170 protein-coding genes, 3 tRNA genes and 1 pseudogene (2 of these 174 cut by a window edge) are annotated in these 230,686 nt (G+C 70.4%); 97 read left to right on the forward strand and 77 right to left on the reverse strand.

The annotated features are described in order from the left end of the window. A protein-coding gene (locus tag ACWTPI_RS23655; protein ID WP_454732901.1) for an MFS transporter crosses the window boundary here: on the forward strand, positions 1–274 show its final stretch. Its footprint begins 983 nt before the window's first position; only the last 274 of its 1,257 coding nucleotides appear in the window; its start codon lies off the left edge, out of view; its stop codon occupies positions 272–274. Between the two features lie 204 nt (positions 275–478). After that, positions 479–1,252, forward strand: coding sequence for a TetR/AcrR family transcriptional regulator (locus ACWTPI_RS23660; protein WP_454732902.1), 774 nt, complete (start codon positions 479–481; stop codon positions 1,250–1,252). Positions 1,253–1,261: 9 nt separating this feature from the next. Here ACWTPI_RS23660 and ACWTPI_RS23665 read toward each other — a convergent pair whose 3' ends face one another. The 3 genes from ACWTPI_RS23665 to ACWTPI_RS23675 all read right to left on the reverse strand — a co-directional run bounded on the left by ACWTPI_RS23665 (position 1,262) and on the right by ACWTPI_RS23675 (position 5,148). After that, entirely contained in the window at positions 1,262–2,716 is a 1,455-nt protein-coding gene (locus ACWTPI_RS23665) for a purine-cytosine permease family protein (RefSeq protein ID WP_059413625.1), read from the reverse strand. 70 nt (positions 2,717–2,786) lie between these two features. Beyond that, positions 2,787–3,926 carry an acyl-CoA dehydrogenase family protein gene (locus ACWTPI_RS23670; RefSeq protein WP_454732903.1) on the reverse strand — a complete coding sequence of 380 codons (1,140 nt, stop codon included), beginning with the start codon at positions 3,924–3,926 and terminating at the stop codon, positions 2,787–2,789. Then, entirely contained in the window at positions 3,919–5,148 is a 1,230-nt protein-coding gene (locus ACWTPI_RS23675) for a CaiB/BaiF CoA transferase family protein (RefSeq protein ID WP_454734006.1), read from the reverse strand. Before ACWTPI_RS23675 ends, ACWTPI_RS23670 begins: the two co-directional genes overlap by 8 nt. Before the next feature lie 165 nt (positions 5,149–5,313). On the opposite strand from ACWTPI_RS23675, the gene ACWTPI_RS23680 reads away from it, so the two are divergent. The 5 genes from ACWTPI_RS23680 to ACWTPI_RS23700 all read left to right on the forward strand — a co-directional run bounded on the left by ACWTPI_RS23680 (position 5,314) and on the right by ACWTPI_RS23700 (position 10,730). Continuing rightward, positions 5,314–6,216 carry a LysR family transcriptional regulator gene (locus ACWTPI_RS23680; protein ID WP_454732904.1) on the forward strand — a complete coding sequence of 301 codons (903 nt, stop codon included), beginning with the start codon at positions 5,314–5,316 and terminating at the stop codon, positions 6,214–6,216. A gap of 147 nt (positions 6,217–6,363) precedes the next feature. Continuing rightward, positions 6,364–8,028: a DUF262 domain-containing protein gene (locus ACWTPI_RS23685; RefSeq protein ID WP_020200611.1), complete on the forward strand. Its 1,665-nt coding sequence runs from the start codon at positions 6,364–6,366 to the stop codon at positions 8,026–8,028. A 200-nt stretch (positions 8,029–8,228) separates the two neighbouring features. Beyond that, positions 8,229–8,756, forward strand: coding sequence for a 2,4'-dihydroxyacetophenone dioxygenase family protein (locus ACWTPI_RS23690; protein WP_020200610.1), 528 nt, complete (start codon positions 8,229–8,231; stop codon positions 8,754–8,756). Between the two features lie 142 nt (positions 8,757–8,898). Continuing rightward, on the forward strand, positions 8,899–9,912 hold the full coding sequence (locus ACWTPI_RS23695) for a tripartite tricarboxylate transporter substrate binding protein (protein WP_454732905.1): 1,014 nt from the start codon (positions 8,899–8,901) through the stop codon (positions 9,910–9,912). Positions 9,913–10,010: 98 nt separating this feature from the next. Continuing rightward, positions 10,011–10,730 carry an SDR family NAD(P)-dependent oxidoreductase gene (locus ACWTPI_RS23700; RefSeq protein WP_059413621.1) on the forward strand — a complete coding sequence of 240 codons (720 nt, stop codon included), beginning with the start codon at positions 10,011–10,013 and terminating at the stop codon, positions 10,728–10,730. A gap of 11 nt (positions 10,731–10,741) precedes the next feature. Here ACWTPI_RS23700 and ACWTPI_RS23705 read toward each other — a convergent pair whose 3' ends face one another. Both ACWTPI_RS23705 and ACWTPI_RS23710 read right to left on the reverse strand, forming a co-directional pair. Then, complete coding sequence (locus ACWTPI_RS23705; RefSeq protein ID WP_020200607.1) at positions 10,742–11,566, reverse strand: IclR family transcriptional regulator; 825 nt, start codon at positions 11,564–11,566, stop codon at positions 10,742–10,744. A gap of 93 nt (positions 11,567–11,659) precedes the next feature. Next, on the reverse strand, positions 11,660–12,601 hold the full coding sequence (locus ACWTPI_RS23710) for a LysR family transcriptional regulator (RefSeq protein WP_020200606.1): 942 nt from the start codon (positions 12,599–12,601) through the stop codon (positions 11,660–11,662). A 146-nt stretch (positions 12,602–12,747) separates the two neighbouring features. On the opposite strand from ACWTPI_RS23710, the gene ACWTPI_RS23715 reads away from it, so the two are divergent. From ACWTPI_RS23715 to ACWTPI_RS23795, 17 genes are all read left to right on the forward strand, one after another. Beyond that, positions 12,748–13,173: a hypothetical protein gene (locus tag ACWTPI_RS23715; protein ID WP_155887900.1), complete on the forward strand. Its 426-nt coding sequence runs from the start codon at positions 12,748–12,750 to the stop codon at positions 13,171–13,173. After that, the gene (locus ACWTPI_RS23720; RefSeq protein ID WP_454732906.1) at positions 13,170–14,027 is read left to right on the forward strand and encodes an alpha/beta fold hydrolase; all 858 of its coding nucleotides are present in this window, start codon (positions 13,170–13,172) and stop codon (positions 14,025–14,027) included. The genes ACWTPI_RS23715 and ACWTPI_RS23720 overlap by 4 nt, the downstream gene beginning before the upstream one ends. Positions 14,028–14,099: 72 nt before the next feature. Beyond that, on the forward strand, positions 14,100–15,251 hold the full coding sequence (locus ACWTPI_RS23725; RefSeq protein WP_020200603.1) for an ABC transporter substrate-binding protein: 1,152 nt from the start codon (positions 14,100–14,102) through the stop codon (positions 15,249–15,251). Positions 15,252–15,273: 22 nt separating this feature from the next. After that, a complete protein-coding gene (locus ACWTPI_RS23730) occupies positions 15,274–16,143 on the forward strand; it encodes a branched-chain amino acid ABC transporter permease (protein ID WP_059413615.1) in 870 nt (289 codons plus the stop codon). A gap of 1 nt (position 16,144) precedes the next feature. Then, entirely contained in the window at positions 16,145–17,146 is a 1,002-nt protein-coding gene (locus ACWTPI_RS23735) for a branched-chain amino acid ABC transporter permease (RefSeq protein ID WP_454732907.1), read from the forward strand. Next, entirely contained in the window at positions 17,143–17,922 is a 780-nt protein-coding gene (locus ACWTPI_RS23740; RefSeq protein ID WP_059413614.1) for an ABC transporter ATP-binding protein, read from the forward strand. The genes ACWTPI_RS23735 and ACWTPI_RS23740 overlap by 4 nt, the downstream gene beginning before the upstream one ends. Continuing rightward, the gene (locus ACWTPI_RS23745) at positions 17,909–18,622 is read left to right on the forward strand and encodes an ABC transporter ATP-binding protein (protein ID WP_454732908.1); all 714 of its coding nucleotides are present in this window, start codon (positions 17,909–17,911) and stop codon (positions 18,620–18,622) included. The genes ACWTPI_RS23740 and ACWTPI_RS23745 overlap by 14 nt, the downstream gene beginning before the upstream one ends. Before the next feature lie 66 nt (positions 18,623–18,688). Then, positions 18,689–19,498: an N-acyl homoserine lactonase family protein gene (locus ACWTPI_RS23750; protein ID WP_043365013.1), complete on the forward strand. Its 810-nt coding sequence runs from the start codon at positions 18,689–18,691 to the stop codon at positions 19,496–19,498. 150 nt (positions 19,499–19,648) lie between these two features. Then, the gene (locus ACWTPI_RS23755; protein WP_454732909.1) at positions 19,649–21,127 is read left to right on the forward strand and encodes an aldehyde dehydrogenase; all 1,479 of its coding nucleotides are present in this window, start codon (positions 19,649–19,651) and stop codon (positions 21,125–21,127) included. A 6-nt stretch (positions 21,128–21,133) separates the two neighbouring features. Continuing rightward, entirely contained in the window at positions 21,134–22,174 is a 1,041-nt protein-coding gene (locus ACWTPI_RS23760; RefSeq protein WP_020200595.1) for an NAD-dependent epimerase/dehydratase family protein, read from the forward strand. A gap of 103 nt (positions 22,175–22,277) precedes the next feature. Beyond that, on the forward strand, positions 22,278–23,234 hold the full coding sequence (locus ACWTPI_RS23765) for a tripartite tricarboxylate transporter substrate binding protein (protein WP_029043096.1): 957 nt from the start codon (positions 22,278–22,280) through the stop codon (positions 23,232–23,234). 45 nt (positions 23,235–23,279) lie between these two features. After that, complete coding sequence (locus ACWTPI_RS23770; RefSeq protein WP_454732910.1) at positions 23,280–24,398, forward strand: Ldh family oxidoreductase; 1,119 nt, start codon at positions 23,280–23,282, stop codon at positions 24,396–24,398. A 34-nt stretch (positions 24,399–24,432) separates the two neighbouring features. Beyond that, positions 24,433–25,401, forward strand: a complete 969-nt coding sequence (locus ACWTPI_RS23775) for a Bug family tripartite tricarboxylate transporter substrate binding protein (protein WP_029043095.1) — start codon at positions 24,433–24,435, stop codon at positions 25,399–25,401. Positions 25,402–25,444: 43 nt separating this feature from the next. Then, positions 25,445–26,107, forward strand: coding sequence for an RraA family protein (locus tag ACWTPI_RS23780; RefSeq protein WP_454732911.1), 663 nt, complete (start codon positions 25,445–25,447; stop codon positions 26,105–26,107). After that, on the forward strand, positions 26,104–27,054 hold the full coding sequence (locus ACWTPI_RS23785; protein ID WP_454732912.1) for a 2-hydroxyacid dehydrogenase: 951 nt from the start codon (positions 26,104–26,106) through the stop codon (positions 27,052–27,054). Before ACWTPI_RS23780 ends, ACWTPI_RS23785 begins: the two co-directional genes overlap by 4 nt. A gap of 13 nt (positions 27,055–27,067) precedes the next feature. Further along, entirely contained in the window at positions 27,068–28,486 is a 1,419-nt protein-coding gene (locus ACWTPI_RS23790) for an FAD-binding oxidoreductase (protein WP_454732913.1), read from the forward strand. Between the two features lie 73 nt (positions 28,487–28,559). After that, complete coding sequence (locus tag ACWTPI_RS23795; protein WP_454732914.1) at positions 28,560–28,934, forward strand: hypothetical protein; 375 nt, start codon at positions 28,560–28,562, stop codon at positions 28,932–28,934. 404 nt (positions 28,935–29,338) lie between these two features. On the opposite strand, the gene ACWTPI_RS23800 is transcribed toward ACWTPI_RS23795, so the two are convergent. Beyond that, complete coding sequence (locus ACWTPI_RS23800; protein ID WP_454732915.1) at positions 29,339–30,406, reverse strand: porin; 1,068 nt, start codon at positions 30,404–30,406, stop codon at positions 29,339–29,341. 415 nt (positions 30,407–30,821) lie between these two features. Between ACWTPI_RS23800 and ACWTPI_RS23805 the strand changes: the two genes are divergently transcribed. Continuing rightward, a complete protein-coding gene (locus ACWTPI_RS23805; RefSeq protein ID WP_059413610.1) occupies positions 30,822–31,361 on the forward strand; it encodes a hypothetical protein in 540 nt (179 codons plus the stop codon). An 88-nt stretch (positions 31,362–31,449) separates the two neighbouring features. Beyond that, positions 31,450–32,445 (forward strand): 2-dehydropantoate 2-reductase, encoded by a 996-nt coding sequence (locus ACWTPI_RS23810; RefSeq protein ID WP_020200585.1) that lies wholly within the window; start codon positions 31,450–31,452, stop codon positions 32,443–32,445. 93 nt (positions 32,446–32,538) lie between these two features. On the opposite strand, the gene ACWTPI_RS23815 is transcribed toward ACWTPI_RS23810, so the two are convergent. From ACWTPI_RS23815 to ACWTPI_RS23830, 4 genes are all read right to left on the reverse strand, one after another. Continuing rightward, positions 32,539–33,987, reverse strand: a complete 1,449-nt coding sequence (locus tag ACWTPI_RS23815) for an efflux transporter outer membrane subunit (RefSeq protein ID WP_454732916.1) — start codon at positions 33,985–33,987, stop codon at positions 32,539–32,541. A 20-nt stretch (positions 33,988–34,007) separates the two neighbouring features. Then, positions 34,008–36,101, reverse strand: coding sequence for a MacB family efflux pump subunit (locus ACWTPI_RS23820; protein WP_454732917.1), 2,094 nt, complete (start codon positions 36,099–36,101; stop codon positions 34,008–34,010). Further along, the gene (locus ACWTPI_RS23825) at positions 36,095–37,294 is read right to left on the reverse strand and encodes an efflux RND transporter periplasmic adaptor subunit (protein ID WP_454732918.1); all 1,200 of its coding nucleotides are present in this window, start codon (positions 37,292–37,294) and stop codon (positions 36,095–36,097) included. Before ACWTPI_RS23825 ends, ACWTPI_RS23820 begins: the two co-directional genes overlap by 7 nt. Positions 37,295–37,369: 75 nt before the next feature. Next, positions 37,370–38,089, reverse strand: a complete 720-nt coding sequence (locus tag ACWTPI_RS23830) for a GntR family transcriptional regulator (RefSeq protein WP_454732919.1) — start codon at positions 38,087–38,089, stop codon at positions 37,370–37,372. Between the two features lie 225 nt (positions 38,090–38,314). Here ACWTPI_RS23830 and ACWTPI_RS23835 point away from each other — a divergent pair, with 225 nt between their 5' ends. The 3 genes from ACWTPI_RS23835 (at position 38,315) to ACWTPI_RS23845 (ending at position 43,773) form a co-directional block, all read left to right on the forward strand. After that, positions 38,315–39,529, forward strand: coding sequence for a pyridoxal-phosphate-dependent aminotransferase family protein (locus ACWTPI_RS23835; protein WP_454732920.1), 1,215 nt, complete (start codon positions 38,315–38,317; stop codon positions 39,527–39,529). A gap of 193 nt (positions 39,530–39,722) precedes the next feature. Continuing rightward, the gene (locus tag ACWTPI_RS23840) at positions 39,723–42,770 is read left to right on the forward strand and encodes an FAD-binding and (Fe-S)-binding domain-containing protein (protein ID WP_454732921.1); all 3,048 of its coding nucleotides are present in this window, start codon (positions 39,723–39,725) and stop codon (positions 42,768–42,770) included. A gap of 112 nt (positions 42,771–42,882) precedes the next feature. After that, entirely contained in the window at positions 42,883–43,773 is an 891-nt protein-coding gene (locus tag ACWTPI_RS23845) for a LysR substrate-binding domain-containing protein (RefSeq protein ID WP_454732922.1), read from the forward strand. Between the two features lie 43 nt (positions 43,774–43,816). Here ACWTPI_RS23845 and ACWTPI_RS23850 read toward each other — a convergent pair whose 3' ends face one another. The 9 genes from ACWTPI_RS23850 to ACWTPI_RS23890 all read right to left on the reverse strand — a co-directional run bounded on the left by ACWTPI_RS23850 (position 43,817) and on the right by ACWTPI_RS23890 (position 54,852). Then, positions 43,817–45,499: an L-lactate permease gene (locus ACWTPI_RS23850; protein WP_454732923.1), complete on the reverse strand. Its 1,683-nt coding sequence runs from the start codon at positions 45,497–45,499 to the stop codon at positions 43,817–43,819. A 144-nt stretch (positions 45,500–45,643) separates the two neighbouring features. Then, complete coding sequence (locus tag ACWTPI_RS23855) at positions 45,644–46,714, reverse strand: carbon-nitrogen hydrolase family protein (RefSeq protein WP_020206889.1); 1,071 nt, start codon at positions 46,712–46,714, stop codon at positions 45,644–45,646. Positions 46,715–46,799: 85 nt separating this feature from the next. Beyond that, complete coding sequence (locus ACWTPI_RS23860; RefSeq protein ID WP_454732924.1) at positions 46,800–47,882, reverse strand: enolase C-terminal domain-like protein; 1,083 nt, start codon at positions 47,880–47,882, stop codon at positions 46,800–46,802. Between the two features lie 355 nt (positions 47,883–48,237). Then, on the reverse strand, positions 48,238–48,933 hold the full coding sequence (locus ACWTPI_RS23865; RefSeq protein ID WP_454732925.1) for an HAD family hydrolase: 696 nt from the start codon (positions 48,931–48,933) through the stop codon (positions 48,238–48,240). Positions 48,934–48,952: 19 nt separating this feature from the next. Continuing rightward, positions 48,953–51,259 carry an NADP-dependent malic enzyme gene (locus tag ACWTPI_RS23870; RefSeq protein WP_454732926.1) on the reverse strand — a complete coding sequence of 769 codons (2,307 nt, stop codon included), beginning with the start codon at positions 51,257–51,259 and terminating at the stop codon, positions 48,953–48,955. Between the two features lie 147 nt (positions 51,260–51,406). Continuing rightward, a complete protein-coding gene (locus tag ACWTPI_RS23875; protein WP_454732927.1) occupies positions 51,407–52,246 on the reverse strand; it encodes an anti-sigma factor family protein in 840 nt (279 codons plus the stop codon). Continuing rightward, the gene (locus tag ACWTPI_RS23880) at positions 52,243–52,764 is read right to left on the reverse strand and encodes a sigma-70 family RNA polymerase sigma factor (protein WP_020206392.1); all 522 of its coding nucleotides are present in this window, start codon (positions 52,762–52,764) and stop codon (positions 52,243–52,245) included. Before ACWTPI_RS23880 ends, ACWTPI_RS23875 begins: the two co-directional genes overlap by 4 nt. Positions 52,765–52,874: 110 nt before the next feature. Continuing rightward, on the reverse strand, positions 52,875–54,356 hold the full coding sequence (locus ACWTPI_RS23885) for a YncE family protein (protein ID WP_454732928.1): 1,482 nt from the start codon (positions 54,354–54,356) through the stop codon (positions 52,875–52,877). Positions 54,357–54,372: 16 nt separating this feature from the next. After that, the gene (locus ACWTPI_RS23890; protein ID WP_454732929.1) at positions 54,373–54,852 is read right to left on the reverse strand and encodes a DUF305 domain-containing protein; all 480 of its coding nucleotides are present in this window, start codon (positions 54,850–54,852) and stop codon (positions 54,373–54,375) included. Positions 54,853–55,176: 324 nt separating this feature from the next. Here ACWTPI_RS23890 and ACWTPI_RS23895 point away from each other — a divergent pair, with 324 nt between their 5' ends. From ACWTPI_RS23895 to ACWTPI_RS23920, 6 genes are all read left to right on the forward strand, one after another. After that, positions 55,177–55,947, forward strand: a complete 771-nt coding sequence (locus tag ACWTPI_RS23895) for an ABC transporter ATP-binding protein (RefSeq protein ID WP_059415221.1) — start codon at positions 55,177–55,179, stop codon at positions 55,945–55,947. A gap of 22 nt (positions 55,948–55,969) precedes the next feature. Then, entirely contained in the window at positions 55,970–56,824 is an 855-nt protein-coding gene (locus ACWTPI_RS23900) for an ABC transporter permease (protein ID WP_020206388.1), read from the forward strand. Between the two features lie 43 nt (positions 56,825–56,867). Next, positions 56,868–57,860 (forward strand): ABC transporter substrate-binding protein, encoded by a 993-nt coding sequence (locus ACWTPI_RS23905; RefSeq protein WP_029044321.1) that lies wholly within the window; start codon positions 56,868–56,870, stop codon positions 57,858–57,860. Positions 57,861–57,998: 138 nt separating this feature from the next. After that, entirely contained in the window at positions 57,999–59,051 is a 1,053-nt protein-coding gene (locus ACWTPI_RS23910; RefSeq protein ID WP_020206386.1) for a carbon-nitrogen hydrolase family protein, read from the forward strand. A 70-nt stretch (positions 59,052–59,121) separates the two neighbouring features. Next, entirely contained in the window at positions 59,122–60,123 is a 1,002-nt protein-coding gene (locus ACWTPI_RS23915) for an ABC transporter substrate-binding protein (protein WP_020206385.1), read from the forward strand. 2 nt (positions 60,124–60,125) lie between these two features. Then, positions 60,126–61,268, forward strand: coding sequence for an enolase C-terminal domain-like protein (locus tag ACWTPI_RS23920; protein WP_454732930.1), 1,143 nt, complete (start codon positions 60,126–60,128; stop codon positions 61,266–61,268). 53 nt (positions 61,269–61,321) lie between these two features. On the opposite strand, the gene ACWTPI_RS23925 is transcribed toward ACWTPI_RS23920, so the two are convergent. The 4 genes from ACWTPI_RS23925 to ACWTPI_RS23940 form a co-directional block, all read right to left on the reverse strand. Next, positions 61,322–62,299 carry a LysR substrate-binding domain-containing protein gene (locus tag ACWTPI_RS23925; protein ID WP_059415229.1) on the reverse strand — a complete coding sequence of 326 codons (978 nt, stop codon included), beginning with the start codon at positions 62,297–62,299 and terminating at the stop codon, positions 61,322–61,324. Positions 62,300–62,489: 190 nt separating this feature from the next. Further along, positions 62,490–63,344: an isocitrate lyase/PEP mutase family protein gene (locus ACWTPI_RS23930; protein WP_454732931.1), complete on the reverse strand. Its 855-nt coding sequence runs from the start codon at positions 63,342–63,344 to the stop codon at positions 62,490–62,492. A gap of 57 nt (positions 63,345–63,401) precedes the next feature. After that, positions 63,402–65,279 (reverse strand): TRAP transporter large permease, encoded by a 1,878-nt coding sequence (locus ACWTPI_RS23935; protein WP_059415232.1) that lies wholly within the window; start codon positions 65,277–65,279, stop codon positions 63,402–63,404. Beyond that, positions 65,276–66,292 carry a TRAP transporter substrate-binding protein gene (locus tag ACWTPI_RS23940; protein ID WP_029044318.1) on the reverse strand — a complete coding sequence of 339 codons (1,017 nt, stop codon included), beginning with the start codon at positions 66,290–66,292 and terminating at the stop codon, positions 65,276–65,278. Before ACWTPI_RS23940 ends, ACWTPI_RS23935 begins: the two co-directional genes overlap by 4 nt. 159 nt (positions 66,293–66,451) lie before the next feature. On the opposite strand from ACWTPI_RS23940, the gene ACWTPI_RS23945 reads away from it, so the two are divergent. The 6 genes from ACWTPI_RS23945 to ACWTPI_RS23970 all read left to right on the forward strand — a co-directional run bounded on the left by ACWTPI_RS23945 (position 66,452) and on the right by ACWTPI_RS23970 (position 74,071). Continuing rightward, positions 66,452–67,336: a LysR family transcriptional regulator gene (locus ACWTPI_RS23945; protein WP_029044317.1), complete on the forward strand. Its 885-nt coding sequence runs from the start codon at positions 66,452–66,454 to the stop codon at positions 67,334–67,336. Between the two features lie 285 nt (positions 67,337–67,621). Then, positions 67,622–68,068, forward strand: a complete 447-nt coding sequence (locus ACWTPI_RS23950) for a cobalt-zinc-cadmium resistance protein (protein ID WP_454732932.1) — start codon at positions 67,622–67,624, stop codon at positions 68,066–68,068. 159 nt (positions 68,069–68,227) lie between these two features. Then, complete coding sequence (locus tag ACWTPI_RS23955) at positions 68,228–69,574, forward strand: TolC family protein (protein WP_454732933.1); 1,347 nt, start codon at positions 68,228–68,230, stop codon at positions 69,572–69,574. A gap of 2 nt (positions 69,575–69,576) precedes the next feature. Further along, positions 69,577–70,737 carry an efflux RND transporter periplasmic adaptor subunit gene (locus tag ACWTPI_RS23960; protein WP_020204877.1) on the forward strand — a complete coding sequence of 387 codons (1,161 nt, stop codon included), beginning with the start codon at positions 69,577–69,579 and terminating at the stop codon, positions 70,735–70,737. 6 nt (positions 70,738–70,743) lie between these two features. Beyond that, on the forward strand, positions 70,744–73,863 hold the full coding sequence (locus ACWTPI_RS23965; protein WP_454732934.1) for an efflux RND transporter permease subunit: 3,120 nt from the start codon (positions 70,744–70,746) through the stop codon (positions 73,861–73,863). Between the two features lie 132 nt (positions 73,864–73,995). Then, positions 73,996–74,071: transfer RNA gene (locus tag ACWTPI_RS23970), tRNA-Asn, on the forward strand. 99 nt (positions 74,072–74,170) lie between these two features. Here ACWTPI_RS23970 and fdhE read toward each other — a convergent pair. Genes fdhE through fdnG form a run of 4 tightly spaced genes read right to left on the reverse strand, consistent with a single transcriptional unit; the run spans position 74,171 to position 79,719 of the window. Continuing rightward, positions 74,171–75,088: a formate dehydrogenase accessory protein FdhE gene (gene fdhE, locus ACWTPI_RS23975; RefSeq protein ID WP_454732935.1), complete on the reverse strand. Its 918-nt coding sequence runs from the start codon at positions 75,086–75,088 to the stop codon at positions 74,171–74,173. After that, positions 75,085–75,735: a formate dehydrogenase subunit gamma gene (locus tag ACWTPI_RS23980; RefSeq protein ID WP_454732936.1), complete on the reverse strand. Its 651-nt coding sequence runs from the start codon at positions 75,733–75,735 to the stop codon at positions 75,085–75,087. The genes fdhE and ACWTPI_RS23980 overlap by 4 nt, the downstream gene beginning before the upstream one ends. 4 nt (positions 75,736–75,739) lie before the next feature. After that, positions 75,740–76,663, reverse strand: a complete 924-nt coding sequence (gene fdxH, locus ACWTPI_RS23985) for a formate dehydrogenase subunit beta (RefSeq protein WP_020204881.1) — start codon at positions 76,661–76,663, stop codon at positions 75,740–75,742. A gap of 5 nt (positions 76,664–76,668) precedes the next feature. Continuing rightward, positions 76,669–79,719 (reverse strand): formate dehydrogenase-N subunit alpha, encoded by a 3,051-nt coding sequence (gene fdnG, locus ACWTPI_RS23990; protein WP_454734007.1) that lies wholly within the window; start codon positions 79,717–79,719, stop codon positions 76,669–76,671. Positions 79,720–80,426: 707 nt separating this feature from the next. Here fdnG and ACWTPI_RS23995 point away from each other — a divergent pair. From ACWTPI_RS23995 to ACWTPI_RS24005, 3 genes are read left to right on the forward strand one after another with little or no spacing between them, the layout of a single operon-like run. Then, complete coding sequence (locus tag ACWTPI_RS23995) at positions 80,427–82,031, forward strand: methyl-accepting chemotaxis protein (protein WP_020204883.1); 1,605 nt, start codon at positions 80,427–80,429, stop codon at positions 82,029–82,031. Between the two features lie 26 nt (positions 82,032–82,057). After that, complete coding sequence (locus ACWTPI_RS24000; RefSeq protein WP_454732937.1) at positions 82,058–82,393, forward strand: hypothetical protein; 336 nt, start codon at positions 82,058–82,060, stop codon at positions 82,391–82,393. Positions 82,394–82,420: 27 nt separating this feature from the next. Further along, complete coding sequence (locus ACWTPI_RS24005; protein WP_454732938.1) at positions 82,421–83,062, forward strand: DUF6436 domain-containing protein; 642 nt, start codon at positions 82,421–82,423, stop codon at positions 83,060–83,062. On the opposite strand, the gene cyoE is transcribed toward ACWTPI_RS24005, so the two are convergent. From cyoE to cyoA, 5 genes are read right to left on the reverse strand one after another with little or no spacing between them, the layout of a single operon-like run. Beyond that, positions 83,023–83,910 (reverse strand): heme o synthase, encoded by an 888-nt coding sequence (gene cyoE, locus ACWTPI_RS24010; protein WP_020204886.1) that lies wholly within the window; start codon positions 83,908–83,910, stop codon positions 83,023–83,025. The two genes, ACWTPI_RS24005 and cyoE, sit on opposite strands and share 40 nt — an antisense overlap. A gap of 38 nt (positions 83,911–83,948) precedes the next feature. Continuing rightward, positions 83,949–84,281 (reverse strand): cytochrome o ubiquinol oxidase subunit IV, encoded by a 333-nt coding sequence (cyoD, locus tag ACWTPI_RS24015; protein ID WP_029044009.1) that lies wholly within the window; start codon positions 84,279–84,281, stop codon positions 83,949–83,951. Between the two features lie 2 nt (positions 84,282–84,283). Further along, positions 84,284–84,931 carry a cytochrome o ubiquinol oxidase subunit III gene (cyoC, locus tag ACWTPI_RS24020; RefSeq protein WP_454732939.1) on the reverse strand — a complete coding sequence of 216 codons (648 nt, stop codon included), beginning with the start codon at positions 84,929–84,931 and terminating at the stop codon, positions 84,284–84,286. Positions 84,932–84,933: 2 nt separating this feature from the next. After that, entirely contained in the window at positions 84,934–86,910 is a 1,977-nt protein-coding gene (gene cyoB / locus ACWTPI_RS24025; protein WP_059415263.1) for a cytochrome o ubiquinol oxidase subunit I, read from the reverse strand. A gap of 7 nt (positions 86,911–86,917) precedes the next feature. Continuing rightward, entirely contained in the window at positions 86,918–87,856 is a 939-nt protein-coding gene (gene cyoA / locus ACWTPI_RS24030) for a ubiquinol oxidase subunit II (protein ID WP_454732940.1), read from the reverse strand. 444 nt (positions 87,857–88,300) lie between these two features. Here cyoA and ACWTPI_RS24035 point away from each other — a divergent pair, with 444 nt between their 5' ends. Next, positions 88,301–89,281 (forward strand): carbon-nitrogen hydrolase family protein, encoded by a 981-nt coding sequence (locus ACWTPI_RS24035; RefSeq protein WP_454732941.1) that lies wholly within the window; start codon positions 88,301–88,303, stop codon positions 89,279–89,281. Between the two features lie 46 nt (positions 89,282–89,327). Here ACWTPI_RS24035 and dapA read toward each other — a convergent pair whose 3' ends face one another. Further along, on the reverse strand, positions 89,328–90,254 hold the full coding sequence (gene dapA / locus ACWTPI_RS24040) for a 4-hydroxy-tetrahydrodipicolinate synthase (RefSeq protein WP_454732942.1): 927 nt from the start codon (positions 90,252–90,254) through the stop codon (positions 89,328–89,330). 1 nt (position 90,255) lies between these two features. Further along, the gene (locus ACWTPI_RS24045) at positions 90,256–91,503 is read right to left on the reverse strand and encodes an acetylornithine/succinyldiaminopimelate transaminase (RefSeq protein WP_052165971.1); all 1,248 of its coding nucleotides are present in this window, start codon (positions 91,501–91,503) and stop codon (positions 90,256–90,258) included. A gap of 401 nt (positions 91,504–91,904) precedes the next feature. Here ACWTPI_RS24045 and ACWTPI_RS24050 point away from each other — a divergent pair, with 401 nt between their 5' ends. Then, positions 91,905–93,308, forward strand: coding sequence for an aminotransferase-like domain-containing protein (locus tag ACWTPI_RS24050; RefSeq protein ID WP_454732943.1), 1,404 nt, complete (start codon positions 91,905–91,907; stop codon positions 93,306–93,308). Positions 93,309–93,460: 152 nt separating this feature from the next. Here the strand turns inward: ACWTPI_RS24050 and ACWTPI_RS24055 are convergent, their stop codons facing one another. Both ACWTPI_RS24055 and ACWTPI_RS24060 read right to left on the reverse strand, forming a co-directional pair. Continuing rightward, positions 93,461–94,879: a heavy metal sensor histidine kinase gene (locus ACWTPI_RS24055; protein WP_454732944.1), complete on the reverse strand. Its 1,419-nt coding sequence runs from the start codon at positions 94,877–94,879 to the stop codon at positions 93,461–93,463. Next, positions 94,879–95,553, reverse strand: coding sequence for a heavy metal response regulator transcription factor (locus tag ACWTPI_RS24060; protein ID WP_454732945.1), 675 nt, complete (start codon positions 95,551–95,553; stop codon positions 94,879–94,881). The genes ACWTPI_RS24055 and ACWTPI_RS24060 overlap by 1 nt, the downstream gene beginning before the upstream one ends. A 193-nt stretch (positions 95,554–95,746) precedes the next feature. On the opposite strand from ACWTPI_RS24060, the gene ACWTPI_RS24065 reads away from it, so the two are divergent. From ACWTPI_RS24065 to ACWTPI_RS24075, 3 genes are read left to right on the forward strand one after another with little or no spacing between them, the layout of a single operon-like run. Next, positions 95,747–99,040, forward strand: a complete 3,294-nt coding sequence (locus tag ACWTPI_RS24065) for an efflux RND transporter permease subunit (RefSeq protein WP_454732946.1) — start codon at positions 95,747–95,749, stop codon at positions 99,038–99,040. After that, positions 99,037–100,305: an efflux RND transporter periplasmic adaptor subunit gene (locus ACWTPI_RS24070; RefSeq protein ID WP_454732947.1), complete on the forward strand. Its 1,269-nt coding sequence runs from the start codon at positions 99,037–99,039 to the stop codon at positions 100,303–100,305. Before ACWTPI_RS24065 ends, ACWTPI_RS24070 begins: the two co-directional genes overlap by 4 nt. Before the next feature lie 8 nt (positions 100,306–100,313). Beyond that, entirely contained in the window at positions 100,314–101,783 is a 1,470-nt protein-coding gene (locus ACWTPI_RS24075; RefSeq protein ID WP_454732948.1) for an efflux transporter outer membrane subunit, read from the forward strand. Between the two features lie 25 nt (positions 101,784–101,808). Here ACWTPI_RS24075 and ACWTPI_RS24080 read toward each other — a convergent pair whose 3' ends face one another. Both ACWTPI_RS24080 and ACWTPI_RS24085 read right to left on the reverse strand, forming a co-directional pair. Next, a complete protein-coding gene (locus ACWTPI_RS24080; RefSeq protein ID WP_454732949.1) occupies positions 101,809–102,441 on the reverse strand; it encodes a VTT domain-containing protein in 633 nt (210 codons plus the stop codon). 99 nt (positions 102,442–102,540) lie between these two features. Next, positions 102,541–104,247, reverse strand: a complete 1,707-nt coding sequence (locus ACWTPI_RS24085) for a glycosyltransferase family 39 protein (RefSeq protein ID WP_454734008.1) — start codon at positions 104,245–104,247, stop codon at positions 102,541–102,543. 461 nt (positions 104,248–104,708) lie between these two features. On the opposite strand from ACWTPI_RS24085, the gene ACWTPI_RS24090 reads away from it, so the two are divergent. The 4 genes from ACWTPI_RS24090 to ACWTPI_RS24105 all read left to right on the forward strand — a co-directional run bounded on the left by ACWTPI_RS24090 (position 104,709) and on the right by ACWTPI_RS24105 (position 107,938). Next, positions 104,709–106,214: a pyridoxal phosphate-dependent decarboxylase family protein gene (locus tag ACWTPI_RS24090; RefSeq protein WP_454732950.1), complete on the forward strand. Its 1,506-nt coding sequence runs from the start codon at positions 104,709–104,711 to the stop codon at positions 106,212–106,214. A gap of 49 nt (positions 106,215–106,263) precedes the next feature. Further along, the gene (locus ACWTPI_RS24095) at positions 106,264–107,553 is read left to right on the forward strand and encodes an ATP-grasp domain-containing protein (protein ID WP_454732951.1); all 1,290 of its coding nucleotides are present in this window, start codon (positions 106,264–106,266) and stop codon (positions 107,551–107,553) included. 215 nt (positions 107,554–107,768) lie between these two features. Further along, positions 107,769–107,844 (forward strand) — tRNA-Gly (locus ACWTPI_RS24100). A 19-nt stretch (positions 107,845–107,863) separates the two neighbouring features. Next, positions 107,864–107,938 (forward strand) — tRNA-Thr (locus ACWTPI_RS24105). A gap of 121 nt (positions 107,939–108,059) precedes the next feature. On the opposite strand, the gene ACWTPI_RS24110 is transcribed toward ACWTPI_RS24105, so the two are convergent. Further along, positions 108,060–108,476 carry a hypothetical protein gene (locus ACWTPI_RS24110; protein ID WP_029044110.1) on the reverse strand — a complete coding sequence of 139 codons (417 nt, stop codon included), beginning with the start codon at positions 108,474–108,476 and terminating at the stop codon, positions 108,060–108,062. A 247-nt stretch (positions 108,477–108,723) separates the two neighbouring features. On the opposite strand from ACWTPI_RS24110, the gene ACWTPI_RS24115 reads away from it, so the two are divergent. Then, positions 108,724–109,818, forward strand: a complete 1,095-nt coding sequence (locus ACWTPI_RS24115) for an MBL fold metallo-hydrolase (RefSeq protein WP_454732952.1) — start codon at positions 108,724–108,726, stop codon at positions 109,816–109,818. Between the two features lie 12 nt (positions 109,819–109,830). On the opposite strand, the gene ACWTPI_RS24120 is transcribed toward ACWTPI_RS24115, so the two are convergent. From ACWTPI_RS24120 to ACWTPI_RS24140, 5 genes are all read right to left on the reverse strand, one after another. Then, positions 109,831–110,457 carry a trimeric intracellular cation channel family protein gene (locus ACWTPI_RS24120; protein ID WP_029044109.1) on the reverse strand — a complete coding sequence of 209 codons (627 nt, stop codon included), beginning with the start codon at positions 110,455–110,457 and terminating at the stop codon, positions 109,831–109,833. 136 nt (positions 110,458–110,593) lie between these two features. After that, positions 110,594–111,370, reverse strand: coding sequence for a hypothetical protein (locus ACWTPI_RS24125; RefSeq protein WP_454732953.1), 777 nt, complete (start codon positions 111,368–111,370; stop codon positions 110,594–110,596). 15 nt (positions 111,371–111,385) lie between these two features. Then, positions 111,386–113,929 (reverse strand): TonB-dependent siderophore receptor, encoded by a 2,544-nt coding sequence (locus ACWTPI_RS24130; RefSeq protein ID WP_454732954.1) that lies wholly within the window; start codon positions 113,927–113,929, stop codon positions 111,386–111,388. 139 nt (positions 113,930–114,068) lie between these two features. After that, complete coding sequence (locus tag ACWTPI_RS24135) at positions 114,069–115,049, reverse strand: FecR domain-containing protein (RefSeq protein ID WP_454732955.1); 981 nt, start codon at positions 115,047–115,049, stop codon at positions 114,069–114,071. A 6-nt stretch (positions 115,050–115,055) separates the two neighbouring features. Next, on the reverse strand, positions 115,056–115,568 hold the full coding sequence (locus tag ACWTPI_RS24140) for a sigma-70 family RNA polymerase sigma factor (protein WP_020205328.1): 513 nt from the start codon (positions 115,566–115,568) through the stop codon (positions 115,056–115,058). Positions 115,569–116,391: 823 nt separating this feature from the next. Here ACWTPI_RS24140 and ACWTPI_RS24145 point away from each other — a divergent pair. The 5 genes from ACWTPI_RS24145 to ACWTPI_RS24165 are packed head-to-tail and all read left to right on the forward strand — an operon-like array spanning position 116,392 to position 121,165. Continuing rightward, entirely contained in the window at positions 116,392–117,756 is a 1,365-nt protein-coding gene (locus tag ACWTPI_RS24145) for a cytochrome-c peroxidase (protein ID WP_454732956.1), read from the forward strand. 36 nt (positions 117,757–117,792) lie between these two features. After that, entirely contained in the window at positions 117,793–119,202 is a 1,410-nt protein-coding gene (locus tag ACWTPI_RS24150) for a porin (RefSeq protein ID WP_020423913.1), read from the forward strand. 46 nt (positions 119,203–119,248) lie between these two features. Beyond that, positions 119,249–119,809, forward strand: coding sequence for an FMN-binding protein (locus tag ACWTPI_RS24155; RefSeq protein WP_029044107.1), 561 nt, complete (start codon positions 119,249–119,251; stop codon positions 119,807–119,809). 7 nt (positions 119,810–119,816) lie between these two features. Then, positions 119,817–120,680, forward strand: a complete 864-nt coding sequence (locus ACWTPI_RS24160) for an FAD:protein FMN transferase (protein ID WP_454732957.1) — start codon at positions 119,817–119,819, stop codon at positions 120,678–120,680. A 23-nt stretch (positions 120,681–120,703) separates the two neighbouring features. Next, a complete protein-coding gene (locus ACWTPI_RS24165) occupies positions 120,704–121,165 on the forward strand; it encodes a hypothetical protein (RefSeq protein ID WP_059415295.1) in 462 nt (153 codons plus the stop codon). Positions 121,166–121,174: 9 nt separating this feature from the next. Here the strand turns inward: ACWTPI_RS24165 and ACWTPI_RS24170 are convergent, their stop codons facing one another. Beyond that, positions 121,175–121,705, reverse strand: coding sequence for a Fur family transcriptional regulator (locus tag ACWTPI_RS24170; protein ID WP_020205322.1), 531 nt, complete (start codon positions 121,703–121,705; stop codon positions 121,175–121,177). Positions 121,706–122,240: 535 nt separating this feature from the next. Between ACWTPI_RS24170 and ACWTPI_RS24175 the strand changes: the two genes are divergently transcribed. Continuing rightward, complete coding sequence (locus tag ACWTPI_RS24175) at positions 122,241–122,750, forward strand: helix-turn-helix transcriptional regulator (protein ID WP_043367104.1); 510 nt, start codon at positions 122,241–122,243, stop codon at positions 122,748–122,750. A 17-nt stretch (positions 122,751–122,767) separates the two neighbouring features. Here the strand turns inward: ACWTPI_RS24175 and ACWTPI_RS24180 are convergent, their stop codons facing one another. The 3 genes from ACWTPI_RS24180 to ACWTPI_RS24190 form a co-directional block, all read right to left on the reverse strand. Then, complete coding sequence (locus ACWTPI_RS24180; protein WP_454732958.1) at positions 122,768–124,354, reverse strand: Na+/H+ antiporter; 1,587 nt, start codon at positions 124,352–124,354, stop codon at positions 122,768–122,770. 103 nt (positions 124,355–124,457) lie between these two features. Continuing rightward, the gene (locus ACWTPI_RS24185; RefSeq protein WP_454732959.1) at positions 124,458–125,459 is read right to left on the reverse strand and encodes a tripartite tricarboxylate transporter substrate-binding protein; all 1,002 of its coding nucleotides are present in this window, start codon (positions 125,457–125,459) and stop codon (positions 124,458–124,460) included. Between the two features lie 42 nt (positions 125,460–125,501). Next, a complete protein-coding gene (locus ACWTPI_RS24190) occupies positions 125,502–126,926 on the reverse strand; it encodes an amidase (RefSeq protein ID WP_059415422.1) in 1,425 nt (474 codons plus the stop codon). Positions 126,927–127,130: 204 nt separating this feature from the next. Here ACWTPI_RS24190 and ACWTPI_RS24195 point away from each other — a divergent pair, with 204 nt between their 5' ends. Next, positions 127,131–127,814 (forward strand): GntR family transcriptional regulator, encoded by a 684-nt coding sequence (locus tag ACWTPI_RS24195; RefSeq protein ID WP_020205317.1) that lies wholly within the window; start codon positions 127,131–127,133, stop codon positions 127,812–127,814. A gap of 29 nt (positions 127,815–127,843) precedes the next feature. Here ACWTPI_RS24195 and ACWTPI_RS24200 read toward each other — a convergent pair whose 3' ends face one another. From ACWTPI_RS24200 to araD, 4 genes are all read right to left on the reverse strand, one after another. Further along, positions 127,844–127,978 (reverse strand): hypothetical protein, encoded by a 135-nt coding sequence (locus ACWTPI_RS24200; RefSeq protein ID WP_020205316.1) that lies wholly within the window; start codon positions 127,976–127,978, stop codon positions 127,844–127,846. Positions 127,979–128,094: 116 nt separating this feature from the next. Continuing rightward, positions 128,095–129,033 carry a 2-hydroxyacid dehydrogenase gene (locus tag ACWTPI_RS24205; RefSeq protein ID WP_020205315.1) on the reverse strand — a complete coding sequence of 313 codons (939 nt, stop codon included), beginning with the start codon at positions 129,031–129,033 and terminating at the stop codon, positions 128,095–128,097. A 95-nt stretch (positions 129,034–129,128) separates the two neighbouring features. Next, a complete protein-coding gene (locus ACWTPI_RS24210) occupies positions 129,129–129,866 on the reverse strand; it encodes a ribonuclease activity regulator RraA (protein WP_454732960.1) in 738 nt (245 codons plus the stop codon). Then, positions 129,866–131,605: an L-arabinonate dehydratase gene (gene araD / locus ACWTPI_RS24215; RefSeq protein ID WP_020205313.1), complete on the reverse strand. Its 1,740-nt coding sequence runs from the start codon at positions 131,603–131,605 to the stop codon at positions 129,866–129,868. The genes ACWTPI_RS24210 and araD overlap by 1 nt, the downstream gene beginning before the upstream one ends. A gap of 276 nt (positions 131,606–131,881) precedes the next feature. Here araD and ACWTPI_RS24220 point away from each other — a divergent pair, with 276 nt between their 5' ends. Continuing rightward, entirely contained in the window at positions 131,882–132,577 is a 696-nt protein-coding gene (locus tag ACWTPI_RS24220) for a GntR family transcriptional regulator (RefSeq protein WP_454734009.1), read from the forward strand. A 118-nt stretch (positions 132,578–132,695) separates the two neighbouring features. On the opposite strand, the gene ACWTPI_RS24225 is transcribed toward ACWTPI_RS24220, so the two are convergent. The 3 genes and pseudogenes from ACWTPI_RS24225 to ACWTPI_RS24235 form a co-directional block, all read right to left on the reverse strand. Beyond that, a protein-coding gene (locus ACWTPI_RS24225) for an IS3 family transposase (protein WP_454732439.1) occupies positions 132,696–133,864 on the reverse strand; the annotation gives its coding sequence in 2 pieces (ribosomal slippage) (positions 132,696–133,606 and positions 133,606–133,864; 1,170 coding nt in all). A 766-nt stretch (positions 133,865–134,630) separates the two neighbouring features. After that, a pseudogene (locus tag ACWTPI_RS24230) lies at positions 134,631–134,844 on the reverse strand (helix-turn-helix domain-containing protein); the annotation flags it as partial. A 122-nt stretch (positions 134,845–134,966) separates the two neighbouring features. Next, entirely contained in the window at positions 134,967–135,959 is a 993-nt protein-coding gene (locus tag ACWTPI_RS24235) for a Bug family tripartite tricarboxylate transporter substrate binding protein (RefSeq protein WP_020203864.1), read from the reverse strand. A gap of 485 nt (positions 135,960–136,444) precedes the next feature. Here ACWTPI_RS24235 and ACWTPI_RS24240 point away from each other — a divergent pair, with 485 nt between their 5' ends. Beyond that, positions 136,445–137,422, forward strand: coding sequence for a LysR family transcriptional regulator (locus ACWTPI_RS24240; RefSeq protein ID WP_020203865.1), 978 nt, complete (start codon positions 136,445–136,447; stop codon positions 137,420–137,422). A 23-nt stretch (positions 137,423–137,445) separates the two neighbouring features. Here the strand turns inward: ACWTPI_RS24240 and ACWTPI_RS24245 are convergent, their stop codons facing one another. Both ACWTPI_RS24245 and ACWTPI_RS24250 read right to left on the reverse strand, forming a co-directional pair. Then, positions 137,446–139,071 carry a hydantoinase B/oxoprolinase family protein gene (locus ACWTPI_RS24245; RefSeq protein ID WP_020203866.1) on the reverse strand — a complete coding sequence of 542 codons (1,626 nt, stop codon included), beginning with the start codon at positions 139,069–139,071 and terminating at the stop codon, positions 137,446–137,448. Further along, complete coding sequence (locus tag ACWTPI_RS24250) at positions 139,068–141,185, reverse strand: hydantoinase/oxoprolinase family protein (RefSeq protein WP_454732961.1); 2,118 nt, start codon at positions 141,183–141,185, stop codon at positions 139,068–139,070. The genes ACWTPI_RS24245 and ACWTPI_RS24250 overlap by 4 nt, the downstream gene beginning before the upstream one ends. A gap of 288 nt (positions 141,186–141,473) precedes the next feature. Here ACWTPI_RS24250 and ACWTPI_RS24255 point away from each other — a divergent pair, with 288 nt between their 5' ends. The 3 genes from ACWTPI_RS24255 (at position 141,474) to ACWTPI_RS24265 (ending at position 145,223) form a co-directional block, all read left to right on the forward strand. Further along, on the forward strand, positions 141,474–142,529 hold the full coding sequence (locus ACWTPI_RS24255; RefSeq protein WP_020203868.1) for a carbon-nitrogen hydrolase family protein: 1,056 nt from the start codon (positions 141,474–141,476) through the stop codon (positions 142,527–142,529). After that, positions 142,526–143,581: a threonine aldolase family protein gene (locus tag ACWTPI_RS24260; RefSeq protein ID WP_454732962.1), complete on the forward strand. Its 1,056-nt coding sequence runs from the start codon at positions 142,526–142,528 to the stop codon at positions 143,579–143,581. The genes ACWTPI_RS24255 and ACWTPI_RS24260 overlap by 4 nt, the downstream gene beginning before the upstream one ends. Before the next feature lie 106 nt (positions 143,582–143,687). Next, positions 143,688–145,223 (forward strand): aminotransferase-like domain-containing protein, encoded by a 1,536-nt coding sequence (locus ACWTPI_RS24265; protein ID WP_059415324.1) that lies wholly within the window; start codon positions 143,688–143,690, stop codon positions 145,221–145,223. A 34-nt stretch (positions 145,224–145,257) separates the two neighbouring features. Here the strand turns inward: ACWTPI_RS24265 and ACWTPI_RS24270 are convergent, their stop codons facing one another. Continuing rightward, positions 145,258–145,926 (reverse strand): CGNR zinc finger domain-containing protein, encoded by a 669-nt coding sequence (locus tag ACWTPI_RS24270; protein WP_454732963.1) that lies wholly within the window; start codon positions 145,924–145,926, stop codon positions 145,258–145,260. Between the two features lie 321 nt (positions 145,927–146,247). Between ACWTPI_RS24270 and ACWTPI_RS24275 the strand changes: the two genes are divergently transcribed. The 14 genes from ACWTPI_RS24275 (at position 146,248) to ACWTPI_RS24340 (ending at position 162,620) form a co-directional block, all read left to right on the forward strand. Continuing rightward, positions 146,248–147,084, forward strand: a complete 837-nt coding sequence (locus tag ACWTPI_RS24275) for an ABC transporter substrate-binding protein (RefSeq protein WP_454732964.1) — start codon at positions 146,248–146,250, stop codon at positions 147,082–147,084. A gap of 17 nt (positions 147,085–147,101) precedes the next feature. After that, positions 147,102–148,232, forward strand: coding sequence for an LLM class flavin-dependent oxidoreductase (locus ACWTPI_RS24280; RefSeq protein ID WP_454732965.1), 1,131 nt, complete (start codon positions 147,102–147,104; stop codon positions 148,230–148,232). 80 nt (positions 148,233–148,312) lie between these two features. Beyond that, positions 148,313–149,464 (forward strand): ABC transporter substrate-binding protein, encoded by a 1,152-nt coding sequence (locus tag ACWTPI_RS24285; protein ID WP_020203874.1) that lies wholly within the window; start codon positions 148,313–148,315, stop codon positions 149,462–149,464. 9 nt (positions 149,465–149,473) lie between these two features. Beyond that, positions 149,474–150,361 (forward strand): branched-chain amino acid ABC transporter permease, encoded by an 888-nt coding sequence (locus tag ACWTPI_RS24290; protein ID WP_020203875.1) that lies wholly within the window; start codon positions 149,474–149,476, stop codon positions 150,359–150,361. After that, positions 150,358–151,236, forward strand: a complete 879-nt coding sequence (locus tag ACWTPI_RS24295) for a branched-chain amino acid ABC transporter permease (RefSeq protein WP_454732966.1) — start codon at positions 150,358–150,360, stop codon at positions 151,234–151,236. Before ACWTPI_RS24290 ends, ACWTPI_RS24295 begins: the two co-directional genes overlap by 4 nt. Next, on the forward strand, positions 151,233–151,955 hold the full coding sequence (locus tag ACWTPI_RS24300) for an ABC transporter ATP-binding protein (RefSeq protein WP_454732967.1): 723 nt from the start codon (positions 151,233–151,235) through the stop codon (positions 151,953–151,955). Before ACWTPI_RS24295 ends, ACWTPI_RS24300 begins: the two co-directional genes overlap by 4 nt. Beyond that, positions 151,942–152,691, forward strand: coding sequence for an ABC transporter ATP-binding protein (locus tag ACWTPI_RS24305; RefSeq protein WP_454732968.1), 750 nt, complete (start codon positions 151,942–151,944; stop codon positions 152,689–152,691). Before ACWTPI_RS24300 ends, ACWTPI_RS24305 begins: the two co-directional genes overlap by 14 nt. A gap of 132 nt (positions 152,692–152,823) precedes the next feature. Next, on the forward strand, positions 152,824–154,458 hold the full coding sequence (locus ACWTPI_RS24310) for an ABC transporter substrate-binding protein (protein WP_454732969.1): 1,635 nt from the start codon (positions 152,824–152,826) through the stop codon (positions 154,456–154,458). Next, entirely contained in the window at positions 154,455–155,417 is a 963-nt protein-coding gene (locus ACWTPI_RS24315) for an ABC transporter permease (protein ID WP_020203880.1), read from the forward strand. The genes ACWTPI_RS24310 and ACWTPI_RS24315 overlap by 4 nt, the downstream gene beginning before the upstream one ends. After that, positions 155,414–156,349, forward strand: a complete 936-nt coding sequence (locus tag ACWTPI_RS24320) for an ABC transporter permease (RefSeq protein WP_454732970.1) — start codon at positions 155,414–155,416, stop codon at positions 156,347–156,349. The genes ACWTPI_RS24315 and ACWTPI_RS24320 overlap by 4 nt, the downstream gene beginning before the upstream one ends. Positions 156,350–156,438: 89 nt before the next feature. Next, positions 156,439–158,151 (forward strand): dipeptide ABC transporter ATP-binding protein, encoded by a 1,713-nt coding sequence (locus ACWTPI_RS24325; RefSeq protein WP_059415351.1) that lies wholly within the window; start codon positions 156,439–156,441, stop codon positions 158,149–158,151. Positions 158,152–158,177: 26 nt separating this feature from the next. Next, complete coding sequence (locus ACWTPI_RS24330) at positions 158,178–159,536, forward strand: NtaA/DmoA family FMN-dependent monooxygenase (protein WP_454732971.1); 1,359 nt, start codon at positions 158,178–158,180, stop codon at positions 159,534–159,536. A 445-nt stretch (positions 159,537–159,981) separates the two neighbouring features. Next, complete coding sequence (locus ACWTPI_RS24335; protein ID WP_454732972.1) at positions 159,982–161,784, forward strand: acyclic terpene utilization AtuA family protein; 1,803 nt, start codon at positions 159,982–159,984, stop codon at positions 161,782–161,784. Then, positions 161,781–162,620, forward strand: a complete 840-nt coding sequence (locus ACWTPI_RS24340) for a GntR family transcriptional regulator (protein ID WP_059415354.1) — start codon at positions 161,781–161,783, stop codon at positions 162,618–162,620. Before ACWTPI_RS24335 ends, ACWTPI_RS24340 begins: the two co-directional genes overlap by 4 nt. Positions 162,621–162,661: 41 nt before the next feature. On the opposite strand, the gene ACWTPI_RS24345 is transcribed toward ACWTPI_RS24340, so the two are convergent. Beyond that, on the reverse strand, positions 162,662–163,447 hold the full coding sequence (locus ACWTPI_RS24345; protein ID WP_059415358.1) for an IclR family transcriptional regulator: 786 nt from the start codon (positions 163,445–163,447) through the stop codon (positions 162,662–162,664). Positions 163,448–163,582: 135 nt separating this feature from the next. On the opposite strand from ACWTPI_RS24345, the gene ACWTPI_RS24350 reads away from it, so the two are divergent. The 11 genes from ACWTPI_RS24350 (at position 163,583) to zigA (ending at position 175,083) form a co-directional block, all read left to right on the forward strand. Then, positions 163,583–164,746 carry an NADH:flavin oxidoreductase/NADH oxidase gene (locus tag ACWTPI_RS24350; RefSeq protein WP_454732973.1) on the forward strand — a complete coding sequence of 388 codons (1,164 nt, stop codon included), beginning with the start codon at positions 163,583–163,585 and terminating at the stop codon, positions 164,744–164,746. A 69-nt stretch (positions 164,747–164,815) separates the two neighbouring features. Next, positions 164,816–166,090: a CaiB/BaiF CoA transferase family protein gene (locus ACWTPI_RS24355; protein ID WP_454732974.1), complete on the forward strand. Its 1,275-nt coding sequence runs from the start codon at positions 164,816–164,818 to the stop codon at positions 166,088–166,090. 27 nt (positions 166,091–166,117) lie between these two features. Then, positions 166,118–166,633: an FAS1-like dehydratase domain-containing protein gene (locus ACWTPI_RS24360; protein ID WP_063923089.1), complete on the forward strand. Its 516-nt coding sequence runs from the start codon at positions 166,118–166,120 to the stop codon at positions 166,631–166,633. 4 nt (positions 166,634–166,637) lie between these two features. Then, positions 166,638–167,126: an acyl dehydratase gene (locus ACWTPI_RS24365; RefSeq protein ID WP_454732975.1), complete on the forward strand. Its 489-nt coding sequence runs from the start codon at positions 166,638–166,640 to the stop codon at positions 167,124–167,126. Positions 167,127–167,143: 17 nt separating this feature from the next. Next, positions 167,144–168,028 carry an SMP-30/gluconolactonase/LRE family protein gene (locus tag ACWTPI_RS24370; protein ID WP_059415378.1) on the forward strand — a complete coding sequence of 295 codons (885 nt, stop codon included), beginning with the start codon at positions 167,144–167,146 and terminating at the stop codon, positions 168,026–168,028. Between the two features lie 76 nt (positions 168,029–168,104). Then, positions 168,105–169,091, forward strand: coding sequence for a hydroxymethylglutaryl-CoA lyase (locus ACWTPI_RS24375; RefSeq protein ID WP_454732976.1), 987 nt, complete (start codon positions 168,105–168,107; stop codon positions 169,089–169,091). Further along, positions 169,088–169,915, forward strand: a complete 828-nt coding sequence (gene hpaI, locus ACWTPI_RS24380) for a 4-hydroxy-2-oxoheptanedioate aldolase (RefSeq protein ID WP_454732977.1) — start codon at positions 169,088–169,090, stop codon at positions 169,913–169,915. The genes ACWTPI_RS24375 and hpaI overlap by 4 nt, the downstream gene beginning before the upstream one ends. Positions 169,916–169,977: 62 nt before the next feature. Further along, a complete protein-coding gene (locus tag ACWTPI_RS24385) occupies positions 169,978–170,955 on the forward strand; it encodes a Bug family tripartite tricarboxylate transporter substrate binding protein (RefSeq protein ID WP_454732978.1) in 978 nt (325 codons plus the stop codon). Next, positions 170,952–172,331, forward strand: coding sequence for an MmgE/PrpD family protein (locus tag ACWTPI_RS24390; protein ID WP_454732979.1), 1,380 nt, complete (start codon positions 170,952–170,954; stop codon positions 172,329–172,331). The genes ACWTPI_RS24385 and ACWTPI_RS24390 overlap by 4 nt, the downstream gene beginning before the upstream one ends. Positions 172,332–172,388: 57 nt before the next feature. Continuing rightward, positions 172,389–173,600 (forward strand): acyl-CoA dehydrogenase family protein, encoded by a 1,212-nt coding sequence (locus ACWTPI_RS24395; RefSeq protein ID WP_454732980.1) that lies wholly within the window; start codon positions 172,389–172,391, stop codon positions 173,598–173,600. A 286-nt stretch (positions 173,601–173,886) separates the two neighbouring features. Further along, positions 173,887–175,083: a zinc metallochaperone GTPase ZigA gene (gene zigA / locus ACWTPI_RS24400; protein ID WP_454732981.1), complete on the forward strand. Its 1,197-nt coding sequence runs from the start codon at positions 173,887–173,889 to the stop codon at positions 175,081–175,083. Positions 175,084–175,116: 33 nt separating this feature from the next. On the opposite strand, the gene ACWTPI_RS24405 is transcribed toward zigA, so the two are convergent. Continuing rightward, positions 175,117–175,677: an RNA polymerase factor sigma-70 gene (locus ACWTPI_RS24405; RefSeq protein WP_454732982.1), complete on the reverse strand. Its 561-nt coding sequence runs from the start codon at positions 175,675–175,677 to the stop codon at positions 175,117–175,119. Positions 175,678–176,134: 457 nt separating this feature from the next. On the opposite strand from ACWTPI_RS24405, the gene ACWTPI_RS24410 reads away from it, so the two are divergent. The 3 genes from ACWTPI_RS24410 (at position 176,135) to ACWTPI_RS24420 (ending at position 179,983) form a co-directional block, all read left to right on the forward strand. Next, on the forward strand, positions 176,135–176,875 hold the full coding sequence (locus tag ACWTPI_RS24410; protein ID WP_454732983.1) for a 4'-phosphopantetheinyl transferase family protein: 741 nt from the start codon (positions 176,135–176,137) through the stop codon (positions 176,873–176,875). Positions 176,876–176,999: 124 nt separating this feature from the next. Further along, positions 177,000–178,016: an LLM class flavin-dependent oxidoreductase gene (locus ACWTPI_RS24415; RefSeq protein ID WP_020203889.1), complete on the forward strand. Its 1,017-nt coding sequence runs from the start codon at positions 177,000–177,002 to the stop codon at positions 178,014–178,016. Between the two features lie 413 nt (positions 178,017–178,429). After that, positions 178,430–179,983: a sensor domain-containing diguanylate cyclase gene (locus ACWTPI_RS24420; protein ID WP_454732984.1), complete on the forward strand. Its 1,554-nt coding sequence runs from the start codon at positions 178,430–178,432 to the stop codon at positions 179,981–179,983. Here ACWTPI_RS24420 and ACWTPI_RS24425 read toward each other — a convergent pair. The 4 genes from ACWTPI_RS24425 to ACWTPI_RS24440 form a co-directional block, all read right to left on the reverse strand. After that, entirely contained in the window at positions 179,924–181,879 is a 1,956-nt protein-coding gene (locus ACWTPI_RS24425) for a putative bifunctional diguanylate cyclase/phosphodiesterase (protein WP_454732985.1), read from the reverse strand. The two genes, ACWTPI_RS24420 and ACWTPI_RS24425, sit on opposite strands and share 60 nt — an antisense overlap. A 64-nt stretch (positions 181,880–181,943) precedes the next feature. Continuing rightward, on the reverse strand, positions 181,944–182,969 hold the full coding sequence (locus ACWTPI_RS24430) for a response regulator (protein WP_020203892.1): 1,026 nt from the start codon (positions 182,967–182,969) through the stop codon (positions 181,944–181,946). Beyond that, on the reverse strand, positions 182,966–185,986 hold the full coding sequence (locus tag ACWTPI_RS24435; RefSeq protein WP_454732986.1) for an MHYT domain-containing protein: 3,021 nt from the start codon (positions 185,984–185,986) through the stop codon (positions 182,966–182,968). Before ACWTPI_RS24435 ends, ACWTPI_RS24430 begins: the two co-directional genes overlap by 4 nt. Positions 185,987–186,161: 175 nt before the next feature. Next, positions 186,162–187,751: a diguanylate cyclase gene (locus ACWTPI_RS24440; protein WP_454732987.1), complete on the reverse strand. Its 1,590-nt coding sequence runs from the start codon at positions 187,749–187,751 to the stop codon at positions 186,162–186,164. 426 nt (positions 187,752–188,177) lie between these two features. Between ACWTPI_RS24440 and ACWTPI_RS24445 the strand changes: the two genes are divergently transcribed. After that, positions 188,178–189,677 (forward strand): methyl-accepting chemotaxis protein, encoded by a 1,500-nt coding sequence (locus ACWTPI_RS24445; protein ID WP_454732988.1) that lies wholly within the window; start codon positions 188,178–188,180, stop codon positions 189,675–189,677. A gap of 173 nt (positions 189,678–189,850) precedes the next feature. Here ACWTPI_RS24445 and ACWTPI_RS24450 read toward each other — a convergent pair whose 3' ends face one another. From ACWTPI_RS24450 to ACWTPI_RS24465, 4 genes are all read right to left on the reverse strand, one after another. Further along, positions 189,851–191,212: a lysine N(6)-hydroxylase/L-ornithine N(5)-oxygenase family protein gene (locus ACWTPI_RS24450; protein ID WP_454732989.1), complete on the reverse strand. Its 1,362-nt coding sequence runs from the start codon at positions 191,210–191,212 to the stop codon at positions 189,851–189,853. 52 nt (positions 191,213–191,264) lie between these two features. Continuing rightward, entirely contained in the window at positions 191,265–192,377 is a 1,113-nt protein-coding gene (locus tag ACWTPI_RS24455; protein ID WP_454732990.1) for a GNAT family N-acetyltransferase, read from the reverse strand. A gap of 141 nt (positions 192,378–192,518) precedes the next feature. Then, positions 192,519–193,517: an alpha/beta hydrolase gene (locus ACWTPI_RS24460; protein ID WP_454732991.1), complete on the reverse strand. Its 999-nt coding sequence runs from the start codon at positions 193,515–193,517 to the stop codon at positions 192,519–192,521. Positions 193,518–193,560: 43 nt separating this feature from the next. Next, on the reverse strand, positions 193,561–195,234 hold the full coding sequence (locus ACWTPI_RS24465; protein ID WP_454732992.1) for a cyclic peptide export ABC transporter: 1,674 nt from the start codon (positions 195,232–195,234) through the stop codon (positions 193,561–193,563). A 184-nt stretch (positions 195,235–195,418) separates the two neighbouring features. Here ACWTPI_RS24465 and fhuF point away from each other — a divergent pair, with 184 nt between their 5' ends. Continuing rightward, the gene (gene fhuF, locus ACWTPI_RS24470; RefSeq protein WP_454732993.1) at positions 195,419–196,198 is read left to right on the forward strand and encodes a siderophore-iron reductase FhuF; all 780 of its coding nucleotides are present in this window, start codon (positions 195,419–195,421) and stop codon (positions 196,196–196,198) included. Positions 196,199–196,233: 35 nt separating this feature from the next. Here the strand turns inward: fhuF and ACWTPI_RS24475 are convergent, their stop codons facing one another. From ACWTPI_RS24475 to ACWTPI_RS24515, 9 genes are all read right to left on the reverse strand, one after another. Then, positions 196,234–196,506 carry a hypothetical protein gene (locus ACWTPI_RS24475; RefSeq protein WP_454732994.1) on the reverse strand — a complete coding sequence of 91 codons (273 nt, stop codon included), beginning with the start codon at positions 196,504–196,506 and terminating at the stop codon, positions 196,234–196,236. Positions 196,507–196,517: 11 nt separating this feature from the next. Beyond that, on the reverse strand, positions 196,518–197,684 hold the full coding sequence (locus ACWTPI_RS24480) for a PepSY-associated TM helix domain-containing protein (RefSeq protein WP_454732995.1): 1,167 nt from the start codon (positions 197,682–197,684) through the stop codon (positions 196,518–196,520). 70 nt (positions 197,685–197,754) lie between these two features. Further along, on the reverse strand, positions 197,755–199,953 hold the full coding sequence (locus ACWTPI_RS24485; RefSeq protein ID WP_454732996.1) for a TonB-dependent siderophore receptor: 2,199 nt from the start codon (positions 199,951–199,953) through the stop codon (positions 197,755–197,757). Positions 199,954–200,330: 377 nt separating this feature from the next. Beyond that, the gene (locus ACWTPI_RS24490) at positions 200,331–212,279 is read right to left on the reverse strand and encodes an amino acid adenylation domain-containing protein (RefSeq protein WP_454732997.1); all 11,949 of its coding nucleotides are present in this window, start codon (positions 212,277–212,279) and stop codon (positions 200,331–200,333) included. Continuing rightward, the gene (locus tag ACWTPI_RS24495; protein WP_454732998.1) at positions 212,280–220,181 is read right to left on the reverse strand and encodes an amino acid adenylation domain-containing protein; all 7,902 of its coding nucleotides are present in this window, start codon (positions 220,179–220,181) and stop codon (positions 212,280–212,282) included. Positions 220,182–220,230: 49 nt separating this feature from the next. After that, positions 220,231–223,521: an amino acid adenylation domain-containing protein gene (locus tag ACWTPI_RS24500; protein WP_454732999.1), complete on the reverse strand. Its 3,291-nt coding sequence runs from the start codon at positions 223,519–223,521 to the stop codon at positions 220,231–220,233. Positions 223,522–223,525: 4 nt separating this feature from the next. After that, entirely contained in the window at positions 223,526–228,160 is a 4,635-nt protein-coding gene (locus ACWTPI_RS24505) for a condensation domain-containing protein (protein WP_454733000.1), read from the reverse strand. 59 nt (positions 228,161–228,219) lie between these two features. Beyond that, complete coding sequence (locus ACWTPI_RS24510) at positions 228,220–229,005, reverse strand: thioesterase II family protein (RefSeq protein WP_454733001.1); 786 nt, start codon at positions 229,003–229,005, stop codon at positions 228,220–228,222. 2 nt (positions 229,006–229,007) lie between these two features. Continuing rightward, positions 229,008–229,241: an MbtH family protein gene (locus tag ACWTPI_RS24515; protein WP_020206418.1), complete on the reverse strand. Its 234-nt coding sequence runs from the start codon at positions 229,239–229,241 to the stop codon at positions 229,008–229,010. Positions 229,242–229,523: 282 nt separating this feature from the next. On the opposite strand from ACWTPI_RS24515, the gene ACWTPI_RS24520 reads away from it, so the two are divergent. Beyond that, positions 229,524–230,686, forward strand: partial view of an MDR family MFS transporter gene (locus ACWTPI_RS24520; protein WP_059413925.1) — the 5' portion only. Its footprint extends 313 nt past the window's final position; only the first 1,163 of its 1,476 coding nucleotides appear in the window; its start codon is at positions 229,524–229,526; its stop codon lies beyond the right edge, outside the window.

The raw sequence follows: 230,686 nt of genomic DNA on the forward strand, positions 1-230,686 counted from the left end.
GGAGGGCGATCTCATCTCCTACCTGGTGCGTTCCTACTTCGGGCTGCGCGCGTTCGGCGCGCTGTTCGGCATCGCGTTCTCCGGCTATGGCTTCGGCGCGGTCATTGGGCCGGTGGGCCTGGGCGCGTGGTTCGACCGGCACGGCAGCTACGACGTGCCGCTGCTGGCGCTGCCGTGCATGCTGCTGGTGGCCGGCTTGCTGACGTTGTCGCTGGGCCGCTACCTGCGCCCGGGCGGCCACGCTGCGGCGGTGCCGGAGCCCGCCGGCGCCTGACTCGCCATCGCCGGGGCGGGCGGGTAGAATTAGCAGGGGCGCAATTTTGCCGCGCCCGGCGTCCGAGGACGTCCACTGCGCGTTCACCGCGCATCCACTGAGCTGCCGATTCCCATGCCCGCCGCCCGTACTGCTGCCCGTAAGCCCGCCGCCGAGCCTGACCACAAGACGCCGACCGCGAGGAATGCGCCGAATGCGCCGAACGTGCCCGGCGTACCGGAGGCACCGAACCCGCCGCGCCGCCGCGGCCGCCCGTCCAAGGCGGACTCCGCCATCGGCGCGGAGCCGATGCTCAGCCGCGTGGCGATCCTCCAGCACGCGATCCAGCTCACCAAGTCGGTGCCGCTGGACCAGATCTCGATGGTCCAGTTGGCGAAGGACTTCGGTGTGGCGCCGGGCCTGATCCACTATTACCTGGGCGGCCGGGACCAGCTGGTGTCGGGCGTGCTGAACGACTACTACCGCCAGCGGCTCACGCGCATCCCCTCGCTGACCGGCGACTGGCGCGCCGACGTGGAAGCCATCGCGCGCCTGAGCTTCGAGGTGGCGGTGGAAAATCCCGGCGTCAGCATCTACGTGGCCTCGCACAACCGCTTCCGCCTGTTCCAGGACGTCGAGCCGGGCGAGATCGATTACGGCATGGAATTCTTCAACCGCATGACCTCCGCGTTCATGCAGGGCGGCTTCACCGCCGAGCAGGTCGCGCTGGCCTACCACCTGCTCGCGCAATACCTGGTCTCCGCCAGCATGGCCGAAGCCTCGCGCCAGTTGCCGGCCCATCACCAGGCGTTCATCGAAAAGAAGCTCGGCTCGGTCTCCGCGCTGCAATATCCCGGCGCGCGCTACGTCAGCAAGGCGTTTTCGCGGCTGTCTTCCGACACGGCGTTCGAGGAAGGTCTGCGCATCACGCTGGACGGCATCGCGGCATGGCAGCGGGAGCCCCGGCCGGCGCGCAAGCCGCGGGCCCGGGCGGCCTGAGGGCGCCGTTCAGCCGCCGGCGCGCTCTGCGCTGCCCAGTTCGTCAGGCAGGATCAGCGCGGCCGGCGCCATGCCGGCCCGGCAAGCCACGTAGTACAGCGCCGCCGGCACGGCCAGCCCGATGATCCACGAGATGTCCACGCCGCCCAGCGGCGCCACCAGCGCGCCGGTATAGAACGGCGTGGCGATGAACGGCAACTGCACCAGCACGCCAAGCGCGTAGATGGCGATGCCGGCCAGGTTCCAGCGCCCGTAGCGCCCGTCCGGGTCGAACAGGGCGGGCACGTCGTAGCGCTCGCGCGTGACGAAATAGTAGTCGACCAGGTTGATCGCGCTCCACGGCGTGAAGAACGCGAGCAGGAACAGCAGGAAGGCCGAGAACTCCCTGAGGAAAGCGCGCTCGCCGGCCAGCGCCAGCGCGGTCGAGAGGCCCACCATCAACAGGATGCAGCACAGCCGCGCCCGCCCGGAGATGGCGCGCCGGCCGCTGAAGCCGGTCAGGATGGCAGCCACCGACATCACGCTGCCGTAGGCGTTGAGCGTGGTGATGGTGAGCTTGCCCAGCGCGATGGTGAAATAGAGCAGGGCGGCGACCGCGCCGCTGGCGCCCAGGCCGACGATGAACGCCACTTCGTGCCCGGCGAAGCGGTCGCCGGCCAGCGCGGCGGCGAACACCCCGAACGTCATGGAGATCTGCGCGCCCGCCACCGAGCCCACGCCGACGGCGAGGAAGGTTCCGAGTGCCGGTGTGGCGCGCGGCAGATAGCGCGAATAGTCGGCCACGTAGGGGCCGTAGGCGATCTGCCAGGAAGCGGACAGCGACATCGCGAGCAGGAAAGAGGCCATCGTGAAATGCCGCCGCTGCAGCAGCGCGCCGATGTCGTTGCCGTGCAGCAGGCTGGCGAACAGGTACAGGAATGCCAGCACGCCGACGAGGCTGGAGATGCGCCCCATCGCATGGATGGTGCGGTAGCCCAGCGCCGCCAGCATCACCACCAGCGCCGCGAAGAGCAGGATGGCGCTGCCGTTGGCAATGCGCAGCAACTGGCCCAGCGCCTGCCCGGCCAGCACCATGCCGCCGGCGGAGAAGCCGACGTACATCACGCATGCGAGCGCCAGCGGCAGGATGGCGCCGTACACGCCGAACTGCACGCGGCTGGAGATCATCTGCGGCAGGCCGAGCCGCGGGCCCTGCGCGCCATGCAGCGCCATCACCGTGCCGCCGGCGAGCTGGCCCGCGAACAGCCCGACGAGGGACCAGAACACGTCGCCGCCCAGCACCACCGCCAGCGCGCCGGTTACCACCGCCGTGACCTGCAGGTTGGCGCCGAGCCACAACGTGAACTGGCTGGACAGGCTGCCGTGGCGTTCGGCGTCGGGGATATAGTCGATCGAGCGGCGCTCCATCAGTGTGGGCGCGGACGTGTGTGCGGCGCGCGTGCGCGCGTTCTGGTCTGCTGTCATGTGTGTCTCCTGCACGGGAATGCGCCGCCGTGCGGCGTTGCCGCCGGCGGTCGCGTCATGGAAGGTCAGCTCAGGCGAATGCCGCGCGCGCGATCACGAGGCGCTGGATTTCCGACGAGCCTTCATAGATGCGCAGGATGCGCGCGTCGCGCACCAGGCGCTCCAGCGGCATCTCGCGCGTGAAGCCGTAGCCGCCGTGGATCTGCAGCGCGGCATCGGTAACGAAGCCGACCATCTCGGAGGCGTAGAGCTTGGCCATCGAGGCGTGGTCGGTAAATGGCTGGCCCGCCCCGCGCCGCACCGCGGCCTGCAGCGTCAGCAGCCACGCCGCTTCCAGGCGCGTGCGCATGTCGGCGACCATCCATTGCAGGCCCTGCTTGCGCGCCAGCGGCTCGCCGCCCACGTGGCGCTGCCGGGCCCAGCCGGTGGCGGCTTCGAGCGCGGCCTCGGCAATGCCCAGGCTGGTGGCGGCCACGTCGAGCCGGCTGTTGTCGAGCACCTTCATCGCCGTGCGGAAGCCGCTGCCCTCGGCGCCCAGGCGGTTGGCGGCGGGCACGAAGCAGTCGAGCGCCACCTCATGCGCGGGCGCGCCGCGGATGCCCATCAGCTTTTCCGCCGGGGCCACTTCCACGCCGGCGCTGCGGCGGTCCACCACGAAGGCGCTGATGCCGCGCGTGCCGGCCGAGGGGTCGGTCTTGGCGTAGATCACGATGAAGTCCGCCGCGTTGGCGTTGGAGATGAAGTGCTTCACGCCGCGCAGGCGGTAGCCGTCGCCCTCGTGCGTGGCGCGCGTGGCCATGTCGGCTGGATTGGAGCCGGCACGCGGCTCGGTCAGCGCGAAGGCGCCTAGCCGGGTGCCGGCGGCGGCGTCCGGCAGGTAGCGCGCGCGCAGTTCGTCGTCGCCGCCGATCAGGATGGAGTCCGTGGCCAGATAGTGCGCGCCGACCATGGACGAGGTGGACGCGCAGGCCCTGGCGATCTCCGCCAGCGCGAGGATCAGCGCCACCGGCGTGGCACCGATGCCGCCCCAGCGCTCGGGCAGGTTCATGCCCATCACGCCGAGTTCGGCCAGTTGCGGCACGTAGCGCGTGGCGGGGATTTCGTCGCGGTCGACCTCGGCGGCGTTCGGCGCCAGCTCGGCGCGCGCAAAGCGGCCGATGGCGTCGGACATTTCCAGGTCGGCCGGCTGCACGCCCAGTCGTTCAAGCATGATGGTTCTCCAGTTCGGGTTTGTCGTGTGGGGCGAGGGCGGTGTCCGGGCCGAGCGCGCCGCCGGCGCGCAGCGCCTGGACCTGCAGCGGGTCCAGGCCGAGCGCGCGCAGGATGGTGTCGGTATCCTGGCCGAGCGCGGGCGCGGGGCGCAACGGCGCGGCGTGCTGGCCGGAGAACTTCACCGGCTGGGTGGGCACGCGGGCGAGGCTGCCGTGCTTGCCGGCCACCTCGGCGAGCAGGCCGCGGTGCGCGGCGAGCTCGCTTTCCAGCGCCTGCCTGACGTTGCGGATCGGCGCCACCGGGATGCCGGCCGCGCCCAGCACGCGGTTGACCTGCGCGACCGTGCGCGTGGCGGACCAGTGCTCGATGCAGGCGCGCAGGTCGGCCTCGTGGGCGCAGCGCGCCGGATCGTCGGCGAAGCGCGGATCGGCCGCCAGCGCGGGCTGGCCGATGGCGCCGGCCAGCGCCTGGAACAGCTTGTTGTTCAGCACCGCCACCACGTAGAAGCCGTCCGCCGCGCGGAAGGCGCCGAACGGCGCGGACGAGGGATGGCGGTTGCCCACGCGCCGCGGCGCCTCGCCGGTGGCGGCGTAGCGGGCCACCAGCGTGGCGCTCAGGCCGAGCGTGGCATCGAACATGGAGACGTCCACGTGCGTGCCCTTGCCGCTGCGCTGCCGCGCCAGCAGCGCAGCGAGGATGCCCCACGAGGCAAAGAGGCCGCTCACCACGTCGGAGACCGCCTCGCCCAGCACCGTGGGTGGACCGTCCGGCGCGCCGGTGGCGTCCATCAGGCCGCACATGGCCTGCAGGATGATGTCGTAAGCCGGGCGGTGCGATTCCGGGCCGGTCTGGCCGAAGCCCGACACGCTGGCGTACACCAGCCCCGGATTGTCCGCCTGCAGCGTGGCGTAGCCGATGCCGAGCTTGTCCGCCACGCCGGGGCGGAAATTCTCCACCACCACGTCGGCGCGCGCGCACAGCGAGCGCGCCAGCGCCAGCCCGGCTTCGGTCTTGAGGTCGATGACGATGCTCTGCTTGTTGCGGTTCATGGCGCGGAACAGGCCGCTCTCGCCATCGGCGAACGGGCCGATCGCGCGGTAGTCGTCGCCGCCGGGCGGCTCGACCTTGATGACCTCGGCGCCGAGGTCGGCCAGCAGCGCGGTGCAGTACGGGCCGGCCAGCACACGCGAGAAATCGATCACGCGGATGCCGGCCAGCATGCCGGGCGGCGCGTCGGGATGGGGCACTGGATAGGCGGCTTGCACTTGTCGTTCCTCCTGGTCTTGTTGCGGGCGCCGGCCTGGGACACCCGGATCAGTGGATTCTGTGCATCCGTGGCTATCAAGTAAAATATTGAAATCCACTATGACCTATAAGATTTCTTGATGCGTGTCTCCTTGCGCCTGCTGCGCTACTTCGCCGCGGCGGCCGACACCGGCAGCACCACGGCCGCGGCGCGGCAGCTCAACGTGTCCCAGCCGTCGGTCTCGGTGGCCATCCGCGAGCTGGAAACGCTGTTCGGCGCGGCGTTGTTCGCGCGCGACGCCGGCGCCAGGATGACGCTCACGCGCTTCGGCGTGCGCAAGCTGGCCGAAGCGCGCGAGATCCTGCGCGCGGCCACCGCGTTCGAGGCCGGCGGGCCCGGCGACGGCGCCGCCGGCGAGGTGCAGATCGGCGTGTTCAGCACGTTGGCGCCGGTCTACCTGCCGGTGCTGCTGCGCCTGGCGCGCGAGCGCTACCCGGCGCTGATCGTGCGCTTCATGGAAGGCGACCTCGCGCAGATGGAGGAGGGCCTGCGCAGCGGCTATATCGAGTTCGCGCTGACCTATGACGTGGGCCTGCCCGCCGAGATCGACCGCGAATGCCTGGCCGAGTTGCCGCCCTACGGGCTGGTGCCGGCGGCATCGAAGCTGGCCAGGGGGCGCGGCGGCGTGTCATTGCACGCGCTGGCGCGCGAGCCGCTGATCCTGGTGGACCTGCCGCACAGCCGCGAATTCCTGATGGCGCCGTTCTGGCAATATGGGTTGCACCCGGAAGTGCGCTACCGTGTCGCCTCGCTGGAACTGGCGCGCGGCATGGTGGCCAACGGGCTGGGCGTGGCGCTGCTGATCACGCAGGCGCCGCCCGCCACCGTGGCCGGCGGCGTGGCGCAGCGGCCGATCCGCGAGCAGACGCTGCGCCAGCCGCTGGTGATCGCGCGCCTGGCGGGCGCGCAGCGCAGCGCGGCATCGGAACTGCTGGCCGGGTGCGCGCGCGACGCGGTGCGGGAGGCGATGGCGGCCTCGTGAACCCCGTGAACCTGTGTCGAACCTGTCGGCCCCTCTTGCGCATGGGCCGCCGCGGGGATGGCGGCTAAAGAAATCGTCCCGTCTGCCGTAGAGCAGGCGGCGGCCTCCGCGCGTGGGAGGCAGGCTGGAAAACAACGTCCCGAAAACATGAAAAACCAAAAAGAAACCATCCGCAAGATCGTCGGCTACCTCAACAACCCGGACGAGGACGGCGGCTTCTGGCTGCCGAACATCCAGCGCCCGTTCGTATGGGGAGAGGAGCAGATCTGTCGCCTGTTCGACTCGATCCTGCGCGAATACCCGATCAGCACGCTGCTGGTGTGGAAGACCACCAGCGGCATCCGCCGCCGCAAGTTCATCGACAACTGGACCGATTCGCTCAAGCTGAGCACGTTCTTCGTGCCCGAGGACGAGAAGAGAAAGTGCCTGGTCCTCGACGGGCAGCAGCGGCTGCAGAGCCTGTACATCGGCCTGTGCGGCAGCTTTGCCGGCAGGGAGCTTTGCTTCGACGTGCTCAGCGGGACCGCGACGCTGCCCGACGACATCAAGTTCCGCTTCGCCTTCCGCGTGGCCAGGGAGTCGGCATTTCCGTGGGTGAAGTTCAAGGACCTGGTCATGACCAGCCGCCGCAAGCGCGACCTGCTCCGGGAGATCGAGGCCAGCGCGGGCCGCGAGCTGACGGCCGAGGAGGAGGACCGGATCGACAACAACCTCGACCTCGTGGACCGCACCTTCAAGATGGACGAGTCGATCACGTACCAGGAGCTGGACAGCATCGACAATCCCACGCTCTATACCGAGGACGACGTGGTCGAGGTCTTCATCCGCGCCAACTCCGGCGGCACCAAGCTGGAGAAGTCGGACCTGCTGTTCTCGCTGCTGAACGCGACCTGGGACGTGGCGGACAACCGCATGGAGGAACTGCTGGACGACCTGAACCGCTACGGCTTTGCCTTCGACCGCGATTTCGTGCTGAAGACCTGTCTCGTGCTGCTGGACCAGGGCGCGCAATACGAAGTGTCGAAGTTCAGGAAGCCGGGCGTGCGCGAGGCGATCGAGGCGGACTGGGAGTCGTTGTCCGACTCGATCCGCGCGGTGGCCGACTTCGTCCGCAGCAAGACGTACATCCAGGGCGACAAGGCGCTGCCTTCCTACATCGCGCTGATTCCGCTGATCTACGTCCGCCATCATTTTCCGCAGGCCTGGAAGGAGGCGCGGCACATGGACGTGTTCCTCGTGCGCACGCTGCTGGCCGGCGCGTTCAGCGGCCAGTCGGACCGCATCGTGGATGCGCTGGTCAAGCGCTTCCGGGAACTGGGGCGCTTCGATGCGGAAGAGGGCTACGGCGTGATCCGCTCGCAGAACAGGAGCCTGGAGCTGACCCGCGAGCGTTTCTTCGAGATGGGTTATGGCTCCAAGACCATCCACCTCATTCTCAATTTGTGGTACCCGGCGTTCACCTATGCGCCGGCTTACGACAACAACCTGCCGCAGGTCGACCACGTGTTCGCGCAGAGCCGCCTGAGAGCGGTCAAGGTCGTCAACGAGCAGAGCGGCCGGCAGGTCATGAAGTACCGCGACGCCGCGCGCAACCAGTTGGCCAACTGCATGCTGCTGACGCGGGCCGAGAACGGCGCGGGCGGCAAGGGCGATGCGCTTGCCGCGGAGTGGTTCGCCGACAAGTCGCCGGACTATCTCGCGCTCCACCTGATTCCCGCCGATCCGGCGCTCTGGCAACTGGAGCGGTACGAGGATTTCATCGAGGCCCGCAAGGCGTTGATCGCCGACAAGTTCAGTTGGCTGCTGGTCTGACCTTGCCATTCGCATCGGCGGGCGCGGGACGGCGCCCGGAGCGTCTCGCATACCGTCGCGGCGCAGGGACAGTCCGCGGGGGCTAGGGCGGTCCGCGCCACCGTTTCAGGGAAACCCCGGGGTTCGTCGCGCCGCGAGTCTTCCTACAATGAGTCCATATTATAAGTTTCAATTCCATAATATGGACTCATGGACCCCCGATGCCACTAGACACCCCCGACACCGAACCCCTCACGCCCTACCAGTATCCCAATCCGCCGCACGCGCTGCCCGAGATCGTGGTGCCGCACGCCATTCCCACGGACGAGCGGCTGTGGGTGCCGCAGGCGGAGAACGTGTGGTTCCGGCCGCTGTGCCTGAACGCCAGCCAGGGCTACTGGATGAACCTGCTGCGCGTGCGCAAGTCCGGCGTGCTGAGCCGGCACCGCCATCCGCAGGCCGTGCACGGCTTCGTGCTCAAGGGCCGCTGGCGGTATCTCGAGCATGACTGGGAGGCCACCGAGGGCAGCTACGTCTTCGAGCCGCCGGGCGAGACCCATACGCTGTACGTGCCGCCCGACGTGGAGGAGATGATCACCTACTTCCAGGTCAACGGCGTCATGTACTACACCGATCCGTGGGGCAAGGGCATGGGCTATGAGGACGTGTTCACCAAGATCGAGATGTGCAAGGCGCATTTCGCGGCGGTGGGCCTGGGCGCGGAATACGTGGACCAGTTCATCCGCTGAGTTCATCCGCTGAGTGCCGCGCGGCGCATGGCGCCGGGAAGTATGAGCTGGCCAGCGAGCCGGCCGGAGAAGCCACGCCAGATGCGCAGTCGCGGCAGCCAACAGCAAGACGCGACAAGACAAGACCACAAGAGGAGACAACATGACAAGGCAGCCCCGTTTTGCCCCGATGCGCGTGCGCGCCATGCTGGCCGTGGCGGGCGCGTTGCTCGCCGTCGCCAGCGCGCCGGCGATGGCGCAGGCCACCGCGCAGGCAACCCCGCAGGCAACCCCATTCCCCACGCATGGCATGGAACTGGTGGTGCCGTTCCAGGCCGGCGGCGGCACCGACGCGCTGGCGCGCGCGTTCGCGGAGTCGTCGCGCAAGCACCTGCCGCAGAGCATCGTGGTGGTCAACAAGCCGGGCGCCAGCGGCGCGATCGGCTGGGCCGACGTGGCCAACGCGCACCCGGACGGCTACAAGCTCTCGCTGCTCACGGCGGACCTGACCATCGTGCCGCACCTGGGCCTGACCAAGCTGACCTACGAGAACTTCGTGCCGATCGCGCGGCTCAACGCCGATCCGTCGGCCATCACGGTGCGCAGCGATTCGCCGTACACCACGGTGGAGGCGTTCCTGGAGGCCGCGCGCAAGGATCCGGGCGCCATGCGCGTGGGCAATGCCGGCAACGGCTCGATCTGGCACCTGGCCGCCGCCGCGCTGGAGGACAAGACCGGCACCAGGTTCAACCACATCCCGTTCCAGGGCGGCAACCCGGCCGTGCTGGCGCTGCTGGGCGGGCATATCGACGCGGTCACGGTCAGCCCGGCCGAGGTGTCGGTCTACGTGGCGGCCGGCAAGCTCAAGACATTGGCGGTGATGGCGGACCAGCGCGTCAAGGGTTTCGAGTCGGTGCCGACGCTCAAGGAGCGCAACATCGACCTGTCGATCGGCACCTGGCGCGGCATCGGCGTGCCGCGCGGCACGCCGCCCGAGGTGGTGGCGGTGCTGCGCACGGCGGCCGCCAGGACCGCGGCGGAGCCCGCGCTGCGCGAGACGATGGACAAGCAGAACCTGGGCTTCGCCTATGCGGACCAGGACGAGTTCCGCAACGCGATGGCGAAGGACAACGCCTACTTCAAGTCGCTGATCGCCAAGGTCGGCCTCGGCCACTGACGGCGCGGCCGCGCGCGCTGGCCGGGCGCGCGGTCTTCATCCTTCCCCGTTCTTCCCTGTTCTTCCCCATTTCCGCTTCGCAGGATTTTCCCGCCACCATGACTTTCCAGACCGACCTCTTTCGCGGCAAGCGCGCGCTTGTCTCGGGCGCCACCCAGGGCATCGGCGCCGCGGTGGCCAACCGCCTCGCGCGGCTCGGCGCCCACGTCACCGCCACCGGCATCGACGCTGGCGACGGCTCGCTCGACGCCGGCGTCGCGGTCAGGCTGGTCGACGTGACCGACACGCAGGCGGTGGACGCGCTGGTGTCCGGCTTCGACGCGCTCGACATCGTGGTGAACTGCGCCGGCATCATCCGCCGCGGCGACGAGCACGACGTGGACGTGTTCGCGCAGGTGCTCGACGTCAACCTGACCGGCACCATGCGCGTATGCGGCGCCGCGCGCTCGCGGCTGGCGGCGCGGCGCGGGGTGATCGTCAACACGGCGTCGATGCTGAGCTTCTTCGGCGGCGCGCTGGTGCCGGGCTACGCCGCCAGCAAGGGCGGGGTGGCGCAGCTGACCAAGTCGCTGGCGCTGGCCTACGCGGCCGACGGCATCCGCGTCAACGCGGTGGCGCCGGGCTGGATCGCCACGCCGCTGACGCAGGCCTTGCAGGACGACCCGGCGCGCGCCGGCCCGATCCTGCAGCGCACGCCGCTGGCGCGCTGGGGCGAGCCCGACGACGTGGCGGACGCGGTGGCCTTCCTGTGCGCGCCGGCCGCGCGCTTCGTCACCGGCGTGATCCTGCCGGTCGACGGCGGCTACCTCGTGGCATAAGGCGCGACGCACTACAGATCGCGCGACGACGACAGCGCCGGACTCTCCGCGATGCGCCTGCCGATCTCGCGGCAGGCCGCCAGCAGCGGCTCGACGTAGGCGGCGCGCGGATCGTCCTTCTGCATGAAGCGCAGCGTGCTGACGCTGACCGCCGCCACCGGCTGGCCGCGCGTATCGAGGACCGGCGCGCCGAAGCAATAGATGCCGGCCTCGTTTTCCTCGTCGTCCACCGACCAGCCCTGCGCGCGGAAGGTGTCCAGTTGCCGGCGCAGCGCATCGGCTTGCGTCATGGTGTTGGGCTGGTAGCGCGGCATCGGCAACTGCGCCAGGATCGCGTCCCGCTCCCCGGGCGCCAGCATCGACAGGTAGGCCTTGCCGACCGCGGTCGAATGCAGCGCCACCGCCGCGCCGATGCGCGAGGCCATGCGTACCGCCGCCAGGCTTTCCAGCTTCTCGATGTAGATCATGGTGTTGCCGTTGGGCACGGCGAGGTGCACCGTCTCGCCGGTCACGTCGCGCAGCGTCTTCAGCGCTTCCACCGCGGCCAGGCGCAGGTCCGAGCGTGACCAGCTGCGGCTGGCCAGCTGCATCAGCCGCGGGCCGAGCACCAGCGCGCCGTCGCGCCCGTCCTCGCGCAGCATGCCTTCGGCCACCAGCGCCGCCACGATGCGGTAGACGGTGGGCTTGGGATAGCCGCTTTGCTTCACCAGCGCGGCCATGCTGGCCGGCCCCTCCGCGTCGGCCACCAGTTGCAGCACGTGCATGAACTTGGAGAACGCGGCCGTGCCCGCCACCTTGGCGACGGGCGCGGTTTCATGCGTGGTGGAATCGGTCATGAAGCGAGGGCGTGGGGAAGGCCGGAGGGAAGCAAATTATCGCCGATCGTGGTGGCCGGCGGTACTGCCGGCGATGGTGTCTGGTGGTGCTTCTCAGCGCGAGACCGCTTCCAGCGGCGGCAGCGTCTTCTCCACGTCGGCGATGACCGCGCGCAACTGGCTGGCGAAGGCTTCCGCCGCCGGCGACAGCGAGCGGTCGTGCCGGTGCAGCAGGCCGATGGTGCGGCGGGCCGAGGCTTCCTGCAGCGGCTTGCTCTGCAGGCCGTCCATGTTGAGTTCGGGCAGCGCCAGCCGCGGCAGCACGGTAATGCCCACGCCGCGCCGCACCAGGCCGGTGGCGGTGGTCATGTGGGTGACGTCGTAGCGCGAATGCGTGGTCGAGGCGGCGGCCGACGCGGACACGGCGCGGTCGAACTGCTGGCGCACGCTCGATCCCTGCGAAAGCAGGATGAGGTCGTACTGTTCCAGGTCGCGCCAGTACACCGCGGGGCGCCGCGACAGCGCGTGCTGCGCGGGGAAGACGGCGTAGAAGCTGTCGGCCAGCAGCGGCTGGAAGGTCAGGTCGCTGGTCGGCTCGAGCATGGTGGCCAGCGCGAACTCGATCTGGTTGGTGCGCAGCATCTCGAGCAGCTCGTCGTTGTGCGCTTCGAGCACGCGCACGCCGAGCGAGGGCCGCGCCGCGCTGAGCGCGGCGAGCGCCGGCGGGATCAGCGTCAGCGAGGTGGACGGCAGCGCGCCGAGCACGATGGAGCCGCGCTTGACCGCGGCCAGTTCCGACACGCTGCGGTAAGCCTCTTCGAGATCGGTCAGCGGACGGCGCACGCGCGCGAGGAATTCGCGGCCCGCCGTGGTCAGCTCGATCTTGCGCGTGGTGCGCTCGAACAGCCGGACCTCCAGCACGTCTTCGAGATCGCGGATCAGCGCCGTGAACGATGGTTGCGTCACGCCGAGCCGGTCGGCCGCGTGCGTGAACGAGCCTGTCTCCACCGCCAGCAGAAATGCCTTGATCGGGCGGTATTTTATATTGATTGCCATCGGCTAATAGTAGCAAGGAAATTCCAATTTGTTCCTATCAATCTTCTGCTCCATGATGGGTCGATACCTGCGGTGAGCGGCGGCGGCGATCGCGGCCACGCGGGTATCGGACACAACTCTTCCAAGGAGCCGAGGTGCCGGAGACAGTGGAGACAGCAGAGACAAGCGATACGAACGAGGCAGCCGGCGAAGCCGCATTGTGCCTGCGCTTCGAGCAGGCCATGCGCGGCGCCGCCGCGCATGCGGAGTTGGTGCGGCGCGGCAGGACGCTCACGGCGGACGTCCTCGTGCATATCGGAGCGGCGCCCGTGCTGCTGCGCATCGAGCGCGGCGCGGTGGTCGAGTGCACCCGCAGCATTCCGCTGCTGTGCTCGACCCGCTTCTCGGTCCGGGGCACCGCGCAGGCGTGGCGCAAGCTGTGGGAGCCGGTGCCCGAGGCGGGCTGGCACGACCTGTTCGCGCTGACCAAGCGCGGCAGCATGCAGTTCGAGGGAGGCATGCAGCCGCTGCTGGCGCACCTGCAATACGTCAAGGACCTGCTCGCGCTGCCGCGCCGGGGAGCGCTGCCATGAGCGCCGCCTTCATCGAGCCGATGGTCGGCCGCTACCTGCACGTGGAGATCGGTGGCCAGGACTGTCGCGTCTACTTCGAGGAATGCGGCAGCGGCATTCCGCTGGTGTGCCTGCACACGGCGGGCGCGGATTCGCGCCAGTTCCGCCACCTGCTGTGCGACGAGGCCGTGACCAGCCAGTACCGTGTGATCGCCTTCGACATGCCGTGGCACGGCAAGTCCTATCCGCCCGAGGGCGCGCAGGACGGCGAATACCAGCTGACCACGGAGCGCTACGTGGAAACCATCCGCGCGTTCTGCGCGGCGCTCGGGCTGGAACAACCCGTGGTGATGGGCTGCTCGATCGGCGGGCGCATCGTGCTGCAGCTGGCGCATGCGCACGGCGCGGAATTCCGCGCGCTGATCGGGCTGGAGGCGGCCGATTTCCAGCAGCCCTGGTACGACACCGCCTGGCTGCATCGCGGCGATGTGCACGGCGGCGAGGTGTGCGCGGCGCTGGTGTCGGGGCTGGTGGCGCCGCAGAGCCCGGCGCGCTATCGCCACGAGACGCTGTGGCAGTACATGCAGGGCGGCCCCGGCGTGTTTCGCGGCGACCTCTATTTCTATCGCGTCGATGCCGACCTGCGCGGCAAGCTGGGCAACATCGACGCGCGCGCCACGCCGCTCTACCTGCTGACCGGCGAATACGACTTCTCGTGCTCGCCGGACGACACGCGCCGCACCGCGCGCGGCATCGACGGCGCGCATGTGGTCGAGATGAAGGAGGTCGGCCACTTTCCCATGAGCGAGAACCCGGAGCAGTTCCGCCGCTACATCCTGCCGGTGCTGGCGCAGATCGCGGCGCAGCCGGGCTGATTTGCCACGACCCGCGCCGGCACGGCGCGACGGTTTCAAAAAAACAAGACGGAGACAAGAATGAACGCAAGAATGACGATGCTGCTGTCGGCGGCGTTGCTGGCGCCGTGCGCGCTGCACGCGCAGGAGACGCTGAAGATCGGCGCTGTGGTGACCTTGTCCGGCGCCGGCGCGGCGTGGGGCCAGGCGCTGCTGTACGGCGCCGAGCTGGCCGCGGACGATGTCAACGCCAAGGGCGGCCTCGACGTGGCCGGCAAGCGCTACAAGGTGCAGGTGATCCCCTACGACGACAAGTACCAGTCCAGCGACGCCGTGACCGTCACCAACCGGCTGGTGTCGGACGACAAGGTGAAATACATCATCGGCCCGGTCGGCTCGGCGCCGGCGCTGGCGGTGGCGCCGATCACCGAGCGCAACAAGGTCATCGTGATGACGCTGGGCTTCACCACCAAGGCCATCGGCGCCGACAAGCCGTTCACCTTCCGCCCCAACCTGACCACCGAGGAAACCTCGCTGCCGCAGATCACGTGGCTGGTGAAAAGCCGCAACCTGAAGAAGATCGGCGCGCTGTTTCCCAACGACGAGACCGGCCAGCAGATCGCCCGCGACCTGGAAAAGGCCTATGGCGCGGCCGGCGCCACGCTGTCGTCGAAGGAGTTCTTCGACCGCCAGCGCGTGGACATGGTGCCGCTGCTCACGCGCATCATCGGCGCCGGCGTGGACGCCATCGAGCTCGACGGCAACTCGCCGGCCACCGCCGGTCTGATCGTGCGGCAGGCGCGCGAGCTCGGCTTCAAGGGCCTGATTATCCGCAGCGGCGGACCGTCCACGCCGGAGATCGTCGCGGTCGCCGGCAAGGCGGCGGCCGAGGGAATGATGGTCAACGCGCCGGTGGACCCGGCCAACACCGCGGTGAAGGCCTACGGCGAGCGCTACGCCGCCAAGTACAAGAAGAACATGAACGGCTTCAGCCCGGCCTTCTACGACGGCACCCACATGCTGTTCCTGGCCATGCAGAAGGCCGGCACCGTTGCCGACACCGACAAGGTGCGCGTGGCGCTCGAGCAGATCCGGGACTACCGGGGCATCCTCGGCGTGCTGAACTGGACCGGGCAGGACGTGTACGGCGCCAGCCACCAGATCGACGCGCCGTACTTCATCTCCGAGGTGAAGGACGGGCAGGAAGTGGTGCGCGCCCGCTGCAACCTGAAGGCGTGCCAGTAGGCGCGCCGGCACGGAGACGGACATGGATACCTCCACCCTGGTGGCGCAGGCGCTCAGCAACGGCCTCATCATCGGCCTGCTGTACCTGCTGATGGCGGTGGGCTTCACGCTGGTGTTCGGCGTGATGCGCATCGTCAATTTCGCCCACAGCGAGTTCTACATGCTCGGCGCCTTCGCGGCCTACGTGCTGGTGTCGGACTGGCACATGCCGTTCCTCGCGGCGGTCGGCGTGGCCTTCGCGCTGGCGGTCGTGTTCGGCTGGCTGGTCGAGTGGCTGGTGCTTAAGCCGTTCCGCCACGACGAGCTCAACGGCATGATCGCCACCATCGGCCTGGCGATGATCCTGCAGGCCGTGGCGCTGATGGTGTTCGGCCCCGATCCGCAGTTCATGCCTTCGGTGGCCGAGGGCGCGGTGTCGCTGGGCGGCGTGACCTTGCCGATGTCGCGCCTGTACGTGGTGGGGTTCTCGGCCGCGGTGCTGCTGGTGCTCTACGTGTTCCTCGGCCACACGCGCACCGGCCGCGCGCTGCGCGCGGTGGTGCAGGACATGGAGATCGCCACCGCGCAGGGCGTGCGCGCGAAGTTCATGTACCCGCTGGGCTTCGGCATCGGCGTGGGGCTGGCGGCGATTGCGGGGGCGCTGATGGCGCCGCTGTTCTCGGTGTCGCCGTTCATCGGCGCGACGCCGCTGCTCAAGGCCTTCATCGTGGTCATCCTGGGCGGGCTGGGCAGCATTCCCGGCGCGGCGCTGGCCAGCCTGCTGCTCGGCGTGGCGGAGAGCTTCGGCAGCACCTTTCTCAAGAGCAGCACCGCCGACATCCTGATCTTCGCCCTGGTGATGGTGGTGCTGGTGATCAGGCCGGCCGGCCTGCTCGGACGCGCGGAGACCTGATATGCCGGACCACAAGATCGTTCTTCCGCCGGCCGGCGCGCTGCAGGACGTGGCGTTGCCGGGCGGGCAGCGCAAGCCGGGCGCGCGCGCGGGGCTGGCGCTGGCCGCGGCCGTGCTGCTGGCGGCGCCGCTGGTGTTCGACCAGCCGTTCTACCTGCACCTGGCCATCCTGGTGTGCATCAACGTCGTCATCGTCAGCGGCTTGTCGCTGCTGACGCGCGCCGGCCAGGTGTCGCTGTGCCACGGCGCCTTCGTCGGGCTGGGCGCCTACGCCGCGGCGCTGCTGGTGATGCGCGGGGGCATGCCGTTCGTCGCCGGCGCGGCAGTGGCCATGCTGGCGGCGGGCGCGGTTGCCTTCCTGCTGGGCGCGATCATCCTGCGGCTCACCGGCGTCTACTTCGTGCTGATCACCTTCGCCTTCGGCGAGCTGGTGCGGCTGGGTTTGCTGGAGTGGGAAAGCGTGACCGGCGGCGCCAACGGTATCACCGGCATCCCGCCGGCGGCGCCGTTCGGCTTTGCCTTCGAGAGCAAGAGCGCGTTCTATTGCCTGGCCGCCGCGGTGGCCGCCGCGTGCGTGGCGTTCCTGTGGGTGCTGTTCCGCTCGCCGGCCGGCCACGCCATCGACGCGGTGGGCGAGAACGCCGCGCTGGCCGAGGCCAGCGGCGTCAGCGTGCGCGGCACGCAGTTGTTCGCCTTCACCGCCGGCAGCGCGCTGGCCGGGCTGGGCGGCGCGCTGACGGCGCACTACCTGGGCTACATCTCGCCGGAGTCGTTCAACGTCGCGTTGTCGACCGCGGTCATCATCATGCTGGTGGTGGGCGGACGCAGCTTCATCCTGGGGCCGGTGGTCGGCGCGCTGGTGATGACGCCGCTGCCCGAGCTGTTCCGCGGCGCGGTGGAGAGCCAGAACATTTTCTACGGCGTGGCGCTGATCCTGATGCTGCGCTTCCTTCCCCAGGGCCTCGCGGGACTGGCGCAGCGCAGGCGCGGAGCACGGCAATGAACGAGATCCTCAAGGTCGAGCAACTCGACAAGACCTTCGGCGGCCTGAAGGCCGTCTCCGGGCTGAGCTTCAGCGTGGCCGCGAACGAGATCGTCGGCCTGATCGGTCCCAACGGCGCGGGCAAGAGCACCGCCTTCAACCTCATCAGCGGCAGCATCGCGCCGTCCGGCGGCACCGTGACGTTCCACGGCCGCGACATCACCGGCCAGCGTCCCAGCCGCGTGGTCAGGCACGGGCTGGCGCGTACGTTCCAGTCGGCGTCGGTCTACCCGCGCGCCACGGTGGCCGAGAACATCTACCGCGGCGCCATCTCCACGCTGCCCGGCTCGGTATGGACGCAGGCGCTGCCCAGCGCGGGCCGGCGCGCGGGGCTGGCGCGCATCGCGCGCGAGGTCGGCGAGATCCTCGAGCTGACCGGGCTGGGGCCGTACCGCGACGTGCCGGCGGGAGGACTTGCCTACGGCCACCAGAAGAAGCTGGGCGTGGCCATCGGCATCGCCACGCGGCCGTCGCTGCTGCTGCTCGACGAGCCCGCCGCCGGCCTCAACGGCGAGGAGTGCGCCGAGTTCGGGCGCCTGCTGCGGGTGCTGCGCGAGCAGCGCGGGCTGGCGCTGCTGCTGGTGGAGCACCACATGGCGCTGGTGATGGAGCTGTGCCAGCGCATCGTGGTGCTGGTGCAGGGCAGGAAGGTGGCCGAGGGCACGCCCGCGGCCATCCGCGCCAATCCCGCCGTGATCGAAGCCTACCTGGGAGCCCCCGACTATGCCCATTCTTGAAGCGCGCAACCTCGCGGTGCGGTACGGTCCGCTGGAAGCCGTGCGCGATGTGTCCTTCACCGTGGGCGAGGGCGAGATCGTGGCGCTGGTGGGCTCCAACGGCGCCGGCAAGACCACCACGCTCAAGGCGCTGATGGGCCTGAAGGCGCTCAGCCGCGGCAAGCTGTCGTGGGCCGGCCAGGACATCGCCGCGCATTCCGCCGCGGCGCGCGTGGAGCGCGGCATCGCGCTGTCGCCCGAGGGCCGGCGGCTGTTCGCGCGCATGACGGTGCTGGAGAACCTGGAGGTCGGCGCGCACACCGTGCGCTCGGCCACGCTGCGCCGCCGCACCATCGACCAGGTGTACGCGCTGTTCCCGCGCGTGGCCGAGCGCCGCCGGCAGCTGGCCGGCTCGCTGTCGGGCGGCGAGCAGCAGATGGTGGCCATCGGCCGCGCCATGATGGCGCAGCCGCGCCTGCTGATGCTGGACGAACCCTCGCTGGGCCTGGCGCCGAAGGTGATCGCCGAGATCGCCGCGGCGGTGGAGTCGATCAACCGCGAGAGCGGCACCTCGATCATCCTGGTGGAGCAGAACGCGCGCCTGGCGCTGAAGCTGTCGCACCACGCCTACGTGCTGGAGCAGGGCGAGGTGGTGCGCGCCGGCACCGGCGCGGAACTGCTGGCCGACGATTTCGTGCAGAAGGCCTATCTCGGCGTGTAGCGGCGCATGCGAACATCGGAACACGGGAACACGCAAACACGAACAAACACAGGAGACGACCAGACGATGCAACAGCAACCCTTGCCCGAATACGAGATCTACGCGCTGCGCTTCGCCAGCATGGCGCGGCGCACCGGCGACAACTTCATCTTCCGGGACGAGCACGACGCGGCGGTGTCGATGGACTTCTTCGTCTGGCTGGTGCGCCACGGCCAGACCGCGATCCTGGTCGATACCGGCTTCGGCGAGCGCAGTGCCAGCAGCCGCCAGCGCGCGCTGGAGCATTGCCCGATCGAGGCGCTGCGCCATCTCGACGTGGACCCGTCGGCTATCCGCGACGTGGTGATCACGCACCTGCACTGGGACCACGCCGGCAACCTCGACAAGCTGCCCAACGCCACCTTCCACATCCAGGATGCCGAGGTCGAGTACGCCACCGGCCGCTGCATGTGCGAGCCGACGATGCGGCGCGCCTACGCGGTGGAGGACGTGTGCGACCTCGTGCGCCGCGTCTACGAGGAGCGCGTGCGTTTTCACGACGGCAACGCCACGCTCGCGCCCGGCGTGGAGCTGATGCACATCGGCGGCCATACCAGGGGGCTGCAGGCGGTGCGCGTGCATACCGCGCGCGGCTGGGTGGTGCTGGCCTCCGACGCGGCGCACTACTACGCCAACATGGAGCGCCGCAACCCGTTCCCGATCGTGCTGAACGTGGCCGCCATGCTGGCCGGCCATGCCACGCTGGCGGCCGCTGCCGCGTCGCCGGACCACATCGTGCCGGGGCACGACCCGCTGGTGCTGCGGCGCTATCCGCGCGTGGCCGGCGTGCCGGTGGACGTGGCCTGCCTGCACCTGCCGCCGGCCGCCATTGCCTAGGTGTTCCGCATTCATTGGTGCCAGCTAATAAATCCCGATGAATATCAATTTGTCCCTATGAATGCCGCGCGCGATGATGGCATGGCCGTCCCGCGCATCCTCCCGCCCGCGGCGGGAGCCGGACATCCAAACTTCTTCCTCCGACACATCATGGACGCATCCACCATCAGACCCTTTCGCCTCGGCGCCGGATGGCGCACCAGCCAGGGCGACGACAGCACCGTCATCACCTCGATCAACCCGGCCGACGGCAGCATCGCCGGCATCGTCACCCGGGCCTTGCCCAAGGACGTGGACGAAGCCGTCGCCATCGCCTGGGAAGCGTTCCGCACCCGGCCGTGGCGCAAGCTGCGGCCCGACCAGCGCGCCACCACGCTGTACGAGATCGGGCGCCGCCTGGCGGCAGAGCGCGAGCCGCTCGCGCGCCTGCAGATGCTCGACAGCGGCAAGCCGAGGAAGGAATGCCTGAACATGGTCGACATGGCGGCCGGCAACTTCCGCTACTACGCCGCCGTGTGCGAGACCTGGCAGAACGAGATGACGGCGCCGCGCGGCGAGTATTTCTCGATGGCGCTGGCCGAGCCGTTCGGCGTGGTGGCCACCATCACGCCGTGGAACTCGCCGATCATGAACGAGGCGCAGAAGGCCGCGCCCGCGCTGGCCGCCGGCAACGCGGTGCTGGTCAAGCCGTCCGAGGAAACGCCGCAGCTGGCGCTGGAGCTCGCGCGCATCTGCGCCGAGGCCGGCCTGCCCGAAGGGCTGCTGACGGTGCTGCCGGGCTACGGCGAGGACGTCGGCGCGGCGCTGGTCAGGCATCCGGGCGTGCGCATGGTGTCGTTTACCGGCGGCACCGAGACCGGCCGCGTCATCGGCGCGATCGCCGGGCAGCGCCTGATTCCGGTCGGGCTGGAGCTGGGCGGCAAGTCGCCGCACATCGTGTTCGAGGACGCGGATCTCGACAAGGCCGTCGCGGGCGTGGTCTCGGGCATCTTCGGCTCGGCCGGCCAGAGTTGCGTGGCGGGCTCGCGCCTGTTCGTGCAGAAATCGGTCTACCGGCGCTTCATGGACGCGCTGGTCGCGCGCGCGCTGGCCGTGCGCGTCGGCCTGCCCGACGACCCGGCCACGCAGATGGGCCCGCTGGTCTCGCGCGCGCACCGCGACAAGGTGGCGGGCTACGTCGACCTGGCGCGCCAGGAAGGCGGCAAGGTGCTGGCCGGCGGCGCGATTCCCGCCGACGCCGCGCTGCGCCACGGCTGGTTCTACCAGCCGACCGTGATCGAGGGGCTGTCCAACCGCGCGCGCGTGTGCCAGGAAGAGATCTTCGGCCCGGTGCTGGTGGCGCTGCCGTTCGACGACGAGGCCGACGTGATCGAGCAGGGCAACGGCACCGCGTTCGGCCTGGGCGCCGGCATGTGGACCGGCGACTACGCCCGCGCGTGGCGCGTGGCGCGCGAGCTGGAAGCCGGCTCGGTCTGGATCAACACCTACAAGCAATCGCACATCGCCACGCCGTTCGGCGGCTTCAAGGACAGCGGCATCGGCCGCGAAAAGGGATTGCACGGTCTGCGCCTGTATAGCCAGGTCAAGAGCGTGTACTGGGGACTGCACGAAAAACCGCTGGGACTGTAAAACGAGATGACCAACACGACCAATACAATCAGCACAACGAAAGACGCCGCCCTGCCGCTGCGCGGCGCGCGCATCCTGATCGCCGGCGCCGCCAGCCTGGTGGGCTCGCACACCGCCGACCTGCTGCTCGAGGCCGGCGTCGGCGAAGTGCTGCTGCTCGACAACTTCGCCTTTGGCACGCTCGATGCCATCGCGCACCTGCAGGACAACCCGCGCGTGAAGATCGTCAGGGCCGACCTGATGCGCCTGCCTGACCTGCTGGCCGCCACCGAGGGCGTGGACGGCGTGCTGCACCTGGCGGCCTACATGACGCTCGGCTTCGCGCAGACGCCGTGGCAGGCGGTGGACGTCAACGTGCGCGGCGCGCAGAACATGCTCGAGGCGTGCCGCGTGAACAAGGTGAAGAAGGTGGTGTTCGCCTCGTCCAACGCGGTCTACGGCTACGGCACCGGCATCCAGGGCGCGCTGGAGGAGGGCGGCCCGTTCCATTCGACCGGCGCGCCGCCCGCGGCGATCCTGTACGGCGCCTCCAAGATCATGGGCGAGCAGCTGTGCCGCCAGTTCTACCAGAAGCACCAGCTCGACTACGTGGTGCTGCGCTACTCCACGGTGTACGGCGAGCGCCAGCACTACCGCGCGGCCAATTCGCTGTACATCATGCAGACCTACGACCGCGTGCGCGCCGGCGAGCCGCCGGTGCTGCCCGGCGACGGCACCGACACCAAGCACTTCGTGCACGTCTCCGACGTGGCGCGCGCCAACCTGGCCGCGTTCGAGAGCGGCGCCACCGACGTGGCCGTCAACGTGTCCGGCCCCGAGCCGGTCACTACCGGCGAGCTGGTGCGGCTGGTGCTGGAATTCTGCAAGAGCGACCTCAAGCCCGAGATCCGCCCCGACCCGCCCGGCACCGTGCGGCTGACCTCGGGCGGCGCCTTCCACATCCCGCACGACCTCGCCGGCCGGCTGATCGGCTGGCAGCCGACCGTGCGCATGCGCGAAGGCGTGAACCGCCTGCTGGCCTGGCGCGAGGCGCAGGAGGCGCGCTGAATGCGCTGAGCATTCAGCCGCGTGCTGCGGGGCGCGGCAGCACGACCGACGCATGCCGGCCATGTACCGGCATGCGCGTCATGAGCAAAGGAGACAAGACGAGATGCAGCTACGTTCACGACTCGGCGGCGTGGTGCTGTCGCTATGCGCGCTGCTGTGCGCGGCGCCGGCCCGGGCCTGGCCGGACAAGCCCATCGAGCTGGTGGTGGGGTTCGCCGCTGGCGGCGGCACCGACCTGACTGCCCGCGCGCTGGCCAGCTTTCTCGGCAAGGCGCTGGGCGCTTCCGTGGTGGTGGTCAACAAGCCGGGCGCGGCCGGCGGCATCGGGCTGGCCTACGTGGCGCGCGCGCGGCCGGACGGCTACACGCTCGGCATGACCAACATGCCCGGCCTGGTGACATTGCCGATCGAGCGCAACGCCGGTTTCGGCGCCGGCGACTTCACCTACCTCGCCACGCTGGTGCGCGACCCCAGCGCGTTCAGCGTGAGCCGCGACAGCCCCTACAAGACGCTCGCCGAGCTGATCGCCGCGGCGAAGAAGGACCCCGGCGCGATCAGCTACGGCTCGACCGGCTCCGGCACCGACGACCACCTGGCGATGGTGATGTTCGAGGGCCTCACCGGCACGCAGCTCAACCACGTGCCGTTCAACGGCGCCGGCCCGATGCGCAACGCGCTGATGGGCGGGCACACCGTCATCGCCGGCATGAACCTGGGCGAGGCGCTGCCCTACGACGGCCGCACCGTGCGCATCCTGGCGCAGGCCTCGGCCGGGCGCTCGAAGCTCGCGCCGGCGGTGCCGTCGTTCCGCGAGCAGGGCGTCGATCTGGTGTTCGCGTCCGAGCGCGGCGTGGTCGCGCCCAGGGGGCTGCCGTCCGCGGTGGAGAAGCAGCTTGGCGCCGCGCTCCGGCAGGTGGCGCTGGACCCCGCGTTCCAGCAGATGATGAAGACCCAGTTTACCGAGATGGACTACTTGCCCGGCCCCGAGTGGAAGCAACGCCTGGACGGCGCCGAGGCGGGATTCCGGCGCATGTGGGCGGCCCATCACTGGATCGAATGAACGGCTTCGCGTGACCTCCACCAACCGACAAGGCGACTCGCGCCCATGACCGAAATCCTGCATGTCCCGGCGGACGTGGTTCGCCGGCAGATCCTCAATGTCCTCCATGCCTGGGGCATGGCCGACGACCTCGCCGGCGTGACCGCCGGGCTGATGGTCGAGACCGACCTGTTCGGCGTTGATTCGCACGGCGTCTCGATGCTGATGATGTACGAAGAGATGCGCCAGTCCGGCATGCTGCAACTGCAGGCGCGGCCGCGGGTGGTGCGCGACGCCGGCTGCACCGCGCTGGTCGACGGCGGCGCCGGGCTCGGCCACCCGGTCGCGGCGATGGCGATGGAGCTGGCCGCCGACAAGGCGCTGTTGCATGGCGTGGCCGTGGTGGGCGTGCGCAACTCCCATCATTTCGGCGCGGCCGGCGTCTATGCCCGCATGGCCGCCGCGCGCGGGCTGCTCGGCTTCGTCTGCACGGCCACGCGCGGCATCAGCCTGGTGCCGCCGCGCGCCACGGTGCCGGTGCTGGGCACCAATCCGCTCGCGTTCGCCGCGCCGGCCGGGCGCCATCCGCCCTTCGTGCTCGACATGTCGACCACCACGGTGGCCGCCAACAAGGTCAAGGTCTATCACCTCAACGACAAGCCCTTGCCGCAGGGCTGGGTGGTCGATGCGGACGGCGCGCCGGTGGCCGATCCGCACCTCGGCATGGACTACGTGTTCAGGCGGCCGGACGGCGGCCTCACGCCGCTGGGCGGCTCGCTGGAGCACGGCAGCCACAAGGGCTACGGCCTGGCGATGATGGTCCACATCCTCGGCGGCACGCTGACGGGCGGCTCGTTCTCGCCGCTGCGCCAGCGTACGCAGAAGCCGGGCGATCCCGACAACATCGGCCACTTCTTCATGGCCATCGATCCGCGCAGCTTCCGCGAGGAGGGCGAGTTCGAGGCCGACCTCGACGCCGCCATCGACGTCATGCACGAGACCCCGAGCGCCGATCCCGCCCAGCCCGTGCTGGTGGCGGGCGACCCCGAGGAACAGACGCGGCGGCACCGGCTGGCGCACGGCATCCCGGTGCCCGCGCGGCTCGACGCCCACGTGCGCGAGATCTGCGCGCGCTGCGGGGCGCAGTACGTGCTGCGGGACCCGGACCCGCGCGCGGCGCGGTAGCGGCACAACCTACAAAAACACAAGGAGACAGACGATGAAACCGAGGCGATGGATGGCGTGCGCATGGCTGCTGGCCGGCGCGCTTTTCGGCATGCCGGCGATGGCCGACACCTTTCCGGCCAAGCCGGTCAGCCTGGTGGTGCCGTATCCGGCGGGCGGCGCGACCGACGTGATCGCGCGGCTGCTGGCGGAGAAACTCTCGAACGCCTGGGGCCAGCCGGTGGTGGTCAACAACCGGCCCGGCGCGGGCACGCTGCTCGGCGCCGAGCTGGTGGCGCGCTCGCCCGGCGACGGCTACACGCTGTACCTGACCACCGCGGCGCACACCATCAGCGCGAGCCTGTACAAGAAGCTCAACTACGATCCGGTCAAGGATTTCGCCCCGATCACGCTGACCTCCACCATCCCGCTGGTGCTGGTGGTCACGCCGTCGCTGCCGGTCAAGACGCTGCCCGAGCTGATCGCCTACGCGCGCGCCAATCCGGGCCTGAGCTTCGCCTCCACCGGCAACGGCACGCCGCAGCACCTGACCGGCGAGCTGTTCAAGGGGCGCAACAAGCTGCAGATGGTGCACATCCCCTACCGCGGCGACGCGCCCATGCTGACCGACCTGCTCGGCGGGCAGGTCAAGATGGCCTTCGTCACGCTGTCGGCCGCGCTGCCGCACATCAAGTCCGGCAAGCTCAAGGCGATCGCGCTGGCCAACCCGGAGCGCATCGGCGCTATCGCCGACGTGCCCACCTTCGCCCAGGCCGGCATGCCGGATTTCTCGGCGGCCACGTGGTTCGGCCTGTTCGCGCCGGCCAGCCTCTCGCCGGCGCTGCGCGACAAGATATACCAGGACGTGGCGCGGATCGTCGCCACGCCGGAGGTGACGCAGAAGCTGGTGGAGATGGGCGGCGAGGTCAACAACACGCCGCCGGCCCAGTTCCAGGCCTTCGTGCAGGGCGAGGCGAAGCACTGGGCCGAAGCCGTGCGCCTGTCCGGCGCGCAGATCGACTGACACCGCGGCGGCTCTCTTTTTTCACGCACACAGGGACAACATCATGACGCAAGCACAGCAAGACCTCCTCGCGCGCTGCGGCCGCATCGGCAGCAGCACCTGGTCGGACGCGCTCGACACCCTCGGCATCGCTGGCGTGGTGCAGGGCATCGCGCGCCGCAGCGGCGGCGCGCGCATCGCCGGCTTTGCCGCCACGGCGCGCCATAGCTGGGGCCAGCTCGGCGATTTCGACCGCGCCGATTTCGCGGTCGGCAAGCTGGTCGCGGCAAGCGGTCCCGGCAAGGTGCTGATGATCGACGTGGGCGGCGCGCCGATCTCCACTTTCGGCGGCATCGCCTCCACCGCCGCCGTGGCGCGCGGCGCCACCGCCGTGGTCATCGACGGCGCCTGCCGCGACACCGACGAGATCGAGGCCGCCGGCCTGTGGCTGGCCAGCCGCTGGGTCACGCCGCTGACCGGCAAGACGCGCCTGAAGCTGCAGCAGCTGGGCGGCACCGTGACCATCGGCGGCGTGCCGGTCAGCGAAGGCGACCTGGTGATCGGCGACGATACCGGCATCGTGGTGGTGCCCGCCGCCGACATCGAACGCGCGCTTGCCGCCGCCGAGCAGGCGCTCGAAGTCGACCTCGCGGTCGAGCGCGGCATCCGGGAGGGCAAGACCTTCGCCGAGGCCGCCGCCGCGGCCAACTACATCCCGCTCAAATGAGCCGCAAGCCCTTCATCGTGCAGATCGCGCCGCTCGGCGAATGGGCCGACGCCTGCCTGCGCGAGCGCCACGAGGTGCTCCCGTTGTGGCGGGAGAGCGAGCCGCTGGCCTGCCTGGCGGCGCGCGGCGCCGGCGCGCGGGTGGCGGTGACCTCGGTGCGCTACGGCTGCAGCGCGCAGATGATGGCGCTCATGCCCGAACTGGAAGCGATCTGCAGTTGGGGCGTGGGCTACGAAACCATCGACCTCGGCGCCGCGCGCGCCCGCGGCATCCAGGTCAGCTACACGCCGGACGTGCTCGACGGCTGCGTGGCCGACCTGGCCTGGGGCCTGCTGATCGCCACCGCGCGGCGCATCGCCGAAGGCGACCGCTATGTGCGCGGCGGCCAATGGCGCACCATCGGCGCGTTCCCGCTGTCCACGCGCGTCGGCGGCAAGCGGCTGGGCATCCTCGGCATGGGCCGCATCGGCGAGGCCATCGCGCGGCGCGGGCTGGGCTTCGACATGCAGGTCGCCTATCACAACCGCGGTCCCAGGGCCGGCAGTCCTTACCGCTTCGAGCCTTCGCTGGCGGCGCTGGCCGACTGGGCCGATTTCCTCGTGGTGGCCTGCGTCGGCGGCCTCGCCACGCATCACCTGGTGTCTGCGCAAATTATCGAGGCGCTTGGGCCCCAAGGCATCCTTATCAACATCGCGCGCGGCACCGTGATCGACCAGGACGCGATGGTGGCGGCACTGGCGGCCGGACGGCTGGGCGGCGCCGGCCTCGACGTGCTGGAGCGCGAGCCGGCGGTGCCCGACGCGCTCAAGGCGCTGGACAGCGTGGTGCTGATGCCCCACGTCGGCAGCGCCACGCACGAAACGCGCCGCGACATGGCGCAGCTCGTGATCGACAACGCCGCGTCCTACCTGCAAGGGCGCGGGCTGATTACGCCGATCCGCGATTGAGGAAACCAGATTCATGCCTGTCCTGCTAGATGCCCTGCGAGCCCTGCTGGGCCAGCACCATGTATTGACCGGCGCCGATGCCGCGCCGTACCTGACCGACTGGCGCAAGCTCTATCGCGGCAATGCTCTCGCGGTGGTGCGCCCGGGCAGCACCGAGGAAGTGGCGGCCGTGGTCCGCCTGTGCGCGCGGCACGGCGCGCCGGTGGTGCCGCAGGGCGGCAACACCGGCCAGTGCGGCGGCGCCACGCCCGATGCCAGCGGCCGCGCGGTGGTGGTCCTGCTGGGCCGCCTCGACCGCGTGCGCGAGATCGACACCGCCAACGACACCATCACCGTCGAAGCCGGCTGCGTGCTGCAGGCGGTGCAGGCCGCCGCGCACGCGGCCGGCCGGCTGTTTCCGCTGTCGCTGGGCGCCGAAGGCAGCTGCATGATCGGCGGCAACCTCGCCAGTAACGCCGGCGGCACCCAGGTGCTGCGCTACGGCAACGCGCGCGAACTGGCGCTCGGCCTCGAGGTTGTCACCGCCGAAGGCGAGATCTGGCATGGCCTGCGCGGGCTGCGCAAGGACAACGCCGGCTACGACCTGCGCGATCTCTACATCGGCAGCGAAGGCACGCTGGGCATCATCACCGCGGCCACGCTCAAGCTCTTCCCGCTGCCGGCGGCGCAAGGCACGGCGCTGGCCGCCACCGACTCGATCGCCGCCGCCGTCGCGCTGCTGGCGCGCAGCCGCGCGCGGGCCGGCGCGGCGCTGACCGGTTTCGAGCTGATGTCCGGCGACGCGCTCGAACTGGTGACGCGCGTATTCCCGCGGCAACGCCTGCCGCTGCCCGCGGGCGCGCCCTGGTACGTGCTGCTCGAAACCTCCGACAGCGATGATGGCGGCGACGGCGGCGAGCACGCGCGCGGCCGCCTCGAACGCCTGCTGGGCGAAGCACTCGAAGCCGGCGAGATCGGCGACGCCGCCATCGCCGGCAGCCTGGCCCAGGCCGACGCCTTCTGGCACCTGCGCGAGAGCATCACGCTGGCGCTGGCCGAGCACGGCAAATGCGTGAAGCACGACATCTCGGTGCCGACCTCGCGCATCGCCGGCTTCGTCGAGGAAACCGGCACCCGCCTGCGCGAGCGCCATCCCGGCGCGCGCTGCATCACCTTCGGTCATCTCGGCGACGGCAACCTGCACTACAACGTGATCCGCACGGCCGCCAGCAGCGACGCCGAACTGCTGGCCAGCGCGGACGGCATCCTGCGCCTCGTGCACGACAGCGTGCGCCGCCACGCCGGATCGATCAGCGCCGAGCAGGGCATCGGTCAGGCCAGGGTGGACGAACTGGTCCGCTGCAAGGATCCGCTGGAACTGGCATTGATGCGCAGGGTCAAGCAGGCGCTGGATCCGCTGGGGATCATGAATCCGGGGAAGGTGTTTGGTTAGGGCGATGCTGGTCCGCTGCCGGTCCCGGTTGCGGCGGCCGCGCGTGAGGGGGCCATGCGCTACCCGATATGCCATGAATGCCGCCGGGCGATTCTCGGACGCGTCCAATGGACGCGCACTTTTCCGGATGCTATCCATTTGCCTTCATGGTCCCTGGGACAGGGATGACTCCTGGCGCGGCAACCGCCGTGCGTCGATGGCAATGCTGAAAATGATTCTGGTGGTTCTATGGCTGGCGGCAGCGGTTGCCGCGAATGCTGTCTGGTGGGCCACGCATCCCGACGTGGCCCCCAATCTTTCGGGGCCGCCGTGGCGGTGGTGGCTGTCGGTGTATGGGGCGAAGAACGCTTCGCAGGAGGACGATGCCGCGTTTGTGGCATCGTCGCTCTGCATTGTCCTGCTGACTGTCATGGTCCTGTGGTGGCGGCACAGGGCCGGGCGTAAGTGAATGCGTCGTGGATGGCGGACGTAACCGCAGGGCGGGTCTACGCCGGTGGAGTGAACATGCTTCGGAACGCGTCCATTCGCCCTCGAACCCGCCTGGGATCGGATTCGCCATCGCGTAATGCAAAGCGGTCGCCGAAGGCCATGTGGTCCAGGAGCTGACCACGGCAGCGTGAAGACCTGTGCCAACTCGGAATTTTCGGCGGGCATCCCGTTTCCGGATTGCCGGGGCAGCATCTCGGAAATCACAGACCATTCCGTGGAACGCTGCGCCCCCGTATGGCACCTTGGCACAGTTCGACGATCTGCGTTACCGCGTCACTGCGAAACAAAAAAACCCACCGCGTCGGAACGCGGTGGGCGCAAGGCTCCCGTTTCAGGCGGAGAGCGTCGATATGCGTTGGCGCCTCAGAAACGATGCCGCACGCCGGCGACCACGCCGGTCTGGTTCCTGCCCGGGATGACGCTGTTGGGCGCGCCGGTGGTGGCGTTGAAGCCGTTCAGGCCGAGTTCGGAGCCGTTCTTGTTGCGCGCGAAGGCGGCGTTGAAGTAGACGTCGGTGCGCTTGGAGAGGACGTAGCTGGCCGAGGCGGCGAACATCATCGGGTCGGCGTTGCTGTTCCTGAAGTCCGTGTAGTAGGCCGCGCCGGAGAACGAGAGCGCGGGCGTGGCCTTGTAGCGCAGGCCGAGCCAGTAGAGGTTGGAGCGGACTTCGCCGCCCACGTCGCCGTTGAGCCAGCGGTAGCCGGCGTAGGGGCTGAGCGGGCCGAATGCGTAGCTGGCGCCGAGCGCCACGCGGCGGTCTTTCTGGTTGCGGGCGGCGACGGAGGTGCCCTGATATTCGTCGTAGACGAGGCCGGCGGCGAAGGTGTCGTTCTCGTAGTACAGGCTGCCGCCAAGGCTGCGGTCGACCTTGTTGTCGCCGGGCACTTCGCCGGCGCCGGTGCGGCCGAAGCTGTACAGCGCCGTGACCGTGAGGCCGGAGACGCTGCGGCGGTATTTGATGGCGTTGTCGGCGCGCCCGGCCAGCGCCGCGTCGCTGCGGAACAGCGAGTAGCGCGGCGCGAAGCCCATCGGGTCGAGCCGGATGGTGGTGTCGTACAGTGGGGTGGTCTGCCGCCCGAGCGTGACCTGTCCGAAATCGCCGGCCAGGCCGACCACCGCGCTGCGGTCGAACAGCCGGTTGCCGCCTTGCCCGCCGTCGTCGAGGTTGAAGCCGCTTTCCAGGTCGAACACCGCCTTCAGGCCGCCGCCGAGGTCTTCGATGCCGCGCAGACCCCAGCGCGAGGTGGACATGTTGCCGGACGAGAGCCGGTACGCGCTGCCCTTGCTGCCCTTGGCGGCCGCGTTGGACAGGTATTCGACGCCGACGTCGGCCACGCCGTACAGCGTGACGCTCGATTGCGCCAGCGCGGTGCCCGCCGCGGTGCACAGCAGCGCCGCCAGCTTGATGCGGGCGGATTTTGTCTTCCTCATTCTTGTTCTCCGGCTTGTCATTTATCGAAATAAAAAAATAGAAACCGGAGTCTATTGGGGCACGCATTACGCCTGGATTGCGCCAGCATGACAACTGGCGCTGGTCCTTGCCACAGGCGGGATACGGGGCGAAGCGGGGTTTGCGGTGCCGATTTCGGAAAGCGGCACGGAGTGTCATGTCTAGTGATTTTCTACAACATTGTCTTGCAATAGATAAACCGGAGAGTCGGAATTATCGGATAATCGCAAAGTACAATAATGATCCCGGATTTCATGATGCAGGTTTGCCGGAGGCGCGGCGAGGATCCGGTGCGCGGGCACCCCCGGCGAGGTGGACGATCAAGGGGGCTATGCTGACGCATCGGAGCCGGTTTCCGTTCCCGGGACCGGCCTGCATCGACGCTGGAGAGTGCTCATGTCATATCGAACATATCGAACATATCGAATCACCCGATGGATCGCCGCGCTGGCGGCGGCGGCCGCGCTGTCCGCCTGCGCGTCGCTGGAACCCGTCCAGACCGCGCAGAAGATGATCGGCAGCCCGGAAAGTGCCGTGCGCGATACGTTCGGCGCGCCCACGGAGACCTACCGGCTTGCCGGCGGCACCAGCCGCTGGATCTACTCGCGGCAGCCGCTCGGGCACGAGGTCTACGCGGCGGACTTCGACGCCGGCGGCAGGCTGACGAACTTCCGCCAGATGCTGACCGAGAAGGAGATCTACGAAGCCAAGCCCGGCGTCTGGACCAAGCAGGACGTGGTCGAGCGCTTCGGCATGCCGCGCGAGCCGGTGGAGTATTACCCGCTGATGAAGCGCGAGGCATGGTCGTACCGGATGTACACGAACGGCTATCTGCAGGCGCATTTCAGCATCTACTTCGACGACCGCGGCGTGCTCGACCGCACCATGATCATCGTCGACCCGATGGGCGGGGACCGCCACGACCACAGCAGGTGATCCACGGCAAGTGATGGCGATGGCCGGCGCCCCGGGGGCGCGTTCCGTCGCGTTGGACCGCACCGGTCCCGGCAACAAGGAGTGACACATGAAGGTTTGTATCTACGGCGCCGGCGCGATCGGCGGTTGGATCGGCGTGAAGCTGGCCGAGGCGGGGGCGCAGGTCAGCGTCGTCGCGCGCGGCGCCACGCTCGATGCGCTGGCCAGCCACGGGCTGCGGCTGGTGGAGGGCGAGGGCCAGGAGGCCGAGCCCCGCGCGGTGGCGGTGCGCGCCAGCGACGATCCGGCGGCGCTCGGCCCGCAGGATCTCGTCGTGGTCGCGGTGAAGGCGCCGGCGCTGGCGTCCGTGGCCGGCCGCATCGCGCCGCTGCTGGGTCCGGACACGACCGTCCTGACCGCGATGAACGGCGTGCCGTGGTGGTTCTGCGATGGCCTGGGCCCGGCGTTCGCCGGCAAGCGGCTGGCCTCGGTCGACCCGGACGGCGCGATCGCGGCGGCCATTCCGGCGCGGCAGACCGTCGGCTGCGTGGTGCACGCGAGTTGCATGCTGGACGCGCCGGGCGTGGTGCGCAACCGCCAAGGCCGCGGCCTGATCCTGGGCGAGGCGAGCGGGCAGCCGAGCGAGCGCGTCAGGGCGCTGGCGGCGATGTTCGCCGGCGCCGGGTTCGACGCGAAGGCGTCGGACCGCATCCAGCAGGATGTCTGGTACAAGCTGTGGGGCAACATGACCATGAACCCGATCAGCGCGCTGACCGGCGCCACCTCGGACCGCATCCTCGGCGACGAGCTGGTGCGCGATTTCGTCACCGCCGTGATGCTGGAGGCCAAGGCCATCGGCGAGCGCTGCGGCATCACGATCGACCAGGCGCCGGCCGACCGCCTCGCGGTCACGCTGCGGCTCGGCGCGATGAAGACCTCGATGCTGCAGGACGTGGAGGCCGGCAGGCCGGTCGAGCTCGACGCGCTGGTGGCCGCCGTGCGCGAACTGGGCCAGATCACGGCCGTGCCGACGCCGTTCACCAATGCGCTGCTGGGCCTGGCCCGGGTGCAGGCGCAGCGGCTGGGACTGTATCCGCGGGCCTGAACGCCTCCCGCCTCCCGCCTCCCGCCTCCCGCCTCCCGCCTCCCGCCGCCCGCCGCCCGCCGCCCGCCGTCTGCCGCGCGGGCGCCGCTTCGGTCAGCCGCGCGGCCCCGGCCGCGCGTCCCGCGACAGCAGGTTGCCACCGCCGGCGGCGGCGCTATCTTCCCATCCCCCTCCGAATGCGCGGAACAGCCCCACGCTGGCCTGCAGCTGCGCCAGGTGCAGTTGCACCGCGTTGTCCTGCGCGGCGTAGAGCGTGCGCTGGGCGTCGAGCACGGTCAGCAGCGTCTCGGCGCCGGCGCGGTAGCGCGACTCGGCCAGCCGCGCGGCTTCCCGCGCCTGTGCCAGCGCCTCGGCCTGCGCGTCGCGCTGGCGCGTCAGCCCGTCGACGGCGTTGAGCGCGTTTTCCACGTCGCCGAAGGCGTTGACGATGGCGCCGCGGTAGGCGGCCAGCAGTTCCTCGCGCCGGGCGATGGCGAAGTCGCGCCCGGCGGCCAGGCGGCCGGCGTTGAAGATCGGCGCGGCGAGGCCGGCGGCGAGGCTGTACAGCGAGGTGTCGAGCAGGTCGTGCAGCCGGTCCGCGCCCACGCCGGCGCCCGCGGTCAGGGTCAGCGAGGGCAGCATGGCGGCGCGCGCGGCCACGATGTCGGCATCGGCCGCGGCGAGCGCGCGCTCGGCCTGGGCGAGGTCGGGCCGGTGCACGATCAGGCCGGCCGGCACGCCGGCGGCGACGGTGGGCATGGCGATGCCGTCGAGCGTGCTGGCGGCGATGTCGAAGCCCGGCGCCGGGCGGCCCAGCAGGATCGCCAGCGCGGTCAGGCTGCCGCGCGCTTCCTGCCGGCGCTGCTCCAGGTCCTGCCGCTGGGTGGCGACCAGCCCGCGCTGCTGCGCCAGCTCCAGCGGCGTGGCGGCGCCGGCGCGGGCGCGCGAGGCCACCAGCGCCAGGATGCGCTCGGCGGTGGCGAGGTTGCGCTGCGCGATGTCCACGCGCTCGCGCAGCGCCGCGGCCTGCAGGTAGCTGGCGGCCACCGACGCCGTCAGCGTCAGCGCCACGGTGTCGCGCGCGCGGGCGGTGCCTTGCAGCGTGGCCAGCGCCGAGTCGCGCGCGGCGGCGTTGCCGCCCCACAGGTCGATCTCGTAGGTGGCGAACAGCTCGGCCGTGTAGTAGCCGGTGACGCTGGCCTGCGGCTCGCGCAGCCGCTGCGCGGTGGCCGTCAGGCTCACCTCCGGCAGCAGCGGCGCGCCGGCGATGCGGGCCTGGGCCTGCGCCTGGCGCACGCGCGCGGCGGCCGCGGCGAGGTCGAAGCTGCCGCCGCGCGCCTGCTCGATCAGCGCGGCCAGCTCGCCGCTGCCGAAGCGCCGCCACCAGCCGGGGCCGGCGGGGTCGCCGGCGGCGCCCGCGTCATGGCGCCACGCGGCGGGCACGTCCAGCGGCGGCACGTCGCCGGGCGGCGCGCCGGCGCAGCCGGCCAGCGCCAGCGCCAGCAGCCAGGCCGGCGCGCGCGCAAGAGAAGGGCGCGGGGCAGAACGCCGCGGGGCGGGCATGGGAAATCGCATCGGGCGCCTCATTCGCTGGCCAGCGCTTCGACCGGGTCCAGCCGCGCGGCCTGGCGCGCCGGCATGAAGCCGAACACCAGCCCGGTGGCCAGCGCGCAGCCGAACGCGCCGAGGATGGCGCGCACCGAGAAGACCACCGGCACCTCCCAGTGGATCAGCGCGGCGCCCACGGCCAGCCCGGCGATCACGCCGGCCACGCCGCCGACCAGCGTCACGGTGATGGCCTCGGTCAGGAACTGGCGCTGGATGTCGCGCTGGCGCGCCCCGGTGGCCATGCGGATGCCGATCTCGCGCGTGCGCTCCTTGACCGTCACCAGCATGATGTTCATCACGCCGATGCCGCCCACCAGCAGCGAGATCGCCGCCACCAGCCCGAGCATCATCGTCATGGTCTGCTGCGTTTCTTCCTGCGCCTTGACCGAGGCCGCGCGGTTGTACACGCGGAAGTCGCGCACGCGGTGGCTGGCCTCGAGCGCCTCGGTGATGCCGCGCGCGGCGTCGTCGGCGTTCTCCAGCTTGTCCACCAGCACCGAGATCCACGACAACTGCGTGGTGCCGAGCAGGCGCCGGCTGCCGGTGGAGTAGGGCATCAATATCACGTCGTCGTCGTCCGAGTCGCCCGAGGTGGCGCCTTTTTCCTCCAGCTCGCCGATGACCTGGAACGGCACGTTGTTGACCAGCACGTAGGCGCCCAGCGGGCTCTGGTCGCCGAACATGCGCTCGCGCGTCTTCTTGCCCAGCAGCAGCACGGTGGCCAGGCTGCGCTCGTCGTTCTGGCTGAAGAACAGGCCGCGCGCGGCCTTCCAGTTCATGATGCGCTGCGCGTCGGTGGTGACGGCCCACACGTTGACGAAGCTGTCCAGGTTGCCGGCGCGCAGCGTGACCTTGCCGCGCAGCATCGGCATGGCCGCCGCCACGTGGGGCGCCTGCCGCACGGTCGGCACGTCGGCTTCGGTGAGCACGCCGCCCGGCCCGCGCGCGTTGTCGCCGCCGGGCACCACGTACATGCGGTTGGTGCCGAAGCTCGCCATCCTGGCGATGACCTTCTCCTGGGTGCCGGCGCCCACCGCCAGCATCACGATGACCGAGGCCACGCCGATGATGATGCCGAGCAGCGTGAGCGCGGTGCGGAAGCGGTTGGCCCACATCACGCTCCATGCCGCCGCGTAGGCTTCGCGCATCTCGGTCCACGGGCGCGCGGTGTGGGCCACGCCCGCGGCCATCGCGGCGGGGAAGCGGCGCGCGTCGAGCGAGGGCGGCACGGGTGGCATAGGCGGGGCGGGCGGGGCGCCGGCTTCCGCGAGCGGCGCGGCATTGCCGGTGTCGGACACGATCTGCCCGTCGCGGATCTCGATGATGCGCCGCGCCTGCGCGGCCACCGCGCGGTCGTGCGTGATGAGGACCACGGTGTGGCCGGCGTCGGCCAGCTCGCGCAGCAGCGCCACGACCTCGGCGCCGCTCTTGCTGTCGAGCGCGCCGGTGGGCTCGTCGGCCAGGATGATGTGCCCGCCGTTCATCAGCGCGCGCGCGATCGACACGCGCTGCTGCTGTCCGCCGGACAGCTGCGCGGGCCGGTGCGCGGCGCGCTCGGCCAGCCCCAGCCGGCCCAGCAGCGTGCGCGCGCGGTGCTCGCGCGCGTCCGCCCCCGCGCCGGCGTAGACCGCCGGCATCTCCACGTTGCGCAGCGCGTCGAGCGTGCGGATCAGGTGGTAGCCCTGGAACACGAAGCCGAAGGCCTCGCGGCGCAGCCAGGCCAGCTCGTCGGCGTCGAAGCGCGCGATGTCCTGGCCGGCGAAGCGGTATTGCCCGGAACTGGGCCGGTCCAGGCAGCCGAGGATATGCATCAGCGTGGACTTGCCCGAGCCCGAGGCGCCGACGATGGCGACGAACTCGCCCGCGCCGATGTCGAGCGAGACGCCGCGCAGCACCTCGGTGGCCGGACCGCCGTCGGTGCCCGCGTACGCGCGCCGCACGTCGCGCAGCGCGATCAGCGGCGGCGCGGCGCCGGCCGGGGCGGAGGATGCGGAAGCGGGCGCGGAAGCGGGGGTGGATGCGGGGGCGCCGGCCGCCGCGGACCGTGCCTCCGCCAGCAGGTCTACCATCGGAACCTCCCGTCGGCGGCGCGCTCGTAGCGCACGCCGGTGACGAGGCGCTCGCCTTCCTTGAGGCCGGACAGCACCTCCGCGCTCAGGCGGTCGCGCACGCCGGTGGCCACCTCGCGCACCAGGATCCTGCCCTGGGCGTCGAGCACGCGCGCGGTGTAGCGCCCGGGCTGGCCGCTCACGGCCTGCAGCGCCGGCAGCGGCGCCACCAGCACGTTGCGCGCGCTGGCGGCCACGAAGAACACCTGCGCGCTCATCTGCGGCATCAGTTCGCGGTCGGCGTTGTCCACGTCGAACAGCACCGTATAGAGCACCACCTTGCCGGCGGGCGTGGCCGGCGCGCCGGCGGTGGTGGCGGCGGGCGCGGCGCCGGCCGGCGTGGGCGGCGCCGGCAGGATCTGGCGCACCTGGCCGCGCCAGCGCCGCGCGCTGCCCTGCTCGTCCTGCACGCCCAGCGTGGTGAAGTACACCGGCATGCCCGGGCGCACGCGGCGCACGTCGGCCTCGGACACCTCGGTCCAGACCGTCATGGCCGACAGGTCGGCGATGCGCAGGATGTTGGGGGTCTGGTAGGTGGCGTTGAGGGTCTGGCCCTCGCGCGCGTCGAGCGTGACCACGGTGCCGCTCATGGGCGCGTAGATGCGGGTGAAGCCGAGCTGGGCCTCGTCGCCCTTGAGCGCGGACGAGGCGCCGTCGATCTGGGCGCGCAGGTTGTCGATGCGCGCCAGCGCCACGCGCAGCGCGGCCTGCGCGGACTGCACGTCTTCGTCGCGGGTGGAGCCGTCGGCCGCCATGTGGCGCTGGCGCTCCCACTGCTGGCGGGCGAGGTCGCGCTGCGCGTACTGCTCGTCGAGCTGGGCGCGCAGGCTGGCCAGCGTGGCGCGGTCGGCGTCCACGCGCGACTGCTGCACGGCGGGATCGATCTCCACCAGCAACTGGCCCTTCTTGACGGCGTCGCCGGGCTGGACGTGGATGCGGCGGATGGCGCCGGACGCCTGCGCGCCCACGTCGACGTAGCTGCGCGGCTGCAGCAGGCCGAGCGCGGTCACGCTCGATTCGATGTCGCCGCGGCCTACCGGTGTGGTCTCGATCACCTCGGTGGGGCGCAGCAGCCACCACCACAGCAACAGCCCAAGACACGCCAGCAAGACCACGAGCGTGGCGGGACGCTGCACAACAGACGGGATTCTCATCGATCGGATTTGACGCGGTTCTTGTGCACCGCAAATCATACCGCGAGCGCGGCGGCCGGCGGCGGCCGGGCCATGTCAGCCCGGATGCGCGGCGGCGGGCCGGCGCTCTTCGTGGCGCGGCGCGGGCAGCGGGCCGGCCGCCACGGCGCCGGGCAGCACCGCATCCCGCTTGCTGCGCAGGTGGTCGCGCAGTATCCGCGCCAGCCTCGCGCCATCGCGCGCTTCGAGCGCGAGCAGCATCTCGTGGTGGTCGTGGATCGCGCTGTCCCACTTCGGCGCCTGCTGGTTCGAGCGGAACCGCAGCGCCTGCAGCCGCCGGTTGACGGCCGCGTAGGCCTGGCTCAGCTCGCCGTTGCGCGCCGCCGCGTTGATGCGGTCGTGGATCTGCTGGTTGCGGTCGTAGTAGCCGGCGAGGTCGTTGCGCGCCCGGCAGGCCAGCATGCCGCCGTGCAGCGCGCGGATCTCCGCCAGTTCGGCGGCGGTGATGCGCTCGCACGCCAGCTCGCCGGCAAACGCTTCGAGCCCGCCGAGCAGCTCGAACGCATCGCCGATCTCGTCTTCCGACATGGTGGCGACCGAGGCGCCGCGGTTCTGCGAAAGCTCGACCAGCCCTTCCGCCGACAGCACCTTCAGCGCCTCGCGCAGCGGCGTGCGGGACACGCCGATGACCTCGCACAGCTCGCGCTCGTTGAGCTTCTGGCCCGGCGCGAGCGCGCCCTCGACGATGCACCGGCGCAGGTGCGCGACCACGCTGTCGTGCAGGATGGCGCGCGTCAGCTTGCTCGGCGGCGGCATGGCTGCGCGGGTGAAAAAGACGATGCCGTGGGCATGGCGGTGTTCTCCGGTTTCATGAAAAAAATTCTACCGGAAACAGGCCGGAATCCGCGTTCAAGCGAGATTGAGAAAACTTCAAGGGAAGTTGCCGGATTTTAAGGGAGGGGTCTGCTAGATTGTATTCAAAATTCATTTCGCTTCATCGGAGCGATTTACCAGAGCGATTCCATCAGAGAGGAGAACGCAATGCTCAAGCTGGACTTCCATCCCGCCGGCCGCCACTACCTGCAGATTCCCGGCCCCAGCCCCGTGCCCGACCGCATCCTGCGCGCCATCAGCTATCCGACCATCGATCACCGCGGGCCGGAATTCGGCGCGCTCGGCCTGAAGGTGCTCGAAGGCATCAAGACCATCTTCAAGACCCGGCACCCGGTCATCATCTATCCCGCCTCCGGCACCGGCGCGTGGGAAGCGGCGCTGACCAACACGCTCAGCCCCGGCGACAAGGTGCTGATGTACGAGACCGGCCACTTCGCCACGCTGTGGGACAAGATGGCGCGCAACCTCGGCCTGCAACCCGAGTTCCTGGGCCTGCCCGGCATCGAGGGCTGGCGGCGCGGCGTGAACGCGCAGATGATCCAGGCGCGCCTGGAAGCGGACGCCGGCCACGAGATCAAGGCCGTGTGCGTGGTCCACAACGAAACCTCCACCGGCGTGACCTCGAACATCGCGGCCGTGCGCCAGGCGATCGACGCCGCGCGCCACCCCGCGCTGCTCATGGTCGACACCATCAGCAGCCTGGCTTCGGCCGACTACCGCCACGACGAGTGGGGCGTGGACGTGACCATCTCCGGCTCGCAGAAGGGCCTGATGCTGCCGCCCGGCATCAGCTTCAACGCGCTGTCGCCGAAGGCCATCGAAGCCAGCAGGCAATCGAAGCTGCCCAAGGCGTTCTTCGGCTGGGCGGAGATCCTGGAGATGAACAAGACCGGCTACTGGCCGTACACGCCGAACACCAACCTGCTGTACGGCCTGTCCGAGGCCATCGACATGATCCTGGCCGAGGGCCTCGACAACGTCTTCGCGCGCCACCAGCGGCTCGGCGAAGCCGCGCGCCGCGCGGTGCGCGCGTGGGGCCTGGAGATCCAGTGCGCGGACCCGGAGGTCTACAGCCCGGTGCTGACCGGCGTGATGATGCCGCCCGGCGTGGACGCCGACATGGTACGGCGCGTCACCTACGAGCGCTTCGACATCTCGCTCGGCGCGGGCCTGGGCAAGCTGCGCGGGCTGATGTTCCGCATCGGGCATCTGGGCGACTGCAACGACCTGACGCTGATGGCGGCGCTGTCCGGCTGCGAGATGGGCCTGAAGATCGCCGGCGTGAAGCTCGAAGGCAGCGGCGTGGCCGCGGCGCTCGACTATCTCGCCGGCCAGACCGTGCCGGCGCTCGCCAAGGGCTGACCGGGACGGCGGGCGGGCAGCGCTGCCGCCCGCGACAAGAGCGCGCGCACGTGGCCGGCCGTGCCGGCAGTATCGCCGCCGCCGCGGCGCGCGCGCATTCCTACAGGAGACAACCGCGCAGCCGGGCGCCGGGATTCCGCGCGGCATGGCTGCGCCGGGCCCGCGCCGCACGGCGCCGGGCCCAGGAACGATCATGAAAACCGAATACCTGCCTCCCTTAGTCAAGCCCGTCCACCTCGTGCCGTCGGCCGTGGGCTCCGGCAGTCCGCTGGCGCGCCGCCTGCGCAAGGAACTCCGGGGAGACGTCCTGTTCGACCGCGCCAGCCGCGCGCGTTATGCCACCGACGCCTCCATCTACCAGATCCTGCCGGTCGGCGTGGTGGTGCCGCGCGACCAGGCCGACCTCGCGCTCGCGCTGAACATCGCGCGCGACGCCGGCGCGCCGCTGCTGGCGCGCGGCGCCGGCACCAGCCAGTGCGGCCAGACCGTGGGCGAGGCGCTGGTGATCGACAACAGCAAGTGGCTCAACGACGTGGTGGACTTCGACGCCGCCGCGCGCACCGTCACGGTGGAGCCGGGCATCGTGCTGGACCATCTCAATGCGTGGCTCAAGCCGCACGGATTGTGGTTTCCGGTGGACGTTTCGACCGGGGCGCAGTGCACCATCGGCGGCATGGCCGGCAACAACTCGTGCGGCTCGCGCTCGATCGAGTACGGCAACATGGTCCACAACGTGCTGGCCATCGACGCCATCCTGCCCGACGACACCCAGTTGCGCTTCGGCCCGGTCGCGCGCGCGCCGCAGGACGGGCGCGCCGCGCAGATCTACGCCGGCCTGCGCGAGATCGCCACGCGCGAGCGCGCCGAGATCGCCGAGCGCATGCCCCGCGTGCTGCGCCGCGTGGGCGGCTACAACATCGACATCTTCGATTGCCAGAACCCGCGCGCCTATAGCGACGACGGCCTGCCCAACCTCGCCCACGTGCTGGTCGGCTCCGAGGGCACGCTCGCCTACAGCCGCCAGCTCACGCTCAAGCTGTCGCCGCTGCCGGCGCACAAGGTGCTGGGCGTGGTGAACTTCCCCACGTTCTACCAGGCGATGGACATGACCCGGCACATCGTCAAGCTGGGGCCGGTGGCGGTGGAACTGGTGGACCGCACCATGATCGGCCTGTCGATGAGCAATCCGGCCTTCCGGCCGGTCATCGAGCGGGCGCTGGTCGGCAACCCGGAGGCGATCCTGCTGGTGGAATTCGCCGGCGACGAGCACAACGCGCTGCTGCGCAGGCTCGACGACCTCGTCTCGCTGATGGGCGACCTCGGCCTGCCCGACGCGGTCGTGCGCATGGCCGACGCGGGCGCGCAGAAGGCGCTGTGGGACGTGCGCAAGGCGGGCCTGAACATCATGATGAGCATGAAGGGCGACGGCAAGCCGGTCTCCTTCATCGAGGACTGCGCGGTGCCGCTGGAGCACCTCGCCGAATACACCAGCCAGCTGACCGAGGTCTTCCACCGCAACGGCACCGAAGGCACCTGGTACGCGCACGCCAGCGTGGGCACGCTGCACGTGCGCCCGATCCTGGACATGCGCCGCGACGGCGCCGCCAGGATGCGGGCGATCGCCGAGGAGGCCGCCGAACTCGTGCGCAAGTACAAGGGCGCGTTCTCCGGCGAGCACGGCGACGGCCTGTGCCGCGGCGAATGGGTGGCGTGGCAGTACGGGCCGAAGATCCACCAGGCCTTCCGCGACATCAAGGCGCTGTTCGATCCGGGCAACCGCTTCAGCCCGGACCGCATCGTGCAGCCGCCGCGCATGGACGACAGCGCCAACTTCCGCTTCCCGCCCGCGTACCGCGCCCTCGACCTGACCCCCAGCCTGGACTGGTCCGGCTGGAACGTGCTGCGCGACCCGCTCACCGGCATCGAGACCGCGCCGGGCACCGGCGGCGACCCCGCGCACGGGCTGGCCAAGGCGGTGGAGATGTGCAACAACAACGGCCACTGCCGCAAGTTCGACGCTGGCACCATGTGCCCGAGCTACCGCGTCACCAAGGACGAGAAGCACGTCACGCGCGGGCGCGCCAACACGCTGCGCCTGGCGCTGTCCGGCCAGCTCGGCGACGACGGCCTGGCCAGCGCCGAGGTCAAGGAGGTGCTCGACCTGTGCGTGTCGTGCAAGGGCTGCAAGCGCGACTGCCCGACCGGCGTCGACATGGCCAAGATCAAGATCGAGGCGCGCGCGGCCTGGACCCGGCGCCACGGCATCGGCCTGCGCGAGCGCATGGTGGCGTACATGCCGCGCTACGCGCCGGCGGCCAGCCTGCTGGCGCCGCTGGTCAACGCGCTGGACCGCGTACCGCTGCTGTCGCCGCTGGTCAAGCGCTGGCTCGGCTTTGCCGGCGAGCGCTCGCTGCCGCGCTTCGGCAGCGCCTTCCTCGACGGCAGCCGCAAGGCCGCCGGCGGGCCGCTCGGGCCCCGCTCGGTGCTGCTGTTCGTGGACACCTTCAACAACTACATGGAGCCGGGCAACGCGCGCGCGGCGGAGATGGTGCTGCGCGCCGCCGGCTACGACGTGCACTACAGCGCGCAGCCCGGCGGCAAGCCGCTGTGCTGTGGCCGCACCTTCCTCGCGGCCGGCCTCGTCGACGAAGCCCGCGCCGAGGCCAGGCGCGCGCTCGACGCGCTCAAGCCCTACGTCGACGCCGGCGTGCCGGTGGTCGGGCTGGAGCCGTCGTGCCTGCTGTCGCTGCGCGACGAGTTCCTGAACTACGGGTTTGGCGACGAGGCGCGCAAGCTGGCGGACTCGGCCCTGCTGTTCGAGGAATTCCTCGTGCGCGAGCAGCAGGCCGGGCGCTGCGAGCTCAAGCTCAAGGCGCTGCCCGGTGGCAAGGCGCTCGTGCACGGCCACTGCCACCAGAAGGCGTTCGATGCGTTCCGGCCGGTGCAGGCCGTGCTCAAGTGGATCCCGGGGCTGCAGCTCGACGTGGTCGAGTCGTCCTGCTGCGGCATGGCCGGCAGCTTCGGCTACGAAGCCGAGCACTACGAAGCTTCCCGGGCGATGGCGGAACTGTCGCTGCTGCCGGCGGTGCGCCAGGCCGGGGCCGGCACCATCGTGGTGGCCGACGGCACGAGCTGCCGCCACCAGATCCACGACGGCGCCGGCGCCGACGCGGTGCACGTGGCCTGCGTGCTGGCGGCGGCGCTCGATTTCGGCGCCGAGGCCATGCTCGGCGGCGGTTGAGCGCGCGGCAAGGCGGCGCGGGTTTGCGCCGCCTTGCGCCCGATAGCGATCCTGTATCATCGATGCCGGAGACCCGGCCGAGGCATCGGGCCGTCGAAAAAGAGTATCGCGCATGGCTTACAGAGTTCCCCCATTGCAGTGCCTGATGGCGTTCGAGGCGGTGGCGCGGCTGCGCAGCGGGACCCTGGCCGCGCAGGAGCTGTGCGTGACGCCGAGCGCGATCAGCCACCGCATCCGCCAGCTCGAAGACATCATGGGCATCGAGCTGTTCAACTCCGCGCAAGGCGGCTTCACCCTGACGGCCAGGGGATCGGAATATCTCGAAGTCGTCAAGGAAGCGCTGTCCGCGCTCAGCCACTATGGCGCGCGGTCCCGCTTCGCCGGCGAGGTCCGGCAACTGCGCGTGGCCGCGCCGCCGACCTTCGCGCGGCAGGTGCTGGTGCCGCATCTGGCCACCTTCCAGGCCGACCATCCCGACATCGAACTGATCCTGCAGCTCTCCGTGCCGCTGGTGGGCCTGAAGTCCGAGAACGCGGACGTCGAGATCCGCTTCGGCAACGGCAATTACCCCGGGCTGGAAGCGGTCAAGATCCTGGACGAGCCGGTCTTCCCGGTGTGCAGCCCGGCCTATCTGCGCGAGGTCGGGCCGTTCGCGTCGCCGGCCGCGCTGTCCGCCGCGCGCCTGCTGCGCTGCCCGCTGGAACCGTGGCGCCCGTGGCTGGTGGCGGCCGGGCTGGACTGGCCGGAGCCCGCCACCGGCGTGCAGTTCGTCGACCTGGGGCTGATGCTGGAAGCCGCCGTGAACGGCCAGGGCGTGGCGCTGGCGCGCCGGCGCATGGCGCAGAGCTGGCTCAGTTCCGGCGTGCTGGTGCCGCTGTTCGAGATCGAGGTGCGCTCGATCTACGCCTACTACATCATCTATCCGCCGGACTGCGAGGACGACGGCGACGTCATGACCTTCGTGCGCTGGATGACGGAGATCCTCGGCAAGCCGCTGGAATAGACGAAGCCCCGCCGCATCGCTGCGGCGGGGCGGCTTTGCCGCGTCAGTGGATCACCATGTGGACGAACGGCGGAACGTAGGCCTGCAGCGTGATGAACAGGCCGACCAGCACCGCCAGCGCCAGCGAATGGAAGAACACGTAGCGCAGGATGTCGCCTTCGTGTCCGTACCACTTGGTCGCCGTGGACGCCACCACGATCGACTGCGCGTCGATCATCTTGCCCATCACGCCGCCCGAGCTGTTCGCCGCCGCCATCAGATACGGCGACAGGCCGAGCTGCTCGGCGGTGGTCTTCTGCAAGCCGCCGAACAGCACGTTGGCCGCGGTGTCGGAGCCGGTCAGCGCCACGCCGAGCCAGCCGAGCATGGTGCCGAACAGCGGGTAGAGCACGCCGGTATGCGCGAACGCCAGGCCCAGCGTGGCATCGAGCCCGGAATACTTGGTCAGGTAGCCCACGCCGAACATCGCGCAGATGGTCAGCAGCGAATAGCGCACCAGGTGGATGGTGCGCAGGTATTCCCGGAACAGCCGCGGCAGCGAGTAGCCCATCAGCAGGCCGCCGACGAGCGACGCGATGAGAATGCCGGTGCCGGCCATCGACAGGATGTTGAATGCGAACGTGGCCGATTCCGCGACCGGGGCGGCCACCACCGGCGGCATCTTCAGCACCATCTTGTCGAGGCCGGGAATGCTGTACTTCCACGCCCACAGCGCATCGAGCGCCTTCTTGACCTGCGGCACGCCCCACAGGAAGACCGACACCGTGAGGATGATCCACGGCATCCACGCCCTGGCCGCGGAGACGGTGCCCGCCGCCGTGCCGGCCGTGGCCGCCGCCGTGGCCGGCGCGTCGTGGTTCTCCACGTGCGAGTCGTCATGGTGCTTCTTGAGCTTGGTCGAGGTCCAGATCGTGCGCGGCCGCCATACCCGCATGAACAGCGTGAGGCTGCCCATCGACACCAGCGACGAGATGACGTCGACCAGCCACGGGCCGTGGAAGTTCGACACCACGTACTGCGGCACCGCGAAGCTGATGCCGGCCACCAGGATGGCGGGCCAGATTTCCTTCATGCCGCGGTAGCCGGCGAAGGCCCAGATCAGCCAGAACGGCACCAGCACCGAGAAGAACGGCAACTGGCGCCCGATCATGGCCGAGAGCTGCAGCAGGTCCAGCCCGGTCACGGAGGCCAGCGCCAGCACCGGCGAGCCGAGCGCGCCGAACGCGACCGGCGCGGTGTTGGCGATCAGCGCGAGACCCGACGCGGCCAGCGGCGAGAAGCCGAAGCCGATCAGGATCGCGCCCGTCACCGCGACCGGCGTGCCGAAGCCGGCGGCGCCCTCGAAGAACGCGCCGAAGCAGAAGGCCACCAGCAGCAACTGGATGCGCTTGTCCTCGGTGACGCCCGAGATGGATTGCTGGAGCGCCTTGAAATAGCCGTTCTGCGTGGTGAGCCGGTGCAGGAAGATGATGTTGAGCACGATCCAGCCGATCGGGAACAGCCCCGAGGCGATGCCGTAGGCGGCCGCCTTGCCGGCCACGCTGGCCGGCATGCCGAACACCGTGCACGCGACGATGCCGCCCGCGATCAGCGCCAGGCCCGCGGCCAGGTGCGCCTGGATGTGGAAGAACGCCAGCGCCGCCAGCAGGACCACGACGGGGATGGCGGCCACCAGCGTCGAGAATAGGGGATTCCCCAAGGGGTCATAGATTTGACTCCAAGGCATGTTTTGTCTCCTTCGGATTTTTATGTGTGTGGCTGAATCGATATGGCTTCGATACTTTGCCGGGGGGTGGCGCAGCGGGTGCTGCGCCGTGGCGCCGGCCGGCTCATGAACGGACCGGCCGGCGCGGATCAGGGGATCGGAAAATCAGGCGTTGTGGCGCACCGGCGCGGCGCGCAGCGAGGCGTTGTTGATGACGTCGTCGAGGTCGTCCTCGTCGGCGCCCAGCGTGCGCTCCTCGGCATGGGACGAGAACTCGACCGGGGCGAGCGCGCGGCGGTTGACCTTCAGCTGGAACACGTCGAAGCGGTTGTAGTAGCCGACCACGTCCTGGAACTGCTTGGGCACCACGCACTTGGCGAGGTCGATGTCCGCGTAGACGATGCCTTCCTCGTCGCGGATCACTTCGCTGATGGGCTGGCCGTCCGGGCCGAGGATCATCGACACGCTCTTGGGCGATTCCTCCAGCAGCTGGCGCGCGCGCAGGTTGTCGCGGCTGATCATGTCGATGGCCTCCGGCGGCAGGAAGCCCGAGGCCACGATGTTGAACAGCTTGCCCTCGAAGGCATGGGCGCCGGCGCGCAGGCGGATCGCCGCCTCCAGGTCGTAGCCGGCCTCGCCCGGCGGGTTGGTCGGCCAGCGCGGCGAGAACGACGACACGTGCACGTTCTCGCCCTGCGCCAGCAGCGTGAAGCGCGCCAGCGCGTTGGTGTTCTCGCCGCACACCAGCGCGCCGATGCGGCCGATGCGGGTGTCCGACACGCGCAGGCCGTTGCCGTCGCCCGGGGTCCAGGTCAGCTTTTCCCAGTAGGTCGGGACCAGCTTGCGGTGCGCGTTGAGGATCGCGCCGTCGTCGCCGATCAGGATGTTGGTGTCCCAGATGCAGGCCGGGCTGGTCGGCGTGCCTTCGTTGATGCCGAGCGACACGAACACGCCGTGGCGCCGGGCACAGTCGCGGATCTGGCGGATCTCGGGGCCGTTCACCTCGACCGCCGACGACGCCAGCTTGACGAAGAACTCATGCACGTCGACCGGCGCCCAGACGCCGGACCAGACCGGGAACGAGGAAATGAACGCTTCCGGGAAGGCGATCAGCTCGGCGCCGTTGCGCGCGGCCTCGGCGATCCAGGCGCAGGCCTTTTCCACCGTGGCCGGCGTGTCGAAGTAGACGGGCGCGGCATGGCAGGCCGCGGCCTTGAATTTCGGGTAGGTTTTCATTTGAGGTTGTCTCCGGTAGGAAAGCCGTTTCCGGCAAAGAGCCGCCTGACTGGCAGGCGAAGGTATGGGGCCAAGCCGCGCGGGATCAGGCGGCGAAGCGCCGCACGGCCGCTTCGTTCCAGGTGATGCCGATGCCCGGGCGCTGGCTCGGCACGGCATGGCCGTCGACCACCTCGAGGGTGTCGGCGAGCACGGCGTCGGCGATGCCGAAGTATTCGAGGTAGTGGGCGGTCGGGGTGACGCCGAGCAGGTGCGCGCTGGCTTCCTGGAAGAAGTGGTTCGACACCGGCACGCCGGCCGCGGCGCAGATGCCGGCCGCGTCCATCCAGCCCGAGATGCCGCCGACCTTCATCAGGTCGAGCATCATCAGGTCGGAGCAGCGCTCGCCGATGCTGCGACGGACCTCGCGCGGCCCGTAGAGGTTTTCGCCGAGCTGCAGCGGCGTCCTGACCGCCTCGGCGATGCGCGCGTGGCCGGCGAAATCGTCGCAGCGCGTGGGTTCCTCGATCCACGCCAGGCCTTCGTCGTCGAGCGCCTGGCAGCGGCGGATCGCCTCGGGCACGGAAAGCGACTGGTTGTAGTCGATCATCAGGCTGGCGCGCTCGCCGGTCAGCGCGCGGGCCGCGCGCACCGCCGCCAGGTCTTCCGCCAGCGTCGGGTAGCCGATCTTGATCTTGATCGCGCGAAAACCCGCGTCGAGCGCCTGCGCGATCAGCGGCCGCGCATCCTCGGCGCGCTCCATGCCGAAGCTGGCGTAGGCCAGCGTGCGCGACGGCGTGCCGCCAAGCACGCGCGACAGCGGCGCGTTCAGGAAGCGCGCATGCGCGTCCCACAGCGCCATGTCGATGGCCGCCAGCGCCATGTCGAGCAGGCCCGGCGTGCCGATCAGCACCAGCTTGCGGCGCAGCTCCGCCAGGTTCGCGCGCGGCGCCAGCGCGGCGGATTCAAGCTGCGGCAGCAGGTTCTTGAGCACCTCGACCACGCCCTGCAGGACCACCGGCGTGTACGTGAAGATGTAGGCGCTGCCGGTCACGCCGGCATTGGTCGAGATATCGACCAGCACCAGCGGGGCCTTGGCCATGACGCCGCTGGCGGTGCGCAGCGGCGGGTTGAGCGGCACGACTACCGGGCGGACCTGGAAGCCGCTGATTTGCGGGGAATCTGACATGTCTCACTCTGCTCGTTGATGGACTCGGTGGCGCTGATGGAGCGCGCCTTTTGTTCGAAGCCATGAAAGTATGCTTCGGGCAAACGAGTTTCGAGCCGGGTGATGCCGTGAAAGTATTTCACGAAAAATTGATAGGTCTTTCGATGGTTTTTTAATGGCCTTTCAATGGCTTTTTTTTAATGACTGATGCAGGGCTGATCGGCGGTCAATTGATGGCTGATTGATGGCGGATCGGTGTCGCCGATCGCCATTAAAATTGCAATTAACGGCCAACAAAAATGGGCGTCAACTTTCCGTGCGGTGCGTGCAGCGCGCGCAGGCAGGTGCAGGCAGGCGCAAACGGGCGCAAGCGGGCTCAAGCAGCCGGACGCGGCGCCCGGGCGGCGCGGAGCAGCGCGGGCAGGTCTTCGAAGCGGGCGGCAACCGCGCACGTGCCCTGCAGCGCGCCGAGGCGCCCATATCCCCATTGCGCGAAGACCGCCGGAATGCCGCAGGCCGCGGCCGCCAGCACGTCGGCCGGGTTGTCGCCGATCATCACGGCGGGCACGGCGCGCAGGCCGGCGCGCCGGATGGTTTCCGCCAGGTGGACCGGGGCCGGCTTGCAGGCCGGCACGGTGTCGCCGCCGCAGACCGCCTCGAACAGCGGCAGGATGCCGAGCTGCGCGAGGATGTCCACCGCCGCGGCCTCGACCTTGTTGGTGCACACGGCCAGCTTCCATCCCTCCCCGCACAGCCGGTGCAGCGTGGCTTCCACGCCCGGGTAGAGGCGGGTCTGGTCGATCGGCGTGCGCAGGTAGCGCTCGACGAAGCGGTTCTCTTCCGTGCGCGTGATTTCCGCCGCGCGCAGCACGAAGGCGCGGCGCGCGAACACGCGCAGGCCGTCGCCGAGCAGCGACGTGGCCTCGGCCAGCGTCAGCGGCGCGAGGCCGCGCGCCGCCAGCGCGGGCGCGAGCGCCGCGGCGATGTCCGCCGCGGCGTCGATCAGCGTGCCGTCGAGGTCGAAGACGGCGGCGCCCTGCGGCGCGGCGCCGGTGGTTGCCTGTGCCTGCATCGTGTATGGCCGCGGTGGCCTAGTGGGCCGCGGCATCGACCACCACCAGCGCCGTCATATTGACGATGCGGCGCACCGTGGCCGACGGCGTGAGGATGTGCACCGGCGCCTTGACCCCCAGCAGGATCGGCCCGATCGCCACGTTGTTGCCCGCCGCCACCTTCAGCAGGTTGTACGCGATGTTCGCCGCGTCGATGTTCGGGCACACCAGCAGGTTCGCCTCCCCGATCAGCGTGCCGTCCGGCACCAGCTGCTCGCGCAGCTTCGGGTCCAGCGCGCTGTCGCCGTGCATCTCGCCGTCCACCTCCAGCTCCGGCGCCCGTTCGCGCAGAATCGCCAGCGTGTCGCGCATCTTGCGCGCCGACGGCGCCTCCGAGGTGCCGAAGTTCGAGTGCGACACCAGCGCCACCTTCGGCTCGATGCCGAAGCGCTTGAGCTCCTCGGCCGCCATGATGGTGATCTCCGCCAGCTGGCACGCGGTCGGATCGACGTTGACGTGCGTGTCCACCAGGAAGATCTGCCGGCCCGGCAGCACCAGCCCGTTCATCGCCGCGTACACCTCGTTGGTGCCGCCCAGCACCTGGTCGATGTAGCGCAGGTGCGCCGCCGTGGTGCTGACCGTGCCGCACACCATGCCGTCGGCCTCGCCCTTGCTGAGCAGCATCGCGCCGATCAGCGTGGTGCGCCGGCGCATCTCCAGCTTGGCGTACTGCGGCGTGATGCCCTGGCGCGCCATCATCTTGAAGTAGGTCTCGGAGTAGTCGCGGAAGCGCGGGTCGTTCTCCGGGTTGACCACGGTGAAGTCCACGCCGCCGCGCAGGCGCAGGCCGAAGCGCTCGATGCGGTGCTCGATCACCGCCGGGCGGCCGATCAGGATCGGGTTGGCCAGCTTCTCGTCGACGATCACCTGCACCGCGCGCAGCACGCGCTCTTCCTCGCCCTCGGCGAAGACGATGCGCTTCTTCTCCATGTCCACCTGGCGCGCCGCCGCGTAGATCGGCTTCATCAGCGTGCCCGAGTGGTAGACGAACTGCTGCAGCTGCAGGCGGTACGCGTCCATGTCGGCGATCGGGCGCGCGGCCACGCCGGACCGCATCGCGGCCTCGGCCACGGCCGGGGCGATCTTGACGATCAGGCGCGGGTCGAACGGCTTGGGGATCAGGTATTCGGGGCCGAACGACAGGTCCTGGATGCCGTAGGCGGTGGCGACGATGTCGCTCTGCTCCTGGCGGGCCAGTTCCGCCACGGCGTGGGCGGCGGCGACTTCCATCTCGCGCGTGATGGTGGTCGCGCCGCAGTCCAGCGCGCCGCGGAAGATGAACGGGAAGCACAGGACGTTGTTGACCTGGTTCGGGTAGTCGGTGCGGCCGGTGGCGATGACCGCGTCCGGGCGCACTTCCTTGACCAGCTCCGGCATGATTTCCGGGTTGGGGTTGGCCAGCGCCAGCACCAGCGGGCGCTCGGCCATGCGCTGCACCATGTCCTGCTTGAGCACGCCGGCGGCGGACACGCCCAGGAAGATGTCGGCGCCGTCGATGACCTCGCCCAGCTTGCGCTTGTCGGTCTTCTGCGCGAAGCGGGACTTCTCGGGGTCCATCAGCTCGGTGCGGCCCTCGTAGACCACGCCGGCCAGGTCCGTCACCCAGATGTTCTCGAGCTTCATGCCCAGGTCGAGCAGCAGGTCCAGGCAGGCCAGCGCGGCGGCGCCGGCGCCGGAGGCCACCAGCTTGACCTCGCCGATGTCCTTGCCGACCACCTTGAGGCCGTTGATGACGGCCGCGCCGACCACGATGGCGGTGCCGTGCTGGTCGTCGTGGAAGACGGGGATCTTCATGCGCTCGCGCAGCTTGCGCTCGACGTAGAAGCACTCGGGGGCCTTGATGTCCTCGAGGTTGATGCCGCCGAAGGTGGGCTCGAGCGAGGCGATGATCTCGACCAGCTTCTCGGGGTCCTTCTCGTCGATCTCGATGTCGAAGACGTCGATGCCGGCGAACTTCTTGAACAGGCCGGCCTTGCCTTCCATGACGGGCTTGGAGGCCGCCGGGCCGATGTCGCCCAGGCCCAGCACGGCGGTGCCGTTGGTGATGACGCCGACCAGGTTGCCGCGCGCGGTGTAGCGGAACGAGTTGGCCGGGTCGACCACGATCTCCTCGCAGGCCGCGGCCACGCCGGGGGAGTAGGCCAGCGCCAGGTCATGCTGGTTGGACATCGGCTTGGTCGGCGTGACGGAAATCTTGCCGCGCGTGGGAAATTCGTGGTATTCGAGCGCCGCCTGGCGGAAGGCGTCGCGGCTGGGGTTCTGGCTGGAGGGGTTTTCTTCGGACATTGCGGAAGGCGGAAAGGAGGCAATAGCCGGATGCGGAACACCGGCGGGCCGCCGGCGGTGCCGGGCGATGGCACCAAGTATCCGGCAAACGCCCGGCGCGGGTATTGAAATGATCTCAAGCGATGTTGAAATCCGCTGCGCGGCGACCTACGCGGGCGGCGCCTTGCGCGCCTGCTCGCCGAGCTGACGGCGCATCTCGTCGGCCAGCGGATGCAGGCCCCGCGTGGAGTCCGCCGCCACCAGGCTGTAGCCCAGGCCCTGGGCCGCCCACGAGTAGCCGGCCACGCCGGCCTGGGCGTGGGCCTTCATCGGCATGTTCTGCTCGGTCGCCATCGGCCGCACCAGCATGGCCACGCGCGTGCCGTGCCCGTCGTCGTACATGAACAGGCCGGCCGGGCCGTGCTCGGTGGCCACCAGCCGCCCGCCGATGTAGCGGTAGCCGGACTGCGCGAGGTCCGGCAGGGCGATCGGGCGCCGCAGCCGCGTGGAGACCCACTTGAGCAGGTCGGCGCTGTCGCTGGCGCTGATCTCCACCGGGCGCACCGGGTCGGAGGCGAACACCTGGTAGCTCGCCGTGGCCTCGCGCGCCAGCGCCGCGATGCCGCCGGCCGCGGGCTCGGTGGCGGCGCGCCCGATCCAGCCGCCCATGCCGCCCAGGCACAGCGCGACGAAGACCGACGCGGCCAGCCGCCACGGCGCGCCGGTGCGCGCGCGCCGCGCCTCCAGCATGCGGCGCAGGTTCAGCTCGGGCGGCACCGGCTCGCGGGCGATGGGGGCGAAGGCGGCGCGCAGTTGCGCGCGTTGCGCGACATAACCTTCGACGCGGCGCGCGACGTCGGGATGATGCCGCAGGTATGCGTCGATCTGGTGGCGCCGCGCCGCGTCCAGCGCGCCGTCGACGTAGGCCAGCAGCTCCTCTTCCTGCACCGGCCGGCCGTCGTTCCCGCCATCGTTGCCGTGCCAGCCGCCGTTCCGGTTGTCGCTCATTTCACCCTCCGCAATGCAGACTTCGTGGCCGCCCCGGCCACGCCGGTCTCCATGATCCTCAGCAGTTTCTCCCGCGCGCGGGACAGCCGCGACATCACGGTGCCGATCGGGATGTCCAGCACGCGCGCGGCGTCCGCGTAGGACATGTCTTCCACCGAGACCAGCAGCAGTATGCTGCGCTGGTCCGCGGGCAGCGCGTCGAGCGCGTTCATCAGGTCGCGGTGGCGCAGCGCGTCTTCCTGGGTGGCGCGCGACGCCATCAGGGCTTCGTCGACGTCCTCGAGCGCGACGTGCGTGCCCAGCCCGCCGGCGCGCCGGCGCAGCGCGGTGACGGCCAGGTTGTGCAGGATGGCGAACACCCAGCTGCGCGTGTCGTCGTTGCTGCGGCGGCTGTCCCAGTAGGTGATGACCTTCTCCAGGCAGTCCTGCACCAGATCGTCGGCGGCCGCCTGCTCGCGCAGCAGCGCGCGCGCGTAGCGGCGCAGCGCCGGTATCAGCGGCTCGACTTGATGCAACATGTCTTTCACTGCGATGTCCTCCCTGGTACACCCGGCCGCGCGGCATCATGCCACAGCCAGCCGGCGGTCCGCCGGCTGGCGCGGTTGCCGCCTTCCGGCTGCCGTTTCCCCTACAGCGCCTGCACCTGGACCGGCGCGGCCGGCTTGCCGTTCGCGGCCGGCGCGATGACGAGGTAGCGCCGCGCCTGCGCGCCGTCGCCGCCCTGCACCACCTGGCGGATCGGGCCGATGGCGTTGACGATGGCCGAGCCCGCCGGATTGGTCATGAACGACGCCAGCGGCTCCAGTATGCCCGTGCCGTCGGCCTGGCTGGCCAGCGCGAGCACGTAGGGCTGCTTCGGCTGCAGTCCGGTGGCCGAGGCCTGCAGCACCTGGAGCAGGCCCTGGTCGAACAGCGTGACGCTGGTCGGCGCGTTGTCCGCGGCGACCGGCTTGCCCTCGGCGACGCGCAGCAGCTTCAGCTGTGTGGTCTGGCCGGCCACGCCGAGCTGCTGCAGGCCGTCCGTGCCGGCGCCTTCGGGCACCGCGTCAGGCACGTAGTTGATCGCCTGCGGGGCCTGGCCGACCGGCACGTTGGCGACCACCTTGTTGCTGGCCGTGTCGATGGCCGCGAGCTGGTCGGCGTTCTCCAGGCCGACGTAGATGCGCGTGCCGTCGCCGGACGGCCACACGCCGTGCGGCAGGCTGCCCACCGGAATGGTCGCCACCTGGGAGAAGTCGTCGGTGCGGAACACCTTGACCTGGTTCAGGCCGCCGACGCTGACGTAGGCGAAGGTGCCGCCCGCCGTGCGCGCGAAGTTGACGTGGTTGGTGATGGGGCCGGTCTCGATGGTCTTGAGCGGGCGGAACGGCGGCAGCGCCTCGAAGACCTGGGTGCGGCCCACGTCCTTGAGCGTGAACCACACCTGCTTGCCGTCGGGCGTGGCGGCGATGTTGGGGCAGAACGGGCTTTCCTGCTTCACGTGGCCGACGATCTTGTGGTCGGCCACCGTGACCACGGCCGTGTCCGGGTTGAACGACGAGCAGATGTAGCCGTACTTGCCGTCCGGCGAGAAGATCTGCATGCCGGGCCCGCCGGCGACGGTGATGCGGGTCTTTTCCTCGAAGGTCGCGGCGTCGAGCACGGCGATGTAGTTCTCGCCGCGCACCGTGACCCACACTTCCTTGCCGTCCGGCGTGTAGAACGCCTCGTGCGGCGAGCGGCCCACGTAGGTGACGTGCTTGACCGCGTTGGTCGCGGTGTCGATGAATGAGACCGAGTTCGAGCCGATCGACACCACCGCCAGCGTGCGGTGGTCGGGCGAGAAGCCCATGCCGTGCACCAGCACCTGGCCGCGGTACAGCGGGCTGAAATTGCCCGGCGCCGGGTCGCCGAGGCGGATCACGCCCAGCAGCTTGTTGTCCGCGGGGTCCGTGACCGAGACGGTGTTGGAGAACTGCTCGGCGGCGTAGATGCGGTCGCGGTGGCTGACCGGGATGTCGGCGGCGCCCAGCGCGCCGGGCGCCTGCCCGGCGCAGGCGGCGCCCATGCCGAGCGCGAGCGCGAGGGGCAGGGCGAGGGAGGCGGTCTTCCTGAAGGGATTTCGGGTCATGGTGTGGGCCTTGGTGTCAGTGTGCGTGCATGGCGTGGTTGTGGGTGGCCGGTTCGGCCGGGGCGGTCGGGGTAGCCGGCTGGCCGGGGCCGGCCTGCGTCGGCGCCGGTTCGGACGGGGGCAGCGGCTGGCCGAGCGCCAGCCGCATCGCGGCGATTTCCTGCAGCTGGTCGACGATGATTTCCTGCGCGATGCGCCGCAACTGCTCGTTGTGGCCGTAGCGCAGCTCGGACATCGCCATGTCGATGGCACCCTGGTGGTGCGGAATCATCATCGCGGCGAAGTCCGCGTCGATGTCGCCGCTGGGCTTGACCGCCATGCCGTCCATCATCTTCGTCATGGCGGCGTCGTTCTCGGCCATGAATTTCTCTTCGTCCGAACCGCCCGTGGCCGCCGTGGCCGTGGCCGTGCCCGCCGACGCGCACAGCGCGAGCGCCAGCATCAGGCCAGCGCCGGCGCGGGCCAGCCGGCGCGGTGAAGCGTGCAGGATCGCCATCCTTTTCCCCTTGTCGTCATGAGGCCCCGATGGGGCCGCTGATGGGGTAGACGCGGGCCGTCCGCGCTTATTCCGCCGCCGCGCAAATTTTTTCGGGGCGCGCCCGGGGGAGGCGCAAGGAACACTTGCGCCCAGGCACCGCATCCGTGCGCGGCGCGCGCCGGCATGCGCGTTCCGGGGGCATTGAAAAATACTGCATCCCCGAGGTTGTCTCTTTCAATTTCCAAAGTGGCCGCGAACCCTGAAGATGGGCCCGTCGGTTTGAAACGCCTTCGTCCGCAAATCCCGATACCCCGCGCCATCGCCATTTCCGGATCCAACATCATGCACAAGTTACTGAGCCTCAAAGGTGTCAAGAAATCCTTCCCGACCAAGGGAAAGACGGTCGACGTACTCGGCGGCCTGACCTTCGACGTGAACGAGCAGGATTTCGTCAGCATCATCGGCCCCAGCGGCTGCGGCAAGACCACCATCTTCAACATCATCGCCGGGCTGCTCGACCCCGATACCGGCGAGATCAGCTATCGCGGCCAGCAGGTCACGGGCCTGCGCGGCAAGGTCGGCTACATGATGCAGCGCGACCTGCTGTTCCCGTGGCGCACCGTGCTCGAGAACGTCATGCTGGCGCCCGAACTCAAGCGGATGCCCGCCGCGGAGGCGCGCGACAACGCGCTCGAATACCTCAACACCTTCGGGCTCGGCGGCTTCGAGAACAACTACCCCAAGACCCTCTCGGGCGGCATGCGCCAGCGCGTGGCGCTGATCCGCACGCTGATCTCGGACCCGGACGTGCTGCTGCTCGACGAGCCGTTCTCGGCGCTCGACTACCAGACCCGCCTGTACCTGGAGGGCGTGCTGCTGGAGGCGGTCGATACCTTCAAGAAGACGGTGATCCTGGTCACGCACGACATCGACGAGGCGGTCGCGCTGTCCAAGCGGGTGGTGGTGCTGGCGGGCAAGCCCTCGCACGTCAAGCAGGTCTACGACATCGACATCGGCGAGAAGTCGCCGATCGGGGCGCGCAGCCATCCGCATTTCTCGGGCTATTTCCACCAGCTATGCGCCGAGCTGGACATCCAGACGCGCCAGCACTGATTTTCCAAGAACGGGAGTGAACATGAGCCACGCTATTTCCGGCGCGCCGCCGGTTGCCCCGGCGCGCGCGCGCCGCAAGAAGAAAACGCATGTCCTGGACAACGGCTGGGGGCGCTCGGCCATCCAGGTCGCGGCCCTGGTACTGTTCCTGTGGGTCTGGCAGCTCGGCGCCGACATCGGCTGGGTGTCGTCCTTCATGGTCGGCTCGCCGGCCGAGATCTACAAGGCGCTGGCGCGCGGCATGGCCAGCGGCGACCTGCTGCGCGACAGCGGCTACACGCTGATGGAGTCGATCCTGGGCTTCGTGATCGGCACGCTGGTGGGCTCCGTCCTGGGGCTGGCGCTGTGGTATTCGCCGTTCATCGCGCGCCTGACCGAGCCGTTCATCATCGCGGTCAACAGCATTCCCAAGATCGCCTTCGGCCCGATCGTGATCCTGTGGTTCGGCACGGGCCTGGTGTCGAAGGTCGCGCTGGCCGTCTCGCTGACCGCCATCGTGGCGCTGATCGCGGCGTACCAGGCGGCCAAGGACGCCGACGTCGATTTCCAGACGCTGCTGGTGACGCTGGGCGCGGAGAAGCACGACGTGTTCTTCAAGGTGATCGTGCCGTCCTCGCTGCCGGCCATGATCTCCACCTTCCGCATCAACATCGGCTTCGGCCTGGTGGGCGCGGTGGTGGGCGAGTTCATCTCGTCCGAGCACGGCCTGGGCCACATGATCTTCACCGCGTCCGGGCTCTACGACCTGAATACGGTGTGGGCCGGCCTGTTCACGCTGATGGTGATCGGCTTCGGGCTGTACTTCGTCATCGACTACATCGAGCGCAAGCTGCTGCCCTGGAAAGACGACGTGCACCACGCCAGCCTCAATGTCTGACGCGCGCCTTTTCCCCATGTCGTCCATTCCACGTGAGCCTTTCATGAAGAACCTACTCAAGCGAACCGCATGCATGCTGGGCCTGGCCGCGGCCCTGGTGGCCGCCGCGCCCGCCTCGGCCCAGGCACCGAAGAAGGTGGTGGTGTCGCAGTTGTTCCAGTCGGTGATGTTCCTGCCGCTCTACGTGGCGCTCGACCACGGCTTCTTCGCGCAGCAGGGGCTGGACGTGACCAAGCAGACCTCGGGCTCGCCCAATGCGTCGCTGTCGGCGGTGATCGCGGGCAGCGCGGAGTTCTCGCTGCACGGCCCCGAGTGGACCGCCATCGCCGCCTCCAAGGGCGCCGACGTGCAGGTCATCGCCGGCGTGGTCAACCGCGCCGCGGTCTGGATCGCCGCGGCGCCGGACCTGAAGTACGCCGGGCCGAAGGACTTCGCCGGGCAGACCGTGTCGACCGGCATGATGCCGATCGCCAGCACCTCGCTGTTCTCCAAGCTGCTGCGCGACAACAAGATCGACCCGGCCGCCGCCGGCATCACCGTCAAGCAGGTCCAGGCCGGCGCCGAGCTGGGCCCGCTGCTGGCCGGCCAGGCGAGCGTGGGCGTGTTCTACCAGCCGGCGCTGGAGCAGGCGGTGGCCAAGGGCTTCAAGGTCGTGCACAGCTTTCCGCGCCAGTACGGCCCCTACCTGCTGTCGGCCATCACCGCGCGCAAGTCCGTGGATGCCGACACCGCCCGGCGCTTCATCGCGGCGATGGAGTCCGCGCTGCGCTTCATGAACACCCACCCGGCCGAGGCCGTCGCCATCGCCAGGACGGAGTTCCCCTCGATCGATCCCGCCGTGGTCGAGGCCGCCGTCAAGCGCATGCTGGCCGAGCAGGTCTACGCCACCACCGTGGCCATCTCGCCCGACGCGCTGCGCATCGCGATGGACACGCAGATCGCGCTGGGCAACCTGAAAAGCCAGCCCGACTACGACACGCTGGTCGCCCGCAAGCTGATCGAAGGCGGCATCGCGCGCGTGGACGCCGCCCGCTAGGCCGGCGCGGCCTGCTTCACCGCCGCGCCGCTGCCCCGCTGCGCCGCTTCACCGCCTTACCTGTTTCCCTTTTTCCGTTTCCAGCTGCGATGGTGCCGTACACCATCGCCTACCCCTCTGTTGCCTGCACACACGATCATGAGAACCTATCCCTCCTTCAAGGCCGCGGCCTGCCATATCTCCTCGGTCTTCTTCGACAGCGACGCCTGCGTCGACAAGGCCTGCGACTGGATCGCCGAAGCCGCGCGCAACGGCGCCTCGCTGGTCGCGTTTCCCGAGGCCTTCATCTCGGCCTTCCCGGTCTGGGCCGGCGTGTGGGCGCCGGTGGAGACCCACGAGTTCTTCGTCAAGCTGGCCGCTTCCTCCGTGACCATCGACGGCCCCGAGATGGCCCGCATCCGCCGCGCTGCCAAGGAGCACGGCGTGTTCGTCTCGATCGGCATCAACGAGTCGACGCCCAACAGCGTCGGCTGCGTGTGGGACACCAACGTGCTGATCGGCGACGACGGCAGCATCCTCAACCGCCACCGCAAGCTGATGCCGACCTACTACGAGAAGCTGGTGTGGGCGATGGGCGACGGCAGCGGCCTGCGCGTGGTGGATACCCGCATCGGCCGCATCGGCGCGCTGATCTGCGGCGAGAACACCAATTCGCTGGCGCGCTTCGCGCTGATGTCGCAGGGCGAGAACGTGCACGTCTCCAGCTTCTCGCCGCGCTTTCCCACGCATCCGGCCGGGCAGCCCGCCTATGACCTGGAAGCGTCGATCAAGCTGCGCGCCGGCGCCCACGCCTTCGAGGGCAAGCTGTTCAACGTGGTGTCGTCGAGCTATCTGCAGCCCGCCGTGATCGACATGATCGCGCGCGGCAATCCGGCCGTGCACCGCGTGATCGACGAAGCGTCCCGCAGCGTGTCGATGATCCTCGGCCCGGACGGCGCGCCCATCAGCGAGGTGCTGCGCGACGAGGAAGGCATCGCCTACGCGGACATCGACATCGCGCGCTGCGTGGTGCCCAAGCAGTTCCAGGACGTGGTCGGCTACTACAACCGCTTTGACGTGTTCGACCTGCGCGTGCACCGCCACGCGCACGCGCCGGCGAGCTTCGGCGGCGACGGCGCGGACGGCGCCGGCGACGGCGAATACGGCGAGCGCGCCTGGAAGGGCGTGCCCGAGGCCGAAGCCGTCAACTGAAGCAGCACGCGGCGGCGCCGCGCGCCGCCGCCCGCCCAGCCATCCGCCATCCGCCATTCGGAGCCGCATCATGATTTCCAGCCTCAAGCGCATCCAGTGCTTCCAGCGCTTCCAGCATTTCCTGCCCCGCCTCGCCGCCGCGGCCTGCCTGCTGGGCGCGAGCCAGCTCGCGCTCGCCGAGAACAAGACGGTGGTGCTGTCGCAACTGTTCCAGTCCATCCAGCTGCTGCCGGTCTACGTGGCCATCGACGGCGGCTTCTTCGACAAGCAGGGCCTGACCGTGACCAAGCAGACCGCCGGCTCGGCCAACGCGGCGCTGTCCGCGCTGCTGGCCGGCGCGGCCGACTTCTCGCTGCACGGCCCCGAATGGAGCGCGATCGCCGCGGAGAAGGGCGCCGACGTGCAGGTGATCGCCAGCGTGGTGAGCCGGCCGTCGTTCTGGATCGCCGCCGCGCCCGACGCGAAGTTCGACTCGGTTGCCGACCTCAAGGGCCAGACCGTGGTGGCGGGCCAGATGCCCACCACCAGCACCTCGCTGTTCATGAAGCTGCTGCGGCAGAACGGCCTCACGCCCGGCAAGGACGTCAAGATCTCGCAGGTCCAGATCGGCTCCGAGCCGGGCCCGCTGCTGGCCGGGCAGGCCAGGTTCGGCGTGCTGTACCAGCCCGGGCTCGACCAGGTCGCGGCCAAGGGCATGAAGGTGGTGTACGGCTTCTCCAGCATGGCCAGCGAGTACACGGTGGCCGCCATCAGCACCCGCCGCGGCGTGGACCCGGACACGGCGACGCGCTTCGTCAAGGCGCTGCAGCAGGCCGTGGTCTACATGCAGAAGGACGTGGACGGCACCATCGCCATCGCCAGGACCGAGTTCCCCTCGCTCGATCCCAAGGTCATCGACGCCGCCGTGCGCCGCATGATCGAGGGCAAGATCTACTCGACCTCGGTCGACATCTCGCCCAAGGCGTTCGAGAACGCGATGGCGACGCAGGTCGAGCTCGGCAACCTCAAGGCCATGCCGGACTACGCCAAGGTGGTCTCGCGCAAGTACATCCAGGCCGCGCTCGGGAACTGATCATGGCCGATGCCTTCTGGGGAGCCATCATGGGCGAGCGCACGTCGGCGCGCGGCGCGGACCTGCCGACGATCCGGGCCTGCCGCGTGCGCCAGCTCGTGGTGCCGTTCGCGCAGCCGCTGCGCACGGCCAGCGGCACGATGCCGGCCGCGCCGATGATCCTGCTCGACCTGCACACCAGCGCCGGCGTGACCGGCCACGCCTACCTGTTCACCTACACGCCCACCGCGCTGCGCGCCGTGGCCGCGCTGTGCGAGGACGTGACGGCGCAGCTCGCCGGCGCCGCGCTGGCGCCGCGCCAGGTCATGGCCGGCCTGCGCGCCCGGTTCAGGCTGCTCGGCAGCGTTGGCCTGCTCGACATGGTGCTGTCCGCCATCGACATGGCGCTGTGGGACGCCTGGGCGAAGTTCCTCGGCCAGCCGCTGGCGGCGCTGCTCGGCGCGGACCTGTCGGCGAACGACCGCGTGCGCGCCTATGCCAGCTACGGCATGGAAGACCGCGAGCAGATCGTGCGGCACGTGGGCGCGGCGCTCGAGCAGGGCTTCGGTTTCGTCAAGATCAAGATCGGCCATGCGTCGCTGGCCACCGACCTGGAGATCGTCGAAGCCGCGCTGGCGGCGATGCAGGGCCGCGCGGCGCTGCTGGTGGACTACAACCAGAGCCTGTCCGTGGCCGAGGCGGTGGTGCGCTGCAAGGCGCTGGACGGCTACGGCCTGGCCTGGATCGAGGAGCCCACGCGCTACGACGACCTGCACGGACACGCGCAGATCGCCGCCGCCGTCGACACGCCGATCCAGCTGGGCGAGAACCTGTGGGGCCCGGCGCAGATCGGCGAGAGCCTGCGCGCCGGCGCCTCCGACCTGATGATGCCGGACCTCGGCAAGGTGGGCGGCGTGAGCGGCTGGCTGGATGCAACCAGCCTGTGCGGCGCGCGCAGCGTGCCGGTCTCCAATCATTTCTACCAGGAGGTCAGCGCGCACCTGATGACGGTCACGCCGGGCGCGCACCTGCTCGAGTATTTCCGCATGGCCGAGCCCATCCTGATGGAGCCGGTCGAGGTCGTGCACGGCCATGTGCGCGTGCCGCGCCGGCCCGGCCACGGCATGGCGTGGAACGAAGAACAGGTGCGCAGGTATCTGGCGTGACGGAATCCGTGCCGGCCTCGTTGTGTGGACTGTCGTGTGGACTGTCGTGCGAACTACCGCGCGAACTCTTCCGCCGGCGCGCCGCGCCGCTGCCTGGGCTTGCCCGCGCGCGCGCCGCCGTAGGCGCCGGGCGTGCTGATGTTCAGTTCCTTCTCCAGCCACTCGATGAAGCCTTCCACCTCGGGGCGCTCGTAGGCTTCCGGCGGGCAGGTGGCGTAATAAGCGTAGTAGGGCGTGGCGGTGGTGGCCGGGTAGAGCGTGATCAGGCGCCCGCTCGCCAGATGGGACTGGATCAGGGTGGGGCGGGCCAGCGCGATGCCCATGCCGTGGGCCGCCGCGTCGACGAACAGGCCCACGTCGGAAAACTGGAACATGCTGTTCGGCTCTTCCCAGTCGAGGCCGGCGGCCTGGAACCAGGGGCGCCACGGCTCGATCGAGCAGCGCAGCAGGTCCGCGCGCAGCAGGTCCGGGAACGTCGTGAACGGCCCGTGCCGCTCGGCATAGGCGGGGCTGCACGCGGCCATGACCTGCTCGTCGAGGATGCGCACCACCTTGCGCCCGGTGTAGCGCCCGTCGCCGAAGCGGATCTCGATGTCGGCCGGCTCGGCCTTGGCGCCGATCAGCGGCACCGAGAGCTGGATGTCGATCTCCAGTTGCGGGAACTGCTCCTTGATCAGGCCCAGGCGCGGCAGCAGGATCTGGGTGGCGAAGGTCGGCGGCGAACTCAGCCGCAGCTTGGCGCGCGGCTTGATCGTCCTGCCGCGCGAGGACGGAAAGTAGCTCAGCGCATACAGCGCGCTGCGCACCGTTTCGAGATACGACTGGCCGTCGGGCGTGAGGATGATCTCGCCGTTGACCTTGGTAAACAGCGTCAGCCGCGTGAAGTCTTCCAGTTGGCGGATGCGGTGGCTGACCGCGCTCGGCGTGATGGCCAGCTCCTGCGCCACCAGCACGCCGCTCTTGAGGCGCGCCCTGGCCTCGAATGCGAGCAGGCAGTGGATCGGCGGCAGGCGGGAGGAGATGGTCGACACGGAGAAGCGCGCAAAGGCGGGCGGTGGAAAGGCTTCCGGTAACTAGCAAGAAGCGTGCCGCAGCGGCCAGAAAGCGTGCCGCAAGCCACTGGAAACCATCGCGCAGGTGCCCGGCCGCGCGCGCCGGCCGCCCCGTCCCGGCACGGTGTCGTCGCGCCGGGACGGCCAGGGCGAGGCGCCGCGCCGGCGGCTAGCGCATGCCGTATTGAGCGCCGCGCTGGTTGTAGCCCTGGTAGTCCAGCAGCGCCTCGACGTCGTCCACCTTGTCCATCACGTCCGCCGCCGCCGTGACGTCGAGCGCGGCATGGAACTGTGCCAGCGCGCGCGCCACGCCGTGGGTCGCGGCGTTCAGGCAGAAGTTGTGATAGATGACCATCTGCACGCGCGCCGCGCGCTCCTGGGCCAGCGTCTCGGGCGGCGTGTTGACCAGCACCACGTGGGCCGGGATGCGCTCGCGCACCGCCGCCAGCTGCGTGGCGTTGATGCCGGTGGCGAACACCACTTCCGCGCCGGCCCCGGCGAACGCGGTCATGCGCGCGACGGCGTCCTCGATGTTGCCGGTGGCCCAGGCCGCGTCCGTGCGCGCGATGATGGTGAAGTTCGGGTCGTCCCGCGCGTCCCGCGCGGCGCGCAGCCGCGCGAGCATCTCGTCGAGCGGCAGCAGGCGGCGCGGCAGGTCGGAGTGCTTGCCGCTTTCATGGTCGTCGATATGGATCGCGCTGGCGCCCGCGCGCTCGTACAGGCGCACGGCGCGCCAGATGTTGGCGGGGTTGTAGAAGCCGTTCTCGGCATCGGCGACGACCGGCAGGTCGACCGCGTCCGCCACCGAGCGGACCGCGGCCACCAGCTCGTCCAGCGTGAGCAGGCCGACGTCCGGCATGCCGCGCGAGGAAGCCACGCCGTAGCTGCCGACGTAGACCACGGGAAAGCCCGCCTTTTGCACCAGCAACGCGCTGAGCGGATCGAAGGCGCCCACCGCGGGAACGGTGGCGCCGGTTTCGAAGAGCGCCTTGAAGCGCAGGCGCAGTTCTGCTTTGGAAGTCATGGGAATGGATCTGAAGGAGAGAAGCCCGGGGCCGCCGCGCGGGGCCCCGGTGCGAGGTCAGAGAAAGCCGACCGACAGCCACGGCACGAAAGCCACCACCAGCAGCGCCAGCAGCAGCGCGCCCAGGTAGCCCCACACGCGCCCGAACACGGCATCCGCGGAGACGCGCCCGATCGAGCAGGCGGCATAGAAGCCCACGCCGAACGGCGGCGAGAACATGCCCATGCCCATCGCCAGGATCACCACCATCGAGTAGTGCACCTCGTTGATGCCGAGCGTCTTGGCCACCGGGAACAGCAGCGGCGCGAACAGCACGATCGCCGGAATGCCCTCCAGCACGCTGCCGAGGATGACGAAGGCCAGGATGGTGATGAGCAGGAAGCCCGGCGCGCCGCCGGAGGCGCGCACCATCAGGTCCACCACGTCGGCGGAGAAGCCCGACTGGGTCAGCGCCCACGACATCGCCGTGGCCATGCCGATGGTGAGCAGGATCGCGCCGGAAAGCGTGGCGGTCTCGACCAGCGTCGGATAGAGCCGGCGCAGGTCGATGTTGCGGTAGAGGAAGCAGCCGATCATGCCGACCAGCACGATGTAGGCCACGCCCACGGTGGCCACCTCGGTCGCGGTGGCCGCGCCCATGACCACCGCGTAGCGGATCAGCACCGGCAGCGCCAGCGCCGGCACGGCGAACAGCAGCGTGCGCAGCACCACGCGCAGCGGCGCGCGCGCCAGTCCCGGCGCCGGCTCGCGGCGCGCGCGCGCCCAGCACACCACGGCGATGGCCAGCGTGGCGACCACGGCCGGCATCAGCCCGCCGGTAAACAGCGCGGTGATGGAGACGCTGCACACGGCGCCGATGGTGATGAGCACGATGCTGGGCGGGATGGTCTCGGTCATCGCGCCGGTCGACGAGAGCAGCGCCACGAGGTCTTCCGGCTTGCAGCCCCGCTTCTTCATCTCCGGGAACAGCGCCGGCGCGATGGCGGCCATGTCGGCCACCTTGGAGCCCGAGATGCCCGAGACCAGGAACATGGCGCCGAGCAGCGTGAACTGCAGCCCGCCGCGCGTGTGGCCGATCAGCGCGGCCATGAAGTCGATCAGCGACCTGGCCATGCCGCTGATTTCCAGCAGCGCGCCGAGCAGCACGAACAGCGGCACCGACAGCAGGATCATGTGCGACATGCCTTCGTCGATGCGGCTCACCACCACCGAATACGGCGAGTCCGTGACCAGCCCGATGTAGGCCAGCGTGGCCACGCCGAACGCGAAGGCGATCGGCTGGCCGGCGGCGATGGCCGCGCCCAGCAGCAGCACGAAGAAGATCAGCAGGTTGTAGTTGCCGATCGACAGCAGCAGCGGCCCGGCCAGCCACAGCAGCCCGGCCACGGCCGCGAGCACGGCCAGCGCCTGCAGCGCGTCGCGCAGCGAGGCGCGCTTGAGCAGGCCCGCGAGCGAGGTCAGCGCCATCAGCACCGCGCCGGCGGGCAGCGCGGCGGCGCGGTAGCCGGCCGGCATGCCCAGCGCGGGCGTGGTGATCTCCATTTCGTCGTGCGCGTGGCCGATGGCGGGCACGATGATGAGCATCACGAAGGCGCACACCACCAGCGCCGACATGGTCTGCAGCCACGCCTGCCAGCGCGGCGACAGGCGGTTCACCAGCGCCGTCAGGCGCATGTGCTCGCCCTTGTCGAGCGCCAGCACCGCGCCCAGCATGGTGAGCCAGATGAACAGCGTGGAGGCCAGCTCGTCGGTCCAGTCCAGGGGATTGTCGAACACGTAGCGCGACACCACGCCGGCCAGCAGGATGCAGGTATCCGCCAACACCAGGCACGCGGCCAGCGCGCCCACGCAGCGCATCAGCAGCCGGTGCGCGCCGAGCAGGGGCGTGGCCGAAGGATGCAGCGCGGCCGCCGGGATCAGGGGCCGCTCGATCACGAGATCTTTCCTCCGAACTTCTCGAGCAGGCTCCAGGCCTCGTCGCCGAAGCGGCGGTGCCATTCGGCGTAGAAGCCGGCGGTGCGGAGCCTGGCGCGGAAGGCTTCCTGCTCCACGCTGTTGAACTTGAGGCCGCGCCCGCGCAGGTCGTCGACCAGCGCGTCGTTGGTCTTCCTGGTGTCGGCGCGCTGCTTCAGCGCGGCTTCGTTGACGTTGCGCGTGACGACCTGCTGCAGGTCGGCCGGCAGCTTGCCGAACTTGGCCTTGTTGCCGAGGAACCAGAAGCCGTCCCACATGTGGTTGGTCAGCGAGCAGAACTTCTGCACCTCGTAGATCTTGGACGCCTCGATGAGCACCAGCGGATTTTCCTGGCCGTCGACCACCTTGGTCTGCAGCGAGGTGTACACGTCCTGCATGCTGATGGTGGTGGGCGAGGCGTTGAACGCCTTGAACATCGAGGTCCAGATCGGCGCCGGCGGCACGCGCATCTTCAGGCCCTTGAGGTCGTCCGGGGTGGCGATCGGGCGGCTGCTGGTCGTGATCTGACGGTAGCCGTTGTCCCAGATCCGCTCGAAGGCGAACAGCGAGGTCTTGCCGATCTCGTTGCGCAGGTGGGCGCCGAGCTCGCCGTCCATCGCCGCCCACACCGCCGCATAGTCCTTGAAGGCAAAGCCGATGCCGCTGATCTGCACCACCGGCAGCAGCGTGCCGAGCGTCAGCGGCGACAGCGCGAGAAAGTCGATGGAGCCGGCGCGCAGTTGCGACAGCATGTCGGTGTCGCTGCCAAGCTGCGAGTTCGGGTAGACCTGGAAGTCGACGCGCCCGCCCGATTCGGTGCGGATTTTCTCGGCCATTTCCTTGGCGCGAATATTCACCGGGTGGGAAGGGGGCTGGTAGCTGCCGAAGCGCAGCTTGAATTCCGGCGCGGCATTCGCGCTGCGGATGTAAGCTACCGGGGAAAGTGCGGTAGTGGCTACAGCCGCGGTCTTGAGGAAGGTTCTCCGTGTCGTCATGACGGTCTGTCTCTCGCTTGGTCTCGTTGAAATGCGAGGCGCCCGGGCCATGCCCGCGTGCCTCAGCGTTGCAAGTCTAGACTGTCGGAACACGGCAGCTATTATCATTGTGTCGTTAAATAATTTCCATCTGGTTAATAGATAAATCCCTTGTAAATCATGGAATTGCGCCATTTTCGTTGCTTCATGGCCGTGGCGGATTGCCTGCATTTCGTGCGCGCGGCGGAGTTGCTGCACATCTCGCCGCCGGCACTGACCAAGCAGATCCAGGAAGCCGAGCGCATGCTCGGCGTGCGGCTGTTCCACCGGACCACGCGCTCGGTGTCGCTGACCTCGGCCGGCGAGGTGTTCCAGGTCGAGGCGCGGCGCGCGCTGGAGCAGTTCGCCCAGGCCGAGGAATCCGTGCGCCGCGCCGGGCGCGGCGAGATCGGGCGCATCGAAGTGGGCTACATCGCCTCGACGGCATACTCCGGCGTGCTTCAGGCGGAACTGTCGATCTACCGCAAGCACTATCCCGACCTCGAGGTCAACCTGCGCGAAGGCGCGCTCGCGCGGCTGCCGCAACTGATCGAGGCGGGCACGCTGGACGTGGCGTTCCTGCGCCCGCCCGTGACCTATCCGGTCGGCATCGACGGCATCGTGATCGCGCGGGAGCGCTTCGTGCTCGCGCTGCACGCGGAGTCGCCGCTGGCCCGGCTCGACGTGGTGCATCCGGCGCAGTTGCGCGACGAGCGCTTCATCCTGCCGGAGCAGGAATCGGGCACGCTGGAGATCGGCCGGCGCGGCCAGTTCCATCCGCAGATCGTGACGCGCCCGGGCCGCCTCGTGGCGGTGGTGACGATGGTGTCGCTGGGGTCGGGCGTGGCGGTGGTGCCGCATTCGGTGGTCGACCACATCGTGATTCCCGATGTGGTCTACCGCGAGATCCACGGCGGCGTGGTGCCGACCGAGATCGCGGTGGCGCACCGGCGCCACGAGAAGGCGCCGGCGGTGCGCGCGTTCATCCGGCAGGTGCGCGAGCGCGGCAAGGCCGCGGCGGCGTGAGCGGGCAGCCGCCGTCCCGATGATCTCCGATCCCCTCGGAGGGCCGGCCCTCCGTGGAGGGGGAACCGGGAACACGCGGGTGGTGCGCCGGCGCCCCCGGCGCCCATGTCCGGAGCGCACCGGATTCTTGTCCGTTTCCAACGGAACGCCGGGTGCCTTTCCCTGTCTATGTTGAGCATCCACGCTACAATGCTGCCGCGCACCATCCATGCGCCGCTTGCATCAAGCGGTTGCCGCGCCACCTGGACCGCCCCTGTTTTTACCCTCGTTTTTGCCCCCAGACCGATGCGATCCCTGCTGTTCCTGCTCACCGCCTTGTGCCTGTCTCTGCTGTCCTTCGGGGCGGCGGCGAACGTGCATGCCGGCGGCGCGCAGCCCGAGGCGGCGCGCGCGGAGGCGTTCGTCGCGGCGGTGCCGCGCGCGCTCGACGGGCTGGACGGCATCGCCGATCCCGGCCGCGTGGTGGCGCCCGGCGACGACGGCCTGATGGCCGAGGCGGAGCCCGAAGCGGTGGCGGTGGCGGAGGACGAGCCGCCCGGCTACTGCGAGATCTGGTCCGCCGACCTGCTCGATCCGCTCGACCTGCTCGACGAGATCGAGGAATCCAGCGCGCTGTTCGCGCTGCCCGCCGTGCGCGTTTCACCGCCGCCCATCGCGCGCGCGCGGCCGTTCCCCGCACCTCCGGCACCGTTGCCGGCGGCGTTCTTCAAGCCGCCCATCTCCCTGATCTGACAGCCCCGGCAATCCCGGCGCGCATCGCGCGTGCCCGGGATGCGTTCCCATTGTCTGGGCGCCCCGGTCCGCTCGCCACCGCGCGCGGACTGACTGCCGCCGCGCGCCGTGCGCGTGCCGGTGGCGGGCGCGCAGCCGTCTTGCCTGCCCCCTTTCGTCATGCAGATCAAACAGATCAGACAGATCACGATGTATTCCGTGGTGGCGTTGCTGCCGCTCGGCGCCTTGCCGGCGCTGGCGGCGCAGACGTTCACCTTGCCCGAGCTGCTGTCCTTGTCGCAGTCCACCAACAAGGGCGTCGAGGCGGCCCAGGCCGGCGTCGACGCCGCCAGTGCCGCCGTGACCAGCGCGCGGGCCTATCCCAATCCGCAGGTGGAGGTGCTGTACGGCCGGCTGTCGCCGCGCAGCGCCGGCGTGGCCGGCGGTCCCGCGCCGACCGTGGCGATCACCCAGAAGCTGGACTATCCGCAGCAGCGCCGGCTGCGCGCCGACATGGCCGGGCGCAGCCTGGAGGCCACCGAGGCGGGCCGCCAGGCGTTCCGGGCCGAGCTGGCCGCGCGCGTCAAGACCGCGTATTTCGAGGTGCTGCGCCGCGAGACCGAGCAGGCCGCGGCGCAGGACGACCTGGCCATGATGCGGCAGATCCACGACCGCGCGCGCCTGCGCGTGGAGGTGGGCGAGGCGCCGCGCTACGAGCTGATCAAGGCCGAGACCGAATTGCTGAGCGCGCAGAAGACGCTGCAGAGCGCGCACCTGCGCGTCAAGCAGGCCAAGGCGGCGCTGCGCCAGCAGGTCGGCGGCGCCATGCCGGCCGACTACGCGGTGGCCGGCAGCCTGAGCCAGCAGGCGCCGCTGCCGGCCTTGCCGGTGCTGCGCGACACCCTGGGCGGCAGCAATGCTGAGCTGGCCCAGCGCCGCCTCGAGGCGGACCGCGCCAGCCTGGCGGTGGACTACCAGCGTTCGCTGCGGCTGCCCGAGCTGGCCGTGCGCGCCAGCGCCGCGCGCGAGCCGGACAACACCGTCTCGCAGGTCGGCCTGACCCTGACCATCCCGCTGTGGGACCGCCGCACGGGCCCGGTGGGCGAGGCCACCGCGCAGGCGATCCAGGCCCGCACCGCGCTGGAGCTGCGCGAGTTCGAGCTGCGGCAGGAGCTGGAAACCGCCTACCGCCAGTACGAGATCACGCAGGCGCAGGTCGGCGCGCTGGAGGGCGGCATCGTGCGCCAGGCGGAGTCGGCGCTGGCGGTGGCCGAGTCGGCCTACCGCTTCGGCGAGCGCGGCATCCTCGATTACCTGGACGCCCAGCGCGTGCTGCGCGGCGCGCGCAGCGACCTGATCGCGGCCCAGTACGAATTGCAGACCGCCACCATCCAGATCGAGAAGCTGCTGTCGAGCGTGCCCGGCGATGCCGCGGCGGCGCCGGCTCTCGCGCCATCCGTGGCGTCACCTCTGGCGTCACCCCCCGCAGCGTCTCCCGCTTCCACGGCACCTACGGAACCCAACTAAGCATGCGTCCCCATTTCCTTCTTTCCCTGACGGCAACCGCAGCCCTGCTGTTCTCCCTGGCCGGCTGCTCCGACGATCCCGCGCCCGCCGCCGAGGCGCCCAAGCTGCCGCCGGGCGTGGTCAGGCCCGAGCCGGCCCTGCAGCAGACGCTCAAGGTGGCGCCGGTGGCCACCAGCGCCTTCAGCGAGGTGCTGCGCGTGGCCGGCCGCATCGATTTCGACGAACAGCGCGTGGCGCGCATCGGCGCCAGCGTGACCGGCCGCGTGACCGATCTCTACGGCATCCTCGGCCAGGAGGTCAAGGCCGGGCAGGTGCTGGCGCGCCTGCACAGCAGCGAGCTGGGCACGGCGCAGCTGGCCTTCCTCAAGGCCGAGTCGCAGACCGATCTGCAGGCCCGCAACGCCGAGCGCGCGCGCCAGCTGTTCGCCGCCGACGTGATCGGCCGCGGCGAGCTGCAGCGGCGCGAGAGCGAGCTGGCGATCGCCTCGGCCGAGATGCGCGCCTACCGCGACCAGCTGCGCGTGCTGGGCATGTCGGCCGCGGCGGTGGCGCAACTGGCCAGGAGCGGCAGCATCGATTCGTATTCGCCGGTGTTCTCCAGCATCAGCGGCACGGTGGTGGAGCGCAACGTGGCGCAGGGCCAGGTGGTGCAGCCGGCCGACGCGCTCTACACCGTGGCCGACCTGTCGCGCGTGTGGGTGGTGGCGGAGGTGCCCGAGCAGCAGGCCGCGCTGGTGGCCGAAGGCCAGAGCGTGGACATCGAGGTGCCTTCGCTGGGCAACGGCGCCGGCCGCAAGCAGATCACCGGCAAGCTGATCTACGTGGGCCGCACGGTGAACCCGCAGACGCGCACGGTGCTGGTGCGCACCGAGCTGGAGAACAAGGAGGGCCGCCTCAAGCCCGCCATGCTGGCCAGCATGCTGATCAACAGCGCGCCGACCGAGCAGCTGGTGATCCCCGAGTCGGCCATCGTGCGCGACGGCAACGACGAGCAGGTCTACGTGGAGCTGCCCGGCGGCCAGTACCGCCTGGCCAAGGTCCGGCTGGGCGCGGAGAGCGACGGCATGCGCGTGGTCCACAGCGGCGTGAAGGCCGGCGACCGCGTGGTGGTGGATGGCGCCTTCCATCTGGACAACGAGCGCAAGCGCCTGGAACAGGGATAAGCGGCCATGATGAAATCCCTTGTGGAAGCCGCCATCAAGCAGCGGCTGGTGGTGTGCGTGCTGGCGGTGGTGCTGTTCTTCTTCGGCCTGCGCGCGGCCACCAAGTTGTCGGTGGATGCGTTTCCCGACGTGACCAACGTGCAGGTGCAGATCGCCACCGAGGCCACCGGCCGCTCGCCGGAGGAGGTGGAGCGCTTCGTCACCGTGCCGATCGAGATGGCCATGACGGGCCTGCCCGGCCTGGAGGAGATGCGCTCGCTCAACAAGGCGGGCCTGTCGCTGATCACGCTGGTCTTCACCGACGCGACCGACGTGTACTTTGCCCGCCAGCTGGTGATGGAGCGCCTGATCGAAGTGGGCGGGCGCATGCCCGAGGGCGTGACGCCGGTGCTGGGCCCGGTCTCCACCGGCCTGGGCGAGGTCTACCAGTACACGCTCGACCGCGCCGACGACGGCAGCCGCGCGCTGACCACGGACGAGCTTTCCGAGCGCCGCATCGCCCAGGACTGGGTGGTGCGCCCGCTGCTGCGCTCGATTCCCGGCGTGGCCGAGATCAACTCGCAGGGCGGCTACGTCAGGCAGTACCAGGTGCTGGTCAACCCGGAGCGCATGCGCCACTACCAGATCACGCTGCAGCAGGTCTACCAGTCGCTGGCGCGCAACAACGCCAACTCCGGCGGCGGCGTGCTGCCGCACTACGCCGAGCAGTACCTGATCCGCGGCGTGGGCCTGGCCAGGGGCGTGGACGACATCGGCAGCATCGTGCTCAAGGAGGTGGCCGGCACGCCGGTGTACGTGCGCGACGTGGCCGACGTGGCGGTGGGGCACGAGGTGCGGCAGGGCGCGCTGGTCAAGAACGGCGAGACCGAGGCCGTGGGCGGCATCGTGATGATGATGCGCGGCGGCAACGCCAAGGAAGTGGTGAGCCGCGTCAAGGCCCGCGTGGCCGAGATCAACGAGCGCGGCATGCTGCCCGGCAAGCTGCAGATCGTGCCGTACTACGACCGCAGCGAACTGGTGGACTCCGCCTTGTGGACCGTGACCAAGGTGCTGCTCGAAGGCGTGGTGCTGGTGGTGATCGTGCTGTTCCTGTTCCTCGGCGACGTGCGCTCGTCGGTGATCGTGCTGGCCACGCTGGTGCTCACGCCGCTGCTGACCTTCATGGTGATGAACCAGGTGGGGCTGTCGGCCAACCTGATGTCGCTGGGCGGGCTGGCCATCGCCATCGGCCTGATGGTGGACGGCTCGGTGGTGGTGGTGGAGAACGCCTTCGAGCGGCTCGGCTACCGCGAGAAATCGCGCCTGAGCAAGACCGAGATCCTGGTCAAGGCGGTGCAGGAGGTGGCCACGCCGGTGATCGTGGGCGTGGGCATCATCATCCTGGTGTTCCTGCCGCTGATGACGCTCAAGGGCATGGAAGGCAAGATGTTCGCGCCGCTGGCGTTCACCATCTCGATCGCGCTGGCGATCTCGCTGCTGCTGTCGCTCACGCTCTCGCCGGTGCTGGCGTCCTACCTGCTCAAGGGCGGCTCCGAGCACGACACGCGCCTGATCGCGTTCATGAAGCGCCATTACCTGCGCATGCTGCGCTGGGCGCTGGCCAACAGCCGCAAGACCGTGATCGGCGCGGTGGCGGCGTTCGGCGCCACCCTCGCGATCGTGCCGCTGCTGGGCACGTCCTTCATCCCCGAGATGAAGGAAGGCTCGATCGTGCCCGCGCTCGACCGCGTGCCCAACATCTCGCTGGAGGAATCCATCAAGCTGGAGATGGCGGCCAACAAGCTGGTGCTGTCGGTGCCGGGCGTGAAGTCGGTGGTGTCCGGCGTGGGCCGCGGCGAAAGCCCGGCCGACCCGCAGGGCCAGAACGAGTCCACGCCCATCGCCAGCCTCAAGGACCGCGACGAGTGGCCCGACGGCTGGACCCAGGACGACATCGCCAACGGCATCCGCGAGAAGCTCAAGGCCATCCCCGGCGTGCAGATCGTGATGGCGCAGCCGATCTCCGACCGCGTCGACGAGATGGTCAGCGGCGTGCGCTCGGACGTGGCGGTGAAGGTGTTCGGCGACGACCTCGACAAGCTGCGCGACCTCGCCGGCGAGATCGCGCGCGTGGCCGGCGGCATCCCGGGCTCGCAGGATGTGCGCATCGAGCGCATCTCCGGGCAGCAGTACCTGTCCATCGAGATCGACCGCCAGGCGATCGCGCGCTACGGCCTGAACGTGTCCGACATCCACGACATCATCGAGATCGCCATCGGCGGCAAGCGCGCCACCGACATCTTCGAGGGCGAGCGCCGCTTCGCCGCGGCGGTGCGCCTGCCCGCGGACTTCCGCGACAACGTGCAGGCCATCCGCCAGCTGCTGGTGGCCACGCCCAACGGCGTCCAGGTGCCGCTGCAGAGCGTGGCGAAGATCGAGGTGACGGACGGCCCGGCGCAGATCAGCCGCGAGATGGCCAAGCGCCGCGTGGTGGTGATGATCAACGTCAAGGACCGCGACCTGGGCGGCTTCGTCGCCGAGCTGCAGCAGGCGGCCGACAGCAAGGTCAAGCTGCCCGAGGGCTATTACCTCGAGTGGGGCGGCCAGTTCCAGAACATGGAACGCGCGATGGGCCACCTGAAGATCATCGTGCCGGTCACGGTGGCGGCGATCTTCTTCCTGCTGTTCCTGCTGTTCAACTCGCTGCGCTTCGCCACGCTCATCATCACCGTGCTGCCGTTCGCCTCCATCGGCGGCATCATCGGCCTGTTCGTCACCGGCGAATACCTGTCGGTGCCGGCCTCGGTGGGCTTCATCGCGCTGTGGGGCATGGCCGTGCTCAACGGCGTGGTGCTGGTGTCCTACATCCGCACGCTGCGCGACTCGGGCCTGCCGCTCGACGACGCGGTGGTGCAGGGCGCTGCCCAGCGTTTCCGCCCGGTCATGATGACCGCCACCATCGCCATGCTGGGGCTGGTGCCGTTCCTGTTCTCCACGGGGCCGGGCTCGGAGGTGCAGCGCCCGCTGGCGGTGGTGGTGATCGGCGGGCTGATCACCTCGACGCTGCTCACGCTGGTGATGGTGCCGACGCTGTACCGCTGGTTCGACAACCGCGAGCCGGCGCCGCGCAAGGACGTGTCGGTGTGAGGCCGTGCGGGCCGCCTCGTGTGGCGGAGTCGGTGGCCCGCGCAAAATCACTGGACAATCGCCGCGGTTGTTGTACAATCCGGGCCTTCGTTTGCATCGGTTTCCATCGGTTGCCGCTGCATCGGTCGTTGTTCCCCGATAGCTCAGTCGGTAGAGCGCCGGACTGTTAATCCGTAGGTCCCTGGTTCGAGCCCAGGTCGGGGAGCCAAGAAATCCGAGGGCCTGCAGCGTTGCCGCTGCAGGCCCTTTTTTCATTTCCGGATGCGGATGCGCGCCGCGGTCCGTCCCGGCCGGGACGGACCCGCGTTCAGGCCTCGAAGGCGAACGGGCTGACGCCGGTCCGCCCGTAGCCCTCCTGCGCGACGGCGGCGTCGAGCGCGAGCGTGGCGAGGTCGTCCGCGCAGACTTCCACGTGTTCGTCGCGCTCGCGGTAGAAGGCCTTGAGGTAGCCGTGGCAGTCGCCGCAGCTCTCGGCCTTGACCGGCGCCTCGAGGTCGTCGAGGCTCCAGTAGTCCAGCTTGGCGGCGCTGCCGCAGTTGGAGCACTTCGAGCGCACCATGTGCCAGCGGGTCTCGCACAGCGGGCAGTGGAGATAGCGCAGGCCGGCGCGGTCGCCGTTCATGATGAGGCTGCCGGCCGGCGCGCAGCCGCACAGCGGGCAGAGGCTGCTTTCCTGCCGCGGGGCCGGCGCCTGGGGTTCGGCCAGGACGAAATCGGCGTACTGCGCCGCGGTGAGCGACAGCGCGGTCCAGAGGAACAACGCGGCGCCCGCGCCGATCTCGCCGGATTTTCCGTCGAGCAGCTTCGCCGCCATCTGCGCCCGCGCCGCGTCGTCGGCGCGGCGCAGCGGCTCGAGCGCGTCGAGCACGCTCTGCGGCGCGGTCGCGCGCGCGTGGTCGAGCAGCTGGCCGAGCGCGGCCATCCAGTACGACCGCGCGGGCTCTTCGTCCAGGCCGTCGCGCACCGGGCCGCTCGCGCCGTCGCGCGGGCCGGTGGTTGCCGGCCGCGGCAGCGGCTCGCCGAGAAGCAGCTCGCGCTGCCGGTCGACCAGCGCCGCGATGAAGCGCAGGTAGCCGGCTTCCGGATGGTCCGCGGCCAGGTGCCGCAGGCGGGCGGAGCGGTGCGCGTAGAGCACGTCCAGTTTCGGCCGCAGCAGCGGCTCGATGTCCTTGACGCCGGGGCTGCGCTTGTCCAGCGCGACGGTGTCCGTGACGGGCCGGTTCATCGCCGGCGTCCGTCGGACTTGCCGGCGCCGGCGATCTCGTCGTACCAGCGGTCGTGGTGATGCCGCGCCCAGGCGCGCGACACGTAGCCGGTCAGCATGCCGGAGATCGAGCCGCGCACCCAGATCGCCAGGTAGACGTGGCCGGCGATCAGGAGCACCAGCCCGATGCCCGCCATCGCATGCAGCAGCAGCGCCAGGCGGATCACGGGGATCGGGAAGTACCCGGAGAAGTAGCGGCGCCAGATGACCAGGCCGCTGGCCAGCAGCGCGGCGATGGCCAGCATGATGAGCCAGAACAGCACCTTCTGGCCGGCGTTGTACTTGCCGATGCGCAGCTTGTGCGCGCCGGGCGTGTTGAGCACCACCGCCTTCACGTTGCGGAACCAGAGGCGGTCGCTCTTGACCAGCACGTTGTGATGGGCGAAGCGCGCGAACATGAAGGCGAGCAGGATGAACACCAGGACGCCCAGGAACGGGTGCAGCACGCGCGCGAGCTGCGGCGTGCCGAGCACGCCCGACAGCCAGCTCAGGCTGGGGAAGAACCACGACAGGCCGGACAGCGCCACGGGAATGAAGCAGGCCACCATCAGCCAGTGGCACAGGCGCTCGGCGAACCCGGTGCGCAGGATCGGTTCTTTTTCGGTCATGGCGTCACTCCTCCGTCGCCGCGGTCTTGCGGCTGGCCGCCTGCGGGTCGTCCGGCTCGTCGTCCGGCGCCTTGGGGACGTTGGGCCCCACGCCCACGTAGTGGGTGAGGAAGCCCGCCACGGTCGCGGCGAAGGCCAGGCCGGCCACGGGCTTGAGCCAGTCCTTCCAGCCCCGGACCATCGCGCTGATCTTCGGGTCGCGCGGCAGCTTGTGGTACAGCTCGGGCTTGTCCGCGTGCTGGAGCACGTACATGACGTGGGTGCCGCCGACGCCTTGCGGGTCATAGAGCCCGGCGCCGTCGTAGCCGCGCGTCTTCAGTTCCTCGACGCGGCTCGCGCCGAGCACCTTCATGTCTTCCTTGCTGCCGAAGCTGATGGCGCCGGTGGGGCAGGTCTTCACGCACGACGGTTCCTGTCCCACGCCGACGCGGTCGGAGCACAGCGTGCACTTGTAGGCCTTGTTGTCCTGCTTGCTGATGCGCGGCACGTCGAACGGGCAGCCCGCCACGCAGTAGCCGCAGCCGATGCAGTGTTCCGACTGGAAGTCGACGATGCCGTTGGCGTACTGGACGATCGCGCCGGGGCTCGGGCATGCCTTCAGGCAGCCCGGGTCCTCGCAGTGCATGCAGCCGTCCTTGCGGATCAGCCATTCCAGCTTGCCGTTCTCGTGCTCGACCTCGTCGAAGCGCATCAGCGTCCAGGTCTGCGGGCTGAGGTCGGCCGGGTTGTCGTAGACGCCGACGTTGTGGCCGACCTCGTCGCGCAGGTCGTTCCACTCGGAGCAGGCCACCTGGCAGGCCTTGCAGCCGATGCACACGGACACGTCGATGAGCTTGGCCACCTCGGTCTGGTGCTCGCGGGCGCGCGGCGCCGGCGTGAAGTTGCTGGTCGCCGAGCGCCGGATGATGTTCTGGGATTGCATGGACATGGCGGTCAGGCTTTCTCGATGTTGACCAGGAAGGCTTTGTATTCGGGGGTTTGCGAATTGGCGTCGCCCACGCTCGGGCTGAGCGTGTTGGCGAGGAAGCCCTTGCGCGTCGCGCCCTCGTAGCCCCAGTTGCAGGGAATGCCGATCTGCTCGAGATCCTGGCCGGCGACCTTCAGCGTCTTCACCCGCTTGGTGACTACTGCCTTGGCCTTGATGTACCCGCGCTTGGTCGTGATCTTGACCATGTCGCCGTGGGCGATGCCCTTGCGGGCCGCGAGCGCGGTGCCGATCTCCACGAACTGCTCCGGCTGCATGATGGCGTTCAGGCGGGAGTGCTTGGTCCAGTGGCGGAACAGCTCCGTCAGGCCGTAGGTGGTGGCCACGTACGGGAACTCGTCGCGCGTGCCCATGCGCTTGCGGTCATTGGGGAGGACGCGCGCGGTCGGGTTGTACGTCACCGCCGGATGCAGCGGGTTGCTCACCAGCGGGCTCTCGATCGGCTCGTAGTGCTCGGGGAACGGGCCGTCGACCATGCCGCCGACCGAGAACAGGCGTCCCACGCCTTCGGGCAGCATGATGAACGGGCTCACGCCGCTGCCCGGCGCCGCCGTCGCGGGGTAGTCGGGCACGTCGCTGCCGGACCAGCGCCGGCCATCCCACGACACGATGATGCGCTCGGGGTCCCACGGCTTGCCCATCGGGTCGAGCGAGGCGCGGTTGTACAGGATGCGGCGGTTGGCCGGCCAGGCCCAGGCCCAGCCGGGCGTGGCGCCGTGGCCGGTGTCGGTGTTGTCGCGCCGGGCCATCTGGTTGCCGGCCTGGGTCCAGGAGCCGCAGAAGATCCAGTTGAAGCTGGCGGTCGAGCCGTCGTCGCGCAGCTGCCCGAATTCGGACAGCAGCTCGCCCTTGCGCGCGAAGATCTGGCCCTGGTCGTCGCGCAGGTCTTCGAGCGCGTAGCCGTTGGCCTCCTTGGCGACTTCCTCCGGCTCCGGGTTGTACGGGTCCTGGTAGTCCCACGTCATGTTCAGCACCTGCTCGGGGCAGGCGCCCCCTTCCTTCGCATAGAGCTCGCGCATCTTCATGAAGATGCCGCCCAAGATGCGGCCGTCGTGGCGCGCCTCGGCGGGCGGCTCGGCGCCGGCGAAATGCCACTGCAGCCAGCGGCCGGAATTGACGATCGCGCCGTTTTCCTCGGCGAAGCAGGAGGAGGGCAGGCGGAACACCTCGGTCTGGATCGCGGCCGGGTCGACGTCGTTGAACTCGCCGTGGTTGCGCCAGAACGTCGAGGTCTCGGTCTGCAGCGGGTCGATGATGACGAGGAACTTGAGCTTGGCCAGCGAGGCGCGGATCTTGTTGGAGTCCGGCATCGCGGCGATGGGGTTGAAGCCCTGCGCGATGTAGCCGTTGACCTTGCCTTCGTACATGCGGTCGAAGAAGGCCAGCATGTCGTAGCTCTTGTCCCACTTGGGCAGCCAGTCGTAGCCCCAGTCGTTGGCGCGCGTGGCGTGCTCGCCGTAGAGGCTCTTCATCAGGCTGACGAAGAACTTGGGCGTGTTCTTGTAGTAGTTCACCTGGCCGGGCAACTGCTCGGCGGGCGTGCTGGCGTCCAGGTACTGCTTCAGCGTCTGCTGGCTGTCCGAGGGCAGGTTGAGGTAGCCCGGCAGGCGCAGCGACAGCAGGCCCAGGTCGGTGTAGCCCTGGATGTTCGAGTGCCCGCGCAGCGCGTTCACGCCGCCGCCGGCCATGCCGATATTGCCGAGCAGCAGCTGGATCATCCCCGAGCCGCGGATGATCTGCGCGCCGCTGCTGTGGTGCGTCCAGCCCAGCGCGTAGAGGAACGTCGCGGTGCGGTTGGGCGCGCTGGTCGAGGCCATGATCTCGCAGATCCGCAGGAAGTCTTCCTGCGGCGTGCCGCAGATGGTCGAGACCATTTCCGGCGTGTAGCGCGCGACGTGCGCCTTGAGCAGGTTGAAGACGCAGCGGGGATGCGCAAGCGTCGGGTCCTGCAGCGCGTGGCCGTTGGCGTCCAGCTCGTAGAGCCAGGTGCGGTTGTCGTACTTGCCGGCGGCGCTGTCGAAGCCGCTGAACAGGCCTTCGTCGAAGCGGTAGCCCTCGCTGACGATCAGGCTGGCGTTGGTATAGGCCTTGACGTACTCGTGCTGGATCTTGTCGTGGTCGAGCAGGTACTTGACCATGCCCATCAGGAAGGCCACGTCCGAGCCGGCCCGGATCGGCGCGTAGATGTCCGCGACCGACGCGCTGCGGTTGAAGCGCGGGTCCACCACGATCACCTTGGCGCCGTTGCGGATCTTGGCCTCGATGACCCACTTGAAGCCGACCGGGTGCGCCTCGGCGGGGTTGCCGCCCATGATGAGGATGACGTTGGCGTTCTTGATGTCGACCCAGTTGTTGGTCATCGAGCCGCGGCCGAACGTCGGCGCTAGCGCCGACACGGTGGGCGCGTGGCACACGCGGGCCTGGCAGTCCAGGCCGAGGATGCCGAGCGCCCGCGCGAACTTGAAGTCGAGGATGCCGGTCTCATTGCTGGCCGCCGACGAGGCCAGCATGCCGCTCGACAGCCAGCGGTTGACCAGCTCGCCCTTCTCGTTGCGCGCGATGAAGTTCTTGTCGCGATCGTCCTTGAGCAGGCGGGCGATGCGCGTGGTGGCCTCGTCCCAGCTGATGCGCTTCCATTCGTTGGAGCCGGGCGCCCGGTATTCCGGGTATTTCAGGCGGTTCTCGCTATGAATGAAATCGACCAGGCCGGCGCCCTTGGGGCAGAGCGAGCCGCGGCTGACCGGATGGTCGGGATCGCCTTCGATGTGGAAGATGCTGGCCTTGGCGTTCTTGGCGCCGTCTCCCGTGCTGTACATCAGGAGGCCGCAGCCGACCGAGCAATAGGTGCAGTTGTTGCGGGTTTCCCTGGCGCGCAGCAGCTTGTACTGCCGGATGTCGGCCGCCCTTGCCGGGCTGGGCGCGAACCCGAGGGCCGTTGCCGTGGCGGTGGCCGCCCCTGCGCCGCATAACTTCAGAAACTGCCTTCGACCGAAATGCAGGTTCGCGCGTGTGTTCGCGCGTGTTTTGGGGGCTTCACTTTGCATTTGAATTGTATCCATACAGAAATTCGTATGTATGGATCTATAAAAGTTACGCGAACTGTAGATGAAATTTCCACGGATTGCCAGAGACAGGTCCTTGTGAACATAACTTGATGGCTAAAAAGTCACATATTTGACGTGTCTTGGCAGCAAATATGCGATAAAAGACATATTAGCGAAGCCAAAGCGATTTTTATCGATCCCGCCTTGCGCTGGGAAAGCCGTGTGGCGCTTTGCTGGCTTTGTCAAGTCATCTAGTCGTTTTATGTCCATGCAGTTCATGTCGTGCTATGCTTTGATAGCGTATTTTCCATACGTATTGATATTGTATGGATATGCATTGGATATACCTTGGACATCCACCGCGCCGGTCCGCGCCGATAGCCATCTGGCACCTCCGGCGGCCGCCTCGCGCGCATTACCGCGGGCATTGCCTGTAGCGCCGGGCCTGCGCGGCCCCGACGCGGGCGCCTGCCGTGCGCGATGCGTGTGCATGGGTGCAAGGAACAACGCCGGGCGACCCGGTGCGCGCGGATGCGTCTAAATGTCGCAATTAATTCGGAATGGAATTGATTTGACCTATTGGGATAAAAGTTATTTTTCATCGCGCAAAAATTGGCCCATGAAATAATTGAAAAAAATAACCAGATCACAAGGGGTTCGATATGCTGTTTTCCAGAATGCGGGTAAGCGCGCGGCTTTACGCCGGATTTGGCCTGATCTTCGCCGTGCTCGTCGCGGTGACCGCGGTGGCGATGGTCAAGGTAGACGTCATCAAGAGCGCGCTGCATGCGAACAGCGAGCGCCATGCGGTGATCCAGCGCTATGCGATCAATTTCCGCGGTTCCGCGCATGACCGCTCGATCGCGGTGCGCGACGTGGTCCTGGCTGCAACGCCCGCCGAGCGCCAGAAGCAGGTCGATTTCATCGCGGCCAGGGCTCGCTTCTACGCCGATTCGACCGCGGGCATCGAGTCGCTGCTGGCCTCCACCCGGACCTCGCAGGAGGTGCTGGCGCTGTATCGCGACATTCGCGCGGCCGAGGCTGCCGCGGTGGCCACCACCAATGCGATCATCGCGGGAACCGCCGCCGATGCGCTTTCGCAGCCGGCTATCCGCGAATTATTGTGGGAGCGCGCAAAACCGCAATACGAGCAATGGCTGGCCACCATCAACCGGCTTATCGATTTCGAGGAAAAGCGCATTCGCCAGGAAAATGACACGGCATTGTCCGAGGCTGGCGGTTTCCTGAATCTGATGCTGACCGCGCTGGCGCTCGCACTGGTCATCAGCGCGCTGGTGGCGTGGCGGGTATCGCGCAGCATCCTGCAGCAGCTGGGCGCGGAGCCGAGCGCGCTGGCCGAAGTCGCCAGGAATGTCTCGGAAGGCGACCTCAGCCCCTATGCCGATGGCCGGCAGGCGCCGCCGGGCAGCGTGCTGGCGTCGCTGTCGGTCATGCGCGAAAGCCTGGCCGGCGTGGTCGGCGACGTGCGCTCGGCATCGGATGTGCTGGCCACCGATTCGACCGGCATCGTGGAAGGCAACAGCGGCCTGATGCGGCGCACCGAGGCGCAGGCCGCCAGCCTGCAGCAGACCGCCGCGTCGATGAGCCAGATGACGGGCATCGTCCGCAACAACGCGGAGTCCGCCCGCCAGGCGGCCCAGCTCGCCGTTGCCGCCAACGAGGCGGCGCAGAAGGGCGGCGCGGCGGTCGGGCAGGTCGTCTCGACCATGAGCGAGATCGCGGCGAGCTCGAAGAAGATCGCGGACATCATCGGCGTGATCGACGAAATCGCCTTCCAGACCAACCTGCTCGCGCTGAACGCGGCGGTGGAGGCGGCGCGCGCGGGCGAGCAGGGGCGCGGATTCGCCGTGGTCGCGGGCGAGGTGCGGCGGCTCGCGCAGCGCTGCGCGGGCGCGGCCAGGGAGATCAAGACGCAGATCGACGCCAGCGTCTCCAGGGTCGAGGCCGGCTCCAGCCTGGTCGGCGCCACCGGCACGACGATGGCCGACATCGTGAGCCAGGTACAGCGGGTTGCCGCGCTGATCGCGGAGATCAGCGCCGCGACCAGCGAGCAGACCGAGGGCATCGCGCAGGTCAGCGACGCCGTCACCCAGCTCGATCAGGTGACGCAGGAGAACGCGGTGCTGGTCGAGCAGAGCGCCAGCGCGGTCGACGGGCTCAGGCACCAGGCGGCGCATCTGGCGCAGGTCGTGAGCGTGTTCAAGCTCGGCGGCCGGGCGCCGGCGCCGGCCCTGGCGGCGGCGTAGTGGCCGCGCAGCACGGGTCCGCAGCCATGACGACGCCTGCCGATCCGGTTTCCCGCGTGCCCGCCGCCGGCCAGTCCGCGGACCTGCGCGCCGGCGACGAGCCGCCGTCCCCGGCGCAGCGGCGCAGGTTCGCCTTGGTCATGGCCGCCGGCGGCGTCTTCGTCGCGCTGGTGCTGGGCGCCTTCGTCTTCGGCGTCTCGCGCCCGCAGACCGCGGCGGCCGAGGCGGCCGAGCGCCACGCCGTCGCGCAGTGCTGGCGCCGCAGCCAGGCGGCGGCGTCGCCGGCCTCCCGCAGCTTCCAGGCGGAAGCCTGCCGGGAGATGGAAAAGCAGTTCCGCAGCAAGTTCCGGCGCGCGCCCTGACTGCGCGCGCCGGTGGAGCGTATTCGCATGTCCCTTTCTTCAGCGGACGCCGGCAGCCAGCCGGCGCTTCCTTTCCTGCGCCGCCGGGCGGTGGTGGTGTTCCTGTGCGTCGCGGTCGCCATCCTCACCGCGACCGGGGCCGGCTTGTGGCGCTACTTCGGCGTGGGCGGCCTGCGCACCTACGCCGATCGCGCCGTGGTGTTCGGCGATGCCGACCTGCGCCTGCCGCCGGAACTGGCCGGCAACACCGGCCGCATCCGGGTGGTGCATTTCTGGGACCCGGACTGCACCACCTGCAACAAGGAGACCGACGCGCACCTGAACTACCTGATGCAGATGTACCGCAACGCCAGGGTCGACTTCTACAGCGTGCAGAAGCCGGGCACGCATGGCGCGCTGGCGCCGTTCCTGCAAGGCAAGCTCAGGCCGCTGGCGCGCATCGAGGGCATGGAGCGGCTGCCGGCCAGCCCGTCGATGGCGATCTGGGCGGCCGATGGCCGGCTGGCGTACGCCGGGCCCTACAGCCAGGGGCTGGTGTGCAGCTCGGCCAACAGCTTCGTCGAGCCGATCCTCGACAAGCTCGTCGCCGGGCAGCGGGTCGAGCCGTTCTCGATGCTGGCGGTCGGGTGTTACTGTCCCTGGAGCGCGACGCCGGACGGCGCCCGGTAGAAGTCCACCGACATCGCGAAACTCAGCACGGTGATGATGGCGATGGAGGCGAAGAACAGCTTGCGCGCCCACCGCCGCTGGTCGCCGGCGGTGCGGCCCGCCAGCCCCAGCCTGAACCAGTAGATGCCGCTCGCCAGCGCGGCGAGCATGTATAGCCATCCGGTATAGCCCAGGACGCCGAGCATCAGCGTGGCGCCGGTGAACGCGGCGATGTAGGCGACGATGTGCCGCCTGGCCGCGGGCAGGCCCCTGACCACCGGCAGCACCGGGATCGCCGCGGCGCGGTAGTCGGCGGCGCGGAAGATGGCGATGGCGTAGGAATGCGGCATCTGCCACAGGCTGAACATCACCAGCAGCGTCAGCGCGGCCGCGTCGAAGCGCCCGCTTGCCGCGCAATAGCCCACCACCGGCGGCATCGCCCCCGAGATGCTGCCCACCAGCGTGCCGTGCACGGAGCTGCGCTTGAGGCAGAGCGTGTACGCGCCCACGTAGACCGCGTAGCCGATCGTCACGAGCGCCACCGGCATGACCTGCCGGGTGGCCGCGTAGAGCAGGCCGGCGCCCGCCAGCCCCAGCACGCACGCATAGAGCAGGGCCAGCGGCATGGGCACCGCGCCGGTGACCATCGGACGGTTGCGGGTGCGCGCCATCAGGCCGTCGATGTCGCGGTCGACGATGTTGTTGACCACGCAGCCCGAGGCAATCACCAGCGCGACGCCCAGCGCCACGAGGCAGCCCCTGGTCCAGTTGATGTCTCCCCGCGAGGCGAGCAGGAAGCCGCCCGTCACGGAGATCATGTTGCCCATCACGATGCCGGGCTTGGTGAGTTGAAGATAGGGGCGATACATGGTTTCGGGATGCGGGGGGCGCGGCGCGGGCCGTGGCCTCAGTTGATCATCATGTTGTAGTGCATGCTCCAGATGATCCAGACCGACAGCGCCACGATGATGAAGAGGATGACCAGGGTGAACACGAAGCTGATCAGGTTCCAGCCGCCTTCGGACGAGCGGTTCATGTGCAGGAAGAAGACCAGCTGCACCACGAGCTGCGCGACCGCGAACGCCACCGCCAGCAGCAGCGTGGCCGGGCGCGACAGCACCGGGTGCATGATCAGCGCGAACGGGATCACGGTGAGGATGGCCGACAGCGCGAAGCCGATGTTGTAGGAGCGCGCGCTGCCGTGGCTCTCGCCGGCGCGGGTAGTCGCATGGTTGGCCATGATCAAAATGCTCCGAACAGGTAGACGATGGTGAAGACGCAGATCCAGACCAGGTCCAGGAAATGCCAGAACAGGCTCAGGCACGACAGGCGGGTCACGCTGGTGGGCGTCAGGCCGCGCGTGGCGACCTGGTGCAGCAGCACGGCCATCCACACCAGCCCGGCCGCGACGTGCAGCCCGTGCGTGCCCACCAGCGCGAAGAAGCCCGACAGGAACGCGCTGCGGCTCGGACCGTGGCCGGCCGCGATCAGGTGATGGAACTCGTGCAGCTCCATGCCGACGAAGACCGCGCCCAGCACGAAGGTCAGGCCCAGCCAGCGCAGCACGCCGGCCTTGTCGCGGCGGTGCACGGCGAGCATGGCGTAGCCGTAGGTGATGCTGGAAAACAGCAGCACGAAGGTCTCGGCCAGCACGAAGGGCAGCTCGAACAGGTCCTTCTGCGTCGGACCGCCCGCGTAGGCGCCGCTGAGCACCACGTAGGAGGCGAACAGCGAGCCGAACAGGATGCAGTCGGACATCAGGTAGACCCAGAGTCCGAGGACCTTGGCCGAGCCGTGGGCGTGGCCGTCGTGTCCGTGCCCGTGCTCGTGCCCGTGTGCTTGCCCGCGGGCGTGCGCCTTGGCGGCGTGGTTCAGGATGTGAGTGGTCATGGTCAGGCAGCCTTGCGCGCCAGGGTGGAGACGTGCGCATGCTCGATGCGCGCCACTTCCTCGGCGCTGACGTAGTAGTCGGTGTCGTCGTCGTAGGAGCGCACGATCAGCGCGGCGACGGTGGCGATCGCGCCGGCCGACGCCAGCCACCAGATATGCCAGATCAGCGCGAAGCACAGCAGCAGGATGAACACGTTGACGATGAACGGCACGCCCGTGTTGCGCGGCATGTGGATCGGCTCGTAGTGCGCGGGCGGCGGCGGCAGGCCGCGCTTCTTGGCGACGTGGAAGGCATCGATCGCGTCGACCTGCGGCACCACCGCGAAGTTGTAGAACGGCGGCGGCGAGGACGTGGCCCATTCCAGCGTGCGCGCGTTCCACGGGTCGCCGGTGAGGTCGCGGTTGTGCCTGCGGTCGCGGATGCTGACGATCAGTTGCAGGACCAGGAACGCGATGCCGGCCAGCACGAACAGCGCGCCGACGAAGGCGACGTGCAGGTACGGCGTCCAGGCCGGGTTGTCATAGTGGTTCAGCCGGCGCGTCATGCCCATGAAGCCCAGCATGTACAGCGGCATGAAGGCCAGGTAGAAGCCGATGACCCAGCACCAGAACGAATACTTGCCCAGGCGCTCGTTGAGCTTGAAGCCGAACACCTTGGGGAACCAGTAGTACAGCCCGGCGAAGTAGCCGAACAGCGCGCCGGCGATGATGGTGTTGTGGAAGTGGGCGACCAGGAACAGGCTGTTGTGCAGCAGGAAGTCCGCGCCCGGGATGGCCAGCAGCACGCCGGTCATGCCGCCGATCGTAAACGTCACCAGGAAGGCCAGCGTCCACAGGATCGGCGGCGTGAACTCCACGCGCCCGCCGTACATGGTGAACAGCCACGTGAAGATCTTCACGCCGGTCGGGATGGCGATGATCATCGTCATGATGCCGAAGAAGGCGTTGACGTTGGCGCCCGAGCCCATCGTGAAGAAGTGGTGCAGCCACACCAGGAACGACAGGATGCCGATGGCCAGCGTGGCGCCCACCATCGACTTGTAGCCGAACAGCGCCTTGCGGGCGAAGGTCGCGGTCACTTCCGAGAAGATGCCGAAGGAGGGCAGCACCAGGATGTACACCTCGGGGTGGCCCCAGGCCCACACCAGGTTGACGTACATCGTCGGGTTGCCGCCCAGCGCGTTGGTGTAGAAGTGGAAGTCGAGGTAGCGGTCCAGCGTCAGCGCGGCCAGCGCCACGGTCAGGATCGGGAACGCGGCGATGATGATGACGCTGGTGACGAACACCGTCCACGTGAAGATCGGCATCTTCATCAGGGTCATGCCGGGCGCGCGCATCTTCAGGATGGTGACGAACAGGTTGACGCCGGTGAGCAAGGTGCCGAGCCCGGACGCCTGCAGCGCCCATATGTAGTAGTCCACCCCCACGCCCGGACTGAACTCGATGTCGGACAGCGGCGGATAGGCGACCCATCCGGTCTGCGCGAACTCGCCCACGCCCAGCGAGAGCATGACCAGCACCGCGCCCACCACGAACAGCCAGAAGCTGAAGGCGTTGAGGAACGGATAGGCCATGTCGCGCGCGCCGATCTGCAGCGGCACCACCACGTTCATCAGCCCGACGATGAACGGCGTGGCGACGAAGAAGATCATGATCACGCCGTGCGCGGTGAAGATCTGGTCATAGTGGTGCGGCGGCAGGAATCCCTCGCTGCCCGGGCCGGCGACGGCCAGCTGGGCCCGCATCATGAGCGCGTCGGCAAAGCCGCGCACCAGCATGACCACGGCCACCAGCACGTACATGACGCCGATGCGCTTGTGGTCGACCGTCGTGATCCAGTCGCGCCACAGCACGTTCCACTTGCGGAAGTAGGTGATCGCCGCCAGCAGCGCGAGGCCGCCGATGGCGATGACGGCCAGCGTGATTGCGATGATGGGCTCGTGCAGCGGCACGTCGGCCCAGGTCAGTTTGCCGAACATGAATGTCTTACTCCTTGTTTGCCGACAACGTGCCCGCGGCGGGCGTGTCGGGCGCGGTAGGCGCGGCGGCGGGCACGATGGCGCTGGCGCTGGTGTTCGCGCCGGCGCCGACGAACTGGTCGATCACCTTCTTGAACAGGCCGGGCTGGACCTGCGAGAAGTGCACGACGCTGTTGCGCTGGCTGGGCCTGGCCAGCTTGAGGAAGGTGTCGAGGTCGAGCGTCAGCGGCGAGCTCCTGACCTGGGCCACCCAGCGCTGGAAGCCTTCCTCCGTGGTGGCCGTGGCGACGAACTTCATGTCCGAGAAGCCGTGGCCGCTGTAGTTGCCCGACATCCCGCGGTATTGCCCCTGCTCGTTGGCCATCAGGTGCAGGCGGGTGCGCATGCCCGCCATCGCGTACACCTGGCCGCCCAGCTGCGGGATGAAGAAGGTGTTCATGGTGGAGTTGGAGGTAATGCTGAACGCCACCTGGCGGTGCTCGGGGAAGGTCAGTTCGTTGACCGCGGCGATGCCGAGGTCGGGATAGACGAAGACCCATTTCCAGTCGGTGGCGATGACCTCGACGTTGATCGGCGCGCCGGGCACGTCGAGCGGGCGGTAGGGGTCGAGCGCATGGGTCGAGCGCCACACGATGACCGACAGCGTCGCGATGATGACGAGCGGCACGCCCCACACCACGATCTCGATCCCGGTCGAGTGGGCCCAGTCGGGCGTGTATTTGGCCTTCGGATTGGTGGCGCGGTATTTCCAGGCAAAGACGAACGTCAGCACGATGGCCGGCACGACGACGAACAGCATCAGGCCGATGCAGGTGATGATGAGGTCGCGCTGCGCGATGCCGACGGCGCCTTTCGAGTTGAACAGCACCCAGCTACAGCCGCCGAGATTCGACAAGGCCAGTGCGGCCAGCGGGTAACGAAGGCAATTTCGGTAGGTTTCTCTCATTTCAAGACCTCGGTTCCATGAACCGCTTCAAGGGGCGGCGCAAGACGGGGGCGGACGATCCTTGCGAGCCGGGGGAATGGTGTCAGGCGCTGGCGCGCGCCGGCGGCGAGCGGCAGGCGCGCGGTTTTCCATACGATCCACATAGATCCATACAGTTTGTTGTGTTTAATTTGTGTATGTATTGTATGGCATTGTGTATGCGTTTGTGTTGTGATTTTGTATGGCCTGGATCGAGGGGCGAAGATGCTATTCCATCCGCCGCGGATGCCGCGGCGCGCCTGTGGCCGCCGCGCTGCGGCGGCGCAAAGCGAGGCGTGGACTGGCATTGCCTGCGACTATGCGTCGCGCCCGCGCTTGGGTATGATGTGACCATACAAACAATTTCACATGCCATACATCGTTTTCTTTGTATGGATCTATCCACCGCAACAGGGAGAACCCGCCATGTCCCATCCAGCCCCGTACCGCGCCGCCGTCGTCCAGGCGGGATCGCTGATCTACGACACGCCCGCCACGCTGGCCAAGCTGGCCGACCTGACCAGCGACGCGGCCAGCCGCGGCGCGAAGCTCGTGGTCTTTCCGGAAGCGTTCGTGGGCGGATACCCCAAGGGGCTCGATTTCGGCGCCCGGCTCGGCACGCGCAGCGACGAGGGGCGCGACGAATTCCGCCGCTACCACGAAGGCGCGATCGAGGAGGGCGATGCGTCGTGTGCGCTCATTGCCGAGGCCGCACGCGCGAACGGCGTGCATCTGGTGGTCGGCGTGATCGAGCGCGCCGGGGGCACGCTGTATTGCAGCGTCTTGTTCTACGGCCCCGACGGCAGCCTGCTCGGCAAGCACCGCAAGCTGATGCCCACGGCGCTGGAGCGCCTCGTCTGGGGATTCGGCGACGGCTCGACGCTGCCGGTGCTCGATTCCGGGCTGGGCAAGATCGGCGCGGTGATCTGCTGGGAGAACTACATGCCGCTGCTGCGCACGGCCATGTATGCGCAGGGCGTGCAGGTGTACTGCGCGCCCACCGTGGACGCGCGCGATACCTGGCTGCCGACCATGCAGACCATCGCGCTCGAGGGCCGCTGCTTCGTCGTCTCGGCGTGCCAGTACATGACGTCGTCGGATTTTCCCGCCGGCCATCCGGCGCGCGCGGCGGGCGCCGCGCCGGACGTGCTGATCCGCGGCGGCTCGTGCATCGTGGACCCGCTCGGCAAGGTCCTGGTGGCGCCGTCATTCGAGGGCGAGGGCATCTTCCTCGCGGAGATCGACCTGGGCGAAATCGCGCGCGGCAAGTATGACCTCGACGTGGTCGGGCACTATGCGCGGCCGGACATCTTCCAGTTGAGCGTCAACCGCGCGCGCCAGGCGCCGGTTTCCTTCCCTGGCGAGGCGGGGCAGCAGGCGCCGGCGTGCGGCGCCGGGACGGCGTGAGCGCCGCGTCCTGAAGGCGCCGGCGCGGGCCCGCGCCCGCGATGGCTCAGGCCTGCGCGGCAGGGCCGCCCGCGTCCGCCAGCACGATGCCGGCCTCGCGCATCGCCGCCGCCACGCTGCCGGCATGTCCGGGCGACAACGGCGTGAGCGGGAGCCGGATGCCCTCGCGGATCAGGCCCATCCGCTGCATGGCCCACTTGACCGGGATCGGGTTCGATTCGACGAACAGCGCCTGGTTGATCGCGGCCAGGCGGCGGCTCAGCCGGCGCACGGCGGGCACGTCGGCGGCGAGGGCGGCGTCGCAGAGCTCGCGCATCATGACCGGCAGGATGTTGGCCGTCACCGAGATATTGCCGCGCGCGCCCAGCAGGATCAGCGCGGCGGCGGTGGCATCGTCGCCGCTGTACACGGAGAATTCCGGCGGCAGCCGGTGGAACAGCTCGTTGGCGCGCGCGAGGTCGCCGGTCGCGTCCTTCAGGCCGACGATGCCGTCGATCGCGGCCAGCGCCAGGATCGTCTCCACCGTCATCCTGGCGATGGTCCGGCTCGGCACGTCATACAGGATGACCGGCACCTCGGCGCGCTCGGCGATGGCGCGGAAATGCGCGTAGAGGCCGGCCTGCGTCGGCTTGTTGTAGTAGGGCACCACGGACAGGCACGCCGCCACGCCGGCGTCCTGCGCCGCCAGGGTGAGCTCGATCGCCTCGCTGGTGGCGTTGGCGCCGGTGCCGCCGATGATCGGGATGCGGCCGGCGGCATGCGCCACGGCCACGCGGATGAGCGCGATGTGGTCGGCCGGCGCGATGGTCGGGGTCTCGCCCGTGGAGCCCATGATGACCAGCGCGCTGGTGCGTGCCGCGATGTGCCAGTCGATGAGCTCGCGGTAAGCCGCCCAGTCGATGGCGCCGTCCGGAAACATCGGCGTCACCAGGGCGACGAGGCTGCCGCGGATATTCAGGTCTTTGCCTGCCATGTCATTGCTCCTCTGATTGAAGTCGTTCTTGTTCGTGAAGTTCCGCGGCGAGCTGCGCCGCGGCCCTTTCCAGGCGCGCCAGGCCATCGTCGATCTCGTCGCGCTCGATGACCAGGCTCGGTGCCAGGCGGATGACGTCGGGGCCCGCCTGCAGCACCATGACCCCATGCTCGAGGCAGCGGCTCGCGACGTATTGCGCGCGGCCTTTCCACGGCGGCGCCAGCACGCAGCCCAGCAGCAGGCCGATGCCGCGCACCGCCTCGAACAGCGCGTGGCGCCTGCCGATGGCGGCCAGCGCGCCGGCCAGGCGCGCGTGCCGCTCCCCGACGCCGCGCAGGACCGCGGGCTGGTCGATGAGGCGCAATGCAGCCTCGCCGACCGCGCAGGCCAGCGGGTTGCCGCCGAACGTGCTGCCGTGCGTGCCGGGGCCGAGGTGCTGCGCCGCCGCGCGGGTGGCGAGCATGGCGGCCAGCGGAAAGCCGCAGCCGATCGCCTTGGCCACGGTCATGACGTCCGGCACCACGCCGAAATGCTGATAGGCGAACAGCGTGCCCAGCCGGCCCATGCCGGTCTGGACCTCGTCGAAGATCAGCAGCGCGCCATGCGCGTCGCACAACTCGCGGGCGCGCCGCAGGTAGGCGTGGGTGGCGGGCAGCACGCCGCTCTCGCCGAGCACCGGCTCTAGCACGACGGCGCACGTGCGCCCGGACACTGCGGCCTCCAGCGCCGCGATGTCGTTGAACGGCACGTGCCGGATGCCCGCGATGGGCGGGCCGAAGCCGTCCGAATACTTGGGCTGCCCGGCCACGCTCACGGTAAACAGGCTGCGGCCGTGAAAGCTGTTGTGCGTGGCGACGATCTCGTGCCTGGCGTCCCCGCCGGTGCCGATGCCGTGGCGCCGCGCGAGCTTGAAGGCGGCTTCGTTGGCCTCGGCGCCGGAGTTGGCGAAGAAGACGCGGTCGGCGAAGGTGGCCTGCGTGAGCGCGTGCGCCAGCCGGATCGCGGGCTCGTTGGTGAAGATGTTCGAGACGTGCCAGAGCCGCCGGGACTGTTCGGCCAGGGCCTCGACCAGCGCCGGGTGGCAATGCCCCAGCGCGTTGACGGCGATGCCGCCGGCGAAGTCGATGTATTCGGTGCCGTTCTGGTCCCACAGGCGCGCGCCCCTGCCCTCGACCGGGATGATCGCGGCCGGCGCGTAGTTGGGGACCATGACGTGCTCGTAGAGGTCGCGTGAAACTGTAACCGCCATTGGTGGATTCCTTTGCTCCGTATCAGGTTCTGGTTCGATGCCCGCGGCCGGCGCGCGGAAGTTCGCCATAATCGGGCGGGGCGGGCATCCCGTCCGCCGGCACGGCAGGGCGGGGCGCCGCCAGTTCGGCGGCTTCGGTGCGGGGCCGCCCAAGACGCGGGCATGCCGCGATGCGCCGCCCCGCAATGCGCCGCGCCGCTGCCGGTGCCATCGCCGGCGCCATCGATGCCTCCCGGCCCGGTCCGCGCACACCACGACAACGCCGCCGCCGGACGCGGACCGCGGCATGGCATCAGACGACACGATTTTCATCCATACGCTTGATTTATGTATGGATTTTGATTTACAATGTATGTCAAATATAGAACTTATTGTATGGTTTGACAATGGAGACTGCGCGAATGTCGGAACTTGAGTCGAAGGCGTCTCACCAGTTGGCGTGGATCCGGCCGCTGGTGGCGGGCGCCGGCCCCCGCTATCTGCAGATCGTCGATCTCATCGGCGAGGCCGTCCGGCAGGAGAAGCTCGCGCCCGGCGACCAGGTTCCGCCCCAGCGCGCGCTCGCGGCCGCGCTGGGCGTCGACCTGACCACGGTGACGAGGGCCTACACCGAGGCGCGCAACCGCGGCCTGATCGAATCGTTCGGTGGCCGCGGGTCGTTCGTCGCCACGCCGGGCAACGCGGCCGGCGCGGTGCGGATCGACCTCAGCATGAACGTGCCGCCCCAGCCCGCGGGGCGCAGCCTCGGCGATTTTGTCCGCACGGGCGTCGAGGAACTGTTCCTGCGCCAGAGCAGCCAGCGGCTGTCGGCCTACGACACCGGCAGCCGCAACTCGTCGGCGATCCAGGCGGGCCAGGCATGGCTCGGGCCCGCGCTCGGCGATCTCGCGCACGGCAACCTGATCATGTCCGCGGGGACGCAGGCCGCGATCTTCGCCATCCTGCTGTCCGTCACGCGCAGGGGCGACACGGTGCTGTGCGACCCGCTGACCTACCCGGGCTTCCTGCTGGCGGCCCGCAAGCTCGACCTGCGCGTCGTGGCCGTGGCCTCCGACGGCGAGGGCGTCCTGCCGGATGCCATCGAGAAAGCCCATCGCGCCACCGGCGCCGGCGTCATCTACCTGAATCCGACCCTGCACAACCCCACCACGCGGACCATGCCCGCGGGGCGGCGCCAGGAGGTTGCCGCCGTGCTGCGCAAGTTGAAGATCACGCTGATGGAGGACGATCCGTACTGGTTCCTGCTCAACGACGCGCCGCCGCCGCTGGCCACGTTCACGGGCGGGCAGCGCACGTACTACATGGCGTCGCTGTCGAAATGCCTGTGGCCAAGCCTGCGGACCGCGTTCGTGCTGGTGCCCGAGGATGGCGACGGCGCGTCGCTGCAGGAGAATCTGCGCGCCTCCGGCATGGGCGGCTCGCCGCTGCTGTTCGGGCTGTCCGAGCAATGGATACGGACCGGCATGGCGCGGCAGCTCCTGGTCGAGGTCCAGCGCGAGGCGCGCGCGCGGCAGACCCTGGCGCGCTCGCTGCTGCCGAAGTCCGCCAGCGCGCATCCGTCCGGGCTGCATATCTGGCTGCCCCTGCCGCCGCAGTGGAACTCGCAGCTCTTCGTCGACACGCTGGAGCAGCGCGGCATCGCCGTGGCCGGCTCGGATGCGTTCAGCACGGAGCCGGACCCCGGCAACGCGGTGAGGATTTCCGTGGGCGGCGCGGCAAGCCAGGCGGAACTCAGCCATGCGCTGCAGCAGATCGGCAATCTGCTGCAGGAGGATCGCCGGCGCGGCGCGCGGCCTATCGTCTAGCGGGTGTCTTGCGTGGCTGGGGGTGGCTTCGGCCGGTCACGATGCCGGAAGGCAGGCGGCAAGGATGCCTCCTGCCGCGCGAGCGTGGCTGCGCCGGGATCGGCTCGATCGCTCGCCGCGCGGGCTTCAGGCATCGGCGTGCCCGACTGCCTTCACGCGCTCCCGCGGGTCCTGGCCGTGTCGTCGCCCGCCGGAAACCGCAGCCGGAACACCGTCACGCCCCCGACTTCGGATTCCACCTCCACCGTGCCGTGGTGCAGGTCCATGATCGACCTGACGATGGCCAGCCCGACCCCCGACGACTCTCCCGAGTTGGCGCGCGCCGCGTCGCCGCGGAAGAAGCGGTCGAACAGCTTCGGCATGTGCTCGGGGGCGATGCCGGGCCCCGGATTGCTGACCTCGACGCTGGCGCCCGAGGCGGTCTGCGCGCCGCGCATGGTGATGGTCTGCCCGGCCGGGGTGTAGCGGATGGCGTTGGCCACCAGGTTGCTGACGGCGCGCCGCAGCAGCAGCGGGTCGGCCAATACGCTGCCCGAGCCGGCCACGGCGATGGTCACGCCGCCGGTCTCGGCCAGCCCCTCGAAGTAGTCCGATAGTCCGTGCAGCTCGCGCGCCAGGTCCAGCGTCACCGGGTTCACCGCCACGCGCGCATTCTCGGCGCGCGCGATGAACAGCATGTTCTCGATCATGCGGGCAAGGCGCTCGTACTCCTCGATGTTCGAGGCCAGCAGCGCCTGGTATTCGTCGGCGCTGCGCTCGGCGCCAAGCGCCACCTGGGTCTGGCCCAGCAGATTGCCGATCGGCGTGCGGAAGTCGTGCGCGAGGTCGGCGGAGAACTGCGAGAGCCGCTCGAAGCCTTCGTGCAGCCGCTGCATCATCTGCTGCAGGGCGGACGCCAGCTCTTCCAGCTCGGGCGGCAACCGGGCGGGATCGAGCGGCAATTGCAGGCGGGTCACGGTCACGGCCGAGGCGCCGGCGGCGATCCTGCGCAGCGGCGCCATGCCGATGCGCAGCAGCAGGTAGCCCAGGCAAGCGGCGATCAGCGCGCCGAGCACGGTGGCGGCCAGCACCTTGTCGCGGTAGGCGCGCAACAGCGTCACGCGCCCCACGGCGGTCTGGTAGAGGGTGAAGCGCAGCGGCTCCCGCGCGTTGCCGGCGCGGGCCAGCGCGGTGACGCCGCGCACCGGATAGCCGGCGGGCGTGCTCCATGCGTGGATGGCGCCGGGGCCGATGGCGGCCGCGAGCGCCAGCGGCGCGACCTCGGGAACGGCGTCCCGGGTGGCGTTGGCCGCGAGCAGCAGGGCGCCGTCGGGCGCGCGCACGAGCAGCGCGAATTCCTCGTTGCCGGACACCACGCCGCCGACATCGCGCCAGTATTCGGCGCCCGCGGCGCCGGAGTCGGCCAGCTCGTCGCGCACGCGCGCGGCCTTGCGCAGCAGCTCGGCGTCGTCGCGCTCGATCACCTGGGTGGCCAGCGCGCGGTACAGGTAGGCGCCCACGCCGCCCAGCACCAGCAGCGCAGCCACGCCGAAGGCCAGCGCCAGCCGCGCGGTCAGCGAGATCCTGCGCATCAGCCGCCCCGGCTTTCCAGCACGTAGCCCATGCCGCGCACGGTGTGGATCAGCTTGCGCTCGAACTCGTCGTCCATCTTGGCGCGCAGCCGGCGCACGGCCACGTCGACCACGTTGGTGTCGCTGTCGAAGTTCATGTCCCACACGTGCGAGGCGATCTGGGTGCGGCTCAATACCTCGCCCGCGCGCCGCGCCAGGAAATGCAGCAGCGAGAACTCGCGCTGGGTCAGGTCGATGCGGCGCCCGGCGCGCATCACGCGATGGCGGATCAGGTCGATCACGAGGTCGTCGACCTCGATGCGCTCGGCCTCGCGGATGGGCCCGCGGCGCAGCAGCGTGCGCACCCGCGCCAGCAGCTCGACGAAGGCGAAGGGCTTGGTGAGATAGTCGTCGCCGCCCAGCTCCAGCCCGCGCACGCGGTCTTCCACCTCGTCCCGCGCGGTCAGGATCAGCACCGGCGTGTCCTTGCGCTCGCGCAGCTGGCGCAGCACTTCCAGGCCGTTCATGCCGGGCAGCATCACGTCGAGGATCATCAGGTCGTATTCGCCCTCCATGCCCTGGTGCAGGCCGTCGGCGCCGGTCACGGCCAGGTCCACCACGAAGCCCGATTCGGCCAGCCCCTTGCGCAGGTATTCCCCCGTCTTGGGCTCGTCCTCCACCACCAGTATCTTCATGATCGCCGTCCCTCCTGCTCGCGCAGCGTCCTCGGTTGATGGCTCGCATGATACCGGCCCGGCAACCCGCCCCACATGACAAATCCGTAATCGAACTGATAGCGTTTGCATGCCCATCGGCTCCCTAGAATCCGGCCCATCGCGCGATTTCCGCGCATGGGCATCGTGCTCCAATCGATTCAGGAATCCTGCCATGTGGATAGTAAGGCTCGCGTTGAGCCGCCCCTACACCTTCGTGGTGCTGGCGCTGTGCCTGCTGCTGGCCGGCCCGCTGGTCTTGATGCGCACGCCGACCGACATCTTCCCGGCCATCGACATTCCGGTGGTGAGCATCGTGTGGAACTACAACGGGCTGTCCGCCGAGGACATGTCGCGGCGCATCGTGACGGGCTACGAGCGCTCGCTGACCAACAGCGTCGACGACATCGAGCACATCGAGTCGCAGTCGCTCGCCGGGGTGGCCGTGATCAAGGTGTTCTTCCACCCCGGCGCCGACATCAACCGCGCGATCGCGCAGACGTCCTCGGGCGCGCAGTCGATGCTGCGCAGCATGCCGCCGGGCACCACGCCGCCGCTGATCCTGAGCTACAGCGCCTCGACCGTGCCGATCCTGCGGCTGGCGCTGGGCAGCGACTCGCTGCCCGAGCAGCAGCTCTACGACCTCGGCAACAACTTCATCCGCACCCAGCTCGCCACCGTGCAGGGCGCCTCGGTGCCGCTTCCCTACGGCGGCAAGGTGCGCCAGGTGATGGTGGACCTCGACGCCCGCGCGCTGCAGGCGCGCGGCCTGACCGCGCTGGACGTGGTCAACGCGGTCAACGCGCAGAACCTGGTGCTGCCCGGCGGAACCGCGAAGGTCGGCGCGCTCGAATACCGCGTGGACCTGAACGGCAGCACGGCCACCGTGGCCGGCCTCAACGACCTGCCGGTCAGGAGCGGCCCGGACGGCGTGGTCTACGTGCGCGACGTCGCGCAGGTGCGCGACGGCTACGCGCCGCAGACCAACGTGGTGCGCCGCGACGGCAAGCGCTCGGCGCTGCTGGAGATCGAGAAGAGCGGCAACACCTCCACGCTGGCGATCATCGCGCAGGTCAAGGCGATGCTGCCCCGCATGATGGCGGGCCTGCCGGCCGCGCTGCGCGTGCAGCCGGTGTCCGACCAGTCCGTGTTCGTCACCGGCGCCGTGCAGGGGGTGCTGCACGAAGCCCTGGTGGCGGCCTGCCTGACGGCGCTGATGATCCTGCTGTTCCTGGGCAGCTGGCGCGCCACGCTGATCATCGCCATCTCGATCCCGCTCTCGGTGCTGGCTTCGCTGATGGCGCTGTCCGCGCTCGGCGAGACCATCAATATCATGACGCTCGGCGGCCTGGCGCTGGCGGTGGGCGTGCTGGTCGACGACGCCACCGTGGCCATCGAGAACATCACCCACCACCGCGAGCTGGGCAAGCCGCTGGAGCAGGCCATCCTGGAGGGCTCGGCCCAGATCGCGGTTCCCACGCTGGTGTCCACGCTGTCGATCTGCATCGTGTTCCTGCCGATGTTCCTGCTGTCCGGCGTGGCGCGCTACCTGTTCGTGCCGATGGCCGAAGCCGTAGTGTTCGCGATGGCCGCCTCGTACTTCCTGTCGCGCACGCTGATTCCCACGCTGGCGCACTACCTGATGCGCGGCGAGGAGGGCGCGCGGGAGGCGGCGCGCCCCGCCGGTCGCCTTGCCGCCCGCTTCGCCGCCCGTTTCGCCGCCCGTTTCGCCGCCCGCCTCGCCGGCGTGCGCCGCGCCTGCGCCGGGATGCAGGCGCGCTTCGAGCAGGCATTCGAGGGGCTGCGCGCGCGCTACGCCGCGTTGCTGGGCGCGGTGCTGCGCCGTCCCGGGCGCTTCGCCGCCGGTTTCCTGGCGTGCTGCGCGCTGTCCATGACGCTGGTGCCGTTCCTGGGCCAGGACTTCTTCCCCAGCGTGGACAGCGGCGAGATCCGCCTGCACATGCGCGCGCGCACCGGCACCCGCATAGAGGAAACGGCGCGCATCGCCGACGCCGTGGAGAGCCGCATCCGCGAGGTGATCGGCGCGGGCAACGTGGCCGGCATCGTCGACAACATCGGCCTGCCGGTCAGCGGCATCAACCTGACCTACGATTCGGCGCTGCCCATCGGCACCGGCGACGCGGAGATCCTGGTGTCGCTCAAGCCCGGCCACGCGCCCGGCGCCGGTTACGTGGACCAGCTCGGCAAGCTGCTGCCGCAGGCGTTCCCGGGCGTGAGCTTCTCCTTCCTGCCGGCCGACATCATCAGCCAGATCCTCAACTTCGGCCTGCCGGCCCCGATCGACATCCAGGTGGTGGGGAACCGGCTCGACGCCAATCGCGCGCTGGCGCGCAAGCTCGCCGGGCAGTTGCGCGCGGTGCCGGGCCTGGTGGACGTCCATATCCAGCAGCCCGACGACCAGCCCGCGCTGACCGTGAACGTGGACCGCACGCGCGCGCTGCAGGCCGGCCTGTCGCAGCGCGACGTGGCGCAGAACCTGCTGATCTCGCTGTCCGGCAGCGGCCAGACCTCGCCCAACTTCTGGCTCAATCCGCGCAACGGCGTCAGCTACCCGCTGATGGTGTCGGTGCCGCAGCACGCGATGGGCTCGCTGCAGGCGCTGTCGAACATCCCGCTCGGCCTGGGCGCCGGCTTTCCCGGCGGCGGTGGCGGCGACCTGCTCGGCTCGCTCGGCAGCATCGAGCGCACCGCCCAGCAGGGCGTGGTGTCGCACTACAACGTGCAGCCCGTGATCGACATCTTCGGCGCGGTGCGCGGGCGCGACCTGGGCGCGGTGGCCGGCGACATCCACCGCATCGTCGACGCCGCGCGCGGCGAGCTGCCGGCGGGGTCCGAGCTCGTGGTGCGCGGGCAGGTGCAGACCATGCGCGACTCGTTCTCGGGTCTGCTCGGCGGGCTGGCCATCGCCGTGGTGCTGGTCTACCTGCTGATGGTGGTGAACTTCCAGTCGTGGCTGGACCCGCTGGCGATCATCGGCGGCCTGCCGGGCGCGCTGGCCGGCATGGCCTGGATGCTGTTCGTCAGCCAGACCACGGTCAGCGTGCCGGCGCTGACCGGCGCCATCATGTGCATCGGCATCGCCACCGCCAACAGCATCCTGGTGATCAGCCTCGCCCGCGAACTGCGCGCCGCCGGCATGGCGCCCTTCGAGGCCGCGCTGCAGGCCGGCATCGGGCGCTTCCGCCCGGTCGTGATGACGGCGCTGGCGATGCTGATCGGCATGATCCCGATGGCGCTGGGCACCGGCGACGCCGGCGCGCAGAACGCGCCCCTCGGCCGCGCGGTGATCGGCGGCCTGGCATTCGGCACGGTGGCGACGCTGGTGCTGGTGCCGACCCTGTTCGGGCTGCTGCATCAATGGCTCGCGCGCCGCGCGGCCAGCGGGTCTTCCCCCGCGTCCGCCGCCGCGCCCTCCGCCCTGAAATTCGACCAGAAAGGCCAGTCATGACCCCCAAACCACAATCCGATCCCGCGCCGCTGCCGGCGTCCTCCGCCCGGCGCGGGCGGAGCCTGCGCGCCGGCCTGCTGGCCCTGGCGCTGCTGGGCGCGGCGCTGGCCGCCGGCATCCTGCCCCGGCTGCAGGCCCGCGCCGCGCTCGGCGCCCAGGCCGCCGCCGCCGCGGCGACGCCGGTCGCCACCGTGCAGCCGCGCCGCGCCGACGGCGCCGACGAACTGACCCTGCCGGGCGACGTGCGCGCCTTCCAGGATGCGCCGGTCTTCGCCCGCGTCAGCGGCTACCTGCGGCGCTGGTACGCCGACATCGGCAGCAAGGTCACGCAAGGCCAGCTGCTCGCGGAAATCGACGCGCCCGAGGTCAGCGACCAGTTGCGCCAGGCCCGCGCCGACGAAGCGACCGCGGCCGCCAACTACGCGCTGGCCAGGAGCACGGCGCAGCGCTGGCAGGACCTGCTGGCGTCGCGTTCGGTGGCGCAGCAGGACACCGAGCAGAAGGTTGCCGACATGCAGGCCAAGGCCGCCACGCTGGCCTCGGCGCGCGCCAATACCTCGCGGCTGGCGCAGCTTGCGTCCTACACGCAGATTCGCGCGCCGTTCGACGGCGTCGTCACCGCGCGCAACGTGGACACCGGCGCGCTGGTGGACGCGGGCGGCGGCAATGGCAGCGCGGGCGGCGGACGGGAACTGTTCCACCTGTCCGCCAGCGCGCGGCTGCGCGTCTACGTGCAGGTGCCGCAGGACGCGAGCGGCATGATCGGCCCGCAGGTCCAGGCGTGGCTGACGCTGCCGCAGTCGCCGGGGCGGCGTTTCGAGGCCCGGGTGACGCGCAATGCCGGCGCCATCGACACCGTCACGCGCACCCTGCGCGTGGAGCTCGAGGTGGACAACGCCGGGGGCGTCATCCTGCCGGGCGCCTATGCCGAGGTCCACCTGCGCGCGCCGCAGGACAGCCCCGGCCTGAGCCTGCCGGCCGAGACCCTGATGTTCCGCCCGGACGGCACGTGCGTGGCGGTGGTCGGCGCCGATGGCCGCGTGGCGCTGCGCAAGGTGGCCATCGGCCGCGATTTCGGCGCGCGGGTGGAGATCGTGGCCGGGCTGCGCGGCGACGAGGCGGTGGTGATGAATCCCGGCGACGGCCTCGCCGCGGGCGCGAAGGTCAGCGTCATCGCCGCGGCCGCGCCGCCTGCGGCGCCCGCCGCGGGGCCGGGCGTGGGGCAGGGCGCCGCGCGGGGCAGCGTGTCCGGCTTGCCGCGATGAGGACCGGCATGCACGCTCCCGTCCTCCCGATCCGCCGCGGCCTGCGCGCGCTGGCCCGCGCGGCCGCGCTGCTGCCCGCGTTGTTGCCCGTGCTGCTGGCCGGCTGCGCCACCGCGCCGGACTACCAGCCGCCCGCCCTGGACCTGCCGTCCGCCTACAAGGAGGCCGGCGCCAGCGCCGCGACGCCGGGCGGTCCGCCCGGCATCGCGCGGGACTGGTGGCACGTCTACCGCGACCCGCAGCTCGAGGCGCTCGAAGCGCGCATCGACGTGTCCAGCCAGTCGCTGCGCAAGGCCGCGGCCCTGCTGCGGGATGCCCGCGCCCAGGCGCGCGCCGCGCATGCCGCGTATTTCCCGGTGGTGGGCGCTGGCGCCGGCGCCACCAGCAATCACACCTCCGCCAACCTGGTGGGCCGCTCGCTGGCCGGCAAGACCGTCCCGGACTACGCGCTTGGCCTGACCGCGTCGTGGGAGCCGGACCTGTTCGGCCGCATCGGCAACGGCGCGGATGCGGCCGACGCGCGCGCCCAGGCCAGCGCCGACGACGTCGCCGCGGTGCGCCTGGGCCTGCAGGCCGAACTGGCGGCCGACTACTTCGGCCTGCGCTCGGCCGACCGCGAACTGGGCCTGCTCAGGCGCACCGTCGAATCCTATGCCACCGTGCTGGCGCTGGTGGGCAACCGCTACAGCGGCGGTATCGCCACCGAAGGCGAGGTGGCGCAGGCGCGCGCGCAACTGGAGAACGCCAGGGCGCAACTCGCGGACGTGCGCCTGAATCGCGCGCAACTGGAGCACGCCATCGCCACCCTGGTCGGCTTGCCGCCGCCCGCGTTCTCGCTGGCCGCGCAGCCCGACGACGCGGCGTTGTCCGTGCTGCCGCCGCTGCCCGCCGCGCTGCCTTCGCAGTTGCTGGAACGGCGCCCCGACGTGGCCGCGGCGGAGCGGCGCGTGGCCGCCGCCAACGCGCAGATCGGCGTGGCGCGCGCGGCCTTCTTCCCCAGCCTGATGCTGGCCGTGGGCGGCGGCCTGGACAGTTCCAGCCTGGCCGGCTGGCTGACCGCGCCGAGCCGCTTCTGGGCAATCGGCCCGGCGCTGGCCGCCACCCTGTTCGACGGCGGCCGCCGCCGCGCGCTGGCCGACAGCGCGCTGGCGCAGTTCGATGCCAGCGCGGCCGACTACCGCGACACCGTGCTGCGCGCGCTTCAGGAAGTGGAGGACAACTTTGCCGCGCTCTCGGCGCTGGCGGAAGAAGCGGACAGCCAGCAGGCCGCGGCGGACGCCTCGGCCCGCGCGCTGGCGCTGGGGCTGGACCGCTACCGCAAGGGCGCGGTCGCCTACCTGGACGTCAGCGTGCTGGAGAGCACGGCGCTGGCGAGCGACCGCGCGGCCGAGGCCGTGCGCCGGCGGCAGCTGATCGCCAGCGTGATGCTGGTGAAGGCGCTGGGCGGCGGCTGGCACCGCGCCGACGCGGTGAAGTAGCCCGGGGCATCCGGGCACCGGCGCCTCAGCGCCGGACCCGGGCCGTGCTCCGCCTGACCTGCAGCAGCACCGGCAGCAGCGAGACGGCGATGATGGCAAGGGTCATCCAGCTCATGTGCGCGCGGACCCATTCGATGCCGCCGAGCCAGAAGCCGGCCAGCAGCAGCCCGGTGCCCCACACCACCGCGCCGAGCACGTTGAACGCGGTGAAGCGGCGCGGGCACATGCCGCTCAGCCCGGCCAGGAAAGGCGCCACGCTGCGCACGATGGGCACGAAGCGGGCTATCGTGATGGTCGAGCCGCCGTAGCGGTCGAAATAGGCGCGCGTCTTTTCGATGTGCCGGGGCTTGACCCAGCCCGCGCGCAGCAGGCGCTGCCCCAGGGCGGAGCGGCCGATCAGGTAGTTGACGCCGTCGCCCAGCACCGCCGCCGTGCAGATCAGCGCGATGGCCGGCAGCGGCGACAGGTCATTGACGCCGAGAAAGGCGCCGGTGGCGAACAGCAGCGAATCGCCGGGCAGGAACGGCAGGATCACGATGCCGGTTTCCAGGAAGATGATGGCGGCGACGATCATCAGGCCCGTGACCCAGTTCTGGGCCAGCATCGACATGATCTGCTGGTCGCTGGTCAGCCAGCTTAGCGCTCCGGTGGCAAGCATGGGGGGATTCTCGATGTGGGTAAGCGGATATGTGGGTGCGCGGTCTTGCGTCAGGGAAGGATGCAGGCGGGTGGCAAGCGGTCATGCCTTGGTCATTCGTCAGCGTTCGGTTGCCGCCCGCAACGGGAAATTCGCCACCACCATGCGGCGCGCGTCGTCCGCGACCACCGTCATCTTCACGCCCCGGCTGGCCAGCAGGAGGTAGGTGTCCGCCGACATCACCGCCAGCGCGGGCGGCCCCGCCTGCCAGCGGGCCGCGAACGCATCCAGCGTGGGGATCCATTTCCGCGGTTCCTGCTGCGTGCCGAAATCCAGCTCGTCGGCGCTGGCCACCATCACCAGCGGATGCCCCAGATAGAACGGCAGCGTATGGTCCAGCATGCGCACGCCATACAGCGGCATGTCGTCCTTGAGTACCGCCTCGATGGCCGGCACCATGCCCGCGCCGGAGGCCGGCCCGCCGATCGATTCGTGTCCGAGCAGCGCCCCGGTGAAACCCGTGAACAGCGTCAGCGCATAGACCGTGACGCTGGCCATCAGGCCGCGCGTGGCCAGCAGCCGGCAGGCCAGCCAGACACCGGCCAGCATCACCGCGAAGGCGATCGCGATCCATACCGCGTAGACGCGATAGTCGGCGTTGGGCGTATGGTTGGAATGCAGCGTGGCCACCACCGGGCTGGCCAGCAGCCCGAGCGCCATCACCACGAGCATGGCCTTGAGATAGCGCTGCCACGCCTGCTCCTGGATCCGCAGCAGCGCCACGCCGGCGAGCATGCCCAGCGCGGGAAAGACCGGCACGATGTAGCCGGGCAGCTTGGAGCCCGACAGGCTGAAGAACACGAAGATGGCGATGGCCCACACCGCCAGCAGCAGCGCCGGCTGGAACGGCCGGGTGCCGGTGGCGCGCGCGATGGCCATGTCGTCGCGCATCACGTTCCACATGCGCGGCAGCAGTCCCAGCCAGGGGATGAAGCCGGCCACCAGCAGCGGCACGAAATACCAGAGCGGGCCCTTGCGCGAGTGCACCGTGGAGGTGTAGCGCTGCCAGTGCTCGTGGATAAAGAAGAAATGGAGGAATTCGGGGTTGCGCTCCGACACCAGCCAGAACCACGGCACCGTGACGATCAGCATCAGCGCGATGCCGCTGGCTAGATGCAGCCGCTTCCACAGGCCGAAGTCGCGCGCGATCAGCGTGTAGATCACCAGCACCAGCCCCGGCAGGGCAATGCCCACCAGGCCCTTGGTCAGGATCGCCACGCCCATCGCCACCCAGCACGCCCACATCCAATGGCGGCGCGCGGCCGGGGTGGCGGCCGGGTGCTGGGCCAGCAGCATGAACGCCAGCACGCAGGCCATCGCGCCGGACAGTGTCATGTCGAGCGAGTTGAAGTGCGAGGCCACGCTCCACATCGGCGCGGCGACGAGAACCAGCGCCGTCAGCACGCCGGCGCGGGCGCCGTACCAGCGCGCCGCGGCCAGCGCGGAAACGAGCAGCCCGGCCATGCCGGACAGCGCCACGCACAGCCGCGCCTGCCAGTCGCCCACGCCGAAGGCGCCATAGGCGAGCGCCGTCATCCACATGTGGAAGGGCGGCTTCTCGAAATACTTGAGCGCGTTGTAGCGGATCGTGACCCAGTCGCCGCTGGCGAACATCTCGCGCGAGATCTCGGCGTAGCGGCCTTCGTCGGAACTGAGCAGGTGCCTCAGGTCCAGCGTGCCGAACCACAGCAGCAGCACCAGCAGGCAGACCGGCAGCAGCACGGCGACCGGCACGTCGCCGTAACTGCGCGCGGTCAGCCGCTGCATGAAACCCGCGGTTCGGTTGCGGAGCGCCATCGACATGATCCGCGGAGCGCAGGTCGGGCAGGTCCGTCGTCCAGTGGAAGGCATGGGCGTTCGTGATGGTTGAGCATGGGCCGGCGTGAAGTTGCTGCCGGCGGCCGAGGCGGTCGAAGGTGCCGATCCGTTCCGCGACCGCCTTCCTGCAGCCGGCCGCGTCCGGCGTGCCGGCGCGCAGCGCTTCCGGTGCGCGACCGATGGCCTCGCCGGCGACATGCCAGTCGGCGGCGGCACGCTGCATGGGATCGCAGGTCGGTCCGACTGGCACCAGCGTAGCGCGGGTTCCCTTAAGAAAGAATTAAGGCCGGCAAGGCAACGGCGAAGCGGCATCTGCGCCGCGGTGAAGGGCCTGTCCTTAATGCAGCCTTAAGTATGCGGCTGCTAGCATGCCCCGCATCGATCACCAGCATCCTCCTGAGGCAATATTCATGCGCGCACCGGAATCCAGCGGTGAGGCTGCAGCGGCAGCCGGCGGACTCGATCCGGAGGACTGGGCGGCCTGCCGGCGCCAGGGCCACAGGATGCTCGACGACATGTTCGACTATCTGCAGACCATCCGCGAGCGGCCGGTCTGGCAGCCGGCTCCGCCGGCGGTCCGGCAGCGCTTCACCGAAGCGCTGCCAGGGCGGCCGAGTTCGCTCGAAGCCGTGCACGATGATTTCATGCGGGACATCCTGCCCTACACCGTGGGCAATGCGCATCCCGGTTTCATGGGCTGGGTGCACGGCGGCGGCACGGTGGCCGGCATGCTGGCCGAAATGCTGGCGGGCGGGCTCAACGCCAACCTGGGCGGGCGCGACCATATCCCCATCGAGGTGGAACGCCAGGTGCTGCGCTGGGTGATCGAACTGTTCGATTTTCCGCAGGATGCCAGCGGCCTGTTCCTGACCGGCTCCTCGATGGCCAACATGATCGGCGTGCTGGTGGCGCGCACGCGCGCGCTCGGCACGACGGTGCGCGCGCAAGGCACGGCGCGCATGCGGGCCGTGCCGGTGGCCTATGCCTCGACGCTGGCGCATGGCTGCATCGCCCAGGCAATGGACCTGGCGGGACTGGGGCGCGAGCAACTGCGCCCGATTGCCGTCGACGCGCAGGGCCGCATGCGGCTCGACGAACTGCGCGCGCGCATCGCCCAGGACCGCGCCCGCGGCTTCCAGCCTTTCCTGGTGGTGGGCACCGCCGGCACGGTGGATACCGGGGCCATCGACGACCTGGCCGGGCTCGCGCGCATCGCCGCGGGCGAGCGGCTGCACTTCCACGTCGACGGCGCGTTCGGCGCGCTGGCCATGCTGTCCCCCGAACTGGCCCCGCGCCTGGACGGCATCGCGCAGGCGGACTCGATCGCGTTCGATTTCCACAAATGGCTGCAGGTGCCCTACGACGCGGGCTTCGTCCTGGTGCGGGACCGGCAATTGCACCTGGACACCTTCTCCACGCAGCACGGCACCTACCTGAGCCGTGCCGGGCGGGGGCTGGCCGCCGGCTCGCCGTGGCCGAGCGACTTCGGGCCGGACCTGTCGCGCGGCTTTCGCGCGCTGAAGACCTGGTTCACCATCAAGGTTCACGGGACCCAGCGCCTGGGCGAGATGATCGCCGCCAGCTGCACGCTGGCCCGCGTGCTGGCCGCGCGCATCGGCGGCAATCCGGCGCTGGAGCTGCTGGCGCCGGTCGCGCTCAACATCGTCTGCTTCCGCTATGTCGGCCACGGCGACGGCCGCGTCGATGCCGGCCGCGTCGATGCCCTCAATCGGGCGCTGGTGGTGGCGGTGCAGGAGTCCGGCGTTGCCGCGCCCTCCGCCACGGTGCTTGGCGGGCAGGCCGCCATCCGTGTCGCGCTGTTCAACCATCGCACGCGCGAGCAGGACATCGACGCCTTGCTGCGGGCGGTGCTTGCCTCCGGCGCGTCTCTTCAATCCGACGGCGGCATCGTCTGACCCATTGCGCGCCGCCCGTGCGGCAGGCTCGCCCAACCCAGGCTTCACCATGACAAGAACCACGTCCGCCGCGCCCACCGCGCATGCCTTCGTCGGCCTGCGCGAACTGCTGCGCATGGCCCACCAGGGCGAAGACCTCCGGCCGCTGGCCGAGCAGCTGATCGAACATCTGGCCGCGAACCCGTCGGACGCCTATGCGCTGATGGACCTGTCGCTGATCCTGCAGATGACCGGCAAGCGCCCGCTGGCAATGGCGATGCAGGCCGAGGCGCTGCAGGTCCGCCGGCTTTTCCAGGCGCCGGCCGCGCCCGGCGTCAGGCCGCGGCTGCGCTTGCTGGCGCTGATGGTGCCCGGCGACCTGATGGCCAATGCGCCGCTGGAATGCCTGCTGCATGGCTCCGACATCGCGCTCGACATGCTCTACCTGCCCCCCGACCAGCCCTTGCCCGACGCCTTGCCCGACCATGACGTGCTGATCGTCGCGGCGGGCGAATCCGACCGGACCCGGGCGCTGCTGGACGCCCTGCGGGAAGCGCTGGCCGGCTGGCCGCGGCCCGTGCTCAACGCCCCCGAGCGCGTGCTGCAGTTGTCGCGCGACCGCGCCGCGCAGCTATTGTCGCCGCTGCCGGGCGTCAGCATGCCGCCGACGCGGCGGGCGCCGCGAGACGTGCTCGGCGCGATTGCGCGCGGCGAAGCCGAAGTCGCCGCGCATCTCGGCACCGGCGGCTTTCCCATCCTGGTCAGGCCACTCGATTCGCATGCGGGGCGGGACCTGGCCAAGCTCGATACGCCGGCCGCGCTGGCCGCCTACCTGTCGGCGCACGACGACGAGGAATTCTTCATCTCCTGCTTCGTCGACTATCGCAATGCCGACGGGCTGTTCCGCAAATATCGCGTGGTGATGCTGGAGGGGCGCACCTACGTGTGCCACGTCGGCATCTCGGATCACTGGATGATCCACTACCTGAACGCCGGCATGACCGACAGCGCCGACAAGCGCGCCGAAGAAGCCGACATCATGCAGCGGTTCGACGAGACGTTCGCGGTTCGCCACCGCGATGCGCTGGAGCGCATCCAGGCCTGCCTGGGGCTGGACTACTTCGGGCTGGATTGCGCCGAGACGCCCGGCGGCGACCTGCTGATATTCGAGGCGGACACCTGCATGGTCGTGCACGACCTCGATCCCGCCGACGTGTTTCCCTACAAGCAGCCGCAGATGCGCAAGGTATTCGCCGCCTTCCGCACGCTGTTGCTGAATGCGGCCACGGATTCGCAGAGGGCGCGTGGCGCGGGCGACGATGCGCGCGAGTCCATACCGGGCGGCGCGCCGGCACGGTAGGCCTATTCCTCGGCGCGGGCAGCGGGATCGGGCTTGTTGCCGATGCCTCCTGGAAGATGCAGACAGAGGACACGGAGCGCGCGGAAATCCCGCTCGCAATGGCGGGGTTTTCTGCTATACTCCGCGCTCCTTTGCGCCTGGGACTCAAGTCGCCGAGGCCCGCGGACAGTCGATCCGCGGCCCGTCGGTCCGCGTCCCGGCCGGGTGTCAAAGACGCGGGAGTAGCTCAGTTGGTAGAGCGCAACCTTGCCAAGGTTGAGGTCGCGAGTTCGAGACTCGTCTCCCGCTCCAGCACGACAGCAGCAGCATCGCCCATGTGGCTCAGTGGTAGAGCACTCCCTTGGTAAGGGAGAGGTCGGCAGTTCGATCCTGCCCATGGGCACCACTTCCCCTTCGGTTTTTCCCATCGCCTGCCGCCGCATGATGCGGCGCACGTTCCCGTTGCTGTGGCATTCGCCCGGCCCGTCGCCGGGCAGCTCCTTGTCAGCACTTCCCGGAAGACCCCGTCAATCGCAGATGATCGCGGTGATGAACGGCGCCGCGTGCTCGGCCCGCGCCTTGCTGCCCGAGGTGGCCAGCGTCTTGGTGATGGCTTCGGTGCTGCCGACCACGGCGACGCCGTGGAGCGGCTTGTCCAGCGGCGTGCCCTTGCCGGCTTTGAACAGCGCGTCGCCGGGCTGGTAGCCGAACACGGCGAACACGCTGCGGCCGAGCACGGTCATGCCGGCGTCGCTCTTGGGCCAGAAGGCGTTGACCGAGTTGTCTTCCACCCGCATGGGGCTGGTCTCGATCAGGCGCTGCTGCTGCAGGCCGGCGATGAACTGGTGGGCGGATTCGCCGCAGGCCAGCAGGGAGTCGAACGAGGCGGCGCTGCCCAGTGCCGGCATGGCGGCCAGCAGCGCCGCGAATAGCGGATGTCTCATGATGGCCATTACTTTACCTCGCCTTGCGCGATGGCGTCCGCGCCGGCGGCCGGCCCCGGGCATCGCGTGGTCTTGGGGGGCGGTCAGGCGGATGGTGCGGCCGGCCCAGGCGGCTACCGCACACAACCCGGGGCACGCGGCCGGCGTCGGCCGATGCGAACCGCCGGACCTCGGTAGAATCGATCCACCTCACAAGCGCGGCGGCCCCGGTGCCGGACCGCCCGCGGCATCCAAGGAGCCAGACAAGATGAGCAGCGAGAAAACCGCCGCCCCGGCCAGCCCCGCGCCCTCCGCCCCGGCGGACGGCAGGCCCGTCCTCGAATACCCCTGCGGCGACGCGCCCGCGCCCGGCACCGTGCGCGAGATCGTGCCGGGCCTGCTGTGGCTCCGCATGCCGATGCCGTTCGCGCTGAGCCACATCAACCTGTGGGCGGTGCGCGACGGCGGCGGCTGGGCGGCTTTCGACGCGGGCCTGCAGACCAGCGAGACCACCACCGCCTGGCGCGATCTGTTCGCCGGCGGCGGCGCGCTGGCCGACGGGCTGACCCGGCTGTTCGTCACCCACATGCACCCGGACCATATCGGCATGGCCGGCTGGCTGACCCGCAAGTTCGGCTGCCGGCTGTGGATGACGCGGCTGGAATACCTGAACTGCCGCGTGCTGGCGGCGGACACCGGGCGCGAGGCGCCGGAAGACGGCGTGCGCTTCTACCGCCGCGCGGGCTGGGACGACAACGCCATCGAGGCCTACCGCGCGCGCTTCGGCGGCTTCGGCAAGTTCGTGCACGCGCTGCCGGACAGCTACCGCCGCCTGCGCGACGGCGAGCTGCTGCAGATCGGCGCGCATCAATGGCGCGTGGTGGTAGGCAACGGCCATTCGCCGGAGCATGCCTGCTTCTACAGCGAGGCGCTGAAGATCCTCATCAGCGGCGACCAGATCCTGCCGCGCATCTCGTCCAACGTGTCGGTGTTCCCGACCGAGCCCGATGCCGACCCGATGGGCGACTGGCTGGCCTCGCTGGCCAAGCTGCGGCGCGAGGTGCCGGACGACGTGCTGGTGCTGCCGGCCCACAACGAGCCGTTCCGCGGCCTGCATGCGCGCATCGGCCACCTGGAGCGCAGCCAGCACGCGGCGCTGGACCGGCTGCGCCAGGCGCTGGGCGCGCCGAAGCGGGCGGTGGATGTGTTCGGCGAGCTGTTCTCGCGGCCCATCGGCGCCGAGCCGGGGCTGCTGGGCATGGCCACCGGCGAGAGCATCGCGCACCTGAACTACCTGCTGCACCGGGGCGAAACCGTCATGGAGACGGACGACGACGGCATCGCCTGGTATCGCGCCGCCTGACGCGGCCCGCCGCTACCAGACCGGCGCCGTGGGCAGGTGCCAGTCGTTCCAGACCGCCAGCAGCCGCAGCACGAAGCAGGCTCCGCCGCCGGCCACCGCGGCCGCCACCGGCGGCAGGCCGAGCGCGCGCGTGCTCACCGCCACCGTCGCGCCGAGCCAGGCCGCGGTGGCGTAGATGTCCGCGTGCAGCACCACGGGCACCCGCGCCAGCAGCATGTCGCGCACCACGCCGCCGCCCACGCCGGTGACGGCGCCCATCAGGGTGGCGATGAACGGGCGCACGCCGTAGAGGCGGGCCTTCTGCGCGCCGGCCACGGCGAACAGCGACAGGCCGGCCGCGTCCAGCATCGTCGGCAGCATGCCGGCGAAATCGCGCGCGGCGGAGTGGAAGACGAAGGCCGCCGCCCCGGTCAGCATGGCCAGCGCCGGATAGCGCCAGTCGCGGATCGCGTTGGGCGGGGCCGCGCCGATCAGCAGGTCGCGGATGATGCCGCCGCCCACCGCGGTGATCAGCGACACCACCATCACGCCGAGCAGGTCCAGTCCGTGCTGCATTCCGGTGATCGCGCCTTCCAGCGCAAATACGGCAGTCCCGGCCAGGTCGGCTGCCAGTACGACGACTTCGGCTTTTGTTCTCATTGAGGGCGTTTGGCTAAGTTTGCGCCCAGAGCATACTGGCCGGCGCGCCGGCGCGCCAGTGCATGAGTGTGGCGCGGCCGCAATTCCCGGAGACAGGGGCGCCGCGCCGCGCGCGGGGCCGGGTACTGGTGGCCGGCTAGCGCAGCCCCAGCGCCCAGTCCACCGCCGCATCGAACAGCTGGCGGCCCGGCGCGGCGAGGTTGGCGAAGGTGTCGTTGCCGAGGAAGAACATCACGCGCCGCGCGGGCGCCAGCGCTTCGTAGTCCATCGTGGCGCCTTTCTCGTAGGCGAAGATGGCGGCCTTGTCGGGCTGGCCGTACAGCGTGGCGATGATGCTGGCGCCCAGGCCGGGCTTGCCCCAGCTCATGGCGGCCTGCCGCTCGTAGACGTTGGCCACGCCGGCGGGCAGCCCGGCCGAGAGCGGATGGGGCGCGTTGACCAGCCACAGGTAGCGTTCCTTGGGCGCTTCGCCGAAATCGGTGTCGTGCCGCTTGCCGGTCATGGCGAGGTCGTCGAGCAGGTCGTTCTCCCAGGTCAGCAGCGGCCGGGGCAGCGCGCGCCAGCCGGCGGCGACGTTCTTGGCGGCGATGGTGGACGACATCACCACGAGGTCGGCGCCGAGCGCGGCGTCGGCGGGCTGGTCCTGCGCCAGCAGGCTGACCGCGTAGCCGCGCGCTTCCAGGTGCGCCTTGATCTTGAGGTCCACCGCCAGGTCCGGGCCGCCGGCCTGGACGACCAGCGCGATCTTCCGGCCGTGTCCCGCCGGCTCGGCGGCGTGCGCGCCGCCGATCATGCTGCCGGCAAGCAGCAGCAGGCCGGCAAGGCGCGCGGCGAACGCGCGGCGGCGCGGGTTTGCGGCAACGCCGTGGCGCGGCGCGCGGCTGGCGCCTCGCTGGAGGTCGTGCGTGTTCATGGGTTTCCTCGTTCCTCAGAATTCCAGCGTGGTCAGCAGGGAGACCTGGCGCGCGTCGCCGATCGCCACGAAGTAACGGTTGGCGCTGGACGGGTAGTAGGTGCGGTTGAACAGGTTCTTGACGTTGAGCTGGAAGCGCAGCTTCTGCGTGGCGCCGACCTTGGTCTCGTAGGTGGCGAAGGCGTCGGCCACCACGTAGGCGGGCAGCGCGAAGCTGTTGGCCGAGTCGCCCGGGCGCCGGCCCACGTAGCGCCCGGCCGCGCCCAGGCGCAGCCGGTCGGCGCCGAAGATCTGGCCGAAGTCGTAGACCGCCGCCAGCGAGCCGGTCTGCTGCGCGACGTTCCACAGCCGCATGCCGGCGTAGAGCGGGTCCTCGGTGGTCTTGGCGTCGATGAACGCATAGCTGCCGATCACGCTCCAGCGGTTGCCGATCTGGCCCGCCACGTCCAGCTCGATGCCGCGCGAGCGCGCCCGGCCGGAGGTGCGCCAGTCGGTCAGCTTGGTGGCGTCGTTGTACTGGGACACCAGCACGTTCTTCTTGTCGATGTTGAAGAACGCGAGGTTGGCGGTCAGCCCGCCGGTGAAGTCCAGCTTGGTGCCGAGCTCCCACGATTTCGCTTCTTCCGGCAGCACCGAGGAGTCGATCACCACGCCCGTGCTCAGCGGCGCGATGGTGGAGGTCGGCTTGAGCGACTGCGTGTAGCTGCCGTACAGCGAGACCGCCTCGGACCACTTGTAGACCAGGCCCGCGCGCGGCAGCCACTTGTTGCCGTCGAGGTCGGTGTTGGTCACGAACGGCCGCCCGCGCCCGGCCACCTGGCTGTACGACAGGAAGCGCACGCCGCCGACCAGGATCCACTTGTCGGTCAGGTGCAGGCTGTCCTGCAGGAACACTGAGGTGTCGTGCAGGGTGTCGGTCTGGTCGCTGTCGCTGGGCGACACGGTGCTCGACGCCGGCTCCAGCCCGTAGACGGGGTTGAGGTAGCTGAACTTCGACGTGGTGGCCTGGCGCAGCAGGTCGGCGCGGTAGATGCGCCGGTATTCGCTGTCCACGCCGACCTGCAGGTCGTTGCGCATGCCGGCCACCTGGAAGCGGCCGTCGAGGTAGCCGATGGCGTAGCTGTCGGTGCTCAGCGCGCCGTGGGTGGCGTCGTTGCTGCGCGTGAGGATGCCGGTGGTGGTGTTGACGCCGGCCACGCGCAGCTGGCCCGCGTCGTAGGTCTCGCGGTTGTAGCTGTAGCCGAAGTGTCCTTTCCAGTCGGCGTTGAACTGGTGGTCCGCCACCAGCTGGATCAGGTGGGACTGGCCGTCCATGCTGTTGACGGGCTCGTCCAGGCGGCGCCGGCTGGGAATCGCCAGCGGCTCGTTGGTGCGCGGGTCGAGCGCGGTGCCGCGGTCGAACGGATAGAGGAACTTGCGGTATTCGTAGGACAGCACCACCTGCGTGTCCTTGCCGTACCAGGCCAGCGACGGCGCCACCAGCGTCTCGCGGTGCTCGCCGAAGTTGCGCCAGTACTGCTCGTCCACCTGGTCCACCACGAGGCGGTAGGCCAGGCCGGAAGTGCCGATCGGGCCGGTGGTGTCGAGCGTGCCGCCGGCGCCGTTCTTGCCGTGGCCGTAGGTGGTGCCGAGCACGGAGATGGCGTTGTACTGCTGCAGCATGGGCCGCTTGCTGACGATGTCGATGACGCCGCCGGGGTCCATGATGCCGTACAGCAGCGAGGACGGGCCCTTGAGCACTTCCACGTTGTCGGCCGCCGCGTTGAGCCCGCGGCCCTGGATCAGCGGCATGCCGTTGTGCATCACCGAGCCGTCGCGGTTGCCGCCGAAGCCGCGCTTGAGGATGGTGTCCTGGGTGCCGGCCAGCGTGTTGCCCTGGGTGATGCCGCTGATGTTGCCGAGCGCGTCGTCGAGGTTGCGCGGGCGCTGGTCGCGCAGCACCTGCGCCGGCACGATGTTGACCACCTGCGGGATGTCGAGCAGCGGCGTGTCCGAGCGCGTGACGACCGCGTTGGGCGGCGGGCGGTAGCTTTCCTCGCGCGCGGCGTCGGCCTGCACCACCACGGGCGGCAGCGCCGCCTCGCCCGGCGCCAGCGGCGGCACGGCGGCGGCCGGCTCGACGCGCCGGACCAGCGCGTAGCCGCCGTAGCCCTGCGCCACCGCGGCCAGGCCGGTGCCCTGGAGCAGCGCGCCCAGCGCTTCCGGCACGCCGTATTGCCCGCGCAGCCCCTTGCTTTGCAGGCCGGCGGCGATCTCCGGCGGGAACGACAGCAGGATGCCGGCTTCGCGGCCGAAGCGGTTGAGCGCGCCTTCCAGCGGGCCGGCCGGGATGTCGTAGGCCCTGGCCGGCGAAGGCTGCGACGCGGGCGCGTCGGCGGCGGTGGCGGCGCCGGGCGCGAGCGCCGCCACGCCCAGCCCCAGCGCCGCCACGGCATGGCCCAGCGCCGCCACCAGCGGGCGGCGCGCGGTGCGCAGCCGGCGCGGGGCGGGGCCGTGCGGCGTGGCTGGAGAGCCCTCGTTGGCGCGGAGGGCGCGTGCGGCGATGCGGTGATGTTCCATGATCGGTGACTCGGAGGAGGTTCGGAGATGTGGTGCGCTTATCTCCTATGTCCCGCGAGAATCGGAAACAGACCACCTCGGGCGCAAAAAAATCGCAGGCGGCTTTCGTGCGTGCCGGCTGGCCGCGGCCGGCGGCGGACTAGCCGGCCGGCTGCACTGTCACCCAGTAGCGGGTCAGGAAGTGGATCTGCACCGGCAGCGTGGTCCGCAGCGCATCGAGGATGCGGTCGGTATCGGCCAGTGGGAAGGTGCCGGACACCTGCAGCGCGGCGATCGCCGGATCGCAGCGCAGGCGGCCAGGGCGGTGGCGGCTGACTTCGGCGAGGAACCCGTCGAGGCGCATCCGGGTCGCGACCAGCATGTCGTCGACCCAGGCCGCGTCCGTCTCGCTGGCCGCGCCGATGTAGCCGATGGCGGTGCGCGTGAAGCGGGCCTGCTCGCCCGCGCGCAGCGTGCGCGCCAGTCCGTGGCCGTCGCGCGGGCGCACGTCGACCGCGCCCGCGAACACGCCGACCTGGCTTGCGTCCGGCAGGCGCCGCGCGGTGAAGCGCGTGCCGAGCGGCCGCAGCTCGCCCTGCTCGGTTTCCACCACGAAGGGCCGCGGCGCGGCGCCGTCCTTGCCGGTCACGATCATGATCTCGCCGCCGACCAGCCGCACCCGGCGCTCGGCGGCGGTAAAGCGCACGTCGATGGCGCTGTCCGTGTTGAGCGACACCACGGTGCCGTCGGCCAGCATGAGGCTGCGCCGCTCGCCGACCGCGGTGCGCTCGTCGGCCAGCCACTCGCGCCAGGGCGCGCGTTCTTCCGCGGTCCAGGCGATGCCGCCGGCGAACAGCAGCAGGGCCAGCGTCTTGACCGCCTGGCGGCGGCCGGCCGAGCGCGGCGGCAGCAGCGCCGCGCGCGCGACGGCGGCGGCCCCGGGCGAGGCGAACTGCCGCAACTGCGCGTTGACCGCTTCGATGCGCGCCCAGGCGCGGGCGTGGTCCGGGTGCGCCGCGCGCCAGCGTTCCCAGGCCTGCCGCGTGGCCGGCGAGGTGTCCTTTTCCTGCAGCAGGAGCAGCCATTCGACCGCGCGCGCGGCCACTTCGGGCGGGATGCCGGGTACCGTTTCCGCGCTCATGAATGCTTACTCCGGCGCGACGGCGAAATAGCACTGCGTGGCGGCACGCACGAGATAGCGCTTGACCGTGGTGACGGACACGCGCAGCTGCGCGGCGATGTCCGCCTGCTCCATGCCGTCCAGTTGCGACAGCAGGAACGCGCGCTTGACCGCCGTCGGCAGGCCCGACAGTAGGCGGTCGATCTCGAACAGGGTTTCCAGCAGCATGGCGCGCTCCTCGGGCGAGGCCGCCATCGGCTCCGGCATGTGCGCGAGCGCATCGAGGTAGGCGTGCTCGAGCTGCTCGCGCCGGCGGTGGTTGGACAGGACGCGCTGCGCGACGGTGGTGAGAAACGCGCGCGGCTCCTCGATGCCGAGCGTGTCCTCGCGCGCCAGCAGGCGCAGGAAGGTGTCGTGGGCGAGGTCGGCCGCGCGATGCGTGCAGCCGAGCTTGCCGCGCAGCCAACGGCACAGCCAACCGTGATGGTCGGTGTAGAGCGCAAGCAATTCGCGCTGTGGTGCGGATTCCGCGGCCGGCATGGCAGTCCTTCCCGATCATACGGTGCGCAGCACCGGTCATGGCCAAAAAATGAGAACGATTCTCATTATATCAAAGCCGGAGACCGGGCGGTTGCGCGGACGCGCGTGTCGGGGATTGCCGCAACATCGCCGGGGCGCGGCGACCGCCGCAAGCGAGGCAAGCCGGGCGGGTGGGGCGGGCGATCAGTCGTGAGCCTGTAAATTCACTTCCGCCTGAATAAAGATAATAACCGGCGTATTTTTCAGCGCATCTTTTGACCAAGGTCAATACACGCAAGCTAAATGATAAATCATCCTCCATTAAGGAAAAATTAAGGCCGGACCAGAGTAATCCGATGCCGCTCGGCATTACGGATGTCTTGATCCGGGAAAACACCTGTTGGCGATAAGAAAAATGACGGAGAAACCTCTCGCGGGATACGCGGGAGCGGCAGGGAATCAACGAAGACTGGCTTGAACAAAGGGATTGCGGGATGCTGGTAGAACCGGCAGGACGACGCACAAGTTTCTTTGTTATTAAGAAGATGCATTTGAAGTCAGGCCAGATTGATTCAAGACAAGGGCCACGAAATTAATCGGTGCGGTATCGGCTGACGCGCCGCCACAACACATTTACCTGAGCGCCTCAGATATATGTGGGGACCCCCCTGTTCATTCCTGAAAGTCCGCTTCTATAATCCGATAAACACGAATCATTCTGATTCGTAAATTTCATACCTAACGATCCATCCATCCATCTCGGCAGCGTCTCGCACGCCACAAGACAATGACTATCAAAGAGGGCCCTGAGCGGCGTCATCGGAGGGGAGGGCGGCGCGGCCTGTTGGCCGCGGTCCTGCTTGGCATGTGGCTGGCGGGCTGCGGTGGAGGCGGCGACGACGGCTCGTCCGGCAACAGCGCCGCCACGGCGCCGGTTGCCGGTTCGCTGTCGGCGATGGCGCGGGTCGGGGAAAAGATCTTCTCCGACACCGCGCTGTCGGCCTCGGGCCGGCAGTCGTGCGCGACGTGCCACGTGGCAAGCCGGGGCTACGCCGCCGACGACGGCCTCGCGGTGCCGCTGGGCGGCCCGAACATGGACCTGCCGGGCCTGCGCAACGCGCCTTCGCTGACCTACATGCAGTTCACGCCGGCTTTCAGCTTCCAGCCCGACGGCACGCCGGTGGGCGGCTTCTTCCGCGATGGGCGCGCGGCGTCGATCGCCGACCAGGCAGAGCAGCCGTTCATCACGCCGTTCGAGATGGCCAACGCCTCGGCGGACGAGGTGCTGGCGCGGCTGCTGACGCGGCCCTACATCAGCGATTTCAAGGCGGTATTTGGCGGGAGCTCGGTGACGGACGCGACCACGGCCCTGCACAACATCGGCCAGGCGCTGGCGCAGTACCAGAAGGAAGATCCGTCGTTCCACCGCTTCTCCAGCAAGTACGACGCCTACCTGAGCGGCACGGCCCAGCTCACGCCGCAGGAGCTCAACGGGCTGGCGCTGTTCAACAACCCGGCCAAGGGCAACTGCACGGCCTGCCACGTGTCCACGCCGACCGCCACCACGCCGGCGCTGTTCACCGACTTCACCTACGACAACGTCGGCATTCCGCGCAACTGGAAGATCGCGGCCAACGTCGACGGCAACACGCTTGGCTACGTGCCGCGGAACGGCGCGGCGCTCGGCGATCCCGGCCACGACTACTACGACCTGGGCCTGTGCGGGCCGCTGCGCGCGGAGTTCGCCGGCCGCACCAGCTTGTGCGGGGCCTTCAAGGTGCCGACGCTGCGCAACATCGCGCTGACCGCGCCGTATTTCCACAACGGCGTGTTCGACACGCTGGAAGAAGCGGTGGCGTGGTACATCACGCGCGACACCGATCCCGCGCGCTGGTACCGCAAGGCCGACGGCACGCCCGACATCCTCTACAACGACCTGCCGGTCGCCTACGCCGGCAACGTCAACGTGTCCGAGGTTCCCTACATTCCCTCGCTGGCGCCGAACCTGAGCGACGGCGAGATCGCCGACCTGGTGCGCTTCCTGTGCACGCTGACCGACGGCTTCGACGCGGCCAATCCGTCCGCCTACCAGCCGCCCGCGCAGTGCCAGTCCACCGCGGCCAGCGTGGCCGCCACGCGCGCCGGCGGCGCGGCCGCGCCCGCCGCCGTCACCAACACCGCAGTCACTGTCGCCAAGAACAGGAAATAGCCCGGAACGAGCCAGGAAAAACAGGGAGGAAATGCAATGAAGAGGACCATGATTGCCGCGGCGGCGCTCGCCGTGGCGGGGACACCTGCGCTTGCCGCGCCGCCGAGCGCCAGTCCGGCGGTGGTGCAGCAACTGGAAAAGAAGATCGACGACATGGCCGGCCAGCTCGATGCGCTCAAGGCCGAGCTCAGGGCCATGAAGGAGCAGAACACCGCGATGGCCACGCAGCAGCAGGCGCAGGCCCGGCAGCAGGCCGACCAGACCGCGCAGGTCGCGCAGCTGCAGGCGTCGCAGGAAACCCTGCAGCAGGCGGCCGCCAAGCCTTCGCCGCTGGACAACCTGAGCCTGTTCGGCTACGGCGAGATCGGCTATTCGCGGCCCAGCCGCAACACCAACGACACGCGCGCCGACCTCGGGCGCGCGGTGTTCGGCTTCGGCTACCGCTTCGACGACAAGACGCGCTTCGCCTCCGAGTTCGAGGTGGAGCACGCCATCGCCTCGTCGTCCGACGCCGGCGAGTTCGAGGTGGAGCAGTTCTACGTCGACCACATGTTCACCGACAAGGTGGGCGTGACCGCCGGCGTGTTCCTGATGCCGGTCGGCCTCATCAACGAGCACCACGAGCCCACCGCCTACTACGGCGTCTACCGCAACTTCATCGAGACCCTGATCATTCCCAGCACGTGGCGCGAGGGCGGCTTCGCGCTGCACGGCAACACCGACATCGGGCTGGACTGGAACGTGGGCCTGACCACCGGCCTGGACCTGTCCAAGTGGAACTTCACGCCCGAGACGCCGCTGTACGGCTCGGCGCTGGAGCTGCAGAACAACGGCTCGGCGCCGTTCCAGGCCACCCACCAGGAAATGTCGCTGGCCAACGCCAAGAACGCCTCGCAGTACCTGTCGCTGAACTACCGCGGCGTGCCGGGGCTGCTGCTGGGCGGCTCGGTCTTCACCGGCAACGCCAATCCGGCCGCGGGCGCGGGCAGCCAGCGCTCGACCCTGTGGGAAACCCACGCGCGCTGGACGCCGGGCAAGTGGGACCTGTCGGCGCTCTACGCGCAGGGCTACATCAGCAACACCGCCAAGGTCAACGCGCAGTTCCCGGGCACCGCCAACCCGATGCCGGCCTCGTTCTACGGCTGGTACCTGCAGGCCGCCTACAGCGTGTGGCAGCATGGCAGCTATCGCGCGGTGCCGTTCGCGCGCTTCGAGCGGTACAACATGGGCGCGCGCTACGAGGGCCTGGCGCCGGGCTTCCCGGCGGTGCCGTCGCAGCCGGTCACGGCCAGCGGCGCGGTGTTCCCCAAGCCTTACGATACGGTCTGGACGGCGGGCCTGAACTTCTACCTGAACCCGAACGTCGTGTTCAAGGTCGATTACCAGCGCTTCCGCGTCAACCGCGACTTCAGCCGCTTCGACCTCGGGCTGGGGATCTATTTCTAGTGTCATGACATGCGGCCGCGACGCGCCGCGGCCGGAGGAAGCTTCGATGCACTACCGCTCTGTTCCCAGCGTCTTGATCTGTGCCGCGGCGGCGGCGTCCGCCGGGCTCGTCACGACCCGCGCCTATGCCGCCGACTACATGAGCGTGGCCGAAAGCCAGAAACTGATGTTCGCCGACGCGACCGAGTTCGCGCCGGTCGTGGTGGCGCTCAATCCGGAGCAGCTCCGGCAGCTCGCGGAGCGCGCCGGCGGGCCGCCGCGCCCGGGCGCGTGGCGCATCTGGCAGGCGCGCCAGGGCGCCAGCGTGCTCGGCTACGTGGTGGCCGACGCGGTGATCGGCAAGTTCGAGCTGATCAACTACGCGGTGGCGCTGAGCCCGGCCGGCGAGATCCGCGACGTGGAGATCCTGGCCTACCGCGAGAGCCACGGCTACGAAGTCCGCAACAAGCCGTGGCGCAGCCAGTTCACCGGCAAGTCCGCGCAGGCGAAGCTGCGCGTCGGCGAGGACATCGACAACATCAGCGGCGCCACGCTGTCGTGCACGCACATCACCGACGGCATCCGGCGCATCGCCGTGATGGCGCAGATGGCGCTGGCGAAAGGCTGACCGCGCCGTGAGCCTAGCCACGCAGACCGCACAGGCCACGCCGGCCGCGCCGTGCCGCCGCGCGCGCCCGCTGCTGGGCACGCTGGTGGAGATACGGGCGAGCGGCCCCGCCGCGGCGCAGGCGGTGCGCGCGGGTTTCGCCGAGGTCGGCAGGATCCACGGCCTGATGAACCGCCATGCCGCCGGCAGCGACATCGGCCGCTTCAACCGGGCGGCGCCGGGCGAGATGCTCGCGGTGGATGCGCACACGCTGGCCGTGCTCGCCGCCGCGGCCCGCCTGCAGGCCGAGAGCGAGGGGGCCTTCGACTGCGTGTTCGACCGCGCGCTCGATGGCGTGCTCGATGGCGTGCTCGATGGCGCGTCCGGCGGCGCGCATGGCCCGGCCTGGGCGATCGAGGGCGCCATGCTGCGCAAGCTGCGGCCGGCGCGCCTCGATCTCGGCGGCATCGCCAAGGGCTACGCGGTGGATTGCGCGGTCCGCGCCATGCTCGGCTTCGACATCGACGACGTGCTGGTCAACGCGGGCGGCGACATGCGCCATGCCGGCCGCGCGCCGGCCGCCGTGGCCTTGCGCGAGCCGGGCGCGCCGGCGCGCGTGGCGTTGCGCTGGCACCTGGACAACGCGGCGCTGGCCGGCTCCAGCGCGGGCGGCCTCGGCCTGTCCGCGGCGCCGCGCATCGCAGACCGGCGCGCGCCGTCGGTGCTGCCGGCGGGCGCCGGCGCCAGCGTGCTGGCGCCTTCGTGCATGCTTGCCGACGCCCTGACCAAGGTGGTATTGGTGTGCGGCGCGCCCGATCATCCGCTGCTGGCGCGCTACGGCGCCCGCGCGCTGCTCTATCGCGACGGCCGCGGCGGCAGCCCCGGCAACTAGCCTATCTAACCCGACCTCGTCCGATGTACCAGCCCCATGTTCCCGCCCGCCGGCGCCGCGCCGCGCGCCTCGGCCCGCACCGGCGTCTGGCCCTGTACGCCACGTTCGCGCTGCTGCTGCTCACCGGCCTGGCGTGGCTGCTGGCGCGCTGGCTCGAACTCGAGCCGGAGACCTTGGCGCCGTGGCAGGCGTGGAGCATGAAGCTGCACGGCGCGGCGGCGATGTACGCCACCTTCCTGCTCGGCATCGTCTGGTCGGCGCATATCCGCATGTGCTGGATCCAGCGGCAGAACCGCCTCGCCGGCGGGCTGTTCGCGGCGGTGGTCGGCTTGCTGGTGGCGACCGGCTTCGGCCTGTACTACTTCAACGGCGAGGCGCTGCGCGGCGCGACCGAATGGCTGCACTGGGGCGGCGGCCTCGCCGTCGGCGCGCTGTTCTGGCTGCACCTGGCGCGAGGGCGCCGGCAGGCCGCCGGCCACGACTGAGGCGGGCGGCTACGCCTGCTTCACGCACGCCGCGCATCTGCCGACCAGCGCGCTGCGCACCAGCGCCGGGCGCAATCCGCGCGCTGCCAGGCGGGCTTCCTGCATCGCCAGCAGCGTGGCGTCGAAGACCTCCTCGAAGCGGCCGCAGGCGGTGCAGAAGAAATGCTCGTGGACCGGCTGGTCCGCCAGTTCGTAGTAGTGGGACAGGGTATGGTCGCCGCCGGGCACCGAGACGCGCCAGAGCAGCCCGCATTCGGTGAGCTCGTAGAGCGCCGCGCGGAACGTGGAGAGCGCCATCCGGTAGGGCGATGCCATCATCAGCCGGCACAGGCCGTCCGCGGTCACGTGGCGGGACGGCGCCTCGCCGAGCACCAGCAGCACCGCGACCCTGCCCGGCGACACCGCGACGCCGCGCGCGGCGAGCGCCTGCGCGGCCTGGCGGCCGGGCTCTCCCCACACGGCTTCGGGCGTGCCGTCCTTCGCGCCGGGGCGCGCGGCGGCGGGCCGGGGAGCGAAGCGGCGATCGGTTCTGGTGGACATCGGCAACCGCGCGGCGCGCTACAGGAAGCGCGCCGCGAAGGGTGGCACGGACAACGGCACGGCCCCGGCGGCGCGGACGATGGCGCCGCACCGGGCTGGTCGGGAAGGCATGGCAAGGCGGAGGCGGGATGCACCAGTCATGAAGCTCGGACTCACGGAGGATGGCCGGCGGGACCGGCCGGTAGGCAGCGTCCGACAGGCCGGCGAGGGCCGCGAACGGAGTCAGAGCAGGCTAATGTGGATCATGCGCAAGCTCAATGCGCGCAGCGGCCGGGAGCGAAAAGGCGGGACATATGCCCCGCCCGTCCGGGCCCTTTGCCGCGCCGCCACGGGCATCGCGGGCGGCGCGGCAGGCCCGCGGGACAAATGTCCCGTGCCGCCGGAAGCGGCTATCCGCGCGGCTGCGGCGGCGGTCCGCGCCCGCGCGGCGGGCCGGCGGGCCGGCTTTTCCCACTAACGAGAATCAGTTACATTTAAAGCCCAGTCGGACCTCGCGCGGATGGTGCCGAGGAGCTTGTCCCAGGAATCTCACTACATGTCACCCAGGCTTTTGCTGTTGCTCGCTTTCTTCCCCGCTTATCAGATATGGGATCTGAGCCAGATCTACCGCAACGTCGGCGTGCACTACCACCTGCTGGCGGAGACGGCCGCGACCATCGCGTTCGTGGCGATCCTGCTGGTCTTCATCCGCGAGCGGCAGCGGGTGGCGCGCGATTTCGCCGAGCTGCGCAACGCGGTGCGGGCCGGCGAGCGCGCCATGATGGAGCGCGACGCCGCCGCCCGGCAGAGCACGCGGCATTTCCTCGATCACATGCAGGAGCAGTTCGATGCCTGGAAGCTGACCCCGGCCGAGAAGGACGTGGCCCTGCTGCTGGTCAAGGGGCTTTCGCTGGAAGAGATCGCCGCGCTGCGCGAGAGCCGCGCCAAGACGGTGCGCCAGCATGCCGCCAACGTCTACGCCAAGGCGCGGCTCGAAGGGCGCCACCAGCTTGCCGCGTACTTCCTCGAGGACCTGATGGCGCCCACGCCCGCCTCCGGGAACTGAGCGCGCCGCGCGGCGCGTCAGCCGCGCGCGTCCTCCGCGGCGATCTCCTGCAGGTCCAGGTCGCGCTCGAGCACTTCCAGCACGTGGTCGTGGATCTGGCCCAGGCGATGCAGGCGCAGCAGTTCCGCGCGCCCCGCGGCGATGGCGGCCAGCACCACGCGGTAGTGCTCGGCGGCCACGCCGGCGCGCGAGGCCGTGTCGGCGCTGTAGCGCGCGGTGATGTCGGCGCGGTAGCGGTATTGCTCCAGCAGGCGCGGGTGGATCAGCGTGCCGCCGGCGTCGTAGGCCAGCGCTTCCACCGCCTTGAACTGGGCGGCCTCCAGGTGTGCCCACGCCTGCGACTCGGTGAGGTGGGCCGGGTTGGTTTCCTCGGCGTCGCCCAGGCGCAGCGCGCGGATCAGCAGGCCGAGCGTGGAGCCCTGCAGCAGCACCGTCACCAGGATCACCGCGAAGGCCGCCGCCAGGATCAGGTCGCGGCCCGGGATCGATTCCGGCACCGACAAGGCGATCGCCAGCGTCACCACGCCGCGCATGCCGGCCCAGGACAGCACGGCCGAGCCGGCCACCGAATGCGGCCGCGCGGCGCGCCCGGCCAGCCGCGCGCAGGCGGCGCGCAGCCAGCCGGTGGCGAAGATCCACACGAAGCGCGACACCACCACCGCGGCGACCACCGCCGCCACCGGCAGCGCCAGCGTGTCGAACGCATGCGCCGCGCCGCCCAGGCGCGCCAGCACGCCGCGCAGCGACAGTCCCATCAGGATGAACACCAGCGCCTCCAGCAGGAACACCATCACCTGCCAGAACGCCGTGCCCTTGGCGCGGATGCGCGCGGACAGCACCTCGTGCTGGCGCCAGCCCATGATCAGGCCGCAGGTCACGGTGGAGATCACGCCGGACACGTGCATCGATTCGCCGACCGTGTAGCTCAGCCACGGCGACAGCAGCGAGGCGGCGATCACGAGGTGGTCCACCCCCAGCGTGCGCTGCAGCGTGACCATCACCGCGCCGATGAAGCCGCCCACCACCACGCCGCCCAGCCCGAGCACGGCGAACGAGGCCGAGGCCTGCCACAGGCTGAAGGCGCCGGTCAGCGCCGCGGCGATGGCGAAGCGGAACAGCACCAGCCCGGCGGCGTCGTTGAGCAGGCTCTCGCCTTCGAGCAGCGCCATCAGCCGGCGCGGCAGGCTCACGCGCTCCAGCACGGCCTTGGCCGCCACCGCGTCGGGCGGCGACACCACCGCGCCGAGCGCGAAGCAGGCCGCCCACGGCAGCGCCGGCAGCAGCCAGTGCGTGACCACGCCCACCGCCAGCGTGGTGAAGGCCACCGCGCCGATGGCCAGCCACAGGATGCCGCCCAGGTTGCGCCTGAAGTCTTCCCACACCGTGAAGTAGGCGCCGTCGAGCAGCAGCGGGGGCAGGAAGATGATGAGGATGAGCTCGGGGTCGAACTCCAGCTGCGGCACGCCCGGCAGGAAGGCGATCGCCATGCCGCCGGCCAGCAGCGCCGCCGCGGGCGGCAGGTGCAGGCGCCGGGCCAGCAGCTCCAGCCCGATGATGACGCCGACCAGTACCAGGATGAACTCGAACGCCGATGCCGTGGACACGATGGGGGTTCCTCGCAAGGTGGCTGCGCCAGCCTGCAATACTACAGGCGCCGGCCCGCGCGATGCAGGCCGCGCCGGCAGGAACCGCCCTCCGGCCGCCGGCTCAGTCCTCGGCGACGAAGCCGGTGGCCTCCACGATCGGCTTCCACGCGGCGCGCTCGACCTGGATGCGGTGGCGCGCGTCCTGCCCCGGCTTCGGCGCGACCTCCAGCCCCAGCGCTTCGAGCTTGGCGGCGGTGGTGGCATTGCCCGAGGCGGCGATGAACATCTTCTCCACCCTGGCCACCACGTCCGGCGGCGTGCCGGCCGGCAGGAAGGCGCCGTACCAGCTGGTGGCGTACTCGTACTGGCCGAAGCCCTGCTCCTTGAGCGTGGGCACCTCGGGCAACGCCTTGGCGCGGTGCGTGCCGCTCACGCCCAGGAACTGGAGCTTGCCGGCCTTGTACAGCGTCATCATGCTGGCCACCGCGTCCCAGCCGATCGAGACGTTGCCGCTGATCACGTCCACCAGCATTGGCGAGGCGCCGCGGTAGGCCGCCGGCGTGATGGCGATGCCGGCCGACTTGCCCAGCGCCACGGTGCCGAGGTGGCCGGCGCTGCCGATGGTGGCCAGGCCCAGGCTGGCGCCGGCCGGATTGCGGCGCGCCCACTCCACGTATTCCTTCATGTTCTTGTACGGCTGCTGCGCGCCGGCGGCCACCACGGTCGGCACGTCGGTCAGCACGGCGGCGGGCACGAGGTCCTTGTCGGCGTCGTAGCCGAGCTTCCTGTACGTGAGCGGGAAGATGGTGAACAGCGGCGACGGCCCGATGAAGACGGTCTTGCCGTCGGGCTTCGCGCGCTTGACGTAGTCCAGCGCCAGCCGCGCCGAGGCGCCCGGGCGGTTTTCCACGATCACCGTGCCTTGCCCGTCCTGGCGCAGCTGCTCGGCATAGAGGCGCGCCAGGCTGTCGGCCGCGCCGCCGGGCGCGTAGCCGACGACGATGCGCATCGGCTCGCCGCCGTCCGCGGCGTGCGCCGGCCGGGGCAGGGCGAGCACGGCGGCGGCGCAGGCCGGCAGCGCCAGGAGGTGGAGCGTGAGTTTGCGGCGGGAGGCTTGGATCATGGCGCGGGCGGGGTCAGGTCGTTCGGGGGGGGGGGGAAGTCGTCAGGCTTGCGGCCACCGGCCCAGCAGGCCGTGCGCGGACTCGAACAGCGCGGCGGCGCGCAGCAGCGCCGCGTCGCCGCGGAACTGCCCGACCAGCTGGAAGCCGACCGGCAGGCCGTCGGCGGCAAAGCCGCTGTTCAGGCTGATGGCGGGGTGGCCGGTCATGTTGAACGGCATGGTCCACGGGAACCAGTGCGCGCGCACGTTCTCGTAGTGCTGGCCGTCGATGTCGATGGTGCCGAACAGGTCCTGCCCGAGCGGCAGCGCGGTGCGCGTGAGCGTGGGCATGGCGAGGAAATCCGCGCGCGCGAGCAGCGCCTGCACGCGCTGGAACAGCGCCGAGCGGTCGAACATGGCCTGCTGGTATTCGACGCCGCTGACCTGCGCGGCCGAGGCCACCTGCCGCAGGAAGGTGGCGCTGAGCTGCTCGCCGTGCTCGGCGGCGATGGCGGCGAAGCGCGCGCGCCAGACCGTGTGGTTGATCGCGCGCCAGATCGGCTCCACGTCGAAGCCTTCGCCGGAGAACGGCTCGAGCTCCGCGCCCAGGCCGGCCAGCCGCGCCAGGCTGGCCTCGAACGCGCGCGCCACCTCGGCCGCCACGGGCCGCCCCGGCGGCGCCAGGCAATGGAGGATGCGCTTGCCGCGCAGGTCGCCGCGCGCCTGCGCCGCCTCGACGTAATCGGGTTTGGGCACGCCGATGGACCACGGGTCGCACGCGTGCTCGCCGGCCATGACCTGCATCATCAGGCCGGTGTCGGCCACCGTGCGCGTGGTCGGCGTGACGTAGGTCTGGTTGCCGAACAGGTCCTGCGCCTGGCTGTGCGGGATCACGCCGTTGCTCTGCTTGATGCCGACCACGCCGTTGCACGCGGCCGGGATGCGCGTGGAGCCGCCGCCGTCGGTGGCCACCGCCAGCGGGGCGATGCCGCTGGCCACCGCCACCGCCGCGCCGCCGCTGGAGCCGCCGCTGGTGCGCGCGGCGCTCCAGGCGTTGCGCGTGCGGCCGAACAGCGGCGAATCGGTCAGGCACTTGGAGCCGAACTCGGGCGTGGTGGTCTTGCCGATCAGGATGGCGCCCTGCGCGCGCAGGCGCGCCACGGCGACGGCGTCGGTGCCGGGGATGTTGTCGCGGTAGGGCGCCGCGCCGAAGGTGGTGCGCACGCCCTGCGTGTTGACCAGATCCTTGGCGGTAAACGGGATGCCATGCAGCAGTCCGAGCGGCTTGCCGTCCATGACGGCCTGCTCGGCCGCGCGGGCCGCGTCCAGGGCCTGCTCGGCGCACAGCGTGATGAAGCAGTTCAGCTCGGGCTGCAGGCGCGCGGCGCGCTCCAGCACCGCCCGCATGAGTGCCACCGGCGAGACCTCCCGGCGCGCGATGCGGCCCTGGAGTTCGGTGGCGGACAGGAAGCAAAGCGCATCGCTCATATCGCTCATTGGCGAGCTTCTCCAGAAAACGTCTCGGAGCGGATCGGAGGCGCCGCCACGGCGCGGCCGCGCTAGGGCGCCCGCACCATTGGTTTCTGGATCCAGAATCCATTCTTTGCGGCTATAGTAGACGTGTGTCATGCGCTTGTAAACTGCGCCGACAAAATCCGCACTTCCACTGCGCCGCGGCGCTCAGAGAGGCAAATGGCAGAAACGTTCGAATGGCAGGGGCGCCTGCGCCTGGTGGAAGAGGTGGCGCAGGTGCTGCGCCAGCGCATCTACCGCGGCGTCTATCCGCCGGGCAAGGCGCTGCGCCAGGTGGAGATATCCGAGGACCTGAAGATCAGCCGCACGCCGCTGCGCGAGGCGCTGCGCATGCTGGAGCGCGAAGGGCTGGTCAGCGCCGAGACCGCGCGCGGCGTCACCGTGGTCAGCGCGGACTTCCGGCAGCTGATGGACGCCTACGCCCTGCGCGAAGTCATCGACGGCCTCGCGGCGCGGCTGGCCGCCGAGCGCGCCGGCAAGCTGGCGGGCCCGCCGCTGCGCGCCGTCATCGGCGCCCAGCGTGGCAGCCTGGCGCCGTGGCAGCCCGAGGCATACACGGTGGCCAACGTGGAATTCCACACCACCATCATCGGCCTGGCGTCGAACGAATACCTGGCGCGGCAGGTGCCGATCGTCCACATGACCTCGCAGGTGTTTGCGCCGCGCACCGTGTTCCCGCGCGACCGCGCGCTGGCGGCCATCGACGAGCACGAGCAGATCGTGGCGGCCATCGAGAGCGCCGACGGCGACCGGGCGGAGCAGGTGGCGCGGCAGCACATCCGCAGTTCGATGGCGCGCCTCAGGGTGATGGCGCAGGCCGGCGCGGACGTGGCGCAGGCCTGAAGGGAAAAGCCGGTTTCGGGCGTCCGGCGTCAGGACTGCCGGCGCTTCAGCGACGGCGCGGCATCCTGGCGCAGGGCCGGGTGATGCCGGCTCACGCTGCGCGCGCCGAGCAGCAGCGCGAGCAGAAAGACCAGGAGATACGCGGCAAACGTGATGACTTCCATGCTCGACCCTTTGTTGTCGGTTCTGTCCTTGCGTCGAGCGTGAAGTATGCGCAAAGGCGCGGGCGGGGCGCTACCACACGGTGGTAGGGGGCCGCCGCCGCGCCTCGCGCCGGGCGTCAGGTCGCCTCGCGCTTGACCGCGCCGGTGGCGAAGAAGCTCTGCAGGTTCTCGAACACCAGGTCGGCCATCGCCTGGCGGGTCTCGTTGGTGGCGCTGGCGATATGCGGCAGCAGCACCACGTTGTCCAGCGCGAACAGCGCGGGCGGCACCTGCGGCTCGTGCTCGAACACGTCGAGCCCGGCGCCGGCGATGCGCTTGTGCGCCAGCGCGTCCACCAGCGCGGCCTCGTCCACCACCGTGCCGCGCGCGATGTTGATCAGGAAGCCGCGCGGCCCGAGCGCCTCGAGCACGCTGGCCGAGACCAGGTGGCGGGTTTCCGGCCCGCCGGCGGTGGCGATGACGAGGAAGTCGGCCCACTCGGCCAGCGCCGCCAGCGACGGCTCGTGGCGGTAGGTCAGGTCGGCCACTGGGCGGCGGCTGTGGTAGCGCACGTCCATGTCGAAGCCCAGCCCGCGCCGCGCGATCACGCGGCCGATGCGGCCCATGCCGATGATGCCCATGCGCTTGCCGCTCACGCGCGTGCTCAGCGGGAACGCGCCGCTGGGCCATGCGCCGCGGCGCACGAAGCGGTCGGCCGCGCTGAAGCCGCGCGCCACGTCCATCAGCAGGCCGAACGCGGTGTCGGCCACGCAGTCGTTGAGCACGTCGGGCGTGTAGCCCACGGCGATGCCGCGCGCGCGCGCGGCGTCGAGGTCGATCTTGTCCAGGCCCACGCCGAAGCTGGAGATGACCTTGAGCGCCGGCATGGCGTCCATCATGGCGGCGTCCACGCCGTTGGCGGCGCGCGTGGTCAGCGCCACGAACTCGCCGCCGCGCGCGGCCAGGAAGGCGGCGGGGTCGGTCTCGGCCCACAGCGGATGGACGTCGTAGTGCTCGGCCAGGCTGGCTTCGAGCGCGGCCGGCAGGCGGCCGTGCTGGAGAAGGCGGTGTTTCATGAGAAGAGGTCCCTTGTGGTCGGTCGGGTTGGGGTGGGCGGAGCCGCGGTGGCTCCGTCTTGTGTCTTGGCGGCAGTGCTCTGCCTGGTCCCGGCCTAGCGGCCGTTCTTCTCGCGCCAGGCGGCGAAATCCAGCCGGCTCTGTTCCTGCGTCGGCGGATAGAGGCCGATGATGGAGCGGCCCTTGTTGACTTCCTCGGTGACGAAATCCTCGAACGCGGTCATCTCCACCGCCTCGGCGGCGATCTCCTCGGCCAGGTGGCGCGGGATCACGACCACGCCCTCGCCATCGCCGACCATCACGTCGCCGGGGAACACGGCCACGTCGCCGCAGCCGATCGGGCCGTTGATCTCGATGGCCTGGTGCAGCGTCAGGTTGGTCGGCGCGGACGGGCGCTGGTGGTAGGCGGGGATGGCGAGCCGCGCGATCTCGGGCGCGTCGCGCAGGCCGCCGTCCGTTACCACGCCGGCCACGCCGCGGCGCATCAGGCGCGTGACCAGGATCGAGCCGGCCGAGGCCGCGCGCGCGTCCTTGCGGCTGTCGATCACCAGCACCGCGCCCGGCGGGCATTGCTCCACGGCCTGGCGCTGCGGATGGTCGGGGTCCTGGAACACCGTGATCGGGTTGAGGTCTTCGCGCGCGGGGATGTAGCGCAGCGTGAAGGCCTCGCCCACCATGTTGCCGTGCGCCGGGTTGAGCGGATGCACGTCCTGGAGGAACTGGTTGCGCAGGCCGCGCTTGAACAGCGCGGTGCACAGCGTGGCGGTGCTGACGGTCTTGAGCTGGTCGCGCGTGCGCGGGCTGAGCTGGCTGGTTTCGGTCATGGCGGTCATCAGTAGATGCTGGGCTCGCCGCTGGGCGCGCCGAAATCGGTTTGCAGGAAGTCGAAGTCGCAGCCGTCGTTGGCCTGGCGGATGTGCTTGGAGAACATCCAGCCGTAACCGCGCCCGAAGCGCGGCGGCGGCGCCGTCCAGGCGGCGCGGCGGCGCGCCAGTTCCTCGTCGGAGACTTCGAGGTGGATGCTGCGGCGGTCGATGTCCACCGAGATCAGGTCGCCGGTGCGCACCAGCGCGAGCGGGCCGCCGATATACGATTCCGGCGACACGTGCAGGATGCAGGCGCCGTAGCTGGTGCCGCTCATGCGCGCGTCCGACATGCGCAGCATGTCGCGCACGCCCTGCTTGACCAGCTTCTTGGGGATCGGCAGCATGCCCCACTCGGGCATGCCGGGGCCGCCCTGCGGGCCGGCGTTGCGCAGGATCAGGATGTGGTCGGCGGTGACGTCGAGGCTCTCGTCTTCCACCGCGGCCTTCATCGACGGATAGTCGTCGAACACCAGCGCCGGGCCGGTGTGCTTGAAGAAGCGGCGCTCGCAGGCGCTCGGCTTGATCACGCAGCCGTCCGGCGCGATGTTGCCCTTGAGCACGGCCAGCGCGCCTTCCTGGTAGAGCGCGTTGTCCGGGGTGCGGATCACGTCGTCGTTGTAGACCTCGGCGCCGGCGATGTTCTCGCCCAGCGTGCGGCCGGTGACGGTGAGCGCGTCGAGTTGGAGCTTGTCGCGGATGCGGTTCATCAGCGCGGGCAGGCCGCCGGCGTAGAAGAAATCCTCCATCAGGTACTTGTCGCCGCTGGGCCGGATGTTGGCGATCACCGGCACGCGGCGGCTGGCCGCGTCGAAGTCTTCCAGGCCGATCTCGCAGCCGGCGCGGCGCGCCATCGCGATCACGTGGATGATGGCGTTGGTGGAGCAGCCCATCGCCATCGCCACGGCGATGGCGTTCTCGAACGCGGCGCGCGTCTGGATGCGCGCCGGGGTCAGGTCCTCCCACACCATGTCGACGATGCGCCGGCCCGACTCCGAGCACATGCGGATATGGTTGGCGTCGGCGGCGGGAATCGACGAGGCGCCCGGCAGCGTCATGCCGATGGTCTCCGCGATCGCCGTCATGGTGCTGGCCGTGCCCATCGTCATGCAGGTGCCGTGGCTGCGCGCGATGCCGCCCTCGATGCCGGTCCACTCGGCCTGGCTGATGTTGCCGGCGCGGCGCTCGTCCCAGTACTTCCACGCATCCGAGCCCGAGCCCAGCACGTTGCCCTTGTAGTTGCCGCGCAGCATCGGCCCCGCCGGCACGTAGATGGCCGGCACGCCGGCGCTGGAGGCGCCCATCAGCAGGCCCGGCGTGGTCTTGTCGCAGCCGCCCATCAGCACGGCGCCGTCGACCGGGTGGGAGCGGATCAGCTCCTCGGCCTCCATCGCCAGCATGTTCCGGTACAGCATGGTGGTCGGCTTGACCGCGCTCTCGGACAGCGAGATGGCGGGCAGCTCGATCGGGAAGCCGCCGGCCTGCAGCACGCCGCGCTTGACGTCGTCCACGCGCTGCTTGAAGTGCGAGTGGCACGGATTGATGTCGGACCACGTGTTGATGATGGCGATGACCGGGCGGTCCAGCCATTCCTCGGGCGCGTAGCCCATCTGCATGATGCGCGAGCGGTGGCCGGAGGAGCGCAGGTCGTCGGGCGCGAACCAGCGCGCGCTGCGCAATGTCTCGGGCGTCTTCTTTCGGGACGTCATTGTCTCTTCCTGGGATGTTCGTCGTGGGCCTCCGCCGGCAGCAGAGGTATGACATCTGATAGGATGGCGGCCAATTAGAGCACTAATATATTAGTGTGTCAAACCAAGGGCGTTTGCTCTAGAATGCGGGGCAGCGGGCCTCGCCGCGGCTGCGCCACGCGCAGCCAAGCGTAAGTGCACCACAGCGCGTGGCGCTGCGCCCCCGCTTTTTGCCAAACCTGATATTCCGGATACGCATACCGCCGCGTGCCCCCCGACAAAGACCGCCGCCGCCCGATGGAAGCCACCGCCGCGCACATCCAGTTCCAGTTCGACCGCACGCGCCATGCCGCGCCGCAGGTGTTCGAGCACATGCGCGAGCAGATCATCTCGATGACGCTCACGCCCGGCACGGTGCTCTCGCGCACCGACCTGGCCGCGCGGTACGGCATCAGCCAGACGCCGGTGCGCGACGCGCTGATGCGCCTGAGCGAGGAAGGGCTGGTCGACATCTTCCCGCAGCACGCCACCGTGGTCAGTCCGATCAGCATCGCGCTGGCCCGGCAGGCGCATTTCCTGCGCCGCTCGGTCGAGGTGGAGATCGTGCGCACGCTGGCCGGGGCGCCGGACGCCGCGCTGGCCGAGCGCCTGCGCCAGATGGTGGCGCGCCAGCAAGCGCTGCTGCCCGCCCCGGACTTCGCCGAATTCGCCCAGCTCGACCTGGCCTTCCACCGCCAGATGTACGACGCCGCGCAGGTGCCCGACCTGTGGCTGCTGGTGCGCCGCCAGAGCGGCCACCTGGACCGCCTGCGGCGCCTGCACCTGCCGATTCCCGGCAAGGCCGGCGCCGTGGTGGCGGACCATGCCGCCATCGTCGATGCCATCGCGCGCGGCGACGTGGACGAGGCGCAGGCCAGCCTGCGGCGGCATCTGTCGGGTACGCTTGCTAATCTTGAGGAGATACGGGGGAGGTATGGGGATTATTTGGAGTAGAGGGAGTTTTGGGATTTGAAGTGTCAAAGTCAAAGGCTTTAACTTCAAAGTTAAATTCAAATTAAAATTCAAAAGCTTAAAGTCAACGGCTTTCGCGCCCCCGGCGCGACTGTGGTGGTCAAGTAATCTTGGACACTTTTCTGGCCACTTCTATCTTTAAATTCTCGTACTCGGCAGGCGGCATGTTCATCGCGGCCGAGTGCAATCTCTGTTGGTTGTAGAAGAACAGCACGTAGTTCGTGATGTCCGCCTGTGCCTCCGCGCGGTCGCAGTAGATCCGGTCGCGGATGCGCTCGCCCTTCAGGCTGCAGAAGAAACGCTCGACGACCGCGTTGTCCCAGCAGTTGCCCGCCCGACTCATGCTCGGTGTGATCCCTTCTTCGCGCAACAATTCCTGGAACGCATGGCTGGCATACGGGCTGCCCTGATCCGAGTGAAACATCAGGCCCTCGGCCGGCTGCCGGCTCGACAGCGCGATTCTCAGTGCCCTCACCACTAGCCGCGTGTCGGCCGAATTCGAGTAAGCCCAACCCACCACCCGCCGCGAGAATAGGTCCATCACCACGGCCAGGTACAGCCAGCCTTGCTGCGTCCAGATGAAGGTCACATCTCCAGCCCACACCCGGTTCGGTTGCGCGACGACAAACTGCCGGTTCAATCGGTTCGGCGCTATGGCCGAGGACTTCCCGCCCTTCGAGTAATAATGCTTGCGAGCCTTCCGGACCGCGACCTGGGCTTCCCGCATCAATCCTCTGGCTCGATGGCGTCCGACAGCATGGCCTCGTCTGCGCAGCTCCTGCGACATGCGGCGGCTGCCGTAGCTTTGCCCACTCGTCTCATGAATCGCCTGGACCTGACCCATCAGCGCCTCACGTTGGGCACGCGGCTTGGCTTGCCGGGCCTTCCACGCGTAGTAGGTGCTGCGCGGCATGCCCAGGGTCTCGCACACCACCGCCACCGGCCAGACCTTCTCCGCCTGTTCGATCACTTCGTATTGCGATCGAGTTCCTTGACGAAGAAGGCCGTGGACTTTTTTAGGATGTCGCGCTCACGCTCCAGCCGGGCCACTTGCCGCTCCAGATCCCGGATGCGGCGCTGGTCGGGCGTCAAGCCCGTCGGGTCACTTGTGGTCGGTACCGGCTTCGCCTGGCGATTGCCAATCCAACGACGAAGCGCTGTCTCACCAATGTCCAGTGCCTTGGCGGCATTGGTCACTGAATATCCCTGCTCTAGCACCAAGTTCACTGCGTCGGCCTTGAACTCGTCGGAGAAATCTCTGCGTCCCATCATCACCTCTCTAGTTGACCGGAAGTCTACCTTTTGAAGTGTCCAGGATCATTAGACCACCACAGACTTACTTTCTTTTATCCGAAAAGAAAGTAAGCCAAGAAAGCGGACTGCCTTGCCGGCAGGGGCAGAGCCGAACAGAGTTGCCGAGGTTGGTGGTTTCGTGGTGGGGGTGGTGGTTCTGCTGGGATTCTGCCGGTACCGGTTTTGGTGGCCACTATCTTGCGGATGGTGTTGGATTCGTGGTGGCGCTGCATGATGGCGGTGGCCCAGGCCCTTCAAGCTGCTGCCGCGACCGGGGCGGATGCACACGGCATAGGGACGGTACTGGTTTCGTGGTGGGCACGGTGGCCCCAATGCAAGAGTACCCACTGACACCCGCGCCCCGGTCCACCACGCCCACCACGAAACCATGAGGGTGCTATGTCGGGGTGGCCAAAACCGGTAACGGCAGATGCCCGAACCAGCAATGCGCCCGCCATCATAGGTCTGACCCCGCAACCCATACCGCCAGCCAGATCGTGGCCAGCCGAACGGGTAACGGCAGGATGCCAGCAGAACCGCAGGCCCCACGACGAAACCACCAACAACCAGAAACCCCAACGTTTCTGCCCCTGCCGGCCAGGCAGCCCGCTTTCTTTGCCTACTTTCTTTTCGGGGAAAAGAAAGTAGGTCGCTCCGGGGGAGCGAAAGCCTTTGACTTTAAGCCTTTGAAGTTGAAGTTGAAGTTGAAGTTGACTTTGAAGCCGAAGTTAAGCCTTTAACTTTAAAACCCCGAATCAAAATCTACCCAAAAATCCCGAAATCCCACCGTGCGCGCCAGCACAATAGCCTGCAGCCAGTTCTCCAGCGCAAGCCTGGCAAAAACACTAGTAATGTGATTCCTCACGGTCTTTTCGCGCAACCCCAGGTACGCGGCGACCTGCCGCGTTGTCGCGGCCTTGCGCGATCAGCCCCACGATGTCGCGCTCGCGCGGCGTGAACACGGCATGCAGCACCAACGTGGGGCGCGCCGGCCCGGGGTTGGGCCACCGCGTGCCGCCTGTAGATTGGCAAAGGAACGGCGCGCGGCGGACCGCGCCGCCGCCGGGCCTTGCCGCGCTCAGTCGAGCGTGATGTGCGAGTCGTTGATGACCTTGCGCCATTTGGCGGTTTCGCTGCGCATCTTGTTGGCCAGCACCTCGGGCGGGCCGCCGGCCATCTCGAAGCCCATGCCGACCAGCTTGGCCTTGACCTCTTCGTCCTTGAGGGCGTGATCGAAGGCGTGGTTCAGCTTGGCGATGATGGGCGCGGGCGTGCCGGCCGGCGCCAGGAAGCCGTACCAGCCCACCAGCTCGTAGCCGGGCGCGCCGGACTCGGCCACCGTGGGCAGGTTCGGCAACTGGGGCAGGCGGCTTGCCGTGGTCACGGCGAGCGCGCGCAGCTTGCCTTCCTTCACCAGCGGATAGGCTTCCGGCAGGATGGCGAACATCACCGTGGTCTGTCCGCCCACGAGGTCGGTCAGCGCCGGCACGCCGCCCTTGTACGGCACGTGCGACAGCGTCGGCAGGCCCACGGTCTTCTTGTACAGCTCGCCGCCCAGGTGCGCCGGCGTGCCGTTGCCGGAAGAGGCATAGGCAACCTGCGACGCATTGCTCTTGAGGTACGCCGGCAGCTCCTTCATCGTCTTGACCGGCACCGAGTTGCCGACCACCACCAGGCTCGGCAGCAGCGTGGCGAGGATGATCGGGGAGAAGTCCTTGTCGGGCGAGTAGGGCAGGGTCTTGTACAGGCTCGGGTTCACCGCGAGCGCCGTGGAGGTGCCGAGGAACAGCGTGTAGCCGTCGGCCGGCGACTTGGCGACGTAGCTCGCGCCGATGTTGCCGCTGGCGCCGGGGCGGTTCTCGACCACCACGGTCTGGCCGATCTGCTCGCCGACCTTCTGGCCCAGCACGCGGGCCAGCAGGTCGGTGGAGCCGCCGGCCGGATAGGGGACGATGATTCTCACCGGCTGCTTGCCGGGATAGTCGGAGGGCGCCTCCGCCGCGGCAGCGGCGTTCGCGAAACAACCTGCGGATGCCAGCGCCAGTAGCACGGGGGCAATCTTTCCAAACATGACTCTCTCTCCATGATGCGATCCGGGCCGTTCATCAGGACCGGAGTGGGGTTGGGAACTGGAAAGAAGTGCTGGAGCATAGTGAGACAACCTGCCCGCAAAGGCGGACGGTCGTTCTCTTTTTCTGGAACATCATCTGTGTGCAAGCACCGTGCCGGCTGCCTGGGAAAGGGCGTCCGGCACAGGCATTGCCTCATCAATCAGGTCGATTCTAGGGAGTTTGACTAATGAGCACTACTGAAAACTTACGATGAACTAATCACTGTCAGCGATAAGTCGGGCACCCTGCGCGGGCGCCGCCGCGGCTTGCGGCCAGGGGCCGCAAGGCATTCGGCGCGGATGATTGGTTTTTGTTGATTGTTCGTTTTCGGCGATATAACATCGGCCGCATCCCTCGCCGGATTCCCGGCGTCGCATCCCCGGCAGCGCAGTCCCCGCGCCCGGGCATGGCGGCCGCGCCGCGGCGTCCCATTCTCCCGTTCCCCATGAGCAGAAATATCTCCCTGCGGCACCTGCGCTGTTTCGTCGAGGTGGCCAATGCCGGGTCCTTCACCACGGCCTCCGCGCGCCTGTTCGTCACGCAGTCGGCGCTGACCGCCACCATCCAGCAGTTCGAGGAGGCGGTCGGCCTGAAGCTGTTCGACCGCAACACGCGGCGCGTGGTCATGACCCAGGAAGCCATGCGCTTCAAGGACGAGGCCGACAAGATCCTCAAGGAGTTCGACAGCGCCATCGCCGACCTGCAGTCGTTCGCGCAGGGCCAGCAGGGCCACATCCGCATCGCGGCGGCGGCCTCGGTCATCTATCAGTTCCTGGTCAAGTCGATCGCCACGTTCCGGCGGGAATACCCGAACGTCACCTTCTCGCTGCGCGACGCCGGCGCGGAGCAGGTCGAGCAACTGGTGATCGACGGCGAGCTCGATTTCGCCATCACCAGCAAGCACAAGGGTTTCGACGATCTGGACTACACGCCGCTGCTGGAAGACCGGTTCGGCGTGGTGTGCCGCGCGGACTATGCGCTGGCGTCGGGCACGGGGCCGCTGCGGTGGGCCGACCTGAAGTCGAAGGATTTCGTCGCGTTCACGGCGGACACCGGCATCGGCACGTTCCTGGCGCACAACGCCGGGCAGTGGCCGGTGTTCCAGGGCAGCCACGACGAGATCTCGAGCACGACCTCGCTGTTCGCGGTGCTCAGCGAAGGCGGCAGCTTCTCGATCGTGCCGGCGCTGGCGGCCAGGGTGGCGGGTTTCAACGAGCTGTCGTTCCGCGAGCTGCGCGGGCCGGTGCTGTCGCGCGAGATCTGCCTAATCACGCGGCGGCTGCGCTCGCTGTCGCCGAGCTCCCAGCGCATGCTCGACGTCATCCTCGACACCATCAGGCAGCATCCGCTGCCCGACGGCGTGGCGATGATCGAGGCGGCCGCGGCGCGGCGCCCCCGCAAGGGCGCCGCGAAGCCGGCCTAGCCGGCGCCGGGCCCGGGGCGCGCTCAGAGCGCGTATTGATGCTCGCGGTCGTGCGCGACGAGGCGCGGGTCGCGCGCCGCGCGCGGGCCGTAGCCGCCGCCGCCGGGCGTGCGCAGGATGACCTCGTCGCCCGGTTCCAGCACCTGGGGCCGGCGCGAGTCGATGGCGCGGCCGTTGATCAGCACTTCCCCGCACGCGCCGGGCGCGCCGCCGCCCAGGCCGGGCGCGGGCACCTGCAGCCGCTCGGTCAGGAACACGATCGACAGCGGCGTGCGGTGCTGGCTCACGAAGCAGATCTCCTCGCCCAGGCCGCCGCGGAAGCGGCCTTCGCCGCCGGAACCCTCGCGCAGCGTCTTGTACTTGAAGAACAGCGGCGCGTCGCGCTCGGCCACCTCCACCGGCGTGGGCGAGATATTGCTCGGCCACGACATCACCGAGGCGCCGTCCTTGCCCGCCGTCGCGCCCAGGCCGCCGTTGTAGAACAGCACCGTGGCGAAGGGCTTGCCGTCGTCGCGGGTGCCGCTCAGGTTGGCGATCCACAGCGGCGAGCCCACGCCCGCCATGACCTTCTCGGGCAGGATCTGGTACATCGCGCCGAAGATCACGGTCGGCACGTAATGGCCCGTGCACGAGCGCCCGCCCACCGGCGCCGGCGAGCGCGGGTTGAGGATGCTGCCTTCCGGCGCCACCGCGCGGATGGGGCGGAACAGGCCGTCGTTGTTGGGCAGGTCCGGCAGCAGCAGGCACTTGATGGCGTAGACCGTCATCGCGCTGGTGTACGACAGCACGCAGTTGATGCCGCGCGGCTGCTGCGGCGACGTGCCGGCGAAATCGCACTCGATCTCGCCGTCCTTCACGCGCACCGCCACCACGTAGCGGAAGCGCTGGTCGAAGCCGTCGGTCTCCATCTCGTAGTGGTATTCGCCCTCGGGCAGCCGGGCGATGGCCTGGCGCATGGCGGCCTCGCTGCGCTCGAACAGCGCGTGGGCGAGGTCGTCGATGCCCGGCAGCGCGTATTCGGTGAGGATCTCGTCGAGCCGGCGCGAGATCAGCTCCACCGCGCCCACCTGCGACCAGATGTCGCCCACGGTCTGCTCGGGCGTGCGCACGTTGGTGCGGATCAGCGACAGCAGCGTCTCGTCGGCCTGGCCCTCGCGCAGCAGGTGCATCATCGGGATGTGGAAGCCTTCCTCGAACAGCTCGCGCGCGTCCACCGAGCGGATCTTGCCGCCGATGTCCGGCACGTGGCCGGCGGTCGCCGCGAAGCCGGTCAGCACGCCCTGGTGGAACAGCGGCTTGACCAGGCACACGTCGTTCAGGTGGCCGGTGCCGATCCACGGGTTGTTGGTGATGTAGATGTCGCCCGGGCGCATCGCCTGCGCGCCGATGCGGGCGATGGCCGCCTGCACCGTGCGCGGCAGCGTGCCGATGAACGAGGGGATGCTGCCGCTGTTCTCGGCCAGCGAGCGCCCCTGCGAGTCGGTGATGACCACCGCGAAATCGTTGGCCTCCGTGGACAGCGTCGAGAACGAGGTCCGCACGATCAGCTTGGCGGCTTCGTTGACCACCGAGCGCACGCGCGTCCAGAAGACTTCGAGGAAGATCGGGTCGGCGGCCGCGCCGCCGTGGGTTTGCCTGTCGCTTGTCATGCTGCCTGCTCCTCAATGGTGATCACCAGATTGCCGCTCGCCAGTTGCTTCACATGGCCCTTCGGCCCGACCACCAGCGACGAGCTGGCGTCCTCCACGAGCAGCGGCCCCGCCGCCGAGAAACCGGCCTGGAGCGCGCCGCGCTCGAACACCGGGGTCTCCACGTAGGCGCCGGCTTCCCTGAAATAGACCAGGCGCGAGCCCTTGGGCCGGGCCGGCTCGCCGCCTGCCAGCGTCTCGGCGTCGAACGCCTGCCGCGGCGGCGCCTCGCCGGTCACGCGCAGGTTGACCAGCTCCACCGGCACGTCCGGCGGGGTGCGGCCGAATTTCTCGCGGTAGCCGGATTCGAAGGCCGCCACCAGCGCCGCGCGCACCTCCTGCTCGGTCTGGCCGCCGGCCGCCGCCGTCGCCGTGTAAGGCCCGGCGGGCAGCGCCACCGACAGGTTGAAGCCCTGGCCGGCGAAGCGCCCGTCCGCGTGGCGCACCAGCGCGATCGGGCCGAAGGTTTCGGCGAGCTGGTCGAGCGCGCCGCGCGCCTGCGCTTCCAGCGCGGCGAAGGCCTCTTCCAGCGTCGCCAGCGAATCGGTCGCCGGGCGGAAGCTCACCGTGCGCGAGCGGTCCGCGCGCGCCGGCGCGACCAGCAGGCCGTAGGCCGAGGCCACGCCCGCCGCGGGCGGGCAGATGATGGTGCGCACGCCGATCTTCTGCGCCACGTAGTAGGCATGCAGCGGGCCGCCGCCGCCCGTGCACAGCAGCACGAAGTCGCGCGCGTCGCGGCCGCGCTCGGCCACGTGCACGCGCGCCGCGCCGGCCATGTTCTCGGCCACGATGTCGTGCATGCCCCAGGCCACGCCGGTCACGTCGCGGCCCAGGTGCTCGCCGATGCGGCCCAGCGCCGCGGCGGCCTTGTCGCGGTCGATCGACATGGTGCCGCCGGCGAAGTAGTCCGGGTTCAGGTAGCCGAGCACGAGGTTGGCGTCGGTGACGGTCGGCTCGGTGCCGCCCAGGCCGTAGCAGGCCGGCCCCGGTTCCGAGCCCGCGCTCTGCGGGCCGACCTTGAGCAGGCCGAGCTGGTCCTGGTGCGCGATGCTGCCGCCGCCCGCGCCGATCTCGATCAGGTCGATGGTGGTGATGCGGATCGGCAGCCCGCTGCCCTCGGCGAAGCGCTTGCGGCGCGCCGCCTCGAAGCCGAACGCGATCGACGGCTTGCCGCGCTCGACCAGGCAGAGCTTGGCGGTGGTGCCGCCCATGTCGAACGCGAGCAGGTTGGCCTGCTGGTCGCGCAGGCTGTAGTGGGCCGCGGAAATCGCGCCGGCCGCGGGGCCCGATTCCAGCAGTTCGATGGGGTTGCGCTTGGCTTCCTCGATGTGGGACAGCCCGCCGTTGGACAGCATCATGAGCACGCCCGCGGGCAGCCCGAGCGCGCTCAGGCGCGCTTCCAGCGCATCGAGGTAGCGCTCGGCCAGCGGCTTGATGTAGGCGTTCGCCACGGTGGTGGAGTTGCGCTCGAACTCGCGGATCACCGGCGCCACGTCGGACGACAGCGTCACGTGCAGGGCGGGGAAATCGCGCTCGATCCACTGGCGCACCAGTTGCTCGTGGGCGGCGCTGGCATACGCGTGCAGCAGGCATACCGCGACCGATTCCACGCCCTTCTCGGCCAGGCCCGCCACCACGCGGCGCACCTCGTCGGCGTCGGGCGCCTCGATCTCGTTGCCGCGCGCGTCCATGCGGGCGCCGATCTCGGCGCGCAGGCTGCGCGGCACCAGCGCCGGCGCGGCCTCGATGGCGAGGTCGTAGAGATCGTACTTGCGCTCGTGGCCGATCTCCAGCACGTCCTTGAAGCCGCGCGTGGCCAGCAGGCCGGTGGTGCTGCCGCGCCGTTCGATCAGCGCGTTGGTAAACAGCGTGGTCGCATGCACCACGCGCGCCACGCGCTCGGCGCGGATGCCGCACGAGCGGATCAGCTGGCTCACGCCGTCGGCGACGCCCTGGGCGGGGTCGCCGTGCGTGGTCAGCACCTTCAGGCTATGCAGCTTGCCGGCGCCGTAGTCCAGCGCCACCACGTCGGTGAAGGTGCCGCCAATATCAATACCAATTGCCCAAGTTGTCACAAGACGCTCCCGGCGTGTTCGAGGTTTCGAGGTTCATGACGGCATGATAAAAATGGCCATTAACAATGGCCAATGAAAAATAAAGATGGATTATTAAGTTCGGACGATATGTGGGTCCGGGCCGCGCGCTTCGGGCCGCCCGGCGCCGCAAGAAGTGCCTGCCACGCCGCCGCGCCGCCGCCGGGCCGGCCCGGCAGCCAACTGTACGGCACGCCGATGGCCCCAACTGCGTCTACCCGGGCGGCGGGGCCGCCGGCAAACTTGGGCGCTTTCCCCGGAGTCTCCCCGATGTCTTCTGCCACCCGGTTCAAGGCCGCCGCCTGCCACGTCTGCCCGATCTACTTCGACCTGGACGCCACGGTCGACAAGACCTGCGCGCTGATCGCCGAGGCCGCCGGCCACGGCGCCAGGATCGTGGCGTTCCCGGAAGCCCACCTGTGCGCGTTCCCGGTGTGGTCCGGCGTGCGCGCGCCGGTCGAGAACCACGAGTTCTTCGTGCGCATGGCCAGGAGCGCCGTGACCATCGACCACCCGGCCATCGACCGCATCCGCCGCGCCGCGCGCGCGCACGGCATCGTGGTCTCGCTCGGCATCAACGAGGCCTCGAAGGCCAGCGTCGGCTGCATCTGGGACACCAACCTGCTGATCGGCGCCGACGGCAGCCTGCTCAACCGCCACCGCAAGCTGGTGCCGACCTACTGGGAAAAGCTGACCTGGGCCAACGGCGACGGCAGCGGCCTGCGCGTGGTCGACACGCCGGTCGGCAAGGTCGGCGCGCTGGTGTGCGGCGAGAACACCAACCCGCTGGCGCGCTACAGCCTGATGGCGCAGGGCGAGCAGATCCACATCGCTTCCTATTCGCCGTGCTGGCCGACCCATCCGGCCGCCAGCAAGGAGCGCTACGACCTTGCCGCGGCGATCCGCATCCGCTCGGGCGCGCACAGCTTCGAGGCCAAGTGCTTCACCATCGTGGCCTCCGGCTTCTTCAGCGACGCCGCCGCCGAGCTGGTCTGCCGCGGCGAGCCCGCCGCGCGCGCGCTGGTGGAGAGCGCGCCGCGCAGCGTGTCGATGATCATCGGTCCGACCGGCGCGGTCATCAGCGACACGCTGCAGGACGAGGAAGGCATCGTCTATGCCGACATCGACCTCGACGACTGCATCGTGCCCAAGCAGTTCCACGACGTGGTGGGCGCCTACAACCGCTTCGACGTCTTCACGCTGCACGTGAACCGCGCGGCGCTGGAGCCGGCCGCGTTCCACGACGCCTTGCACGACCTCGCGGCGCTGCCGCCGGCCGGCGCCGATTTCGCGCCGGGCGACGCCATTCCCGGGGGCGCCGCATGAAGCCGCGCCCGATCGATCTCTACAGCGACACCCAGACCCGGCCGACCGCCGGCATGCGCGCGGCGATGGCGGCGGCGGAAGTCGGCGACGAGCAGTCCGGCGACGACCCGACCACGCTGCGGCTGTGCGCCGAGGTGGCCGCGCTGCTGGGGCAGGAGGCGGGCGTGTTCATGCCGTCGGGGACCATGTGCAACCTCGTGGCCATCCTGGTGCACACGTCGCCCGGCGACGAAGTGATCTGCGACCATCAATCGCATATCTACGGCACCGAAGCCGCGGGCGCCGCCGCGCTGGCCGGCGTGTCGATCCGCGCGCTGCCGAGCCCGCACGGCATCTTCACGGCGCGGCAGGTGGCCGACGGCATCCGCCCGCGCGCGCGCACCGCGCCGCGCTCGGCGCTGCTGTGCGTCGAGCAGACCACCAATTTCTCGGGCGGCGCGGTGTGGCCGCTGGCGCAGCTGCGCGAGGTGCGCGACACCGCCCGCGGGCACGGCCTGCGCTGCCACCTGGACGGCGCGCGGCTGCTCAACGCGAGCGCGGCCACCGGCATCGCCGCGGCCGACTACGCCGCCGGCTGGGACAGCGCCTGGATCGACCTCAGCAAGGGGCTGGGCTGCCCGGTCGGCGCGGTGCTGTGCGGCAGCGCGGCGTTCGTGCGCGACGCCTGGCAATGGAAGTACCGCCTCGGCGGCGCCATGCGGCAGTCGGGCGTGCTGGCCGCCGCCGGCCTGTACGCGCTGGAACACCACGTCGCCCGGCTGGCGGCCGATCACGCCAACGCGCTGGCGATCTGGCGCATCCTGTCCGCGTGCGGGCTGTTCCGCTTCGATCCGCCGCGGCCGGACTCCAACATCCTGCGCTTCACCTTCGACGCGCCCGCCGTGCGCGCCGAGGCGTTTGCCGAACGCTGCCTGGCCGAAGGCGTGCGCGTGCGCGCGATCGGCGGCAACTTCATCCGCGCCACCACGCATCTCGACGTGGCGCCGCAGGAGGCCGAGCAGGCCGCGCATGCGATGGTGGCGGTGGCGCGCGCCGTGGCCGCGGGCGCCTGAGATGCCGCGCGCGCCGGCGGCCCGGTCGAGGATAATCGCTGCTGGCGCGGCCCCGGCGTGGATGCGGGTCGGCGCCGGCCAGTGAACGCAATGCGAGGAACGCAGCATGAACGCCAGTGCCAGGCAGAAACCCGCCGCGGTGGCCGGACCCGAGGCCGAGCCCGTGGCCGAACCCACGGCCGGGAGCGCGGACCAGCCCGCGGCGGCGGCGAGGCCGGTCGGCGCGGTGCGCACCACGCTGTACGCGCGCCTGGCCGCGGAGCTGAAGCAGCAGATCCTCGAGGGCGTGTTCGTGGCGGGGCAGAAGCTGCCTTCCGTGCGCGCGCTCAGCCGCTCGAAGCAGCTTTCCATCAGCACCGTGCAGGAAGCCTACCGGCAGCTTGAAGACGAGCAGTGGGTCGTCGTGCGCTCGCAGAGCGGCTGCTACGTCGCGCCGCGCCTGCCGGAGATCGCGCGGCCGGAGCCGGTGCCCGGCGGCGGCGCCGTCACGCGCTATCTCGCCAGCAGCGGGCCGGCTTCGGCGCTGGCTTACCGCGAGGACCTGATTCCGTTCGGCGCCGCCATCCCCGACGCCTCGTTCTTTCCGTGCGAGCGGCTGGCCACCGGCATCGCCAACCTGCTGCGCCGCAAGCCGGCGCTGGTCGGCAACTACAACTTCGCGCCCGGCTCGCTGGAGCTGCGCCAGCAGGTGGCGCGCCGCGTGGTGGAGTGGGGCGCCAGCGTGGACCCGCGCCGCGTGGTCATCACCAACGGCGCGGTGGAAGCGATCCAGTTGTGCCTGCGCGCGGTCACGAAACCCGGCGACACGGTGGCGGTGGAGGCGCCGGCCTATTACGGCTTCCTGCAGACGCTGCAGATGCTGGGCCTGCGCGCGCTGCCGGTCGTCGGCGCGAACCGCGACGGCATGGATGTCGACGCGCTGGCGCGCGCCGCGGAGGGCGGCAAGATCGCGGCGGTGCTGCTGTCGACGACGGTCAGCAATCCGTCCGGCGCCACCATGCCGCTCGCGCGCAAGCGCCAGCTGGTCGAGCTGGCCAACCGCTGCCGCATCCCGGTCATCGAAGACGCCACCTTCGCCGACCTGCATTTCGCCGGCGATTGCCACGCCGCGCAGGGCTTCGACGAATCCGGCCTGGTGATGCTGTGCGCGTCGCTGACCAAGACCATCGCGCCCGGCATGCGCGTGGGCTGGGTCGACGGCGGGCGCTTCAGCGAGCAGATCGCGTTTCTCAAGCGGGTATCGAGCGTCGGCCAGCCCCAGGTGCTGGAGCTGGCCCTGGCCGAGTACCTCGCCAGCGGCGGCATGGCGCGGCGCCTGCGCCGCACGCGCCGCGCCATGCAGGCGCAGGTCTATCGCATGGCGGAGAACGTGGCGCGCGTGTTCCCGGAAGGCACTTCGTTCGCGCTGCCCAGCGGCGGCTTCCTGCTCTGGGTCGAGCTGCCCGGCGAGGTCGACACGCTCGCATTGCAGGAGCGCGCCGTCGGCCTCGGCGTCGGCGTCGCGCCGGGCATCCTGTTCTCGCCCCACGGCGACTACGGGCACTGCATCCGCATGAACTGCGGCGTGCCCGATTCGCCCAAGGCGCGCGAGGGCCTGCTGCGACTCGGCGAGCTTGCCGGGCGGATGGCCGGCCCGCGGTAGGGGCCGGCGCGCGCCGCTCTGCCTCGGTGCCGCCTCAGTGCTGTTCGACGCAGAACGCGGTTTCCTCGTCGAGCTCCCGCCCGGCCAGGCGCAGCCGGTACTTGGCGGTGGCCTTGCGCGCGCCGCAGGCCGCCGAGCACCACAGGCGGTCGCCGCGGCGCGACTTGTCGACGAACAGCACCGGACAGACCGGGCTCGCGCACGCGCGGATCCTGTGGCGCAGGTCGCCGGTCAGCAGGTCGATCGCGTCCTGCGCGATCAGTCCCAGCACCTGCGCATGGCTGATCGGGCTGCCCAGCCGCTTCTTGTCCCCGGTGCTGGAGAGCTGCGGCGGGGGCGGCATCTCGCGCGCGAAGGCGTTGATGGTCTCGACCTCGCCGCGCGCCGGCGCGTGGCCGGCGCGCACCGCCTGCACCACGCCGTAGATCGCGCGCCGCAGCTCGCGCATCTGCGCCAGCTCGTCTTCGGTCGCCCGCTGGGGCGGCTTCGGCAGCTTGGCGCCGCGCAGCCATTCGTCCCAGCGGCGCGCGCTGTGGATGCGCTCGTATTGCCGGCCGGTCCACTCGCCCAGCGTTTCCACCAGATAGAGGCTGGCGACGCCGCCGCGGAACTTGAGGGTCAGTTCCTTCTTTGTCACCGGCCGCGCGGGCGCGGCGGCGGCTTCTCCCGCTGTGCCCGCTGCGGGCAGTTCAGGTGCGTTCATGGCAGGTTGTCGCTATGGATGTGGCCCATATCATCGCAGTTACGTCCCCGAAAAAAAAGGTGCCGGCCCATGTTCCGTCCGCGCGCCTGCCGAAGCGGCGATGGCGCCAATGGCGGCACCGGATATGCATATTCGAAATGCGCGCTTGTTGGCCGGATACCTTGTGCGTAGACTTTCCGTCATGAGTTTAACCCATGACAAGAATCGCTTGGCGTCATGGCTTCCCGGCCGGCGCCAGCCCGTGGCGCCGTTTCTTCCCGCTGTTTTCGATAGGTGTCACGGATGGCCTTGGTCGTGGGGGCGCACCCCCAGAATCCTTCGTTGTCGATCCTTGCCAGGCGGCAGGCGCATGTCGCCGCGCTGCGCGCGGAGGGACTTTCCTTCTTTGTCTACGGCGCCGGCGCGGTCACGATTCCGCTGATCCGGCTCGGCGTGATCCACCTCGGCGGCACCGGGGCGACGCCGCCGATCCTGGCCAAGGCGCAGGGGCTGGCGGTGGCCGCCTTCGGCATGTCCGAGCCGCGCCACGAGCGCGGCGGGCTGGTGGTGCGCGCCGATTCGCCGGCGCGCACGCTGGCCGACCTGCGCGGGCGCGGCGTGGCCTTGATGCCGATCTCCTGGCACACGCAGTTCCTGGCCGCCGAGCTCGACGCGGCCGGCCTCGACTGGCGCGAGGTGAACGCGGTCGAGCTGACCCCGGCCACGGCCCGGGACGCGTTCGTCGCCGGGCTGCTCGACGCCATCGTCGCCACCGATCCGCTGCTTGGGCAGATCGAGCAGGCCGTGCCGGTGCGCGTCCTCGCGCGGCCGGGCCACGCCTTCTCGAACCGCTCGGTCTACTGGGGCCGCCAGGACGTGCTGCGCGAGCGGCCCGCCGCGGTGCATGCCCTGGTCGACGCGCTGGCCGACTCGGACCGCTTGACGGCGGCCGACCCGGAAGCGGCCGCGCGCCTGCTCGACGGCGTCAACGGCAACAGCGCCGCGCAATGGCTGCCCGCGCTCGCCGCGCGCCCGTGGGGCGTGCACGTGCCGGACGCCGGGTTCGTGGCCGAGCAGCAGCGCCATGCCGACATCTTTGCCCGCTTCGGGCTCATTCCCGAACCGATCGACGTCGCCGACACGGTGACGGAGAACTATCCCGCCCTGGCGGCGGCATGACAGCGAGGACGAACTTCATGGAAGTCTTGTGGTATCTGACCGGCCCGGACGGGCGCTACCCGTGGCGCGCCGACGGCGCGCGCGCACTGAGTTATCCGTATTTCCAGCAACTGGCCCGCGCCGTGGACCATCTCGGCTTCACCGGCGCGCTGCTGGCCACGGGCACGCACGACGCGTGGGTGCAGGGGGCATCGCTGATTCCCTACACCGACCAGTTCCAGCATCTCATCGCCGCGCATCCGCCGCTGCTCTCGCCCACGCTGCTGGGCAAGATGATCACCACCTTCGACCAGTTTTCCAAGGGGCGCCTGCGCGTGAACATCGTCAACGGCGACGCCAAGCTGATGGCGCAGTTCGGCGTGCACCTCAGCCACGACGAGCGCTACGCCTATACCGACGAATACCTCACCGTCCTGCGCGGCCTGCTGCGCGGCGAGTCGGTGACGTTCAAGGGGCGCCACATCCACGTGGTCGACGCGGGCCTGCCGCTGCCGCCCTACGGCGGCCGCACGCCGGAGCTGTGGTTCGGCGGCTCGTCGCGCGCGGCGCACGAGGTCGCCGCCAAGCACATCGACACCTACCTGTCGTGGGGCGAGACGGTGGAGCAGGCCGACAGCAAGATCCGCGAGGTGCGCGAACTCGCGCGCGCGCACGGCCGCGCCGACAAGATCCGCTTCGGCATCCGCCTCTACGTCATCGTGCGCCCGACCGAGGCCGAGGCGTGGGCCGTCGCGCAGGACCTGTACGACCACATGGACGACGCGGCGATCGCGGGCGCGCAGGCCTATGTCGCCGGCATCGATTCGGTCGGCCAGCAGCGCATGTCGGCGCTGCACGGCGGCAAGAAGCCCAAGGACATCCGCGAGCTCGAGATCGCGCCGAACCTGTGGTCGGGCATCGGGCTGGTGCGCCACGGGCCGGGCACCGCGCTGATCGGCAGCCCGTCCCAGGTGCTGGCGCGCATCCGCGAGTACCGCGAGGCCGGCATCGACGTGCTGATCGTGTCCGGCATGCCGCTGCTGGAGGAAGCCTACCGCTTCGCCGAGCTGGTCCTGCCGCACCTGCCGGTGGACCGCCGCGCGGACGCTGGCGCCACATCCGCCTGGACCAGCGAGCGCGACGCGGGCTGGCGCACGCAGGCGTCGTGACGCCCGGCGCGGGCCGCGGGCTCCCGCTTCCCGGTTTCCCTTTCCATCGTTTCGCAACAAGCTACAAGACCAAGACTCCCATGTTGCCCATCAAGAAACATCTCCTAGCGCTCGGCGTGCTGGGCCTGGCCATCTCGACCGTCTTGACCATTCCGGCCGGCGCGGCCGCGGAAGTCGTCAAGATCGGCCTGGTGCAGACCACCACCGGCGGCTCCGCCGCGCTGTACGGCATCGAGCAGAAGAACGCGATCCAGCTCGTGGTCGACGAGGCCAACGCCAGCGGCAAGCTGGGCGACCTCAAGCTCGAGCTGATCCACTACGACGACGGCGCCGACCGCAACCAGACCGTCAACATCTTCCAGCGCCTGATCGCGCAGGACAAGGTATCCGCCATCCTCGGGCCGACGCTGGCGACCTCCGCCTACGCGGCCGACCCGCTGGCGCAGAAGGCCGGCATCCCGGTGGTGGCGTCGTCGAATACCGCCGCGGGCCTGACCACGCGCCTGGGCGACTACATCTTCCGCGTCAGCCCGCCCGAGGACAACGTCACGCCGAACGTGCTCAAGACCGTGATCGGCCGCTACGGCGTCAAGCGCGCCGCGCAGATCTACGGCATCGACGACCAGTTGACCAAGTCCGCCTACGGCGTGCAGAAGAAGGCGCTGGAAGACAACGGCATTCCCATCGTCGCCACCGAGACCTTCCAGCGCGGCGACGTGGACTTTGCCGCGCAGCTCACCAAGATCAAGGCGCAGAACCCGGACCTGATCGTGATCGGCGCGCTGGCCGAGGAAGCCGCGGGCATCGTGCGGCAGGCGCGCCAGCTCGGCATCTCGCAGAAGGTGGTGTTCGTCGGCACGCAGTCCGCCATCTCGACCAAGTTCTTCGAGCTCGGCGGCGCCGGCGCCGAGGGCGTGATCGTCGGCACGGCGTGGTTCGCCGAGCTGGACAATCCGGTCAGCAAGGCCTTCATCGCCAACTACGCCAGCCGCTACAAGCACCCGCCCGACATCTATTCGGCCTATGGCCACGATGCCGCGTCGCTGCTGGTGGAAGCCATCCGGCGCGCGCGCTCGGGCGACAGCAAGCGCATCCGCGCGGAGCTGGTCGGCATCAGGAACTATCCGGGCGTGCTCGGCCCGATCGGCTTCGACGCCAACCGCGACCCGACCGTGCAGCCCAAGATCCTGGTCGGCAGGAACGGACGGTTCGTGCCGTTCGAGGCGAAGTAAGGCCGCGGCATGAACGTATTCCTCCAGCAGACCATCAACGGCGTGGCGCTCGGCGCGACCTACGCGGTGTTCGCGGTCGGCTTCACGCTGCTGTTCGGCGTGCTCAACGTCCTGAACCTGGCGCAGGGCTCGATCCTGATGGTGGGCGCCTTCGCCGGGCTGGAGCTGACGCTGGCCCTGCACTGGCCGCTGCTGCCGTCGTTCCTCGCGGCGATGGCCATCGCGGGCGGCATCGCGCTGCTCAGCGAGCTGCTCGTGTTCGGGCCGCTGGCGCGGCGCGGCGCCAACCGCTGGATGGGGCTGGTCGCCAGCCTGGCGCTGTCGCGCCTGCTCATCGCCATCGTGCAGGAGGTGTTCGGCACCCAGGTGCGGCGCTTCCCGCCGGCGCCCTGGACCGGGCACGTCTGGCAGCTCGGCGCGGTGCGGGTGCAGAGCCTGCAGGTGGTGGTGATCGTCGCGGCGGTGGTGCTGATGGCGGTGCTGGCCTACGTGCTGCGGCGCACGCGCGTGGGCCTGGCGATCCGCACGATGGCGTTCCGGCCAAGCGTCGCGCAGCTGGTCGGCGTGCCGGTGGCGCGGCTGCGGCTGCTGACGTATTTCCTCACCGGCGCGCTGGCCGGCGCCGCCGGCGTGCAGCTTGGCGTGCTCTACGACGCCGTATCCCCGTTCATGGGAGAGAACATCTTGCTCAAGGGACTTTCGGCGCTGATCCTCGGCGGCCTCGGCCACGTGCCGGGCGCGGCCATCGGCGGCCTGGTGCTGGGCCTGACCGAGGTCTACAGCGTGGCCTACCTGCAGTCGTCGCTGCGCGACGCGGTGGCATTCGGCGCGATCTTCCTGGTGCTGGTGTGCCGGCCCTCCGGCCTGTTCGGCACCGCGACGAGGCAGCGCGCATGATCGAGTGGCTGCAATCGTACGAGAACGTCATCGCGCTCGTCTTCGTCAATGCCATCCTCGGCATCGGCGTGTACCTGATGCTCAGCGTGAACCGCTTCTCGCTGGCCACCGGCGGGCTGGTGGGCATGGGCGCCTACGTGTCGGCTCTCGCCACGCTGCATACCGGCCTGCCGTTCGCGGCCGCCGTCGCGCTGGGCACGCTGGCCGCGGCGCTGGTGGCGCTGCTGCTCGGCACGCCGGTGCTGCGGCTCGAAGGCGACTACTTCGCGCTGGGCACGCTGGCCTTCACCGAGGTGTTCCGCGTGATCGCGTTCAACTGGGACAGCGTGACCGGCGGCGCGCTGGGCCTGGACGCGATTCCGGTGCGCACCACGCTGCCGCAGCTCGCCGGCGTGCTGGCGGCGCTGGTGATCGCCGTGCTGGCGCTGCGCGGCGGCCGCCTCGGGCGCATCATGGAAGCCACGCGCCTGGACGACATGCCGGCGCAGTCGCTGGGCATCGACGTGGCGCGCGTGCGCCTGGCGGTGTTCGTGTTCAGCGGCGCGGTGTGCGGGCTGGGCGGGGCGCTGGCGGCGCACATGAATTCGTTCATCGGCCCCAACGACTTCGGCCTGCAGCGCAGCCTGGACGCCGTGGCCTATGCGGTGCTGGGCGGGCTGGGCCACGTCGCCGGCGCGATCGCGGGCGCGACGGTGTTTACCGTGCTGCCCGAGGTGCTGCGCTTCTCCGCGCAGGCGCGCGAGATCCTGATGGCGCTGATCCTGCTGCTGGCCATCGTGTTCCTGCCGCGCGGCATGCTGTCGGTCGGCGGGCTGGCGGCGCCGCGCGGGCGCAGGCGCGCGGCGCGTCCGGCCACCGCGGAGGCGGCGCGATGAGCCCGGTATTGTCGGTACGCGACGCGCGCAAGCGCTTCGGCAACGTCGCCGCGCTCGACGGGCTGTCGTTCGACGTGGCGCCCGGGACCATCACCTCGGTGATCGGGCCCAACGGCTCGGGCAAGACCAGCCTGATGAACCTGCTGACGGGCTTCTACCAGGCCGACGGCGGCAGCCTGCGCTTCAACGGCGTGGAACTGCGCGGCCTGCCGTCGCACCGCATCGCCCGGCTCGGCATCGGGCGCACCTTCCAGCAGATCCGCCTGTTCGCCGACCTGAGCGTGCTCGACAACGTGCTGATCGGCGCCGAGCGCCGCCGCGGCAAGGACGCGCGGCGGCGCGCGCAGGCGCTGCTCGAGCGGCTCGGCCTGCTGCACGCGCGCGACTGGCCGGCGCAGGCGCTGTCCTACGGGCACCAGCGCCGCCTCGAGATCGCCCGCAGCCTGGCGGCCGAACCCGCGCTGCTGATCCTGGACGAGCCCGCGGCCGGCATGAACCCGACCGAGAAGCGCGATCTGGAAAGCCTGCTGCGCGATGTGCGCGGGCAGGGCATCACGGTGCTGCTGGTGGAGCACGATATGGAACTGATCATGGGCGTGAGCGATTTCGTGGTGGTCATGAACGCCGGGCAGGCCATCGCGTCGGGGCTGCCCGCGCAGGTGCAGGACAACCCGGCGGTGATCGAAGCCTATCTGGGGGTGCGCCATGCCAAGCGTTGAGCGGGACGCCGCGCCGGCGGCGATGCTCGCGGTGCAGGGGCTGTCGGTGGCCTACGGGGTGCTGGCGGTGGTCCATGACGTCAGCCTCGAGGTGCGCGAGGGCGAGATCGTGGCGCTGATCGGCGCCAACGGCGCCGGCAAGACCACCATCCTGTCGGCGCTGATGGGGCTGGTGCCGGCCACTGCCGGGCGCATCGCGTTCGACGGCGTGCGCTTCGACGGCCTCGCGGTCGAGCGGCGCGTCGCGCGCGGCGTCAGCCTGGTGCAGGAAGGGCGCCAGACGGTGCCCGGCCTGAGCGTGGCGGAGAACCTGCGCATCGGCGCCTACCTGCGCCGCGACGCGCAGGTGGAGGCCGACATCGCGCGGATCTACGCGCTGTTCCCGCGCTTGGGGGAGCGCGAGAAGCAACTGGCCGGATCGCTGTCCGGCGGCGAGCAGCAGATGCTGGCGATCGGCCGCGCGCTGATGGCGCGCCCGCGGCTGCTGCTGCTCGACGAGCCGTCGATGGGCCTGGCGCCGCGCATCATCGCCGCGATCTTCGACATCATCGCGGACATCCGCTCGACCGGCACCACCATCCTGCTGGTCGAGCAGAACGCGCGCGAGGCGCTGGCGCTGGCCGACCGCGCCTACGTGCTGGAGCAGGGCCGCATCGTGCTGGCGGGAACCGGCCCGCAGGTGGCGTCCGACCCCGCCGTGCTGGCGGCCTATCTCGGCGGCCGCCACGCCGCGTGAGCGCGCGCGCCGGGGCCGCCGCGCGCTTTCCCGTTTGCTATGACGACATGCGAAATGCGTCGTTCGCGTTTGCCGGGCGCGCCAATAGAATTTCCGTTCTTTCAGACGAAGCTTTCAGATAAAGAGATTGCCATGACGGTGCCTGGACGTGTTTCATCTTCTGTTCCGCGTTCAGGCGCGGAGACCCGCCGGCATGCCGGCCTGCGGCTGGCCGCCGCGCTGCTCGCCGGCGTGGTGGCCTGGGGCGCGCACGGCATCGCGCAAGCGCAGGGCACGCCGCGCACCGGCGGCACGCTGGTGGTGGGGCAGTACCAGGAGCCGACGGTGTACGACCCGAACCGCCAGTACTCGTGGGAGACCTACCGCGTAGACAAGCATATCTACGAGTCGCTGGTGGCGGAGGATCTCTCGCGCCCGGCCAAGGACGGCCCGCCGCCGCTGGTGCCCGCGCTGGCCGAGAGCTGGCAGGTCAGCGACGACGCCCGCACCTTCACCTTCAAGCTGCGCCAGGGCGTCAAGTTCCACGACGGCACCGACTTCAACGCGCAGGCGGTGCAGTTCAACGTGCGCCGCTACACGGATCCGGCGTTCGAGTTCTACGACGTGCGCGCCGCGGCCACCATGAAGCCGGTCTACGGCAATCTGCAGGAAGTGAAGGTCGTCGACGACCACACCGTGCAGTTCGTCTTCAAGGCCCCGTTCGTCGATTTCCCGCGGCTGCTGCCGCAGGGCAACTACGTGTCCGGCATCTTCAGCCCGGCCGCGCTGAAGAAATACGGCCAGGACGGGCTGGCGCTGCACCCGACCGGCACGGGACCGTTCAAGTTCGTCGAGCGCGTGCACGGCGAGAAGACCGTGCTGGTGCGCAACGACAAGTACTGGGGCGCCAGGCCGTATCTCGACCGCATCATCTTCCGCCCGATCCCGGACGACGCCACGCGCCTGGCGGCGCTGCGCTCGGGCGAGATCGACATCCTCACGCGCGTGCCGGCCGACGCCGCGGACGGGCTGGAGAGCGGCGGCTACACGGTGCGCGACAGCACCACGGCCGGCCAGCTTTTCCTGGGCTGGAACTTCCGCAACGAATTCACCAGCAAGCAGGCGGTGCGCCAGGCGATCCTGCTGGCGATCGACCGCGAAGGGCTGGCGCGCACCATCTTCAAGGGCCGCGCGGTGCCGTCCTACAGCATCTTCAACATCGGCAACACCGCCTATGACGCCGCGCAGAAGGACTCCGCCTACGACCCGGCGCGCGCGCGCGAGCTGCTGAAGAAGGCCGGCTACAAGGAGGGCGACGTCCACTTCACCATCATCACCGACGTGGCCAACCAGCCCTCGGTCGAATGGATCCAGCGCGACCTGGGCAAGGTCGGCATCAAGGTCAACGTGATCTCGCAGGAGTGGCTGACCTACACCAGCAAGCTGGCCAATCTCGCGCCCGACACCGGCCTGTTCACGATGGAGTGGGGCTTCGTCACGCCGTACTGGCTCAAGCTCGCCTTCGACGGTTACGTGATCACGCGCGGCGGCGGCGAGAAGGTGGTGGACCAGGCCATCGCGCCGGCCATCGCCAAGGCCGCCTCGCAGACCAGCGAGCGCGCCGCGGTCGCCGCGTGGAAGTCGGCCAACGCGCTGGCGCAGCGCGACGCGGTGTTCCTGCCGCTGGTGACGTTCCGCAACCACTTCGCCAACAGCCAGAACGTGCAGGGCTTCAACGTGCCGGCGCAGAACTTCTACGATCTCTCCAAGGTCTGGCTGAAGAAATGACGCGCGCGATCGTCTACCGCTTCCTGCAGGCCATCCCGATCTTCCTGGTGGTGTCGGTGCTGGTCTTCCTGATCGCCCACGCGGGCGACGGCGACCCCATCACCAACGCGCTGGCCAGCACGCTGCCGCAGGAATCGATCGACGCGATCCGCAAGGAGTACGGCCTCGACCAGCCGGTGCTGGTGCAGTACGCGCTGTGGCTGGAGCACCTGATGGCGGGCGACTGGGGCACCTCGCTGGTGCTGCGCACGCCGGTGTTCGAGGTGCTGGCGCGCAGCTTCGGCAACACGCTGCTGCTGGCCGCCGCCGCGGTGGTGGTGTGCCTGGCCGGCGGCGTGGCGGTGGGCGTGCTCAGCGGCCTGAAGCGCGGCTCGTGGATGGACGGCGCGGCCATGCTGGTGATCCAGGTCGGCCACAATTTCCCGGTGTTCTGGTCGGGGCTGCTGCTGATCTGGGTGTTCGGCGTGCGGCTGCAATGGTTCCCGGTCTCCGGCATGTACGACATGCGCGGCGACCAGGACTGGCTCGACCTGCTGCACCACCTGGTGCTGCCGGCCATCGCCGCGGCGGTGATCTCGATGCTGATCCTGGCGCAGCTGGTGCGGGCCCAGGTCATCGACATCATGGGCTCGGACTACCTGCGCACGTTCCGCGCGCAGGGCCTGCCCAGGTCCCTCCTGCTGCGCCGCCACCTCGGGCGCAACCTGCTCTCGCCGGTGATCAACGTCACCGGCCTGCAGGTCGGCTACCTGCTGTCGGGCGTGATCTTCGTCGAGAACGTGTTCAACTGGCCCGGCATCGGCACCCAGCTCTACAACGCGGCGGCCGGCAAGGACTACCCGATGATCCAGGCCGGCGTGATGCTGGTGACGGGCTGCTTCATCGCCGTGAACCTCGCCACCGACGTCGCGCTGGACCTGCTCAATCCGCGCCTGCGCAACGGAGGCGGACCCGCATGAACCACGCCGTCACCACCACGGTCGCCGCCGACGACAACGACAACGACAACGACAACGACAATGACAACGACGGCGGCGGCCAGCACGCTTTCCGTTCCGCGGCGCGGGGCCGCTGGCACCGCCTGCGGGCCAACCGGCTGGCCCTGCTCGGGCTGGTCGTGATCGTGCTGGCGCTGGCCGTGAGCGCCGCGGCGCCGTGGCTCGCGCCGCACGACCCGAACGTGGCCGAGCCGCAACTGCGGCTGGCGCCGCCGGGCACGCCCGGCTACTGGCTGGGCCTGGACGCGCAGGGGCGCGACATCTTCAGCCGCCTGCTGTGGGGCGGGCGCCGCGCGCTGCTCGCCAGCATCCCGCCGGTGGTGGTGGCGGTGCTGCTGAGCCTGGCGCTGGGCCTGCTGGCCGGCTACCACCGCGGCCGCTGGCCGGCGCTGATCATGCGCGTGATCGACATCCTGTTCGCGTTCCCGATGGTGCTGCTGGCCATCGGGCTGGCCACCGCGCTCGGGCCCGGCATCTGGGCCGTGGCGCTGACCATCGTGTTCTCGGCCACGCCTTACCTCACGCGCGTGGTCTATGCCGGCGTGCGCGCCGAGCGCGACAAGGAATACGTGGAGGCGGCGCGCGCCTGCGGCGCGACCACGGCGGACGTGCTGCTGCGCGAGATCCTGCCCAACGTGGCGACCGCCGCGGTGGTGTACGGCACCACGCTGGCGGGCGGCATGATCGTGTTCCAGGCCGGCCTGAGTTTTCTCGGGCTGGGCACGCAGCCGCCGGACGCGGACTGGGGCCGCATGGTGGCCGAGGGCGCGCAGGTGCTGGTGCTGGGCGCGGCGCATGTGGCCACCGCGCCGGCGCTGGTCATCGTGGCGCTGGCGCTGGCCTTCAACTGGCTGGGCAACGGGCTGCGCGACGTGCTGGACCCGCGCGGCTGACGCGCGCGGCAGGGCGCGGCAGGGCGCGGGATATTGCGCCACACATGGCACCGGACATGGCGCCCCGATCCGGCGCCGGGAACAAGTTGATGAACCTACTCTCCATCAGAAATCTCGAAGTCGAGTTCGACGGCGCCGGCGGCCCGCAGCGCGTGATCCACGGCATCGGCCTGGACCTCGGCGCGGGCGAGGTGCTGGCGGTGGTCGGCGAATCGGGCTCGGGCAAGAGCGTGACCGCGGCCGCCATCCTCGGGCTGCTGCCGGAGCGCGACAGCCGCGCGCGCGGCTCGGTCCGCTTCGAGGGGCGCGAACTGCTCGGCCTGCCCGAAGCGGCGCTCAACGGCGTGCGCGGGGCGGGCATCGGCATCATCTTCCAGAACTCGCTGAGCTCGCTCGATCCGTCCTTCCGCATCGGCGAGCAGATGACCGAAGGCCTGCGCTTCCGCCACCGGCTCGATGCGGCGGCGGCGCGCGCCGAGGCCGCGCGGTGGCTGGATCGCGTGGGCATCCGCGACGTGCAGCGCGTGCTGCGCGCCTATCCGCACGAATTGTCGGGCGGCATGCGCCAGCGCGTGATGATCGCGATGGCGGTCATGGGACGCCCGAAGCTGCTGATCGCCGACGAGCCGACCACGGCGCTGGACCCCACCATCCAGAAGCAGATCCTGGACCTGCTGCGCGACATCAACCGCGAGGAGGGCACGGCGCTGCTGGTCATCACGCACGATTTCGGCGTGGTGTCGTATTTGAGCGACCGCGTGGCCGTGATGCGCGCCGGCGTGGTGGTCGAGCAGGGCGCCACCCGCGACGTGCTGGCGGCGCCCGCGCATCCGTATACGGCGGCGCTGGTGCGGGCCGTGCCCGATTCCGCCGAGATCCGGCGCGCGCAGCGGCAACTGGCCGCGGCGCCCGTGAGCGCCGCGACTCCCGCGTCCCCGGTCGCGTCCCCGATTGCGCCGGCGGACGCGCGCGACGATGCCGACGCGGTGCTGGTGCTCGAGCAGGTATCGCGCAGCTTCCGCCTGGGCGGCGGATTCTGGGGCAAGGGGACCGAGGTCGCGGCGGTGCGGCCCACGGACCTGCGCATCCGGCGCGGCGAGATCCTCGGGCTGATCGGCGAGTCGGGCTCGGGCAAGTCGACGCTGGCCCGCCTGGCCGCGCGGCTGATCGACCCTTCCGGCGGCACCATCCGCGCGCACGGCGTCGACGTGACCCGGCTGCGCGGGCCGGCGCTGAAGGCGTTCCGCCGGCGCGTGCAGTTCGTGTTCCAGGACAGCGGCGCCTCGCTGAACCCGCGCCGCCAGATCGGCGCGCAACTGGCCGACGCGCTGACGCGGCTGGACGTGGCCGCCAGCGCGCGCGCCGCGCGCGACCTCGCCGTGCAGGCGCTCGAGCGCGTGGGGCTGGCCGCGGCGCACCTGGAGCGCTATCCGCACGAATTCTCGGGCGGCCAGCGCCAGCGCATCGGCATCGCGCGCGCGCTGGCGGCGCAGCCCGAGTTCGTGATCCTGGACGAGCCGACGTCCGCGCTCGATGTGTCGATCCAGGCCCAGGTGCTGGACCTGCTGCGCGAACTGCGCGCGGAGCTGAACCTGACCTTCCTGTTCATCGGCCACGACCTCGCGGTGATCGAGTCGCTGTGCGACCGGGTGGCGGTGATGGAGCGCGGCACCATCGTCGAGACCTTCGACGCCGGCGCGCTGCACGAGCACACGCGGCACCCGGTCACGCGCCGGCTGCTGGAGGCGGTATTGCCGCTGCGCCGGTCCGCCGGCGAGGACAGGCGCTCCGCCGCGGCCTGAACGATGCAAAAAAGGAAATGCAGCACATGACAGGCCGGAAGATCATCTACAACGCGTTCACCCACGTCACGCCGTCGCACCAGACGCACGGGCAATGGCGCCGGCCCGAGGCCGGCGCGCAGCGGAATTTCTCGCGGCTCGAGCCGTGGGTGAAGCTGGCCCGCACCGCCGAGCGCGCGGGGCTCGACACCATCTTCCTGGCCGATACGGTCGGGGTCTACGACAAATACCGGCAAGGTTGGGCCACCGCCGCGCGCGAGGGCATGCAGTTCCCGTCCAACGACCCGGCCAGCCTGGTGTCGGCGCTGGGCTACGTGACCGAGCACCTGGGCTTCATCGTCACCAGTTCGATCCTGCAGGAGCATCCGTTCTCGTTCGCGCGCAAGCTCTCCACGCTCGATCACCTGACCGACGGCAGGGTCGGGTGGAACATCGTCACCAGCTACCTGGACAACGCCGCGCGCAACTTCGACCAGCCGGCGCTGACCGGCCATGACGAGCGTTATGCCTGGGCCGAGGAATATGCCGAGGTGGCCTACAAGCTGTGGGAGGCGAGCTGGCAGGACGACGCCGTGGCGGCGGACGCGGCCGCCGGCATCTATGCCCACCCGGAGCGCATCCACGCCATCGACCACGAGGGGCCGCGCTACCGCGTGGCGGGGCCGCACCTGCCGCAGCCTTCGCCGCAGCGCACGCCGCTGCTGGCGCAGGCCGGCGCCTCGCCCGCCGGCCGCGGCTTTGCCGCGCGCCATGCCGAGCTGACGTTCCTGCCGGCCATCACGCCGGCTTCGGCGCGCAACGACATCGCCGAGATGAACCGCCGGCTGGCGGCGCACGGCCGCGCGCCCGGCGACCTCAAGTACCTGGTGAGCCTGCACCCGGTCATCGGCAGCACCGAGGCCGAGGCGCGCGTGCGCTACGAGGAATTCCTCCACTGGCGCAGCGAGCCGGGCTACCTTGCGCATGCCTCGGGCACCATCGGCTTCGACCTGTCCGCGATCGACCCCGACACCCCGCTCGACGAAGTGAAGACCGAGTACATGCAGGGCGGCATCCGCGCGGTCATCGACGCCGCGCCCGACAAGCGCGCCCGCTTCGGCGACGTGATGCGCCAGCGCCTGAACAAGGCGGTGGCGGGCACGCCCGAGCAGATCGCCGACAGCATCGCCAGCTGGGTCGAGGCCGGCGTGGACGGCTTCAACCTGATCCCGGTCGTCATGCCCGAGTGGTTCGACGAATTCGCCGACGCGGTGGTGCCGGTGCTGCGCCGCCGCGGCCTGATGCAGTCGGGCTACGCCGAGGGCACGCTGCGCGAGAAGCTGTTCGGCCGCGCCGCCCATCTTCCCGATACCCACGCGGCGCGCCGCCTGCGCCCCTGGGCCTGAGCGCCGCCCGTCCCCGCACGGAAGGCGTCCCGGCATGGGGCATCGGTCCCGGACGCCGGCGGCGGCGGGTGCCGCGGGCGGCGCGCTGCGGTCCGCGGACCGGTCGCCGCTGTCTTTGTCATGACATTGAATCGTCAACTTGCTGAAACATTAGGCAGTCCGAACGGTTTGGCGTCGGCAAGCGGGTTTGCGGGTATCGAGGGGGTTGTTATCCACAGCAATTGTGGATAACACGGCCCAGAAAAACCGTCGTCCGGCACAGCGTTGAGGGGCTTGTCAAGCATCGTGTCGGGCTTTTTCCGTGGCGCTTTTTCTTGTGCCGCGCGGAGTCATTAGCCTATAGTTCCATTAATAGAACTAAACCAGCGCCCGAGCCAGCCAGCTGAGATGACCCGCCGGCGGCGCGCGCGGGCCTGAGCCGGACACGACAGAGGAGACAAAGCAGATGGATGCAACGACAAAGACCGGCCGCGCCGTGCGCATCGGCGGCGCCTCCGGCTTCTGGGGCGACAGCAGCGTGGGCGCGCCGCAGCTGGTGCGCCACGGCGAGATCGACTACCTGGTGTTCGACTACCTGGCCGAGCTGACCATGTCGGTGCTGGCCGCCGCGCGCCTGCGCAAGCCGGAGCTCGGCTACGCCACCGACTTCGTCGCCGTGACCATGAAGGGCCTGCTCAAGGAAATCGCCGCGCGCAACATCCGCGTGGTCAGCAATGCCGGCGGCATCAACCCGCGGGGCTGCGCGCAGGCGCTGGCCGCGATCGCCGCGGAGCAGGGCGTGGACGTGCGCATCGCCGTGGTGGAGGGCGACGACGTGATGCCACTGCTGCCGGCGCTGCGCGAGAGCGGTGTCGAGGACATGCAGAAGGGCCAGCCGCTGCCGGACAAGCTGGTCAGCGCCAACGCCTATCTCGGCGCGCTGCCGATCCGGCAGGCGCTGGACGACGGCGCGCAGATCGTCATCACCGGGCGCTGCGTGGACAGCGCGGTCACGCTCGGCGTGCTGATGCACGAGTTCGGCTGGCGGCCCGATGACTACGACCTGCTGGCGCAGGGCAGCCTGGCCGGCCACATCATCGAGTGCGGCTGCCAGGCCACCGGCGGCCTGCACACCGACTGGGACAGCGTGCCGGACTGGCCGAACATCGGCTACCCCGTGGTGGCCTGCCGCGCCGACGGCAGCTTCCTGGTGGGCAAGCCGCCCGGCACCGGCGGGCTGGTCAGCACCGCCACCGTGGGCGAGCAGATCCTGTACGAGATCGGCGACCCGGCCGCCTACCTGCTGCCCGACGTGACCTGCGACTTCACCGGCGTGACGCTGGCGCAGGCCGGCCCCGACCTGGTCGAGGTGCGTGGCGCGCGCGGGCGCGCGCCGGGCGACCGCTACAAGGTCTCGGCCACCTATGTCGACGGCTTCCGCTGCAACGCGCAGTTGTCCATCGTCGGCTTCGACGCGGTGGCCAAGGCCGAGCGCACCGCGCAGGCCATCCTCGCGCGCACGCGCGCGCTGTTCGCCGCGCACGGCTTCGGCGACTACAGCCGCACGCACGTCGAAGTGCTGGGCGCCGAGTCGTGCTACGGCCCCCACGCGCAAACGCGCCACACGCGCGAGGCCATCATGCGGCTGGCCGTGATGCACCCGGAGAAGGCCGCGCTGGAACTGTTCGCGCGCGAGATCTCGGCGGCCGGCACCAGCTGGTCGCCCGGCACCACCGGCTCGGGCGGCGGCCGGCCCAGCCCCTCGCCGTCGATCCGGCAATACGCCTTCCTGCTGGAGAAAGACAAGCTGTCGCCCACGGTGCTGATCGACGGCGAGCGCAAGCCGGTGGCCATGCCCGTGGCGGCGCCCGCGCCCGCGTCTCCCTCCGCGCAGCCCGCGCCCGATGGACTCGATGCGCCGCCGTCCGCCGGCGACTTCGAGGAAGTCCCGCTGATCCGCCTCGCCTATGGCCGCAGCGGCGACAAGGGCGACATCTCCAATATCGGCCTGATGGCGCGCCGTCCCGAGTACCTGCCGTGGCTGCGCGCGGGCGCGACGCCGGCGCGCGTGGCGCAATGGCTCGGCCATCTGGTCAGGGGGCCGGTCACGCGCCACGACCTGCCCGGCATCCACGCCGTCAACCTGGTGTGCGAGGAAGCGCTCGACGGCGGCGGCATGGCCTCGCTGCGCAACGACCCGCTCGGCAAGGGCATGGCGCAGATCCTGCTGGCCATGCCGGTGCGCGTGCCGCGCGGGCTGCTGCCATGAACCGCGCCGCGCCGGCATCATTGTCGGCATCACCGCCGGCATCGCCGCTGGCACCACCGCCCGCGCAACTGCCCGAGGACGGCGGCGGCGTGGCGCGCTACCGCCAGCTGGCCAGCGTGCTGCGCCATCGCATCGTCTGTGGCGAATGGCCGCTGGGCCACCGCCTGCCCACGGTGGAGCAGCTCGCGCAGAGCTACGGCATCGCCCGCGTCACGGTGCGGCAGGCCTTCGCCGTGCTGGCCGAGGAAGGGCTGGTCAGCAGCCAGCGCGGGCGCGGCACGCACGTCACCGGCCAGCCGCCCGGGCCCAGCGCGGGCATGCGCTCGGTCATCAACGACGAGCTGGTCGGCAGCAGCGAGCTCGAGATCCGCATCCTGGAAAAACACCGGGACGTGCGCCTGCCCGACGGCCTGCCCACGCGCGGCGCGGCGCTGGACAAATACGTGCTGCTGCGCAAGCTGCACCTGCACGACGGCGAGCCGTTCTGTCTGATCGAGCTGTACGTGGCCTCCGCGGTGTTCAACCGCTTCCCGCGCGGCGCCGAGAAGCAGCGCAAGATCGCGCGCCTGCTGCGCGAGGCCGTGGGCGAGCGCCTCGGCATGCTGCACCAGAGCATGACGGTGGAGCCGGCCGACTACGCGCTCGCGCGCGAGCTGGCCTGCGGCTTCGCCGCGCCGGTCGCCAAGATCGTGCGCACCACGCTCGACGTCGACGGCAACGTGCTCACGGCGGGCTGCTTCTGGTACCGCGGCGACCGCTTCATCCTCGACGTGGAATTCCCGGCCCGGCTTACCGAGCGCTACCCGGCGCTGGCCGTGCCCGACAGCCGCGGCTGACGACCGCGCGATTCCGCGCGATTCTCGCCATTCCTCGCCATTCAGGAACGGATCTCCAGGGCGTTTTCAAGCATGCGCGCGAGCGCGATCAGTTTCGGGGCAATGACATTCCTGTGCTCGGCGACCGATATCGATATCGCGGCCGAGCCGCAGTTGAGCGTGTAAGGAATGCTGCCGTCGGCGGCCACCACGGGCACGGCCACCGTGGTGTACGCCTTGTGGAACACGCCTTCGTTGAGCACATAGCCGAGGCGGTCGTAGTCGGCGAGCGCCTTGTTCATGGCGCGGCTGACCTCCGTCATGGTTGCCCGGTCCTGGGTGCGCAGCTCGTCTAGCAACTGGCGCCGCTGCGCGGTCGGCAGCCCGGCTACGTAGGCCCAGCCAAGCGCCGACGTCGCCAGCGGAACGGCGGAGCCGACGCGCAGGTTCATCAACAGCTGATTGTTTCCCTCGCAGCGCTCGACAAAGACCATGCGGTTGCCGTCGCGCGTGGCGAGCCCGCAGGCCGCACCGTAGCGCGTGGCGATTTCCTGCATGTGCGGCCGGGCCAGTTCCACCAGGCTCATCCCGGAAATGGCGCTGTACCCCAGCCGCAGGACGGGCAGGCCGGGGCGATAGCGCTCGCCGGCGACGACGATCAGCATGCCGGTTTCCAGGAGCGTGTGGCAGAGACGCCAGACGGTGGGCTGGGGAATGCCGGTGAGCTTGGCGATTTCCGATCCGCTCAGTTCGGGGCGCGCGGCCGAGAAGCACTGCAGAACCTGGATGCCGCGGGCAAGCGCGGCGACGAACTGCCGGTCCTTAGCGAGAGGGCGGGCTTGCGCCATGATCTGTCTTCCGGTAGTTTATTCGAAGGGCAATTATATAACTCGCATAGCGAATAATAAAGAGGCGCGGCACGGAATGTGTCCGGCGCCCGGGCCGCCCCGCTCGATGCGCCGTGCGACACAAGGAGACAAACGATGCAGGCGAAACTGTTTTCCCCGCTCCAGCTGCGCGGCGTGACACTCAAGAACCGGATCGTGCTGGCGCCCATGCTGACCTATTCGGCGCGCAACGGATTCATCTCCGACTGGCACCTGGTGCATCTCGGGAAGTTCGCGGTGGGCGGCGTCGGGCTGGTCTTCATGGAGTCCACCAAGGTCGACCCGCGCGGCTGCACCACGCCGAACGATCCGGGCCTCTGGAAGGACGACTTCATCGAGCCGCTGCGCCGCGTGACCGCCTTTCTGCGCCAGCATGGCGCGGCGGCCGGCATTCAGCTGGGGCATTCGGGGAGAAAGGCGCGCAATTCGCTGCCCTGGCAGGGCCGCGCGCCGCTGGCGGAGGCGCCGGGAGTCGACCACGGGGAGGCCTGGGAAATCATCGGCCCCAGCGCCATCGCGCATACGGCCGGCGCCAGCGTGCCGCGCGCCATGACGCCAGCCGACATGCGGGACCAGGTGCGCAGGTGGAGCGAGGCGACAAAGCGGGCCCATGCCGCCGGTTTCGATGTCCTGGAGATCCACGCGGCGCACGGCTATCTCCTGCACCAGTTCCTGTCGCCCGCCGCCAACCAGCGCACCGACGCATTCGGCGGCTCGCTGGAAAACCGGATGCGCTTCCCGCTGGAGATAGTGAGCGCGGTGCGCGCGGCCTGGCCGCAGGACAAGCCGCTGTTCTGCCGGATCTCGGCCACGGACGAGGCGGGCTGGACCATCGCCGACAGCCTGCGCTTCGCGCAATGCTTGAAGGCGCACGGCGTGGACATCGTCGATTGCAGCGCGGGCGGCATGACGGCGCGCTCCGTCGCCGATCCCGGCCCCTCGCCGTCCTATGGCTACCAGGTGCCCTACGCCGAGACGATTCGCCGGGAGCTGGACATCGGCACGATGGCGGTCGGCCTGATCATCCATGCCGAACAGGCGGAGGCCATCCTCCAGGCCGGTCAGGCCGACCTTGTCGCGCTGGGCCGCGAGCTGCTCTACAACCCGCACTGGGCCCTGGATGCCGCGGCCAAGCTCGACCAGCAGGATGCCTACGCCACGGTTCCGGCCAACTACGGCTACTGGCTCGAAAAGCGCGCCAACGCGGGTTTCGCGCGCTGCCTGTCGACGTGGCAGTCGGGGCGGCAGGCGCCGCGCTGAGCCGGCCCAGGCCGCAAAATTTTTTTTTGCCATTTCAATGAATTGATTATTCGCAGTGCAAATTAATCTATGACTACGGAACAGAAAGCGGGACCCACGGTGCCGGAAGCCGCGCTGGCGGGAATCAGGGTGGTGGAGATCGGCGTTGCCATGGCGGGGCCCTTCTGCGCCATGACGCTGGGCGACTACGGTGCCGACGTCATCAAGATCGAGCGCCCCGGCGAGGGCGACGACAGCCGCGCGTGGCCGCCGTATTTCCACGGCTCGATGGGCTACTACTACGCCTCGGCAAATCGCAACAAGCGCGGCATCGCCCTGGATCTCAAGCATCCCGAGGGTGTCGCGGCGGCGCGCGCGCTGATCGAGGGCGCCGACGTGCTGGTGACGAACTACCGCGCCGGCGTGCTGGACCGGCTCGGCCTGGGGTGGGCCGAGCTCTCCCGGGCCAATCCGCGGCTGATCTATTGCAGCATCAGCGGCTTCGGCAGCACCGGGCCCCTGGCGGCGCAACCAGCCAACGACCTGTTCATGCAAGCCTATTCGGGCGGCATGAGCATCACCGGGGAGGTGGGCGGGTCGCCGGCCAAGATGGGGATTTCGGTTGCAGACATCGGCGGCGGAATGTTCGCCGCGATCGGCGTGCTGACCGCCTTGCAGGCTCGCCATGCCACCGGCCTCGGGCAACAGGTGGACACGTCGCTGCTCGAAGGGCAGATCGCCATGCTCGCCCATTTCCTCACGCGCCATTTCGCCAGCGGCGAAGTGCCGGGCCCGAGCGGCAGCGGCGCGTTGAGCAGTCCCATCTACCGCGCCTTCCAGGGCAGCGACGACTGGATCGTGATCGCCGCGTTCAACCAGCGCATGTGGCAGGGCCTGTGCCGCGCGCTGGAGCGCGAGGCGTGGATCGACGACGAACGCTTCGCCGACGCGCGGGTGCGCTCGCTTCACCGGCAGGAACTCATTGCCCTGATCGCCGAGGTCGTGTCGCAACACCCGGTGGCCTACTGGACGGCGCGGCTGGCCGGGCAGGGCGTGCCGTGCTCCCCGGTAAACAAGATCGACCAGGTGGTGGCCCAGCCGCAGGTGCAGGCCGCGCATCTGATCGAGGACCTGGAGCTGCAGGGCCTGGGGCCGATGCGCATGGCCGGCCTGCCTTTCCGCCTGGGCGACACGCCCGGAGCAGTGCGCCTGCCGCCGCCGCGGCTGGGCCAGCACACCGCCGAGGTGCTGAACGAGCTCGGCTACACGGCGCAGCAGCTCGAGGAACTCGCGGCGCGCCGAGTCATTGGACTGGACCACGGCTGGCGGCAGTACGCGCCGGCGCAGCCCGAAGTCCAGGCGTAACCCATCCGGTCACCAGGAGGAGATTTCATGACATTGATTACCGACGAAGTCCGCCGGCACATCGGCATGCAGGGCGAGCGCAGGCCCGCCTGCGACGCCGTCGAGCGCGGCGCCGTGCGGCGCTATGCCCAGGCCATCATGGACGCGGATCCGGCCTATATGGATGACCGCCATCCCCGTCATGGCGGCGCGGTGGCGCCCCCGCTGTATCCGGCGTTCCTGTTCCGGCTGCCGTATGGCGCGGGCGACCCGCTGAGCGAGCGCGCGCAGGACCCCGATTTCGACGGCCTCGTCACCGCCGTCGGCAGCGGATTGCCGGAGCTGCCGCTCCACGGGATGGCCCTGCTCAACGGCGGCGCCGAGATCGAGCTGCTTCGCTACGCGCGCCACGGCGAGCGGATCTACCAGCAGTCGCGCTACGCCGACATCTACGAACGCGAGTCCCGCTCCGGTCCGATGATCATGGTGGTCATCGAGACCACCTATGAGACGGAATCCGGCGAGCCGCTGATGCGGGTGAAAAAAACGCTGATCAGGAGATAAGACCATGAGCTCTCGCAGGAACTTCGAAGACGTCGGCATCGGTGACGACCTCTCCCCGCTGATGAAAGGGCCGCTGACCACCGCGCACCTGATGCGCTGGTCGGCCGCGGTCGAGAACTGGCACAAGATCCACTACGACCTGCCGTTCGCCCAGCAGCACGACGAACTGCCCGGCTTGCTGATCAACGGTTCTCTCAAGCAGCAATTCATCGCCGAATACCTGAAGGCGTGGGCCGGGTCCGCGGGCTGGGTCTGGAAGATCGGCTTCCAGTTCCGCGCCATGAACCTGGTGGGCGAGCGGCTCGCCCTGTGGGGCAAGGTCGTGAACACGCGCCGCGCCGAGGCCTTCGGGTTTGTCGACCTGGAGCTGGGAATCCGCGACGAAACGCAGAAGGAATCCACGCCGGGCACGGCGGTGATCGCCTTGCCGTACCGCGACGGAGAACCCGTGCCTTACCCGTTCGTCGCGCCCGCCGAACCCGCGTCGGTGTGAATCCAAGAGCCATTCCCATGACCAAACTGAGTTACGAAATCGAGATCGCCTGCCAGGAGATCGATCAATTGGGCGAGTGCCCCATGTGGCATCCGACCGAGCACCGGCTGTACTGGGTCGACACCCGCCGCCCGGCCCTGCGCCGGCTCGAGGCCGACGGCACCACGCGTACGTGGGAGATGCCGAGCAACATCGGCTCCTTCGTGTTCGCGCGCGATGGCGGCATCGTGGTGGCGCTCAAGCAGGGCTTCTGCCGGCTCGATCCGGCGACCGGGGCGCTGACCACGATCGTCCACCCGGAACCGCAGTTGCCGGAGAACCGCCTGAACGACGGCCGCTGCGACCGGCGCGGGCGCTTCTGGTGCGGCACGCGCGACGCGGGCAATGAAAATCCCGGCGGCTCGCTGTACCGGCTCGATCCCGACGAGAGCGTGCACAAGATGGACAGCGGCTTCATCGTGTCCAACGGCATGGCCTTCAGTCCGGACGACAAGACGCTCGTGTTTGGCGACAGCCGCGGCGACACCATCTGGCGCTACGACTTCGATCTGGACACCGGCGCCATCAGCAACAAGCGGGTGTACCTGGATACCCGCGGCCTGCCGTGGCGCGTGGATGGCGCCACGTTCGATGCCGACGGCTATTACTGGTGCGCGCTCATCGGCGATGGCGCGGTGGGACGGTTCGATCCGCACGGCCGGCTGGAGCGGATGGTCCGGCTGCCCGTCAGCCATCCCACCATGTGCAACTTCGGCGGCGCGGGGCTGGACGTGCTGTACGTGACGTCGACCTCGGTGCTGGTGCCCGATGCGTCGCGCGCGTCGCAGCCGCTGGCCGGCGCGGTGTTCGCCATCCACGGGCTTGGCGCGCGCGGGGTGCCGGAGCCGTTTTTCTCCGGCTGAACCGGCATGGCCGGCGCGGTGCCGGATGGGTTCATCAGCAATCGATGCCAACAGAAACATTGCCGAGGAGTTTGAGATGTCTGATTTTCCGAAGTTTGTCCAGATCAACGAGGAGGGGCCCCGCGAGGGTTTCCAGATCGAGAAGGGAAACATCCCGACCGAGCGAAAGATCGCGCTGATCGACGCACTGTCCGAGACCGGGCTGAAGCAGATCCAGACGGTGTCCTTCGTCAACCCGCAGCGCGTGCCCGGCATGGCGGACGCGGAGGCCGTGGTCCGAGGGTTCCGGCGCAAGGAAGGCGTGCGCTACACGGCGCTCTGGCTGAACGACAAGGGATTCCAGCGCGCGCTGGCGAGCGGGCGGCTGGACTTCCGCGGCTCGATCTCCACCACCGCTTCCGCCCAGTTCCTGGCCCGCAATCAGCAGCGCACGCAGGAAGAGAACCTGGCCGCGCAGCGCGCCATGATGGCCTTGTTCAAGGCCAGCGGCGTGAACGTGGACCGCGGCAGCGTGATGGCCGCCTTCGGCTGCAACTACCAGGGCGAGGTCCCCATCGACGCGGTGCTGCGGCAGGTCGACGCGATCATGGACATCGGCCGGGAGCATGGCTGCGACATCGGCGAGGTCTCGCTGGCCGACACCATGGGGTGGGCGACGCCCGAAGCCATCAAGCGCGTCGTCGGCGCGGTCAGGGAGCGCTACCCGGCGCTGCGCGTCGGGCTGCATCTGCATGACACGCGCGGCATGGGAATCGCCAATGCCTACGCCGGGCTGCAGATGGGGGTCGACCTGTTCGACGCCACCATCGCCGGCCTGGGCGGCTGCCCGTTCGCGGCAAACCAGGGCGCCGCGGGCAATGTGTGCACGGAGGATCTTGCCTTCATGCTGGCCGAGATGGGCATCGAGACCGGGCTCGATCTCGACGCGCTGATCGCCGCGGCGGAGCTGGCCGAGGACATCGTCGGGCATCCGCTGCCGGGCAGCCTGAAAGTCGCCGGGAGTCTTGACGTGCTGCGCCGCCGCGTCGCCGCACGCGCGGAAAACGCGACGGGGGCGGCATGAGTGCGCCGGCGGAGGACTTCCAGCGGGCGCCGGTGAATGCGTTCAAGCGCCGCCTGCGTGCGGGCGAAACGCTGATCGGCATCTGGGCGGGCCTGGCGAGTCCGTACTCGGTCGAGATCTGCGCGGCGTCGGGCATGGACTGGGTACTCATCGACGGCGAGCATGCCCCCAACGACGTGCGCAGCATTCTCGGGCAGTTGCAGGCCGTCGCATCCCATCGCGCCGCGCCGGTGGTGCGCCCGCCCAGCGGCGAGGCCTGGATGATCAAGCAGTACCTCGACATCGGCGCCCAGACGCTGCTGGTTCCGATGGTGGACACGGCGCAGCAGGCCCGGGCGCTGGTCGCGGCAACGCGCTATCCGCCGCTTGGCGTGCGCGGCGTGGGCGCGGCCCTGGCGCGCGCCTCCTGGTTCGGCCGCCGCGGCGACTACATCGCAAGTGCCGACGAGCAGATCTGCCTGCTGGTGCAGGTCGAGACCTCGACCGCCCTCGAACACCTGGTGGATATCGCACGGACCGACGGCGTCCACGGCGTCTTCATCGGCCCGGCCGATCTGGCGGCCTCGCTCGGCCATCCCGGCAACCCGTCGCACCCCGCCGTGCAACAGGCGATCGAAGGCGCCATCGCCAGCATCGCCGCCGCCGGCAAGGCGCCCGGCATTCTGACCAGCGATCCCGCGCTGGCGCGCCGGTATCTGGAGCTGGGCGCCCGCTTCGTCGCCGTGGGCACCGACGTCACGCTCTTGGCGCGCGGCATCGACAGTCTGGCCGGCCACTTCGGCCGTGGAAGAGGAGGAGCGCACAACCCGCAAGGCACGTACTGATTTTCTGGTCCATCCCGCGCCTGTCCGCTCGGCAGACCAACGAGGCACCAAAGGAGACATAAATGAAATACAAAAGACTGGGAGTACTCATCGCAGCCACCACGCTTGGCGCCGCCGTCTGGTCGCAGGCGGCCATCGCGTCGGGCGCGTATCCGGACAAGCCCGTGCGGCTGATCATTCCGTTCGCGCCCGCCGGCACCACCGACGTGCTCGGGCGCATCCTGGCCAAGAAGCTGACGGAGGCCAGCGGCCAGCCGTTCGTCGTCGACAACCGTCCGGGCGCCGGGGGCAACATCGGCATGGACGCCGTGGCCAAGGCCGATCCCGATGGCTACACGCTCGGCATGATCATCACGTCGCACGCGATCAACGTCAGCATGCCGCCCAAGCCGTCCTACGACGTCCTGAAGGACCTGTCGATGGTCTCGGTGCTGACGCTCTCGAACAACGTGCTGGTGGTGGGGCCGAACGTTCCGGCGCATTCCGTCAAGGAGCTGCTGGCGCTCGGGCGCTCGGGCGCGCTGCAACTGAGCTATGCGTCGTCGGGCAAGGGCACGACGCCGCATCTGTCGGGCGAGCTGCTGGGGCAGATGAGCGGCGTGAAGATGACGCATATCCCGTACCGCGGCGCGGGGCCTGCGATGGTGGACGTCATGGCCGGCGTGGTGCCCATGATGTTCGACGCCATCACGACGGGCGAGCCGCAGATCCGCTCGGGCAAGGTCCGCGCCCTGGCGGTCACGGGCAAGGCGCGCTCGCCGCTGCTGAAGGACGTTCCCACGATGGAGGAGGCAGGCCTGCCGGGATATGTGGTCGACGGATGGCTGGGCCTGGCCGCGCCGGCCAGGATGCCGGCCGAGAGAATGAAATGGCTCAGCGAGCAGGTGAACCGGATCATGGCCTCCCCCGAAATGAAGGAGTGGGTGGAGAAGCAGGGAATGATTGTGGCCAATTATTCGCCGGAGAAATCGGCGAAGTTCCTGTCCGATCAGGTTTCCCAGTGGGCCAGGGTCGTGGCCAAGAGCGAGGTACAGAAATGAGCACGTCTACCACCGACGACACGCTGATCCCGGGGCTGGGCGAGTCCGTGGCCGGCTTCGCCACCCGCACGTTCTCGCCCGCCGTCCGGGAGAAGGCCAAGGCCTGCCTGCTGGACGCCCTGGGCCTGGCGCAGATCGCCCGCGACGAGGCCACCACGCTGGCCATGCGCGACGCGACCACGGCGCTCCCGCCGGACGCGGCCAGCCCCAGGCTCTGGCCGTACGGCATCCGCGCGGTGCTGTCCGAAGCGGTCACGGCCAACGCCGTCGCCGTGCACGCGCACTTCCACGACGATTCCGATCCGCACTCGTGGTGCCATCCGGGTTCCCTAATCACGCCTGTCGCGGTCGGCGTGGCCGAGGCGACCGGGGCCAGCGTGGAGCGCGCGGTGCGCGGCCTGATTGCCGGCTACACGGTGCTGAACTGGCTGGGCGACCACGAGCATGTCGCGCATGCCCTGATCCAGCGTGGCGTGCGCACCAGCCCGGCCCTCGGCACCATCGGCGCCGCGGCGGCGGCCAGTGTCGTCCTGGGCCTGAGCGCGGCCCGCACGGCGAATGCGCTGGCGATCGCGGCCAGCATCACGGGCGGTACGCTGGCGCCGCTGCGCTGCGGCTCCGACGAATGGCGCGCGCAAAACGCGCAGGCCGCGCGCGGCGGGCTGCTGGCGGCCCAGCTGGCGCAGCGCGACGTCGTCGGCGCGCGCACCGCGCTGGCCGGGCCCAAGGGATTGCTGCAGGCCCTGGCGGGACTCGATGCCGTTCCGCCGGGCTGGACGCTGCCGCTGCGCGACGACGCCATGCTCGACATCTATGCCAAGCCCTGGGCCACGCTGGGCGACAACATGGCGGCGGTCCGCGCGGCCAGGCTGATGCATGACGAGGGCATCGACACCAGCCGGATAACGCGCATCGAGATCCGCATCTGGCGCGCCTATGCGGAGTACCCCGGCACCCAGTACAAGGGGCCGTTCGACCTGCCCGTCCAGGCACTTGCCAGCACGGCGTTCGCAACCGCCGCGATGCTGGTGCTGGGCGATCTCGAATACGACGTTTCGCTGCATCGGCGTCATGACCCGGCGCTGCTGGCGCTGGTCGGAAAGACCCAAATCGTTCCCAGTGACGAGGGCACCAAGCTCGATGCCGTCCTGACGGTCCACTTCGAGGACGGCACCTCCCGCGTATGCCACGCGGCCGATGCTCCCAGGACCTGGCTCTATCACGACGCCGCCACGTCCACGCGGATCTTCGGGCAGCGGCTGGCCCGCTGCGGCCGGCAGCCGGGCACGGGCGAGGCAATTGGCGCCACCCTGTTCAGCGACGTGGCGGACGCGATGCCGATGGCTCAACTGCTCGACCGGATCATTCCGGCGTGAACGGCGTGAACGCCGCTCGCCATGTTTCCCCCCATCCTTTCGTTTGAGGAAATTCCCGTGAATTCAACACCCAGCACCGAAAACGTATTCAAGCTTCCCGACGACGTGCAGGAGTTCTGCAACGTCGCGGCGCGCATCGTCCGCGAGGAACTGCTCCCGCTCGAGCAGCAATACCTGGCAAGCTCCGAACATGCCTATGGCGTCAAGGAAACCATCAACCTCAAGAACGTGTTTGGCCCCGACGTGGTCGAGCGCCTGACGCGGATCTCGAAGGAAACCGGGCTGTGGAACCTGATGGTGCCGGAGGAGCACGGTGGATCGGGGCTTTCCATGCTTGCGCAGATCGCCATCCTGGAGCAGTTCAACTACACGCCGGTGCCGTTTCCGTTCGCCAACGTCCCGAACATTCTTTACCAGTGCCGCGGGGAGCAGGTGGAGCGGTTCCTCGAGCCGGTCGTGCGCGGCGAGATGACCACGTCGTTCGCGCAGACGGAGCCGAACGCCGGTTCGGACCCCGGCGGCATGATGCAGACGCGCGCGGTGCGCGACGGCGACGACTGGATCATCAACGGCACCAAGATGTGGATTTCGATGGCGGCCGAGTCCGACATCATCATGGTCCAGGCGGTCACCGATTCCGAAAAGCGCCAGCGCGGCGGCATCACCATGTTCCTGGTGGAGCGCGACAACCCCGGCGTGCACATCGAGGCATGCGGCATCCGCACGTGGCTCGGGCCGAAGCCGTCGCAATACGTGGTGCACTTCGACAATTGCCGGGTGAGCGGCGCGAATGTCCTCGGCGACGTGGGCGCGGGCTTCTCCCTCGGCCAGAAATGGCTGACCATCCACGACCGCCTGCTGCGCGGCCCGTATGCGCTCGGCAAGATGCAGCGCGCGCTGGACATGTCGGTGGACTGGGCGAAGCAGCGGGTGACATTCGGCAAGCCCATTGCCGAGCGCCAGGCCATCCAGTGGAAACTGGTCGACATGTCGATCGATATCGAAGCCCTGCGTTCGCTCACCTACTCGGTGGCCGCGCGCGCCGACGCCGGCGAGGATGTGCGGACCGAGGCCGCGATGGTCAAGCTGGTCTCGACGGAGTGGGGCGCGCGCTGCGTCAACGAGGCCATCCAGGTGCATGGCGCGATGGGCGAGGCCCTGGAACTGCCGCTGACGCTGTTCTACCGCTACCTGCGCCACGCGCAGATCGGCGGCGGCACCAGCGAGATCCAGCGCGTGCTGATCGCGCGCAAGCTGCTCAAGGGCTGACGCGCCTGCCGCGCCCTCGTGTCCGTGGCGGGCGCGGCCTCCGCCGGCCGGCGGGGCGCATCGGTTCCTCGGCCCTCCTGGACTGCTCGCTTCACGCTTGCAATGCAACTATGTTGCATTTATGATTGCCGTGCAACTGAGTTGCAAGAGAGCGTGGCTGGCGATGCGGTGGCGGCGGACCCGGAATCCGGTGCGCGGACGCGGCTTGCCGGTCCGCAGGGAGGCGCCGCGCGGCGGCGGCCACGCAGCATCGACCCCGTCCGAAAGGCACCAGCAGGCACAGCCCATGAATACGACCCCCCGCCTTCCCGTCACCGTCCTGTCCGGTTTTCTCGGCGCGGGCAAGACGACCTTGCTCAATCACATCCTGAACAACCGGGAAGGCCGCCGCGTGGCCGTCATCGTCAACGACATGTCGGAGGTCAACATCGACGCGGCGCTGGTGCGCGATGGCGGCGCCGAGCTGTCGCGCACCGACGAGAAGCTGGTCGAGATGAGCAACGGCTGCATCTGCTGCACGCTGCGCGAAGACCTGCTGCTGGAAGTCGGCCGCCTGGCGAGGGAAGGGAAGTTCGACCATCTGGTGATCGAGTCCACGGGGATTTCCGAGCCGCTGCCGGTGGCCGAGACCTTCACCTTCACCGGCGAGGACGGGCGCAGCCTGTCGGACGTGGCGCGGCTGGACACCATGATCACGGTGGTCGATGCTTACAACTTCCTCAAGGACTACGGTTCGCGCGACAGCCTGCAGTCGCGCGGCGAATCGCTTGGCGAGGAGGACCGCCGCACCGTGGTGGACCTGCTGATCGAGCAGGTGGAGTTCTGCGACGTGATCCTGCTCAACAAGGTCGACCTCGTCACGGACGCGCAGCGGGGCCGGCTGATGGCGATCCTGCAGCGCCTCAATCCCCGCGCCAGGATCGAGGTTTCGGAGTTCGGCAAGATCGCGCTCGACAAGGTGCTCGGGACCGGCCTCTTCGATTTCGAGGCCGCCTCCAGGGCGCCGGGCTGGCTCAAGGAACTGCGCGGGGAGCATACGCCCGAGACCACCGAATTCGGCATCGCCAACTTCGTCTACCGCGCGCGCCGCCCGTTCCATCCCGCGCGCTTCTTCGCCCTGATCGGCAGCGAATGGCCCGGCGTGATCCGCTCCAAGGGATTCTTCTGGCTGGCCAGCAGGCCGCTTCATGCGGGTTCGTGGTCGCAGGCGGGCGGCGTCTGGCGCCACGGGCAGGCGGGATACTGGTGGGCCGCGGTGCCGCCCGAGCACTGGCCGGCGGACCCCGAAGCCGTGGCGGCGATCCGCCGGAACTGGGATGAGCGCGTCGGCGACGCGCGCCAGGAACTGGTGCTGATCGGCATCGGCATGGCCGAGGCGGAACTGCGGCGCCGCCTCGACGACTGCCTGCTGCGCGACGCCGAGATGGCCGAGGGGCCGCCGGCCTGGCTCGGATACGACGACCCGTTTCCCGCCTGGGAATGACGCCGGCGGCGCCGGCCCCGCGTGGCCGGCCAGTCAGATCACCTGCTGGCGGATCAGCCGCGCGCGGCAGTGGATGCAGGCGTCGCGCACCATGAAGTTCACCAGCGTCGGCGACACGCCCAGCACCGCGGCGATCTCCTTCTGCGTCATGCCCTGCAGCCGGCACATCTCGAATGCCTGCTGGGTGCGCTCTGGCAGTTCGGCCAGCGCGCCCGACAGCGCGCACAGCGCCTGGCGGTCCATCGCGATCGTCTCCGGCAGCGTGGCGGGCGAGGGCGCGTGGATGCCGTCTTCCTCGGGCGCCATCCATTTCTGCTCCAGGCTCTGGCGCCGGTAGGCGTCGATGGCGAGGTTGCGCACCATCTGGAACAGGTAGCTGAGCTTGGCGCGGATGGCGGGCGTGTCGCCGTCCATGCCGCGCAGCCGCAGGAACGTGTCCTGCACCACGTCCTCGGCCTGGTGGCGCGAGCCGACGATGCGCGCGGCGGCGCCCACCAGCGCTGCGCGATGTTCCAGGAACAGGCCCAGCAGATCGCTGCCAGTGTCCCAGCCCAGCGGGGCGAGATTGGCGCGCAGGTCGGAAGCGTGGTTCACGGGAAGCTCCTGGAACGTTAGCGTTGGCGGTACGGGCAGGACAAGTTAATGAGAATGCGAATGGTTGTCAATTAAGAAAAAAGTAACGCTGTAGTTAGCATTCCTATATTTTCGTGCTCCAATTTCGTGGTGCGAAAAGCATTAAATTCCACGCTGTGATACTCGTCTAGGAGCATTCCTATTACGAAATCGTGTCGCTCCGGGGGCGATTCGGCGGCGATTCGGAGGCAATCCCGAGGCAGCCGCGAGGCAGTCCGGCGGCGGTTTCGTGTCGGCTTCGGCGCGGGCGAAGGCAGTCGGGCAAGCGTCCCTGGCGCGCCTCCGATGCTCATCCGGCGCTCATCCGGCGCTTGTCCGGCCGTTTGTCCGGCCGCTTGTCCGGCGCTTAAATTCGCGCGGGTCCCATCCGTCTCCCCAGTTCCGGGCCCGTCACGCGGCCCCGCCACCCAGGAGGCCGATGACCCCGCCAGCCGCCATGCCGCTCCGCGTGGCCAGTCCTTGCCCGGCGCTGGACCTGTGGCGGCTCGACCTGTCCGGCCGCGGCATGGCGCTGGCCGACGCGCTGCCCTGCCTGAGCGGCCCCGAGCGGGACCGCTGCGCGGCGCTGCGCCAGCCGGCCGACCGCCTGCGCTTCGCGGTGACGCGCGCCAGCCTGCGCATGCTGCTGGCCGAGCGGCTCGGCATGCCGCCGCGGGCGCTGCCGCTGGTCGCGTCCGCGCACGGCAAGCCTTGCCTCGACCTGCCCGGCGCGCCGGCCTTCAACGTCTCGCATGCGGGCGCGCACGGGCTGGTGGCGCTGGGAGAGGCTTCGGCGGTGGCGCAGGCAGGCGTGGACGTGGAGCGCATCGATGCCGCGCTGGACCATGCGGCGCTGCGCGGGATGGCGCAGATGTGCTTCACGCCGCGCGAGCGCGAATGGCTGAGGGTGCTGGCTTCCGCGCGATGGCCGGCGGCCTTTCATGCGCTGTGGACCGCCAAGGAGGCGCTGCTCAAGGCGCTGGGCGTGGGCATCGCCGCGCATCTGCAGCAGGTGTCGGTATTGCCCGGCGTGGAGGGGATGCGCTTCGGCCTGACGCCGGAAACGCCGGAGATGGCGGCCCTGCTGGGCGGCGGCATGGCGCCGGAGCTGCATGCGCTGCCGGCGCCGGCGGGCTACGCCGCCGCGGTGGCGTGGCTGGCGCAGCCGGGCGGCGGGTGACGCGGCCGGTGGCCGGCCGCCGGCGCGGGACCCGGGCGCGGCTGACGGAACCATGCGCGGAACCATGTGCCGCGGCCAGCGCGAACGCTCGCGCCGCCGGGCCTGGAAATTGCGTCGACCGGGCATGGCCACCAAACCACTGCCCGCCATGTCGGACTTCCCACAACGCTACGGTGTCTTCATCAACGTCGAGAATCCCGGCAACGATGCGCGCGACGCGCTGGCGCAGGCCGTGCGCATCGCGGTGGCGGCCGAGGCCCTGGGCTTTCACGAAGCCTGGGTGGCCGAGCATCACTACAGCCCCTTTGCCGTCGGCAGCGCGCCGCTGGTGCTGCTGTCCCACATCGCGGCCTGCACGGCGCGGATCCGGCTGGGCACCGGCGCCTCGCTGCTGGCCATGAACGACCCGGTCCGCGTGGCCGAGGACGTGGCCACGCTCGACCTGCTCAGCGGCGGGCGCGTCGAGTTCGGCGTCGCGCGCGGCGGGCCGTTTCCGCAGCAGTACCAGGTGGCGGGGTTGGCGTCGGCCGGCGAGGCGCGCGAGCGCATGCTCGAGGCGCTCGCGCTGATCCGGCAACTGTGGCGCGAGCCGGTGACGAGCTTCGCGGGACGCTTCCATCGCTGCGAGGGCGTGGCGCTGTCGCCGCGGCCCTGGCAGCAGCCGGTGCCCGTATGGCTGGCCAGCCTGAGCGGCGATGCGCTGCGCGTGGCCGCGCAGCACGGCTACGGCCTGATGGCGACGCCGTCGTCGGACCTGGCCAGCGTGGCGGCGCTGGTGGCGGCCGAGCGCGCGCGGCGCGGCGACTTCCCGTTCGCCATCGCGCGCTTCTTCCATTGCGAGAGCGACCACGGCCGCGCGGTGGCGCATGGCGTGGCCGGCGTGCGCGCCTATCCCGGCGCGATGCAGGTGCAGTTCGCCGCGGGCAACCTGCCGCCGATGTTCGCCGCGGACGCGAGCGACGACGTCATCATGGCCAATGCCGTGATCGGCGATCCCGCGCACTGCGCCGCGCAGGCGCGCAGGCTGCGCGAGCGCCTGGGGCCGCACCGCCTGCTGCTCAAGCCCGCCACGCACGATCCGGCCAGGGCGCGCGCGGCGCTGGCGCTGTTCGCCGAAGCGCTGGGTTTGGGAGAAACCTGACATCGTCGGCAATGTCGGCTTTCCTACAACGCGGCGGACCGGGCGCGCCCGGATGCCGGGATGGCTTCACGTATAATCACGCGCGGGCCGGTCTGGCCCGAATCGAATCGAATCGCGGGCCCGGATCATGGGCCCGAATCATGGGCTTGAGTCGCGCGGAAAAAGGCGCGCCGGCATATCTCGGTATGTTCGTGGCCAGCAATCGAAAGGACAGGGATCATGCCGCACGTCTGGCGCAAATTGCGCGCACGGGTTTCGGTTTGCGAAACCGGTAGCGGCGCGCGTGCCGATGCGCGCGCGTACCCCGGCGGCGCGGCGGCGCCTGCCCCGCGCCCCTTCTCATGCGGCCCCGGCCGCCATCTCCGTTGCCTGCCCTGAAAACGGGCGCGCGCCCGGCGCCTCCCAGGACATGGATGGATAGCTTCCTGCGCGGAAGCTATGGCACGCGCGTGCTCGGCTGCGGGCTCGGGTTTCTGTGCGTGGGGCTGGTGCTGCTGGAGCGGCGCGCGCCCTGGTGGTTCTGGCTGGGGCCGGCCCTGCACGGGGTCGCGTGGCCGCACGTCGCCCGCTGGCTGCGCGGCCGCGCCGCGGACCAGGTGAGCCCGGAGCGCCGCGCGCTGCTGGTGGACCATTTCGCCGTGGGCATGTGGACGGCCGCGACGGCCTTCAGTCTCCTGCCCGGCGTCCTGATGCTGTCTCTGAAGGCGATGGACAGCATGATCGCCGGAGGCTGGCGCCAGTTCGCGCGCGGCATGGCCGCGCATGCCGGCGGCATCGCGGCGGGCGGGCTCGTCTATGGCGTGGCGTGGCAGCCGGCGCCTTCCATGCCGGTGCTGTGGGCGTGCGCGCTGCTGCTGTTCGCTTATCTCCTGCTGGTCGGGCAGCGGGCCTACCGGGCGATCAGCGGCCTGCAGGCGCAGCGCGAGGAACTGACCCAGCTGAGCCTGCACGATGCGCTGTCGGGCCTGCACAACCGGCGGCACGTCGACGCCAGCATCCAGACCGAATATCTGAGATTCCAGCGCGGCGGCGATCCGGCCGCGCTCGCCATGATCGACTTCGATCATTTCAAGAGCATCAACGACGATCTGGGGCATCCGGTCGGCGACAAGGTCATCCGCCGGTTCGCGGCGAGGCTCAAGGGCGGCTTCCGCCGGTCGGACGTGGTCGGGCGCTACGGCGGCGAGGAATTCGTCGTCCTGATGCCGCATACGACCGCGCACGACGCGGGCCTGTTCATGAAGCGGCTGCAGGCGGAATTGCGCGACAAGCCGATCCTGGAAGGGCGCGCCGTGACCGTGAGCATCGGCATCGCGGGGCTGACGCCGGATCTCGCGAGCCGCGACGAGTGGATACAACTGGCCGACCAGATGCTCTACCGCGCCAAGGAGCAGGGCCGGAACCGCGTGGTCGTCGCCGGCCATCATGCCTTCGCCGATACCCAGTCCGCGCGCAAGAAGGGCGCGAAAGGCGAGCCGTCGCTGCCGCCCGGGATGCGGCTGATGGTCGGGCTGGAGCTGGGCGGCATCGCCGCGGCGATCTTCGATCCGTCGGATCGCCTGGCCTGGGCCAACGAAGTATTCCGCCGGCTGTACGGGGTGCTGCCCAAGACGCGCACGTTCAGCGACATCCTGTATAGCTGCTACCGGCGCAAGTGCGGCCCGCGCATCGAGACCGACGACATCCGGGTGTGGCTGTCGGTGGCCGACACGCTGCGGCGCAGCCAGCCGCAGCGGAGCATCTCGGTCGAGATGTATGACGGCGGGCATTATCGCGTCGAGGAAATCTCGATGGCGAACGGCTGGCTGCTGGTCCTGTGCCTGCCGCAGGAGGAAGCGCTGTTCGCGGACGCCGGGCCGGAGTCGGTGCCGGCGTTCGGACCGGCATTCGGGCCGGCGGCGGTCTGGTCAGCAGGGAGCGATCGCGGCGCCGTCGCGGCTGGCGAGAATCCAGGGGCCCGTTTCTGATTCCGGCATGGGCCGCGAGTACAGGTAGCCCTGCACCAGCGACCCGCCCAGTTCCTTCACGACGCGCATCTCGTCCCGGGTTTCCACGCCTTCGACCACGCAGCCCAGCCCCATGTCGCGGCTCAATGCCAGCAGGGACCTGACGATCTTGTAGCTGGTCGGATTGTCCTGGATGCCGGTCACGAAGCTCCGGTCGATCTTGATGCTGGTCAGCGCGAGGGCGTGCAGTTGCCTGAGGCTGGAGTACCCCGTGCCGAAGTCGTCGAGCGTGATGCCGCAGCCGAGCTGGCGCAGGCGGTCGGTGGCCCAGCGGGTCTGGTCGAGGTCGTACATCATGGCGGTCTCGGTGATCTCCAGGTCGAGGCGGCGCGGATCGAACGCCGCCGCCTGGATCAGCGCGACGAGATTCTGCACGCTTTCGACGGAGCCGAGATCGTGCGCGGACAGGTTGAGCGACAGCCGCACGTCGGCGGGCCAGCGCGCCGCCGCCGCCAGCGCCTTGGCCACCAGGATGCGCGTCAACTGGCCGATGATGCCCGTGCGCTCGGCCACCGGGATGAAGTGCATCGGCGGCACGCGCCCGAGCATCGGGCTGGTCCAGCGCGCGAGCGCCTCGAAGGCGATGGTGGCGTCGCTGCGGACGTCGACGATGGGCTGGAAGTGGACGGAGAGTTCCTGCTGGAGATCGGCCTTGCGCAGCGCCTGCTCGATGTTCGCGTCCCGGTGGAGCTGGTCCCGGTGGCTGGCGGAGAACAGGCTGACGGCGCCCCGGTTGCTGCGCTTGCCGTGGTAGAGCGCGTAGTCCGCGTATTCGTACAGCGTGGTCGCGTCGGCCGCCATGTCGGGGAAGGTGGCGAGCCCGGCCGACGCGGCGATGTGGATGGTGGTGTTGGCAAGCAGGAACGGCGCGTGCAGCACGGCGCAGACGCGCTGGCCGAAGGCCTGCAGCTGCGCGTCATCCGGCGCGTCGCCCAGGATCAGTGCGAACTCGTCGCCGCCCAGGCGGGCGACGTGGCTGTGCTCGTCGCACAGGCAACGCAGGCGCTGGCCGACCTCCGTCAGGAGCCGGTCGCCCAGCGCGTGGCCGTACAGGTCGTTGACCGGCTTGAATCCGTCGAGATCGATGATGGCGACCGCAAAGCGGTTGCCGCCGGCGCGCGCCTTGTCGCAGGCGGCGTTCAGGAGCGCGAAGAACTTCCGCCGGTTGGGGAGCTGGGTCAGGCTGTCCAGGTTCGCCAGCAGCAGGTTCTCGTTGCCGAGCGCTTCGGCCCGCACCTGCGCGTCGATCAGGCGGGTGAAGTCCCGGTAGTGGCTCATGACGATGGCCAGCATCGCCCCCGTGACCAGCACGATGTTGGCCGCGGTCGCGACGAACGTCGGGATGCCCGTGGCGAGGAAGAACACGATGAACGTGCCGTTGACGATCAGGGCCGTGGTGAGCGCGGCCGAGCGCAGGTACATCAGGCTGAAGATGCAGCTGATCACCGTGATGCCCATGTAGAAGGCGACGTGGGCGCGCGCGTAGTCGTCGCCGTAGGGGAACAGCAATACCGCCCAGACCGTGAAGCTGACCGCCACCGGGACGGAGAAGCGGTTGGTGAGCACCAGGGCCCGCCAGGCCATGTCCGCGGTCGGCTCGGTGTGCCGCATCCGGTGCCAGTAGGCGAAGCGCGCGACGCAGAGCGCGCTGAGCGCGATGGGGCAGTAGACCGCCAGCCAGCGCGGCGCGGCGTCGAGATGGGTGAAGGCCAGCGCCCAGCTGTTGACCAGCAGGACGAAATACATCAGCGGGATCTTCCGGGAGAACGCCCTGTACTGGGCCTTCAGCAACGCCGGGTTGTCGCGTTCGACCGACCAGAGCCGCCGAAGTCTTGCCAGCAACTGCAGTTGCATCATCTTGCTCCTCTCCCGTGCCGCGTCTCTTGTGCTTCTTCTGCGTGCCGTCCCCGGATGCCCGGCGCTACGGTTCCGGGGCGGGCGCCGGCGGGGATGCGTCGGCCCAGCGTTCGCGGATCTCCAGGATCGCCGGCAGGCATTGCTGGAACAGCGATACCAGCTCGGGATCGAGGTGCGAGCCGCTGCTGCGCCGGATGTGCTCCACCGCGTCCCCGATCGGCCACGCCGCCTTGTACGGGCGCACGCTCGTGAGCGCGTCGAACACGTCGGCCAGCGCGACGATGCGCGCGACGTGGGGAATCTCCTCGCCCCTGAGGCCGCGCGGATAGCCGCTGCCGTCCCACTTCTCATGGTGATTCTCGGCGATGACGCGCGCCATGTGCAACAGGCCGCCCGCCTCGTGCGTGCCGATGATCCGGCCGCCGATCGTGGTGTGCTCGCGCATGACCTGCCATTCCTGCTCGGTAAGCTTACCCGGCTTTTGCAGGATGGTGTCGGGGATGCCGATCTTGCCGACGTCGTGCATGGCCGCCGCATGCAGCAGGTCGTCGGCCGCCGCCTGGCTGTAGCCGGCGGCGAGCGCGAGCGTGTGCGCGTAGTAGCTCATGCGGATGACGTGCCGCCCGGTCTCGTTGTCCTTGTACTCGGCCGCCACGCCCAGGCACTGGACGATCTGCAGCCGGGTCTCGCGCAGCGCATGGACCCGTATCAGCGACAGGTGGTTGCGCACGCGCGCCTTGACGATGGCGGGGCTGAACGGCTTGTTGATGTAGTCCACCGCGCCCAGGTCGAAGCCGCGCTGCTCGTCGGCCTCCCGGGAAAGGGCCGAGACGAAGATGACCGGGATGCAGGCGGTCGCCGGCGACTGCTTCAGCACCTGGCAGGCTTCGTAGCCCGAGATGCCCGGCATCATCACGTCCAGCAGGATCAGGTCGGGCTGCTCGGCGCGGGCCAGCGCGATGGCCTTTTCCCCGTCCCTGGCGAAGAACAGGCGGTAGTCGTCCTGGAGCGTGTGGCGCAGCAACTGCAGGTTGGTGGGTTCGTCGTCCACCAGCAGCAGGGTCTGGCGGGGGTCGGTGAGTTTTCTCATATGGTGCTGCCGGACGGGCGCCTGGCCAGGCTCTCCAGGATTCGCCGCGCGAGGGCCGCGGCCTGCGCGAAGTCGAAGGCGTCGATGGCGTCGTTCAGCGCCTCGCACCGGGTGTGTTCGCCGCGCCGGCGCAGCCACGCGTTCACGGCGCCGAGGGCCGGTGCGTTCAGCTCGCTGCGCTCCAGGCAGGCGAGCAGGTCCTCCATCTGCCGGCACGTTTCCTCGTCGTCCGCCTCGTCGCAGGGACCGGGGGCGGGCGCCACGGGCGCGGCCGCCGAGGGCGATGCGGAGGGTGCCGGGGAAGGTGCGAGGGAAGGCGCCGGCGCGAGCGTGCCGGACTGCCGCAATTCCTCCGCGGCGTCGGCCAGCATGTCGCGCAGCCGGGTCAGCTGCGGCCGGACCTCTTCCCGCGCGCCGCCCCGGATCTTGTCCTCGAGCGTGCTCGCCAGCTCGGTGACGCGCGGCAGGGCGAGGTTGCCGGCGGCGCCGCGGATGCCGTGCAGGCTGAACATGGCGGCGTCCCAGTCGATGTGCGGCGCATTCTCGTCGGGCAGCGGATGCCGCGCCGCCGCCTCGGCCAGGAACGTGCGCAGCGCCTGCGCCAGGCGCGCCTGGCCGCCCCACAGCGAAACGCCCAGCGTCCAGTCGATCAGGTGGCGGTGCTCGTCCGGCTTCTGCGGGTCCGGCCCGGCGTGTGGCGGCGTGGCGTCCAGGCCGAGGGCGCGCGCGATTTCCGCCAGCAGCTTGGGCGGGTCGAGCGGCTTCGCCGCGAAGCCGTTCATGCCCGCTTCGCGCGCGGCGCGCCGGTCGGAGTCCATCACGCTGGCGGTCAGCGCGATGACGGGGGTGGGCGCGGCGTTCGCGGCCTGCTCGCGCTGGCGGATCAGGCGGGTTGCCGACAGGCCGTCCATGCCGGGCATGTGCATGTCCATCAGCACGAGATCGAAGCGGCGCGACAGCGCCAGGCGGACCACCTCGTCGCCGTCGCCGGCCGCCGTGACCTTGTGGCCGCGCCCGGCCAGCATCAGCGTCAGCAGCTCCAGGTTCTGCGGCACGTCGTCGGCAATCAGGATGTCCAGCGGCGGCAGCGCGACGGCGCCGGCGTCCGCCGGCTGCGCGCCCGGCCTCGCGCCGTGGCGCAGCGGCAGCAGCACGTGGAACACGCTGCCCTCGCCGGGCACGCTGTCGGCGTAGATCGAGCCCGCCATCAGCTCCACCAGCTGCCGGGCGATGGTGGTGCCGAGTCCCGAGCCGCCGAAGCGGCGGCCGATGCTGGCATCGGCCTGGGAGAACGGATCGAAGATGGTCTGCAGTTGCTGGCTGCTCATGCCGATGCCGGTGTCCCTGACCCGGATGTGCACGAGGCCGTTCTCGGGCCGGAACTCGACCGTGACCGCGCCGCGCTCGGTGAACTTGATGGCGTTGCCGATCAGGTTGGTCAGCACCTGCTGGATGCGCAGCGGGTCGCCCTTGAAATACCGCTCCATGTCCTCCGGGTAGACCATCGTCAGCGCCAGGTTCTTGGCCTGGGCGCTCAGGCGCAGCGAGGCCAGGATGTGCTCGGTGACTTCCTTCAGCGAGAAGTCGATGGTCTCCAGTTCGAGCGCGCCTTTCTCCAGCCGGGTCGTGTCGAGGATATCGTTGAGCAGTCCCAGCAGGGAGCGGGACGATTGCCGGATGGTGGTCAGGTGGCTGCGCTGCAGCGGCGTCAGCTCGCCCTTGAGGAGCAATTCGGTGAAGCCGATGATGGCGTTCATCGGCGTGCGAATCTCGTGGCTCATGTTGGCGAGGAAGGTGCTCTTGGCCGAGGCCGCCTGCTCGGCCCGCTCGGCCGCCTCGCGCAGCGATTTCTCGAGATTGCGGCGCTCGGCGATGTTGGTCACGAAGCCGACGAACAGCGGCGCGCCGGGCAGCTCGACCCGTCCCACGGCGAGCCGGATGGGGATCAGGGTGCCGTCCTTGTGCAGGCCCTCGACCTCGCGGCCCGAGCCGATGATCCTGGGCACCCCGGACGTCAGGTAATTGTCCAGGTACTCGTCGTGGCGGGACTGGTCCGGCTCCGGCATCAGCATCTTGATGTTGCGGCCGATGACCTCGTGTGCCTGCCAGCCGAACAGGCGCTCGGCGGACTGGTTGAACGCCTGGATGATGCCGCGGCTGTCGATGGTGATGATGCCGTCCACGGCGGTCTCGACGATGGCGCGGATGCGCGATTCGCTCTCGCCCATCTTGCGGAACAGCAGGCGATAGCGGATCAGGCCGTTGGCGGCGAACACCAGGACGGTGACGGTGATCGTGAAGGTGGACAGGGCCAGCGACGCGAACGTGGTGTCGAGGATCATGCCCGTGGCGGGCGTGCCCGGCTGGCCGATGAAACGGGCCGCCGACATGCCCACGTAATGGGTGCCCGCGATGGCCAGCCCCATGACGCCGCCGGCGGCCAGGAGGCGCTGCAGCGCGCCGAGGCGCGACCGGTTGAGCCCGAAGCGGATCCAGATCGCCAGGATCGACAGCCCGGCCGCCAGCACGACGGACAGCGCGAAGCGGAGCGGGTCATAGCGCAGCAGCGGGCTCATCTGCATGGCCGCCATGCCGCTGTAGTGCATCGCGGCGATGCCCAGGCCGACCAGCGTGCCGGAGACGCATACCTGCCGCGCCGTGACCTCGGGCAGCGAGAGCCTGCGCAGTGCGACCCATGACGCGGCAAGCGCGGGCACGATGGACAGCAGGGTCAGCCCGGTGCCGTAGTGAACCGCGGTGCACAGCTGGAACGACAGCATGCCGATGAAGTGCATGGTCCAGATGCCGCCGCCCAGCGAGATGGCGCCGGTGCCGATGGCGATGTGGCGATGCAGGGGGATTTCGGCGCCGCGGGCGATGTGGGCGATCTGCAGCGCCATGATGGACGAGAACGCCGCCACCAGCACCGACAGCACGACCAGCCCCGCGTCGTAGGTGCCGTGCAGGAACGGGATGTCCACGGACGGGTCGATAAAGATGTGCTTGAATCCTCCCATGTGCGGGAATCCTTTCCACTACGGTCGATGACGGGCTGAACGGGCCCGGCCGTCCATGTCGAGGCGAGTCGGGAACGGCCGGAATTCCGGTAATGCAAAAAAAAAGCGGCGTCTTCCTCCGTGAAAAATATCAACGGCAGGCCGGGCGGATTCTTTAGCTTCGGGGCCGGTCGCGCTAATCCTGCGGCGCCGGCTGCGCCGTCATCGCCTTGGCGACGACCGCACGTACCTGATTCCGGCCGGAGGACTTGGCCTCGTACAACTGTTCGTCCGCGATCGAAACCAGTTTCTCCGGGCTGCCGCCGTCGATGGGCCGGCAGCTCGCGCATCCGATGCTGAGCGTCAGCCGTCCCGTTTCGCTGCCGCGATTCGAGATGTCGAGGGCCTCGACATTGCCGCGGATCGTTTCCGCCACGCGCGCGGCGCCGTCGCGCCCGGTGCCGGGCAGCACGACCGTGAACTCCTCGCCGCCGTACCGGGCCGCCACGTCCACCGATCGCCTCACAGACTCGGCAATGCATTTCGCCACGGTGGCGAGAATTTCGTCGCCCGCGGCATGCCCGTACGTGTCGTTGAACAGCTTGAAGCGGTCGATGTCGATGAACAGGATGGACATCTCGTTCTTGTCGCGCACCGCGCGGTCCCATTCGCCCTGAAGCCGCTCATCCAGCGTGCGCCGGTTGTCCAGCCTGGTGAGCGGATCGGTGGTGGCAAGACGCGTCAGCTCGGCCTCCGCGCGCAACTTGTCGCGCAGCGTGTAGGCAAGCAGCCACGCTCCGGCGATCAGCACCATGCCCCACAGGCCGGCGACACAGGCCGTCACGACGAATTGCCGGCGCCATCGCCCGGCCACATCCTCCATCGACGGGGCGACCACGGCAATGAGCGGCAAGTCCGGAACGTGCCGGTACGTATACAGGCGCTCGATCGCGCCTGTCCCGGTCGCGATCACCGAACCGCTGCCGCGCGCGGCCATCGGCCTGAACGCCGGCAAGCCGGCCACGCTGGTGCCGACTCTACTCTCCGAGAACGGCTTTGCGGCCAGCACCGTGCCGTCGTCGAGCAGGATCTCGACGATCCCCGGCGCCACCACGTTTATCCTGTCGAACAGCCGCTGGAAGAATTCGAGGCGTACCTCGAAGAAGGCAATGCCCGCAAACGATCCGTCCGGGCCGTTGATGCGGCGCGTCAGCGCGATGGCCAGCTTGCCGTCGTTGATCCGCGAGCGGAACGGATGCGAAACGACCAGGCCCGCCGACGGGTTGTTCCGTTGCCTGAAGAAATAGTCGCGGTCGCTCAGCCGCAAGGCGGGGTCCGTTTCCTTGCCGTCCCATGAGGCGAGGATCCGGCCGGACGCGTCGACAATGAACTTGCCGTCGACATAGGCGCTGTCGGGCAGGCTGCGGAACAGCGCCCGGTCTTGCAGGCCGGTGGACAGTGGCCACGCCCGCAGCGCTTCCACGCTGCGGACCAGATCCTGGAGCTGAACGTCGTAGAACCGGAAATTGCGTTCGAGATCGAGCGCGATGATCGAATTCAGGTTCTCCGAGGTTTCGCGCGCGTGGTCGATGACCTCATGGCGGCTGACCGCCATCATCGCGAGCGGCACGATCATCACCACGACGGCGGCCAGCGTTCCCGCCATGCCCACCGCATACGGGTGGTTGCCGATCATCCGGGCCGCGCCGGCCATCGCCCGCGACAGCGGATGGCGCCGTGGCGATGCGGCAGGCGGGGCGGGAGCGTCCTTGACGGGAGCGTCCATGATCGGCCTCCGTGAAGCATGTCGAAAAACGTCGTTATGTCCGGGCCGGCGAATGCCCGCCGGCTTGCCTGGCGCAAAGACCGCCGCCGGCTGGCGCGCGTCGGGGCATGCCGCGGGTTGCGGGCAAGCCACTGCCGGAAGAGGGTCGTTCGATAACGTCCGGGGCACAAAGGCAACCAGCCAGCACTGTACCCGGTTGCCGTGGCGCCGTGTACGGCGGCGCGGCGGCCTGGGGCGCCGGAAGCCCCGCGCGGATTCGCGTCAGGCGTCGACCTCAGGCGCCGACATCGCGCCCGGCGAATGCGCGTTCACAGTTTTTCACAATTGCCTTCTAAGGGTTTCCACTTAGCTCTCCGTTAACTTGATAACGGAAGGGGACTTGCTCGTCAGGGCATCCCCTTTACCTTCTGGCCATCAAGAATACGCATGAACAGCGGCATTGCCTTTATCACTCCCCCGGCCCGCGCCGCGCTGCCGCGCGCCTGCGGCCCTCAGGCGCGCGTCCCGAGCCTGGCGCTGCGCGACATGGCGCGGCAGGCCGACGCCATCATGTACTTCACGCTGGTCTGTTCCGTCGTGGTGGCATGGCTGATCGGGCTGTACTACGCGCAGACGGGGCTGGCCCTGACCGGCGGCGGCTTGTCCCTGCTGGTGGGCAGCGCCGCGTTCTTCCAGGCGCGCGGCACGGCGCTGTCCCGCAGCCTGCTTACCATCTGCAATGTCGTTCTCGTGGCGCTGCATATCCAGCTTGCCCACGGGACCACCGAATTCCATTTCGGGGTATTCGTGCTGCTCGGGCTGCTCCTGGTCTACCGCGACGTGGGCGTGCTGCTGCTCGCGGCGGGGCTGTTCGCGGTGCATCATCTCGCGTTCGACCGGCTCCAGGCGCTGAACTTCATGGTGTTCTGCACCGAGAGCGCGAATCTGCCGCGCACGTTGCTGCATGCGGCCTATGTCGTCATGCAGACCGCCGTCGAGATGTTTCTCGCCCGGCGGCTGCGCGTCGCGGCCCTGGAGGCGGCGGAACTGTCGGCAATCGTCGGCCAGGTGGATCGCGGCGGCAGGATCTGCCTCGACGTCGGGCACATCCCGGTCACCGCGCCGATCGCGACCGTGCTCAAGTCCACCATTGCGAAGATGGAAATCGCCATGCGGGACGTCAGCGCCAGTGCCTCGGGCGTCGAACGGGCGGCAATGGAGATCGCCAGCGGCAACGCCGACCTGAGCCGGAGAACCGAAGTCCAGGCCGGCAGCCTGCAGGAAACCGCCGCCTCGATGGAAACGCTCGCGCGCATCGTGAAGCAGAACGCCGAACATGCCCAGGACGCGAGCCGGCTCGCCGACGCGGCTTCGACCGTGGCGCGCGAAGGCGGCGCCGTGGTCGCCCAGGTCGTCGATACCATGCAGGGGATCGCGCAGAGCGCGAAGGAGGTGGTCGACATCATCGGCGTCATCGAAGGGATCGCGTTCCAGACCAACATTCTCGCGTTGAACGCGGCGGTGGAGGCGGCGCGCGCCGGCGAGCACGGCCGTGGTTTCGCCGTCGTGGCGTCGGAAGTGCGCGGTCTCGCGCAACGCTCGGCCACGGCCGCCCGCGACATCAAGCATCTGATCGAGAGTTCCACCAGCCGCGTGGACACCGGCACCGTGCTGGTCGATCAGGCCGGCACGACCATGCGGGACGTGGTGGAGAGCGTCGGGCGCGTGACGCGCATCGTGGGGGACATCACCGGCGCCAGCCGTGAGCAGGCCAGTGGCATTGCGCAGGTGCACGAGACCATCGTCCAGATGGACGAGATGACGCAGCACAATGCCGCGCTGGTCGAGCAGGCGGCTTCGGCCGCGGCGTCGCTGCACGAATCGGCGGAGGTCCTGCGCCAGGTCGTGAGCGCTTTCGGCAGTGGTGCCGGAGGGATGCGGGAATAGCGTGCGGAAGCCGGCCATGCGCCGCGCCGCCGCCATCGACCAATTTCCCGCGACTTTCCGCGACCGGCCGCCCGGCGGCCTGGCCGCGGACGTCCGCTCAATGATGCGGGAAACGCCGCCGGCCGGCCGTTCCGCGGCACCCCCGGGCATGCCGGGGAGCACGTCGCGGCAGCCTAGGCCCGCAGCGCGCCCAGCTCGGCCGCGCGCGCGTGGCGTGCGGCGGCGCCGTCCTGGCGGCCCGGCGTCAGCGCGTCGTACAGCGCGCTGGCAATCTCCTCGGCGCGCGCCGGCAGCACCGAGAGCAGCGTGTCGCTCAGGCCGTGGCTGCTCTGGCAGAAGCCTTGCAGGTAGACCGGCACCGCCAGCTCGGGCGCGGCCTGCACGCGATAGCTGCGGTCCACGGTGAAATCGCCCAGGTAGGGCGCCAGCGGCGCCAGCAGGCGGCGGTGGTTCTCGCGCTCGTAGCCGGTGGCCAGCACCACCGCGTCGTAGCGGCGCGTCTCGGTGGCTTCGCTGCCGGCGGGCGCGGTGTCGGCGATGGTCAGCTCGATGCCGGCCGGCGCCGCGTGGGCGGCCACCACCGTCTTGCAGGTCAGCAGGTTGACGCGGAACTGGCCGCTGACCTTCTGCCGGTACAGCAGCGCGTAGATGCGCTCGATCAGGTCGGCATCGATCACCGAGTAGTTGGTGTTCAGGTATGCCTGGATCAGCCGGTCGCGCCCGGCCTGGGCCTGCTCGTAGACCACGTCGGTATAGGCCGGCGCGAAGATCTCGTTGACGAACGGGCTGTCGTCGGCCGGCTTGAGCGCGGCGCCGCGCACGATCAGGTCGGCCTTCACGCCGGGGTAGCTGTCGTGCAGGTCGATGAAGGCCTCGGCCGCGCTCTGGCCGGCGCCGATCACGGCGATGCGCATGGGCTTGCCGCTGGCGCACGGCTGGCGGCCGATCCAGTCGAGGTAGCCGGAATGGTGGCACAGCCGCGCGTCGCCCCGCAGGCCGGCGAAGACCTCGGGAATGCGCGGCGTGCCGCCGGTGGACAGCACGATGGCGCGCGCGTCGCGCGCGCGCTCGCGGCCCGCGGCGTCGGTGGAGACCACGCGCACGCGCGTGATGGCGTCGCCGTGGCGCTCGGGCTCGATGCGGGCCACTTCTTCGCCGTAGCTGCACTGCTCGGCGAAGTGGCCGGCGGCCCAGCGCAGGTAGTCGTCGTACTCCAGCCGGCTCGGGTAGAACGTGCGCAGGTTGATGAAGTCCACCAGCCGCCCGTGGCGGTGCAGGTAGTTGACGAAGCTGTACGGGCTGGTGGGATTGCGCATCGACACCAGGTCCTTGAGGAAGGAGATCTGCATCTCGCTCTGCGCCACCAGCGTGTTGCCGTGCCAGTGGTAGGTGCGCTGCTTTTCCAGGAAATGCGCGTCGAGCGGGCGGCCCGCGCCGGCCTGTTCCTGCAGGGCGATGGCCAGCGCCAGGTTGGACGGCCCGAAGCCGATGCCGACCAGGTCGTGGACGGCGGTGGATGCGTCGCGTAGCGTCATGAGTTCGGTCCTTGATGGATGGGTCACGGAAAGCGCAGCGTGGCGGCGCGGATCAGGCGCCGGGCGTGCTGGCACTGGCGGGGGCGGGGTTGGCGGCGGGCAGCAGCAGGTGCTCGCCGAAGAAACGTTCGCGCAGCAGCATCACCAGCATGGCGCGCTTGTGCGGGAAATCGAACTCCTTGATCTTGGAGAAGCCGGCCTTGTCGAGGTTGGCGATCTGGCGCGCGTGGTCGGCGCGCGGCTCGCCGACGATGCGCTGGGTGCGCGCGTCGTCCAGGAACTGGTAGTGCTGGATGGCGGGGAACCACGCCGTCAGGAACGACTTGCCGCGGAACGCCGGCTCGCCGATCAGCACGTGCCAGCCGCGGTCGTGGTCCTGCACGTCGTAGAACGGCGCGATGCGGTTCTCCCTGGCCCAGTACACCTCGAAGTAGCCGAACGGCTGGTCGTCGAACGCGGCGATCAGCGGCAGCATGTGCGGGTCGTCGAGCAGCCCCTGCAGGTAGGCGCGGTGCCTGGCCTCGTCGCCTTCCTCCTGCCAGAAGTAGGCCACGTCGGGGTCGTTCATCCAGCGGTGCAGCAGCGGCAGGTCCTGTTCCAGCGTGGCCGCGCGCAGCGTCAGCGTCCGGTCCAGCCACGGGATGTGGCGGGCGTAGACCACGCCGCCCGGTTTGGGCGGGCGCAGCGGATGGCGGCGGCCGGCGGTGAGCGCGTAGCGCAGCGGGTAGGCGCCGGGCGTGGGCGCCATCCACAGTTCGGGCAACTGCCACAGCATCTCGGCCAGCGCCACCGTGCCGCGCGCGGCGTCCCGCACCAGCGCGCCGCGCTCAAGCAGCGCGCGCTCGCAGCCGCGCGCTTCCAGCTGCACGGGCAGCGCGCGCGGCGCGCCGTGGGCGAAGCAGGCATCCAGCGCGGCCAGCGTGGCGCGCGCCAGCGCGTCATCGTCCAGCGCGCTTTCGCGCAGGCGCAGCGTGCCGCCGTCGAAGGCGAAGCTGGCCAGCGTGGCGCCATCGCGCGACACGGTGAGCCGCGCGCCGTCGAAGCGGCTCTCGCAGCCGCCGTCCGGCTGCGCGGCGAAGGAGCGGAAGCGCGCGAAGGGTTTGACGGCGTCGGGCGTGGCGTCGGGAGTAATAGCGGGCGTTGCGGCGGAAGTCGGGGTCGACATGGCGAATCCTGGCGATGCGATTGAATGCGGTGCGATGCGCTCGGGGCCGGCGCGTGGCGGCGGCATGCCATGCGCGCCTTCCCTACCGAGACGAGGCGCGCGCGCGCGAATTTAGTCCGGCCAGTCCGGCGGCCGGCGCGGTCAGGCCGCCCGCGCCACGGCGTCCGGCTCCGCGCCGGCCAGCCCGAACGCCTGCGCCAGCGCCCGCGCGATGTCGTCGTGCGCGTCTTCGGCCTCGCCGACGATATTGCCCATGCGCAGGAACTCGTGGACCATGCCCGGGTATTCGCGCAGCGTCACCGCCACGCCGGCCTCGGCGAGCTTGCGCGCATAGGCGCGGCCTTCGTCCAGCAGCGGATCGCACTCGGGCAGCACCAGCAGCGCCGGCGCCACGCCGCGGTGGTCGGGCGCCAGCAGCGGCGCGAAGCGCCAGTCGAGGCGGTCGCGCTCGTCGCGCAGGTACTGGCGGTAGAACCAGTCGATGGTCTCGCTGTCGAGCAGGTAGCCGTGGCCATAGCGCTGGTGCGAGGGCGTGTCCTGGCGCCCGCCCAGGCCCGGGTAGCACAGCACTTGCAGGCACGGCTGCGGCAGCGCCGGGTCGTCGCGCGCGGCCAGCGCCAGCATGGCGCCCAGGGTGCCGCCGGCGCTGTCGCCGCCGATGGCGATGCGCGCGGTGTCCAGCCCGAGCGCCGCGCCGTGCGCGCCGAGCCAGGCCAGCGCGTCCACCGCGTCGTCGGCGGCGCACGGGAAGCGGTGCTCGGGCGCCAGCCGGTAGGCCACCGACAGCACCGCGCACGGCGTGCGCGCGGCCAGCGAGCGGCACAGCGAATCGTGCGAGTCCAGGCTGCCCACGGTGAAGCCGCCGCTGTGGAAATGCAGCAGCACCGGCAGCGGCGGCCCCGCGTGCGTCGCGCGCGGCGCGAACAGCCGCGCGCCGATGTGGCCGCCGTCGCGCGTGGGCAGCGTCAGCGCTTCCACGCGCGCCAGCGGCACTGGCGGCAGGTCGAGCGCGCCGGACGCGTCGTCGAATTCGCGGCGCGCCCGGGCCGGCGTCAGGTGATGGATGGCGGGGCGCTTGCCGCTGGCGGTGGCGCTTTCCACCATGTCGAGCAGCGCTTCGAGGTCGGGATGCAGTGGCATGGGAAATCGGGTCCGTGGAATGGTGGAGCGGCGGCGCGGGCGCTCAGGCGGCCGGCGCCGCCAGGGCGTCGTGCCGATGCGCCGGCTGCGCCGGCGGGGCGGCCTGCGGCGCGGGCGTGCCGCCGTCGCGCGCGATCTGGCCGTTCTCGATCTTGATCACGCGGTCGGCCACGCCGAAGTAGCGGTCGTCGTGCGAGATCACCAGCACCGCCTTGCCCTGCGCGCGCAGCTCGGGCAGCACCTCGCGGTAGAAGATCTCCTTGAACAGCGGGTCCTGGTCGGCCGCCCATTCGTCGAGCACCAGCACCGGGCGCCGCTCCAGGCAGGCCACGATCAGCGCCAGCCGCTTGCGCTGGCCCTGCGACAGCGCCTGCGTGGTGAAGCGCCCGGCGCGCACGCTGACCTTGTGGCCGAGCTGGAAGCGCTCGATCAGGCGGTTGGCCAGCGCCTCGTCGCGCGGGTCGTGCGCCAGCAGGGTCTCGAACAGGTGGAAATCGGAGAACACCGCGGAGAACAGCGCGCGGTAGTCCGCCAGGTGGGCCGGGTCGACCGCCGCGCCGTTGTGGCGCGCCTCGCCGGCCAGCGCCGGGTAGAGCCCGGCCAGCAGCTTGGCCAGCGTGGTCTTGCCGCTGCCGTTGCCGCCCACCAGGAACACGATCTCGCCGGCGCGCAGCTCCAGGTCGAGCGGGCCCAGCGCGAAGAAGCTGTTCTCGGCCTCGTGGAAATAGCGGTGGCTGGCGCCGGCCAGCGCCACCGAGACGAACGGCGCCGCGGGCAGCGCGCGCGCGGGCGCTTCCGGCTCGGCGTCGGCGCCCAGCGCCTCGATGCGCGCGTAGGCCAGGCGCCCCATGCTCAGTGCCGGCAGCGCGTTGAGCAGCGACTCCAGCGGCGACATGATGTACAGGAACATGATGGTGAAGCCGGTCATCACCGCCGGCGCCAGCGGCGTGGCGCGCGGCATGAACAGCACGCCGCCGATCACCGCGAAGAACAGGAAGCTGCCGAAGCCCAGCGCCACGAAGAAGATCGACAGCCCGCGCGTGCGCGCGCCGCGCACCGCCTCCAGCGAGGCTTCCAGCCCGTCGCGCAGGAAGCTGTGCTGCTTGTCCTGGTTGAGCTTGAGCTCGCGCGCGCCCGCCACCAGCGCCTTGAACTGGCCATGCAGCGCGTCCTGCGCGGCGCTGGCCTGCTTCAGGTGCACCAGCGCGCGGCGGTGGTTGCGGTGGTAGAACCACGAGCCCGCCAGGATGATGGCGCAGGCCACGGCGAAGGTCTGCCACGACAGCCACGCCAGGTAGGCCAGGCAGCCCAGCACCACCATCGCGTTGGTCAGCACCACCGGGATCACCGACAGGCCGTTGGCCACGTGAGTGCTGTCGTCGGCCAGCGCGGCCTGCACGCGCGCGTTGCCGGTCTGCTCGATATGCGCGTAGGGCGCGCCGATGAAGCGCGCGCAGATCTGCGCGCGGATGCGCGCCAGCGCGCTCTGGCTGATCTGCACGAACAGCGTGGAGGCCAGCGTGCGGCACGCCAGCACGGCCAGCGCCAGCGCCGCGAACGGCAGCGCCAGCCGCGCGGCCTCGGCGCCCTGCGTGGCCAGCACGCGGTTGATGACCGCGATCATGCCCACCGAGCACAGGCCGGCGGCCAGGCTGGCTGCGGCGGCCAGGACGATGGTGAGGCGCAGCTTGCGCGGCAGGGAGGAGAGAAGCGTCATGGGGTCGCGGAGGTGGCGGAAGGTGGCGGGCACTGCTGGATAGACGTGCGGCGCGCGGCGAAAGTTAGCGGCGGCCGCGCATCGCCCGCGCGGCGGCGGCGCCTTAAATTTCCGGCGGCGCGCTTCGTCACGGTGACGTGGGCGGCCTTGCCGGCATGGCCGCGCCGTCACGTCAGGAGATCCGATGATTGCTTCGCTGGCCCCGTTCTTCGCCGGGGCCTTGCGCCCGTTCGGCGAGCGCGTGGGCGTGGCCGCCGCGCGGCCGGCAGCCCCGGCCGGCGGCGCGCCGTGGCAGGGCGCCTTCGGCCAGCCGCAGGCGCGCGACTGCCTCGCGCGGCAGGCGCGCGCGCTGGGCTGCGGCGACCTGCGCGCGCTGGCCGCCGCCTGGTTCCGCGACTACACGCTGGCGCTGCTGCCCAGCGCGCTGGTGGCGGCCGCGCTGCTGCGCCGGCAACTGCCGTTCGACGCGCCGCAGGCAATCTGGCACGGCGCGGCCGACGGCCTGCTGGCCTGCCTGCTGCTGCCGGACGAAGGCGAATGCCGGCAGGCGCCGCTGCCGGACCTGCTGGCGCCATTGGTGAACGCGCATCTGCCCGGCGTGGTGGCGGCGCTGTCGGCGGTGGCGAAGGTGTCGCCGCGCCTGCTGTGGTGCACGGGCGGGGTCGCCGCGGCCGGCGTGGCGCGGCAACTGGCCGCGCATCCGGCGCTGGGCGCGCCGGCGCGCGCGGAAGTGGCGGCGTGGATCGGCCAGGCGGTGTCGGACGGCGGCATCGCCAATCCGTACCACGGCGCCTTCCGGCCGGGCAGGGAACCCGGCACGCCGGGCGTGGCACCGCTGCGGCGCATCTGCTGCCTGAACCACCGGCTGCCCGGCGAGGGGCACTGCGGGACCTGTCCGCTGCCGCAGGCGCGCGCGGGGAAAATGGAAACCGTCGCGCAGACGGTCCCGGTGGCGGCCCGCTGATGCCGCGCCTGTCCGGCGTTATTCAGCGGCGCTATTCAGATTTCGGATCCTTCCACCTCATCGGCACCGGCATCGCCGCGCGCCGATACGCCTGCCGGCGCGCGGCGGCAGGCGCGGAACTGGCGCCACTGCCGCCACAGCAGCCGCGCGGTGACGCCGACCGGCACGGCCAGCCCCAGCCAGCACAGCCAGTCCCAGGCGCCGTCGCCGAAGATGCCCGCCGCCAGCCCGCCCAGCGAGAGCAGGCCGAGCAGGGCCGGCATCGGCCAGGTGTCGCGCATCAGGCGCCCGCCGTTGTGGTCGTTCACGTCCGTGTCCTTCATGCCTGGTCCCCCGAAAGCTGCGGCGGCTGCGGCTGCGGTGCGCGCGCGCCGGCGGCGCCGCGGCGCGGCCGCTTGAGCCAGAAGATGAAGCCGGTCACGGTGGCGCCGGCGGTGATGGCCGTGAGCAGCGCCCACAGCACCTGCAGCGGCCGCCCGGCGTAGTCGCCGAAATGGAACGGCGCCGACAGCAGCAGCACCTGCAGGTACCACGGCATGCCGCGCACCGCGGCCACCTTGCCGTCGCCGGCATCGACCAGCACGATGGCGTACACGCGCTTCTGCAGCTCGGTATGGCCGCGCAGCACCACGCCGTAGTGGCGGCCCGTGGAAAACTCGGTGCCGGGATAGAACACGAAGGCCGGGTCCTTGCCGGGCACCACGGCGCGGGCCGCGTCCAGCGCGCGGTCCACCGGCACCAGCGCGCCCGGCGCGGGGCCGGGCAGGGTGGCGATCAGGTGCTGCAGCTCGGTCTTCTGCCACAGGCCGATGATGAGCGGCGAGAACGACAGGAAGGTGCCGGTCAGCCCGACCACCAGCGCCCACACCATCACCACGATGCCGAACAGGTTGTGCAGGTCGGCCTGCACCACGCGCACCGGCTTGCCGAAGCGCAGCAGGCCGAAGGCCAGCTTGCGCATGAACGGGCCGTACAGCACCAGCCCGCTGACCAGGCTGGCCACCAGCAGCACGCCGATGAAGCCGATGAAGAACTGGCCCGGCAGGCCCAGGAACAGGTTCAGGTGCAGCTTGAGGATGAAGCCGCTGAAGGTCTCGCCGGGCGGGCCGGGCTTGCGCGTGGCGCCGGTGGCGGCGTCGAACTGGACGGTGGCGCCGTTGCGCAGCCTGGGCTCGCCGGGCGGGCCGACGCGCACGCCCACGGCGTCGGGGTCGTCGTCGCTGAACGAGACCGACTTGGGCGCCCAGCCGGGCCTGGCGGCGCGCGCCGCGTCCACCAGCGCCTGCAGCGGCGGGCGCGGCGCGCTGGCCGCCGCGCCGCGCTCGGCCGCCACGCTGCCGTGGTGGTCCTGGCCCAGCATGGCATCGATGTCTTCATGGAAGATCAGCAGCAGGCCGGTCACGCACAGCACCAGCAGGTTCAGCGTGCACAGCAGGCTGGTCCAGCGGTGGATGGCGTACCAGATGCGCAGCGTAGGCGCTTTCATGGGGGTCCTTTCTTATGCGTGCCGGTGCGCTGCCGCCGGCCCGTCCGTCGCCGGGCGGGCCGCGCGGTGCTTACCAGCGGTAGCTCAACGTGCCCACCACGGTGCGGTTGCGGCCGTAATAGCAGTTGGTGGCGCTGTCGCAGGCCGCCACGTAGGTCTTGTTGAACAGGTTGTTGACGTTCACGCGCAGCGTGTAGTGCTTGGCGATGGTGTAGCTGGCCGCCAGGTCGACCAGCGTGAACGACGGCACCGAAATCGTGTTGGTGGCATCGAAGCTGCCGCCCACGTAGCGCACGCCGCCGCCCAGCCACACGCCGGCCAGCGGGCCGCCGGAGAGGCGGTAGTCGGCCCACAGCGAAGCCATGTGCTTGGCCACGTAGGGCGGCACCTTGCCGGCATTGGGCGCGCCCGGGCCGGCCTTGGTCACTTCGGCATCGGTGTAGGTGTAGGACGCCAGCACGTTGAAGTTCGACGTCACCGCCCAGGTGCCTTCCAGCTCGATGCCGCGCGAGCTCACCTCGCCGATCTGCGAATAGAAGCCGTTGACCGGCGCGGTGGTCAGCACGTTGCGCTGGGTCAGGTCGAACAGCGAGATCTGCGCGAAGCTGCGCGAGTTGGCGGGCTGCCACTTGACGCCGGCCTCGTACTGGCGGCCGGTGGTGGGCTCGGGCGTGCCGCCGCCATAGATCAGCGTGCTGATGGCGGGCTCGAACGAGGTCGAGTAGCTGACGTACGGCGACAGGCCGAACGGACCTTCGTACAGCAGGCCGGCGCGGCCGGTGAAGCGGCCATCGTCGGTCTTGGTGGTGGAGGTGGCGTTGGTGGCGATGGTGCGCGTGTCGGTGTTGACCTTGGCCTTGTCGTAGCGGCCCGCCAGCTGCACCACGAAGCGCTTGTCGATCTTGACCTGGTCCTGCAGGTAGAAGCCGACCTGGTCGCGCGTGGTGTCGGTGTCGGTCTGGTAGGCCGGGCGCACGAAGTTGCCGTAGACCGGGTTGAACACGTTGAGCGCCGGCTCGTTGGCGCTCTGGCCGAACAGGCGGTCGAAGGTGGAGCGCTGGTAGTCCACGCCCACCAGGAAGGTGTGGTCGAAGATGCCGTGCGAGAGCTTGACCTGGGCCTGGTTGTCGATCGTAAACAGGCTGTACGACTCGTTCGAGATCAGGCCGATGCGGCGCAGGTTGAACGGGCCGGTGGTGTAGTTGGTCAGGCCGCCGTTGCCGCCGATGTCCTCGTAGCTCACGTGCAGGTGGGCGTAGCGCAGCTTCTGGCGCACCGTCAGCACGTCGTTGAAGCGGTGCGAGAACTCGTAGCCGACCATGTACTGCTCGCGCTTGAACAGGTCGAAGTCCGGCTCGCCGGTAAACAGGTCGGTGGGGATGCGCTGGCCGTTGCCGAGCCGGCTGACCGTGCCCACCGCGGGCAGGAAGTTGCCGCTGTTGCCCGAGCGGTCCTTGTAGGCCTGCGCGTAGAGCGTGAAGTTGGTGGCGTCGGTCGGGCGCCAGGTGATCTGCGGCGAGATGAACAGGCGGTTGTCGTCCACGTGCGGGGTCTGCGTGCCGCTGTCGCGCGCCAGCGCGGTGACGCGGTACAGCAGCTTGCCGTCCTGGTCGATCGGGCCGGTGAAGTCGCCGGAGACTTCCTTGCGCGCGTTGTTGCCCACGCTCACGTTGAGCTCGTGCTCCGGGGTGTCCTGCGGGCGCTTGCTGACCTGGTTGATCATGCCGCCCGGCGAGCTCTGGCCGTACAGCACCGACGCCGGCCCGCGCACGATGTCGATGCGCTCCAGGCTGTAGGGCTCCAGCTCCCAGCCGCCGTAGCCGCCGGAGTGGGGCAGCTTCAGGCCGTCCCAGTACTGGCCCTGCTGCGAGGCCAGGAAGCCGCGGATCAGGTAGTTGCCGCGGCGCGTGTCGTAGATCGGCTCGGTGCGCACGCCGGCGGTGTAGCGCAACGCTTCCTCGACCCGCTCCGCGCCCTGGGCGCGGATCTGGTCGGACGTCACCACGCTGATGGACTGCGGCGTCTCGGCGATGGTCGCGTCGGTCTTGGTGGCCGACACCGTGTTCCTGGCCCCGTAGACCGGCACGGCGGCGCTGTCGGCGCGCACGCTGACCGCCGGCAGCTGCGCCTCGCCCGAGGCTGCCGTGGTGGTGGCGCCGGACTGCGCGTGCGCCATCTGCGCCGATACCGCCAAGGCCAGCGCGCTCAGCGCAAGATGTCGGTGATTGGCCTGCGCCCTGCGCGACCCGACCGATTTGCCCGTTTTCATGTTTCTCCCCTAAGTCAAAAATCATCGCGGCGGCGGCGCGCGGCGCCGCGTGTTCCGCGATGGCGAAGCAGCACGCCACACGGCGCGCAAAACCCGCTGGAGGGCCGGGCCCGCGCCTGGCGGCCGGGCAGCCCGACAGATGGGCACGCCCCGGCGGGCCGGGCCGGTTCTGCGGCGGCGCGGCCTGCGGGTGGTCCCTGGAATTCCGTGATGGCCGCGATTGGCGATGGGGAGCCGGTGCGGCCCGCCCCGACGGCGCCGGCCCGCCTGCGAGGCAGGGCGGGCCGGTCCGGTGGCGCCTTGGCGCCGGGCGGTCATATCGACCGCAATTCTAAATGCAAATCATTAGTATTCGCATCCGAATTTTCGTTTTTACCCTACTCCGTCAGCAGGGTTGTGGTTTGCATGCCATTGCCCGCGCCGCCGGCAGTGGCATTGCCGGGGGCCTGCCGGTCCGGCGCCAGCGCGGCCAGCGCCTCGACCAGGCGGGCATCGCGCACGATGGCGTGATGGTCCACGCCGTCTAGCACGGCCTCGCGCAGCGGCGCGCCCTGCCATTGCGCCAGCCGCGCGGCGGCCCCGGCGCGGCCGGCGCGCCACCACACCGCCAGCGGCGCGCGCACCGGCGGCAGCGCGCGCAGCGCCCCGGCCAGCGTACCCAGGCGGTGGGCCGCCAGGAACATCTGCGCCAGCTCGTCGGCGCCCAGCGCCTGCTGCCGCGCCGGCGCGCCGGCCATCAGCGGCGCCAGCAGGGCGCGCACGGCCGCGGCGTCCGGCTCCGGCTCCGCGTCCACGTCCGCGCTGGCCGGCATCGGCAGCGGCGGCGCGTGCGGCAGCATGCGGCGGGCAAAATCGGCCAGCGCGGTCCGCCAGCGCGGCGCCGGCGCCGTGGCGCCGGCATCCGGCTGCGGCACGAACGGATCGACCAGCACCAGCCACTGCACCTGCTGGCCCTGCGCCTCCAGCTCGCGCGCCATCAGCGTGGCCAGCGTGGCGCCGAGCGACCAGCCCAGCAGCAGGTAAGGCCCCTGCGGCCGCGCCGCGCGCAGTTCGCGCACGTAGTCGCGCGCCATCGCCTCCAGCGAGGCGTCGCGCCAGTCCGGGTCCAGCAGCATGCGCGACTGCAGGCCGTAGACGGCGCGCCCGGCGCCGAGGCGGCGTGCGATCTCGTCGTAGTCGAACAGCGTGCCCAGCGCCGCGTGGACGCAGCACAGCGGCGCCGGCGCGGCGCCGGCCGGGCCCTGCGCCAGCACGCGCAGCGCGGCCGGCGGCGTGGCACCGGCCACCGGCGCGGCGGCGGCGTCCGGCAGCAGCTCGCCGATGGTCGGCGTGCGCATCAGGTCGCGCAGCTTCAGCGCCAGCCCCAGCGCCTTGTTGGCGCGCACGCGCGAAATCACTTTGAGGCTCAGCAGCGAGTCGCCGCCCAGCTCGAAGAAATGGTCGTCCAGCCCGACCCGCTCCACGCCCAGCACCTCCTGCCATACCTGCGCCAGCCAGCGCTGCGCCTCCGTGCGTGGCGCCACGTAGGGCCGCTCGCCCTCGGCGGCCGGCGCGGGCAGCGCGCGGCGGTCGAGCTTGCCGTTGGGCGTGAGCGGCAGCGCGGCGAGTTCGACGAAGGCGGCGGGGACCATGTAGTCGGGCAGTTGCGCGGCCAGCGCCGCGCGCAACGACGCTATGTTGATGGTGCTGCCTTCCGCTGGCACGACATAGGCAGCGAGCCGTGCGCCGGTCGGACTCTCCACCGCGATCACCGCCGCATTGGCGACACCCGCCTGCGCCAGCAAGCGCGCCTCGATCTCGCCCGGCTCGATGCGGAAGCCGCGGATCTTGAGTTGCTGGTCGATGCGTCCCAGGTATTCGAGTTGGCCGTCCGGCAGCCAGCGCGCGAGATCGCCGCTGCGGTAGAGGCGCGCGCCGCGGTCGGAGAACGGATCGGGCACGAAGCGCTCGGCGGTCATGCCGGGCCGGTTCAGGTAGCCGCGCGCGAGGCCCTCGCCACCGAGGTACAACTCCCCGGCCACGCCGGGCGGCACGAGATTGAGCTCGGCATCGAGCAGGTAAGAGCAGCGCGTGCCGACCGGGCGGCCGATCGGCGCATAGGTGCCGGCAAAATCGGCTTCCGGGCTGTCGGCGAGCACCTTCCATACCATCGGCGTGACCACCGTTTCGGTCGGGCCGTAGCCGTTGATGAAGGTGCGCGGTGCCAGCGCGCGGCGCGCCAGTTCGAAGGCGGGCCGCGGCATGGCCTCGCCACCGAAGGAGTAGAGCGAGACCTCGGGCCGCTGACCGCTCTGCGCGCACCACTCGGCAAGCTGCTTCAGGTAGGCGGGCGGAAAACCGGCGTTGGTGACGCGATGGCGGATCAGCGCTTCGCAGGTCTGCTCGGGCGTCCACAGCGCATCGTCGCGCAACACCAGAGATCCGCCACAGGCGAGCGCGCACAGCCAGCGCTCATGCGCGCCATCGAAGGCGAAGGACAGGAAATGGAGTTCGCGCGAATGCACACCCATTTCATAGGCTTCGATGGTGGCGGCCACGTGCATGGCAAGCGGTCCGTGGGAGACGCACACGCCTTTCGGCTGGCCGGTGGAGCCAGAGGTATAGATCAGATAGGCAAGCTGGCCGGGATGCACCGGCTGTTCAGGCAGCGCGGCGATGTTGTCGGGCACCATGTCGAGCGTCAGCACCGGCAGCGAAGCGGGCGCGGGCAGCGCATCGAGCAGGGCGGTCTCGGTGACGAGCAATGCAATCGCGCTGTCGCCGAACAGGTACGCCAGCCGCTCGGGCGGATAAGCCGGATCGAACGGCACGTAAGCCGCGCCGCTGCGCATGACGGCGAGCAGGGCGACGAGGATGTCGGGCGAGCGGGACAGCGCGATGCCGACGCGGCTCTCTGTGCCGATGCCGCGCGCGTGGAGCACGGCGGCGAGGCGGTCGGCGCGGGCGAGCAGTTCGCCGTAGCGCAGGGTCTGGTCGCCGCAGACCACGGCGATGGCGTCGGGCCTTGCGGCGGCATGGCGGGCGATGCGCTGGTGCACGGCGAGGCCGTCGGCGGGCGGCGCCTCGCCCTGGCCCAGCGCCAGCAGTTCGGCGGACGCCCGCGGGGCCAGCAGGCCCAGCGAGCCGAGCGCCTGCCCGGGCCGCGTGCTGATGGCTTCCAGCAGCGCCAGCAGCTGCGCGCGGATGCGCTCGACCTGGGCCTCGTCGAAGGCGCGCCGCATATAGGTGAAGCCTAGCCGCAGCGTCTGCCGCAGGCTCACTTCCACGTCCATCTCGTATTCGGTCAGGCCGGTGCTGGCGCGCGTCTCGATGGCCAGGCCGCTGCGCGCGGCCGGGGCCAGCGCGTCTTCCAGCGGGAAGTTCTCGAACACCAGGATGCTGTCGAACAGCCGCTGCCCGGGCTGGCCGCCCCAGCGCTGGATGTCGGACAGCGGCGTGTGCTCGTGCTCGCGCGCGGCCAGGTTGAAGCCCTGCAGCTCGCGCAGCCAGTCGCCCACGGCCTGCTCGGGGCGCGGCGCGGCGATCACCGGCAGGGTGTTGATGAACAGGCCCAGCATCTGCTGCGAGCCGGGCAGCTCCGCCGGGCGCCCGGCCACGGTGGCGCCGAACGCCACGCGGCGCTGGCCCGTATAGCGCTGCAACAGCAGCAGCCACGCGGCCTGCACCAGCGTGTTGACGGTGACTTTCTGCGCGCGCGCGAAGGCCGCCAGCCGCGCCGTCTGCGCGGCGTCGCATTCGTGCTGCAGGAGCCCGTAGCCGCTGCCGGCATCGGGCGCGGGCACGGCCTCGGCCAGCCGCGTCGGCGTGTCGAAGCCGCGCAGCTGCGCGCTCCAGAACGCCTGCGCCGCGCCGGCATCGCGGCCTTGCAGCCAGCCGATGTAGTCGGCGAAGCGGCCGGCGGCGGCGGGCACCGCCTCGCCGGCATACTGGCGCAGCACCTCGCCCAGCAGTTGCGCGGTGCTCCAGCCGTCGAGCAGCAGGTGGTGCACGGTCCAGACCAGGTGATGGCGGCGCGCGCCGGTGCGGATCAGCGCCAGGCGCATCAGCGGCGGGCGCTCGAGGTCGAAGCCGCGCGCGAGATCGTCGGCGGCGAAGCGGTCGAGCGCCGGCTCGCAACCGGCGGCGCGCGCGGACCAGTCCTCGTGCGTGACCGGCAGTTCCACTTCGCGCGCGACCCATTGCAGCGGCTGCTCGCCGCGCTGCAGGAAGCCGCTGCGCAGCGTGTCATGGCGCGCCAGCGCCGCGCGCCAGGCCAGCGCGAAGCGCGCCGCGTCCAGCCCGTCGATATCCACCCGCAACTGGTTCACGTAGGCGCCGCCGCCATCGGCCGCGCTGGCGCTGTGGTAGAGCATGCCGGCCTGCATCGGCGAGAGCGGATACAGGTCTTCCACCTCGGCGGGCGCCAGCCCCTGCGCCTGCAATGCGTCGAGCTGGTCCTGCCGCAGGCCTGCCAGCGGAAAGTCCTCGCTGCGCAGGCGCGTGCGCGGCGCGGCCGCGCGCGGCGCCGGTTGCGCGCTGGCGGCCGGCATGGCCAGCGGCACCAGTGCGGCCGCCACCGCGGCCAGCGTCTGCTGCTCGAACAGCTGCTTGGGCGTGAGCAGCCAGCCGGCGCCGCGCATCCTGGCCACGATCTGCAGGCTCAGGATGGAGTCGCCGCCCAGCTCGAAGAAATTGTCGGCGCGGCCCACGCGCGCCACCTTCAGCACCTGCGCCCAGGCCTCGGCCAGTTGCGTCTCGGCGGCGCCGGCGGGCGGCGCGAAGGCGGCGCTGCCGGCGAACTCCGGCGACGGCAGCGCGCGCCGGTCCAGCTTGCCGTTGGCGCTGACCGGCATCGCCTCCAGCACCAGCAGCGCGGCGGGCACCATGTAGTCCGGCAGCGCCTGCGCCAGCCACGCGCGCAGTTCGGCCACGTCCGGGCTGGCGCCGGCGGCGCCGACCACGTAGGCGGCCAGCCGCGCCGGACCTTCGCCGGCCGGCGCCACCACCACCGCCTCGCGCACGCCCGGGTGGGCCAGCAGGCGCGCCTCGATCTCGCCCAGCTCGATGCGCAGGCCGCGGATCTTGACCTGATGGTCCAGCCGCCCCAGGTACGCGATCTGCCCGTCCGCGCGGCGGCGCGCCAGGTCGCCGGTGCGGTACAGGCGCTCGCCCGCCGCGCCATGCGGATCGGCGACGAAGCGCTCGGCGGTCAGCGCGGCGCGGCCCAGGTAGCCGCGCGCCAGCCCCGCGCCGCCGAGGTACAGCTCGCCGGCCACGCCGTCGGGCAGCGGATGCAGCGCGCCGTCCAGTACGTGGGCGTCGACATTGGCGATGGGGCTGCCGATCGGCACCGCGCTGCCGCCGTCGTCGCGGCAGGTCCAGTGCGTGACGTCGATGGCCGCCTCGGTCGGCCCGTACAGGTTGTGCAGGCCGGCGTGCGGCAGCAGCGTCATGGCGCGCCGCGCCAGCGCCGCCGGCAGCGCCTCGCCGCTGCACACGATATGGCGCAGCGTGGCGCACGAGGCCGCCACCTCGTCGTGGGCGACGAAGGCCTGCAGCATGGCCGGCACGAAATGCAGCGTGGTCACGCCGTGGCGCGCGATCAGCGCGGCGATGCGCGCCGGGTCGCGATGGTCGCCGGGCGCGGCCAGCACCAGCCGCGCGCCGGTCATCAGCGGCCAGAAGAACTCCCACACCGAGACGTCGAAGCTGAACGGCGTTTTCTGCAGCACCGTGTCGCGCGCGCCGAGGCCGTATTGCGCCTGCATCCACCACAGCCGGTTGTGCAGCGCGCCGTGGCGGTTGCCCACGCCCTTGGGGCGGCCGGTGGAGCCGGAGGTGTAGATCACGTAGGCGAGGTGGTCGGGCAGCAGTACCGGCGCGGGGTCGTGGTCTGCGCCATCGGCTTCCTGCGCAGGCTGCGTCAGGTCGATCGTCTCGACCGCGCGCGGCAGCGTCGGCAGCAGGTCGGCGCGCTGCGTCAGCAGCAGGGCCACGCCGCTGTCGCCGATCATGTAGGCTAGGCGCTCGGCCGGATAGTCGGGATCGAACGGCACGTAGGCGCCGCCGGCCTTGAGGATGGCGAGCAGGGCGACGACCATCTCGACGGAACGCTCGGCCAGCACGCCGACCGGCACGTCGGGCCCCACGCCCCGCGCGATCAGGCGATGGGCGAGGCGGTTGGCGCGGCGGTTCAGCTCGGCGTAGCCGAGCTGCCGCGCGCCGAAGACCAGCGCAACGGCCTCGGGATGAGACGCGGCGCGCGCCTCGAACAGGCGGTGTACCGGCACCGGCGCCGGATAGGGCTGCGGGTTGCGGCCAAGCGCCAGCAGCGCGGGCTGTTCGGCGGGCGCCACCAGCGAGATGCCGCCGAGCAGCCGCGCCGCATCCTCGCTCATCTGCGCCATCACGGTCAGCAGCGCGCGCGCGAGGTCGGCGGCATGGGGCTCGCCCAGCAAGGCGCGGTCGAAGCGGCAGGTCAGGCGCAGCGTGTCGGTGTGGGCCAGCACCAGCGTCAGCGGGTAGTTGGTCTCGGCGCGGTTGCGCACGTCGGAGAATGCCAGCCCGCCCGGCGCGCAGCGCAGCGCGGCGTCCACCGGATAGTTCTCGAAGACGAGGATGGCGTCGAACAAGGCTTGCCCGCCTTGTCCGGCCCAGCGCTGGATTTCGTAGAGCGGCGTGTGTTCGTGCTCGCGCGTGGCGAGGTTGAGGGCCTGCACTTCGCGCAGCCAGTCGCCGACGGCTTGCTCTGGGCGCGGCGTGGCAATCACCGGCAGCGTGTTGATGAACAGGCCCAGCATCTGCTGGGAGCCGGGCAGGTCCGCCGGGCGCCCGGCGACGGTGGCGCCGAAGGCCACGCAGTCCTGTCCGGTATAGCGTTGCAGCAGCAACAGCCACGCGGCCTGTACAAGGGTGTTGAGCGTGACTTTCTGTGCGCGGGCGAATGCCATCAGCGCGGCGGTGCGGTCGGCATCGAGCGTGTGATGCTGCTCGGCATGGCCCTCGCCATGTTCGGGCGCGGGCAGCGCGGCCATCAGCCGTGTCGGGGTATCGAGCGCGGCCAGTTGCGCGGACCAGAAGGCGCGGCTCGCCTCCGCGTCGCGGCCTTGCAGCCAGCCGATGTAGTCGGCGAAGCGGCCGCCCGTGGCGGGCAGGGTTTCGCCGGCGTAGTGGCGCAGGACTTCACCGAGCAGTTGGGACGTGCTCCAGCCATCGAGCAGCAGATGGTGGACGGTCCAGAGCAGATGATGGCGACTGGCGCCGGTGCGGATCAGTGCGACGCGCATCAGCGGCGGACGTTCGAGGTCGAAGCCCTGCGCAAGCTGGCTATCGGCCAGCGTATCGAGCGCGTCGGCGATCCACGCCGGCTCGCGGTCCGACCAGTCCTCCATGACGACCGGCAGCGCGGCGTGGCGCGCGACCCATTGCAACGGCTGCTCGCCGCGATGGAGGAAACCGCAACGCAGGCTGTCATGGCGCGCGAGCGCGGCATGCCACGCGGCGGCGAAGCGCGTGGCATCGAGGCCGTCGATGTCGACGCGCAACTGGTTGGTGTAGGCGCTGCCCGCGGGCGCGTAGACGCTGTGGAACAGCATGCCCGCCTGCATGGGCGAGAGCGGATAGAGATCCTGCACCTGTGCCGGATCGAGGCCAAGGCCATCAAGCTGCGCCTGCGACAGCCGCGCGAGCGGGAAGTCCGATGGCGTGAAGCCGGCGGCCTCGTTCGACGCGCAATGCGCGATGACGGCAAGCAGTTCGGCGCGGTAGTCCTCGGCCAGCCGCTGCACGGTGGCGTGCTTGTGCCGCGCGCGGCTGAAGGCGAACGACAGCTTCAACTGCCCGCCGGACACCTGCCCGCTGATCGACAGCGGATGCGACAGCGGCGTTTGTTGGTCCTGGTTGGCGCCGGTTTCGCCGGTGCCCGGGCGCCAGGGGGTATCGCTGGCCAGGCTGGCGTCGAACTGGCCGAGGTAGTTGAACACGACCTCGGGCCTGGGCAGGGCGGCGATGGCGGCTTGCTGTTCGGCGGTGCCGAAGCGGCGCAGCAGGCCGAAGCCGATGCCCTCGCCGGGCACGGCGCGCAGTTGTTCCTTGACGGCCTTGATCGCGTCCGGCAGCGTGCCGGCGCCGTCGAGCGCAACGGGGAACAGCGTGGTGAACCAGCCCACGGTGCGGCTCAGGTCGAGCGCATCGTCGACACCGGCCACGCGGCCGTGGCTTTCGAGGTCGATCAACGTCCGCGCGTTGCCGCTCCAGCGCGCCAGCACGCGCGCGAGCGCGGTCAGCAGCAGGTCATTGATGCGGGTGCGGTAGGCGGCGGGCGCGTGCTGGAGCAGCGCTTGCGTGGCGTCGGCGGGCAGCGTCAGCGTGAGGCTGTCGCGTTCGGCGACGGTGAGCGAGTCGCTCGGGTCGTCGCAAGGCAGGGCAGCGGCCGCATTCGACAGCGCCTGCCAGTGCGGCAATTCCGACGCGCGCGAAGCGGCGTTGCGGCGCAAGGCTTCCGACCAGCGCTGACAGGAAGCGGTGCGCGCGGGCAGGGCGGCAGGCTCGCCGCCAGCCCGCTGCCGATACGCGGCCAGCAAGTCCTCGATCAGGATGCGCCAGGACACGCCATCGACCACAAGATGGTGAATCACCAGCAACAGTTGCCATTGACCCGCCGCGCCGTGCAGCGCGACGGCGCGCAGCAGCGGACCGTGCGCGAGATCGAGGCTGCGCTGCGCGGCCTCGCAATGGGCAATGCGCCCGGCGTCGTCGCCGAACTCGCGCACCCACAGCAGGTCCGGTGCCGCTTCCGCGTCCGCATAGGTCTGGACCCAGGCACCATCCGCCGGCGAGAACCGCAGCCGCAGCGCATCGTGATGGGCGACCAGATCGCCCAATGCCAGCGCCAGCGCCTGTGTATCGAGCGCCTCCCGGCAATCGAGCAAGACCGACTGGTTCCAGTGATGGCGCACCGGCATCGGCGTCTCGAAGAACGCGGCCTGGATCGGCAGCAGCGGCACGGCGCCGGTCGGCACCGTCTCATCCGCCACGCCATCGCGCGGCAGCGGCTGCGCGACGGTGGCGAGCTCGGCCAGCGTCTGGCGCTCGAACAACTGGCGCGGCGTCAGCAGCCAGCCGGCGGCGCGGGCGCGCGCGACGATCTGCAGGCTAAGGATGGAGTCGCCGCCCAGCTCGAAGAAATTGTCGGCGCGGCCCACGCGCGGCAGGCCGAGCACCTCGGCCCAGATGGCGGCAAGCGCGGCTTCCGCCGCGCCCGTGGGCGCGACGAATGCCTGCGTGCCGCCGAACTCGGGCGCGGGCAGCGCGCGGCGGTCGAGCTTGCCGTTGGGCGTGAGCGGCAGCGCGGCGAGCGCGACGAAGGCGGCGGGGACCATGTAGTCGGGCAGTTGCGCGGCCAGTGCCGCGCGCAACGACGCCACATCCACGACGCAACCCTCTGCCGGCACCACATAGGCAGCGAGTCGTGCGCCGGTCGGACTCTCCACCGCGATCACCGCCGCATTGGCGACACCCGCTTGCGCCAGCAAGCGCGCCTCGATCTCGCCCGGCTCGATGCGGAAGCCGCGGATCTTGAGTTGCTGGTCGATGCGACCCAGGTATTCGAGCTGGCCGTCGGGCAGCCAGCGCGCGAGATCGCCGCTGCGGTAGAGGCGCGCGCCGCCGTCGGAGAACGGATCGGGCACGAAGCGCTCGGCGGTCATGCCGGGCCGGTTCAGATAGCCGCGCGCGAGGCCATCGCCACCGAGGTACAACTCCCCGGCCACGCCTGGCGGCACGAGATTGAGCTCGGCATCGAGCAGGTAAGCGCAGCGCGCGCCGACCGGCCGGCCGATCGGGGCGTAGGTGCCGGCGAAATCGGCTTCCGGGCTGTCGGCGAGCACCTTCCACACCATCGGCGTGACCACCGTTTCGGTCGGGCCGTAGCCGTTGATGAAGGTGCGCGGTGCCAGCGCGCGGCGCGCCAGTTCGAAGGCAGGCCGCGGCATGGCCTCGCCGCCGAAGGAGTAGAGCGAGACCTCGGGCCGCTGACCGCTTTGCGCGCACCACTCGGCAAGCTGCTTCAGGTAGGCGGGCGGAAAACCGGCGTTGGTGACGCGATGGCGGATCAGCGCTTCGCAGGTCTGCTCGGGCGTCCACAGCGCATCGTCGCGCAACACTAGAGATCCGCCGCAGGCGAGCGCGCACAGCCAGCGCTCATGCGCGCCATCGAAGGCGAAGGACAGGAAATGGAGCTCGCGTGAATGCGCGCCCATTTCATAGGCTTCGATGGTGGCGGCCACGTGCATGGCAAGCGGGCCGTGGGAGACGCACACGCCTTTCGGCTGTCCGGTGGAGCCGGAGGTATAGATCAGATAGGCAAGCTGATCGCGGTGCACCGGCTGTTCAGGCAGCGCGGCGATGTTGTCGGGCATCATGTCGAGCGTCAGCACCGGCAGCGAGGCGGGCGCGGGCAGCGCATCGAGCAGGGCGGTCTCGGTGACAAGCAATGCAATCGCGCTGTCGCCGAACAGGTACGCCAGCCGTTCGGGCGGATAAGCCGGATCGAACGGGACATAGGCCGCGCCGCTGCGCATGACGGCGAGCAGGGCGATGAGGATGTCGGGCGAGCGGGACAGCGCGATGCCGACGCGGCTCTCGGCGCCGATGCCGCGCGCGTGGAGCACGGTGGCGAGGCGGTCGGCGCGGGCGAGTAGTTCGCCGTAGCGCAGGGTCTGGTCGCCGCAGATCACGGCGGTGGCGTCGGGCCTTGCGGCGGCATGGCGGGCGATGCGCTGGTGCACGGCGAGGCCATCGGCGGGCGGCGCTTCGCCCTGGCCCAGCGCCAGCAGCGCCGAGCGCTCGCCGGCATCGAGCAGCGCCACCGCGTCCAGCGCCACTTCGGGCGCCTCCGCCAGTTGCCGCAGCAGCCGCAGGTAGTGCGCGCCGAGCCGCGCCACGGTGGCGGCGTCGAACAGTTCGGCGGCGTAGTGGAAGCAGGCGCTGATGTGCCCGTCCGTGCTTTCGCGCGTGTCCAGCGTCAGTTCCAGCGCGGTGCTGCGCTCGCCGATGGGCGCGGTCTCCAGCACCAGCCCGGGCAGCTCGGCCAGCGCGGCGCGGTCGCTGCGGCGGTGGTTGTGCACCACCTGGAACAGCGGGTTGTAGCTCATGCTGCGCTCGGGCTGCAGCGCGTCCACCAGTTGCTCGAACGGCAGGTCCTGGTGCGCCTGCGCGCCGAGCACGGCGGCGCGCGCCTGTTCCAGCGCGGCGGCCAGCGGCTGGCGGCCGTCCAGGCGGCCGCGCACGATCTGGGTGTTGACGAACAGGCCGACCACGCCTTCGGTCTCGATGCGGTTGCGGTTGGCCACCGGCACGCCCACGCACAGGTCGCGGCTGCCGGCATGGCGGTAGAGCAGGGCCTGGAAGCCAGCCAGCAGCACCATGAACAGCGTGGCGCCGTGCGCGCGCCCGCGCTCGCGCAGCGCCTGCGCCAGCGCGTCGGGGATCCCGATGTCGAGGCGGTGAGCCTGGTAGACGGCGGCGGCCGGGCGCGGGCGGTCGGTGGGCAGCGCCAGCACGGCGGGCGCGTCGGCCAGTTGCGCGCGCCAGTAGGCCAGTTGCCGCTCCTGCTCGCCGGCTTCCAGCCAGTTGCGCTGCCACGCGGCATAGTCGGCGTAGCCGACCGGCAACGCCGGCAGGCTGGCGGCATCGCCCAGCAGGTGCGCGCGGTAGCAGGCCGCCAGCTCGTCGATCAGCAACTGCATCGACCAGCCGTCCGAGACGATGTGGTGCATCACCAGCAGCAGCCGGTGTTCGTCTTCGCCCAGCCGCAGCAGGCGCACGCGCAGCAGCGGCGCGCTGCCGAGGTCGAAGGGCTGGCCGGCCAGCTCGGCGGCGATGGCGTCGGCGCGCGCGGCGCGGGCCTGCGGCGTGGCTTCGGCCGCGCCGCCCTGGTACAGGTCCAGCAGCGGCATGGCCAGCGCGGCGGCGGGCAGTACGCGCTGGCGCACCTCGCCGGCGGCGTCGGCCACGAAGGCGGTGCGCAGCGCGGCGTGGCGCTGCGCCAGCGTGGCGAAGGCCGCGCCCAGCGCCGCCACGTCGAGGCGGCCGCGCAGGCTGACGCCGCTGCTGATGTGGTAAGCCGCGCTGGCCGGCTCGAACTGGTGCAGGAACCACTGGCGCTGCTGGGCGTAGGACAGCGGCGCGCCGGCGGCATCGTCACCGCCTTGCGGCAGCGCAGGAATCGGCAGTTGCGAGAAGGCGATGCCCTGCTCGGCCATCTTGTCGAGGAACGCGCGGCGCTGCGCCGGCGCCAGCGTGGCAAAGCGCGCGGCCAGGCGGGCCGCGGTGTTGGCTTCGATCATTCAGACTGCCTCCAGGGTATTGGCGAACGCTTCCAGTTCCAGCAGCGCGCTTTCGTCGGCGTGGCGGGTCTGGCCGTCCAGCGCGGCGGCCAGCTCGGCCAGCGTGGCGGCGCCGAACAGCAGGTGCAGCGGCGCGTCGATGCGCAGTTCGCCTTGGATTCGGGATAGAAGCTGCACGGCCAGCAGGGAGTGGCCGCCCAGCATGAAGAAGTTGTCGTGGCGGCCTACCTGCGGCAGGTCCAGCAGCTCGCGCCAGATCGCCGCGAGCCGCGTTTCCAGCTCGCCCTGCGGCGCCTGCGCGGCCGCATCGGTGGCGGCGCCCGTGCTGGCCGGCGGCAGCGCGCGCCGGTCCAGCTTGCCGTTGGCGGTGAGCGGCAGCGCGTCCAGCATCACGATGGCGGCAGGCACCATGTGCGCGGGCAGCGTGGCGGCCAGCGCCTGCCGCAGCGCGGCGGGCGCCGGCGCGTGGCCAGCAGCGGCGACGGCATAGGCGACCAGTTGTGGTCCGCCGCCATTGCCGATGGCTTGCGCCACCACCACGGCCTGCCGCACGCCCGGCAGCGCGCGCAGCCGCGCGGCGATCTCGCCGGGCTCCACGCGGAAGCCGCGGATCTTGACCTGATCGTCGATGCGGCCCAGGTAGGCCAGCATGCCGTCGGCGCCGCGCCGCACGCGGTCGCCGCTGCGGTACAGGCGCGCGCCGCCGTCCGAGAACGGATCGGGCACGAAGCGCCCGGCGGTCAGCGCGGCGCGGCCCAGGTAGCCGCGCGCGAGGCCGGGGCCGCCCAGGTAGAGCTCGCCGGCCACGCCGTCGGGCAGCGGCTGCAGCGCGCCGTCCAGCACGTAGGCGGTGGCGTTGCCCAGCGGCGTGCCGAGCGGCAGGCCCGGCGCCTGCGCGCCCGCCGGCGGCGCGCTGCCGGCCACGTGCAGCAGCACGCCCACGGTGCTCTCGGTCGGGCCATAGTGATTGACCAGCCGGCATTGCGGGCGCGCCGCGTGCAGGCGCGCGCGCAGCGCGGCGCCGGTGGCCTCGCCGCCCAGCAGCAGCGTGTGGGCCGGCAGCACGTCGGCCGCGCTGGCGCCCGCGGCGCCGGCGCCGTCCAGCAGCGCTTGCAGATGGCTGGGCACGATCTTCAGCACGTCGATGCGGTGGCCGGCCATGTAGCGCGCGAAGGCCGCGGCGTCGAACACGCAGCGGCGCGGCGGCAGGTGCAGCGCCGCGCCGCTGGCCAGCGCGCCGAACAGCACGGTGTGGCCGAGGTCGGCCGCCGGCGTCGACACCATCGCCATGCGCAGGCCGGGCGGCAGCGCGAGTGGCGCCAGCACGCCGTGCAGGTAGTTGCCGAGCGCGCCGTGGGCAATGCCCACGCCCTTGGGCTGGCCGGTGGAACCCGAGGTGTAGATCACGTAGGCGAGGTGGTCGGGCAGCAGTACCGGCGCGGGGTCGTGGTCTGCGCCATCGGTTGCCTGCGCAGGCTGCGTCAGGTCGATTACCTCGACCGCGCGCGGCGGCGTCGGCAGCAGGTCGGCGCGCTGCGCCAGCAGCAGGGCCACGCCGCTGTCGCCGATCATGTAGGCGAGGCGCTCGGCGGGGTAGTCGGGATCGAACGGCACGTAGGCGCCGCCGGCCTTGAGGATGGCGAGCAGGGCGACGACCATCTCGACGGAACGCTCGGCCAGCACGCCGACCGGCACGTCGGGCCCCGCGCCCCGCGCGATCAGGCGATGGGCAAGGCGGTTGGCGCGGCGGTTCAGTTCGGCGTAGGTGAGCGTCTGTCCGTCGGCTTCCAGCGCGATGGCGTCCGGCTGCCGGCCAGCGTGCGCCTCGAACAGGCGATGCGCCGGCACGAACGCCGGGTAGGCCTGCGGATTGCGGCCCAATGCCAGCAGGCGGGCCTGCTGGTCTTGCGGCACCGGCGCGACTTGTCCCAGCGGGCGGGCGCCGTCCTCGCTCATCCGCGTCATCAGCGCGAACAGGCTTTGCGCCAGCATTTGCGCATGCGGCTCGCCCAGCCTTGCGCGGTCGAAGCGGCAGGTCAGGCGCAGCGTGTCGGTGTGGGCGAGGACCAGCGTCAGCGGGTAGTTGGTCTCGGCGCGGTTGCGCACGTCGGAGAACGCCAGCCCGCCCGGCGCGCGGCGCAGCGCGGCGTCCACCGGGTAGTTCTCGAAGACGAGGATGGCGTCGAACAGCGCTTGCCCGCCTTGTCCGGCCCAGCGCTGGATTTCGTAGAGCGGGGTGTGTTCGTGCTCGCGCGTGGCGAGGTTGAGGGCCTGCACTTCGCGCAGCCAGTCGCCGACGGCTTGCTCGGGGCGCGGCGTGGCAATCACCGGCAGCGTGTTGATGAACAGGCCCAGCATCTGCTGGGAGCCGGGCAGGTCTGCCGGGCGCCCGGCGACGGTGGCGCCGAAGGCCACGCAGTCCTGTCCGGTATAGCGCTGCTGCAGCAGCAGCCACGCGGCTTGCACGAGGGTGTTGAGCGTGACCTTCTGCGCGCGGGCAAACGCCGCCAACGCGGCGGTACGGTCGGCATCGAGCAGATGATGCTGCTCGGCATGGCCTTCGCCATGTTCAGGCGCGGGCAGCGCGGCCATCAGCCGGGTCGGGGTATCGAGCGCGGCCAGTTGCGCGGACCAGAACGCGCGGCTCGCCTCGGCATCGCGGCCTTGCAGCCAGCCGATATAGTCGGCGAAGCGGCCGCCGGTGGCGGGCAGGGTTTCGCCGGCGTAGTGGCGCAGGACTTCACCGAGCAGTTGGGATGTGCTCCAGCCATCGAGCAGCAGATGGTGGACGGTCCAGAGCAGATGATGGCGACTGGCGCCGGTGCGGATCAGCGCGACGCGCATCAGCGGAGGGCGTTCGAGGTCGAAGCCTTGCGCCAGTTGATCGGCGGCAAGCTGGTCGAGATCACGCTGGCATTGCGTTGCATCGCGCTCCGACCAGTCCTCCGTGACGACCGGCAGCGTGACATGGCGCGCGACCCACTGCAACGGCTGCTCGCCGCGATGGAGGAAGCCGCAACGCAGGCTGTCATGGCGCGAGAGCGCGGCATGCCACGCGGCGGCGAAGCGCGTGGCATCGAGGCCGTCGATGTCGACGCGCAACTGGTTGGTGTAAGCGCTGCCCGCGGGCGCGTAGACGCTGTGGAACAGCATGCCGGCCTGCATGGGCGACAGCGGATACAGATCCTGCACCTGCGCGGGATCGAGACCGAGGCCGTCAAGCTGCGCCTGCGACAGCCGCGCGAGCGGGAAGTCCGATGGCGTGAAACCGGCGGCTTCGTTCGACGTGCAATGCGCGATGACGGCAAGCAGTTCGGCGCGGTAATCCTCGGCCAGCCGCTGGACGGTGGCGTGCTTGTGCCGCGCGCGGCTGAAGGCAAAGGACAGACGCAGCTCGCCGCCATGCACCTGCCCGCTGACCGACAGCGGATGCGACAGTGGCGCGCTGGCATCCTGGCCGGCGCCGGTGTTGCCGAAAGCGGGTTGCCACGGCGTGCCTTCGGCGAGGCTGGCGTCGAACTGGCCGAGGTAGTTGAACACGACCTCGGGCTTGGGGATCGCCGCGATGGCGGCTTGCTGTTCGGCGGTGCCGAAGCGGCGCAGCAGGCCGAAGCCGATGCCCTCGCCGGGCACGGCGCGCAATTGTTCCTTGACGGCCTTGATCGCGTCCGGCAGTGCGCCGGCACCATCGAGCGCAACGGGGAACAGCGTGGTGAACCAGCCCACGGTGCGGCTCAGGTCGAGCGCATCGTCGACACCGGCCACGCGGCCGTGGCTTTCGAGGTCGATCAGTGTCCGCGCGTTGCCGCTCCAGCGCGCCAGCACGCGCGCGAGCGCGGTCAGCAGCAGGTCGTTGATGCGGGTGCGGTAGGCGGCGGGCGCGTGCTGGAGCAGCGCCTGGGTGGCGTCGGCGGGCAGTATCAGCGTGAGGCTGTCGCGTTCGGCGACGGTGAGCGAGCCGCTCGGATCGTCGCAAGGCAATTCGGCGGCTGTGCCGGACAGGGCCAGCCAATGCGGCAGCTCATCCGCGCGCGATGCCGTATTCCGCCGCAGCGCCTCCGACCAGCGCTGGCAGGACGCCGTGCGGGCGGGCAGCGCGGCCGGCTGGCCGGAGCGGCGCTGCTGGTAGGCGGCCAGCAGGTCTTCGATCAGGATGCGCCAGGACACGCCATCGACCACAAGATGGTGAATCACCAGCAGCAGTTGCCATTGGCCCGCCGCGCCGTGCAGCACGACGGCGCGCAGCAGCGGACCGTGCGCGAGATCGAGGCTGCGCTGCGCCGCTTCGCAATGGGCAATGCGTTCGGTCTCGTTCGGGAACTCGCGTACCCACAGCAAGTCCGGCGCGGTTTCCGCGTCCGCATAGGTCTGGACCCAGGCACCATCCGCCGGCGAGAACCGCAGCCGCAGCGCATCGTGGTGCGCGACCAGATCGCCCAACGCCAGCGACAGCGCCGCCGTATCGGGTGCCTCGCGGCAATCGAGCAGCACGGATTGGTTCCAGTGCCGGCGGCGTTCCATCGGCATGGCGAAGAAATCCGCCTGGATCGGCAGCAGCGGCACGGCGCCGGTTGGCACGGCTTCTTCGGCCGCGCCATCGCGCGGCAGCGGCTGCGCGACGGTGGCGAGCTCGGCCAGCGTCTGGCGCTCGAACAACTGGCGCGGCGTCAGCAGCCAGCCGGCGGCGCGGGCGCGCGCGACGATCTGCAGGCTGAGGATGGAGTCGCCGCCCAGCTCGAAGAAATTGTCGGCGCGGCCCACGCGCGGCAGGCCGAGCACCTCGGTCCAGATGGCGGCAAGCGCGGTTTCCGCCTCGCCCGCGGGCGCGACGAATGCCTGCGTGCCGCCGAACTCGGGCGCGGGCAGCGCATGGCGGTTGAGCTTGCCGTTGGGCGTGAGCGGCAGCGCCGTGAGCACGACAAAGGCAGCGGGGACCATGTAGTCGGGCAGTTGCTCGGCCAGCGCCGCGCGCAACGACGCTACGTCGATGACCGCGTTCTCCGCCGGCACCACGTAGGCAGCGAGTCGTGAGCCGGTCGGCCCCTCCACCGCAATTACCGCTGCATTGGCCACGCCGTCCTGCGCCAGCAAGCGCGCCTCGATCTCGCCCGGCTCGATGCGGAAGCCGCGGATCTTGAGTTGCTGGTCGATGCGTCCCAGGTATTCGAGTTGCCCGTCCGGCAGCCAGCGCGCGAGGTCGCCGCTGCGGTAGAGGCGCGCGCCGCCGTCGGAGAACGGATCGGGCACGAAGCGCTCCGCAGTGAGGCCGGGCCGGTTCAGGTAGCCGCGCGCGAGGCCGTCGCCACCCACGTACAGTTCGCCCGCCACGCCCGGCGGCACCGGGTTGAGGCTGGCGTCGAGCACGCGCACGCCCAGGTCGGGAATGCACTCGCCGATGGGGCTGCGCGCGCCGTGGCGCGGGTCGAGGTCGGCCAGCGCGATGGGGCGGAAGGTCACGTGCACCGTGGTTTCGGTGATGCCGTACATATTGACGAGGCGCGGCGCGGCGTCGCCGAAGCGCTCCAGCCAGGGCCGCAGCGCCTGCGGCTCTAGCGCCTCGCCGCCGAAGATCACGTGGCGCAGCGCCAGCGGCTGCGCGCAGGCCTCGGGCTGGGCCAGCAGCGCGCGGAACGCGGACGGGGTCTGGTTGAGCACGGTGACGCGCTCGCGCCGCAGCAGCGCGAGGAAGTCCTGCGGCGCGCGGCTGACCAGGAACGGCACGATCACCAACTGGCCGCCGTGGCACAGCGCGCCGAAGATTTCCCATACGGAAAAATCGAAGGCGTAGGAGTGGAACAGGGTCCAGACATCGTCTTGGCCGAAGCCGAACCAGTCCTGCGTGGCGGCCAGCAGGCGCGACAGGTTGCCGTGCTGCAATTGCGCGCCCTTGGGGCGGCCGGTGGAACCGGAGGTGTAGATCACGTAGGCGAGATGGTCGGGCCGCACCGGCACGTCCGGCGCGTGTTCGGGCCAGTCCGCGCGCTCCGCTTCGGCGGCGTCGAGCAGCACCACCGGCAGGCCGGCGCGCCGCGGCAGCAGGTCTTGCAGCGCGGGCTGGGCGAGCAGCGCGGCGATGCCGCTGTCGTCGAACAGGTAAGCCAGCCGCTCGGCCGGATAGGCGGGGTCGAACGGCACGTAGGCACCGCCGGCCTTGAGGATGGCCAGCAGGCCGACGATCATCTCGGGCGAGCGCTCGGCGGCGATGCCCACGCGCACTTCCGGGCCCACGCCGAGCGCGATCAGGCGGTGCGCGAGGCGGTTGGCGCGGCGTTCCAGCTCGCCGTAGCTGATGGTGGCGTCGCCGTGGCGCAGCGCCACCGCGTCGGGGCGGGCCTCGGCCTGACGCTGGATCAGGCGGTGCGCGGGCGCGAGGCCGGCAAAGCGGCGCCGCGGCTGGCCGGCGGCGTGCTGCATGGCGAGCGCGGCGCGGTCGTCGGCATGGCCGTCCGCGTCCAGCAGCGGCGTGGCGGTCAGCGGCAGTTCGGGATGGCGCAGCATGCCGTCGAGCTGCGCGACGTAGTGGCGGGCCAGGCGCTGCGCGGTGGCGGCGTCGAACAGCGCGCTGTCGTATTCGAGGCTGATGTGGATGCTGTCTGCGTGCGTCCCGGCGTGCGTCCCGGCGTGCGTTTCGACGTCGAGGATCAGGTCGAACTTGGCGCCGGTCTCGCGGGCCTCGATGGCCTCGGTGCGCAGGCCCGGCAGCGCGAATGCCTGCGCGCCGGCGCGCAGGTTGAACATGACCTGGAACAGCGGGCTGCGGCCGGCGTCGCGCGGCACCTGCATGCTGTCGAGCAGCACCTCGAACGGCAGTTCGGCGTTGGCCAGCGCGCCCAGCGCGTCGGCGCGCACGCGCTCGCACAGCGCGCCGGCGCTGACGCCGGGCCCGGTGCGCGAGCGGTAGACGTGGGTGTTGGCGAAGAAGCCGACCACGTCGTCCAGCCCCGGCTCGCCGCGTCCCGCGTGCGGCACGCCGATGGCGAAATCGTGCTGGCCGGCATGGCGCGCGAGCAGCGCCTGCCAGGCGGCCAGCATCACCACGAACGGCGTGCAGCGCCGGGCCACGCAGAATGCGCGCACGGCGCCGGCCTGCGCGGGCGGCAGCGCCATGTCGACGCGGCGCGCGAGGTGCTGCGCGGCCGGCGCGCCGTGCGGCCGGTCGACCGGCAGTTGCAGCGCGGGGACGTGGCTGCCCAGGCTGGCCTGCCACCACGCGCGCTGCGCGTCGAGCGCGCCGCTGTCGAGCTGTTCGCGCTGGCGGCGCGCGTGGGCGGCGAAGGTGGCGGCGGGCGGCGGCAGTTGCACGTCCGCGCCGGACGCCGCCTGCGCATAGGCGGTGGCGAGGTCGCGCGCGATCACGGCGTTGGAGACCGCGTCGGAGACGATGTGGTGCAGCGACAGCAGCAGCACGTGCTCGTCGTCGGCGCGGGCCAGCAGCGTGGCGCGCAGCAGCGGCGCGCGGGACAGGTCGAAGGCGCGCGCGGCCTCGGCGTCGATGCGCGCGCGCAGCGCGGCTTCGCCGGCGGCGAGCGGCTCGTGGCCCAGCGCGAACGGCGGCGCGCTCTCCACCACCTGCCGCGGCGGCTGGCCCGGCGCGCCGTCGGCGGCGAAGCGGGTGCGCAGCGCGGGATGGCGGTCGACCACGGCGCGCAGCGCGGCGGCCAGCGCGGCGCGGTCGAGCCGGCCATGCAGGCGGAACGCGCGGGTCTGGTTGTAGGCGGTGCTGCCGGGCTCGTATTGCAGCAGGAACCAGAGCCGCTGCTGGGAGAAGGACATGGGGGACATGGGCGACGGCAAGGCGCCGCCATCGCCGCTGTCATTGCCGGCGGTGGCTTGTTCGGCCTCGTCTTCCAGCAGCAGCGCCAGCAGCGCGGCGTCCTGCTGGCGGGTCGGGGATTGCGTCATGGGGGCTGTCCTGTACGGTGAGCTTGGGCGGGGCGGGGTCCGGGCGGGATCAGCCGGCGGTGGCGGCGGGCGCGCCGGCCGAGGCGCGCAGGGCCGCGCGCGCCTCGGGCGACATCGCGGCCAGCGTGCGCTGCAGGCCGGCCAGCGTTTCCAGCTGCGCCGGGTCGGCGCTGGCGGCGCGCAGCGCGGTGGCCAGCGCGGCGGCGCTGGGCGCGTCGAACACCGCGCCGGGCGCGATCTCCTGCTTGAGCAGCTTGCGGATGCGCGCCACCAGCTTGATGACCAATAGCGAATGGCCGCCGGCTTCGAACAGGTCGTCGGTCACGCGCAGCGCGGGGGCGTCGAGCAGCTCGCGCATCTGTTCGAGCAGCAGCGCTTCGAGCGCGTCGGCCGGCTCGCGGGCGATGGCGCCGGCGGGCGCATCGTCCCCGGGCAGCGCGCGCGTGGCCAGCGCGCGCCGGTCGACCTTGCCGTTGGGCAGGCGCGGCAGCTCGGCCACCGCGATCCAGTGCGCGGGCACCATCGGTTCGGGCAGGCGCGCGGCCAGCGCCGCGCGCAGGGCGGCGCGGCGGGCGCCGCCGAGCGGGATGGCGCCGTCGTCGTCGGGCACCAGCCAGGCGGCCAGGCGCGTTTCGCCGGTGGCGCCGTCCGGCCCGGCCATCGGCACCACCGCGGCCTGGCGCACGCCGGGCAGCGCCAGCAGCGCGTGCTCGATCTCGCCGCACTCGATGCGGAAGCCCCGCACCTTGAGCTGGCCATCGGCGCGGCCGGCCAGTTCCAGGCCGCCGCGCGGCAGGTAGCGCGCGAGGTCGCCGCTGCGGTAGAGGCGCTCGCCCGCGCGGCGCGGATGCGGCACGAAGGCGTCGCTGTCGCGGCCCAGGTAGCCGCGGCAAAGCTGGGCGCCGCCGAGGTAGAGCTCGCCGGTCTCGCCGGCCGCGGCCAGTTCGCCGGCGGCGTTGAGCACGTGCGCCTCGCAATTGGCCAGCACGGTGGTGAGCGGCAGGCCGGCGCCGGGGTCGTTGGCGGCATCGCTGGCGTTGGCGGCATCGTCGGCATGCACGAGGATGCCGACCGTGGTCTCGGTCGGGCCGTAGTGGTTGCACAGGCGCGCGGCGGGCGCGCGGCGGCGCAGGCGGGCCAGCAGCGCGGGCGACGCGCTTTCGCCGCCCAGCACGATGGCGGCGCCGGCGGGCAGCGGCGCGCCGGCGCCGCTGTCTTCGTTGTCGTGCTCACTGTTGTCTTCGCTGCTGCCGAGCAGCGCGTCGAGGTGCGACGGCACCATCTTCAGGCAGTCCGGGCGTTCGCGCGCGAGGAAGCGGGCGAAGGCGGCGGCGTCCTGCGTGTCGGCGTCGTCGGCCACGCACAGGCAGGCGCCGTGCCATAGCGCGCCGAACAGCGTGGTGTTGCCCAGGTCGGCGGCCACGGTGGAGGTCAGCGCGAAGCGCTCGCAGCGGTCCAGGCCCAGCGCGTGGCCGGCGGCGGCGGCGTAGTTGAGCAACTGGCCGTGCTCGATCACCACGCCCTTGGGCGTGCCGGTGGAGCCGGAGGTGTAGAGCACGTAGGCGGGCTGGCCGGCGGCGATGTCCGGCTCGCCGGCATCGGCTGGCGCCGTGGCGCTGTCCGCCAGCAGCGCGGCCACGTCGACGTGCGGCGGCAGGTCGGCGGCGCCATCGGTGTCATCGGCGCCATCGCTGCCGCCGGGCAGGTGGCGCGCCCCGGCCAGCACCAGCGTGGCGCCGGCATCGGCCAGGATCCGCGCGCGGCGCGGCGCCGGCCACGACGGGTCCAGCGGCAGGTAGGCGCCGCCCGCGCGCAGCACGGCCAGCAGCGCCAGCACCAGTTCGCCGCCGCGCGGCAGCAGCAGGCCGACCGGCGCGCCGCGGCGCAGGCCGAGGGCGGGCAGGCGCGCGGCCAGCGCGTCCACGCGCTGGTTCAGCGCGCGGTAGTCCAGCTGCAGGCCGGCGGCGCTCAATGCGTTCTGGTGCGGACGCTCGCGTCCCCATTGCGCCAGCCGCTGCGGCAGCATCCGCGTGCCCGCGTCGAGCGGCGCGGCGTGCATGGCGGCGGCGCGCGCGGCGTCGGCGGCGGTGGCCAGCGGCAGCGCGCCGATGGCGGTGCCGGGCCGCGCGCGCAGCGTGTCCAGCAGCGTGCGGTACTGGTCCAGCAGGCAGCTCATGGCATCGGCGCGGTAGCGCGCGCCGTCGTAGTGGAGGGCGAACTGGCGCGGCGCGCCATGTTCGTCCTCGCGGATTTCCAGCGCCAGCTCGAAGCCGGGCAGCGCTTGCGGCGGCTGCGCCTGCCAGTGCGGGCCGCCGCGCGCCGGCATGGCCGGCGGCAGCGTGGCGAGGGCGAAGCCGATGCGGCCGGGCGCGCCGGCGGCGGCGTCGGCCGGGCAGTGCTCGCGCCAGTCCAGGTGGCTGCCGGCCTGCGCGGCAAGCTGCGCGAGCCAGTGCGCGAACGGCGCGTCCGGGTCGGGGCGCACCGCCAGCGGCAGCACCGCCTCGTAGCGGCCCACGGCGCCGGCCAGCGCGTCGAAGTCGCGGCGGCAGTCGTGCAGCCAGCCGGCGGCGAACGCATCGGCCGGGTCCAGGCGCCACAGCAGCAGCCACCAGGCGGCTTGCAGCGCGAGCGGCAGCGGCTGGCCGAGCGCCTGCGCCCAGGCTTGCAGCGCGGCGGCCTCATCGCTGCCGATCCGCGCGTTCAGCTCGGCCGGCGCCGGCGCCGCGTCCGGCGCGGCGCGGCGCCACGGCAGGCGCGGCGCGTCCAGCGCGGCGAGCGCGCCGGCGATGCCGTGCCAGTAGTCGTGGCCGGCCTGCGCGTTGTCCTGGGCCAGGCCGGCGGTCCATTCGAGGTAGTCGGCGTAGGCGAGCGGGGCCTCCAGCGGGTCCTCGGCGGCGTTGGCGTCTTCGCCGGCATAGGCCCGCGCCAGTTCGCGGTACAGCGTGACGAGGCTGGCGCCGTCGGCGGCGAGCGGGCTGGCGGCCAGCAGCAGCTGGTGGTGGTCGGGGCCGAGCGGCAGCAGCGTGGCGCGCAGCGCGGGCAGGGGAGCGGCGGGAGCGGCGATGGCATCGGCCGCCTCGGCTGCCTCGGCCCATTGCGGCGGCACGCCCTCGAAGCGCTGGCGCAGGCCGCGCAGCCCCTCGGCGTGGCCGAAGGCGAGGCCCAGGCTGGGGTGGCGCGCGGCCACGCGCAGCAGCGCGTCGCGCAGGCGCGGCACGTCCAGCGGGCCGCGCAGCGTGGCGGCGAGCGTGACCGGCGCGGTGGCGCGCGCTTCGAGCGCGCGCTGTTCGCGGCCCAGCGGCTGGGCCGCGGCGGAGAAGTCGTGGACGATGGCGTTCATCGCTTCAGCCCTCCGTGCCGGCGGTGGTGGCAGCGGCCGCATCGGCGGCGGCGCTGCCGGCGAGCGGGCGCAGCGCGTGGCGCTCGAACATCTCGCCCATCGCCACCACGATCTTGCGCGGGCCCTGGAAGGGGTCGCGGGCGTGCGCGGCGAGCATGTTGTCGAGCATCACCACGTCGCCCTGGCGCCAGTCGAAGCGCACCGCGCAGGCTTCGTAGAGCTCGCCGAGCAGCGCCATCACGTCGTCGCCGATGGGGCTGCCGTCGCCGAACGTGACCTGGCGCGGCATGCGCTCGGCGCCGACGATCTCCAGCAGGTCGCGCCGCACCTCGGGGTCCAGGCAGGCGGTGTGGTGCAACTGGACCTGGTTGAAGAAGCTGCGCTCGCCGGTCACGGGATGGGCGATCACCGCCGGGCACAGCTCGCGGGTCTGCAGGGTGTCGGCGTCGAGCCAGCGGAAGTCGGTGCCGGAGGCGCGCAGGCGCGCTTCGACCTCGGCGCGCTCGGCGGTCTTGAAGAAGTCGCGCCAGCTCACGTCGAGCTTGTCGTTGAAGGTGCGCACGTAGCGCAGCTGCCGGCGCTCGAACTGCTCGGCCAGCTCGCGCGGCAGGCGGCGGTACATCTCGCGGCAGTCGACGATGGGCGTGGCGCCGCCCACCGGCGCCGGCAGCTCGCAGAAGAACCACTGCTTGCGCGGCCAGCGCGACAGGTGGGCGCTTTCGTTGTGGTAGAGGATCATCTCGCGCTCGGGGTAGGGCGTGGAGCGGTAGGTGTTGCGCCCGCCTTCCTTCTTGGGCAGGTCGCCGTAGGCGCCGTACAGGCCGGGCTCGATGGCCTCGGCGAAGGCTTCGAACTCCTGCGGCGTGCGCAGGCCGAAGCCGCGCAGCAGGATGCCGCCGTGGCGGCACAGCGTGGACTCGATGTAGTCGCGCTGCGCGCGTGCCCAGCCCACCGCGTCGATGTCGCTGGTGCCGGGCTCGATCACGATGGGGAAGGTCTTGCCGAGGGCGAGGAAGGAGGTCGCCACCAGCGGGCGCGCGGTGGTGGCCACCGCGGGCGAGGCGGATGAGGCGGACGGGGCCGCCGGCGCGCGGCGGGTCAGTTGCTTGAGCTTGTCGAGCTTGCTGCTGGGACTTGGGCTGGGCGTCATGGCGGTATGGATGATGTCGTTGGCTTCGATGGAGCGGGTGGCGTGGCCGGCCGCGCCGGGCAGGGCGAAGGCGGGCAGCGGCCGGTCGGGATCGGCCACGGCCTGCGCCAGCACGGCGGCATAGGCTTCGGCCAGCGCCGCGGCGGCGGCGGGCGAGAACAGCGCGGTGGCGTAGACCCACTCGGCGCGCAGGCCGCCGGCGTGGGGCTCGAGAAAGACCGCGAGGTCGAACTTGGCGGCGTGCGCCGGCGCGGGCAGGCGGCTGGCGCTCACGCCGTCCATCGCCAGCGTGCCGGCGGGCGTGTTGTGCAGCACGAACAGCACCTGCACCAGCGGGTGCCAGCCGCGCTCGCGCCGCGCGGCGCCCTGGCCGGCGGCCTCGACGATGCGCTCGAACGGCAGCGCCTGGTGGTCGAACGCTGCCAGCGCGCGCGCGCGCACCTGCGCCAGCAGGTCGGTGAAGCGCAGGTCCGCGGCGCAGCGCGCGCGCAGCGGCAGCACGTTGACGAAGAAGCCGATCAGGCCTTCGAGCTCGCGGCGCGGGCGGCCGGCCACGTCGATGCCGACCAGTTGTTCCTCGGCGCCGCCCGCGCGGTGCAGCAGCAGGTGGAAGGCGGCCAGCAGCACCATGTAGCGGGTGGCGCCGTGGGCGTGGGCGAGCGCGTCGGCCTGCGCCAGCAGCGCGGCGGGCAGGGTGGCGTGGCAGGCGGCGCCGGCCGTGGATGCCACCGGCGGGCGCGGGTAGGTGGTTGGCAGCGTGGGCGCCCGCGGCGCGCCTTGCAGGGCGCCGCGCCAGTAGTCGGCGTCGGCGCGCAGCCGCGCCTGCCGCGCGGGCGCCTGCTGGTGGACCGCGTAGTCGGCATACTGGATCGGCAGCGGCGGCAGCGCGGCGGCGGTGCCGGCCCGCGCGGCGTTGTAGCCGGCGGCGAATTCGTCGAGCAGCACGCCGACCGACCAGCCGTCGCCGGCGATATGGTGCAGCGTCAGCAGCAGCGCGTGGTCGTCGGCGGCCAGGCGCGCGAGGCGCGCGCGCAGCGGCGGCGCGTGAGCGAGGTCGAACGGCTCGCGCGCCTGCGCCTCGGCCAGCTCGCGCAGGGCAAGTTCGCGCTGCGCCGGGCCGAGCGTGGCGAGGTCGCTGAGCGGCACCTCGAGCGCCAGCGCGGCGGCGATGCACGCATAAGGCTCGCCGTGGGCGTCGGCGCGATAGGCGGTGCGCAGGATCTCGTGGCGCGCCACCAGCGCGTTCAGGCTGGCGCGCACCGCGTCGGCGTCGAGCGCGCCCGTCAGGCGCAGGCCGCCGGCCATGTTGTAGGTCCAGCGCGCCGCGGCGCCGCCGATGCGGTCGACCAGCCACAGGCGGTGCTGGGCGGGCGCCAGCGGCATGTCGGGGTGGCGCGGGGCGGGGGCGATGGCGTCGTGGAGGTCGGCCGCGTTGCCGCCGGCCTTGTTGTCCGCGCTGCCGTCGATGCGGTCGATGCGGTCGAGCGCCCCGGCGCAGGCGGCCAGCGTGGGATGGTCGAACAGCAGGCGCAGCGGCACCGCCGCGCCATGCCGCTCGCGCAGCCGCGCCACCAGCCGGGCGGCGGCCAGCGAGTTGCCGCCGCTGGCGAAGAAATGCGCGTGGCGGCCGGCGGGGGCGTGGCCGAGCAGTTCCTGCCACAGCGCGGCCAGCGCCAGCTCGGTGGCGCCGCGCGGGAGCTCGGCCGGGGCTTGGTCGCCCGCATCGGCCGGCGCGCCGCCGCGCGTGAACGCGCCGTGCGCCCACACCGCGCAGGCATCGAGGCTGTCGTCGAGCCAGCCCTGGCGGCAGGCGGCGCGCTGCAGCTTGCCGCTGGAGGTCTTGGGCAGGGCGCCGGGATTGAGCAGCAGCGCCACCGCCAGCGGCTCGCCGCAGGCATCGCCCACGGCTTCGGCCAGCGCCTGCACCAGCGCGCCGTGGCCGACGCGGCGCTGCTCGGGGCGCGAGATTTCCACGGCGAGGCCGATGCCCTCGCCGTGGCCCGCCGCCACCGCGAAGGCCGCCACGCGGCCCGGCCGGGCGCTGGCCACGCGGGTTTCCACGGCGCGCTCGATGTCCTGCGGGTAGAAGTTCTGGCCGCGGACGATGATGAGATCCTTGCGGCGGCCGGCGATATAGAGCTGGCCGTCGCGGCGCAGGCCGAGGTCGCCGGTGCGCAGCCAGGCCGCACCGTCATCGGTGCCGGCGAAGCTTTCCGCCGTGGCCCGCGGGTTGCGCCAGTAGCCGCGCGTCACGCTGGCGCCGCGCACCTGGATCTCGCCCACGGCGCCGTCGGGCAGGGCGCGGCCGCCGGCATCGGCGATGCGCACCGCGTGGCCGGCGCGCGCGAAGCCGCAGGCCACCAGTTCGGTGGCGGCCGGCGTGGCGTCCTGGCCGCCGGCCACGTCGTCGCTGGCCGGCATGCCTTGCCCGCGCGCCAGCGCCGCGGTGTCGAAGCGCGTGCTGGCCATGCCCTTGCCGCGCTCGCCGCCGGTGACGAACAGCGTGGCCTCGGCCAGGCCGTAGCAGGGGTAGAGCGCGCCGGCGCGGAAGCCCGCCCCGGCGAAGCGCTGCGCGAACGCGCGCAGGGTGTCGGCGCGCACCGGCTCGGCGCCGGAGAAGGCCAGCGCCCAGCTCGACAGGTCCAGCCCTTCGAGCTGGGCGTCGCGCACGCGCTCCACGCACAGGCGGTAGGCGAAGTCGGGCCCGCCGGACACCGTGCCGCGATGGCGCGAGATGGCCTGCAGCCAGCGCGCCGGGCGCTCCAGGAACAGCCGCGGCGGCATCAGCACCACCGGCGTGCCGGTGTGGATCGGCTGCAGCAGGCCGCCGATCAGCCCCATGTCGTGGTACAGCGGCAGCCAGCTCACCATCACGTCGCCGGGCGCCACGGCCATGCCGGCCTGGATCGCGGTCTCGTTGGCCATGACGTTGCCGTGGCTGACCATCACGCCCTTGGGCGCGGCGGTGGAGCCGGACGTGTATTGCAGGAAGGCGAGCGTGTCGGGCGTGGCCGCGAACGGTTGCCAGCCGGCCGGCGGCGGCGCCAGCGGCGCGTCGGCCAGCACCACGCGCGCGCGCGGGGCGATGGCGGCCAGCGTGTCGCCGTGGGCTTCGGCCTGCGCGGTGGTGGTCAGCAGCACGCCGGCGGCGGCGTCGGCGGCGATGGCGCGCAGGCGGCTGACCTGGGCCGCGCGCATGGCGCCGGGCTCGAACGCGGGCACGGCCACGAGGCCGGCGTAGAGGCAGGCGAAGAAACCGGCCACGTAGTCGATGCCGCTGTCCATCAGCAGCAGCACGCGCTCGCCCGGCGCGGCGTGCCCGCCCAGGCAGGCGGCCAGCGCGCGCGCGCGGGCGTCGAGCGCGGCGTAGCCGTGGCGCTGCTCGCCGGCGTCGTCGAGGGTGATCAGCGCCGTGTCGCCGGCGCGCTGCGCGGCCAGGCGGCCGAGGTGGGCCACCAGCGTGGCCGGGACGTTCGGATCGGGCTGCATGCTTGGATCGGCTTTCCAGGAAAACGGTTGGCGTGGGAGGGTGGCGCCGCGCGCGGCGTTCAGGCGGGCACGGGGCGGGCTGCGGCGGCGGGCACGGCCGGCAGTTCGGCCAGTGGTTCGGCCAGCAGTTCGGTCACACGGGCCAGCACGGCGCCCTGATGCTGGTGGAGGAAGAAATGGCCGCCGGCAAACCAGTCCAGCGTGTGGCCGGCGCTGGTCTCCGGCGCCCAGGCCTGCAGCTCGGCGGCGCCGATGGCGTCGTCGCGCCCGGCCAGCACGTGCAGCGGCACCGGCAGCGGCGCCGTGTCGGTGTGGCGGAAGCTTTCGCAGACGCGGTAGTCGGCGTCGAGCACGTCGAGCGTGAGGCGCAGCAGCTCGGCGTCGGCGAACACCGCCTCGGGCGTGCCGCCGTGCTTGCGCAGCTCGGCCGTCAGCGCGGCGTCGCCGCGCAGCGCGGCCAGGCGCCGCGGATCGCGCCGGCTGGGCGCGGCGCAGCCGGACACCAGCAGGCGCCGCGGCAGCGCGTGGCCGCGCTCGCGCAGCAACTGGCAGACGCGGTAGGCCAGCAGGCCGCCCATGCTGTGGCCGAACAGGGCGTAATCGGGCGTTGTGCCCCCGCTTCTGTCGCTACTTGCGCCACGTCCGAGCCGCGCGCCGGCGGCGCCGGCGAGGTCGGCCGCCAGCGCTTCGAAATCGCGCAGCAGCGGCTCGGCCAGGCGCGCGCCGCGCCCGGGCGGCTCGAGCGGCACCAGTTCCACGCGGGCCGGCAGCAGCCGGCGCCAGCGCAGGTAGGCGGTGGCGCTGGCGCCGGCGTAGGGCAGGCAGAACAGCAGCAAGGCGGGCATGTTCAGGCGTCTGCCGCGGCTTGTTCCTTCGCTTGTTCCTCCATATGGCGGCGCAGGCTCAGCGGCCGCATGTCGGTCCAGGTGCGCTCGATATGGTCGAGGCACGCCTGGCGGTTGCCGCTGAAGCCGGCGGCGCGCCAGCCGCCCGGCACGGGCTTGTAGTCGGGCCAGATGGAGTACTGCTCTTCGTGGTTGACGAGGACCAGGAAGGTGGCGTCGTCGCGGTCGAAACTCATGGTGGCTCCCGTATCTGTCGTGGCGGTCATGCAATGCGCTATCGCGGCCACGCCGGCGTTTCGGGCGGCATGGCGCGCATCACTGAGTTGGACGAAGCAGGGGAGCGGAAATTTAGACGGGGACGCCGCGATGGGCAGAGAGAGCCGCCGGAGAGCGAAGCGGCGCCCAGCACGTTTGCCGGTTTGCCGCTAGCATGTAGCCCTGCGCGCCCCCCGGCCGGCCCTGTCCCGTGCCGGCACGCGGCGCCGCCGCGTCGTACCGGCTTCCTTTTCCCCCTATCCATGTCCTCCCAAGCTCCAGTTACCAACCGCCCCCTGGTCATCGCGGCCGTGATGGCGTCGATGGCGATGGTCGCGCTCGAAGCGACCATCGTCTCCACGGCCATGCCGCAGATCGTCACGCAGCTCGGCGGGCTGCGCCTGTATAGCTGGGTGTTCTCGTCGTTCCTGCTGACCCAGACCGCCATGACCGTGGTGTTCGGCAAGCTGGCCGATCTCTACGGGCGCAAGCCGGTCATCCTGGCCGGCATCGCGGTGTTCCTGCTGGGCTCGGTGCTGGCGGGCTTCGCCTGGTCGATGCCGGCGATGATCGTGTTCCGGCTGCTGCAGGGCGCCGGCGCCGGCGCCATCCTGCCGGTCACGCTGACCATCGTCGGCGACCTCTATCCCGCGCACGAGCGCGGCAAGGTGCAGGGCTACCTGGCCAGCGTGTGGGCGGTCTCGGCGGTGCTCGGGCCGATGGCGGGCAGCCTCATCATCGGCAAGCTGTCGTGGGCGTGGATCTTCTGGATCAACCTGCCGATCGGCGTGCTGGCCGCGCTGGGCTTCGTCGCTTTCCTGCACGAGCAGCCGTTGCGCAAGCGCCCGGCCATCGACGCCGCCGGCGCCGCGTATTTCACCGTGGCGGTGGCGGCGCTGATGATGGTGCTGACCGATGCCGGCGCGGCGGGCGCGGGCCGGCTGGCCGTGGAGATCGCCGTGCTGGGCGCGAGCCTGCTGCTGTTCGTGCGGCAGGAGCGCCGCGCGGCCGATCCGATGATCTCGTTCCGCCTGTGGGGCCACCGCCCGGTGCTGGCCTGCAACGGCGCCACGCTGTTCTCCGGCATGGCGCTGATGGGGCTGACCACCTTCCTGCCGATGTACGTGCAGGTGGCGATGGACCGCACGCCGGTGGTGGCCGGCTTCGCGCTGACCATGATGATGGTGGGCTGGCCCGCCGGCGCCACCATTTCGTCGCGCACCTTCCACCGCATCGGCCTGCGCCGCCTGCTGATCGGCGGCAGCCTGTTCCTGCCGGCCGGCGCGCTGGTCTTCGCGCTGCTCACGCCCGGGAGCAGTCCGGCGCTGGCGGGCCTGGGCTCGCTGGTGATGGGCTTCGGCATGGGCATCCAGAGCGTGTGCTCGCTGGTGCTGATCCAGGAGATCGTGCCGCTGGCCGACCGTGG

Source organism: Cupriavidus ulmosensis (assembly GCF_977008105.1).

What these genes read in the sequence shown, in the direction of transcription:
- ACWTPI_RS23665 (WP_059413625.1), bottom strand. Translation starts at nt 2,716, where the DNA reads ATGACAGCAGACCAGAACGCGCGCACGCGCGCCGCACACACGTCCGCG.
- ACWTPI_RS23670 (WP_454732903.1), bottom strand. Translation starts at nt 3,926, where the DNA reads ATGCTTGAACGACTGGGCGTGCAGCCGGCCGACCTGGAAATGTCCGAC.
- ACWTPI_RS23675 (WP_454734006.1), bottom strand. Translation starts at nt 5,148, where the DNA reads ATGCTGGCCGGCATCCGCGTGATCGATTTCTCGCGTGTGCTGGCCGGC.
- ACWTPI_RS23680 (WP_454732904.1), top strand. Translation starts at nt 5,314, where the DNA reads ATGCGTGTCTCCTTGCGCCTGCTGCGCTACTTCGCCGCGGCGGCCGAC.
- ACWTPI_RS23685 (WP_020200611.1), top strand. Translation starts at nt 6,364, where the DNA reads ATGAAAAACCAAAAAGAAACCATCCGCAAGATCGTCGGCTACCTCAAC.
- ACWTPI_RS23690 (WP_020200610.1), top strand. Translation starts at nt 8,229, where the DNA reads ATGCCACTAGACACCCCCGACACCGAACCCCTCACGCCCTACCAGTAT.
- ACWTPI_RS23695 (WP_454732905.1), top strand. Translation starts at nt 8,899, where the DNA reads ATGACAAGGCAGCCCCGTTTTGCCCCGATGCGCGTGCGCGCCATGCTG.
- ACWTPI_RS23700 (WP_059413621.1), top strand. Translation starts at nt 10,011, where the DNA reads ATGACTTTCCAGACCGACCTCTTTCGCGGCAAGCGCGCGCTTGTCTCG.
- ACWTPI_RS23705 (WP_020200607.1), bottom strand. Translation starts at nt 11,566, where the DNA reads ATGACCGATTCCACCACGCATGAAACCGCGCCCGTCGCCAAGGTGGCG.
- ACWTPI_RS23710 (WP_020200606.1), bottom strand. Translation starts at nt 12,601, where the DNA reads ATGGCAATCAATATAAAATACCGCCCGATCAAGGCATTTCTGCTGGCG.
- ACWTPI_RS23720 (WP_454732906.1), top strand. Translation starts at nt 13,170, where the DNA reads ATGAGCGCCGCCTTCATCGAGCCGATGGTCGGCCGCTACCTGCACGTG.
- ACWTPI_RS23725 (WP_020200603.1), top strand. Translation starts at nt 14,100, where the DNA reads ATGACGATGCTGCTGTCGGCGGCGTTGCTGGCGCCGTGCGCGCTGCAC.
- ACWTPI_RS23730 (WP_059413615.1), top strand. Translation starts at nt 15,274, where the DNA reads ATGGATACCTCCACCCTGGTGGCGCAGGCGCTCAGCAACGGCCTCATC.
- ACWTPI_RS23735 (WP_454732907.1), top strand. Translation starts at nt 16,145, where the DNA reads ATGCCGGACCACAAGATCGTTCTTCCGCCGGCCGGCGCGCTGCAGGAC.
- ACWTPI_RS23740 (WP_059413614.1), top strand. Translation starts at nt 17,143, where the DNA reads ATGAACGAGATCCTCAAGGTCGAGCAACTCGACAAGACCTTCGGCGGC.
- ACWTPI_RS23745 (WP_454732908.1), top strand. Translation starts at nt 17,909, where the DNA reads ATGCCCATTCTTGAAGCGCGCAACCTCGCGGTGCGGTACGGTCCGCTG.
- ACWTPI_RS23750 (WP_043365013.1), top strand. Translation starts at nt 18,689, where the DNA reads ATGCAACAGCAACCCTTGCCCGAATACGAGATCTACGCGCTGCGCTTC.
- ACWTPI_RS23755 (WP_454732909.1), top strand. Translation starts at nt 19,649, where the DNA reads ATGGACGCATCCACCATCAGACCCTTTCGCCTCGGCGCCGGATGGCGC.
- ACWTPI_RS23760 (WP_020200595.1), top strand. Translation starts at nt 21,134, where the DNA reads ATGACCAACACGACCAATACAATCAGCACAACGAAAGACGCCGCCCTG.
- ACWTPI_RS23765 (WP_029043096.1), top strand. Translation starts at nt 22,278, where the DNA reads ATGCAGCTACGTTCACGACTCGGCGGCGTGGTGCTGTCGCTATGCGCG.
- ACWTPI_RS23770 (WP_454732910.1), top strand. Translation starts at nt 23,280, where the DNA reads ATGACCGAAATCCTGCATGTCCCGGCGGACGTGGTTCGCCGGCAGATC.
- ACWTPI_RS23775 (WP_029043095.1), top strand. Translation starts at nt 24,433, where the DNA reads ATGAAACCGAGGCGATGGATGGCGTGCGCATGGCTGCTGGCCGGCGCG.
- ACWTPI_RS23780 (WP_454732911.1), top strand. Translation starts at nt 25,445, where the DNA reads ATGACGCAAGCACAGCAAGACCTCCTCGCGCGCTGCGGCCGCATCGGC.
- ACWTPI_RS23785 (WP_454732912.1), top strand. Translation starts at nt 26,104, where the DNA reads ATGAGCCGCAAGCCCTTCATCGTGCAGATCGCGCCGCTCGGCGAATGG.
- ACWTPI_RS23790 (WP_454732913.1), top strand. Translation starts at nt 27,068, where the DNA reads ATGCCTGTCCTGCTAGATGCCCTGCGAGCCCTGCTGGGCCAGCACCAT.
- ACWTPI_RS23795 (WP_454732914.1), top strand. Translation starts at nt 28,560, where the DNA reads ATGAATGCCGCCGGGCGATTCTCGGACGCGTCCAATGGACGCGCACTT.
- ACWTPI_RS23800 (WP_454732915.1), bottom strand. Translation starts at nt 30,406, where the DNA reads ATGAGGAAGACAAAATCCGCCCGCATCAAGCTGGCGGCGCTGCTGTGC.
- ACWTPI_RS23805 (WP_059413610.1), top strand. Translation starts at nt 30,822, where the DNA reads ATGTCATATCGAACATATCGAACATATCGAATCACCCGATGGATCGCC.
- ACWTPI_RS23810 (WP_020200585.1), top strand. Translation starts at nt 31,450, where the DNA reads ATGAAGGTTTGTATCTACGGCGCCGGCGCGATCGGCGGTTGGATCGGC.
- ACWTPI_RS23815 (WP_454732916.1), bottom strand. Translation starts at nt 33,987, where the DNA reads ATGCCCGCCCCGCGGCGTTCTGCCCCGCGCCCTTCTCTTGCGCGCGCG.
- ACWTPI_RS23820 (WP_454732917.1), bottom strand. Translation starts at nt 36,101, where the DNA reads ATGGTAGACCTGCTGGCGGAGGCACGGTCCGCGGCGGCCGGCGCCCCC.
- ACWTPI_RS23825 (WP_454732918.1), bottom strand. Translation starts at nt 37,294, where the DNA reads ATGAGAATCCCGTCTGTTGTGCAGCGTCCCGCCACGCTCGTGGTCTTG.
- ACWTPI_RS23830 (WP_454732919.1), bottom strand. Translation starts at nt 38,089, where the DNA reads ATGCCGCCGCCGAGCAAGCTGACGCGCGCCATCCTGCACGACAGCGTG.
- ACWTPI_RS23835 (WP_454732920.1), top strand. Translation starts at nt 38,315, where the DNA reads ATGCTCAAGCTGGACTTCCATCCCGCCGGCCGCCACTACCTGCAGATT.
- ACWTPI_RS23840 (WP_454732921.1), top strand. Translation starts at nt 39,723, where the DNA reads ATGAAAACCGAATACCTGCCTCCCTTAGTCAAGCCCGTCCACCTCGTG.
- ACWTPI_RS23845 (WP_454732922.1), top strand. Translation starts at nt 42,883, where the DNA reads ATGGCTTACAGAGTTCCCCCATTGCAGTGCCTGATGGCGTTCGAGGCG.
- ACWTPI_RS23850 (WP_454732923.1), bottom strand. Translation starts at nt 45,499, where the DNA reads ATGCCTTGGAGTCAAATCTATGACCCCTTGGGGAATCCCCTATTCTCG.
- ACWTPI_RS23855 (WP_020206889.1), bottom strand. Translation starts at nt 46,714, where the DNA reads ATGAAAACCTACCCGAAATTCAAGGCCGCGGCCTGCCATGCCGCGCCC.
- ACWTPI_RS23860 (WP_454732924.1), bottom strand. Translation starts at nt 47,882, where the DNA reads ATGTCAGATTCCCCGCAAATCAGCGGCTTCCAGGTCCGCCCGGTAGTC.
- ACWTPI_RS23865 (WP_454732925.1), bottom strand. Translation starts at nt 48,933, where the DNA reads ATGCAGGCACAGGCAACCACCGGCGCCGCGCCGCAGGGCGCCGCCGTC.
- ACWTPI_RS23870 (WP_454732926.1), bottom strand. Translation starts at nt 51,259, where the DNA reads ATGTCCGAAGAAAACCCCTCCAGCCAGAACCCCAGCCGCGACGCCTTC.
- ACWTPI_RS23875 (WP_454732927.1), bottom strand. Translation starts at nt 52,246, where the DNA reads ATGAGCGACAACCGGAACGGCGGCTGGCACGGCAACGATGGCGGGAAC.
- ACWTPI_RS23880 (WP_020206392.1), bottom strand. Translation starts at nt 52,764, where the DNA reads ATGTTGCATCAAGTCGAGCCGCTGATACCGGCGCTGCGCCGCTACGCG.
- ACWTPI_RS23885 (WP_454732928.1), bottom strand. Translation starts at nt 54,356, where the DNA reads ATGACCCGAAATCCCTTCAGGAAGACCGCCTCCCTCGCCCTGCCCCTC.
- ACWTPI_RS23890 (WP_454732929.1), bottom strand. Translation starts at nt 54,852, where the DNA reads ATGGCGATCCTGCACGCTTCACCGCGCCGGCTGGCCCGCGCCGGCGCT.
- ACWTPI_RS23895 (WP_059415221.1), top strand. Translation starts at nt 55,177, where the DNA reads ATGCACAAGTTACTGAGCCTCAAAGGTGTCAAGAAATCCTTCCCGACC.
- ACWTPI_RS23900 (WP_020206388.1), top strand. Translation starts at nt 55,970, where the DNA reads ATGAGCCACGCTATTTCCGGCGCGCCGCCGGTTGCCCCGGCGCGCGCG.
- ACWTPI_RS23905 (WP_029044321.1), top strand. Translation starts at nt 56,868, where the DNA reads ATGAAGAACCTACTCAAGCGAACCGCATGCATGCTGGGCCTGGCCGCG.
- ACWTPI_RS23910 (WP_020206386.1), top strand. Translation starts at nt 57,999, where the DNA reads ATGAGAACCTATCCCTCCTTCAAGGCCGCGGCCTGCCATATCTCCTCG.
- ACWTPI_RS23915 (WP_020206385.1), top strand. Translation starts at nt 59,122, where the DNA reads ATGATTTCCAGCCTCAAGCGCATCCAGTGCTTCCAGCGCTTCCAGCAT.
- ACWTPI_RS23920 (WP_454732930.1), top strand. Translation starts at nt 60,126, where the DNA reads ATGGCCGATGCCTTCTGGGGAGCCATCATGGGCGAGCGCACGTCGGCG.
- ACWTPI_RS23930 (WP_454732931.1), bottom strand. Translation starts at nt 63,344, where the DNA reads ATGACTTCCAAAGCAGAACTGCGCCTGCGCTTCAAGGCGCTCTTCGAA.
- ACWTPI_RS23940 (WP_029044318.1), bottom strand. Translation starts at nt 66,292, where the DNA reads ATGACGACACGGAGAACCTTCCTCAAGACCGCGGCTGTAGCCACTACC.
- ACWTPI_RS23945 (WP_029044317.1), top strand. Translation starts at nt 66,452, where the DNA reads ATGGAATTGCGCCATTTTCGTTGCTTCATGGCCGTGGCGGATTGCCTG.
- ACWTPI_RS23950 (WP_454732932.1), top strand. Translation starts at nt 67,622, where the DNA reads ATGCGATCCCTGCTGTTCCTGCTCACCGCCTTGTGCCTGTCTCTGCTG.
- ACWTPI_RS23955 (WP_454732933.1), top strand. Translation starts at nt 68,228, where the DNA reads ATGCAGATCAAACAGATCAGACAGATCACGATGTATTCCGTGGTGGCG.
- ACWTPI_RS23960 (WP_020204877.1), top strand. Translation starts at nt 69,577, where the DNA reads ATGCGTCCCCATTTCCTTCTTTCCCTGACGGCAACCGCAGCCCTGCTG.
- ACWTPI_RS23965 (WP_454732934.1), top strand. Translation starts at nt 70,744, where the DNA reads ATGATGAAATCCCTTGTGGAAGCCGCCATCAAGCAGCGGCTGGTGGTG.
- fdhE (WP_454732935.1), bottom strand. Translation starts at nt 75,088, where the DNA reads ATGAACCGGCCCGTCACGGACACCGTCGCGCTGGACAAGCGCAGCCCC.
- ACWTPI_RS23980 (WP_454732936.1), bottom strand. Translation starts at nt 75,735, where the DNA reads ATGACCGAAAAAGAACCGATCCTGCGCACCGGGTTCGCCGAGCGCCTG.
- fdxH (WP_020204881.1), bottom strand. Translation starts at nt 76,663, where the DNA reads ATGTCCATGCAATCCCAGAACATCATCCGGCGCTCGGCGACCAGCAAC.
- ACWTPI_RS23995 (WP_020204883.1), top strand. Translation starts at nt 80,427, where the DNA reads ATGCTGTTTTCCAGAATGCGGGTAAGCGCGCGGCTTTACGCCGGATTT.
- ACWTPI_RS24000 (WP_454732937.1), top strand. Translation starts at nt 82,058, where the DNA reads ATGACGACGCCTGCCGATCCGGTTTCCCGCGTGCCCGCCGCCGGCCAG.
- ACWTPI_RS24005 (WP_454732938.1), top strand. Translation starts at nt 82,421, where the DNA reads ATGTCCCTTTCTTCAGCGGACGCCGGCAGCCAGCCGGCGCTTCCTTTC.
- cyoE (WP_020204886.1), bottom strand. Translation starts at nt 83,910, where the DNA reads ATGTATCGCCCCTATCTTCAACTCACCAAGCCCGGCATCGTGATGGGC.
- cyoD (WP_029044009.1), bottom strand. Translation starts at nt 84,281, where the DNA reads ATGGCCAACCATGCGACTACCCGCGCCGGCGAGAGCCACGGCAGCGCG.
- cyoC (WP_454732939.1), bottom strand. Translation starts at nt 84,931, where the DNA reads ATGACCACTCACATCCTGAACCACGCCGCCAAGGCGCACGCCCGCGGG.
- cyoB (WP_059415263.1), bottom strand. Translation starts at nt 86,910, where the DNA reads ATGTTCGGCAAACTGACCTGGGCCGACGTGCCGCTGCACGAGCCCATC.
- cyoA (WP_454732940.1), bottom strand. Translation starts at nt 87,856, where the DNA reads ATGAGAGAAACCTACCGAAATTGCCTTCGTTACCCGCTGGCCGCACTG.
- ACWTPI_RS24035 (WP_454732941.1), top strand. Translation starts at nt 88,301, where the DNA reads ATGTCCCATCCAGCCCCGTACCGCGCCGCCGTCGTCCAGGCGGGATCG.
- dapA (WP_454732942.1), bottom strand. Translation starts at nt 90,254, where the DNA reads ATGGCAGGCAAAGACCTGAATATCCGCGGCAGCCTCGTCGCCCTGGTG.
- ACWTPI_RS24045 (WP_052165971.1), bottom strand. Translation starts at nt 91,503, where the DNA reads ATGGCGGTTACAGTTTCACGCGACCTCTACGAGCACGTCATGGTCCCC.
- ACWTPI_RS24050 (WP_454732943.1), top strand. Translation starts at nt 91,905, where the DNA reads ATGTCGGAACTTGAGTCGAAGGCGTCTCACCAGTTGGCGTGGATCCGG.
- ACWTPI_RS24055 (WP_454732944.1), bottom strand. Translation starts at nt 94,879, where the DNA reads ATGCGCAGGATCTCGCTGACCGCGCGGCTGGCGCTGGCCTTCGGCGTG.
- ACWTPI_RS24060 (WP_454732945.1), bottom strand. Translation starts at nt 95,553, where the DNA reads ATGAAGATACTGGTGGTGGAGGACGAGCCCAAGACGGGGGAATACCTG.
- ACWTPI_RS24065 (WP_454732946.1), top strand. Translation starts at nt 95,747, where the DNA reads ATGTGGATAGTAAGGCTCGCGTTGAGCCGCCCCTACACCTTCGTGGTG.
- ACWTPI_RS24070 (WP_454732947.1), top strand. Translation starts at nt 99,037, where the DNA reads ATGACCCCCAAACCACAATCCGATCCCGCGCCGCTGCCGGCGTCCTCC.
- ACWTPI_RS24075 (WP_454732948.1), top strand. Translation starts at nt 100,314, where the DNA reads ATGCACGCTCCCGTCCTCCCGATCCGCCGCGGCCTGCGCGCGCTGGCC.
- ACWTPI_RS24080 (WP_454732949.1), bottom strand. Translation starts at nt 102,441, where the DNA reads ATGCTTGCCACCGGAGCGCTAAGCTGGCTGACCAGCGACCAGCAGATC.
- ACWTPI_RS24085 (WP_454734008.1), bottom strand. Translation starts at nt 104,247, where the DNA reads ATGCAGCGGCTGACCGCGCGCAGTTACGGCGACGTGCCGGTCGCCGTG.
- ACWTPI_RS24090 (WP_454732950.1), top strand. Translation starts at nt 104,709, where the DNA reads ATGCGCGCACCGGAATCCAGCGGTGAGGCTGCAGCGGCAGCCGGCGGA.
- ACWTPI_RS24095 (WP_454732951.1), top strand. Translation starts at nt 106,264, where the DNA reads ATGACAAGAACCACGTCCGCCGCGCCCACCGCGCATGCCTTCGTCGGC.
- ACWTPI_RS24110 (WP_029044110.1), bottom strand. Translation starts at nt 108,476, where the DNA reads ATGAGACATCCGCTATTCGCGGCGCTGCTGGCCGCCATGCCGGCACTG.
- ACWTPI_RS24115 (WP_454732952.1), top strand. Translation starts at nt 108,724, where the DNA reads ATGAGCAGCGAGAAAACCGCCGCCCCGGCCAGCCCCGCGCCCTCCGCC.
- ACWTPI_RS24120 (WP_029044109.1), bottom strand. Translation starts at nt 110,457, where the DNA reads ATGAGAACAAAAGCCGAAGTCGTCGTACTGGCAGCCGACCTGGCCGGG.
- ACWTPI_RS24125 (WP_454732953.1), bottom strand. Translation starts at nt 111,370, where the DNA reads ATGAACACGCACGACCTCCAGCGAGGCGCCAGCCGCGCGCCGCGCCAC.
- ACWTPI_RS24130 (WP_454732954.1), bottom strand. Translation starts at nt 113,929, where the DNA reads ATGGAACATCACCGCATCGCCGCACGCGCCCTCCGCGCCAACGAGGGC.
- ACWTPI_RS24135 (WP_454732955.1), bottom strand. Translation starts at nt 115,049, where the DNA reads ATGAGCGCGGAAACGGTACCCGGCATCCCGCCCGAAGTGGCCGCGCGC.
- ACWTPI_RS24140 (WP_020205328.1), bottom strand. Translation starts at nt 115,568, where the DNA reads ATGCCGGCCGCGGAATCCGCACCACAGCGCGAATTGCTTGCGCTCTAC.
- ACWTPI_RS24150 (WP_020423913.1), top strand. Translation starts at nt 117,793, where the DNA reads ATGAAGAGGACCATGATTGCCGCGGCGGCGCTCGCCGTGGCGGGGACA.
- ACWTPI_RS24155 (WP_029044107.1), top strand. Translation starts at nt 119,249, where the DNA reads ATGCACTACCGCTCTGTTCCCAGCGTCTTGATCTGTGCCGCGGCGGCG.
- ACWTPI_RS24165 (WP_059415295.1), top strand. Translation starts at nt 120,704, where the DNA reads ATGTACCAGCCCCATGTTCCCGCCCGCCGGCGCCGCGCCGCGCGCCTC.
- ACWTPI_RS24170 (WP_020205322.1), bottom strand. Translation starts at nt 121,705, where the DNA reads ATGTCCACCAGAACCGATCGCCGCTTCGCTCCCCGGCCCGCCGCCGCG.
- ACWTPI_RS24175 (WP_043367104.1), top strand. Translation starts at nt 122,241, where the DNA reads ATGTCACCCAGGCTTTTGCTGTTGCTCGCTTTCTTCCCCGCTTATCAG.
- ACWTPI_RS24185 (WP_454732959.1), bottom strand. Translation starts at nt 125,459, where the DNA reads ATGATCCAAGCCTCCCGCCGCAAACTCACGCTCCACCTCCTGGCGCTG.
- ACWTPI_RS24190 (WP_059415422.1), bottom strand. Translation starts at nt 126,926, where the DNA reads ATGAGCGATGCGCTTTGCTTCCTGTCCGCCACCGAACTCCAGGGCCGC.
- ACWTPI_RS24195 (WP_020205317.1), top strand. Translation starts at nt 127,131, where the DNA reads ATGGCAGAAACGTTCGAATGGCAGGGGCGCCTGCGCCTGGTGGAAGAG.
- ACWTPI_RS24200 (WP_020205316.1), bottom strand. Translation starts at nt 127,978, where the DNA reads ATGGAAGTCATCACGTTTGCCGCGTATCTCCTGGTCTTTCTGCTCGCG.
- ACWTPI_RS24205 (WP_020205315.1), bottom strand. Translation starts at nt 129,033, where the DNA reads ATGAAACACCGCCTTCTCCAGCACGGCCGCCTGCCGGCCGCGCTCGAA.
- ACWTPI_RS24210 (WP_454732960.1), bottom strand. Translation starts at nt 129,866, where the DNA reads ATGACCGCCATGACCGAAACCAGCCAGCTCAGCCCGCGCACGCGCGAC.
- araD (WP_020205313.1), bottom strand. Translation starts at nt 131,605, where the DNA reads ATGACGTCCCGAAAGAAGACGCCCGAGACATTGCGCAGCGCGCGCTGG.
- ACWTPI_RS24220 (WP_454734009.1), top strand. Translation starts at nt 131,882, where the DNA reads ATGGAAGCCACCGCCGCGCACATCCAGTTCCAGTTCGACCGCACGCGC.
- ACWTPI_RS24235 (WP_020203864.1), bottom strand. Translation starts at nt 135,959, where the DNA reads ATGTTTGGAAAGATTGCCCCCGTGCTACTGGCGCTGGCATCCGCAGGT.
- ACWTPI_RS24240 (WP_020203865.1), top strand. Translation starts at nt 136,445, where the DNA reads ATGAGCAGAAATATCTCCCTGCGGCACCTGCGCTGTTTCGTCGAGGTG.
- ACWTPI_RS24245 (WP_020203866.1), bottom strand. Translation starts at nt 139,071, where the DNA reads ATGACAAGCGACAGGCAAACCCACGGCGGCGCGGCCGCCGACCCGATC.
- ACWTPI_RS24255 (WP_020203868.1), top strand. Translation starts at nt 141,474, where the DNA reads ATGTCTTCTGCCACCCGGTTCAAGGCCGCCGCCTGCCACGTCTGCCCG.
- ACWTPI_RS24260 (WP_454732962.1), top strand. Translation starts at nt 142,526, where the DNA reads ATGAAGCCGCGCCCGATCGATCTCTACAGCGACACCCAGACCCGGCCG.
- ACWTPI_RS24265 (WP_059415324.1), top strand. Translation starts at nt 143,688, where the DNA reads ATGAACGCCAGTGCCAGGCAGAAACCCGCCGCGGTGGCCGGACCCGAG.
- ACWTPI_RS24270 (WP_454732963.1), bottom strand. Translation starts at nt 145,926, where the DNA reads ATGAACGCACCTGAACTGCCCGCAGCGGGCACAGCGGGAGAAGCCGCC.
- ACWTPI_RS24280 (WP_454732965.1), top strand. Translation starts at nt 147,102, where the DNA reads ATGGAAGTCTTGTGGTATCTGACCGGCCCGGACGGGCGCTACCCGTGG.
- ACWTPI_RS24285 (WP_020203874.1), top strand. Translation starts at nt 148,313, where the DNA reads ATGTTGCCCATCAAGAAACATCTCCTAGCGCTCGGCGTGCTGGGCCTG.
- ACWTPI_RS24290 (WP_020203875.1), top strand. Translation starts at nt 149,474, where the DNA reads ATGAACGTATTCCTCCAGCAGACCATCAACGGCGTGGCGCTCGGCGCG.
- ACWTPI_RS24295 (WP_454732966.1), top strand. Translation starts at nt 150,358, where the DNA reads ATGATCGAGTGGCTGCAATCGTACGAGAACGTCATCGCGCTCGTCTTC.
- ACWTPI_RS24300 (WP_454732967.1), top strand. Translation starts at nt 151,233, where the DNA reads ATGAGCCCGGTATTGTCGGTACGCGACGCGCGCAAGCGCTTCGGCAAC.
- ACWTPI_RS24305 (WP_454732968.1), top strand. Translation starts at nt 151,942, where the DNA reads ATGCCAAGCGTTGAGCGGGACGCCGCGCCGGCGGCGATGCTCGCGGTG.
- ACWTPI_RS24310 (WP_454732969.1), top strand. Translation starts at nt 152,824, where the DNA reads ATGACGGTGCCTGGACGTGTTTCATCTTCTGTTCCGCGTTCAGGCGCG.
- ACWTPI_RS24315 (WP_020203880.1), top strand. Translation starts at nt 154,455, where the DNA reads ATGACGCGCGCGATCGTCTACCGCTTCCTGCAGGCCATCCCGATCTTC.
- ACWTPI_RS24320 (WP_454732970.1), top strand. Translation starts at nt 155,414, where the DNA reads ATGAACCACGCCGTCACCACCACGGTCGCCGCCGACGACAACGACAAC.
- ACWTPI_RS24325 (WP_059415351.1), top strand. Translation starts at nt 156,439, where the DNA reads ATGAACCTACTCTCCATCAGAAATCTCGAAGTCGAGTTCGACGGCGCC.
- ACWTPI_RS24330 (WP_454732971.1), top strand. Translation starts at nt 158,178, where the DNA reads ATGACAGGCCGGAAGATCATCTACAACGCGTTCACCCACGTCACGCCG.
- ACWTPI_RS24335 (WP_454732972.1), top strand. Translation starts at nt 159,982, where the DNA reads ATGGATGCAACGACAAAGACCGGCCGCGCCGTGCGCATCGGCGGCGCC.
- ACWTPI_RS24340 (WP_059415354.1), top strand. Translation starts at nt 161,781, where the DNA reads ATGAACCGCGCCGCGCCGGCATCATTGTCGGCATCACCGCCGGCATCG.
- ACWTPI_RS24345 (WP_059415358.1), bottom strand. Translation starts at nt 163,447, where the DNA reads ATGGCGCAAGCCCGCCCTCTCGCTAAGGACCGGCAGTTCGTCGCCGCG.
- ACWTPI_RS24350 (WP_454732973.1), top strand. Translation starts at nt 163,583, where the DNA reads ATGCAGGCGAAACTGTTTTCCCCGCTCCAGCTGCGCGGCGTGACACTC.
- ACWTPI_RS24355 (WP_454732974.1), top strand. Translation starts at nt 164,816, where the DNA reads ATGACTACGGAACAGAAAGCGGGACCCACGGTGCCGGAAGCCGCGCTG.
- ACWTPI_RS24360 (WP_063923089.1), top strand. Translation starts at nt 166,118, where the DNA reads ATGACATTGATTACCGACGAAGTCCGCCGGCACATCGGCATGCAGGGC.
- ACWTPI_RS24365 (WP_454732975.1), top strand. Translation starts at nt 166,638, where the DNA reads ATGAGCTCTCGCAGGAACTTCGAAGACGTCGGCATCGGTGACGACCTC.
- ACWTPI_RS24370 (WP_059415378.1), top strand. Translation starts at nt 167,144, where the DNA reads ATGACCAAACTGAGTTACGAAATCGAGATCGCCTGCCAGGAGATCGAT.
- ACWTPI_RS24375 (WP_454732976.1), top strand. Translation starts at nt 168,105, where the DNA reads ATGTCTGATTTTCCGAAGTTTGTCCAGATCAACGAGGAGGGGCCCCGC.
- hpaI (WP_454732977.1), top strand. Translation starts at nt 169,088, where the DNA reads ATGAGTGCGCCGGCGGAGGACTTCCAGCGGGCGCCGGTGAATGCGTTC.
- ACWTPI_RS24385 (WP_454732978.1), top strand. Translation starts at nt 169,978, where the DNA reads ATGAAATACAAAAGACTGGGAGTACTCATCGCAGCCACCACGCTTGGC.
- ACWTPI_RS24390 (WP_454732979.1), top strand. Translation starts at nt 170,952, where the DNA reads ATGAGCACGTCTACCACCGACGACACGCTGATCCCGGGGCTGGGCGAG.
- zigA (WP_454732981.1), top strand. Translation starts at nt 173,887, where the DNA reads ATGAATACGACCCCCCGCCTTCCCGTCACCGTCCTGTCCGGTTTTCTC.
- ACWTPI_RS24410 (WP_454732983.1), top strand. Translation starts at nt 176,135, where the DNA reads ATGACCCCGCCAGCCGCCATGCCGCTCCGCGTGGCCAGTCCTTGCCCG.
- ACWTPI_RS24415 (WP_020203889.1), top strand. Translation starts at nt 177,000, where the DNA reads ATGGCCACCAAACCACTGCCCGCCATGTCGGACTTCCCACAACGCTAC.
- ACWTPI_RS24420 (WP_454732984.1), top strand. Translation starts at nt 178,430, where the DNA reads ATGGATAGCTTCCTGCGCGGAAGCTATGGCACGCGCGTGCTCGGCTGC.
- ACWTPI_RS24425 (WP_454732985.1), bottom strand. Translation starts at nt 181,879, where the DNA reads ATGATGCAACTGCAGTTGCTGGCAAGACTTCGGCGGCTCTGGTCGGTC.
- ACWTPI_RS24430 (WP_020203892.1), bottom strand. Translation starts at nt 182,969, where the DNA reads ATGAGAAAACTCACCGACCCCCGCCAGACCCTGCTGCTGGTGGACGAC.
- ACWTPI_RS24435 (WP_454732986.1), bottom strand. Translation starts at nt 185,986, where the DNA reads ATGGGAGGATTCAAGCACATCTTTATCGACCCGTCCGTGGACATCCCG.
- ACWTPI_RS24440 (WP_454732987.1), bottom strand. Translation starts at nt 187,751, where the DNA reads ATGGACGCTCCCGTCAAGGACGCTCCCGCCCCGCCTGCCGCATCGCCA.
- ACWTPI_RS24445 (WP_454732988.1), top strand. Translation starts at nt 188,178, where the DNA reads ATGAACAGCGGCATTGCCTTTATCACTCCCCCGGCCCGCGCCGCGCTG.
- ACWTPI_RS24450 (WP_454732989.1), bottom strand. Translation starts at nt 191,212, where the DNA reads ATGACGCTACGCGACGCATCCACCGCCGTCCACGACCTGGTCGGCATC.
- ACWTPI_RS24455 (WP_454732990.1), bottom strand. Translation starts at nt 192,377, where the DNA reads ATGTCGACCCCGACTTCCGCCGCAACGCCCGCTATTACTCCCGACGCC.
- ACWTPI_RS24460 (WP_454732991.1), bottom strand. Translation starts at nt 193,517, where the DNA reads ATGCCACTGCATCCCGACCTCGAAGCGCTGCTCGACATGGTGGAAAGC.
- ACWTPI_RS24465 (WP_454732992.1), bottom strand. Translation starts at nt 195,234, where the DNA reads ATGACGCTTCTCTCCTCCCTGCCGCGCAAGCTGCGCCTCACCATCGTC.
- fhuF (WP_454732993.1), top strand. Translation starts at nt 195,419, where the DNA reads ATGATTGCTTCGCTGGCCCCGTTCTTCGCCGGGGCCTTGCGCCCGTTC.
- ACWTPI_RS24480 (WP_454732995.1), bottom strand. Translation starts at nt 197,684, where the DNA reads ATGAAAGCGCCTACGCTGCGCATCTGGTACGCCATCCACCGCTGGACC.
- ACWTPI_RS24485 (WP_454732996.1), bottom strand. Translation starts at nt 199,953, where the DNA reads ATGAAAACGGGCAAATCGGTCGGGTCGCGCAGGGCGCAGGCCAATCAC.
- ACWTPI_RS24490 (WP_454732997.1), bottom strand. Translation starts at nt 212,279, where the DNA reads ATGATCGAAGCCAACACCGCGGCCCGCCTGGCCGCGCGCTTTGCCACG.
- ACWTPI_RS24495 (WP_454732998.1), bottom strand. Translation starts at nt 220,181, where the DNA reads ATGACGCAATCCCCGACCCGCCAGCAGGACGCCGCGCTGCTGGCGCTG.
- ACWTPI_RS24500 (WP_454732999.1), bottom strand. Translation starts at nt 223,521, where the DNA reads ATGAACGCCATCGTCCACGACTTCTCCGCCGCGGCCCAGCCGCTGGGC.
- ACWTPI_RS24505 (WP_454733000.1), bottom strand. Translation starts at nt 228,160, where the DNA reads ATGCAGCCCGATCCGAACGTCCCGGCCACGCTGGTGGCCCACCTCGGC.
- ACWTPI_RS24510 (WP_454733001.1), bottom strand. Translation starts at nt 229,005, where the DNA reads ATGCCCGCCTTGCTGCTGTTCTGCCTGCCCTACGCCGGCGCCAGCGCC.
- ACWTPI_RS24515 (WP_020206418.1), bottom strand. Translation starts at nt 229,241, where the DNA reads ATGAGTTTCGACCGCGACGACGCCACCTTCCTGGTCCTCGTCAACCAC.